The following is a 230,686-nucleotide window of genomic DNA, read 5'->3' on the forward strand; positions in this document are numbered from 1 at the left end:
GGCTTGAGTCTTTGCGCTGATTTTACCGGCCTCTTCGCGAGCAGGCTCGCTCCCACATTCGAACGCATTCCATTGTGGGAGCGCAGGACAGGCAACACCAAATCCACGGCAAACAAAAAAGGCCCGTATCTCACGATACAGGCCTTTTTCGCAGTCAGGAAAATCAATTACTTGATTTTGCCTTCCTTGTACATCACGTGCTTGCGAACAACCGGATCATATTTCTTGATCTCGATTTTGTCCGGGGTAGTACGCTTGTTCTTGTCGGTAGTGTAGAAGTGACCAGTACCGGCGCTCGAGATCAAACGAATCAATTCACGCATGATTAGCTCCCTTAAATCTTGCCATCGCGGCGAAGTTCGGCGAGCACGACAGTGATGCCACGCTTGTCGATGATACGCATGCCTTTGGCAGATACGCGCAGACGCACAAAACGTTTCTCTTCTTCAACCCAGAAGCGGTGATGCTGCAGGTTCGGCAGGAAACGACGACGGGTTTTGTTGTTTGCGTGGGAAATGTTATTCCCAGTCACCGGACCCTTACCGGTAACTTGACATACTCTCGACATGCCTCAGCCCTCTAAAACCACATGCCCAACCCGGCATGGGTTGGCCGCTTAATCTCTCAGTCATTTGGCGCCAGGCGCCGCGTTTCTTTAGAGGTCTTACCGGCTACACCTACAGTGAAGGAACCGGGCCCCTAGAAAAGAGCGCTGCTTTATACCAGAAAGACCGGGGTGCAACAACAATCGGTGTGCAATCAATCGGCAAAAGGGCGATTTTTTCCGCCGCAGACGCCTTGAACAAAGGCTGCGGCCAGTTTTGACCACTCGTCGCAGAAATCCCGCCCTACAGCCGATTCAGACTTTTCATCTGGCTGCCCACGCTCGAAACCGTGCAAGAGTGCGTCTGAAAATGCAAAAAGGGGATAGTCATTTGCAATTCAGAGCTCTAGGGTAGGACTTTTCCAGACTGCACTTGCAGATGGGCCTTCGATCTGTAAAGGAAACCGACCATGCGCCTCGCTGCCCTACCTCTGTTGCTCGCCCCGCTCCTGCTGAGCCCCCTCGCCCAGGCCGCCGCGCTGAGCGTGTGTACCGAGGCCAGCCCTGAAGGGTTCGATGTGGTGCAGTACAACTCGCTGACCACCACCAATGCTTCGGCCGATGTGCTGATGAACCGTCTGGTGGATTTCGACACTGCCAGTGGCAAGGTCATCCCAAGCCTCGCCGACAGCTGGGAAGTCAGCACCGACGGCCTGACCTACGTGTTCAAGCTGCACCCGCAGGTGAAATTTCATACAACCGACTACTTCAAACCGAGCCGCGAGCTGAGTGCCGAAGACGTCAAGTTCAGCTTCGACCGCATGCTCGACCCGGCCAACCCGTGGCACAAAGTCGCCCAGAGCGGCTTCCCCCATGCGCAGTCGATGCAACTGCCGAGCCTGATCAAGAAGATCGACGCCCTCGACCCGCTGACCGTGCGTTTTACCCTCGACCATCCGGATTCGACCTTCCTCGCGACGCTGAGCATGGGTTTCGCCTCGATCTATTCCGCCGAATATGCCGACAAACTGATGAAGGCCGGCGCCACCGACAAACTCAACAGCCAGCCGATCGGCACCGGCCCGTTCGTGTTCAATCGCTTCCAGAAAGACGCGGCGATTCGCTACAAGGCCAATCCGGACTATTTCCGTGGCAAGCCTGCGGTCGACCCGTTGATTTTCGCCATCACGCCGGACGCCAACGTGCGCCTGCAAAAGCTGCGACGCAATGAATGCCAGATCGCCCTGTCGCCAAAACCACTGGACGTACAGGCTGCGCTGAAGGAGCCGACGCTGAAAGTCGAAAAGACTGACGCGTTCATGACCGCTTTCGTGGGCATCAACAGCCAGCATCCGCCACTGGACAAGCCGGAAGTGCGCCAGGCGATCAACCTCGCTTTCGACAAGGCCAACTACATCAAGGCGGTGTTCGAAGACACCGCCGAAGCGGCCAACGGCCCGTACCCGCCGAACACCTGGAGCTACGCGAAGAACCTGCCGGGCTATCCACACGACGTGGCCAAAGCCAAGGCGCTGCTGGCCAAGGCCGGCTTGAAGGATGGCTTCCAGACCACGATCTGGACGCGGCCATCGGGCAGCCTGCTCAACCCGAACCCGAGCCTCGGCGCGCAGATGCTGCAATCGGATCTGGCCGAGATCGGCATTCAGGCTGAGATCCGTGTGATCGAATGGGGCGAGCTGATTCGACGCGCCAAGGCCGGCGAGCATGACCTGCTGTTCATGGGCTGGGCCGGCGACAACGGCGACCCGGACAACTTCCTCACCCCGCAATTTTCCTGCGCAGCAGTGAAGTCCGGGACCAACTTCGCGCGGTACTGCAACGCCGATCTGGACAAGCTGATCAGCGCCGGCAAGACCACCAGCGAGCAAGGCGTGCGCACCAAGCTGTATGAACAGGCACAGGCGCAGATCCAGCAGCAGGCGTTGTGGCTGCCGCTGGCGCACCCGACGGCCTACGCTTTGACGCGCAAGGATGTTCAGGGTTATTCCGTCAGCCCGTTCGGACGGCAGGATTATTCCAAGGTCAGCCTCAAATAACCTGCCTGACATACAACCCGTGGATGGAAACAATCTGTGGGAGCGAGCCTGCTCGCGAAAGCGGTCTGTCAGCAAACAATGATGCTGACTGATAAAACGCCTTCGCGAGCAGGCTCGCTCCCACAGGGTCCAGAATTGGCGCCGAGAATTACATCCAGCCACACTCCGCCATCGACAGGGGTTCGCCGTCTCCGACGATGAAGTGATCGAGCACTCGCACGTCGATCAACTCAAGGGTCTTCTGTAGCCGTTTGGTCAGCAGCCTGTCCGCCTGACTCGGATCGGTGTTGCCGGACGGATGGTTGTGGCAGAGGATCACTGCCGCCGCGTTATTGGCCAGCGCGCGCTTCACCACCTCCCGGGGGTGCACGCTGGTGTTGTCGATCGAGCCGCGAAACAGCGCCTCGAAATTCAGCACCTGATGTTTCGAATCGAGAAACAGGCAGCCGAACACCTCGTGCGGCTCATGCCGCAGCATCGCCTTGAGGTAATCGCGGACGACCTGAGGGTTCTCCAGCGCCGGTTTCTGCCGTGAGCGCTCGGCCAGATGGCGCTTGCTCATTTCCTGCGCGGCTTGCAGTTGGGCGAACTTGGCCGGGCCGAGGCCCAATTGTTTGCTGAATGCGTCCTGATCGGCCTCAAGCAGCAAACGCAGGCCACCGAATTGCGTCAGCAGATGCCTGGCAAGGTCGACTGCGCTTTTTCCGGGCAATCCGGTGCGCAGAAAAATCGCCAACAGCTCAGCGTCCGAAAGACTCCCTGCGCCGTGTTCCAACAGCCTTTCCCGCGGCCGTTCCGCCGCCGGCCAATCGCGAATACTCATAGCACCTCCTTGTCTGTGGGCGCCGCTGTTCCGTAGCGGTCGCTGTGATATCGTAGCCCATCTTTTTGGCGGTCGATTCAACCCTGGGGAGGGGCATCGCGCCGCAGTCATCAACGAAATGAAAGGCAGACCTATGCAGCGGCTGTATCGGAAACGCATCGTTCTGGGCGTCGGCGGCGGCATTGCGGCCTACAAGAGCGCCGATCTGGTTCGCCGCCTGATCGACCAGGGTGCTGAAGTGCGCGTGGTCATGACCCATGGCGGCGCCGAATTCATTACCCCGCTGACCATGCAGGCCCTGTCGGGCCACCCGGTTCACCTCGACTTGCTCGACCCTGCCGCCGAAGCCGCCATGGGCCATATCGAGCTGGCGAAATGGGCCGATCTGGTGCTGATCGCCCCGGCCACCGCCGACCTGATCGCCCGCCTGGCCCAAGGCATTGCCAACGATCTGCTGACCACATTGGTGCTGGCCACCGACGCCGTGGTTGCTGTCGCGCCAGCAATGAATCAGGCGATGTGGCGCGACCCGGCGACCCAGGCCAACCTGCAACTGCTCGAAAGCCGTGGCCTGAAGACTTTCGGCCCGGCCTCGGGCAGCCAGGCCTGCGGCGACGTCGGCATGGGCCGCATGATGGAAGCCACCGATCTGGCGCTGCTCGCCGCTGATTGCTTCCAGCGCCAGGCCCTGACCGGCAAGCATGTGGTGATCACCGCCGGTCCGACTCAGGAAAACATCGACCCGGTGCGCTACATCACCAACCACAGCTCCGGCAAAATGGGTTTTGCCCTCGCCGAAGCAGCCGTGGAAGCCGGCGCCCGTGTCACGTTGATCAGCGGCCCGGTGCACCTGCCGACGCCGGATCGCGTGACGCGGATTGACGTGGTCAGCGCCCGCGACATGCTCGCCGCCTGCGAATCTGCCATGCCTTGCGATGTGTTCATCTCGTCGGCAGCGGTGGCGGACTACCGCCCTGAAGTCGTCGCCCCGCATAAACTCAAGAAAGATCCTACGAGCGGTGACGGCTTCGTCCTGCAAATGGTGCGCAACCCGGACATCCTTGCCACCATCGCGACCCGTACCGACCGTCCGTTCAGTGTCGGCTTCGCTGCCGAAACCGAACACCTGCTCGACTACGCTGCACGCAAGCTGAAGGACAAGAATCTCGATCTGATCGTCGCCAACGACGTCGCCAACCCGAGCATCGGTTTCAACAGCGAAGAAAACGCCTGCAGCGTCATCGACCGTGAGCTGCACGCCACGGTTTTCGCCCAGACCAGCAAGAGCAAGATTGCTCGCCAACTGGTCACTTTTATCGCCGAACGTCTGAACCAGGTTTAATTTACATGCACGCTTTGCAAGCCAAGATCCTCGACCCACGCATCGGCACCGAATTCCCGCTGCCGCAATACGCCACCCCGGGCTCCGCCGGCCTCGACCTGCGCGCCATGCTGGAACAGGACATCGTGATCAAACCGGGTGAAACCGTGCTGATCCCCACCGGCCTGTCGGTGTATATCGGTGACCCGAATCTCGCCGCGCTGATCCTGCCACGCTCGGGCATGGGCCACAAACACGGCATCGTGCTGGGCAATCTGGTCGGCCTGATCGACTCCGACTATCAGGGCCCGCTGATGGTCTCCTGCTGGAACCGCGGCCAGAGCGACTTCACCATGACCGTCGGCGAACGCTTGGCGCAATTGGTGCTGGTGCCGGTGGTGCAGGCGCATTTCGAAATGGTTGGAGAGTTTGTCGAGACCGAGCGCGGTACCGGTGGTTTTGGCCATACCGGCACCAAATAACCGGATAGAAATTATTGTGGTGAGGGGGCGTATCCCCTCACCACAAAAAATGCACTACATCGGCAGCAGGTTTTAACACCGTAAATCAAGGTTTTGCTGGTCGCGAGCCCGGTCCGCCGAGGCATCATGGCCCTTTCATAGCACGAACTCTCTGTGGAAAACGCCGTCATACCCTTCAGTTTGAGCCTGCCGTCGAACATTTCGTCGGTCTGTCCCGCCCTTTTCGAGATGGAGCATGTCCACAGATGAGCACCCCCGCCAAGATCGCCCCGAAGCTGCCTGACAGCATTTTCCGCGCCTACGACATTCGCGGCACCGTGCCTGAATACCTCAACGGTGAAACCGCCTACTGGATCGGCCGTGCCATCGGCTCGCAGAGCCTGGCCCAGGGCGAACCGAATGTTTCGGTCGGTCGCGACGGTCGCCTGTCCGGCCCGGAGCTGGTCGCGGAACTCATTCGCGGCATCGCCGAGAGCGGTTGCCACGTCAGCGATGTCGGCCTGGTGCCAACGCCAGCGCTGTATTACGCCGCCAACGTGCTGGCCGGCAAGTCCGGGGTGATGCTCACCGGTAGCCACAATCCGTCGAACTACAACGGTTTCAAAATCGTCATCGCCGGCGACACCCTCGCCAACGAGCAGATTCAGGTGCTCCACGAGCGCATCAAGAACAATGACCTGAGCAGCGGCCAGGGCAGCGTCACTCAGGTCGAAATCCTCGACCGCTACAACACCGAAATCGTCCAGGACATCAAACTGGCCCGCCGCCTGAAAGTCGTGGTCGACTGCGGCAACGGCGCGGCCGGCGTGATCGCCCCGCAACTGATCGAAGCGCTGAACTGCGAAGTCATCCCGCTGTTCTGCGAGGTCGACGGCAACTTCCCGAACCATCACCCGGATCCGGGCAAACCGGAAAACCTCGTCGACCTGATCGCCAAGGTCAAGGAAACCAACGCCGATATCGGCCTGGCCTTCGACGGTGACGGCGACCGCGTCGGCGTGGTGACCAACACCGGCAGCATCGTCTACCCGGATCGTCTGCTGATGCTGTTCGCTCGCGACGTAGTGGCGCGTAATCCAGACGCGGAAATCATCTTCGACGTCAAATGCACTCGCCGTTTGGTGCCGCTGATCAAGGAATACGGCGGTCGGCCGCTAATGTGGAAGACCGGTCACTCGTTGATCAAAAAGAAAATGAAGCAATCCGGTGCGCTGCTGGCCGGAGAAATGAGCGGGCACATCTTCTTCAAGGAGCGCTGGTTCGGTTTCGACGACGGCATCTACAGCGCCGCACGTCTGCTGGAGATCCTCAGCAAGGAAAAATCCACTGCGGAAGAGCTGTTTGCGACCTTCCCGAACGATATTTCCACGCCGGAAATCAATATCCATGTGACCGAAGAGAGCAAATTCAGCATCATTGATGCACTGCACGATGCTCAGTGGGGCGAAGGCGCCGACCTGACCACCATCGACGGCGTGCGGGTCGATTACGCCAAAGGCTGGGGCCTGGTGCGCGCATCCAACACCACACCGGTGCTGGTGCTGCGCTTCGAGGCCGATGACGAGGCTGAACTGCAGCGCATCAAGGATGTGTTCCACGCCCAACTGAAACGCGTTGCACCTGATCTCCAATTACCGTTCTGATCCACCCGGAGCCCTGAATGACCCTCGAACGCGAAGCCGCCGCCAACACTGCCAAGGTCCTGTCCGAAGCACTGCCTTACATCCGACGTTATGTCGGCAAGACCCTGGTGATCAAATACGGCGGCAACGCGATGGAAAGCGAGGAGCTGAAAACCGGCTTCGCCCGCGACATCGTGCTGATGAAAGCCGTGGGCATCAACCCGGTGGTCGTGCACGGTGGCGGCCCGCAGATCGGTGATCTGCTCAAGCGCCTGTCGATCGAAAGCCATTTCGTCGACGGCATGCGCGTCACCGACGCGGCGACCATGGACGTGGTGGAAATGGTCCTTGGCGGTCAGGTCAACAAGAGCATCGTCAACCTGATCAACCGCCATGGCGGCAGCGCCATCGGCCTGACCGGTAAAGATGCCGGGCTGATCCGGGCGAAGAAGCTCACCGTCTCCCGCCAGACCCCGGAGATGACCCAGCCGGAAATCATCGACATCGGCCATGTCGGCGAAGTCGTCGGCATCAATACGGAGTTGTTGAATCTGCTGGTCAAAGGCAACTTCATCCCGGTCATCGCACCGATTGGCGTCGGTGAGAACGGCGAGTCGTACAACATCAACGCCGACCTGGTGGCGGGCAAGGTTGCCGAAGCACTGAAAGCTGAAAAACTGATGCTGCTGACCAACATTGCCGGCCTGATGGACAAATCGGGGCATGTATTGACCGGCCTGTGCACTCAGCAAGTCGACGACTTGATCGCTGACGGCACGATCTACGGCGGCATGCTGCCGAAGATCCGTTGCGCACTGGAAGCGGTTCAGGGTGGGGTTGGCAGTTCGTTGATCATCGATGGTCGTGTGCCGAATGCGATCCTGCTGGAAATCTTCACTGACACTGGCGTGGGTACGCTGATCAGCAATCGCAAGCGTCCCTGATCGCTAATAGCTGAAAGCAAAAGATCGCGGCCTTCGGCAGCTCCTACGGGGATTTCGCACATGCGAGAATCCGCTTTTGCAGGAACTGACGAAGGCTGCGATTTTTTGGTGCGCGCAGGAAAAGCCTGACTCGATACAGCGAAACGTCCGACATCCACTCAGAACAAATCTCCATAGGATCTTCCTCTCATCCAACGGAGATTCACTCATGCAGAAAGATTACGTTCCCTACGGCAGCGATGTTTCAGCAGGCACCTACGAATGCGTGGACTGCGGCCATCGTTATTCCAATCAAGCCAAAACCTCTATGCCACCCTGCCCGCAGTTCAGGAAAACGGCGCATGTCCTGAACGGCTGGAAAACCCTCACCGGCCAGGGTGACGCCCCACAAGATCCGTACCCGGAAAAATCCGAAAAGCCGGCTGCCAGCAAAAAATAATTCTGGAGCGCCTGAGCCATGCAGATCTCGTTCACGATCGACGCCGATGCTTTCGAGCAGGAACAAAAGGAACCGGTAAAAAAGACCTTGCGCATCGGCGACGCTGAAATCGCCCATGCGCTGGAGCGCATCGCCAAAGCCAGTCTGACCGAATACCTGAAAATGCTGGTCGAGGGCGGCATGCCCAGCCGGGCGGACGAAGCCAAGCAGGATCGCCTGCTGTATCTGATCCAGAGTTACTTCGGGCAAACCCTGCCGACCGAATCGCAGATCTCGACGATCTTTCAACTGACCCAGAGCCAAAGCAAAACCCTGTTGAAGAACACCGTATCGCGCTTTCGCAATCAGCTCGACGACATCCTGCAGCACAGCATGCGCGCAGTGATCGAGTCCGCCGAACATGCGCAAAACGTGTTTCTGGTGGTGATCAGCTCGGACGTGATCCGCGATGAATTGAACATGCTCATCACCCAGAACGAGCCGACCTTCAAACCCATCACCAAACGCAAGGGCAGCGCCGGGCAATTCGAGATCAGCGAAGATTCCCACGCATTGCTCTGTGCAACGCTGGGTCTGAATGCCGTTCAGTGACATCGTCGCGGTCAGTGGCTTGCTGCTGACCCTGACCACGTTCATGTTCAATCTGGCGTGGCCGGAGCTCAATGAAGCGCTGGCTGAGGATGAATTTCAAAAAGGTTCGCAGGCCCGCAAGCGCAGTCGAGACAAGGTGATGGCTGCTTTCTACTGGCGAGCATTGCCATTGACGTGCGCTTTCGTGGCGCTGTTTTACGTTAACTTGCCGGCAGCAGTCGGGATCATGCGTAGCAGCACGCTGGACCTTTGGGATTTCGATGTGGATCGCACGTTGTACGTGATGGTGGTTGTTGCGCTATTGGTGTTTGCGCTGGTCAATGTCGGATTCGCGCTGAGACTGCTCAGGAAATGGCAAAAACTGCGTAGACCACTGTAGGAGCTGCCGAAGGCTGCGATCTTTTGATCTTGATCCTGAAAAACAAGATCAAAAGATCGCAGCCTTCGGCAGCTCCTACAGGTATGGATCACACGCCAAATTGCGCGCGGTACGCTTCCACGGCTGGCAAATGCTGTTTGAGCTGCGGATCATCGGCGAGGAATTCCAGCACCTGATTCAGCGAGACGATGCTGATCACCGGGATGCCGAAGTCGCGCTCGACTTCCTGGATCGCCGACAACTCGCCGTTGCCACGCTCCTGGCGGTTCAGTGCGATCAGCACACCGGCGGCTTTGGCGCCGTCCTGGGAAGCGATGATCTGCATCACTTCACGAATGGCGGTGCCGGCGGTGATCACGTCGTCGATGATCAAGACTTCGCCGGTCAACGGTGCGCCGACCAGGCTGCCGCCTTCGCCGTGGGCCTTGGCTTCCTTGCGGTTGAAGCACCATGGCAGGTCACGATCGTGATGCTCGGCCAGCGCAACGGCGGTCGTGGCCGCCAGCGGAATGCCTTTATAAGCCGGGCCAAACAGGACGTCGAAGGAGATGCCGCTTTCGGCGATGGCGGCGGCGTAGAAACGCCCCAGTTGCGCCAGGGCCGAACCGGAGTTGAACAGGCCGGCGTTGAAGAAGTAGGGACTGGTGCGCCCGGACTTCAGGGTGAACTCACCGAAGCGCAAAACGCCGCGATCGATGGCAAAACGAATGAAATCGCGCTGATACGCTTGCATGAAAAAAACCCCAAATACCACGGATTTAGCTAATTAGCTTGACGCCGTGTATCATACACGCACGCGATTTTTGGGGCCATTTATGCGGATCATCAGTGTGAACGTCAATGGTATTCAGGCGGCAGTCGAGCGCGGTTTGCTCAGTTGGCTGCAAGCCCAGAATGCCGACGTCATCTGCCTGCAGGACACCCGTGCCTCCGCCTTTGAACTGGATGACCCAGCCTTCCAACTGGATGGCTACTTCCTTTATGCCTGCGATGCTGAAGTCCCTGCCCAAGGCGGCGTGGCTTTGTATTCGCGGTTGCAACCGAAGGCTGTCATCAGCGGTCTCGGTTTCGAGACGGCCGACCGCTACGGGCGCTACCTGCAAGCAGATTTCGACAAAGTCAGTATTGCCACCTTGCTGTTTCCTTCGGGGATGAACGGCGATGAGGACTTGAACCAGAAGTTCAAGCTCATGGACGATTTCGGCAAGTACCTGGACAAACAGCGACGCAAACGTCGCGAGTACATTTATTGTGGCTCGCTGTACGTTGCGCAGCAGAAACTCGACATCAAGAACTGGCGCGACAGCCAGCAATCTCCAGGCTTCCTCGCGCCGGAACGCGCCTGGATGGACGAGATTGTCGGCAACATGGGCTATGTCGATGCGCTGCGCGAAGTCAGCCGCGAAGGCGATCAGTACAGCTGGTGGCCGGATAACGAACAGGCCGAGATGCTCAATCTGGGCTGGCGTTTCGATTATCAGATCCTGACCCCTGGCCTGCGTCGCTCGGTGCGCAGCGCACGCCTGCCGCGTCAGCCACGGTTCTCGCAGCACGCGCCGTTGATCGTCGACTACGACTGGACGCTGACCATCTAAGCGTTTTATCGCAGCCAAAGAAAATGCCCGCATCGTGAGATGCGGGCATTTTTTATGCGCCTGTCTATGCTAGACCGCAGCGAAGAATGGCAAGGCCAGGTACAACTTGATCACGATGACGTTAACGATATCGATGAAGAACGCTCCTACCATCGGCACCACCAGAAACGCGATCTGCGACGGCCCATAGCGCTGCGTCACGGCTTGCATGTTGGCAATCGCCGTCGGCGTGGCACCCAGACCAAAGCCGCAATGCCCCGCAGCGAGCACGGCAGCATCATAGTTGCTGCCCATCACCCGGAACGTCACGAAAATCGCGAACAGCGCCATGACCAGCGCCTGCACGGCCAGAATAATGAAGATCGGCAATGCCAGCGCCGCCAGATCCCAAAGCTTCAGCGACATCAAAGCGATTGCCAGAAATAGCGAGAGGCTGACATTGCCGAGCACGGAAACTTCGCGCTCGAATACCTGATACAAGCCAAGCGCTGACAGACTGTTGCGCAACACCACACCCACAAACAGCACGCAGACAAACGCCGGTAACTCGAAAGCAGTGCCTTGCAGCAAGCCATTCAAAAGATTGCCTGCGAGCAGGCTGACGGCAATCAGCGCCAGCGTCTCGACGAACGAAAAAGGCGTGATCGAACGTTCCTTGTTCGGCTGTTCAAAACCTTTTGGCAATCGCGGCGGTTGTTGCGCACTGCAACCCGGCACCTGCACACGCTTGATCAGCAACCGCGCGACGGGCCCACCGATCAGCCCGCCCAGCACCAGACCGAACGTCGCTGAGGCCAGCGCCAGTTCCGAAGCCGAGGCCAGGCCATATTTCTCGCTGAACACCGCGCCCCATGCAGCGCCAGTGCCGTGACCGCCGGCGAGCGTGATGGACCCCGTCAGCAAGCCCATCAAAGGATCAAGCCCAAGCAAAGTTGCCAACCCTATTCCCATGGCGTTCTGCACCACCAGCAAGCCAATGACCGCCAGCAGAAAGACGCCGACAACGCGACCACCCTTTTTCAGGCTGGCGAGGTCCGCGCTCAAGCCAATCGTGGCGAAGAAAGCCAACATCAACGGTGTTTGCAATGATGTATCGAAGCGGACTTCTATATCGCAAGTGCGCAATATCAACAGGAGCACGGCAACCACCAGGCCGCCCGCCACCGGTTCAGGAATATTGTAACTTCGCAGAAAGCCGACACGCGTAACGAGTCCGCGTCCGAGCAGTAATACTAAGGAAGCGGCCACGAGCGTGCCGTAGAAATCGAGCTCAATCATGTGGATTATTCTTGGCTAAGTATTCACGAGGCGAGCGTTTACCTGGGCTCGACGGGTGAACCGGCTGATTTTCTCAACACTGATTACTGGGGAATTCAAGTGCCATCGATGGCTTGAACATATCGGAATGTTTCAATCGAAACATTACATTGGGCAACTTTAACAACCCGTTCGCGCCAATAACAAGAACGGGAATAAGCACTGGATCGATCAGTTGTGACCAAACATGTAATAGACGAATATCAGCAAATAAATGCCAAACCGCACATCGTTAACAGACTAGTCCTACAACAAAAACCAATTATTAGGTTGCACAAATAAAAATGCCCCGATAAGTCGGGGCATTTTCATATTGCGATACAACAGACTTTCACTTGATCAGTCGCCAAGTGAACGGATATCTGTAAGGAAAACCTTCGTTGGCTTTCACACCTGCAATGATCGTCAGGACCAGTGCCGCTATCGCCAGCAAGCCAAACAGGAAGAAACCAATGATCAGCAGCATGAGCAGGAAGCAGATCATTGAGGCTATCGCCACCGTGATCTGAAAATTCAGCGCCTCTTTACCCTGCGCATCGATGAACGGGTCCTTCTCGCGTTTCATCTGCCAAAGGATCAGCGGCCCGATCAGATTGCCGAAGGGAATCCAGATCCCCAGCAAGGCGGACAAGTGACAGAACATCGCCCATTGGCGAACCTCCTGGCTCGGTTTGGGCAGCAACTCTTGCTCGTCACTCATCACGTCCTCCTTTTGGTCAAGAACCTCAGTCGGCCAGTGCAGCCTTCTGCAGTTCGAAGATCTCGTTCATGCCTTTCTTCGCCAGTTCCAGCATGGCATTCAAATCTTCAGGCTGGAAAGGGGCGCCCTCGGCGGTGCCCTGCACTTCGATGAAACCACCGGTGCTGGTCATCACCACGTTCAGATCGGTTTCAGCTGCGGAATCTTCAAGATAGTCCAGATCCAGCACCGGCTCGCCCTGGTACATGCCCACCGAGACCGCACCGATCATCTGCTTGAGCGGGTCACCGCCTTTCAGGCCGCCGCGCTTCTTGATCACTTTCAAGGCATCGACCAGCGCAACCATGGCGCCGGTGATGGACGCGGTGCGAGTACCGCCATCGGCCTGGATCACGTCGCAATCGACATACAGGGTCACGTCGCCGAGCTTGGACATGTCCAGCGCTGCGCGCAGGGAACGGCCGATCAGGCGCTGGATTTCCAGAGTACGACCGCCCTGCTTGCCACGGCTGGCTTCACGCTGGTTACGCTCGCCGGTGGCGCGCGGCAGCATGCCGTACTCGGCAGTCAACCAGCCCTGGCCCTGGCCTTTGAGGAAGCGCGGTACGCCGTTTTCGACGCTGACGGTGCAAATGACTTTGGTATCACCGAATTCGACCAGTACGGATCCCTCGGCGTGTTTGGTGTAGTTGCGGGTGATGCGGATCGAGCGGAGCTGATCGGCAGCGCGACCACTTGGACGTTTCATAGGGATACCTGTACTGAGGACGGAAAACTGCGGAGCATTATAGAGCGCCGCACCGCGAGAGGGCACTGGTTAAAACCGCCGGCCGACGACCGAAGCCCCTCAAGCACGCATAACCGACGGGCTGCAGCGCTTTGTCACACCGTGTGTTTGGGCGCATTCGCCGCACTGCGCTACAATCCTGCGCCTTTGCTGCCAGTCGGCTTAAATTCATTGAAATCGCGCCTGCGAAACAACGTTTCGCGCCGATCTGCATTGCGAGGTCACCGCCATGGTGCACAGCATGACCGCCTTCGCCCGCGTCGAGAAAGCCGGCGTTCAGGGCACCCTGAGCTGGGAGCTGCGCTCGGTCAACAGCCGCTATCTGGAACCGCACCTGCGCTTGCCCGAATCGTTTCGCGACCTCGAAGGCGCCGTACGTGAAGCACTGCGTCAGGGCCTGTCGCGGGGCAAACTGGAATGCACGCTGCGCTTCACCGAAGAAAGCACCGGCAAACAGCTGCAAGTGGACCGCGAGCGCGCCGCGCAACTAGTGGCCGCCGCGGAAACCGTTGCCGGGCTGATCAAGAATCCCGCCGCGCTGAATCCGCTGGAAGTGCTGGCCTGGCCCGGCGTGCTGGTAGCCGATGCGTCCGACCCGCAAGCGCTGAACGCCGAAGCGCTGGCGCTGTTCAATCAGGGCTTGAAGGACTTGAAGGCTGGCCGCGAGCGCGAAGGCGCGGAGCTGGCTCGCTTGATCAACGACCGCCTGACTTCCATCGAAGAAGACGTGGTGACCCTGCGAGAACTGGTGCCGCAGATGCTCGCCACCCAGCGCCAGAAAGTCCTCGACCGCTTTGCCGACATGAAGGCCGAGCTCGACCCGCAGCGTCTGGAACAGGAAATGGTCATCCTCGCGCAAAAAAGCGACGTGGCCGAAGAACTGGATCGCCTGAGCACCCACATCATCGAAGTTCGCCGGGTGCTCAAGTCCGGTGGTGCCGCCGGGCGGCGTCTGGACTTCCTGATGCAGGAGCTCAACCGCGAAGCCAACACACTGGGCTCCAAAGCCTTCGACCCGCGCAGCACCCAGGCCGCCGTCAACCTCAAAGTGTTGATCGAGCAGATGCGCGAACAAGTGCAGAATATTGAGTAAGGCTACCCTGACATGACCCAACACACCGGCACCCTGTACATCATTTCCGCGCCATCGGGCGCGGGCAAGAGCAGCCTGGTCAAGGCGTTGACCGACGCCGATCCGGAGATTCGCGTTTCCGTTTCGCACACCACCCGCGCCATGCGCCCGGGCGAAGTGGATGGCGTGAACTACCATTTCGTGACCCGCGAAGAGTTCGTGAAGATGGGCGAGCACGGCGACTTCCTTGAACGCGCCGAAGTCTTCGGCAACTTCTACGGCACCTCGCAAAGCCGTTTGCAACAGACCCTGGACGAAGGTCACGACCTGATTCTGGAAATCGACTGGCAAGGCGCCGAGCAAGTGCGCAAGCTGATGCCGCAAGCGCGCTCGATCTTCATCCTGCCGCCATCGCTGCAAGCCCTGCACCAGCGCCTGACCAACCGCGGCCAGGACAGCGACGAGATCATCGACGGCCGCATGCGCGAAGCGGTCAGCGAGATGAGCCATTACGTCGATTACGATTACCTGATCATCAACGACGATTTCGCCCACGCGCTGGACGATCTGAAAGCGATTTTCCGCGCCAATCAGCTGCAACAGAAACGCCAGCAAGTGCGTTTCGGCAAATTGCTGGCTGAATTGCTCGGCTAAATCAGCACTTCCCAAAATGCCTGCAAGCGCTTTACATTGGTGCTTGCAGCGCGTTGAAGGGTCTGGTCAAAAAATCAGCGCTTCCCTAATCGCTGGTGATTTTTTAAACTGCTCAGTCCGCTCGCCCAACCGGGCAGCGCGCATATTGCATTCGCTCCGAGGAATACCATGGCCCGCGTAACCGTTGAAGACTGCCTAGAACACGTGGAAAACCGCTTTGAGCTGGTCATGCTCTCTACCAAGCGTGCCCGTCAACTGGCCACCGGCGGCAAAGAGCCATTGGTGCAGTGGGAAAACGACAAGCCGACCGTTGTCGCGCTGCGTGAAATTGCTGAAGGCCTGATGAGCTACGAGTTCATCGCCGAGCAGGAAATCGTCCAGGATGAACCGCTGTTCGCAGCGTTCGAGGACGAGTCGAACGAGGCCGTCTAAGCCTATGCCTGGTCGACGTAGCACGGCGCGGGGTCACAGCTTTCGGCAGGAATCATCATGCCGAGCATAGACGCCCTCGCCGATCGCTTATCGACCTACCTCGGCAACGACCAGGTCAACCTGGTCCGCCGAGCGTATTTCTACGCCGAACAAGCCCATGACGGTCAACGCCGTCGCAGCGGCGAGGCGTACGTCACGCATCCTCTTGCCGTGGCCAATATTCTTGCCGACATGCACATGGACCATCAGAGCCTGATGGCCGCGATGCTGCATGACGTGATCGAAGACACCGGTATCGCCAAGGAAGCGCTGCAAGCGCAGTTCGGTGAAACCGTGGCCGAACTGGTCGACGGGGTCAGCAAACTGACCCAGATGAATTTCGAGACCAAGGCCGAAGCCCAGGCGGAAAACTTCCAGAAAATGGCCATGGCCATGGCGCGCGACATCCGGGTGATCCTGGTAAAACTCGCCGACCGTCTGCACAACATGCGCACGCTGGAAGTGCTGTCCGGCGAAAAGCGCCGACGCATCGCCAAGGAAACCCTCGAGATCTACGCACCCATCGCCAACCGGCTGGGCATGCACGCGATCCGCATCGAGTTCGAAGACCTAGGTTTCAAGGCAATGCACCCGATGCGTTCCGCGCGAATCTACCAGGCGGTCAAACGCGCCCGGGGCAACCGCAAGGAAATCGTCAACAAGATCGAAGAGTCCCTCGGCCATTGCCTCGCCATTGACGGCATCCAGGGTGAAGTCAGCGGTCGCCAGAAACACCTCTACGGCATCTACAAGAAAATGCGCGGCAAGCGTCGGGCCTTCAACGAGATCATGGACGTCTATGCGTTCCGGATCATCGTCGACAAGGTCGATACCTGCTACCGCGTGCTGGGTGCTGTGCATAATTTGTACAAGCCGTTGCCAGGACGCTTCAAGGATTACATCGCGATCCCCAAGGCCAACGGCTACCAGTCGCTGCATACCACGCTGTTCGGCATGCACGGTGTACCGATCGAGATCCAGATCCGCACCCGCGAAATGGAAGAGATGGCCAACAACGGCATCGCCGCGCATTGGCTGTACAAATCCAGCGGCGACGAGCAGCCGAAAGGCACTCACGCCCGCGCCCGCCAGTGGGTCAAAGGCGTGCTGGAAATGCAGCAACGCGCCGGCAACTCGCTGGAATTCATCGAGAGCGTGAAAATCGACCTGTTTCCGGACGAGGTCTACGTGTTCACGCCAAAAGGCCGGATCATGGAGCTGCCGAAAGGCTCCACGGCGGTCGACTTTGCCTACGCGGTACACACCGATGTCGGCAACAGCTGCATCGCCTGCCGGATCAATCGTCGTCTCGCGCCGCTGTCCGAACCGCTGCAAAGCGGCTCCACGGTCGAGATCGTCAGCGCCCCCGGCGCACGGCCAAATCCGGCGTGGCTCAACTTCGTCGTTACCGGCAAGGCGCGCACGCACATTCGTCATGCGTTGAAACTGCAACGCCGTTCGGAGTCCATCAGTCTCGGCGAACGTCTGCTGAACAAGGTCCTCAACGGTTTCGACAGCTCGCTGGAAAAGATTCCGGCCGAGCGCGTCAAAGCGATGCTTACCGAATACCGTCTCGAACTGATCGAAGACCTGCTCGAAGACATTGGCTTAGGCAATCGCATGGCCTACGTGGTCGCCCGCCGCCTGCTTGGCGAAGGCGAACAACTGCCGAGCCCGGAAGGCCCGCTGGCGATTCGCGGCACCGAAGGCCTGGTGCTCAGTTACGCCAAGTGCTGCACGCCGATCCCCGGCGACCCGATTGTCGGGCACCTGTCGGCGGGCAAAGGCATGGTCGTGCACCTGGACAACTGCCGCAACATCAGCGAAATCAGGCACAACCCGGAAAAATGCATCCAGCTCTCGTGGGCCAAGGATGTCACCGGCGAATTCAACGTCGAGCTGCGCGTCGAGCTGGAACACCAGCGTGGCCTGATCGCCCTGCTGGCCAGCAGCGTCAACGCGGCCGACGGCAACATCGAGAAAATCAGCATGGACGAACGCGATGGTCGTATCAGCGTCGTGCAGTTGGTGGTCAGCGTCCACGATCGTGTGCACCTGGCCCGCGTGATCAAGAAACTGCGCGCCTTGACCGGGGTGATCCGCATCACCCGCATGCGCGCATAACCTGCCTATTACAAGGAGTCCTACATGACCAAAACCGTCATCACCAGCGACAAGGCCCCGGCCGCCATCGGCACTTACTCCCAGGCGATCAAGGCAGGCAACACCGTTTACATGTCGGGCCAGATTCCTCTGGACCCGAAAACCATGGAACTGGTCGAAGGCTTCGAAGCCCAGACCGTCCAGGTCTTCGAGAACCTCAAAGCCGTGGCCGAAGCCGCCGGCGGTTCGTTCAAGGACATCGTCAAACTGAACATCTTCCTCACCGATCTGAGCCACTTCGCCAAGGTCAACGAGATCATGGGCAAGTACTTCGACCAGCCATACCCTGCCCGCGCCGCCATTGGCGTGGCCGCCCTGCCGAAGGGTGCGCAGGTTGAAATGGATGCCATTCTGGTCATCGAGTGATGCGCACGGCGCGGCCTCCACGCCGCGCCGACTGCCGCAAGAAAAGGTTTTGAAAGGATTCCACCATGCGCAAAGCGCTAGCTCTCTCGCTGCTCGCCCTGTTTCTCGGCGGCTGCGCCAGCGACCCTGCCGACCGTGACATCAGCGGCACCTGGATCAATCAGGTGGCGATCGATGCCGCCGCCAAGGGCGGTCCCCTGCGTGAAGCGCTGCAGGCTTACGGCCCGAATCTGGAATGGGACGTCAACACCAAGGCCGGTCAGGCCCGCTACACCAACGGTTTTGAGAACGTCGAAGGACGGCTGCTGGGCGAAGAGTCCGGCGCCTGGAAAGTCGACTTCTACGGCAGCTCCGCCAGTGAACTGAAACGCGATGGCGGGCGCCTGCAACAAGCTGCCAGCGACAATGAACCAGAACAAGTCTTCGATCGCGCACAGATCCCGGTGCCCGAAGGCGCGCCAATCGGCGCCAGCTTCGAACGCGCGCTGTATTCAGCGTATCTGGGCGGTAACTGGACCATCGCAACCGGCCAGGGTGAAGGCGGTACCGTGCAGTTCCAGGCCGACGGCAAGGTAACCGGGCTGCCGGGCGTTGACCGTTATGCCTTGTGTCTGGCGGGCGATTGCGCGTCCATGAGCAACGGCAACGACAGCATGTGGCTGCAACTCAATGGCCAAGGTAATAACTGGATCTTTGTGCGCAAGGGCAAGGAGCTGGAGATTCTGCAGGCAGTCAACGCTGCGCTGGCGGATGAGCAACCGCAGTTTGCCGCAGGTGAGCGCAAGTGGTTGCTGGAGAAGCAGTAACCTGCCTCCGAAATCTCAGAAGATCAAATGTGGGAGCGAGCCTGCTCGCGAACGCGGTGGGTCAGTCAAACTGATAATGACTGACATACCGCATTCGCGAGCAGGCTCGCTCCCACAGTGGTTTTTGTGTTGCTTAAAACTCAGCACTTACCTTCAAGAATCGCTGCATAGCCTTCGCGATAACTCGAATACTTCGGCACCCACCCCAACGCTTTCGCCCGCGCATTGCTGCAACGCTTGCTGCCAGTGCGCCGCACGCTGGCGTCTTCGGCCCATTCAGTCACGCCCAGGTACTCGCGCAACCAGCCCACCACTTCGGCCAACGGCGCTGGCGCGTCATCCACACCGATATAGAGCTGGTCCAGCTTGACCCCCTCACGGTCTTTTTCCAGCAAGAACGCCAGCAGCCCCGCTGCATCATCGGCATGAATACGATTGCCATACAGCGGTGGCTCCGTAGCCACGCGATACCCGCGACGCACCTGAGTCAGCAGCCACTCGCGGCCCGGGCCGTAAATGCCGGTCAGGCGCAGCACACTTGCCGGGATGCCGCTATTGAGCGCGACCTGCTCGGCTTCGAGCATCAAGCGACCTGAATATCCGGCCGCGACAGTCTCGGAGGTCTCATCCACCCATGCTCCATCCTGCTGGCCGTACACGCTGCTGCTCGACACGAAGATCAGCCGCTCAGGCACTTGCCCATAGTCGTCCAGCCAGCTCAGCACGTTCTGCAAGCCTTGCACGTAGGCCTTGCGGTAGCCCTCTTCATCGTGGTCGGTGGCCGCAGCGCAATACACCAGATAATCCACGGCACCCACCGGCCAGGTCGCCGGGCATTCTTCGTTGAACAGATCGCCGGCGACGCCGATGACCCCCTCCGGCAGCTTGGAAACGTCGCGGCGCAGGCCATGGACTTGCCAGCCAGCCGCCAGCAATTGCGTGGCCAGACGACTGCCGACATCACCACAACCGGCAATCAAAACAGAAGGCGCGGACATCAGAAAACTCCCATCGGAAAGGCACAGACTAGCTCTGGCACAGGACGAACGGCTAGCAATGAAGGAAAAAAAGTTACTCTATTACTTTTGTTAACAAGAATTACTTGCAATAATGCACGCCACTTTTGTTCTCGGCCTCACGAGGCCTGGAAGAGCAACAACGTTTTTCTATCTCAGGTCCGGCCAGCATGACACGTAATCAAACTCCCGCTTCGCCAACCACTCGACCTCGCGCCTGGAGCGCTGTCGCGGCTCTGTTGCTCAGCCTGATGCTGGCACCGACCGCCGCCTTCGCCGACGCTCAAGCGCCCGCCACCCCAGCCGCCACCGAGCAGAGCGCACCCGCTGCCGCTCCGGCTGCACCGGCCGCCACCGATCCGGTGCAGGCTGTCGATGCGGCCGACGCACCTGAAGTCCTCGAAGCCGACAACACCCTGGGCATGGCCCACGACCTGTCGCCGTGGGGCATGTACCAGAACGCCGACATCATCGTGAAAATCGTGATGATCGGTCTGGCCATCGCTTCGATCATCACCTGGACCATCTGGATCGCCAAAGGCTTCGAGCTGATGGGCGCCAAGCGTCGTCTGCGTGGCGAAATTGCCGCACTGAAAAAAGCCACCACCCTCAAGGAAGCCAGCGCCACCGCTGGTAAAGAAGGCACCCTCGCCAACCTGCTGGTGCATGACGCGCTCGAAGAGATGCGCCTGTCGGTCAACAGCCGCGAGAAAGAAGGTATCAAGGAACGCGTCAGCTTCCGCCTCGAGCGCCTCGTAGCAGCCTGCGGTCGCAACATGAGCAGCGGCACCGGCGTCCTTGCCACCATCGGTTCAACCGCACCGTTCGTAGGTCTGTTCGGTACCGTGTGGGGCATCATGAACTCGTTCATCGGCATCGCCAAAACCCAGACCACCAACCTTGCTGTCGTAGCGCCCGGTATTGCTGAAGCACTGCTGGCCACTGCACTTGGTCTGGTTGCGGCGATTCCTGCGGTGGTGATCTACAACGTCTTCGCCCGCTCCATCGCCGGTTACAAGGCGCAGGTCTCCGATGCCTCGGCAGAAGTCCTGCTGCTGGTCAGCCGCGATCTCGACCACCAGCCTGAGCGCAGCTCGCAGCCGCACATGGTTAAAGTGGGGTAATCGGCCATGGGCCTGCATTTGAAAGAAGGCGCAGACGACGATCTGGCCGAGAACCACGAAATCAACGTCACGCCGTTCATCGACGTGATGCTGGTGCTGTTGATCATCTTCATGGTGGCCGCGCCGCTGGCCACCGTGGACATCAAAGTCGACCTGCCCGCCTCGACCGCCAAACCGGCGCCGAGGCCAGAGAAACCGGTGTTCCTCAGTGTCAAAGCTGACCAGCGCCTGTTCCTCGGTGACGACGAAGTGAAAGCCGAAACCCTCGGCGCCACCCTCGACGCCAAGACCCAGGGCAAGAAAGACACCACCATCTTCTTCCAGGCCGACAAAGGCGTGGATTACGGCGACCTGATGAGCGTGATGGACAGCCTGCGCGCCGCCGGTTACCTGAAGGTTGGTCTGGTCGGACTTGAGACGGCAGCCAAGAAATGATCACGACGCGCCATAAGCTGACGCGTTACAGCGGTAGCCTGGCCGTGGTGCTGGGCGTGCATGCGCTGGCCATCGCGCTGGCGCTGAACTGGACTGCCCGCCCGCCCATCGAATTGCCGCCGCAGGCAATGATGGTCGAGCTGGCCCCGTTGCCCGCCCCGCCACCGCCGGCTCCGCCGAAAGTCGTCACGCCGCCGCAGCCACCGGCTCCGGTGGAAGAGTTGCCGATCCCGAAACTGGCTGAAGCACCGAAAGCGGAAATCGCGGTACCCAAACCCAAGCCGAAACCCAAGCCAAAACCGCCGAAGCCGGTCGAGAAAAAGCTGCCCGAGCCGCCGAAGGAAAAACCTTCCGAGGAGAAACCGGCCGATACCCAGCCGACCCAGGCACCGACGGAGAAATCCGCCCAGCCGGCACCGGGCCCGTCGCCAGCGCAACTGGCGGCCAAGGCCAGTTGGCAAGGCACCCTGCTCGCGCATTTGCAGAAGTACAAAAAGTACCCGCAGAGTGCACAGTCGCGTGGCAAGGAAGGTTTGAATCGTCTGCGCTTCGTGGTCGATGGCGAAGGTAATGTACTGTCGTTCGAACTGGTGGGCCGCTCTGGCAACGCTGATCTGGACCGGGCCACCCTGGACATGATCCGCCGCGCGCAACCACTGCCCAAGCCGCCGGCCGACATGCTCAACAACGGCTCGATCGAAATTGTTGCGCCGTTTGTTTATTCGCTCGAACGTCGCCGCTAAACAGCCAGAGCAAAAGATCGCAGCCTTCGGCAGCTCCTACAGGGAATCGCATTTCCAACTGTAGGAGCTGCCGAAGGCTGCGATCTTTTGCTTTTCGCCTTATTAACGAGCGGCAAACCGACCTCGACCGGTGTCGCACTCAGCCCGCAGTCTGATAACGTGCGTCTATCGATTGCAGCCGGTATGCTTGGCGCGCATCTTCATGGACGCTTGCTATGACCCTCACAGAATTACGCTACATCGTCACACTCGCCCAAGAGCAGCATTTCGGCCATGCCGCCGAGCGTTGCCACGTCAGTCAGCCGACGCTGTCGGTGGGCGTGAAGAAACTTGAAGACGAACTCGGTGTGCTGATTTTCGAGCGCAGCAAAAGCGCCGTGCGCCTGACCCCGGTCGGCGAAGGCATCGTCGCCCAGGCACAAAAAGTCCTCGAACAAGCCCAAGGCATTCGCGAACTGGCCCAGGCCGGCAAGAACCAGCTGACCGCACCGCTGAAAGTCGGCGCCATCTACACCGTCGGCCCGTACCTGTTCCCGCACCTGATTCCACAACTGCACCGGGTTGCCCCGCAGATGCCGTTGTACATCGAAGAAAACTTTACCCACGTGCTGCGCGACAAACTGCGCAACGGCGAACTCGACGCCATCATCATCGCCCTGCCGTTCAACGAAGCCGACGTGCTGACCCTGCCGCTGTACGACGAGCCGTTCTACGTCCTGATGCCGGCCCAGCACCCGTGGACCAAGAAAGAATCCATCGACGCCGGCCTGCTCAACGACAAGAGCCTGCTGTTGCTCGGTGAAGGCCACTGCTTCCGCGATCAGGTGCTCGAGGCCTGCCCGACGCTGACCAAGGGCAACGACGGCGCCAAGCACACCACGGTGGAATCCAGCTCGCTGGAAACCATTCGCCACATGGTCGCCTCCGGCTTGGGCATCTCGATCCTGCCATTGTCGGCAGTGGACAGCCATCACTACGCCCCGGGCGTGATTGAAGTGCGCCCACTGACCGCGCCGGTGCCGTTCCGCACCGTGGCGATCGCCTGGCGCGCCAGCTTCCCACGGCCGAAAGCCATCGAGATCCTCGCCGATTCCATTCGCCTGTGCTCGGTGGCCAAGCCAACGGCGCCGGTTACGGCCGGTTAAGCGAGCGTCATGAAGGAGCTGTCGCAAGTGTCGGTGACGGCACTCAAGGGTGTCGGCGAGGCCATGGCCGAGAAACTGGCCAAGGTCGGCCTCGAGAATCTGCAGGACGTGCTGTTCCACCTGCCGCTGCGTTATCAGGATCGCACCCGCGTGGTGCCGATCGGTGCATTGCGACCGGGACAGGACGCCGTGGTTGAAGGCACCGTCAGCGGCGCCGATGTGGTCATGGGTCGCCGTCGCAGTCTGGTCGTGCGCTTGCAGGACGGTACCGGCGGCCTGAGTCTGCGTTTCTACCATTTCAGCAACGCGCAGAAGGAAGGGCTCAAGCGTGGCACGCGGGTTCGCTGCTACGGTGAAGCCCGGCCCGGCGCCTCAGGCCTGGAAATCTATCATCCGGAATACCGCGCGATCACCGGTGATGAACCACCGCCAGTGGACGAAACCCTGACCCCGATCTATCCGCTCACCGAAGGCCTGACCCAGCAGCGCCTGCGCCAGTTGTGCATGCAGACCCTGACACTGCTCAAGCCGAGCACCCTGCCCGACTGGCTGCCGACCGAACTCGCCCGCGACTATCAACTGGCGCCGCTGGCCGACGCGATCCGCTACCTGCACAACCCGCCCGCCGATGCCGATGTCGACGAACTCGCCCTCGGTCATCACTGGGCGCAGCATCGCCTGGCCTTTGAAGAATTACTGACGCATCAACTGTCGCAACAGCGTCTGCGCGAAAGCATGCGTTCACTGCGCGCACCAGCGATGCCGAAAGCCACCAGGCTGCCACCGAAATACCTGAAAAACCTCGGCTTCAACCCCACCGGCGCACAACAGCGAGTCGGCAACGAAATCGCCTACGACCTCAGCCAGCACGAACCAATGCTGCGCCTGATTCAGGGTGACGTTGGCGCGGGGAAAACCGTGGTCGCCGCCCTCGCTGCGCTGCAAGCGCTGGAGGCCGGTTATCAGGTAGCGCTGATGGCACCGACCGAGATCCTCGCCGAACAGCACTTCATCACCTTCAAGCGCTGGCTCGAACCGCTGGGCATTGAAGTCGCGTGGCTGGCCGGCAAGCTCAAGGGCAAGAATCGCGCAGCCGCACTGGAGCAGATCGCCAGCGGCACGCCGATGGTGGTCGGCACCCACGCGCTGTTTCAGGACGAAGTGCAGTTCAAGAACCTTGCGCTGGTGATCATCGACGAACAGCACCGCTTCGGCGTGCAACAGCGTCTGGCATTGCGGCAGAAAGGCGTCGGCGGGCGCATGTGCCCGCACCAACTGATCATGACCGCCACGCCGATTCCACGGACGCTGGCGATGAGTGCCTACGCCGATCTCGACACCTCGATCCTCGATGAACTGCCGCCCGGGCGAACGCCGGTCAACACCGTGTTGGTCACCGACACCCGCCGCGTCGAAGTCATCGAGCGAGTACGCAGCGCCTGTGCCGAAGGGCGTCAGGCGTATTGGGTGTGCACGCTGATTGAAGAATCCGAAGAGCTGACTTGCCAGGCCGCCGAAACCACGTTCGAAGACCTCACCGCCGCCCTCGGCGAATTGAAAGTCGGGCTGATTCACGGGCGCATGAAGCCGGTTGAAAAAGCTGCAGTGATGGCCGAGTTCAAGGCCGGCAACCTGCAACTGCTGGTCGCCACCACGGTGATCGAAGTCGGTGTCGACGTGCCCAACGCCAGCCTGATGATCATTGAAAATCCCGAGCGCCTCGGCCTCGCGCAACTGCACCAGTTGCGCGGTCGTGTTGGTCGGGGCAGCGCGGCCAGCCATTGCGTGCTGCTCTACCATCCGCCGCTGTCGCAGATCGGCCGTCAGCGTTTGGGCATCATGCGCGAGACCAACGACGGTTTCGTCATCGCCGAAAAAGACCTCGAACTGCGCGGCCCCGGGGAAATGCTCGGCACCCGCCAGACTGGCTTGCTGCAATTCAAGGTCGCCGACCTGATGCGCGACGCCGACCTGCTGCCCGCCGTGCGCGATGCCGCCCAGGCTTTGCTGGAACGCTGGCCGACCCACGTCAGCCCATTGCTCGACCGTTGGCTGCGGCATGGGCAGCAATACGGCCAAGTGTGAGCACCGTCGCAGTTTGTGCAGGATCGTTCCTACAGAGCTGGTTATACTCCTGCCATTGTTTCAAAAACGGATACAGACCATGACCGAAGCTGCTCTCGTCCCCGAATCTCCGCAAGCTCCGTCTGTTATTCGGCTGCTGCTCAACAAGCTGGGCGTTGCCTACGAAGAAGTGCTCGACCACCACGGCCTCAATGCCTCGCGCAAAGTGCAGGCCGTGTTGCTGGATGACGCCGTGGGCGCGTTGATGGTGCTGTTTCCACAGAGCCAGTTGCTGGATCTCAATCGTCTCGCCGAACTCACTGGCCGCCGCCTCACAGCCGTGTCCACCGAGCGCCTGGAGAAGATGCTCGGCAAACACAATCTGAGCCTGCTGCCGGGCCTGCCGGCGCTGACCAGTTCGCCGTGCCTCTACGAAGAAAGCCTGCTGCGCGAGCCGAAGTTGCTGATCAACTCCGGCGAGCCGGGCCTGCTGCTGGAAATCAGCAGCGAAGACTTCAAATCGATGCTGACCAAAGCCAGCGCCGCCAACTTCGGCGAAGCCCTGAGCAGCATCCGCCCGAACCTCGACCGCCCGGACGATGACCGCGAGGAAATCACCCAGGCCGTGCAGGCGTTCACCGCGCGGCGCATTCAGCAGCGTCTGGAGGCGACCATCGAGATTCCGCCGCTGGCCGAGACTGCACAAAAAATCATCAAGTTGCGCGTTGATCCGAACGCCACAATCGACGACATCACTGGCGTGGTTGAAACCGATCCGGCACTGGCCGCACAAGTGGTGAGCTGGGCGGCGTCGCCGTATTACGCCTCGCCGGGCAAGATTCGTTCAGTTGAAGACGCAATCGTTCGTGTGCTGGGTTTCGATCTGGTGATCAACCTGGCGCTGGGCCTGGCCCTCGGCAAGACCCTGAGCCTGCCCAAAGACCACCCGCAACACACCACGCCGTACTGGCAGCAGTCGATCTACACCGCCGCCGTCATCGAAGGCCTGACCCGCGCCATGCCGCGCGCCCAGCGCCCGGAAGCCGGCCTGACCTACCTCGCCGGTCTGCTGCACAACTTCGGCTATTTGCTGCTGGCCCACGTGTTCCCGCCGCACTTCTCACTGATCTGCCGCCACCTGGAGGTCAACCCGCACCTGTGCCACAGCTACATCGAGCAACACCTGCTGGGTATCAGCCGCGAACAGATCGGCTCGTGGCTGATGCGCTACTGGGACATGCCCGATGAGCTGGCCACCGCCCTGCGCTTCCAGCACGACCCGAGCTACGACGGCGCCTACGCCGAATACCCGAACCTTGTCTGCCTGGCCGTGCGCCTGCTGCGTAGTCGCGGGATTGGCTCTGGGCCGGATGAAGATATTCCCGATGCCCTGCTCGAGCGTGTCGGTTTGAGCCGCGAAAAAGCCAATGATGTGGTCAGCAAAGTGCTTGAGGCTGAAGTGCTGCTGCGGGAACTGGCTTCGCAATTCAGCCAGGGCTAAACGCATCACGGGCAAGCCCGCTCCCACAAGATCAACACGATCCCTGTGGGAGCGGGCTTGCCCGCGATGAATCCAACCCAATTTACCTGTCTGACACAAAACCTGTGGTGAGGGGATTTATCCCCGACCGGCTGCGCAGCAGTCGCAAACCCAGCCAACAGTGTGTGTCAGCTATATCGAGGTCTCAGGTTTTGGGGCCGCTGCGCAGCCCATCGGGGATAAATCCCCTCGCCACAACATCCCTTCTACTCAAGCCTTAGGCTTAGCCTTCCTCGGCAACAAATACTTCATCAACCCCTGAAACCACATCACCAGCGCCGGATTCCCCTTGAGCTGGATCGACTTGTCCTGGATCCCCTGCATAAACGCCAACTGCTTGTTCTTCGCCTGCATCGTGGCAAAGCCATAACCGGCGTCTTTAAACGCAATCGCAAACGCCGGCTCCGCCACCACGCCAGATTTGCTGGTGATGCGCTGATCCTTGACCACGAAATGCCGCGCCACTTTCCCATCCAGCGTCTGCAGCTGAAACACCAGATCCTTGTCACCCAACTGCTGCTGGAACGCAGGATTGGTCCGGCTGGCCTTACCCATCAACAAACCCATCATCCACAGGAGAAAACGAAATTTCATGCGCACAGCCTCAAAAGGAAAATGAACGGCCGGGGCAGTGTAAGGGATTCGGACGATAACGCCAGTATCTGACGCTGTTGGAAGAGGATGCGAACTTTTTCCCGCACGATGACTGCCAAGTCACGATTCCGCAAGCAGCGTCCTACACCTGTTGAAACACATCCCTGTAGGAGCTGGCGAAGCCTGCGATCTTTTGATCTTCCGGCCCGCGAATCTATGGGAAATTTCCTGCAAAGTGCGGTGCTGTCCATGAACTAGGCGAGTTGGCTGGCTATCGATAGGATCTGTGGGTCGCCGCAAAATCGGCGATACGGACGTGCAAGTCCGCATCGGCACACTATCGGTTATAGCTATTCACCGAGCGTTTTCTTATGCTCGCAAATCGTTATGGCAGCTGTGTGTGGGAGACCTTCGGGTCTGCCGGTTTGCCGATTGCCGGTCTTGCACACCTATACACAGCTGCCACCTAATTCGAAGTGCGAGCGAAAGGGTGTTAGCTCCTTAATCGGTATATTTAAATGATCAAACCAACACCCAATCCCCCCGAAACCCCAGATATATCGCCCTACGAATCTCTCGAATCAAAGAAATTCCACGAAGCCGCCGAGCGCGCCCTCGACCACCACTTCAAACCGCCCCTCGAACCACACCCCAAACGCGAAACCGGCCTCTTCAGCCTCTCCCCCGGCACCGACGCCGAAGCCCTCATGGCCAATGCCTCGGAAGACCTGCTGTCCATCAGCGTCATCGCCTGCGATCTGGCTGACGACCTCCACGGCTCTCGCCGCTCGGTCGCGCTGGCCCTGAGCAGAATGGCGGACGGGGTTCGGTTGATGGTGGAAGGGATGCTTGATCACATTGAAGTGCGGAATACGCCGGCCAAGCCGTAACGCGGTTTGCGGATGAAAAAAGGGGACGTTAAGTCCCCTTTTCTAGAGCGAATAATCCATCACTTCTTCCAACCGCCAGCATTGCCCCCGGACAAACCGATATTCGAAGACATAGTCGGTATCCGGTTTCTGCAGGATGGCGACGGCGTGATCTCCCCGCTCTTCCTTGACGGTCAATGTCAGGCCTTGGACTTCTCGCTTGGCCTGATCCGGGATGATTGGAAACTTGAGTTCCTCACCGCTGAGGCTGCGCTTTTCCATCTCAGGCTCAGCATCACCGGCCACAGTCGTGACCATTTTCAGCGGTTGTTGGACGAAGGATTTCTGCACATCGGCGCGCTCGGAGAAGGCTGCGAGAAACGCTGAAAAGTCGGGCGAGGGGCAAGCGACACTGGTCACGTCGCCGTTAGTTTTGGGCGACTTCTGGCGCAGATCCTGTTGAAGCTTTGAATCGGCAATGATCTTTGCATCGAGGTCTGCCAGGCGCTTTTTGATACTCGCCGCATCCTTGTAGGCACACACAACATCGACGCCGTTTTCAAGGTCTCGGCCGTCTCGGCAATCCTGCAACTCAGGGTCTGGCGGATCACCACGAAAAAAACGCAACGACAACTGCTCGCTTTGCTTGATGAGTGGCAATTCCAGCGTCCAATAGGTATAGCCTTCGAACCCACCGTTTGACTCTTTTTGCCTCATGAGCACGTACAGGGACTTCCCCGCTTGCTCAGGGAATTTTCGTTCGAAGAAAAACACCGATGCGACTTCATCACCCACGAGCGGCGCCACAAACGAGAGTTCTGGCTTCGTGGCACTCATTGTCGTGTAAAAAACCTCACCACCGGGAACGTAGCCACCTGTCGTCTGACCTTTGAGCGTGTTCTTCAAGAACAACACGGTGATCTTCTGCTCGCCCACCGATGCCACCACCGGCGGATGCATTTGCTTGATGGTTTGCAGGTCATCAGCGGTTGCCGTTTGCGCGGTAAGACCGATGATCGATGCGAGCATGCACACACGACTTGAAAACCTGGTCACTTCCATTACTTCCTTGTTGATCGACGAATTGATCAATCTTCAATAACTAGCGCGAGGGCATCACGATGATTCAGGCGCGCCGCATTTCAGCTCTTGGATTTGCGCGTTCTGAATCGGAATTACACAGGCGAGACGTTTCTCTCCGGGTGCACGAAGCTCCGTGAGGCTGAGCGTTACGTGTAACCCGTCCTCGGCAAACGCGTGATCCTCAAAACCTGCGTCGGCATAGTCGCTCCAGAATCTCTTGCCATCGAAAGTGCAAAACTGCCTGGACGACAGCACTCTCCAGTTGCCGTCGGGCGCGAGAGTCTGAACAGTCAGGCAAGGATTGCCGAAGGTACTGACGTAGCGAGCCACGACATCGCCGAAGCGTCGAGAGGCGGATTCAGACACTTGACTGATATTGATCACATCACTCGGTCGATCGGATGCGATCGCTTCCAGATAACCGGCACGCTCCAGACTTATCCGTGCCACACACAGACTGATCATCAAGGACTGCGCCTGTGAGCCGGGTTGTACTTCTGTGGCCTCCAGCAAGCATGTGGTGTCGCGCAACTTGAGCCAGGCACGTTGTGAATCTTTGGCGATTGCAATAAATGCCTCAGCTTGTGCAGGGTCTTCCTCTCGCTGAGACGCGAAACGCGCTATCAGTTTTTTGTAGCTGGCATTAAGTTTTGCGTCGGCCGCTTTACGGTCGGCTTCAACGCATTCCAGGTATTGCCAACTTACGGTAATGACCTTGCAAGTATCCTCAGCGAGCGCAATTGAAGTGAACATCAGCCCAAGGGCCAACACGATAAAGCGGGCAAACCTGTTCATTTTTTCATTCCCTGAAACTCTGATCGCTCAACGACGCGTTGCGGAATTTTCTGCGCCTTGCCAGCGGCAGTCATCGCTTCGCCGTACTCGCGGTAATAGCGCTGTGCTTCCTCTTTTCGATCAAGTCGCCACAAGGAATCCGCCATGTTCAACATCAACACCGTACGCTTGCCCACCGCCTCAACGCCGCGATAAAACTTCAGCGCCAGCTCATCTCTACCGCCCTCCGCCAGATAAAAGCCGAGGTCGTTGTAGGCTTGAACATTTTGCGCCGGGGGATGACACGCCATGTAGGACTCCGGGCTTAAAAAACTCATGCTCCACTCAAGGGATTCGGCGCGGGACTGCGCCGTTTCGAGGTTCAAGACATGTTTCAGCAGTTCCTTGGGAGGTTTGGTTTCCAAGGCAGGGTTGAGCACCCCGCCCTCTTCGGAAACCCACTGATGGCCCTCCCAGTTACCCTCACAAAACCTTTCGTAACTCTCAGCCAACACGCAACCGGTTTCCATCGAAATCACAGCGCAATGCCCCTGTGATGTCGCTATTTCCTCACCGTTCTCACCTATGACTACGCCGTACTCCACCGGGGTCGCCAACAAGGTTTTCTTATCGGGGCTAAGCCATTCGGGATAGGCCTGAGTACCAATGCCAGCATGGAAGAGCGGAAACGTTTTTCCATTTGCCGTGAACCAGGCAGTGGCAGACTCCACCACAGGTGAAGTCCACTTTTTTGCTTGTAACGTCACTGTGTGCCCGTCAATGCCAACTATTGGCGGCTCTTCGGCAAAGGCGCTGGCGGCAACCAAGTTGCCGAACATCAACACCCACTTAAGGCTGGCCATATTCAATCCTTTTCACCGCCGGGCTTTCCGATTGCAGCTGCCTTTTGGTAACGCCATAGGCCTCCATCAGCACTCCCCGGGAGCCCTTCGAACCAAACGAGCGCTGGGTATTATCGAAGCTATATTGCTCCAGCCGTCCTGCCGTCGAGTAATACCCACGCCACTCCGGGCAGGCACCGCAACCGCCGTAACCACCGATTGAAACAAGGCTGCCCTTGCTACCTGTCACACAATCCATTGCCACCACCACGTTGCTCAGCATCTTCGTCTTCACCCCGTCCGAGGTGAGTTGGGAAACCTTGCCGACATCACGCCGAAGCACTTTGCCGCCGATGTTGATGGTCTGGTCGGAGCAAACCGGCAGCACGTGGTCGGCGGTGTCCTCCACCGTCACTGATCGGCAGGACGACACCAACACCACTTCAACGCCGCCACATTGCATAACGTCGCGCTGGGTGTAGGCATCGGTCGGAGCGGCGACGGCCGGAAGCGAGAGCAACAGAGAAAGACAGCCCGTGAGTAAGCGGTTCATCCCCTAATCCTTAATCAAGCGGCGGCGTTTCTGCGTCTGTCATCGTCAGCAACCGAAATTCGTTGTTCACAAACTCGTAGTAACGATCCCGGTTGACGCTTTCCAGCGAATTCCCCTGAGCGTCTTCTTCGCCGTCGAGGGTGATACCGGAAATAAGGATCAAGCGGCTGTCGGGTTTGTAAGCCATGGCGAAGGTGCTGCCGTCGTAGGCATTCGGCAGACCGCCAGAGACTTCACCGGTTTGTGCATCGAGCACTTCGGCGCAGATGGCACCGCCGCCACAACCCAACGGGTTGAGGATGTAATGGCCGGCGAAGTTGACCTTGCCTTTCAAGGCTTTTGATCGCGCACTGTCCATCACCGGATTGCTGTTTTCCTGCGGCACCAGTGCATGGTGGGTGCCGGTGAAAACTGGTGTGACGGGATAATCCTTGAAGTCGGGGTCGGCGGCGAATGCCATGGTTGTGGCAGCCAATATCAAGCTGCCGAGAAGAGCCGAAAATCCTTTCATGTAGTAACTCCTTAATGGAAGACCTAAAACCGACGGCTCCCGGTTCATCCCTTGTTACCCGGATTGACCAGACTCAACTCACCATCCCGATACACCACCTCACACCCCACCCACGCCGGGTCCACCTGCGGCATCACCGCCGACGGCTTTCGCAATTCGCGCAGCAACGTCGAGCCATGCGACAACCGCCCACCCATCCGCGCAATCACTGCCCGCGCTGTTTGGTAATGCGCGTGCCGCCCCGGATCGAGAGTGTCTTCCAGCAAGATGTCCTCGCCGAGGATGCCCCGCACTTGCCCCGGATAAATCATGAACCCGGTCGCCTGCTCCGCACCTTCGCGACCGTCCTGCCAGAAGCTGCCGTCTCGGGTGCGAACGTCGGGATGCGGTGCAAACCAGTGCTCGCGATCCGCCAGCGGCATCGCGTGATGCAGGCGGAAGAAGATGCGCATGAGGTTGTCGCGATACCACTCGCGTACTTGCAGGTAGTAACCGCGTAGGCCCGGCAGGCCGGTCGAATGCGCGAGGCGGATCAGTCCAGACCATTGCGGGAATGGCTGTAGCGGCAGATCGCTCGACGCGGGCCGAGGGGTGGCCGGATCGGTTTCCCACGGCAATCGATGCGGACTGTTTTCAAGGTTGTCGTAAGCAGTCGGCGGGCGACCCAGCCAATCGCCACCGCTGCTGGCCAGTGCCGTGGCGATGCACAGATTGCCTTGCACCACGAACACGTAAAACCGAGTGAACCAGTCTGCCAATTGCTGACCATCGGCAGCTTGGGCGACGAGTTCGGCCAGTTCCCGATCGAAGCGCTGCAAACCGTTTTCAAGATTCAGCAAATGGCCGCGAGCCTTGCGTTGCATACGCAAAAACAGCGGCAACGAACGGAGTATCTTCAGCGGTTGCCACGGCAGATGCGGGGTCGCGCCGCCGACTTCACCGGCGTAGTTAGCGGCGCTGATGCCCCAGTCGGCCAGCCGGGCGAGAAACAGATCATTGTTGATATAGGACGCGCCACCGAACACAGCGGTGAACGGCTCGTTGTCCTGCAACACTCGCGCATCCCAACGCGCCATGATCGCCGGGATACTCGCTGCCGCGCGGCGTTGGGCGTATTCCACCAACACGCTCGGTCGCGGCGGCAGGATCTCGGCGATGTTGGCGGCGGTCAGGTGGCGGCGCCAGCCGTAGTCGCTGATCGGCCGGTATTGCAGCAGCCACAATTGCGAGCCATCCCAGGCCCATTCGACGTCGCCCGGTACATAGTGAAAGACGCGCAACACGTCTTGCAGAAAGCGCCAGAGCAGGTCTTCGGTTAAGCCGGGGGATGGCGTGAACGTGCCGCTGCGCCAAGCATCGCCGAGCCGCGAAAGCGTTGCTCGCGAGGGGCTGACGTGACCGTCGGCCAGCGATTCGAGATGGCCTTCAACCCACTCCAGTTCTACCGAGAGATGGCGCACAAACGCGATCCCGGAAACTAGCGGCGTGATGAAGCGTTGCACCACCACTTCCTCGACGCCTTCGGCCGTCAGCTCGGCGATGCGTTTCGGCACGTTGGCGGTCGGTTCGCGCAGATAGGTCGTGCTCAAACCGGCATTCGCCAAATCGGCCTGATCCTCGCCATAACTGGAGGAGCGCACCGCCCAAGTCACATCAGGTTGAGCAGCGAGAAATGCCGGCAGACGCGGATCGGCACATTCGTTGAGCGTCAGCGCCGCTGGCACCGCTTGCCGGGCCAGCTCAGCCAGGCGCAAACGACCGCCCTTGGTGTGGGCGACAAACCCGCGCTCGCCCGACTCCAGCCACTGCGCGAACTGCGCGGGCGAGTCGATCCACGGGTAATGGCCCCAACCGGGTTTCAAGCTGATGGTCAGATCAGCGCGGGCGAGAATCGCCGACCATGCCGCCGCTTGCTCGATGCCGAGTACAGCGTCCTGATCGCCCCAGACCAACTCGACCGGATCGGTGATCCACTCCAGCAGCGGCAACGCGGTGTCGGCGCGAATCAGATCCCAGTGCGGCACAAACGCACGGCAGCGCGCATAGCCGGCGCCCATGCGCTGGTACTGCGCAGGCGTCCAGGTCTGGTTGGAAAACTTGCGCGCGAACAGCGTGGGTTTGTTCGACAGCAGCCAGTGAATGGTCTTGCGAATTGGCAGCGGCGACATCAATGCCGGCAAGCGACGCTGCCACAAAAACGCACCGACCGGCGCCAACAAAACGCTGCGGGAAAAGTGTCCGGGCCGACGTTGCAACGCGTGCAGCACCAGCAAGGCATTGACCCCGACCGCCATGATCGCGCTGCCCTTCTGCGTCATCGCCAACAAGGTCTGCGCGTAGTCCGCCAGATCCTCGCAGGGTGGCAGCGGATTGGCGCCGAAGCCCGGCAACTCCAGCGGCAGCACGTCGTAGCGCTGGAAGTACGGCAGCGCGTCATCCCACCAATCGGCGGCGCTGCCGTTGCCGGCCAGCAGGTACATCAACGGCTTGCTCATGGACGATCCTCAGGTCAGATCGCGCAGAGCAGCGTCGAGGGTTGGAAAACGGAATGTGTAGCCAGCCTCAGTCAAACGCTGCGGCACCACGCACTGACCGTCGAAGAACAACTGCGCCATCTCCCCCGCCATTGCACGCACTGGCGCAGCGGGAATATGCAACCACACCGGACGCTTGAGGACCTTGCCGGCCTGCTCGGCGAACGCGGCCTGACTGACCGTTTCCGGCGCCACCATGTTGTAGGTGCCGCGCAGATTGTCATCGTTGAAAGCCCGCGCGATCACCTGAAGCACATCGTCGCGATGCACCCAACTCATGATCTGCCGACCATCGCCCATGCGCCCGCCGAAACCCAGGCGGAACGGCAGCAGCAACGGCGTCAACGCACCGCCGGGGCCGAACACCACGCCGAGGCGCAGCACCACCTGACGCACGCCAAATTCCGTGGCCGGTTGCGCGGCGGCTTCCCAACGCGCACAGAGTTCAGCCATGAAGCCGTCGCCCTTGCTGGCGTGTTCGTCGAGGTTTTCACTGGCGTCGCGCACGCCGTAGAAGCCGATGGCCGAGGCTTGAATCCATAGGGCCGGTTTATGCTTGGTGTTCTTCAGCCAGGTCATCAACGCTTCGGTGGTGCCGACTCGGCTGGCGAGCAGTTGCGCCTGACGCTTGGGAGTCCAGCGTGGGCCGGCGACAGGGGCACCGGCGAGATTGATCACTACGTCGAAGGCTTCGTCGTGGCTAAGTTCGCTGAGCGAATGCACACAGCGGATGCGGCCGTTGAATAGATTGGCCGCGCTCAACGGATCGCGCGTCAGTACGCTGATGGAGTGGCCCGCGTCGAGTAATTGACTGACCAAGGCTTTACCGATAAATCCGGTGCCGCCGGTGATCAGCACACGTTTGAAAGCGCCACCGGCAAACGGGTTGGACAGGCTCGTTGTCTTTACTGCAGGAGACTTCCGGCGGTCATGCCGATACAGCCAGAACAGTGGCGGCAACAACACCAGCAACGCAAAACCGTCGAGCCACAGGTGCGACCAGACCTGTTGTTGCGCTGAGAGCCACATGTCCTGCGGCGCCCATAACAGGATGCCAGCGGTCAACCAGCCCCACATCGCCGGGGCTTTCAAGCGATTGCCCAAGTGCACCAGCGCGAGCATGTACAACGAATAACTTTGCAGCGTCGCGCCGAATAGCGCGAGCCACCAGACTTGTTGTTCGTGGCCGGCGGTGGGAACCGGATCGGCGCCCCAGAATGCGAGTTCGAGGGTGTGCAGATAGCCGTCGAGTAATCCGGAATGCCCGGCCCACGTCAGGGTGAGGCCGGCAAGAATGTGCACGATTGCGGCTGCGTATAGCCAGAGCACCAACGCTGGGCGAAGGGAGATCGAGGGGGCTGGCATTCCGTGTCCTGAGCGCGTTCCTTGGGGGTGGGGAGTTTAAAGGAAAATGGGTGTTTTCAGTCGCTCGAACACAATACGTTTTGTCGCTATCGCACTGAGTGAGCGTCAATCAAGACGAGCAGCTCCTTCAACCTAGCAATATCCTCCTCATAAAAGGCATTACATTGCGTCACGACCACATATTCATAGCCGGTCGCTTTTTCATGGGTGCTGCATACAATCCCCGGACCTTCCCCGCCATCCTGCCTTCCATACACGACATCCCGCGCATCCGTCAGCACCCAGCCTGACATTGCCAATTTCGTACTGGCTGATTCAGGAAGTCCATCGAAGTGCATGATTGCCTCAGCATTCGGCAGCTTGACAAGCAAGTTGTATGGCGACGATAAAGAACTCATTCCCACAGTTTTCGTGACTTCGGCGAGGTCCTTACCCCGCACGATAAACGTGGGGAGGCCGTCTAGATCACCTTCATAAGTTGACTGATGAAGTGGCGAAAGTTTCAGGACTGCAATTGCGCCCTTGCTGACACAGCTGACGAGCTCCAGCATTGGCTGAACGTCATGAAACTCGCAGGTGGAATCTTGAGCAAACAATGTCGGTGATAGAAGTGTCGTGCAGAATGCGAACACCCACCTCAAACAAGATTGGGGCAAGCTCAACTGAATGCCCCTGTACGCATTTCCATTCACTGAGTGCCACCTGCTCCAATACATTCAATTGAATCGCTGGAATCCAAGAAACTCCACAAAGCCGCCGAACGCGCCATAGACCACCACGTCAAACTGCCCACTGAACCAAACGCAACACGCGAGACCGGCCTCTTTAACCTCTCCCCGGCACCCACGCCGAAGCACTCATGGCCAACGCCTCCGAAGACCGCCTGTCCATAAGCGTCATTGCCTCAGACCTCGCCGACGACCTCCACGGCTCCCGCCGCTCGGTTGCACATTTAGTAGCATTTGCTCGGAGCTATTGGCTCAATCACTTCCGACCGAAGTCGCTTAGCAGCATCGAGACCTGACTCGTATCCCTTGTCGGCGGCTAGCTGATAGCAAGCCAAGGCACGAGGAATATCCTTCTCGCCGAGATCGCCACTCTTCCAGTAGTCACCAAGCGCGACAATTGCATGCGCTGACCCCATGGAGCCGGCACGAATAAGCTCTTTCTCAACATCAATTGGCCGCTGGCACGGTCCGCTTCCGGCCGTTTCATTGCCAAAACAATAGAAGCTTGCCAGACCCTCAGCGCCTCCTGGTGAATTCAAAGCTGCTGCTTTGAAAAGAGCCTCAACTTTGCTGTATTCCAACTGCGGAGCCATACCCGACAGACTCAGCCTAGCCGCAGACTCACTGGAAATAGGATCGCCTGAAGCAGCTGCACACAAGTAATTTTCCAAAGCCGCTTCAAAAAGCTCCACTGTGAGTCGATATTGCTCAAGACCACCCAAACTAATAAACCCTTGTGCACGCTGTGAGCAGAAATTTTCCTCACGACTCAATGAGCGCGTACTGGCTACAGAAAGCTCCTTTTCGGGAATCGACCAATCCTCAACCCCCTCAAGCGTCCAGCAGGCTTTACGCGAAAAGTTGAAGATCTTGATATTGCTGTTTCCGGCACGTTTATCCACAACGTCAACGTGACGATCATCTACCTTCTCGACTTCTATTCCTTCGACTTTCCCATCTGGCACCGCAGCCATTAAGGGAAACGCCATCTCGCGCCCCACCACTGCAGTGACGTGAGTCACTATCCGTCCTATATCCGACGTCCCCTTCAACACCAATAGCTTCACGGCCTGCGCAGTTAGTCGCTTCTGCGATTCGGCATTAGCGGAGAATGCTGGAAGAAACTGTGCAAAGTCTTGCGTAGGGCACGAGCCACGTCCAATTGTCGGGCCACTCCCGATATCGGACGCGATATTGTCCAAAAACACTGAACGGTCACGACTCATACTGGCGATGCAATTGTTCACCGCTGCCACATGCGCCGAAGAGCCCCGTTCCGCCTCCAACGCATCGACCTGGCAATCGGTATCGCGCAGTTTGATCCAGGCGCGCTGAGCCTCCTGAACCGTTGCCTTTTGGCTCGCCGCAAGAACTGGATCAGTTTGATACCCACCTTCGAGCCGAACCATCAGTTCTTGATAACTGGTATTCAACTGCTTATCTGCAGCAACCTTGGCACTCACAGAACATCTTTCCCTCTGAGAGTTCGTAGTGATATCGGCACATGCATCGTCAGCAAATGCATGTCCCCCCAACAGAGATAAACCACCAATCAGCACGGCGGGCAGCACCGGAATAAGATATTTACTCAAAGCAAATTCCAACAATATTTTGCGAAAGTGTATTTTTAATTCGAGCCTATTCTTCAAGGGAGATAGCCATTTTCAGAGTAGATCCATTCAGATAAACGACTGCTTCGCGCCCATTAATATCGACAGGGGTAGGATTCTGGATCATTCCTTCATCACTAGCCTTCGCAATTTTTGTTAACGTCTTATCCGCAACATTGGCACGCCAAATAGTTTCATCACCATTCTTGAAATAAAACGTCGGCCGTGACTTGCTCCAAATCGGAGCATATATATTCCAACCGGCCTCGGGCCGACCAGCCTGCGCTATCGTTTCATACCCTGAGATGTGCGAGTAGTACGCTTGCAATTTTCCATACTCACCACCCCAACCGAATGTCAAACCACTAACAGCATTTTCATCAGCATTTGGCCACTGCTGGAACAGCAAACTGCTTTCCAATGGCGGAGATTTTGAACCGAGCTTATAAACCATCCCCCGCAGCTGATTCTTAGAGAGCTGCTGTCGATAGTAAAACGCCCCATCCAAGATTCCCGCGAATCTTTTCCCTTCGTCGTTTGAACCCAAACTGAAAGCACCATCAAAACCGATATCTTTCGCAATCGTGTGCAATACCGGCCTGTCGTTGCGATCAACGTACTCATATAGATTACCCCGGTACGCAATCATCGCCGCATCAAAATGCCCTTCGAACACGATGACATGCAACATGCCTGAAATTGTTTCAGCGGAGATCACAAATCGTTCAACAGCCCCTTTTTCATTGGGAAGCCATGCTAAATCAATGACCTTCCATGAGCGTTCAAACTGTTTGTAAGGCTTATCCCCCAACATTAACTTAATATCTTTCTGAGTCGGCCTAGGCGCAATAGGAACCGGCGACAGAAAGCGTATCTGCCGAACATAAGAGTCCTCTAAACACTCCACTGACTCACAAGAGTTACGCTCCGACTCAAGCCATTCACTTTCGATTAATTGAAAAACCCGCCGATTTTTTATCGACTTGAATACTTCACTTAGCTTTTCATCCATTGCGGACAAGGAAGGAGAACGACAAATTTTCCTTTCTACGTCCGTTGAAGCTTTGCCACAGTCGGAACTCGCAGAAAATGCCACCGAACTGAAAAGCAAAAAAGCTAACGGTAAAAAGCTAGGGAGCGAATATATATTTTTCATTGATTCACGCTTTCAGGCATTGAACTTCGCAAAGCGGGTTGCGAGATGCTTGGGGCGTTCATTTATCCGCCGCTTCATTTGTTACCCTCTTTGCCAATGCTCGACGACATCAACATCCACCCGCATCGCCACACAAGATCCATCCGCGTATTTCTTTGCCTTTCGGTGTTTTAAACATAATCGAAAGCCAGCCAGCCTCAACAGCCTCCTGCTCAACCCTATCCCCGGAAACCAAATACATACGAGTGACATCGTCAAAAACTGGAGAGCTATAAATTGTAGCTTTTTTATTTATTGTCAGCTGAACCGGCACACCTTCATTCCATTTAGAAAACGCTGGAGTCGCAAGTTTATTACTAACAGACAATTGATCCTTGTAAGGAAATTCATACATTAGATTCTGGTAATCGTCTGCCAATATATCGCCACCCTCACCAAAATATTTGGAGACTCGCTCATCCCTTGAATAACCACTCTCGCTCTTTTTGTAAACATGCACGCTGTAATATTCACCAGAATATCTAACTCCGGTGTCTGAATGTATTCCCACACTGTGTATTACAAAAAGCTCTTTCTCGGAACTACCTTGAACATCAGAAAAAAATGCCGAGCGGACTTTTCCTGTGTCTGCCAAATACGGTAACTGCCCAACGAGCTTCTTAGATTTACTCAAACAATCAACATAGTTAACATCAATACCCACTTGATTGTTCGAATCTTCACTGCTCGCCTCATCCTCTATAGGAACGAGATCAAAAACAATCGCACCGTCTTTTGTCGGGATCGAATGGTACACTTTACTCTCAGGGACCTCGCAAGCTAGCGAAGCCACCGAAGACAGGCAAAATGAAACTAACAATGAAAATTTACATAAGCGCTTCATAACGAACAGCCCCCGAACACAACCTTGAATTTCTCAGCAACTTCTTTAGTAAACTTCTCTCGCTGATCAAGTTCTTTCAGCCCAGAGTTGATAATCCTAGTCACAGATTTAATCTTCGCATCTACATCAGGTGAACTTGCATCCGCAAGTGAACCAATACCTTTCGCCTTCCAAAACCATAGACCAGACTCTAATGCAACCCTCATATTGTCCTGTACCAGGTTCGGATTAGCATCGATATTCACACCTATCGCTACAGCACATTCACGATAGTTAGCATAGTGGGTCAAATGAAGAAGGCCTCTCCCCCTATAGTCGTTATGAGGGTACTGATTGCTACCAAAGCTATGTTTACCATACGCTGGATCGTTTGCAATCAGATGCTGATCTATATACTCAAGCTTCTCTTCTCTGGTTAGTGACATCCCCAGCCTTGCAAAACCATCATTAATAGCGGTTGGCGCCATTCTATATAGTTTCTCGGCTGTGTAGCTACGACGAGTGTAATTTAAACTTTCCCTAAACGCAGAAAATTGAAAAGTCTCGTGCTTACCCTGCCCCATTATATGAAATACCTGAGCACAGGTATTTACTCCATACTTAGGGAAAAGCTCGTTCGCCACCATGACAAACTCACTTACAAAAGTATCCGTTACGGAGGATGGACAAATACTCCGCATCAATGCATTTGTTAATGCTATATTACTGCCACACTTTTTGCAGACATTACTCCCGGACGATGGCATCATATTCCCAATGAGCGCGATTGGATGAAAATGCCATACAACTCCATCGCCTACCCCTTTAGATTGTATAGCTGGATCATCCCAAAATATTAAACTATCTATTCGTTCTTTTTCGTGCTTTAGAACAGATGGATAATTTTCTAGCATCGTGTCCAGCCGCGCCCATTTGGCAGAGTCCGACTTGGATTTCCACTCCGTAGGGTGATATGCAATTAGCTTTGACCAGTGATCTCTTAAATCCAGATTCTTAAGTGCAATCGGAAAATCCTCGGGAGTAACTTTTTGATCATTATTACCAAATCGATCCAAGCCCCTATATAAGTTCTGGAAGAACTCTGGCATATCATCAGGATCCAGAAAACCATCAGAATTTGAATTTAATTCCTTAACGATGCGAAAGCCTAGTTTTTCCCAGTCATGCTGACTAAGAAGCTCCGCGCCTTCTTTTTTGAGCAAACCTGATTTGCTCTCTGTATTATCAAATACGGTTACCTCATACCACTCTTCAGCGTCCTTATAGAGAACAGTTTTCCCGAGCTCTACAAATTTCTCATTCGAGATTGTCACGCTTTCGGTTACAGGAGGCTTACCTTTTAAGGTCGTATTTGCTGGCAAGTGTAAGTATTGCTTCCCTTGCTTCAAAGTTGCTTTATTTTTCAGAAAATCCTCAATTCTCGGATCTGCCGAAAAAATTTCAACGTGAACTTGATAATTTCTCGAAACCCCTCCATCAGGACCTGCTAATGTTTCATTCAAACCAAGAAAACCGATTATGTCACCTGCCTTAATTGCCGTGTCCATCGGCACAACCTTATCAAACTCCGTAGGAACCAACCCCAGCAATTGAACATAAGGCTTTTCAACACAAGCCCAAAAAGTTGCTGGGACAGGAGTAGAATGGCTTTTCAAACCGGTTGTAGCACTGGAAATACTTGGCACGAAGGAACATTCCGCCATTTTGTAAAGTTTAGAACCAATCTTCAGGTTAAAAACTTTTCCACTATCAAATTCTATTACGCTATTTGTACAAAGTACTAAATCTTCGTTTTGCCCCAGACTATTTACCTGTCTCATTGCAGCCCCAGCTACAGCGCCGTTACTCTGGGGTGAGGGGGCTACCCTTAAGGTAAGCCCAGAGCCGGAAACTATCGCTCTGACCTTGCCCTTCCAATAATCTGGCTTCTTCCGCTCCGGTGCAGTTATTGCTTTCCAGCTCGCACTGCCATCACCTCTTGGGTATGCAACACCGTTTTGCTTGTAGGCGAACCAGAAATCCTGTCCTGGCGTGCGTCCACCTACTGTACCTTTAATTAGTTTGCCTTTCGCGTGGATGTGATCAGAGTGCTCTTCAAGTATTTCAATTTCAGTTCCAGCAGAAATCGAACCATATTCGATGCAGCCAGTTGCGCCAGCAACATCGCTTCGAGCTTTAAACCCACTTGCGATCATCTTTATTTTTTGAGGGCCCGTCTGTTCCGGTTCATCCGCGTACCTCTGATATGGCAGCAAATGCATGTACAGGCTATAAAATACGAGTTCATTACTAGTATTGGGCACGACCTCTTTATTAGGTGGTGATTTATAGTCGTGCTTGACAAGGCAGAATGAATTTGAGTACTCCAATTCCTCTGTAGCACTCGAACCTTCAAACTCCGTCTTTAAATAATCCTCATTCAATCGATAGGCTACGACGACACCATCTCCAATACAACGAATAGGCTCATCTCTCACACACTGCGGAGCAGTCTTATGCGTGATATGAATACCGCCATGCCAAAATCCATGACTCCCAAGTAAAAAGTTACCTGCGCTTTCACTCTCAAGTGCTTTGAAGATTTCTTCAGCATCCTTAAATTGCGATCCATCCGCTTTTCTAAACGGGTACTGAAAGTTCATTAATGGTGTAGATTCTACCGGTGCAGGTGCAGGTGCAGGTGCGGATCCTTCCCCCGTCCGAGTCGACTCCTTAACCCTTAGAAACTTTGTAGGGACTGGCCAAAAATATGCTTTGCTATAGGCACCAAACTTTGCAGTAGCTGGACCGGAGCTTTGCGCCCCAAAAAACTCACCATATTGAGAGTCCAGCGTACTATTATAGTGTTCTACGATACCCGTATGATTTAGCGTTTTATTATCTCGATTAGAGATTACGTTAATCCAGAGTACGATATCTCCTCGCCTCACATTAGCAGGACTAATTACATCATAGTATTGAAGTGCGGCCGCACTATTTAGCCCCGCCGTGTTCTGGTAAGGAACTTGATATCCAGCACCTGTGAGCAACAGGTTTACCATATGAGAGCAATCGACGATTTTTTTGCCATTTTCTACGACAAAACCATCCCCACCTTCCTTATATCTATAGTTAGCACTCGTATAGTTACTTGATAAATCTAGTGGCTCTGTCATTTCTGCTTCCTGCAATAATCAGTAGCAATAGCTGGCTTTAGTAATTTCAGCGGTCTGTTTATTTAGACGTTCCAAATGTGCGATAGACCCTTTGCTGCCTTTTTTGGCAGCCACTTGGTAGCACGCAACCGCCCGGGACATGTCCTTCGTTACCAGCTCTCCAGTTTCAAAGGCACGCCCGAGTGCATTTATCGCAAAAGCACTTCCCATACGGGCCGCTTGCGTCAGCGCTTCCTCAGCCTGTGCTGGATGCTGGCAAGGGCCATTGGAGGAAATATTGTTTCCATCGCAATAGAACAACGAGAGGCTCATCGCCCCCTCAGGCAGAGTGGTCGCTGCTGCCTTGAATAGCTGCTCAACCTTCTCCGTTTGCAACTGCGGAGCCATTCCGGAAAGACTCAAGCTTGCTGCATTCAAACTAGCCTGGGGATCGCCGGAAGCGGCTGCGCATAGATAGTTTTCCAAGGAAGCTTCAAACAACTCACCTGTGAGTCGGTACTGCTCCAGCCCCCCTAGACCTCTAAAGGCCTCTGCACGTTGAAAGCAAAAATTCTCTGCCTCGCTCATGCGGGGCTTGCTCGTCTCTACGAGATCTTTCTCACTGATCGACCAATCTTCAACCCCCTCAAGCACCCAACACGCTTGGAGAGAAAAGTTAAAAATCTTGATGTTGCTATTACCTGCTCGCTTATCCACTACGTTGAAATGATTATCGTCAATCGCCTCAACCTCTACGCCTTCAGTCTTGTCCGCGCCTACAGGCGCCATCAACGGAAACGCTAAATTGGTGCTAGTAAGCCCCATCGTTTGAGGCTCAAAAACCCCATGATCTCCCACCGGTTTCAAAACCAGCGACTTCACCGTCATTGCAGTCCACCGCTGCTGAGTTTCGGCATTCGCAGAAAACGCTGGCAGAAACTGGGAAAAGTCCTCGGACGGACATTCATCCGCATAAGCGCTGCCATGAAACAGGCTCAACAGCGACGCGGTGAAAACCGCCATCGTGATGCCATTGCTCTTCTTCAAAACACCATTCATGTCGATCACTCAGAAAACACAAAAAAAGCCTTCGGCTTAACCTTCTCAGGCGGCGCATTCAACAACGCCTGATCCATCAAACTCCCCGCCTTATCCTTATCCGCCGCCCCCGGCAGCACTGGCGGTTTAATCCCGATCCCCGTGCCGGACCCAGCCGAGCCACCCGCATTGATCTTGATCACCGGCCCAACCACCGTAACCCCACCGCCATCAAGCTTGATAAAGCTCCCACCCCCAAGAATGGTCAGCTCTGTCCCCGCCTCAATAACGATCTTGTCCCCAGCCTTGAGGTGTATCTCTTTCCCCACGCTGGTCAGCTGCGCAGTCCCCAGCTTCACATGCTGGTTCTGCCCAATCGTCAGGTGATCATCCAGCTTCGCTTCAATCTTGCGGTCGGAAATCGTGGTGCGGTGTTCTTCGGCCTTCAGCTCGGTGTAGGTGTTCTTCACCACGGTGTCGTGACGTTCATTCCCGACCCGAATCTTCTGATCGTGCTCAACGTTTTCATCCCAGTCGCGCTGCGCATGAATGTAGATCTGCTCCGCACCTTTCTTGTCTTCAATGCGCAGTTCGTTATACCCACCGCCACCCGGGGAGCTGAGCGTTTTGAACACGCTGCGCGTCTTGTTCGCCGGCAGTGCGTACGGCACCGGGTTTTCCTTGTGGTACAGGCAGCCGGTCACCAGCGGTTGGTCGGGGTCGCCTTCGAGGAAGGTGACGAGGACTTCCATGCCGATGCGCGGGATGTTGATGGCGCCGTAGCGGTCGCCGGCCCAGGCGCTGGAGACGCGTAGCCAGCAGCTGGTTTTGTCGTCGGCGAGGCCTTCGCGGTCCCAGTGGAACTGCACTTTGATGCGGCCGTATTGGTCGCAGTGGATTTCTTCGCCTTTGGGGCCGGTGACCATGGCGGTCTGGCTGCCGAGTACGCGCGGTTTCGGGTGCTCGAGGGCCGGGCGGTAGAACACGTCCCACGGAGTGGCGAGGAAGGTGTTGCGGTAGCCCTGGTGGAAGTCGTCCTTGTTGTCGGTGGTGTCGCTGGTAACGCCTTCTTCGAGGACTTGCGGTTGTTTGCCTTCGTGGAAGATTTCGGTGAGCAGCCAGAGGTCGTTCCACTCGCTGCGCGGGTGGTCGGACATTTCCATGAAGTGGCCGCTGACCAGTTTGGTCTGGTCGCCGCGACCTTCGGCCTGGCGGTAGTCGGCGCGGTGGCGTTCGAGGGCGCGCTGGCTGAGGAACTTGCCGCGCGCGCGGTCGATGAAGCGGCCGGGGTAGTCGTAGTCTTCGAGATCTGGCTCAGTGCTCTCGCCGTCAGGTTTGTATGCGGCTTCCATTCGCAGGCGCGGTTTTTCGAAATCGTAGTCGCGGCGCGTGGTGCGCGTGGTGCGGGTTTCCAGACGCAGTTTGAAGGCTTTGATCACCGGCTCGTCGGCGACCATACCGCTGCCCTGCACGTACGCAGTCGGCTGACCGAGATTCTTGAATACGGTCTGGTCGTCGCCGAACACCAGCAGGTGGGCTTTTTCGCTGTGCTGGAAGTGGTAGTGAATGCCTTCCTCTTCGCACAGACGCTGGACGAAATGCAGGTCGGTTTCGTCGTACTGCACGCAGTAGTCGCGATCCGGGCACGGCTGGCTAAGCTGGAAGCTGTAGGCGTTGCTCTTGATGCCGTGCTCTTCGAGGATCAGCGCAATGATTTTCGGCGCGGACATCTGCTGGTAGATACGCTGGTTGGTGCGGTGATGCAGGTATTGCAGTTGCGGCACGATCGAGACTTTGTAGCGGGTCAGGCGCTTGCCGGCATCGCCCTGGGCGACGCGGTAGATCTGCCCGTGAATGCCCGAGCCCTGTGGATCGAATGCCAGAAACGCCTGCTTGTGCAGCAGTTGTTCGAGGTCCAGATCGGGGTTTTCGCTGACCAGTTCGAGGTCGAAGCGATACGCCTGGCTGATGCCTTCGGTGCCGGTGAACGACAGCACTTGCAGGTCGCCGACGTAGTCTTCGACCTTGAGGCTGAAGTGGGTTTCGTTAGCTGAGTTGAACATCGTGTGCTCCCTGTTCGAATGTCATCCGTTACGCCCGAAGTCGCAGACGTTGCAGCCAGGACGAAGTGGCGCCCAAGGCGTCACGCAATTGTTGGGCAGTGATGGTGCGTTCTGCCGGGTTGAAGCTCAGCGCGGTTCGCAGCGCTTGCCAGCCGTGCTGGGGTAGATTCGCTGGGGCGCGCAGCTCGCGCTCCAGGTGCTCGTCGCGGGCCTGGGTCGAGGGCAAGCGGCGGAACGGGTGTTTGCCGCTCGCCAGTTCATAGATCACGCAGGCCACGCCGTACACGTCCGCGCTGGCCGACAACGGTTGGCCCTCAAGCAGTTCGGGGGCGGCGTAGCCCGGGGTCCAGGCATTGAAGCGCTCGCGGCTCAGGTGCGGCAGGCCGGGCAAGGTGCCCTCCTCTGCCTGTCCCAGACCGAAGTCGAACAGGCGCAGGCCGTCTTCGCTGAGCATGACGTTGCTCGGTTTCAGATCACCGTGCAGCACGCCGCGACGGTGGGCGTAGGCCAGCGTGTCGAGCAGCGGCAGCACGATGTCGCGCAGTTCTTGCCACGGCAGGCCGAGGGGCCGCTCGCAGAGCAATTTGTCCAGGGTCAGGCCACGCATGTATTCCATGGTGATGAAGGCCCGCTGGCAGTCGGTGTCGACTTCAAAGGTGTGTGCACGCACGACGTTGTCGTGGCGCAGGCGTCGGGTCAGGGCGAACTCGCTGTAGAGCAAGGCACTGGCGTCCGGCGATTCGGCAAATTCTTCGCTGAGGAGTTTCAGCGCAATGTAAGGATCGGGATCGCCGAACTGCTCATGCAGCAGATCCCGCGCCCGGTAAACGGCGCCCATGCCACCGGCCCCGAGCAGACGCTCGAGGTGGTAGCGACCGGCGAGTACATCCGGCAGCGCACCGATGCTGGCCTTGGTCGGCGCCAGCAACGGTTCGGCCTTGTTGCCCTTGGCGAAGGCGAAGTAGGTCAGGTTGCTGGCCTGCTCTTCGCTGATCAGCAGGTCATCGATGGGCGATTCGAGTTCACTCATTGGCGGATCACCACGGCAGTCAGGTTGTCCCGCGCGGCGCCCCGCAGAGCGCCGTCGAACAAACGTTCCAGCGCCACGTGCGGCGCGCTGAGGCTGAGGGCGTTGCCGAGGGCGTCGCTGCTCAGGCCCTGATACAAACCATCGCTGCAGAGCAAAAACACATCGCCCGGATAGACCTCGAGTTCAAGCACATCCAGGGTCAGTGTCTCGGCGGCGCCGACGGCTCGGGTGAGTGCCTGAGCCGCCGGGTGCGCTGCCGCCTGTTCGACGCTCATTTGCTGTTCGTCGATCAGTTGCTGTTGCAGCGAATGGTCCTTGGACAGCTGATACAACCGCTGCCCGCGCCACATGTAGCAACGACTGTCGCCGGCCCAGATGCAGGCCGCGCGATTGCCTTCCACCAGCAGCGCGACGACGGTGCTGCCCATGATGCTGTCGTGACGCCCGGCGGTGACGGTCAACTCCTGCCCCAAACGCCGGTTCAGCCAGTGCAGGCACTGGCGGATGGCTTTGAGGCGTTCGTCGAAGTCCTCGTGTTGCGGCAACTCAGCCAGGCTGGCGACGATCAACTGGCTGGCGATGTCGCCACCCTGATGACCGCCCATGCCGTCCGCGACCACCCACAGCCCGTGCTGCGGCGAGTCGAGGAAGGCATCTTCGTTGCGCGCCCGCACCTTGCCCGGGTCGGTACGCGCCGCGCTGCGCCAGGGACTGGCCACCAGCATCAGAGCTGCACCGGCATACGGAAGGTACGCAGGACGCCCATATCGAACGGGTTCGGCGTGCGCTGGCTGGTCAGCAGGTAGTTGGCGCGCAGACCGCCTACGTCCGCCTTCAGCACCAGCACGTCGCGACCGTTCAGGTACTCGGTCTGCATCAGGTCGAACAGACGGAACAGCGACCATGGGCCGGAGTTTTTCTCGATCCCGATAGGACGCCCGGCCATTTTGTCCATGACCAGACTGGTGCGACCGTCTTCAGCATCGGTCGGCCACTTGAAGGTCATTGGCAGGATCGGGCCGTGACGGTATTCCATGGTCTTGTCGCCGAACTTGAATTCGGAGCGGCTGACCGCCGGATCGAGGGTGTACGGCTCGAGCTTGAACTGCACGGTCGGCTCGGCCGGGTTGATCGAGAAGAAGCTCTGGCGAATGGTCTGCGCCGCGGCCATCTGATCGAGGTAGACCTTCGATACCGGCAGGCTGTGGCCGTCGACGCTGCGCATGCGGTAGTTGCCCGGATCGCCGCTGACGAACGGACGCATGTAGCTGTCGAAGAAGCGGTCGACGGTACCTTGAGCACGGAAGAACTCGCGGAAGTCGCTGATCGCCACGTCGCTGGTGCTGCTGGCGCTGAACGGATAGCGCTTGCTGATGGTTTTGCCGTACACGCTGTACAGCTCGTTCTGATAACGGCCGTTCAGGTATTGATAGGCATCGTTGAGCACCAGACGCCACGAGTCTTCGGCCAGCACGTTGAACCACACGCTCAGCGGACGCGGCAGACGACCGGAGGCATTGCGCAGGTTGGTCAGCGCATCACGCTGGCCGCTCATGCGCGTCTTGGCCATCTCGAACGCGGCTTGCTCCGGCGTGCTGGAACGGGCCAGACCGGCCAGTTGCAGTTGCAGGTCGTTGAGCGCGCTGAACGCTGGCGTCAGGTCAGCGCCCGGGCCGTTGTTGTCATCGAGCAGACGATGCAGCGGTTCGAAGCGGCGTTGCAGGGATTTCTTCGCGGTGTCCGGCAGATTCTTCGCCACGTTCAGCGCCGAAGCCTTGTCGGCGGCAGCCGCAGCGAGTTTGCCGACCTTGCCCAGTTTGCCTTTCTGTCCGGCCAGCGCATCGGCGGCTTCGCCGGCTTCATCGACCGGATCAGCCGCGGCTTCGAAGCGAGTGTTTTCACGCACTTCGGTGAGCAATGCGAGGACCGGCGAGTTGGCCGAAGTCAGGCCCGCCAGTTGCTCGGCGCCTTCGCCAGCGTCGCTGATTGGCGGCAATGCGACCTGGCCAACGGCTTCGCTCCAGTAGTTGGCGTAGTCGCGGAAGTACAGCTGCTCGAGTTCGACCATCAGGCGACGCAAGTCCATGTCGCTGATGCCTGCGCCTTCGCCCAGCACCCAGTTGTCACGCAGGATATCGGTGACCAGCGCCGCGCCCTGCACCGAGAAATACTGCTGATAACCCTGCTGGGTGTAGAAACCCGGGATCACATATTCAGTGCCGATGAACAACGAGCCTTGCGGGCCGAGGTGTTGGCTGAAGCGATAGTCCGGCAGGTTGCGCGCCTGCTCGCGGAGCATGCGGTAAACCACGTTGGCCAACGATTCGCTGCGCAGGACCTGACGCGCCTGCGTGACCAGTTGATCGTTCAGCGGATAAATGAACGGCTGCTTGAGCAAGCGCTCGAGGTGCGTGTTCAGACCGTTCTGCACCGCGGTGTTGCCGGTGTAGCGCTGCGACCAGTCAGTGGCGACCCAGTCCTTGAGCCACGCCGCGTCGCGACGATCCTTCATGTTCAGCATCAGGTACGCACGCAGGCTGTTGAGCAGGCGATCGCGATCCTTCATGTTGGCGCGGATCTGCCCTTCGAGCATGGTCGCCACCCGTGGCAGCAACTGCGCTTCCAGCTCACGCTCGTAGGCGGTTTTCACCACCGGGTTGATCTCTTCGCCCTGATACAGGCCGCCACGCTCGTGGTACGACACGTCGCCCTTGCTCGGGAACACCTGGGTCGCGGCGTAGCTGGTGTCGAGGACTTTCAGCACGCCCATGGCGTCATCGCGCGGCGTCACGGCCGAGCGTTGCTGGGTCCAGTTCTGCGCCAGCGTGCGCAGGTTTTCCAGACGCTCGTAGTTGGCCGAGAAACCACCGGCCCAGAGCATGCCGAACAGTGCCAGTGCCGCCAGAGCGCCGACGTACAGCGCACGCTGGCCCCAATGAATGCGGCTGCGCTCGCGCTTGTCCAGACCGGCCAGATCGGCCTCGGGGAAAATCACTTGGCTGAGCAAGTGGTGGATGAACCGCGAACGGCCGCTGCGCAGAGTTGGCAGCACGCCGGCGTTCATGCCCAGGCTGGCGCCGATGCCGGCGGTGGTCGAATCCATTTCCTGGGTCAGGTGCGGTGCGCTGGTCAGGTAGAAGCCGCGCAGTTGCGTGGCGCGCTGATAACGGTTGCCGGTGAACGCCATGTCGACGAACAGGCACAGACGCTCGCCGATCTGCCCCAACTGATGCGGGAAATCGAGGATGCGGCCACGGCGCTGAGTATCGCGCTCGGAGTGCATGCGCATGATCACTTGGCTGTTCAAGCGGCGCAGCAGCTCTTCGAACTCGTTGCGCAGGACCGTGACGTCGGTGCCGACCTGATCCTTGCGGAAACTGGTGCCGAGCACCTGATCGCTTTCTTCGCGGGTCAGTTGATCGAAGAACTCGTCGAAGCCGAGCAGCTTGTCAGCCTTGCTCAGGACCAGATACACCGGCACGTCGACGTGCAATTTTTGATGCACATCCTGCAAACGGCTGCGCACCTGGCGCGCGAGGGTCTCGATGTCCTGCTCGCTGCCGCCGGTGAGGGTTTCCACCGGAATGGTCACCAGCACGCCGTTCAACGGACGGCCGCGACGACGCTTGCGCAGCAGTTCCAGCAGGGTTGTCCAGGCGTTGCCGTCGACTTCCGCGTCCGGTTGAGTGGTGTAGCGCCCGGCGGTGTCGATCAGGACACCGTGATCGGCGAAATACCAGTCGCAATGACGGGTGCCAAGGGTGTCGCGGGTCAGCTTGCGGTCGATCTTGTTGATCGGAAATTCCAGACCGGAAAAGTCCAGCAGGCTGGTTTTGCCCGAGGCCTGCGGACCGATCAGCAGGTACCACGGCAAGTCACTGCGCCAGCGCTCGCTGCGACCGCGATACAGGCTCGAGGTCTTCAGGGTTTTCAGCGCGTCCTTGAAACGCGCCTTCAACTCTTTCTGTTCTTCGTCGATCAGCTCTTCGCGGCGAATGCGGTCCTGACCGTCCTCGCTTTCTTCTTCGGCTTTCTTGCGGATACCCGCGCGCCAGCTGACGAAGACCATGGTCAGGCCCCAGATCAGGAACAGCACGCTGCTGGTCAGCAGACGCGAGGTCGCGCTTTCCCAGAACTTGTAATCATCGACCGCCAACAACGGGCCGACGAACCACACCAGCAGCGCCACGAACAGCACCAGCAGCAGAGTCCAGACCCAGGTCTGGCGCAGGAAGGCGCCGACTTTCTTGAAAAACTTTTTCATCACACGTCCCTGTTTTACGGCTGCGCCTGCGGTTGCACCGCGGCTGGATCAAGCGGCTGATAAGGATGCAGAACGGTGTCGCGTTGTTCGCTCAGGACCCAGGCGAAGCCCGAATACATCACCACCAGGCAGACCAGAGTAAAGAGCACCACCATCCACGCCGGCACGATGCGCACCAGGTTGCGGCGCTGATCGTTGAGACCTTCCCAGTGCGGCGACAACTCGCGCGGCACGTCGCCACGCAACTGTCGGATCTGCCGGTACAAGGCGTCGCGGATGCCTTCAAGCTCAAGCATGCCGCGCGCCTGGACGCGGTACTTGCCCTCGAAACCGAGGGACAGGCACAGGTACATCAGTTCGAGCATTGGCAAGTGCTTGACCGGGTTTTTCGACAGCCGATCGAGCAGTTGGAAAAACTTCTCGCCGCCGAAGGTTTCGTTGTGGAAGCTGCTCAGCAGGCTCATCTGCGACCATTCGCTTTCGTTGCCCCACGGCGTGGTCACGACAGCTTCGTCGACCACGGTGCAGAGCACGTAACGCGCGGCCATTACCTGGCTGCTTTCGGCGCCGTTGTGCAGGGCGCGCACTTCAAACAATTTCAGCCCGGCGGTCAGCCGCTCATTCAGCGCATACAGGTCTTCGCGGGTTTCGCTGTGCTTGAGACGCACCACTTCCGAGAGCAGGTCGGACGAGGCCGCGACCAGCGAGTTGAGGCTGATGTTGAACGCCTCTGCCGGACGCAGGCGCGCGGCGTAGATCATGCGTTCTTCCAGTTGCTCGAAACGCGGCGGCGCGGCGAAGTCGGTCAGCGGACTCGATGCCGGTCCGTGGCCCTGACGGTCGAGCAGGACGGTTTTGTCGTCCTGGTTGTAATCCGTTTCCTTGATCATGTCGGTCAGTTCCTGATGGCCCAGAATTTCAGTTCAAGCTCGGCGAATTCGCCGGACACGTGGAACGCGAAACCGCCGGAGCGTTCGAGTTGTGCCAGGTCTTCGGAACTGAGTTCGAGGATGAAATAGGTTTTGTTCGAGTGGAACGCGATCTGCCGTGGGGCCACCGGCAACGGTTTGACCTTGATCCCCGGCAAGTGCAGGTTGACCAGTTGGCGGATGCGCTCCACCGGGCCGACCTTGAGGTGCTGCGGCAAACGCTGACGCAGTTCTTCGGAGTCGCAGTTGGCACTGGCTGCCAGCACGAACGAGGCCGAGCCGAGCAGTTTGTGGTCGTGCAACGGCGAAACAATGATGCCGTACTGACGCGCCTGCAGGATCAACTCGATGGCGTGCTGTTCGAGCACCATAGACAGCACCTGACGGATCGCTTCCATCAGTTTGCGGAAGCTTGCGCCCTGATCGGCGTGGGAATAGCGGCTGTCCAGACGCGGGCGTTTGCTCTCGCCGGAGAAGGTCGCCAGATCGCCGAGCATGGTCAGCAGCGTGCGATACAACTCTTCCGGGTGCACCTGCTCAAGACCGAGGTAATGGCGCAGCAGCAGTTCGGTACGGTTGATCAGTTGCAGCATCATGAAGTCGCCGACTTCAGCGCCGCCGACCTTGCCATTGGAGCGAATCCGCTCGGCAATGGTGTCGCCGCGGTGGCTGAGCATGCTGATGACTTCTTTCAGGCACGACAGCAGGTAGCTGGAGGCGTGGGCCTGAATGTAGGTCGGGACGAAATCCGGGTCGAGGCTGATCACGCCGTCGGGCGTGGTATCGAGCACGTCGCAGATTTTCAGCTTCACGTAAGCCTGATCGCTCTGCTGCTCGCCGAGCAACAGTTTGAAGTCCGGGCGACCGCAGCTGACCTGACTGGCGGAATCATCGCCGGCGTTGGAGTCGGCAACTTCCGCGTCATACGCGGTGTAGCGCGCGAGCACGTCGGATTGCTCCGGGCGCCGGGCCTCGATGTGGTTGCCAGTGACCAGAGGCAGCGCCAGATAGATCGGCGTGTTGCCGGTGTTCGGCGGCACGTCCAGCGCCAGCGGCTCGGTGTTGCCACCGAGTTCGAACAGACTGCCGTCCGGCAGAATCCCCGAGGCTTCACTGATCACCAGTTTGCCCATGTTGAGGAACTGCAAGTCGATCTCCAGATTGAGAAAACCCCAGGTGTAGCCACCGAGCAACTGCGTGCGGGTTTTCATCTGGTGATCGTAATAGCGATCGTTGTGCTGGAAGTGCTGCGGTCGCAGCAGCATGCCTTCCTGCCAAATGACTTTATGGGTGTTCATGATCAGTCATCCGCCTTGGCGAGCACTTGTTGGGTATTGCGGATACCGGCCTGATCGAGGGTCAGATCAGCCTCGGTGAGTTCCAGCGGAGTGATCTGCACGGTGTGGCGCCATTGCGTATCCGGCAGGTCGCGATAGGCAGCGAGGATGCCCACGTAACGGCTGCCCTCCTCCACGCTGAGTTTCAGTTCTACGGTCTCACCCGGGCGCAGTTCGAGTTCTTCGCTGGCCACCAGATCCGGGTTGAGGGATTCCTTGGCGCGTTCGTAGAGGCTGAAGAAATCAGCGTTCTCGAAGGTCACCGGGTGCTTGAGTTCGAACAGACGCACGACGATCGGCGACGGCCGCCCGTTGAGGTCCGGGTTGAGCTGATCGCTGCCGGTCAGTTTCAGATTGATCTTGGTCACTTTCGAGTACGGCGACAGCGACGAGCAACCGGCAAGCAGCACCAGCACGGTGAGCGCAGTCAGCGTCTTGAAAAAAGCGGTCGAGCGGCGAGACATGCGCATCATCCTTGGTGGTCGGTGTGGAGGGTGGAGATCAGGCGGATCTGTTCTTCGTAGGCCTGGGCAAAGTCGCGGGCCAGCAGACGCTCGCTCCAGTCATCGTCCTGACGCAGTGCCTGGTGATAGCGGCCGAACGCTCTCCAGCGCCCGCCCGACGTGGCGATCAACGGCTTGCTGTCACGCTCGAAACGCAGGGTCAGTTGCTCCGGCGAGAAGTGCTCCAGCGTGCCGCGCACGGCGGCGCGACTGGCGGTCAGCAAAGCCACTTGGTGCGCCTGCAAATCACGGAATGCACGGGAGATCGCCTGCTCGGCCGGCAGGTGTCCAGGCTTGCTTGGCTGCAACAGAATCTGCAGTGCTTCGCTCGGATCGACGGCGAATTTCAGCGGGTTCTTGTTGGTGCCCTGCACGGTGGTCTGCGCCAGACGCAGTTCGTTTTTCAGCTCGGAGCGGGTGCGCAGGCTCTGCTGCAAACCGCCGATGCTCTGGCGCAGCAGGCGCGCAGCGTTGAGCGCCAGCGCTTCGCGTTCGTCGTGGCTGAGGCCTTTGACGTCGACGCCCAGCGCCGCGCCGAAGTGTTCCCAGAAACCTTCGCTCTGACGCTCGACGGCTTTCGGCGCAGGCGCCGGCTCAGGCTCGACCGGGGCGGCAATCAGCTCCGGGACCATCAGGCTTTCCATGTCGATGCGCGCGTAGTCGGCACGCTGACGGGAATCTTCGGGCTTGGCGGTAGGCGACAGCAGTTCGTCGATTTCCGAGTACACGCGCTCTTGCTGTTCGAGGGCGTTGAGCGGGTCGAGGTCAAGAAACGCGTCGTCCGGAATGATGCTGCCAGCGGCGCGCGGGCGGCCGACTTCGCCGTCGAAAGTGGCCGGGTCACGGACCAGCCGCGCGCGGATCTCGAAGTCGCCGAGAATGTAGGTGCTGCCGTGCTCGATGCGCACCGGCTCGCCCTTGTGCAGGCGTGCGCCGCTGCTGCCGTCCTGAACACCGTTGCTGCTGGTGTCGGTAAGGAAGAACGAGCCCTCGCGGTAGCTGACAATCGCGTGATGATTGGACAGGTGCCGCTTGCGGTCAGGGATGATCCAGTCACAGTCCTCGCCGCGCCCGATCACGCCACCGGCCTGTTTGAAGGTCCGCTGGCACAACTCGGTGGGCACGAACTGCTTGGTGTTCAGCATTTCGAAAACCAATTCCATGTTTGATGCTCCTTGCGGTCACTTGCCGCGATTGACCGCTTGCGGATCACCCAACGGGCGATAGTCGTTGTCGTTGAATTTGTAATTGCCGCTACAGCCGCCAAGGCCGCATAGAACGACGAGGGTCAGCAGGACAGCGTGCCAGTGACGAACAGACATCAGAGGGTCTCCAGGTGTAGACAAAGCACAAAGCGCCGACCCTTGCGGGCGGCGCTGAAATAAGTTTTTGAGGTGGGCTCGAAGCCTCTAGATCGAGGCCTTGCGCCATAGCCTGGAGGTACGGCGACCTCCCGCGGCGAGGGGACTTGTCCCCGTTGGGGCGCGCAGCGCCCCCATAACCTGCCAGCGCGATTTCTCAGTGAAACCGTATGTACCGGACTGCGACTGCTGCGCAGCCGGACGGGGATAAATCCCCTCGCCACAGGGTATGTGTTGGGTTCGAAGAAGTGCTGTAGCTCAACCATCAAAGTCACCCAAATTGATATTCAGGCGCCCGAGGCGGTACAGCAGCGTGCGCCGTGGCAGGCCCAGTTCGCGGGCGGCGAGGGTCTGGTTGCCGTCGTTCTTGCGCAGGCAATCGAGGAGCAAAGTGCGCTCGACCTGCTCCAGGCGTTCGCGCAGATTCAGGCCGCTGTTGTCTTCCGGCATCGCTTCCAGGCGCAGGGAAAAATGCTCGGCGAGCAACTCGCCGCCCTCGCAGAGCAACACCGCGCGCTCGACCAGTGCCTTGAGTTCGCGAACGTTGCCGGGGAAGTTGTAGCCGCACAGATGCTCCAGCGCCGAATCCGACCAGCGCACCGGGTCACGCTGCAAAAACGTGCAGGTCTTCTCGGCGAAATGCCGGGCCAGATCGAGGATGTCGCCTTCGCGCTGACGCAGGGCCGGCAGCTCGATCGGGAACTGCGCGAGGCGGTAGTACAAGTCCTCGCGGAACTTGCCTTCGCTGACCAGCGCCGCCAGATCACGGTGCGTCGCGGCGATGATGCGCACGTCGATTTTGTGCGTGTCGTTGGAACCCAGCGGACGGATCTCGCCTTCCTGCAACACGCGCAGAATCTTCGCTTGCAGCGACAACGGCATGTCGCCGATTTCATCGAGCAGCAACGTGCCGCCATTGGCCGCGTCGAACAGCCCCGCACGATCGCGATCGGCACCAGTGAAGGCGCCTTTGCGATAGCCGAACAGCTCGCTTTCCAGCAGGTTTTCCGGGAACGCCGCGCAGTTCTGCACGATGAACGCCTGGGAGCGACGCGGGCCGCAATCGTGAATCGCCCGCGCCACCACTTCCTTGCCGGTGCCGGTCTCGCCACGCAACAGCACGGTGTACGGGCTGTGGAGGATCTTGCTGATCAGCGAGTAGGTCTGGCGCATCGCCGCGCTTTTACCGATCAGGCCGTAGCCGCTGATGCTCGGCACGCTGCGAGTGGCGGTGGCCGATTCGGCGGCTGGCTGACGCAGGCGTTGCAGCAGATGCAGTTGGCCGAGCACGAACGAGCCGAGCTGGCCAAGGGAGTCGGCGAAACCCTGCAAGTCAGTGCGACGACGACTGGCACACAGCAACAAGCCCTCAACCGACTTGTGCTGATTGACCAGCGGCACGCACAACAGCGACTGCCACGGCGTGCTCGTCGCCGGCAGAAAACTGGTTTCGTGCAGGCTGCCGGTCAGGTCGTCGAGGCACACCACGCGGTTCTGGCACAGGGCGAATTGCAGCAGTTGTTCACCGTTGTAATCCGCCGGCAGGCTCGCCGCCTGACGCGGTTGCAGCGCGCCGTCGAGGCACTCGGCATTCATCCCAAGGCAGGTGTGGGTGGCGTCGAGCAGGTACAGCTGCGTCAGTTCGCAGCCGCTCAGCTCGGCCAGACCACGGACGAATTCACCCAGCAGCGCAGCACTGTCCGCCGCCCGCGACAGACTGGCGAACTGCGCCAGCAACGCTTCGGCATAGACCAGTGGCTGCGGCACTTGAGTGAACATCACGCCCACCTCAGACGAACTCGCAGGTCACGCTGGAGTTGCCGTCGAGCGTGGCATGCACACGCTTGAGGCTTTCGCCGGTCGCCATCGCATCGAGCAGACGATCAGCCACCAACGGCAGCACGTGTTGATCGAGCAGATGATCGATCAGGCGCGCACCGCTTTCGCTTTGCGTGCAACGCTCGGACAGGTGATCGACGAGGTTCTGGCACCAGCTGAAGTCCAGCTGACGACGGTTCAGGCGCTCGCCGAGACGGCCGAGTTTGATCTCGATCAGCTCGCGCAGCACCGGGCCGCCCACCGGGTAGTACGGCACCACTTTCATCCGCGCCAGCAGCGCCGGCTTGAAGTGTTTGCTGAGTACCGGGCGAATGGTTTCTTCGAGCACTTCGGCGGTCGGCCGCGCGCCGTCTTCGCAGAGTTCGCTGATCTTGTCGCTGCCAAGGTTCGAGGTCATCAGGATCAACGTATTGCGGAAGTCGATCTCGCGACCTTCGCCGTCGTTGGCCACGCCTTTGTCGAAGATTTGGTAGAACAGGTTGAGCACGTCCGGGTCGGCCTTCTCGACTTCATCGAGCAACACCACCGAATACGGCTTCTGACGCACGGCTTCAGTGAGCATGCCGCCCTCGCCGTAACCGACATAGCCCGGTGGCGCACCGATCAGACGCGAGACGGTGTGCTTTTCCTGGAACTCGGACATGTTGATGGTGGTGATGAAGCGGTCGCCGCCGTACAGCAGGTCCGCCAGGGCCAGCGCGGTTTCGGTCTTGCCGACGCCGCTCGGGCCGACCAGCAGGAACACCCCGACCGGCGCATCAGGCTTGTTCAGACCGGCAGCGGTGGCGCGCATCGAACGATCCAGCGCGTGCACGGCTTGCTCCTGACCACGGATGCGTGTGCGCAGATCGGTGGCGAAACTGGCGACCTTGGCGTTGTGCTCGCGGGCCAGTTGCGCCAATGGCACGCCGGTCCAGGCGCTGATCACTTCGGCGACCAGACGCGGGCAGACTTCGAAGCTGACCAGACGTTCTTTGACTTGCGCAGCGGTCAGTGCGGCGTGGGTTTCATGCAACTGAGCTTCCAGCGCTTCGACGCTTTGGCCTTCTTCAACCTCGGCGACCACAGTTTCAATCACGGTGCCTTCGGCGTCTTCTTCCACGCTGACGGTCGGCTCGACGGCTGCGGCTTCGCGGGCCTTGGCCAGTTGCTGACGCAATTCCAGCAGACGCTCGGCGAGCTCTTTCTGCTCAGTCCACAGGGATTCCAGCGCGAGCATTTCGCTTTCGGCTTCGTCCAGCCGCGCTTCCAGTGCCTCCAGCGCTTCGTGGTCGATCAGCAGACCGGCCTCGGCATCGCGGCGCAGAGCCTGACGCTGACGGCCGCCTTCAGCCAGTTCGCCACGCAGGCGCTCCAGGCTTTCCGGGGCCGCAGCGAGGCTGATGCGCACGCGGGCGCACGCGGTGTCGAGGACGTCGACGGCCTTGTCCGGCAGTTGCCGACCGGCCAGGTAACGCGCGGACAATTCAGCAGCGGACACCACCGCGTCATCGCGCAGGTAGATGCCGTGGCTCTTCTCGTAGACCTGAGCCAGACCACGCAGAATGGTCACTGCTTCGCTGACAGTCGGTTCGTGCAGTTGCACGGGCTGGAAGCGACGGGCCAGCGCCGGGTCTTTCTCGAAGTATTTCTTGTACTCGGCCCAGGTGGTCGCGGCGATGGTGCGCAGTTCGCCACGGGCCAGCGCCGGTTTCAGCAGGTTGGCCGCGTCGGAACCGCCGGCATTACCGCCCGCGCCGATCAGCGTGTGGGCTTCGTCGATGAACAGAATGATCGGTTTCGGCGAGGCTTTGACTTCGTCGATCACGCCTTTCAAACGACGCTCGAATTCACCTTTGACGCTGGCGCCGGCCTGCAACAGGCCCATGTCCAGCGACAGCAGTTCAACGCCTTTGAGCACATGTGGTACTTCACCGGCAGCGATGCGCGAGGCCAGACCTTCGACGATCGCGGTCTTGCCGACACCAGCTTCACCGACGACGATCGGGTTGTTCTTGCGGCGACGGGCGAGGATGTCGACCATCTGGCGGATCGCGCCATCGCGGCACAGCACTGGGTCGAGTTTGCCGTCGCGGGCCTGCTGGGTCAGGTTGTGGGTGAAGCGCTGCAACAGCGATTCGCCCTGTGCGGCCGGTTTGCCGTTGGCCGCCGGTTGCTCCTGTTGCGACAGGGCAAATTCCTTCAGGCGATCAATATTCAGTTTGGCGAGCAGCGGTTGATAGCGGCTGCCGGCATAACGCATCGGGTTGCGCAGCAACGCCAGGATCAGCGCGGCGTCTTCGACCTGGGTCTGGCCCAGCTCGAGGTTGGCCACCAGCAGCGCGTCTTGCAGCCATTGCACCAGTTCCGGAGCGAATACCGGGTTGCGCGAGGCGCTGTGTTCGACCCGCGATTGCAGTGCAGCGGTCAGTTCACCGGCGTCGACGTCAGCATCCTGCAACGCGCGCGACAGCAAGCCGTTCGGACGCTCGAGCAAGCCCAGCAGCAAATCTTCGACAAGAATCTTGCTGCCGCCACGGGCGACGCAACGCTCGGCCGAACGCTCCAGATCACGACGGGTTTCGGCGTCCAGCGCCTGGATGAGTTGTTGCAGGTCTACGTTGATCATGGCTCACGTCCTTAATGAATTTTGCTGCCCAGGGTCACCACGCCGTCCGCTTTTTCGCGGCCCAGCCAACTGGTCCAACCGAGGCGACAGGCGTTCTGCTCACCGATGCGCAGTTCGCGGATTTCTTCCTGGCGCAGGACCAGGCGAATGTCGTAATCGAGCGGGTCACGCAGGGTGAACCGCACCAGCGCGCAGAGCGGCTGGTAGCCGAAACCGATCGGCAGGAATTCATGGAATCGCTGCCAGTCGAGTTCGGTGATGTGAATGCGGAATTTGCCGCTGCGATCGCGCACGTGCTCGCCCAGTACCAGGTCTTCGCCAAGTACGCTGTTGGCGCGGCCCAAACGATTGCGCTGCTCGTCGAGAATTTCCACGCGGCGCTCGATGCACTGCTCGATGACCAGGTCTTCGTGCTTGAAGTAGTAACGCAGCACGGCTTCGATCAGCGCCGCCGAGTGCGCGCGCAAACTGAGCAGGCCGAGGTACGGCAGCAAGCGTTTCCAGTTGAGTTCCTTGGCCTTGCGGATCTCGTCCCCGCCCAGGCCGATCAGGGCAAACAGCTGCGCCGAGAACGGATCGATCGCGCCACTCTGGAAACTCGCGCGGTAGCGGTACTTGCGCCAGATCGGCAGCATCAGTCGTTGCAGGCGATGGTGGAACAGGTCGAGGAAATTGCGCGTCGGGTTGCCGTCCTCGCTGTCGCCCAGGGCCTGTTCGCCATAGAACGCCGGCAGCGGCGAACCGGAGCCGACCAGGCCGATCAGGTTGAAGCGGATGCGCGCGCGCATCTTGCCGTGCTCTTCGAAAAACTCGACGCGATCGACGTCGCTGCGCGGAAAGCCCAGGCTCGGGTTGGCCTGGAACTCGACCTGGTCATACAGATCGTCTTCGCTCAGATGCGGGTGTGCCTCGCGCAGCCGGTCGATCACCAGCAGCACGGCCTGAAACAGCGAGTACTCGCGTATTACCTTGGTCAGCCCGCTTAAAGCAGGGGCTGCAGGCCCATACGTGGTGTCCATTGGTACACCTCTCCCTGTGTGCTTTTTACCCGCAGCTCATGGAATGAATTGAGACTGGCGTAAAGCGCGAAAAACTCGTTGAGAACCGAAGCGAAGACGAACAGGTCGCCTTCGCCGATATAGCCTTCCGGGTCGATGGTCAGTTCGGTGCGCAAACCGCGCACCGGCAGACCGCGATGCAGTCGGTCGACGTGGTGATGCTTGATGTGCTTGAGGCCGCCGAGCAGGCGTTTGCTGACCTTTTCCGCGTGCTGGTCGTAGTAGCGTGGCAGGTCGTAGGTTTCCAGAATCACCTTCAACGCATTGACGTCGGCCAGCGACAGATAGTTAAGCGACATGTTGCTGATCAGCTTCCACAGGAAGTCACGGTTCAGCGGCGGCGCGAAACTCGGAGTGGCCGGGGTGATGTTGCGGAAACTGAGGAATTCCGGGGTCTGCTCGCTGGCCATGCAGATGTCGCCGAGCTTGAGCTTTTTCGGCAGGTTCTGGTTGGTGCACATCAGCTCGATCGACAGGGTTTCGTGGGCTTCGGTGTGGCGGATGCCGAAGCTCAGGTAAGTGTCGAGGCCGTCATGCAACAAGGACGAACGCTGGCGAATGCTGTAATGCGGACGGCTGTTGGGCACGTCGAAACTCGGGTCGTGCTCGAAGGATTCGAACGGCACGTACTCCTGATAACCGAGACCGCCGGGCTTCCAGCCAGTGACGGTTTCTACCGAAAACACACCGCAGTTTTCCAGGTCGTATTCCGCCGGCAGCAACAGGTACTCGTCCTGCTTGCCATCGAGACGGATCGGCAATGCGTCGTGCTCGAACAGATTGACGATCGGTGTGCAGAACAGCTTCACGTTATCGAGGGTCGGGCGCATGCGCATGATGCCGCTCTTGCGAATGTCGAAACGCAATTCGAGGCCGCGCATCTGCTTGAGGGTGTCTTCCGGCAAGGCCTTGAGAATGTCCAGACCGTTGACGTCGACGAACAGGAACTTGTCCTGGAAGGCGAAATATTCCTGCAAGTAGCGATAGCCACGGAAGGTGTTCAGCGGATACGGGATCAACGCTTCTTCTTCGGCAAAACCCACCGGTTTCACCCGGTCGCCGGGAATCTTGAACGCCATCGGCTTGCCGCTGACGCCATCGATCGGCTTGCCGGCGCCGTCGAGCGGGATCAGTTCGATGCCGTCGAGGTTGCGCAGCAGGCTCAGGTACAGCATCTGGCTGATGTAGCGCTCACCGGCAAAGTGCAGGCGCAACTTGCTCAGCTCCAATTCGCCGAGGTGGCCGTCAGCGCTCATTTCCAGGCGCAGGCTGAGCAGCGAGCCATCGCCCTTCACCGAGTAATTCAGTGCGGCCAGATCCAGCGGCAAGACTTCGGTCGGGTAACAGGTGCGGAAACGGCAGCGCACGTCTTCTATCGGCTTGCTCTCGATCGGCGTATCGCGCTCGACCAGCAGCGCCGGCCCGGAACGCTTGAGCGGATCAAACTGCAAAATGCTGAACGCCGGCAGCGGGCGCATGTAGTTCGGCCACAGCAACTGCATCAGCGAATGGCTGAGCTCCGGCAGTTCGTCATCGAGCTTCTGGCGCAGGCGCCCGGTGAGGAATGCAAAGCCTTCGAGCAACCGCTCTACATCCGGATCCCGCCCGGCCTGCCCCAGATACGGCGCCAGCGCCGGACTACGCTCGGCGAAACGGCGACCGAGCTGGCGCAGTGCGGTGAGTTCGCTTTGGTAGTAGTGGTTAAAGGACACGGGGTACCTGCCTGGTAGTGGAACTCATTTAAAAAAACAGCAGAACAGTTCATGCGGGTAAGAAACTCCCCGCGGGCAATGTCGGCCATAACGCCCAACAGTCATGCTTTAACTTCTCGATTTGAAAAAAAAACGCGATCAATCAATTGGCCAGCAAATATCGCCGCAAAAGTCAGGACACCACCCATCGAGGTGTAAGCCATCGCACGGACGGGGTAGTGAGGCAAAAAATAGTACAAAATAAGTCCCAGCATTAATGAGACAGACAGGACCTTTAATTTCAGCTTGGGGACAAAAAACGCTATAGCGTTCATCACCACAAAATACTGAACCATTAGATCCGGCGTCATACCGATGCCGATACCTCTCGATGTCAACCCGCCATACATATCGATATATACGTCGACACCGTAGTTATGCAAAGGAATATACAGGGCACATACTATCAGGTGTGGAATACAGGCAACTAAGCGACGAGCTTTCATTTATTCCATGCCCCGTACTGATCCATATCGCCTTGCGAAATTGGATTTATTAACTTCGCATTCGATACAGGCACATAAGGTGCGTCAGTAAGTTCAATTGTGTGCGGGATACCTTTATCGTATACCGTGTCTTTTTTCACAACCAACTTGCAGTTTTCTTTTGCCCACAATATCCCTCGCAATATGATGAAGTTATCGTAAACGTCTTTCGGTCCTCGCTCTGCTCCGGTATAGGCTTTGCCGTCGCCCCAGGTCACACCCGTTTCACCAGCCAGCTTTATTGCGAGTTCTACCTGCTTTGTTTCTCGCAGATATTTTCTATAGGTGTTAACCGCAAACGGCACCTGGCCAATGCCATCAGTCCAATACGGTTTATCCTCCATGAACACCATCAAGAACTCAGCACCGCCCACGGCACGGAATTTCCAGTCACCCGGCATTCCAGAGTGAAAAGTGAATGAAAACCGGTCGACGATTGCGAAGTCGATCAGCTCCTGCCAAGTAACATGTTTATAAGCCGCATGCGATTCTGATCCGGCCTGCGTTGTTTCCGGGTTGATCCAGACAAGCTCTCTATAATATCTGGCCAACGGTTCGAACCACTGACCCTTTTCTGCGTATAGTTTCTCCGCAGTGATAATTCTGAATGGAGAGTCATCCTTACCCGGTTTCAAGGCGAAGAGCGGCACACCACTTTTTCGCGTAATAATCCAGGCCAACGGAAGGTCAACTTTCTTCGGCTTTGTATCCTTGCTCTCAGTTGTTTCGGTAAGAACTTTAAGTGTAGTCACCTCGTCCTGAGTCACAAACGTGTAAGCGACACCATCGATGTTGATTACGGTCTCCATACCTACTAGTCCGCCGAAATATATATAGTTACAGGCTCTGCCGTCTTTCCAGTTGAAAAACCACCTGACATGCCTGTTGACGTTGAGCCTGTTTTCTCAATCCCGCTATCAGAGCGCATGATGTAGTTTAAATTTTCAACCGTTCTTCCATCTGCGGTTTTGAATTCAAAGGCACGATTGAATATTCCAGGAATGATGACCGGCTCCGGCGGCACAAACGGCGCCGGCGTATGCGAATTGCCAATAATCACCGTCCCGGATCCGGCCGTGACCTTATTGCCGTGAGATCCAACCGAACCTACGGTCGCAGCCGGTTTGCAGTTGATCAACACGGTTGTCGCAAGATCGCCGACCATCGCACCACCACACGCCGAGACATCGCCTTGGCGGGCGGCCGCGAGGCCGTCGAAGAACACGTCGCCGGAACCGGCGGCGATCGGGTTGGTGCCGTGGCCGGGGAGCGGGCAAGCGGTGGGGTCGGATACGCGTGCTGCGGGTTTGCCAGACATCGGGGATCTCCTTAGGTGACCTTGACTTGACCGCTGCCATCCAGGCGCGCGGAGAAACTGACCTGACGCTTGAAACCCTCGACTTCCAGCAGGCCTTCGATACTGAAGGCCAGGCGAAGTTGATCGTGGTCACGCGGCAGGGAAATGACACGCACGTTGCTCAGGCGCGGCTCGTAGGCTTCGATGAAGTTTTCGATAGCCAGACGGGCCTGACTCAGGGAGTCGTGCAGGCTCAGGCGCATGTCATTGAGATCGGGCAACCCGTAGTCGGCCAGCGTTTGCACGCTGCCGGCCCGGGTGCTGAGCATTTTGGCCAGATGGGCAGCCACTGACGCCATGGCACAAGCCTCAAGGCTGTTGCCCTTGCGTAGTTGTGCGTCGCCGTTGAGGCGTTCGAACAGGCTGCCGTATCCGTCCATGAGTCGCTCTTACTCTTTGTCCAGCTTGCCAACCAGCGACAGGGTGAAATCGGCACCCATGTACTTGAAGTGCGGACGCACATTCAAGCTCACGCGGTACCAGCCCGGCTCGCCTTCAACGTCGCTGACGATCACTTGCGCAGCGCGCAGCGGACGACGGCCACGCACTTCGGCGCTCGGGTTTTCCTGGTCGGCAACGTACTGACGGATCCACTTGTTCAGTTCCAGCTCGAGGTCGGTACGCTCTTTCCACGAACCGAGTTGCTCGCGCTGCAGCACTTTCAGGTAGTGAGCCAGGCGGTTGACGATCATCATGTACGGCAGTTGGGTGCCGAGCTTGTAGTTCAGCTCTGCCGCCTTGCCTTCTGCACTGATGCCGAAGAACTTCGGCTTCTGCACCGAGCTGGCGGAGAAGAACGCCGCGTTGTCGGAGCCTTTACGCATGGTCAGGGAGATGAAGCCTTCCTCGGCCAGTTCGTATTCACGACGGTCGGAAACCAGTACTTCGGTAGGAATCTTGGTTTCGATTTCGCCCATGCTTTCGAAGTGGTGCAGAGGCAGGTCTTCAACCGCGCCACCGCTCTGCGGGCCGATGATGTTCGGGCACCAGCGGAATTTGGCGAAGCTGTCGGTCAGCTTGGTGCCGAACGCGTAGGCCGTGTTGCCCCACAGGTAGTGCTCGTGGCTGTTGGCAACGGTTTCCTTGTACACGAACGATTTGACCGGGTTTTCTTCCGGATCGTACGGGTTACGCAGCAGGAAACGCGGCACGGTCAGACCAACATAGCGAGAATCTTCCGAGGTACGGAAGCTCTGCCATTTGGCGAATTGCGGGCCTTCGAAGTGGTCTTTCAGATCTTTCAGATCCGGCAGGCCGGTGAAGCTTTCCAGGCCGAAGAATTTCGGCCCGGCGGCAGCGATGAACGGCGCGTGGGACATGCACGAAACGCTGGCCACGTACTGCATCAGCTTGACGTCTGGCGAGCTTGGCGACATGTAGTAGTTGGCGATGATCGCGCCCACCGGCTGACCACCGAACTGGCCGTATTCAGCGGTGTAGATGTGCTTGTACAGGCCCGACTGCATGACTTCCGGCGAATCTTCGAAATCGTCCAGCAGGTCTTCTTTGGAGACGTTGAGGATTTCGATCTTGATGTTTTCGCGGAAGTTGGTGCGGTCGACCAGCAGCTGCAGACCACGCCACGACGATTCCAGAGCCTGGAAATCCGGGTGGTGCAGGATCTCGTCCATCTGACGGCTGAGCTTGGCATCGATCTCGGCGATCATGCGGTCAACCATGGCTTTCTTGACCGGCTCACCGTTGTTCTGCGGCTTGAGCAGCTCTTCGATGAACGCCGACACGCCACGCTTGGCGATGTCGTAGGCTTCGTCGTCCGGGGTCAGACGGGTTTCGGCGATGATGCTGTCGAGAATGCTGTATTCGCCGCTGGCGGCGCTCTTCTCTTGTGCTGCGCTAGTGCTCATTGTGTTGGCTTCCTTGGCTACTGGAGTCTCAGGCGTCCGGGGCTGCGGCGTTCAGGCCCAGCTCACCGAGTACGCGACCGCGGGATTCGTCGTCGGCGAGCACGCCTTCGATCGCTTTACGGAACGCAGGTGCGTTACCCAGCGGGCCTTTGAGGGCCACCAGCGCATCGCGCAGTTCCATCAGTTTTTTCAGCTCAGGCACTTGCTCGACCAGGCTGGCCGGGTTGAAGTCCTTCATCGAATTGACGCGCAATTGCACGGCCAGCTCTTCAGCCTCGCCATCTTCCTGCAGACGGTTCGGCACGCTCAGCGTCAGACCCAGCTCTTGCTTGGCCAACACTTCGTCGAAGGTCATCTTGTCGATGCTGATCGGCTTGCGATCTTCGATTTTGCGATCGTCCTTGCGGTGGGTGTAGTCACCGATTGCCAGCAGCTTCAGCGGCAGTTCAATCTCTTCCTGAGCTCCGCCGGTGGCGGGTTTGAAGGTGACGTTGATGCGTTCCTTGGGGGCTACCGAGCCTTCTTTGGCCATGGCTTTTCTCCTTGCGGTTGTGGCCCTGGGGCCTATTCGAGTACCACTTCGAGGTCGAGGTGGCACAGCCTGCGATAAATCTCTTCCTTGCTTTCACGTACGGCGTGGTTCTGCGGCAACAACTCGCAGCAACTGTGCAGCAGGTGCAGCACTTGCAATGCAAGATCGGGCTCCCAGGCGTGCAGGCCTGAGTCCTGTAATGTCTGATCGAGGGTTTCGAGCTGGTTCTTGGCCAGTTCGTATTTCTTGGCCAGGAAACACAGCCGCGCGAGGGTGAACTGCCAGAAGAAGCGTTCGCGGCCACCGTGGGCCGATTGCAGGCCCTGCTTGAGAATCTGCACGGCGGGTTTCAAACCTTCCTTGCGCAGGATCGGCTGGACGTCCTCAAGGGCTTTTTCCCAGGCCGGCTGGGTTTCGACGTTTTCGCTTTCGACCTTGCGCGGCGCGCTGGCGCTTTGTAGGTGCGGCATGACGTTGGCGGCGATCCACGCCCGGGTGGACGGATCGGCAAACGGCGCGCCGTCATGGAAGCGCAACTCGATGATGCCCGGCAGGCGCTGAATCAAAAGCGCGAAGTGGATTTCCACTTCGCGCATGGCCAGCTCGGCGTTGAGGTTCTGGAGACATTCCCAGACCATCCTCTGGCCATCGAACCAGAACGGCGCCTTCGCCAGGCTCGCCTCCAGTTCCACCAGCAGGTCGGCGTATTTGCCCTGATCGAAACGGTCCTGATAGAGCTTGAGTTTTTCCAGCGGCAGCCCGCGCAGCACGGTGATCTGTTCGGCGTTGCGCTCGGGTACCGCGTCGATGGTCATCCACAACAGCGTGCGATTGAGGCGCAGGGCACGCAGGTCGGTGGCCTTCTGCTTCAGCCACCAGGCACACAACGGCCGGGCACTGTCCTGCTGGGCGCGCAGGGCCTTGTGCGCATCGCGTTCGTTGTCGATCGGCGCGCCGGGCGTGAGCAACTGACTCGCGGCCTGCTTGACCTGCGCCACCGCCGCACCCACCACGCCGGGGGCCGGCTGGTTGTCGGCGGCGCGCTGAATCATGGTTTTCAGGCGGCGGGAGATCGGCAGCAGCAGCGGCGCGTCATCGCCCAGGTGTTCAGTGCACGCGGCCTCAAGACCGGCCAGGTGCTCGGAGAGCTGCCGGAACATCGGCAACTGCTCTTTGATCGCAATGTTTTCGGTGATGACCTGCTCGAGACGCGGCACCAGCCAGCCGATCGCGGCGGCACGGGTGCGGGGTTTGAGCGGGTGGACGTCGGCCCAGTTGTTTTCCGACAGATGGTGCAGCAGACCGAGGCCGGCCAGCAGCCCGGGGAAGGATTCGCGCTGGTACAGCGACCAGGTCAGCCAGGCGCCGACACGCAGATCCTTGGATTGGGTACGCAGCAGATTTTCGCTGTTTTCGCGGATTTTCAGCCAGTCGATCTGCCCGCTTTCGTGCATCGACGAAGCCTTGGCCAGCTCACTTTCCAGCGCCTCGAATTCGCTCGAAAAACGAACGTCTTCGCCCGCAAAATTCTCTTTGGAAACAGAGACTTTTGCGAGTTCGAGGTAATGGGCGGAAAGTTTGCTTGAGTAGGACATCCATGGCCTTTATTAAGGATTACAGTCATGCGCGCGAATGGAGTTTCAGCAACGCGGGACAGTACCGAAGAGCAGTTCAGCGACTCATCCAATTGAGATGTGCTCTTTCAAGTGGGCGCATCGTAATCACAATGATGGCCACTAGCAAGCATCTGATTAAACAACAAGACGAACTGTTCGTTGAGGTCTGTAGGAGATCGCCCTATATGTCGCAGGGGTTTCCCTGAGGCCGATTAATACACGACGAATTTTCCATGACCCTGTCAAACCCTTGACCCAGAGCCCTGCGCCACGGCCGGGCGAGTTTACCTTACGCTCGTACCCCCAAGCGGCGTGCAGCATGCCAAATTCAAAAAAAAATAGAAGTAGGACACTTCCGAAAATGACTGGTTTGCTTCAATAAGTTCTCCGTGACAACGATCAACGCAGAAAGTGCCACTATAATGATGGCATTTCATATTTCTGAAAACTTCCGAAATCCTTCAAACATTGCAAACTCGATAGTTATCGAAGCACCTGCCTACGGACACTTCCTTCATTCCGGACGACACTTTCACACCCGGAATACTCTGACAAATGTCAGGGATACTTCTTACATCAATTAATTTGCCGCGCCGCTAGCTTGCCCTGGCAACTTTTCATGCGCGGCGATCAGGGAGGACGGCATCGCGCTCTGACTCACTTTGCTTAAGGACAAGCCCATGTTCGGCAAAGGCCACTGCGCGCCATTCTCATTGCACATCCCGGCCATTCGTCACGACTTCAAGGTGCTCGCGTTCACTGGCACTGAAGCCATCAGTCAGCTGTACGCATTTCGCATCGAGCTGGTGAGCGAGCACGCGGATTTCGATCTGGAAAGCTTGCTCAGCCAACCTGCGTTTCTGCAGTTCGGATCAGCGGGCGAAGGCATTCACGGGCGGATCGAAAACGTCATGCTCGGCGACTCAGGCAAGCGCCTGACCCGTTATGAACTGACACTGGTACCGGCGCTGCATTATCTGCAACTGAGCCACGACCAGCGGATTTTCCAGCAACTGACCGTGCCGCAGATCATCGCGCAAGTGCTCAAAGGGCATGGCATCCAGGCCGATGACTTCACGTTCAATGTCGCCGCCGGTGAGCCTCGCGAGTACTGCACGCAGTACGGCGAAAGCGACTTCCTGTTCATCCAGCGCCTGTGCGCCGAAGAGGGTATTGCCTGGCACCATCAACATTCGCTCGACGGGCACTTACTGGTATTCAGCGACAGCCCGGTGTTCGCACGCAAATTGGGTACGACAGACTTTCGGGTTGATAGCGGCATGGTTGCCGAACACCCGGTCGTCAACCACCTGACCATGGGCTTCAACACCCGTACCAGCACGGTCACCCGCCGTGACTATGATCTCAAGCGCCCAAGCCTGCTGCTGGAAAGCCGCTTCACCGCAGAATTCACGCCGGCTCTGGAGGACTATCGCTATCCACTGTTGCTGAAGTCCGAGAAGCACGGCAAACAGCTGGCGCGTCAGGCCTTGGAGCGCCATCGCAGCGACTACCAATGGATTGAAGGCAAAAGCGATCAGGCGATTTTGCGCAGCGGTCACCTGTTCGAGCTGAGCGAACATCCCAGGGCCGAGTGCAACGAGTTGTGGCTGTTGGTCAGTCTCAGTCACGAAGGCAAGCAACCGGCAGTGCTCGAAGAGGCTTTCAGCAGCGAGGCGAAACCTGCCGATGGTTTTTCCCAGGGCTATCGCAATACCTTCAGGGCCATTCCCGCAGAGGTGGTCTACCGTCCGCCTTTGCCCGCGCCAAGGCCCTTGCTGGTCTGCCAGACCGCGCGCGTTACCGGGCCTCCCGGAGAAGAGATCTTCTGCGATGAGTACGGCAGGGTTCGTGTCGAGTTTCCCTGGGATCGCGCTGAACGCAACAGCGAAAAAAGCAGCTGCTGGTTACGCGTAGCGTCCAGTTGGGCAGGTGACGGATTCGGTGCGGTGACCATTCCCCGGGTCGACATGGAAGTGGTCGTGACCTTCCTGGAAGGCGACCCGGACCAACCGCTGATTACCGGCTGCATCGCCAACAAGGTCAATGCCGTCGCCCATCCCTTGCCGGCGAGTAAAACCCGCACGGTATTACGCAGCCAGAGCTCACCGCGCAATGGCGGCTACAACGAACTGTCGATCGAGGATCGCGCCGGGCAGGAGAAGATCTACCTGCGCGCGCAGCGCGACCTCGAGCAACTGATCCTCAACGACAGCCGCAGCCTGATCACTCGCGACCGCCATGAGCATGTCGGCAATGACAGCACCAGTCTCATCGAGGGCAAGGATTCGCGCACTCATCAAGGACTGCGAAGCACAGTAATCAACGCCGACGACTTGTTGCAGGTCAGCGGCACCAGCAGCCAGACCTTGGGCGCTCTGGTGATCCAGGCCGGCCAGCAGGCGCATGTCACGGCAAGCAACGTGGTGATCGATGCCGGCATGAGCTTGACGCTGTCAGCGGGCGGTCATCACATCGTGATCAATGCCGGCGGGATTTTCAGCAGCGTGCCCATCGTTCAGGGCGGAGCGCCACTACCGGGGCTCGCACCGCTACAGCCGCTACAGGCAGAGGCTGGCCTGGTTCTTCCGAGCAGCGCCACGCCGCTGTCGATCATCAACAGCGCCCGCCAGCAGGCAGCGGATTTTTGCCCGCTGTGCGAAGCCTGCGCGGCGGGTCTGTGCGAGCTGGGAGAAGTCGCATGAGCCCGGTCGAACAATGGTTGCACGCTCAGTCCCGCGCCGGCTGCGAACTGTATCTGATGCTCGACACCGACGGCCAAAGCGCAGAGCACGCTGCGTTGACCCGCGACCTCGGCACCGAGCGGTTTCGTCCGCTCTACAGCGGCACGCCGGCCGAGTCGCTGGTGCCGATCGGCCCGCTGCTGTTGCAAATCGATACGGCGCAGCATCCCGCCATCCAGACCTTGCTCGCCACGCCCGAGCGCAATTGGGGCTGGCTGGCCAGTGCCCGTCACGTCGAACTTGATCTGCTGGCGGCGCATTGGCGCGAGCGCCTGATAACCGGCGAACGCCCGAATCAGGCGGTGTACCGCGTGCATGACAACCGGGTTCTGGGCCGTGCGCTGGCGCACCTGCAACCCGAGCACCGCGCGGCGTTTCTCGGGCCATTCAACAGCGTCTGCTATTGGCACGCAGAGCGATGGAACGCCATCGACAACCCGGACCCCGGCCACCACCCGCTGCCGATGGATCCGCCGTGGCTGCACACGCCGACCCCGGAGCTGATCTACGCCAACGTGCTGTTCGACAACACCCGCCGTTACCTGGTCGGCGAACACACCGAAGCCATGGCCACGCTGGCCGAACAGCTCAACGTCGATGAGTGGCTGTGGGGCCTGATTCAACTGACGCACTTGTGGGGCTGGCAACAACCGGAGCAAGTGCATTTCTTGCTGACCCGCAGTTTGCAGTTACCGGGATATCGGCCAGGCAAATCATGGCTGCCCAAACCCGGTGAAGATCCGGCGATGCATTTTGAGCGGGTATATCAGGAAGCGTTGTATTGGCAGGGAGAGGCAGGTCGATGAGGAACTTGAAACGAGGGTTGCTGCTGAGTGGTTGCCTGGGATTGCTGGTGGGTTGTACGACGGTGAAGCCCCCGAACACCTTTTTGTTTGTTCCGGATTTTCCGCCCGGATTCAAATATGAGCTGAAGGCTATCTACCTGCCTGCCGCAGGTGAAACCTGCCGTGTGCCAGGAAAGCCGGATTTCTGGGTGAGCTTCAATAAACCCACCATGGAATATGTAAGCACTGCGGAAATCGAGTTGTACAAAACCGTCAGCGATTGTCCGTTGGCGCTCAACAAAGTGGAAATCAAGCTCATCGGTTTTTATGGAAAAGGCCGAAGCAACTTCAGCATGGACTACGCCTCGATTTTCGTGCGTCCAGAGTTGCTGGAACGACTAAAGGGCACTTTCAACGAGGACGGTGCAGGGGAGTTTTATGGTGAATGCAGGTGGTCATTCCGCACCGTCGGTCCACATCGTTTCCTGATCAAACTGCTGACCTGCAAAAACATGGATGCACAGGGCAACGTGCTGCGAACGAGACCTTCCACGGCGTACACATTGACTCAACTTGAGGGCAAAACGGTGACGCTGAAGGTCAGGCTGGCAAGTGAAGAACTTCCAGCCATCGGCGATACCTGGATCAAAGTAACCCGCGGCTGGAAGCGCTGTATGGGTGAGAACTTCGAGGATCAATACGCCTTTTGCTACGGCAACGACAAAGATTTCAGCACTTTCAAAATGGTCGATGGGCGGGTTTGCACTATCTATCCGGGATGCAAAGAAAACACGGAAGAAAAGCCATGAACGACCGGAAAGAATTCAATCGGCGGCAAACGCTCCCGCGTATCAAACGAGCCCTCTTCGCCAGTACTCTCGGCGGTGTTCTCGCTCTGACTTCAGGCTGTTCGGCGGTAGACAAGCCGAACTCCTTCACCTTTATTCCGGACTTCCCACCTGATTTCAAATATGAGCTGAAGGCTATCTACCTGCCCGCCGCGGGTGAAACCTGCCGCGTGCCAGGGAAGCCGGATTTCTGGGTGAGCTTTAATAAACCCACCATGGAATATGTAAGCACTGCGGAAATCGAGTTGTACAAAACCGTCAGCGATTGTCCGTTGGCGCTCAACAAAGTGGAAATCAAAATTATCGGCGTGATTGGACGAGATGAAAAACGCGAGTATTTGGGCTACGACTATGCCTCGTTTGCCGTGCGCCCAGAGTTGCTGGAGCGACAGATGGGCAGTATCGACGATGATGGCACGGAAAGGTTTTTCGGCGAGTGCCAGTGGTTGTTTCGAACGATTGGTCCTAAGCGCTACATCACCAAAATTCTGACTTGCAAGAAGATGGATCCGCAGGGGAATGTCGGCAGGAGCCGTCCCTTTGCGGCGTACACACTGGCTCAGTTGCCAGGCAAGACCGTAAAACTTCGGATCAAGTTAGCTGCGGACGAACAGCCTTATATGGGAGATACATGGGTCAAAGTACCTGGGGGCTGGAAGCGCTGCATGGGGAAAGGTTTTGAGGACCAACATGCGTTTTGCTATGGAAATCACAACGACTTCAGCACCTTTAGAATGGTGGATGAACGGATCTGCACTATTTACCCAAGCTGTACAGACAGTAAGGATGATGCGCCATGAGCATTAAGTCTTTAGCTGTACATGACGCAATCTTCATGCAAGGCAACATACATGCCTGCCCCCGGCGTGGACACTCAACAAGTTTTCAGCTCGTGGATGAATTCGGTGACGGTAAACCATATGCGGGTCTGGCATACGAAGCGATTGATTACGAAGACACCGTCTATCAAGGCAAACTTGATGCAACAGGGTCAGGCAAAGTCGCAAAACATTTTTGCGGGCCGGTGGTGCTTAAAATCAATATTGCTTATCAGGGTGAAAACGATGTTTACAGCGAGTTAACTCGCAGAAAACACTACCCCCTCCCCATCACTGAACTCCAGGTCCGCGCCGAAAAAACCCGCTTCTTTCATAAAACAGGCACTCGCACCCAGGCCAACCCCGCCAAGGACCTGCCCGAAACCGACGTGTACTGTCAGGTCGAGGTCAGTGAGCTGGTAAAGCACATCGCCCACCTGCCACCGCTGGCTGCTCGTCGCGACCCTCCGAAGAGGGCGGCGCACAAGCTCATGCGATCGGCGGCGAAGTCCAGAGACTTCACGGTCGTCGATAAAACCGCCGCGGATGGCGGGCTGCACGCAATCCTGAGTCCCGCGGAAATGGCCACCGTCGAGCTGGGGTTTTCCCCGCCACCGCCCAAGGGCGTCGCACTGCTGCCGAACAAGCACCATGTGCTGGAAGTGCGGCCGATGAGAGCGCTACGGCCAATGCTGTCGACAGCCGATGCGTTCTGCGCGCTCAACCTTTATCAGCTGTCGGTGATGGCGACGCTGAGCTACACCGATTTCGGACAGGAACCCAACACTCAACCGGTGCAGGCTGACACGGTGAGTTTCCCCGTGCAGCCCAGCAGCGGTAACTGGTTTGGCCACGCGTTACCGCAGTTCGATGAGTTGTGGAAGGTCGATGACTCGCAAACGCATAAATACTACCCCCTGTATGAAGACGTACCGTATTCGAAACGCCTGGAAGTGGTGCCGTTTGACCCGAACCTTTACCCCGAAGTGAATGACCCGGCGCTGGGAGAAGAACAGGAGCACCCGGCCAAGTTGCACTGCCTTGATGACCGTGACAAGGACAACCGTACTGATACCCAGGCATTCATCTGCCACCACGACGACCTGATTCTGATCAGCGTACGCGGTACCAGTGAATTCTGGCCCGACGGTCTGCGTGATGGAGATGCTTATCAGGTTCCGTTCCAGCAAGGAGAAGGCAAAGTGCACCGCGGCTTTTACGGCGCTGCTTTGGCAGCTTTTCCCTTCATCGAGACGTATCTGGACAAGTTCTACAGCGGGCAAAAGTTATTGATCACCGGGCACAGTCTGGGTGGGGCAGTGGCATTGATCCTGTCCGAGATGCTGCGCCGTGATAAACGTTTCGACCCGGATATCGTGCTCTACACCTACGGCGCCCCCCGCGCCGGCGACACCACCTTCATCGAAAGCGCCAAATCGCTGGTTCATCACCGCATCGTCAATCAGAACGATCCGGTGCCGAGCGTGCCGGCGACCTGGATGAATACCTTCGCCAAACCCGCACCGATGTACGGAGCCAACGCCGTAGTGTTGGGCCTCATTCCGGTCGCCGGCTTCGGCCTGTTGATCTGGGGAATCACCAATTTCTTCGGCGACGACTACGGGCATCACGGTGCCTTGCGCCATTTCATGCCCGTTGAGTTCGGCAAGGACCACCGGTCCTCCATTCTCTGGGAGCCAGGTTGCAGCACGATCATCGATCACGGCTGCGCCAAGGCCCTGCGCGCTACCAACGGCTTGCCCGAGCGCGGATCGTTTCTGCGGCAGTTGTTCTCCGCAGGTCACCACTCAATGGTCGACAGCTACATTCCCGGCTGCTGGGCCAGCTTGCGCCGTTGGCAGGAAGCACTGCAGCTCAAGCGTTCGCTGGTGACCAATCGCGAATTCGAGTGGATCAGCAGCGCGCTGGAGAATATTCAGCAACAGCTGCGGGCCGTTAAGCGCGATCTGCAAAACAACCACCGTTCTTACGTGCGAGAGCAGGAGCGCGCGCACAAGACGCTGATGCTCAATCAGGAAATAGACAAGATCAGCATGACCAAGGCCCGCCTGACAGCGCTGCGCAGTCAACGGGTCACTGAGACCGACGTTTACGGCAGCTATGCCGACCAGCCCGAATGGGTCGAGGAAAGTCTGCTGCGCTGGAACGCCCACCCTGAAAACCTGGTTCAGGAGCAACTGGCGATGATCCCGCCAGCCGCTGAAGACCACGACGCCGCTATCGCCGCGATGACCGGTGGGCATGCAGTTGGCGCGCCGTTTCATCTGGATATTGATTCGATTGTGTAGCGCCTGGACAACGGGCGGGCAAAACATGGCTGTGCCAGAATCCAACGCTCGAAAATCCGACCCCCCCCCCTACTACAACCGCCAAGGAGCTTCATTGCATGGAATTGAAACCACTGTTTTTCGCCGCGCTCATGTGGCTGCCCATCACCCACGCGTCAGCGGAAACCCCACCATTGGACGGCCATTACTACCTGACCGGCGCAATGGAAATGGGCGCCGAGTTGCTCTTGCGCAAAGACGGCACCTTTGATGCCGGTGTGGCGTATGGCAGCGCCGATGGCTTTGCCAAAGGCACCTGGAAAGTCGAGAACCAGACTGTAGTGCTGGAAAGCAAAACCAAGCCTGCCTCCAACAGCGATCTGGGCGGACTGTTCCAGGACCTGCAACTGGCGATCGAGCCAAACTGCCTGGCCGTGGATTTCGGCAACGGCAAGGCCTGCTTCCGACGCCAGTAAGCCAACAGACAGCCACAAAAAATGGGCACCCGACCGCAATCGGTGTGCCCATTTCTCATTTGCGGTTCTCCCCGTCATTCAGGGGAGCACGCCGCCATCAAGGATTGACGCTGTCTTTCAACGATTTGCCTGGCTTGAATGCCACGGTGTTGCTGGCCTTGATCTTGACCGGTTCGCCGGTCTGCGGGTTTTTGCCGGTGCGGGCGCCGCGGTGGCGTTGCAGGAAGGTGCCGAAGCCGACCAGCGTCACGCTGTCCTTGCGGTGCAGGGCGCCGGTGATTTCTTCGAGGACGGCGTTGAGGACGCGGTTGGCCTGTTCTTTGGTCAGGTCTGCCTTTTCGGCGATTGCAGCGGCGAGTTCTGGTTTACGCATTAGTGAAGCCCCTTTGACGGTTTTTTGTTGTTATGTCCGTGCTGTTCTCGTTGGAACAGCGCCCAAGGCGCCGCAGGCTCTACTCTGCGGCAGACGGGAGTGAGAATGGCACGCCGCCAACGGCGGCGCCAGTCTCACCAAGACCTTTGTCGGGGCAAAAGAGCGGTGTTTGCGACAGAACGACCGGCATTTACGCCAGCAGCGGCGGCAGCTGTTTGTTCAGGGCCAGTTTTTCCATGACTGCCCCGCCGGTCAGGGCGTAACCGAGCAACTGACCTTCGGCACTGTGGCACAGCGCTTTGATGTCGGCGCCCTGCCCTTCGACGCTCCAAATGCCTTCGCTGCCCCGTGGCGGCGGCGACACCACCAGCGGGCACACCGGGGTTTTCACGGTGATCGGCATCGGCCCGTAGCTGACCGCGGTCGGGTTTCCTGCGAGGGTTTGCGCCAAAGCGCGCGCGCAGCTCATCAGCGGCATCACGTAGAGCAGATTGAGCCCATCGACTTCAGCGCAGTCGCCCAAGGCGTAGATGTTGGCGTGAGAGGTCTTCAGGTAACGATCGACCATCACGCCGCGATTGACCTGCACGCCGGCAGCTGCTGCCAGATCGATGCGCGGGCGCAGGCCGATCGCCGAGACCACCACATCACACGGGATGATCTGGCCGTCGGACAGGTGCGCTTCGAGGCCATCGGCGACTTTCTTCAGGCGGGTCAGCACCGGGCCGAGGTGAAACTTCGCCCCGATACTCTCCAGCCCGGCCTGCACGGCCGCCGCAGCGGCAGGATGCAAGAGCATCGGCATGACCTGTTCGCACGGCGCGACCAGTTGCACTTCGTAGCCGCCGAGGATCAGGTCATTGGCAAATTCACAGCCGATCAGCCCGGCGCCGAGCAACAACACCCGCCGCTTGCCCGCCGCTGCGGCACGGAACCGCGCGTAGTCTTCCAGATCGTTGATCGGGAACACCAGTTCCGCGCCGTCGCCTTCGATCGGCACACGCACGGTTTCCGCGCCCCAGGCCAGAATCAGGTCGCGATAGGGCACGGCTTCTTCGCCGATCCACAAGCGTTTGTGGCCAGCGTCGATGCCGCTGATGCGCGTGTGGGTGCGCACTTCGGCCTTCAACTGCTCGGCCATGACGCCGGGCTCGGCCATGCTCAGGCCGTCGGCATCCTTGTTCTTGCCGAAACCGGTGGAGAGCATCGGCTTGGAGTAAGAGCGGCCGTCATCGGCGGTGATCAGCAGCAGCGGGGTTTCGCTGTCGAGCTTGCGAAACTCGCGGGCCAGGTTGTAGCCCGCAAGCCCGGTGCCGATGATGACGACTGGTGCGCTCATGCCTTACTCCTCTGATTTGCTTAGTTGATTTCGATCATTTCGAAGTCCATTTTGCCGACGCCGCAGTCGGGGCACAGCCAGTCTGCCGGTACGTCTTCCCAGCGCGTGCCCGGCGCGATGCCGTCATCCGGCCAGCCATCGGCTTCGTTATAGATCAGGCCACAGACGATACATTGCCACTTCTTCATTCAGGTACTTCCTCAGGGTTCAGGCGTAGTGCCGGCGCGGACGGTCGATGGGTGCTGCGTTGCCATCCGGCTCAGGGCGTTTTGTACTGAGGGTGCCGCGCAGATGCAAGCCTGTTCGGCGCAACGGCGGCCGGCGCCGCTCAATCCTGTCGCCCGCCATGGTAAGCTCGCCGCCTCATTTGCGGCCAATAATGACTCATTGTGCAACATTCAAATGCCTGCCCCGCCCCGCTCTGGCTGACCCAAGACCGCCTGACGCCCCGCCCCGATCCGTTGACCCTCGACTGGTTGTTCGACGAAGGCTCGCTGACCCGCCGTTTGACCCGTTTGTCCGAGGACGGCTTCAGCGTGTCGCCGCTGTTCGAAGGCTGGGACATCTTGCGCGCTGATGAATGCGCGGCACTGGATCTGGCCGAGGGCAGCGAAGGCTGGGTGCGCGAGGTGTATTTGCGCGGCCACGGCGAGGCCTGGGTGTTTGCCCGCAGCGTTGCCTCGCGGGCGGCCCTGCAAGGTGATGGTTTGCACATGGATGAACTGGGCAGCCGCTCGCTGGGCGAATTGCTGTTTTGCGATCGGGCATTTCAGCGCCGCGCCATTGAAGTCTGCCACTACCCTGAACAATGGTTGCCGCCAGCGGTGCAAGCCCCTGAGCTGTGGGGCCGGCGTTCGCGTTTCGACCGTGGCGCGCTGAGCGTGCTGGTCGCGGAAATCTTCCTGCCGAGCCTGTGGGACGTCGCCCGCGCCCATCCGGAGAACTGCTGATGTATCAGAGCCTGCTCAAGTCCCTCAACCGTCTGAACCCGCGCGCCTGGGATTTCGTGCAGTTGACGCGCATGGACAAGCCGATCGGTATTTACCTGTTGCTGTGGCCGACGCTGTGGGCGCTGTGGATTGCCGGCAAGGGTTCACCGTCGCTGGCCAACATCGTCATTTTCGTCCTCGGCGTGGTGCTGACCCGTGCCGGCGGCTGCGTGATCAACGATTGGGCCGACCGCAAGGTCGACGGCCACGTCAAACGCACCGCGCAACGGCCGCTCGCCGCTGGCCGGATCAGCTCGAAGGAAGCGCTGGTGTTCTTTGCCGTGCTGATGGGCATCAGTTTTCTGCTGGTGCTGTGCACCAACGCGCCGACGATCTGGCTGTCGCTGGGTGGGCTGGCGCTGGCATTCACTTATCCGTTCATGAAGCGCTACACCTACTACCCGCAAGTGGTGCTGGGCGCGGCGTTTTCCTGGGGCATGCCAATGGCCTTTACCGCTGAGACCGGAGAATTGCCGGCGGCGGCGTGGCTGCTGTGGATCGCCAATCTGCTGTGGACGGTGGGTTATGACACTTATTACGCGATGACCGATCGGGATGACGACCTGAAGATCGGCGTGAAATCCACGGCGATACTGTTTGGCGAAGCGGATCGGGTGATCATCCTCAGCTTGCAGGCATTGTCGCTGGCCTGCCTGATTCTGGCCGGGTCGAAGTTCGAGCTGGGGATCTGGTTCCACCTCGGCTTGCTGGTGGCTGCGGGATGTTATGCGTGGGAGTTCTGGTACACCCGCGATCGCGACCGCATGCGTTGCTTCAAGGCGTTCTTGCATAACCACTGGGCAGGGTTGGCGATCTTTGTCGGGATCGTGCTGGATTACGCGCTGCGCTGATGCATGACACCTGTGGGAGCGAGCCTGCTCGCGAAGGCGTCATGTCAGTCACCTCTGCAATAGCTGGCACACCGCTTTTCGCGAGCAGGCTCGCTCCCACAGTTTTGTGCGTCGTGGTTATTTGGCCTTGGCAACTTTCCACGCGCCGTCCATTTTGCCGTCGCCGGTCATGTCGCCGGCCTTCTTGTCCATGACGAAGGTGTACAGCGGCATGCCCTGGTAGGCCCACTGCTTGCTGCCATCATCACGAGTGATTACCGTCCAGTCCCCCATCGACTTGTCATTCGCTGTCGCCATTAGCGGCGGCCAGTTTGCCGCGCACGTTTCATTGCACGCGGACTTGCCAGCGGAGTCCTTGGCGAAGGTGTACAGGGTCATGCCCTTGTGGTCGGTATACATGCCGTCCTTCTCCATCGCCGGATCGGCGGCCATGGCCAGCCCCGGCAATGTCAGGGCGGCGGCCATCAGCAGGGCTTTGAAAGAAGCAGTCATCTGAGTCATGGAAACCTTCTTTTGTGGTTGTCAGGATTCGGACTTGGAGCTTAGTTCAGGATCAGCACAAACGCCGCCACTCTGAAATACTGTCACACGACTGCAATAATTCCGTTATCTAATGCGGCGCAAGACAGTTAAATGACAAGAGGATTAAGGCATGGTTGGCAGGAGCATTCTGATCGTCGACGACGAAGCGCCCATTCGCGAAATGATCGCCGTGGCGTTGGAAATGGCCGGCTATGACTGCCTCGAGGCAGAGAACTCGCAGCAGGCCCACGCCATCATCGTCGACCGCAAACCGGACCTGATCCTGCTCGACTGGATGCTGCCCGGCACCTCGGGCATCGAACTGGCCCGGCGCCTCAAGCGTGACGAGCTGACCGGGGACATCCCGATCATCATGCTCACCGCCAAGGGCGAAGAGGACAACAAGATCCAGGGCCTGGAAGTCGGCGCCGACGACTACATCACCAAACCGTTTTCGCCGCGTGAACTGGTCGCCCGCCTCAAGGCTGTGCTGCGCCGCGCCGGACCGACCGATGGCGAAGCGCCGATCGAAGTCGGCGGCCTGCTGCTCGACCCGATCAGCCACCGCGTGACCATCGACGGCAAACCCGCCGAGATGGGCCCGACCGAATACCGCCTGCTGCAATTCTTCATGACCCATCAGGAACGCGCCTACACCCGTGGCCAGTTGCTCGACCAGGTCTGGGGCGGCAACGTCTATGTCGAAGAGCGCACCGTCGACGTGCACATCCGCCGCCTGCGCAAGGCCCTCGGCGACGCTTACGAAAATCTGGTACAAACCGTGCGCGGCACCGGTTATCGGTTCTCCACAAAAGCATAAAAGCTGCTGCAAGTTTCTAGCTACAAGCGGCAAGTGAAAGCCGATCCGCGTTAGCTTGGTGCTTGCGACTTGAAACTTGAAACTGCGGCTAAGGACGCCTCTGTGAATCAAAACTGGCATGGCACCCTGATTCGCCACATGCTGTTGCTGGTCACCGCCTGCCTGGTGATCGGCCTGATCACCGGCTATTACGGCTGGAGCCTCGCAGCGGGTCTGGGGCTTTATCTGGCCTGGACGCTCAAGCAACTGCTGCGTCTGCACGAATGGCTGCGCCAGCATCAACCCGACGAAGCACCGCCCGATGGCTATGGTCTGTGGGGCGAGGTGTTCGACAGCATCTATCACCTGCAACGCCGCGACCAACGGGTGCGCGGACGTCTGCAAGCGGTGATCGACCGGGTGCAGGAATCCACCGCCGCGCTGAAAGACGCGGTGATCATGCTCGACAGCGACGGCAACCTCGAATGGTGGAACCGCGCCGCCGAAACCCTGCTCGGCCTGAAGACTCCGCAGGACAGCGGCCAACCGGTGACCAACCTGGTGCGCCATCCGCGCTTCAAGGAATACTTCGAGCAGGACAGCTTCGCCGAGCCATTGGAAATCCCTTCGCCGACCAACGATCGCGTGCGCATTCAGCTGTACCTGACCCGCTACGGCAACAATGAACACCTGATGCTGGTGCGCGATGTCACGCGCATTCATCAGCTGGAACAGATGCGCAAGGACTTCATCGCCAACGTCTCCCACGAGCTGCGCACACCGCTGACGGTGATCTGCGGCTATCTGGAAACCCTGCTCGACAATGTCGAGGAAGTGAACCCGCGCTGGAGCCGAGCCCTGCAACAGATGCAGCAACAGGGCGGGCGCATGCAGACGCTGCTCAACGACCTGTTGTTGCTGGCGAAACTGGAAGCCACCGACTACCCGTCGGACAACCAGCCGGTGCAGATCGACACGCTACTGCAATCGATCACCAGCGATGCGCAGCAGTTGTCGGGAGCGAAGAACCAGCGCATCAGCCTCGAGGCCAATGCCGGAGTGCTGCTCAAGGGCAGCGAGGCCGAACTACGCAGTGCGTTTTCCAATCTGGTGTTCAACGCGGTCAAGTACACCCCGGCCGAGGGCAACATCCGCATTCGCTGGTGGGGCGACGATCAGGGCGCGCACCTGAGCGTGCAGGATTCCGGCATCGGCATCGACAGCAAACACTTGCCGCGCCTGACTGAACGTTTCTACCGCGTCGACTCCAGCCGCAACTCCAACACCGGCGGCACCGGCCTCGGCCTGGCAATCGTCAAGCACGTGCTGCTGCGCCACCGTGCACGCATGGAGATCAGCAGCGTGCCCGGTCACGGCAGCACCTTCACCTGCCATTTCGCCCCGGCCCAGGTGGCCAGCGCACGGGCGATCAGCGCCACCGAGTGATGCCGCCCGGCACACGCCACTAGGCAATCGCACGGTCAGCCGCTACATTGGCTGACTTGTGCCTGCCTTTCAGGCGCTGTTTCTCCCTACTTTCGAATCACACGGAACCCGCAAAACTCCATCATGGACCCTTCCCCTGGCTTGTCCCTCGCTACCATTTTCGCCGACTTCGGCATGATCCTTTTTGCTCTGATCCTGGTGTTGCTCAACGGCTTTTTCGTTGCGGCGGAATTCGCCATGGTCAAACTGCGCTCGACCCGGGTCGAGGCCATCGCTGAACAACACGGCTGGCGCGGGCACATCCTGCGCACCGTGCACAGTCAGCTCGATGCCTACCTGTCGGCGTGCCAGCTCGGCATCACCCTCGCCTCCCTTGGCTTGGGCTGGGTCGGTGAACCGGCATTTGCGCATATTCTCGAACCGCTGCTGAGCGCGGTCGGCGTCGACTCGCCCGAGATCATTAAAGGCGTGTCGTTCTTCACCGCGTTCTTCATCATTTCGTACCTGCACATCGTGGTCGGCGAGCTGGCGCCCAAGTCGTGGGCGATCCGCAAACCCGAGCTGCTGTCGCTGTGGACGGCGGTGCCGCTGTACCTGTTCTACTGGGCGATGTACCCGGCGATCTACCTGCTCAATGCCAGCGCCAACGCGATTCTGCGTATCGCCGGGCAAGGCGAACCCGGCCCGCACCATGAACACCATTACAGCCGCGAAGAACTGAAACTGATCCTGCACTCCAGCCGTGGCCAGGATCCCAGCGATCAGGGCATGCGCGTATTGGCCTCGGCCGTGGAAATGGGCGAGCTGGAAGTGGTCGACTGGGCCAACTCCCGCGAAGACCTGATCACCCTCGAATTCAATGCGCCGCTGAAGGAAATCCTGGCGATGTTCCGTCGCCACAAGTTCAGCCGTTATCCGGTGTACGACAGCGAGCGCCAGGAGTTCGTCGGCCTGCTGCACATCAAGGATCTGCTGCTGGAACTGGCCGCGCTGGACCACATTCCCGAGTCGTTCAACCTGGCCGAGCTGACCCGCCCGCTGGAGCGCGTATCGCGGCACATGCCGCTGTCGCAACTGCTGGAGCAGTTCCGCAAGGGCGGCTCGCACTTCGCCGTGGTCGAGGAGGCTGACGGCAACATCATCGGCTACCTGACCATGGAAGACGTGCTGGAAGTGCTGGTCGGCGACATTCAGGACGAACACCGCAAGGCAGAGCGCGGCATCCTCGCCTATCAGCCGGGCAAGTTGCTGGTGCGTGGCGATACGCCGTTGTTCAAGGTCGAGCGCCTGCTCGGCATCGATCTGGATCACATCGAAGCGGAAACCCTCGCGGGGCTGGTCTACGAAACCCTGAAACGGGTGCCGGAAGAGGAAGAAGTGCTGGAAGTCGAAGGCCTGCGCATCATCATCAAGAAAATGAAAGGGCCGAAGATTGTCCTGGCCAAGGTGTTGATGCTGGATTGATGGGAGTTTGGGGAGCTCTTGTGGCGAGGGGATTTATCCCCGTTGGACGGCGCAGCCGTCCCAAAACCATTGAATGCAGTCAGTTAGTACAGAGTCGCAATATTTGGGGCCGCTTCGCGGCCCAACGGGGATAAATCCCCTCGCCACAAAAACCCTCAACACCCTATCGCGCCTACTGCTTGCCCAACGCAAAGTTGGGCAACGCCCCCAGCGGCTGGTTGAACTGATAGGGAATCGACACCAGCCCCTCTCCGGTATTGCGCTGCACCACGAAGTGCAGGTGCGGGCCGCTGCTGTTGCCGGTGTTGCCGGACAGCGCCAGCGGGCTGCCGACCTTGACCCGTTGTCCTTCGCGCACACTCACCGAACCCTGTTTCAGATGCAGGTACACTCCCATGGTGCCGTCGTCGTGCAGCACCCGCACGAAATTGCCGGAGGCATCGGTGCCGCGTCCGCTCTGGGAGTTCTCGGTCTTGACCACCACTCCCGCTCGCGCGGCGATGATCGGCGTGCCCACCGGCATGGCGATGTCCATGGCGTAGCGGTTCTTCGGCCCATAGTGGCTGTACTGGCCGTTGGCGCCCTGACTCAGGCGAAACGGCCCGCCACGCCAGGGCAGCGGATAGCGATAGCTCTGCGCGGTGCCTGCGGGGTCGCCCAGCGAATACTGGAACTGCGGCGAGTACACCAGCGGCTGGTCGCGGCTGATCGCCGTCAGCAGCGCCAGCCGCGTATTGCTGCGCGGTGGCAGCACGCGACGGATCGCCTGCGCTGGCGCGCCACGCACATTGCTCGTGCCGATGAAGGCCAGGGCAACCTCGACCGGCGCGTACAGATCGTTGCGCGCAAACACTACATCAACGCCCTTCTGCTTCTTGATGTCCAGGTACACCTGGCGGTCGAGGCGCTCGACCATGCGATCCTGAAACACGAACACCTTCGCGCCTTTGCTCGGGCGGTCACTGTACGAGACCACGCCATTGGCATCGGTGGATTTGTAGATGGTCATGGCCATCGCCAGCTGGGAGGCCAGGCAGAGACCGCAGAAAAACAGCAGGCGCGCGAGCATGGGCAAAAGTCTGTCGATGGAAGGCCTGGGAATCAGCCTAGCAGCTGAGACAGACCAGGCTAGTCGACAGATGTTTCAAATTGCCCAGCGCGGCAGATGGGTGGTGTTTCGGCTGGCCCCTTCGCGAGCAGGCTCGCTCCCACATTTGGAATGCGTTCCAGGGTGGGAGCGAGCCTGCTCGCGAAGGCGGCCTATCGGGCGACGAAGCTTACGCGCCGGGTACGAAGTGCTTCTGCGCCGTGCCCCGCGCGATCAGGCGCGAGATGTAGTCGAGCTTCTGCGCATCCTGGTCGACGAAGCGGAAGGTCAGTTGCAGCCAGTCGCTGTCGGCTTTCTGCTCGTGGGCGACGATGGCGTGCAGGTAACCATTGAGGCGCGCGATCTCGGCGTTATCGCCCTGCTCCAGATCGAGCACGGCGCTGTCGAGGATCTGCGGCAGGGTTTCGGTGCGCTTCACTACCAGCAGGGCTTCCTTGATGCTCAAGGCCTTGATCACGCATTGCTGATTGCCGCTCGGCAACCGCAGCTGGCCCTGCCCACGACCGCCCACCGGCGCCTTGGATGCACCGGGCGCCTGAACTGGCGGGCTGTTGAGCAAACCGCGCGACGGTGCAGCGGCTGGAGCGGGTGCAGCAGCGGCAGGCCTGGCCGCAGCGCCGCCGACCACGGCAGGCTTGCCGCCGGTCAGGGCGCTCAGGGAATCGTTGCCGAACGCCGAATTCATCTTGGTCGGCGCGCTGTTCATCAAAGTGTCGAGCTTGCCGACCTTGTTCAGTGCCTGCTTGACCTTGGTCAGCAGCTGCTCGTTGGTGAACGGCTTGCTGACGTAGCCGGAAACGCCGGCCTGAATCGCCTGGACCACGTTTTCCTTGTCGCCACGGCTGGTGACCATGACGAACGGCATGGTCTTGAGGTTGTCCTGCTCGCGGCACCAGGTCAGCAGTTCGAGGCCGGACATTTCCGGCATTTCCCAGTCGCACAGCACCAGGTCGAAAGCCTCTTTGGCCAGCATGGCCTGGGCCTTTTTGCCGTTGATGGCGTCCTCGGTGCGGATCCCCGGGAAGTAATTACGCAGGCACTTTTTCACCAGGTCACGAATGAACGAAGCATCGTCCACGACCAACACACTGATCTTGCTCATCCAACACCCCTATTAAAATCCCGGCAAGCATAACGCTGGCTGATGGCACATTGCCAAAACTCTTCAGTCACGCCGGGACTTTTCGTTCGCGGGTGCTGCTTTTTAATTCGATCTGCCTTGTGAAAAGCACAAACAAAAACGCCCGGCCAGAGGGCCGGGCGCTTTTCTCAGGCAATCTTACTTATCGTCAGCTTCGCCCGGAACATTAGCGGTTTCAGCGCTTGTGCCCTCAACTTCTTCCTTCATGCGCTTGAGGCCCATGTGGCGCACGTCGGTGCCGCGCACCAGGTAGATCACCAGTTCGGAGATGTTGCGCGCATGGTCGCCGATACGCTCCAGCGAGCGCAGGACCCAGATGATGCTCAGCACCCGTGAGATAGAGCGCGGGTCTTCCATCATGTAGGTGGCCAGCTCACGCAGGGCGGTTTTGTATTCGCGGTCGATGATCTTGTCGTACTGCGCCACCGACAAGGCCAGATCGGCATCGAAACGGGCGAAGGCGTCCAGCGCATCGCGCACCATGTTGCGTACCTGGTCACCAATGTGACGAACCTCGACGTAACCACGCGGCGCTTCGCCTTCTTCGCACAACTGGATGGCACGACGGGCGATCTTGGTGGCTTCGTCGCCGATACGCTCAAGGTCGATCACCGACTTGGAAATGCTGATGATCAAACGCAGGTCAGACGCCGCCGGCTGCCGACGGGCGAGAATGCGCAGGCATTCTTCGTCGATGTTGCGTTCCATCTGGTTGATCTGGTCATCGATCTCACGGACCTGCTGAGCCAGGCCGGAATCGGCCTCGATCAGCGCGGTCACCGCGTCGTTGACCTGCTTCTCGACCAGCCCGCCCATGGCCAGGAGGTGGCTGCGCACTTCCTCAAGCTCGGCGTTGAACTGCGCAGAGATGTGATGGGTAAGGCCTTCTTTAGAAATCATTATTCGCTCCGCGAAAGTTGCAAGCTTCAAGCTGCAAGCTTCAAGCAGTTATGTGTAAGTCCTGATATCGCACCGCATCTTTCTTGCCGCTTGAAGCTTGAAGCTTGCGGCTGCCCCAATCAGCCATAGCGACCGGTGATGTAGTCTTCGGTCTGCTTCTTCGCCGGATTGGTGAACAGGGTATCGGTATCGCCGAATTCCACCAGTTTGCCCATGTACATGAACGCGGTGTAGTCGGACACCCGTGCCGCCTGTTGCATGTTGTGGGTAACGATGACGATGGTGAACTTGGACTTCAGCTCGTAGATCAGCTCTTCGACTTTCAGCGTCGAGATCGGGTCGAGAGCGGAGCACGGCTCGTCGAGCAGCAACACTTCAGGCTCAACCGCGATGGTGCGGGCGATGACCAGACGCTGTTGCTGACCACCGGACAGGCCGAGGGCCGAGTCGTGCAGGCGATCTTTGACTTCATCCCAGAGCGCCGCGCCTTTCAACGCCCACTCGACGGCTTCGTCGAGGATGCGCTTCTTGTTGATGCCCTGGATGCGCAGGCCATACACCACGTTTTCGTAGATGGTCTTCGGGAACGGATTGGGCTTCTGGAACACCATGCCGACGCGACGACGCAGTTCGGCCACGTCTTCGCCCTTGCGATAGATGTTGTTGCCGTACAGGTTGATCGCGCCTTCGACGCGGCAGCCGTCGACCAGATCGTTCATCCGGTTGAAGGTACGCAGTAGCGTCGACTTACCGCAGCCCGACGGGCCGATGAACGCGGTCACGCGCTGCTTCGGGATGTTCATGCTGACGTCGAACAGTGCCTGTTTCTCGCCGTAGTACAGGCTCAGGCCCGGCACTTCGATGGCAACGGTTTCCTGCGCCAGGTCCAGGCTCTGCTTGTCGCGGCCCAGGGCAGACATGTTGATGCCGTGGCTGTGTGTTTCGTGCTGCATGGTTCTCACTCCGTTCGTAGCTGCAAGCTTCTGGCTGCAAGCTGCAAGTTTGAGCAAAAGCGGCTTGTAGCTTGCCGCTTGTGGCTAATGGCTTTAGCTATCCAGTGCTTTGTATTTTTCGCGCAGATGGTTGCGGATATACACCGCCGACAGGTTCAGCGTTGCGATCACCAGCACCAGCAGCAGCGCGGTGGCGTACACCAGCGGGCGGGCTGCTTCGACGTTGGGGCTCTGGAAGCCGACGTCATAAATGTGGAAGCCCAGGTGCATGATCTTCTGGTCCAGGTGCAGGTACGGGTAGTTGCCGTCCACCGGCAACGACGGCGCCAGCTTCACCACCCCCACCAGCATCAGCGGCGCCACTTCACCGGCGGCACGGGCCACGGCGAGGATCATGCCGGTCATCATGGCCGGGCTGGCCATCGGGATAACGATTTTCCACAGCGTTTCCGCTTTGGTCGCGCCGAGGGCCAACGAACCTTCACGCACAGTGCGGGGAATCCGCGCCAGACCTTCTTCGGTCGCCACAATCACCACCGGTACCGCCAGCAGAGCGAGGGTCAGCGAAGCCCAAAGCAGGCCCGGCGTACCGAAGGTCGGCGCCGGCAGTGCCTCGGGGAAGAACAAGCGGTCGACCGAACCACCCAGCACGTAAACGAAGAAGCCCAGACCGAACACGCCGTAAACGATCGCCGGTACGCCGGCGAGGTTGTTCACCGCGATGCGGATGATCCGGGTCAGGGTGTTCTGCTTGGCGTATTCGCGCAGGTACACCGCTGCCAGCACGCCGAACGGGGTGACGATCATCGCCATGATCAGGGTCATCATCACGGTGCCGAAGATCGCCGGGAAGATCCCGCCTTCGGTGTTCGCTTCACGCGGGTCGTCGGAGAGGAATTCCCAGATCTTGCTGAAGTAAAAACCGACTTTGGTCAGCGTGCTCATGCCGTTTGGCTGGTAGGCATGCACGACTTTGCCCAGACCGATTTCGATTTCCTTGCCGTTGGCGTCACGGGCGGTCAAGGCGTCGCGGTTGAACTGAGCATGCAAATCAGACAGACGTGCTTCGATATCTTTGTAGCGCGCGTCCAGCTCGGCGCGCTCGGATTCCATGTCCGCTTGTGCAGTGGCGTCGAGTTTGCCTTCCAGCTCGAGTTTGCGCCCGTGCAGACGGATGCGTTCGAGGCCGGCGTTGATCGCGCCGATGTCGGTTTTTTCCAGCGTCTTCAGCTGAGCAGCAAGATCGTTCACCCGATCGATGCGCGCTTGCAGCTCAGGCCAAGCGGCCTCGCCCTCGGCGATGACCTTGCCATCCTGTTTGACGTTGACCAGGTAGCCGTAGAAGTTGCCCCACTCGCGACGCTCGATCGCCATCAATTCTGGCGGTGTGGTCTGCTTGGTCAGCCACTCGCCGACGATCCACGTGAAGTCATTGCCGTTCAGGTCACGGTTGCCGACCTTGATCAGCTCGCGGGTCATGAATTCCGGACCTTCGTCAGGCACCGGCAGGCCGGCGCTCTTCAGACGTGCGCGCGGCACTTCTTCTTTCTGCACCACTTCGCCGATTACCAGGTGATTCGCCTGGCCCGGTACGTCGTAATGGGCGTGGATCAGGTCCGCCGGCCAGAAGTGACCGAGACCGCGCACGGCAATCACCGCCAACAGGCCAATGGTCATGATGACCGCGATGGACACCGCGCCACCGCTGATCCAGACGCCCGGGGCGCCGCTCTTGAACCATCCTTTCAGGGAGTTCTGTTTCACAGACTTCTACCTTTGCTTAAAGCGACGAGTATTTCTTGCGCAGACGCTGACGAATCAGTTCTGCCAGGGTGTTCATGACGAAGGTGAACAGCAGCAGCACCAGCGCCGAGAGGAACAGCACGCGGTAGTGGCTGCCGCCGACTTCCGACTCGGGCATTTCCACCGCGACGTTGGCGGCCAGGGTGCGCAGGCCTTCGAACAGGTTCATCTCCATGACCGGGGTGTTGCCGGTGGCCATCAGCACGATCATGGTTTCGCCGACCGCACGGCCCATGCCGATCATCAGCGCCGAGAAAATCCCCGGGCTGGCGGTCAGGATCACCACGCGGGTCATGGTCTGCCACGGCGTCGCACCGAGGGCCAGCGAACCCAGGGTCAGGCCGCGCGGCACGCTGAACACGGCGTCTTCGGCGATCGAGTAGATGTTCGGGATCACCGCGAAGCCCATGGCCAGACCGACCACCAGAGCGTTGCGCTGGTCGTAGGTGATGCCCAGGTCGTGGGAGATCCACATGCGCATGTCGCCGCCGAAGAACCAGTTCTCCATGAACGGGCTCATGTACAGCGACAGCCAGCCCACAAACAGGATCACCGGAATCAACAGCGCACTTTCCCAGCCATCCGGGACTTTCAGGCGGATCGATTCAGGCAGGCGGCTGAAGGTGAAACCGGCGACCAGAATGCCGATCGGCAGCAACATCAGCAGGCTGAAGATGCCCGGCAGATGGCCCTCTACGTATGGCGCGAGGAACAGACCAGCGAAGAAACCGAGGATCACCGTCGGCATCGCTTCCATCAACTCGATCACCGGTTTGACCTTGCGGCGCATGCCGGGGGCCATGAAGTACGCGGTGTAGATCGCCGCAGCGACGGCCAGTGGCGCGGCCAGCAGCATGGCGTAGAACGCGGCTTTCAGGGTGCCGAAGGTCAGCGGCGAGAGGCTCAGTTTCGGTTCGAAATCGGTGTTGGCGGCGGTCGATTGCCAGACGTATTTAGGCTCGTCGTAGTTCTCGTACCAGACCTTGCTCCACAGCGCGCTCCACGATACTTCCGGGTGCGGGTTGTCGAGCAGCAGCGGTTGCAGCTTGCCGCCGGCTTCGACGATCACTCGGTTGGCGCGCGGCGACAGACCAAACAGGCCCTGGCCTTCAACCACCTGATCGACCAGCAACGTACGGTGCGCGGTGCTGTGGAACACGCCGAGCTTGCCGCTGGCATCGAGGGCGAGGAAACCTTTGCGGCGTTCTTCGGCAGCGATTTCAACGATCGGCGTGGTGCCCATCTGGAAGGTGCGGATCTGCTTCAGACGCTGCTCGCCATCGGTATCGCGGGCCATGAACCACTGGGCCAGACCGCCCTTGGAATCGCCGATGATCAGCGAGATACCGCCGACCAGCTGCGCGGTGGCGGTGACTTGGGCGTCAGCGTTTTCCAGCAGTTTGTAGCGCCCGTTGAGGCTCTTGTCGCGCAGGCTGAATACGTCGGCCTGAGCACGACCGTTGACCACGTACAGCCACTGCTGGCGCGGGTCGACGAAGATGTTTTTCACCGGCTCGGTCATCTGCGGCAGATCGATGCGCGTCTGCTCGTTGGTGACTTCGCCGGTCATCATGTTTTCTTCGCTGGTCAGCGACAGCACATTGAGTTGCGAGCCGGTGGAGCCGACCAGCATCAGCGTCGAATCGGTGGCGTTGAGGCTGACATGCTCCAGCGCGCCGCCGCTTTCGTTCAGTGCGATCGGTGCCTCGCCATAGGGATATTCGATGGCCGGGCTGATGGTTTTCTTGCCATCGGGGTAGCTGACTTTATAGGTGTGACGGAACACCAGCGCCTGACCGTTGGACAGACCCACGGCCACCAGCGGATGACCCGGCTGGTCTTCGCCAATAGACGTCACGGTAGCGCCCGCAGGCAGCGGCAGATCGACACGCCTCAATTCAGCGCCACTGTCGAGATCGAAGAACAGCGCCTGGCCCTTGTCGGACACACGCATGGCTACCTGATTCTGCTCTTCGAGCGAGATCATCAGCGGCTTGCCGGCGTCCTGCATCCAGGCTGGGGTGATCGAGTCTTTCGCGGTCAGGTCGGCACCTTGAAACAGGGGCGCAACAACGTAAGCGAGGAAGAAGAAGATCAGGGTGATGGCCGCCAGTACCGCCAGGCCGCCGACGAGGACGTACCAACGGGTGAAGCGATCCTTGAGCGCGCGAATTCGGCGCTTGCGTTGCAGCTCAGGCGTATTGAAATCAATGCGCTTGGGAGGGGAAGTCGTAGTCATTGGGGAATTGGCCAGATCATTCATGCGCACACCCTAGCGATCCTGTATGACAGAAAGATGACAATGCAGTGACGCAGCAAATCCGCCACCCGGAAGGTCCGGCAGCGGAGTCGAAAATTTGGTGGTTGCGGCAGCGCGCCTGCTCGTCAAAGCGTCGGGTCAGTCACATCGATGGTGCATGTGACGGCCCCTTCGCGAGCAGGCTCGCTCCCACAGGAGTCCGGCGTCAGGCCGGCCTCAGGTGTTACTTCTTGGCGACAGCGCCGCCTTCCTGCAGACCGAGGTCAGCCAGTGCTTTGGCAGCAACCTTGGCTGGCAGCGGGATGTAACCGTCTTTCACTACCACTTCCTGGCCCTGTTTCGACAGCACCAGCTTCACGAACTCGGCTTCCAGCGGGGCCAGAGGCTTGTTCGGGGCTTTGTTGACGTAGACGTAGAGGAAGCGCGACAGCGGATACTTGCCGTTCAGGGCGTTTTCTTCGGTGTCTTCGATGAACTCGCCGCCTTCTTTCTTGGCCAGGGCGACGGTTTTCACGCTGGCGGTCTTGTAGCCGATGCCCGAGTAGCCGACGCCGTTAAGCGAGCTGCTGATCGACTGCACCACCGACGCCGAACCTGGTTGTTCGTTGACGTTTGGCTTGTAGTCGCCTTTGCACAGGGCTTCTTCCTTGAAGTAGCCGTAGGTGCCGGACACCGAGTTACGGCCGAACAGCTGGACTGGCTTGTTGGCCAGGTCGCCAGTCACGCCCAGGTCGCCCCAGGTCTTGACGTCAGCTTTGGCACCGCACAGGCGCGTCGAGGAGAAGATCGCATCGACCTGGGCCATGGTCAGGTGCTTGATCGGGTTGTCCTTGTGCACGAACACGGCCAGGGCATCCACGGCAACCGGGATCGCCGTCGGCTTGTAGCCGTACTTCTGTTCGAAAGCCTGCAGCTCGTTGTCTTTCATCTTGCGGCTCATCGGGCCAAGGTTGGCGGTGCCTTCGGTGAGCGCAGGTGGCGCGGTGGAAGAACCGGCAGCCTGAATCTGGATGTTGACGTTCGGGTATTCTTTTTTGTAGTTCTCAGCCCACAGGGTCATGAGGTTGGCCAGGGTATCGGAACCGACGCTGGACAGGTTGCCCGACACACCAGTGGTCTTGGTGTAGCTCGGGATAGCAGGGTCAACAGCGGCGAACGCGTTGGCAGTCGCAACGCCAGCAGCGACAAAAGTCATTGCCGCCATCAAACGCTTCAGTTTCATGCCTTACTCCTAGCAGATAGGGTGTGTTAAGTCGGGGCCAAGTATCAGCAGGCCGTGTGAACACTCTATGGCTGAAATATGACAATTGGATGAAAGGCCAGCATCCGGCTTTTACTGGATGATTTTTGGTGCCCCCATTCGCGAGCAGGCTCGCTCCCACAATGAAATGCATTACAGCTGTGGGAGCGAGCCTGCTCGCGAAGTGGCCGGTATTGGTGGAGTAGATCCTGGGCTTTAGCGCCCCTTCTTCCAGAGCCAGGCGCCTACCAGAATCCCCATTCCGCACAGCACCGCAACATAGTAAGCCGGCCCCATCGCGCTTTCCTTCAGCAACAGGCTCACCACCATCGGGGTCAAGCCACCGAAGATCGCGTACGCGACGTTGTAGGAAAACGACAGGCCACTGAAGCGAACCACCGGCGGGAACGCCTTGACCATAACGTACGGCACCGCGCCGATGGTGCCGACCAGCAAACCGGTCAGTGCGTACAGCGGGAACAGCCAGTCCGGGTGGTCGGCGAGGCTGTGGTAGAACGTCCAGGAGCTGATCAGCAGGCCCAGGCAACCGAACACGAATACACGGCCGGCGCCGAAGCGATCGGCCAGCGCGCCGGCACCAATGCAGCCGAGGCTGAGGAAGACGATGGCCAGGCTGTTGGCTTGCAGCGCCGTGGTCGGCGAGAAGTGGTAGACCGTTTGCAGCACGGTCGGGGTCATCAGAATCACTACGACGACGCCGGCCGACAGCAACCAGGTCAGCAGCATCGAAATGGCGATGGCACCGCGATGATCACGCAGCACCGCGCGCAACGGCACTTCTTCGGCCAGAGCCTTGCGCAATTGAAGTTCGGCGAACACCGGTGTCTCGTGCAGCCAGCGGCGCAGGTACACCGAGAACAGGCCGAACACGCCGCCGAGCAGGAACGGGATCCGCCAGGCGTAATCCGACACTTCAGCGGGCGTATAAATGCTGTTGATCGCCGTGGCGACCAGCGAGCCGAGGAGGATGCCGGCAGTCAGACCGCTGGTGAGCGTGCCGCAGGCATAACCGATGTGCTTTTGCGGTACGTGTTCGGAAACGAAGACCCACGCCCCCGGCACTTCACCGCCAATCGCTGCGCCCTGGATCACCCGCATCAGCAGCAACAGGATCGGCGCCCAGATGCCGATCTGCGCGTAAGTAGGCAGCAAGCCCATGATCAGCGTCGGCACGGCCATCATGAAAATGCTCAGGGTGAACATCTTCTTGCGCCCCAGCAGGTCACCGAAGTGCGCCATGACGATGCCGCCCAGCGGCCGCGCCAGATAGCCGGCGGCGAAGATGCCGAACGTCTGCATCAAGCGCAGCCACTCTGGCATGTCGGCCGGGAAGAACAGCTTGCCGACGACGGTGGCGAAGAACACGAAGATGATGAAATCGTAGAACTCCAGCGCCCCGCCGAGGGCGGACAGCGACAGAGTCTTGTAGTCATTGCGGGTCAACGGTCGTGCGGGTTGCTCGGGCTGCGCGAGGCTCGAAGGCGCTGTGGTCATGGCAAGGGCTTCTCTTATAGTCGAATCTGTCGCCACAACAACGCTGGCGGTGGCTTGGACAGGTTCGGCACCATAGCAAATTGTTCGAAAAAGCACATAGAGGCGCGTAATTGACGGTCGAAATCAGAACCGGGTGGTCGTCGCGGGGTCTATCGACCGATATACTCGCCACCTGCGCAGGATTTGTAAGAGATTGCTGTGCGAAAACGTTGTTGGCCCGTCCTTTGCTCGGGATTTAGCCTTTTTCGCAGAGTTTCCCTTTAGGCGCCTGATGGAAAACGTGACGAACGCAGTGTGTTCGGTGTTGAATCGTTTTTCTTGAAGACGGCTACCACTCGCAATACCCACGAAGAGTCATGGGTCAGAGGCCCCTCGGCATGATAGAGCTCGAACAAGAAGATCCGATCCCACAGGGCGACCTGGCCCTGCAAATCACCGCACTTCCCCGCGAAACCAACGGCTTTGGCGATATTTTCGGCGGCTGGCTGGTCGCGCAGATGGATCTGGCCGGCACTGCCATGGCCAGCCGGGTGGCCGGCGGCCGCGTTGCCACTGTCGCCATCGACCGCATGGCGTTTCTCGTCCCGGTCGCGGTCGGCGCGCAGTTGTCCTTTTATACCCAGACCCTGGAAATCGGCCGCAGCTCGATCCAGATGATGGTCGAAGTGTGGAGCGATGACCCACTCTCCAGCGAATGGCGCAAGGTCACCGAAGCGGTTTTCGTTTTCGTCGCCATCGACGGCAGCGGTCGCACCCGTTCGGTGCCGCCACGCGCGCGTTAAACCTCGCGGCCGTTTTACGGTCGATAGTCGTCCCCAGTGTCTGATCGAGAGTTGCCCATGAACACGCCCAACGTTGAAGCCGTGAAACAGGATGAACTGAACTGCTGGCGCATCCGCCACGGCAAGGCCGAAGTGCTGGTGGCCCAGCAAGGCGCGCACATCCTCAGTTATCAGATCGACGGCCAGCCGCCGATCATCTGGCTCAACGACAAGGCCGAGTTCAGGACCGGCAAAAGCATCCGCGCCGGCGTGCCGGTGTGCTGGCCGTGGTTCGGCAAATTCGAACGCAACCCGAGCAGCGTGCAGGCCATGTACACCGGCGCGCAACCGGCTCCCGCGCACGGTCTGGTGCGGGCGATGGATTGGCAGTTGGGCAACATCGAGTCAGAGGCTGACGGCATCAAGGTCGAATTCAAGCTGCCCTACCCGGAAGGTGGCCTGCCAGGCTGGCCCCATGAGGTCGATCTGACCCTGACCCTGCATCTGGCGGATCAACTGCATTACAGTCTGACCAGCCATAACCGGGGGACTGACAGCGTCACGCTGAGTCAGGCGCTGCACAGCTATTTCGCCGTGAGTGACGTGCGTAATGTGCATGTCGACGGCGTGGCCGGGCTCAACTACATCGAGACCCTGGACGACTGGAACACGGCCAGCCAGAGCGGCGATCTGCATTTCGCCGGCGAGACCGACCGCATCTACCTCAATGCTCCGCCGCAATTGAGCATCGTTGATCCGAGCTGGGAACGACGCATCGTGCTGACCTCTACCGGCTCGCGCACGGCGGTGATCTGGAACCCGTGGATCGACCGCGCCGCCGCACTGCCGGACATGGACAACGATGGCTGGCAGCGCATGCTGTGCATCGAGACGGCCAATGTGATGGATGACATCGTCACGCTGGCGCCGGGGGAGAGCCATACCTTGGGCGTTAGCGTGGCCAGCAAACCGCTTTAAGATCAAAAGATCGCAGCCTTCGGCAGCTCCTACAGGAAAATGCATTCCAATGTAGGAGCTGCCGAAGGCTGCGATCTTTTGCTTTAGAGGTCAGCTTCCTCCACCACCCGCACCTTCTCCGCCTCCAGCGCATACGCTGCATCCGCCAGATCATTGCTGACCTTCTCGATCTTCAGCGTGCCGGTCACCCATAGCGGTGTGTAGATGTCCTCCAGCTTCAACCCTCTCGGATAACGCACCAGCACCAGTTGATTGGGCGGCGGTGGCGGCACGTGGATGCAGGCGCCGGGATACGGCACGAGGAAGAACAGCGTGCTGCGGCCCTTGGCATCGGACTCCAGCGGCACCGGGTAACCACCGATGCGGATGTGTTTGTCATTCATCGACGCCACGGTTTTCGTCGAATACATCACCGCTGGCAGACCCTTGGCCTGTTTCATCCCGCCCTTCTCGGTGAAGGTGCCGGTGGCTTCGGGGGTGTTGTGGTCGATTTCCGGCATGGCCTCGAGGGCCTTTTGATCCGATTTGGGCATCAGTTCCAGCCAGTCGGTTTCCGGCAGTTCGCCGGCGTGGGCGAGATAACTGCCCAGCAAGAAGAGAGTCAACAGAAGACGGCGCATGAAGGTGCTCGGCAGGCAAAGGAATGGACGGTGAGTCGCCGCGCATTCTAGCCCTCCCGGCCGCGCGGGCCGAGAGGGCTTTGTCGCTTTCGATCAGTTCTTTTTGATCAGACCGTAGATCACCAGCAACACGACAGCGCCGACCAGTGCGCCGAGGAAACCCGCGCCCTCGCCCGCCTGATAGATGCCCAGAGCCTGGCCGCCGTAGGTGGCTGCCAGCGAACCGCCGATACCGAGCAGGATGGTCATGATCCAGCCCATGCTGTCATCGCCCGGTTTCAGGAACCGAGCCAGCAGGCCGACGATCAAGCCGATAAAGATGGTTCCGATAATTCCCATGGCATTTCCCTCTGATTTGGTAGATATGCCAAAGCCTAGACAGACTTTGGCATCCTGCCATGAGAGAACGGCGGCCCCTGAATGGTTCCGCCGCTGCCACATGAAACTGGTTTACTCGGCGATCAGCGCTTCGACCTTGATGATCTGCGCCTGCAGCGTGGCCATGTCGGCGCAGCGCAGGTTGGCATGGCCGACCTTGCGTCCGGCCTTGAAAGCTTTGCCGTAGTGATGCAGATGGCAGTCTTCGATGGCGATGACTTTTTCCACCGGCGGCACTACGCCGATGAAGTTGAGCATCGCGCTCTCGCCGACCTTGGCGGTCGAACCCAGCGGCAGGCCGGCCACGGCACGCAGGTGGTTTTCGAACTGGCTGCACTCGGCGCCTTCAGTGGTCCAGTGCCCGGAGTTGTGCACGCGCGGGGCGATTTCGTTGGCTTTCAGGCCACCGTCGACTTCGAAGAACTCGAAAGCCATCACGCCGACGTAGTCGAGGTGCTTGAGCACACGGCTGGAATAATCTTCGGCCAGCGCCTGCAACGGGTGATCGGTGCTGGCGACGGACAGCTTGAGGATGCCGCTGTCGTGGGTGTTGTGCACCAGTGGATAGAACTTCGTTTCACCATCGCGCGCGCGCACCGCGATCAGCGACACTTCGCCGGTGAATGGCACGAAGCCCTCCAGCAGGCAGGCAACGCTGCCCAGTTCGGCGAAAGTACCGGCAACATCTTCCGGCTTGCGCAGGACTTTCTGGCCCTTGCCGTCATAACCCAGGGTGCGGGTTTTCAGCACGGCCGGCAGACCGATCGAAGCGACGGCGGCGTCCAGGTCGGCTTGCGACTGGACGTCGGCGAAGGCCGGGGTCGGAATGCCGAGGTCTTTGAACATGCTCTTTTCGAACCAGCGGTCACGAGCAATGCGCAGGGCTTCGGCGCTCGGGTAGACCGGCACGAATTGCGAAAGAAACGCCACGGTTTCGGCCGGGACGCTCTCGAACTCGAAGGTCACCAGATCGACTTCATCGGCCAGTTGGCGCAGATGATCCTGATCGCCGTAATCGGCCCGCAGGTGTTCGCCCAGCGCGGCCGCACAGGCGTCCGGCGCAGGGTCGAGAAAAGCGAAGTTCATCCCCAGCGGAGTGCCCGCCAGGGCCAACATGCGACCCAACTGGCCGCCACCGATTACACCGATCTTCATCTCAACAACCTCAGGCAATACGTGGGTCTGGATTGTCCAGGACGCTGTCTGTCTGCTCGGCACGGAAGGTTTTCAGTACCGCGTGAAATTGCGGGTGCTTGGCGCCGAGGATGCTTGCCGAGAGCAGTGCGGCGTTGATCGCGCCGGCCTTGCCGATGGCCAGGGTGGCAACCGGAATGCCCGCCGGCATCTGCACGATCGACAGCAGCGAATCGACGCCCGAGAGCATGGCCGACTGCACCGGCACGCCCAGCACCGGCAGGTGGGTCTTGGCCGCACACATGCCTGGCAAGTGGGCTGCGCCACCGGCACCGGCGATGATCACCTCGATGCCACGGCTTTCAGCCTCTTCGGCGTACTGGAACAGCAGATCCGGGGTGCGGTGGGCGGAAACCACCTTGACCTCGTACGGGATGCCGAGCTTTTCCAGCATATCGGCGGTGTGGCTAAGGGTGGACCAATCGGACTTGGAGCCCATGATCACGCCAACCAGTGCACTCATCGTCGCGCCTCTTCTCTCTGGAGCGCCCGCGGGCGCGTCATAAAACAACAAGCCACGCAGGTTGCGTGGCTTGATTGTACGAAAAATGGCCGGACGTGCCGGCCGAAGGCCGCGCAGTATACCGCAAAGAAAGCAATAAACAGCCCCCGAAACGACCATCTGTCAAATGAGCGAAAGGCCCGGTTTTATTGACCTTGAGGTCAGCGAAAGAACAGCGCAAAAATCCCCCTGTGGGAGCGAGCCTGCTCGCGAAAGCGTTGTGTCAGACGTGCCTCAGCGCCTGACACTGCGCATTCGCGAGCAGGCTCGCTCCCACATTCGATCTTCATCAGCTTCAAGCGTTTTGGGCAGCACCGCCTTCAAGCTTGCGCCACAGCAACCGCACGTTGGCCTTGCGTACCAGGGCGCAGCGGTACAAACGAATCTCCAGCGGCACATGCCATTGCGGGCCGCCGCACACCACCAGCTCACCGCGCGCCAACTCTGCGCGTACGCTCAGTTGCGGCACCCAGGCAATGCCGAGGCCTTCCAGCGCCATGCTTTTCAGGCTGTCGGCCATCGCGGTTTCGTAGATCGTGGTGAAGCGCAACTGGCGCTGGCGCAGCAAGCCGTTCACCGATCGGCCGAGAAACGCCCCGGCGCTGTACGCCAGCAACGGCACGCTCGCCTCGCCTTCCAGATCGAACAGCGGTTTGCCATCCAGATCTGCCGCGCACACCGGCAGCATTTCGGTCTGGCCCAAGTGCAGCGACGGGAAGATTTCCGGGTCCATCTGCATCGCCGAATCCGGGTCATAGAACGCCAGCATCAGATCGCAGCCACCTTCACGCAAAGCGTGCACGGCGTCACCAACGTTGGTCGCCACCAGCCGCGTGGCGATGTTCAGCCCTTCGTTGCGCAACTGGGCGATCCAGCGCGGGAAAAAGCCCAGCGCCAGCGAGTGTGCCGCCGCCACCTGCATCACCTCGCCCTGCCCGCCTTCCAGATGATGCAGATGGCGCAGCACTTCGCCGAGCTGTTCGACCACGGTGCGCGCGGTCACCAGAAACAACTGCCCCGCCGCCGTCAGTTCGACCGGCGTGCGCGAGCGATTGACCAGGGTCAGCCCCAGCGCCGCTTCGAGGCTGCGGATCCGCCGACTGAATGCCGGCTGAGTCACGAAGCGCCGTTCGGCCGCCTGCGAGAAGCTGCGGGTGGCGGCCAGGGCACTGAAGTCCTCGAGCCATTTGCTTTCCAGATTCATCACGTCCTCCCGGACACGCACCAAAACAGGTCACACGTCTGCCGCACAGGCGGCGTCACATGGGCATTATGCCGAATGTGCATAGGGCAGTGCTGAACAGCATTGGCCCAAAAATCCCCACAAGCCTAGCATTCGCAGCGTTCCGGCACAGACCGGGTCCTTATCGAGATGATTTCTATCATGTCCTCCGCTGCATCTTTCCGCACAGAAACCGACCTGCTTGGCGCCCTCGAAGTACCGGCCCATGCGTACTACGGCATCCAGACCCTGCGAGCGGTGAACAACTTCCGCCTCTCGGGCGTTCCGATTTCGCATTACCCGAAACTGGTTGTGGGCCTGGCGATGGTCAAACAGGCCGCCGCTGACGCCAACCGCGAGCTGGGTCACCTGAGCGAAGCCAAGCACGCTGCCATCAGCGAAGCCTGTGCGCGATTGATCCGCGGCGATTACCACGAAGAGTTCGTGGTCGACATGATTCAAGGTGGCGCCGGCACCTCCACCAACATGAATGCCAACGAAGTGATCGCCAACATTGCTCTGGAAGCAATGGGTCACGAGAAAGGCGAGTACCAGTATCTGCACCCGAACGACGACGTGAATATGGCGCAGTCGACCAACGACGCCTACCCGACGGCGATCCGTCTGGGTCTGCTGCTCGGTCACGACGCGCTGCTGGCCAGCCTCGACAGCCTGATTCAGGCGTTCGCGGCCAAGGGCAAAGAGTTCGACCACGTCCTGAAAATGGGCCGTACCCAACTGCAAGACGCCGTGCCGATGACCCTCGGCCAGGAATTCCGCGCGTTCGCCACCACGATGGGCGAAGACCTCGCGCGTCTGAAGACGCTGGCCCCGGAACTGCTGACCGAAGTCAACCTGGGCGGCACCGCGATCGGCACCGGCATCAACGCCGACCCGCGTTATCAGGCACTGGCTGTTCAACGTCTGGCATTGATCAGCGGCCAACCGCTGGTACCGGCCGCCGACCTGATCGAAGCGACCTCCGACATGGGCGCGTTCGTGCTGTTCTCCGGCATGCTCAAGCGCACCGCGGTCAAGCTGTCGAAGATCTGCAACGACTTGCGCCTGCTGTCCAGCGGCCCACGCACCGGCATCAATGAAATCAACCTGCCGGCGCGTCAGCCAGGCAGCTCGATCATGCCCGGCAAGGTCAACCCGGTGATCCCGGAAGCCGTGAACCAGGTCGCGTTCCAGGTCATCGGTAACGACTTGGCGCTGACCATGGCAGCCGAAGGCGGCCAGCTGCAACTGAACGTGATGGAGCCGCTGATCGCTTTCAAGATCCTCGATTCGATCCGCCTGCTGCAACGTGCCATGGACATGCTGCGCGAGCACTGCATCGTCGGCATCACCGCCAACGAAGCGCGCTGCCGTGAACTGGTCGAGCATTCGATCGGTCTGGTCACCGCACTGAACCCGTATATCGGCTACAAAAACGCCACCCGCATCGCCCGTATCGCCCTTGAAAGCGGCCGTGGCGTGCTGGAACTGGTGCGCGAAGAAGGTCTGCTCGACGAAGCCATGCTCGCCGACATCCTGCGCCCGGAAAACATGATTGCCCCGCGTCTGGTTCCGCTCAAAGCCTGAGCCGACGCGAACTTGTAGCACCGCTCACCAGGTCGAGGGACTAGACACCTCTCACCTTTTGAGGGCTTGGGGATTTTGTCCCCGAGCCCTTTTTTTTAACTTCTTTGCGGGCAGGACGTTAGATGCTTTGTGTATTCGATACCGCCAAGATCGCAGCCTTCGGCAGCTCCTACAGGATTGACGTGCACCTGCAGGAGCTGCCGAAGGCTGCGATCTTTTGATTTGCAGCAACCTCGTTTCGTCGCTTGCACCACTACCGTGCAGACGGGCGCGCCACTGATCGGTATAGTGCCGCCCCTCTTCGCGTGAGCGGTCGTCGGTAACGAGGCCATCACCCATGCGAAACCCGAACTAATAACAAAACCCGCGATATGGATCCGGGACGAAACCTTCGCCTCACCCGTCGTGCCGCGTGCATGCCGGTGTAACACGATGTTTCTCCGATCCAGCATTTGCACCCACAAAAAACAGCGAGGATAAATCCATGCTCGAAGTCATCAACGACTTCCTCTCAGGGAAAGTACTGATCGTGCTCATTGTCGGGCTCGGTAGCTACTTCACGATTCGCTCGCGTTTCGTTCAACTGCGTCATTTTTTCCACATGTTCGCGGTGTTCCGCGACAGCCTCAAAGGCAGCGCCGGACAGCTCAGCTCGTTTCAGGCCTTGATGCTCAGCCTCGCCGGCCGCGTCGGTGCAGGCAACATTGCCGGTGTCGGCATCGCCGTGACCCTCGGTGGTCCGGGTGCGGTGTTCTGGATGTGGGTGACCGCACTGGTCGGTATGTCCAGCAGCTTCTTCGAGTGCACCCTGGCCCAGGTCTACAAGCGCGCCGATGGCGACGGCCTGTACCGTGGTGGCCCGGCGTATTACATCCAGCACGGGCTCAAGCTCAAAGGCATGGCGATAGTCTTCTCCGTTCTGCTGCTGGTCACCTACGGCTTCGCCTTCATCGGCCTGCAGTCCTACACCGTGACCCACTCGCTGCTGAACGCCTTTGACTTCAACCCACAACACACCGGTATCGTCCTCGCGGTGCTGCTGGCCATCACCTTTATCGGCGGGATCAAGCGCATCGCTTCGGTCTCCGACCTGCTGGTACCGATCAAGACCCTGGCCTATATCGGCGTGACCCTGTACGTGATCGGCACCCAGATCGAACACGTACCGGCCATGCTGGAAACCATCTTCAAGAGCGCCTTCGGCCTCGACCCGGCCTTTGCCGGTCTGCTCGGCAGCGCCATTGTCATGGGCGTGAAGCGTGGCGTGTTCGCCAACGAAGCGGGCCTGGGCAGTGCGCCGAACGTCGCCGCTGTGGCCGCCGTCAAGCACCCGGGCGCGCAGGGCGTGGTCCAGGCTTTCAGCGTGTTCCTCGACACCTTCGTGATCTGCACCTGCACCGCGCTGCTGATCCTGCTGTCGGGCTTCTACACGCCGGGCTTCGAAGGTGACGGTATCGTCCTGACCCAGAACTCGCTGGCTGCCGTGGTCGGTGACTGGGGTCGCATGTTCGTCAGCGTCGCGCTGTCGCTGTTCGTCTTCACCTGCATCCTCTACAACTACTACTTGGGCGAGAACAGCTTGCAGTTCCTCAGCCGCAACCGCGCCCTGCTGATGCTGTTCCGCGGTCTGGTGCTGGCGCTGGTGGTGTGGGGTTCGATGCAGGACCTGACGACAGTGTTCGCCTTCGCCGACATCACCATGACCTGTCTGGCCTTCGTCAACCTCGTGGCCCTGGCCATGCTGTTCAAGGTCGGCCTGCGGGTGATGCGCGACTACGATGAGCAGCGTCGCGCTGGCGTCAAACAGCCAGTGTTCGACTCGAGCAAATTCGCCGACCTGGATGTGGATCGCAACGCCTGGCCGGTCAACCCGCCAGCAGCGGCGGGCCAGACTGAAACTGCGCCGCAAGGCGTACCTGCAGCGCAACGCTGACAGGTGAATGACGGGCGCATCCCCTGCGCCCGTCAGTTATTGTGATGCAATAACCTGTAGGAGCGAGCCTGCTCGCTCCCACAGGACCCTCATCGTTTCGGAGAATCCTATGAGCTCGTCGACCTATCCCGCCGCTCAACACGTCATGGTGCTCTACACCGGTGGCACCATCGGCATGCAGGCCAGCGCCAATGGTCTGGCCCCGGCGTCCGGTTTCGAAGCGCGGATGCGCGACTACCTGCACAGCCAGCCTGAGCTGGTAGTGCCGCAGTGGCAGTTTCGGGAAATGTCGCCGCTGATCGACAGCGCCAACATGACCCCGGCCTACTGGCAGCAACTGCGCGAAGCGGTGGTCGATGCCGTGGACGTGCAAGGCTGCGACAGCGTGCTGATCCTGCACGGCACCGACACGCTGGCGTACAGCGCGGCGGCGATGAGTTTTCAGTTGCTCGGCCTGCATGCCCGCGTGTGTTTCACCGGCTCGATGTTGCCGGCGGGCGTGACCGACAGCGATGCCTGGGAAAACCTCGGCGGCGCGCTGGTCGCCCTCGGCCAAGGCCTGGCGCCGGGTGTGCATCTGTACTTCCACGGCGAACTGCTGGCGCCGACCCGCTGCGCGAAAGTGCGCAGCTTCGGCCGCCATCCGTTCAAACGCCTGGAGCGTCAGGGCGGTGGTGTGAAGGCGCCGTCGATTCCAGTCGCGCTGAACTACAACCAGCCCAAGCAACTGGCAAAAGTGGCGGTGTTGCCGCTGTTTCCCGGGATCAGTGCCGAGGTTCTCGATGGTCTGCTCGACAGCGGCATTCAAGGTCTGGTGCTGGAATGCTACGGCAGCGGCACAGGGCCGAGCGACAACCCGCAATTCCTCGCCAGCCTTGGCCGCGCACGGGATAACGGCGTGGTGGTGGTCGCGGTCACGCAGTGCCATGAAGGGGGCGTTGAGCTGGATGTGTATGAAGCGGGCAGTCGTTTGCGCGGTGTCGGCGTGTTGTCCGGTGGCGGTATGACGCGCGAGGCGGCGTTCGGCAAGTTGCATGGGTTGCTGGGGGCCGGGCTGGAAACGGCTGAAGTTCGTCGATTGATCGAACTGGATTTGTGTGGTGAGTTGATCTGAGCACGGCGCTGGATTGCCCCTCACCCTAACCCTCTCCCAGAGGGAGAGGGAATTGATCGTAGTGTCTTGCGCTATACACCGACCTGATAAACAGTGTCGATTATGGACTCGGCGGCGGTGTCTCACGTCGGTGTATTTCTGCAATATCCCCCGTTCGGCCCCCTCTCCCTCTGGGAGAGGGCTGGGGTGAGGGCCTGCGGCATGCAACTTGCTGCGTTCCAGCCACCTCCAGGCTGGAAGATCCCATGCTCCACTCCCACCTCACCACCCTCAACGCGGTCTCGCTGATCCTCAACACGTTCAAGGCCGAAGGTCTGTCGAGCGAGGCGCTGCTGGCTGGCAGCGGCATCGTGGCGGCGGATCTGCAGCGTGCCGATACGCGCATCACCACCCATCAAGAGATGCAGGTCTGCACCAACGCGGTCGCGCTCAAGCGTGACATCGGTCTCGAATTGGGCCGACGCATGCACGTGTCCTGTTACGGCATGCTCGGTTACGCCCTGCTGACCTGTGCCACCTTCGGTGACGCTTTGCGTCTGGCGATCCGTTATCCGGCGCTGCTGGGCACGTTGTTCGAACTGAGCCTGGAAGACGATGGCGAGCAGGTGTGGTTCGTCGCTGCTGATTACCGTGAAAGCGCGGCGATGGCGGTGTTCAACGCCGAATTCTGTCTGGTGTCACTGAAAGTCATCTGCGACGACTTGCTCGGCCATCCGCTGCCGCTGCGCGCCACGCGTTTCGAACATGCAGCGCCGGACTATCGCGCCAGCTACGCCGAACCCTTCGACTCGCCGCTGCACTTTTCGGCCAAGGACAACGCCTTCGCCTTCGACCGCCATTGGCTCGATCAGCCGCTGCCGCTGGCCGACGCGATCACCCATCAGGCCATGGCCGAGCGCTGCCGCAAACAGAATCTGGAATTCACCGGACGCCAGGCCTGGCTGGGGCGGATTCGGCAGTTGCTCAGCGCACAATTGAATGCCGCGCCGGGCCTGGAGGGGTTGGCGCAGCAGATGAAGTGCTCACCGCGCACCCTGCGTCGGCATTTGAAAGACATGGGCAGCAGCTATCAGGAACTGCTCGATGAACTGCGCTTCGAACGGGCCAAGCAGATGTTGTGTGAGGATCAGCTGCCGATCTATCGGATCGCCGAGACGCTGGGCTTCAGCGAGACCGCGAGTTTCCGCCATGCGTTTGTGCGCTGGAGTGGCGTGGCGCCGAGTCAGTTCAGATCCTGAAGATCAAAAGATCGCAGCCTTCGGTTGTTAGGGGCGAATTGCGGTCAGAGCTTTTGGCCATATCGATCCCCTTTTGGCCGCTCCCGACGTTCTCCGATTCAACTTGCGCCGCAACACTGAAGACCACCGAATCAGCCTTGCGGAGAACAACAAATGCTGACGATCTACTCAGACGATCACCACTTGCACCATGGCCGCTGCGAACTTATCGATGGCCAGCTCAAGCCGTGCTTCGAGATGCCGTCGCGTGCCGACCATGTGTTGCAACGCGTGCAGAAGCAAAACCTCGGTGCAGTCGAAGCGCCGACGGATTTCGGCCTGGAGCCGATCGCGCGCATTCACAGCCGTGACTATCTGGAATTTTTCAAAGGTGCATGGCAGCGCTGGACCGAGTTCAACACCGACGGCGACTTGCTGCCCTACACCTGGCCCGCGCGCACCCTGCGTGCGATCAAACCGACCAGCCTGCATGGCCAGCTCGGTTATTACAGCTTCGACGGCGGCGCGCCGATTACCGCCGGCACCTGGCAAGCGGCCTACAGCGCGGCGCAAGTGGCGCTTACCGCGCAGGCTGAAATCCAGGGTGGCGCACGCGCAGCCTTCGCCCTCTGCCGTCCGCCGGGACATCACGCCGCCAGTGATTTGATGGGCGGATATTGCTACCTCAACAACGCCGCGATAGCCGCGCAGGCCTTCCTCGATCAGGGCCACCAGAAGGTCGCGATCCTCGACATCGACTACCACCATGGCAACGGCACCCAGTCGATTTTCTACGAACGCAGCGACGTGCTGTTCACTTCGATCCACGGCCATCCAGAAGCGGAGTTTCCATTCTTCCTCGGTTACGACGACGAGCGCGGCGAAGGCGCCGGTGAAGGTTTCAATTTCAACTATCCGCTGCCGGCCGGTTCCGGCTGGGATGTGTGGAGCGCGGCGCTGGATCAGGCCTGCGACGAGATCGACAGTTACGGCGCGGACATCATCGTCGTCTCCCTCGGCGTCGACACGTTCAAGGACGATCCGATCTCGCAGTTCAAACTCGACAGCCCGGATTACCTGGCCATGGGCAAGCGCATCGCCGCCCTCGGCAAACCGACCCTGTTCGTCATGGAAGGCGGCTACGCGGTAGAAGAGATCGGCATCAACGCGGTGAACGTGCTGGAAGGTTTTGAACAATGAAAAAGCGACTGATCGCCTCGGCGCTGTGCGCGGCTCTGCTAAGCGCTGGCGCCCACGCCGAAGAACGCACGCTGCGCGTCTATAACTGGTTCGACTACATCACGCCCAAGGCGCTGGACGACTTCAAGGCACAGAACAGCCAGACCAAACTGATCTACGACATCTTCGACACCAACGAAGCACTCGAGGCCAAGCTGCTCACCGGCAACTCCGGCTATGACGTGGTGGTGCCGTCCAACGTGTTCCTCGCCAAGCAGATCGAGGCCGGGGTGTTCCAGCCAATGGATCGCAGCAAGTTGCCGAACTGGAATCATCTCGATTCGAAACTGATGAAGCTGATCGAGGCCAACGACCCGGGGAACAAGTTCGCCGTGCCGTACATGTACGGCACGATCCTGATCGGCTTCAACCCGGCCAAGATCAAGGCAGCTCTGGGCGACAACGCGCCGGTGGACAGTTGGGACCTGATCTTCAAAGAGGAGAACATCAGCAAGCTCAAGCAGTGTGGCGTCGCCCTGCTCGACTCGCCGTCGGAGATTCTGCCGCTGGCTCTGCAACACCTCGGCCTCGACCCCAACAGCAAGAAGCCAGCGGATTACGCCAAGGCCGAAGCGCTGCTGATGAAAATCCGCCCTTATGTGACGTACTTCCATTCTTCCAAGTACATGGCCGACATTGCCAACGGCGACATCTGCGTGGCCGTCGGCTATTCCGGCAGCTTCTCGCAGGCGGCCAACCGCGCCAAGGAAGCGAAAAACGGCGTGGTGGTCGATATGCGCTTGCCCAAAGAAGGCGCACCGATCTGGTTCGACATGCTCGCGACTCCCAAGGGCGCGAAGAACACCGAAGACGCCTACACCTTCATCAACTATCTGTTGCAACCTGCGGTGATTGCCCCGGTCAGCGACTTTGTCGGTTATCCAAACCCGAACAAGGACGCCACCGGGCTGGTCGATCCAGCCATTCGCAACAACCCGAACCTGTATCCGACCGATGCGGCAATGAGCACGCTCTACACCTTGCAGCCGCTGCCGCGGGATGCCGAACGGGCGCGCACGCGGGCCTGGACCAAAATCAAATCCGGGACCTGACACCCGCCCCTTGCACGGAGACCCGCACACGCGGGTCTTTTTTTGCCTGACAGATCTATGTACCGCACGCCCAAGCGGCGCGCCTTTTACCTTGCGCTGATCCGTCGCCCTTCCGGCGCGCCGACAGAGCAGGAATCGCCATGCCCGAAATCCCTAAAGCCAGTGCCGTCGATATCGTCACCCAACTGGTCACCGGCCCTTCGCTTCGCGAAGTCGCTACGAAAACGCTGCGCCAGTCCCTCAGAACCCTGTATCCGAACCTGGACATTGACCCGCGCCTGACCATGGTCGTGCAGCCTGCGTGGATCATCGAGGGCGAGGAAGTCGTCTCCGGTCGCCCGAAGGTCGAATCGCTGACCGATGCACTGGTGCGTCTGGGTCTGTCCGGCACGACCGTAACGTACCTTGATGGTGAAGATTATCTGACCCAGCAACCCGGTTGGCCGGCAGCCGTGAAACTGCCGGTGCGGATCGATGCCATCGGGTTGCTGCTCAATGAACTGGCACCGCTACTGTTCATTGCTTACAAGGAACAGCACGTTGATTACTGGGACGAGTTCACCTATCCCGGGCAGCCGCGCTGGCAACAGCTGTCGCAAGCGTTGCGCAACTTGTGGCAGCCGGATTCAAGCCTTGGCTGGGACGCCGATCAGATCGCCATGGCTCTGGCGGTGTACACCGAACCCGATCCGCAACAGCGGCTGGCGCCCGCCCCATATGCGGTCCGAGCATGCCTGATTGATCTTGACCGGGGAGACGGCGATCAGCGGGAGCACTGTGCCCTGCTCGACACAGCGGTCCTGATCGGCACGGTTGCACAGCGCACGCTGATCCTCACCTACGCCGTGACCCAGGGTTTTCAGCACTTCGACTCGCTGCAAGAGCTCGGCGCAGATCTGCTGCAACGTTTCGGTTCAACTACAGCGGGCGAAGACCTCAAATGGCGACTGGTCGAACCGCAGGGCAATTTCTTCGACCATCAGGCCTGCGCCCTGATTTCACTGGAGGCCGACGCTCTGGGCGAGATCAGTTTTTTCCAGGATTCGCCGCTCAACCGGGTCTATCCGCATACCGGCACGGCCGGCAAACCCGCGCAACCGCCAGCGCGCCTGGAACCACACTTCGAACGTCTGCGTCCGATGCTGCCGGACTGGCTGAACGACGCTTTGCCCATGGACCAGACCCGCTACAGCCGACACCTGCTGAACCTGACAACGGTGCATCACGAAAACCACGGCAAGTCCTTTCAGGATGAGGTCGTCAGCCTGCAGACCTTCGCCCGTAACGCCCTCAAGCAGCAGCTGCTCAAGGAACAGCCAGGGGCGAAAGACATCAAGATCGATGACATTGAAATCACCATCACCAGCCTGGTGGTCTGGGGCACGTTCGTGTTGCCGGGTCACACTCAGACGCAAACCCTGACCCTGCTGGAACTGGCCTTGCAAAACCTCGCAGGACTGCCACTGGGCAACAAGACCGTGCGCTACAAGAGCGGCGGCGCCTTGCCCGACTGGATGACGGTGGCCTGCCTGGAAAAGCTGGTCAGCACTGTCGACATTGGCAAGACCTACCCGGCGCACTTGAAGGCGCTGCTGATCGACGACGCAGAACAAGCATCGGCGCTGCAAACGCTGTACACCAGCCAGCTGCGCATCGAGCTGCCGCTGCTGGCGTTGCAACACAAGATTCAGCACAAGGCCGGCATTGATGAAACGGGTTATCGATACGTAGTGGCAGCACTGGCCACGACGGATGCGGAACGCCATGTCGACGGCGAGGAAATCGTCATTCGGCCGTTGGCGTTCATTGCTCGTCGCAGCAGCTCGACCGCTGACCGCGTCGCCAACATGTACGTCATCGGTCCGCGCGAAGCGAACAAAGGGCCATGCGTGCTCTATCGCCCGTTGTTCGACATGGCACTGCTGCAATATCCGGGGCACGCCAATCTGCTCTATGCGATCCAGCACTCGCGGCATTTGCGCGACTCGGTATTGGCCTGGCTGCCGGAAGACGTACGCTTCAACTACAGCCAGTTCGTCTTTACCGCGAGGCTGCCGTCGGTGTGGACGATCCCGCAATTACTGGTCAATCCCACCACCGCGCTCGATATGTCCGGCCCCGTCGAGCTGGGCACTGAGGTGATAGCCCGCGATGTACCGGCGACGTTGCATGAAAACAACGTACAGGCCCTCATTACGCAGGCCGACCGGCAATCGGTCTCCGATGCCGAGGCTCGCTGGGCAACGCTCAAACAGGGCGGCTGGTTGATGCTCAACGCCGCCCTGCCATTCCTGGGCCGCAGCGTCGGCGCGGCAGCGTGGATCTGGCAGATCATGGACGATTTGCAGGAAGTCACTGACGTGGCCAATGAATCGTCCGGCAAGATCGCCTGGACTGCGATTGCCGACATCCTTCTCGCGTTGGGCATGGTCCTGGCGCACCGTGCGGCGGTCAGCGCCGCACCGGAATTGAAATCCATCGCTGCGATAGAGGAACCAACGACCACGGTGAATCCCGTCGGCAAGGTTGTCAAAGCGTTGCGCCTGCCAGACCTGGCCAGCGGCGAGTTGCCCAGCGCCCACACCACGTCCATCGACATCGTCACCGCACTGAAACGTTCCCCGGCAGCGCTTGCCGCGCTTCTCGACGCGTTCAAGGTCGACAAACCCAAAGGCCTGGGCGCAGCCGCCCGCGAAGGTGCGCATCGAGGCCTGTATGAACTCCAGAAAAAATGGTTCGCACAGGTTGGCGAGCGGTGGTTCGAAGTCACGCGCAATGAGCAGGGTCAGGTACAGATCATCGATTCAGGCCGGCAACCACAACGTGCCGGCCCGACACTGGCGCGTACCGCCGGCGGTGAATGGGTCATAGATCTGCGTCTGCGCCTGCGTGCTGGTGGTCTGGAGAGCGTTCGCCGGGTAGCGCGAGGAAGCCGGGAGAAAGATGCGAAAGCTTTATACGACAAAAACATCGTGTTCGAAAAAATCCTGCCAACCAGGCAAACCCGTCTCGAAGCGGATCGCACCGCTCTGCGCGAAGCGTCCTCACAGGATCAGGTAGAGGCTCGCAGCCGTTATATCGACACCCTGGAAGCGCAACACAAGGAATACGCAGCCAACATCCAGTTGATCAAGGAGCTCAATCTCAAGGAGCCCATTCCCAACTATCGCACCGTGATGAGCGAGCGCCTGCAGATGCAGCTGCTCATTGGGCATGAGTGGCTTGAGCAGCATTCAACGGATTTTCAGCGGCGCGTCCTGGCGATGCAGACCATGGCCGGCGTCGACACCGGATCAGGATCAGATGCATCTGTTCGGCCTTACCTGGAAATGTCTGATATCACCGAAGGCATCATCGAAAAAATGGAGGCGGCACAGAGCTGCTTCAATGACATGACCCTGTTGGGAAAAGAAGCCGTCGAGGCAATGCGCGACTATAAGGACGCCTGGCCGGATTACTCGGTGACCGAGCTCAAGCAATTGCAGATCAGTCTGGGTCAGGAAGTCTGCATCAAGCCCGGCGACACCCAGCTCCACACGGACGCCTATCATGCACTGGCCAACGTGATCGCCGATGCCGCGCTCAATATCCAGAGTTCGCTTGACCTGAGCGCTGATGAAAGCCTGAGCAATCTGCGAGATCGCATCGACGCCCTGAGTAACGTCAGCGAACAGTTCTCCGCCGTCGACCGGCGCTTCGATGATCTGCTCATCGAGTACCCTGAACACATTTACTTGGACCGACTCAAGCGAGTGCAGACGCGCGTGCTCGCGTTCAAGGCCAGCGCTGACAGCAAACTGGCCGAGCTGCTGCGCTACCGGCATCTGCTAGTGCCGCAGGCCGGCTCGTCGCGACCCTCGGCGTCATCCTCGAATCGACGGATCATTCAGACCCGATCAAGGGGTACGCTGGTTGGCGAACGAAAAAAGAGTCTCGACGGACACGACACCGATCTGATCGAAGTACGCTCCAGCCTGACAGGCGTCATCGCTACGTTCGAAGAGCAAACCCCCGGTCTCTGGGTGGAGCAACGCACGGCGCCAGCGACACCGCCGACAGTCGCGGTAAGCCTGAGTAAAGCCGTAACCGAAGGTCAGGCGCTGATTGACGGTCTGGCCGCATTTCACCGGCGCATCGAGGCGCGCCTCAAACGTGGCTCGCGGATTCCCGTGGAGGTCGAAGAGGAATATCACAACCAGGCCGCGCTGCTGCGCAAAGCCAATGCCGCGATCGATGAGGCGCTGACCGCCAGCAACCTCACCGCCAGCCTGCGTGAACCCTCTGAAACGCTCAACCACGCGCTCGACAAAGCGGCAAAGACGCTGGAGGAAAAAGGCACCAGCACGCGTATCCGGCTGGTCAAGCAGCAACCGCCGACGGCGGCCGGGGTCCAGTGGCTCAAGGACAAGGGGGAAGTGAAGATCTCCAAAATCCTGACCCGACGTCGTCTGCGCCGCCATGAGCATGACTTTCTCGACGAATATGAGGTTCGTGATGCTCACACCGCCAAGGTCCTTTGCTACGCGCACTTCCACTACAGCAGCGTCGGCGCCACCGTTGGAGCCTTCGTGCGCGGACACATGAAAACAGTCGCTCAACAACGAATGGGTGGCGCTTACGCGCCGGGTCTTCTGGATAATCAGGCGCTGATCCAGATCCATCGCAGCGAGATTTCCAGTCGCTCGGCCGAGGCACTGTTCTTCACTCCCGCCACGCCTGTCGCAACCGCGTCAGCGCCGTTCTGATCGCAGGCTCCGGCACGGCGGCAAAACCCAGCACCAGTCCCGCGCGCTGATCCATGGCCGTGGACGAATCCGGTAGCCAGTAACTGCTCAAGCCGTTGATCTCGACATCGACATCAGCGGCTTGCGCGATCAGTTGTTGCTCGCGCTCGACGCTGCCGACCGGCACGGTCAGGTGCAACCCGGCAGACACGGCAGGCAACCGGCCGACACCGGCGATCGCCGTCGGCCAGCCTTCGAGCAGGCAGTTGCGCCGGCTCAGCGCAGCCCGGCGCATGCGGCGGATATGCCGCTGAAAATGCCCGGCAGCCATGAACTCGGCCATCACCGCTTGCGTGCTGACTTCCGAGTGCCGCACATCCACCGCGCGCCGTTGCGAGAACGCGTCGACCAGTGCTGGCGGCAACACCAGGTAGCCAAGACGCAGCGCCGGAAAGGCGACTTTGCCAAATGTGCCGACATAGAGCACGCGGCCCTGACGATCAAGCGACGCCAGCGGCGCTAGCGGTGCGCCGCTGTAGCGGTATTCGCCGTCATAGTCATCTTCGACGATCCAGCCGCCGACACGCTCGGCCCAGGCGAGTAATTCAAGGCGCCGGGCCAGACTCATGACCACACCGGTCGGGTACTGATGCGAGGGTGTGACGTAGACCACGCGGCAGTCAGTGAGTCCAGCCATTGCGCTGCAATCGATACCGTCGCTGTCCACCGCCACGCCATGCAGTTTCGCCCCCGCTACAGCGAAGGCATGCCCAGCGGCGCGATAGCCCGGATTCTCGATCGCCACGCCATCTCCCGGCTCGACCAGCAGCTGTGCACAAAGGCTGATGCCCTGCTGCGCGCCACTGGTGATCACAATCTGCTCAGCCGTACACTGCATGCCACGCGAACTGCGCAAATAAGCAGCGATCATGCCGCGCAGTCGAGCATCACCCGCTGGATCGCCGTAACACAGTTGCTGCAAATCCGGTTTGCGCCAGAAAGCGGCGTTCAGCTTGGCCCAGACCTCGAACGGGAACAGATCGAAAGCCGGAACACCCACGCGAAAAGCTCGTGGCGGACCACTCGGAGGTCGGGCCAAATGGTGCTTTTCAATACGAGAAAAACCGCCACTGTGGATAACTTTACTGGATGAATTCACAGGCAAATCCAGCCAATTTGTGGATAAGGCTGTGGGTAAGCCTGTTGACAAGCCTGTGGATGGATTTGTGGATAGTTTTTTCTTTGGTGTCGATGCCTGAGCCAGTTGCGCGACATAAGTGCCGTCACCCACTCGCCCCTCGATAAAGCCCTCGGCATACAACTGATCGTAGGCGCGCACCACACTGTTGCGAGAAATTCCAAGTGCCGAGGCCAAGTCACGGCTGGCCGGCAATCTTGTTCCACTGGCCAGACGCCCATCGAGTACACGCAGGCGCAACGCTTGATAAAGCTGGCGGCTCAAGCCTTGACGGCGATCAAGCTCGATCCCGGCCGGATTGAAAGGCATCGACAGCGGTGGCAGATCAGGCATGGCGAATGGACCTATGAAATGGCTCGACAATGGCTCTTACAACGGACCAATAGCCTGCCTACGATGCAGGCATTCGCCAAGGAAAATCTGTCCATGTACACGCCACGCGCCTTTGCCATCGAAGACCTGTCCCAACTGCACGAACTGATCCTCGCCACTCGCCTGGCCATTCTGGTCAGCCACGGTGAGAGCGGATTGCAAGCCAGTCATGTGCCGGTGCTGCTGCATCGCGAACAGGGCGAATACGGCACGCTCTACGGCCATCTGGCCAAGGCCAATCCGCAATGGAAAGACCTGCGTGACGGCGCCGAGGCCATGCTGATTTTCGCCGGACCCGACGCCTACGTCAGCCCGGGCTTCTATCCGAGCAAGGCCGAGCACGGCAAGGTCGTGCCGACCTGGAACTACATCGCCGTGCACGCCTACGGCCACGCTGAAACCTTCAACGACGGCGGCCGGTTGCTCGACATTGTCAGCACCCTCACCGACCGTCACGAGGCAGGCCGTGCCCAGCCGTGGTCGGTGGACGATGCGCCGGCCGATTACATCGACACCATGCTCAAGGCCATCGTCGGTTTTGCCATTCCCATCGACCGCCTCGAGGGCAAACGCAAGCTCAGCCAGAACCGCAGCGCCGAAGATATTGCCGGGGTGCGCGAAGGCCTTGCCGCCAGCCCCGACGCCAACGATCAAACCCTCGCCCGCCTGATGCGCTAAGGAAATCCGCATGACTCAGATCGACATTCGCCCGGTCAGCGCCAACGACCACGCCGCTTGGCTGCCGCTGTGGCAGGCGTACCTGCGCTTCTACAACACGGAACTGCCGGGCGCCGTCACCCAAAGCACCTGGCAGCGTTTTCTCGACCCGAATGAACCGACCCACGCCGCCCTCGCGTGGGCCGATGGCAAAGCGCTGGGCATGGTGCATTACATCTATCATCGCTCGAACTGGAGCATCGAAAACTCCTGTTATCTGCAGGATCTGCTGGTGCTACCCGAGTCCCGTGGCACCGGTGTCGGTCGGCTGTTGATTGAGCATGTCTACGCTACCGCCAAGGCCGATGGTTGCTGCAAAGTCCACTGGCTGACCCACGAAACCAATGCAACGGCGATCCAGCTCTACGAGCGCATTGCCGAACGTCCGGGATTCATTCAGTTTCGTAAAGCCCTTTAAGGAGACGCGCACATGACCGCTTCACTCGCTGACTGGAAAGGCGTCCCCGCCCCCTCCGCCACCCTGCTCGAAGGCCGTTTCATCCGCCTGGAAAAGCTCGACCCGGCGCGCCATGCCGAGCAGCTTTACGCCGCCCTCGAAGGGCCGGGTGCTGATCCGAAGCTCTGGGATTACTTGCCTTACGGGCCGTTTCCCGAGCGCAGCGCGTTCAACGACTGGCTGAACAATCATGCGGCCAACAGCGACCCGTATTTCTTCAGCGTCATCGACCGTGCGACCAATCAGGTGCAGGGCATCCTCAGCCTGATGTCGATCGTCCCGGCGCAGGGCCGCATCGAAATCGGCCACGTCACTTTCGGTGCGCCAATGCAGCGCTCGCCGAAAAGCACCGAGGCGGTGTACCTGCTGGCCAAGTATTCGTTCGAGTTGGGTTACCGGCGCCTGGAATGGAAGTGCAACAACGGCAACGCCCGCTCCAAATACGCGGCCGAGCGTCTGGGCTTCAGCTTCGAAGGGGTGTTCCGCCAGCACATGGTGGTCAAGGGCCAGAACCGCGATACCGCGTGGTATTCGATTCTGGATTCGGAATGGCCAGCGATTGGTGCCGGGTTCGAGCGCTGGCTGAGCGATGAAAACCAGACGCCTGATGGCCAGGTGAAAGGCTTGGTCGAGTGCCGTAGCTGATCGTCACAAAGCACCTGTGGGAGCGAGCCTGCTCGCGAAGGCGCTGTGTCAGTCACTGAAATATTGACTGACCGACCGCTTTCGCGAGCAGGCTCGCTCCCACAATTGGCGGGGTCTTTCTTAACGACGCAGTTCTTGCGCCAGCACCGCAATGTGCTCCGGACCAATCCCGCAGCAACCACCCAGATGACTGGCGCCGCGCTGTTGCCAGTCCAGCGCCCAGTGCAGATACCCCGGCGGATCGAGATCGTCACGCAACGGGTCGAGCCCGTCGTTGGCCGTGGCTTCTTTCGGTTGCGGAGGAAACGCGTTGGCATAGGCGCCGATATTGATCGTGACGCCGAGACGCTCAAAGGTTGCGCGCGCCGCGTCGATGGCCGCGCCTATCACTTCAGGCTGACTGCAGTTGAACAGCAGGGTCTCGACGCCAAGTTCAGCCGCCAGCGCAGCCGCTTCGGCTACCGGCTCACCGGAGCGCAGGCGCGGCACTTCATCGGTGTCTTCATCCTTGAGGGTGAACGACAGCCAGAACGGTTTGCCGTCCTTCGGCAACCCGGCGTGAATGGCGCGAGCCTCGATAATCGAACTCTGGGTTTCCGCCAGCCATAGATCAACATGCGGGGCCAACCCCGTGACCAGCGGCGTCAGCAGCTCGCTCACGCGATCCGCTTCGAACAGATCCGGACGATACGAACCAAACAGCGGCGGCAACGAACCGGCAACACGCACTGGCTTGCCGGATGCCTGCACCGCCCGCCGCGCCAGTTCTCCCGCCAGTGCCGCAAGCGCCTGGCCTTCAGCAGCAAACCGCGCCTCGCCAATGTGAAACGGCACCACCGCGTAACTGTTGCTGGTGATTACGTCCGCGCCGCTGTTGATGTACGCGGCATGCACCGCCTCGACCGCCTGCGGCGCTTCACTCAGCGCCAGTGCCGACCACTCCGGTTGGCGAAACGGTGCGCCGGCGCGTTGCAACTCGCGGCCCATGCCGCCATCGAGAATGACCCTGTTCGCTGCGCCCATATGCTTTTCACTCATATGCTTATGAAAATAACTCACTATCAGAGTCGTTCTTATAACTATTTAATACGCACCACTCGGTTAATAACAACCTCTTTTTTCAACAGGAAGCGACTGTGAAACTCCAACCGCTATTGGCCCTGGGCCTGACCATTCTGGCCTCCACCCAAGCCTTCGGCGGCGCGACGCTGGATCGTGTCGAACAGAAAAAAGAGCTGGTCGGCGTGCTCATGGAAAGCTATCCGCCCTTCTCGTTTCTCAATGAGCAGAATCAACTTGACGGTTTCGATGTCGACGTTGCCAAAGCGGTGGCGGACAAGCTTGGCGTCAAACTGCGTCTGGAAACGCCGTCCTGGGACGTGATCGCCGCCGGCCGCTGGAGCGGGCGCTACGACATCTGCATCTGCTCGATGACCCCGAGCAAGGCCCGCGCCGAAGTGTTCGACTTCCCTGTCGAGTATTACGCCTCGCCAGCGGTAATCGTGGTCAACGCCAAGGACGATCGCATCCACAGCGCCAAGGATCTGAGCGGCAAAAAGGTCGGCCTGACCAGCGCCTCCAGCTACGAAAGCTACCTGAACAAGAATCTGATCATCGAAGGCGCCGAGGATACCCAGTTGGAGTATCCGTTCGAGGATGTGCAGATCGCCCCGTACGACACCGACAACGTTGCCTTTCAGGATCTGGGCCTGGGCGCCGGCGTGCGCCTGGATGCGATCCTCACCAATCTGGTCACCGCGCAGCCGCGCCTGAACCAGGACAAGCGCTTCAAACTGGCCGGCGAACCGCTCTACTCGGAGCCCAATTCGGTAGCCATCGAAAAGGGTGACCCGCAGTGGGACGCCAAGGTGCGCGAGGTGTTCGCACAACTGAAACAGGACGGCACCCTGAGCAAGCTGTCGCAAAAATGGATCGGCGCCGATATCAGCCAATGACTTCCTTTCCGACCCCGCCCCAGCCACCGCAACCGGTGGCTGAAACCCGCCTGCAAAAGCTCTTTGGTTTCCGTACGCGCCTGTATCTGACGTGGGCGGCGCTGTTCTGCCTGTTTGCCGGATTCTTCCTCAGCTTCGACCTGAAGTTCGCGATCATCCTCGACAAGCTGCCCAACCTCCTCGGCCTGAAGCTCGCGCCTAACGGCTTCCTGCAAGGCGCAGCGCTGACGCTGTTTCTCTGCGCCTGCTCGATCATCGCCTCGTCGCTGCTCGGTTTCATCACCGCGCTGGCACGCCTGTCGAACAGCGCCGTGGCGTTTGGCATCGCCAGTTTCTACACCTCGTTCTTTCGTGGCACGCCACTGCTGATCCAGATCCTGCTGATCTACCTCGGCTTGCCGCAACTGGGCATCGTCCCCGGCGCCATCGTCGCCGGCATCATTGCCCTGTCGCTGAATTACGGCGCCTACCTGAGCGAAATCTTCCGCGCCGGGATTCTCGGCGTCGATCACGGCCAACGCGAAGCATCCCTGGCGCTGGGCCTGCGCGAAAGCGTGATCTTCTGGCGCATCACCCTGCCCCAGGCCATGCGCACCATCATTCCGCCGACCACCAACCAGTTCATCTCGATGCTCAAGGACTCGTCGCTGATCTCGGTGATGGGCGTCTGGGAAGTGATGTTCCTCGCCCAGTCCTACGGCCGCTCAAGCTATCGCTACATCGAAATGCTCACCACGGCGGCGATCATCTACTGGCTGATGTCGATCGGGCTGGAGCTGATTCAGGCAAGGATGGAGCGGCATTACGGCAAGGCGTATGTGCGGCGTGGCTGAAGGGTATTCAAACGGTGTCCCGGCGGATTCGCACAACGCCCATTTTCATGCCGAATGGGCGGAACACCGCGTTCAGCGACTTCAGTGTCTGATTGCCTTCGCCATGTTCGATATGCACCAGCGTGCGCACTGAAATCTTGCACATCTTCGCGAACTGAGTCTGATGCAGACCGGTGACTTCGACCCGTAAACGGCGCACGGCGTCACCGATTTCCAGAGTGCCTTGGGTCAGTGATTGCTGAATGCTTTCGATGAGCGCCGTGCGCTCGAGGACGGTCAGACTCATTGCAGGTCCCACTCTTTCAAACGTTGCTCGAGGTTTTTCAGGTGAACGCTCGGGTGATTCATGGTTCTGGCGGGCAAACCGCTGGCCGCAAGAATATCCGGCAGTGCGGCCAGACGGCGGGCATCCGCGCGCAGGCCTTCGAACAGCGCCGAGGCATCCAGCCCCGCCAACGAATCGTGCGGATCTGCGCTATTGGCCAATACGCGGCAGACACCTCGCCAATCGACATCTCCCGCCCGCTCCAACTCTCTTGGCCATTTGGTCGTACGAGTCACGCCTTCGTCATCCATGACCATCGGGGCGAGGTCATAAATCGGCGCGAGCTGGAAAGCGTTCTCTTGACGGATGATCGCCGTGTTACGACCGTGGTTATCGGAGTTTCCGAGGATTTTATTGATCAGGTCGCGACGCAGATAATCGGCGACGAGGCCGGGAATCTGGCTGGCCTGACCCGCTTTGCGCCAGAGCCCGGCGAGCATGCGGATCACGTCCAGATGATTCATGGCGCTGCCTGGCGTCGTCACTTCAGCCAGCGAATAAATCGATTCGACGGCAAAACGCGACACCGCCCCATCTTTCACTTGTCGATCAAAACGCCGCATCCACAAACTCGGTTTGTTCGCCTCTTCCAAGGCCAGGCCTTCTGCCGCGACCGTTTCGATGCCCAATGTCTGCAGCGCTTTGTAGTAATGGAATTCGCTGCGCAGGATGTCCTGGTCGGTCTGCCCTCCCCTGTTTCTGGCGAATTTCACGAACCAGTGCTGTCGCACTTCTTCATCGTCCAATACCGCATCGGGATACAGAAACCCGGCGCTGTTCTCTGCCAGTAATAGCTTCGGAGCTTCACCACCTGCCCCCGTCGCGCCACCAATGGCCGCGCCTAGCTCGTAGGCATATTCAAGAAAACGGTTGTCGCGGCTAATGACCTCCTCGCGCTTGAATCCGATCGGCTTCCTCTCATCAACTGCTTCCGCCGATTCCTTTATTCGCATGTTGCCAATGGGAGCCGGTGTACTGCGACCCAGCAGAAACAGATCGGCGCTGATCTCGGCGGGTCTTTCCTGACCCAGGCGGGCGAGCAGAAACCGCTTGGCTGCGCCTGCCGGTGCGATATCGTGGACAAAGGCTGGTGTCTTCGCGCGCCGACCTTCCCAATCCAGCGGATACAGGGCACTCACGGCCTGGGAAAAAGGCGACCCGATCAACTCGATATTTTCGACCAGATAGCCCGCTTCATAGCCAAAACTGCAGCGGCTTTCGAAGCCCTTTTCCGGATCATCGAAATCAAGAGTCATCGCGTCGTGCCATTGCCCGGCAGTGAAGATCTGGAGTGTCAGGTTGTACATGTTGATTCCGTATGCATTTAAATGCAGCTCAACGAGAAAAAACTGTCAATAAACGCAATATAGTGCATTCGCAGAGTTTCAGCTGCAGGATATCTGCAACAAAATGCAGTTCTATCTTAGCCATTGGCAAGGTGCGTGCAAAATAATGCAGGTAAGCGCCTGACCTCATTCCGATAAGAATGCGCCAACAGTACCAAGCCGTAGGAAAAAGAACCGGCGATGCTGCGTAAAAGCTCTGTTTGCGAAATCCCGTGAGGATTTTCGACAGAACGATCCGACGTAGCCTGCACAGCATCAGGAACCGACCGACAGCGTTTTTTTCAAGGCAGCAATAGAGTTGAGCCTCTCATACAAGGAGGTTGAACTTGATGCCTGCCCTACACAAATACCGTCCCCATCACCTCGCTCTGGCGATCGCGCTGACGATCGGATCTGCCGAGGCGTCCATCGAACAGCAACCTGACGTCCAGGTTTCTGCAGAGATCAGCGAAGACAAAACCGCCAAGCCTCGAAAGAAGAAAACACCCGCGCCGAAAGCGGATCCTGATGACTTGTTTGCGATCAAGGAATTCATCGGCCCGCTGGAGCACACTTCTCCGTCGCCCGGGCAGGCCTCTGAAGCGCCTTCGGTCGATGCCATACGCGCGACAGTTGCGATCGAGGATTTCAGTCCGGCCTTTTATGAAGGGCTGGAGTTTCCAGAGTTCGTGGTGGAGGAAACCGGCGATGAGGAATTCGATCTCGTCGACCCGTTTGAACGCGACATGTTGGCGATCACGACGCAGCGCTCTTTTGTCTCGAGCCCGCTCGAGAATATCGACGGCGTATCCCTGCAACTGGGCGATGGAGATGACCTGCTGGTGATCAATAAGGGCGCCCGTTGGGACGGTCGCCTGGACGGTGGCGAAGGTGCGAACGGGCTGTTGTTCAATGCTGCGGAAGGCGGCGAGATCGGCAAAACACGCAATTTCTCGGCCATGCGAATCGCACGTGGGCAGTGGACCCTGCGTCACGCTTTCGAGGGTGATGCCGACGTCAAAGCGGACGCAGTGCTGCTCAACTACGCATCGATCAATGGTGTCGATGTCGACCCGGGAGCGGTGTTTGGCGGTTATGGACACGTGACGGGGCTGTATGTTGCAGGAACACTGCTTGCCAGCCAGCAACACGGCTCTCCCAATATCAAGGGCAATCTGACGCTCCATCAGGACGCGGTGTTTTCTTACGCCGTATCTGCCGACCGCGGATCAGATCCCGTGCATGTTCAGGGCACCGCTAGCCTGGGAGGTGCGCGTGTCGAGATTTACGGCGTACCGGGCGACTACGCTCGTATCAATGAGTACCGGCTGCTGTCTGCAAACGTCATTGATGGCGAGTTCGGAGAGGTCACCACCAATCTGGCCTACATGAAGCCCACGCTTTCCTATGAGCCAAACGCCGTGAAGCTGCACTACGTGCGCAACGCTGTAGGGTTCGAAGACCTGGCCCAAACGCGCAGTGGTCGTTCGATTGCGCAGAGCATGGATAATCGAGGGGCTTCCACTCGAGCTTTCGATATCGGCACCAACAGGGCCGTCGCCGCACTGCTGACCAGCGATAAAACCACCGCGCCCATCGCCCTTGATCAACTTGCCGCAGGCAGCAACGCCAACCTTGTCAAAGCCACTTTGAGCAGTGTCACGCCGGTCAGTGCGAGCATGCTCTCGGCGATGCGGCAACTGGACAAGCATTCCGGCTCGACCTACGGCTCGCGCGGTTCACCTCGTCAGGCCGCAGGCAACAAAGACTCCGGTCGGGTGTGGGTTCAAGCGCTGGGCCACGGCGGCAATGTGGATCGCGATCTCGACAGCAGCCTCAAACACACCACCCAGGGTCTGGTAATGGGCGCTGACTGGCGACTCGACGAGCACTGGCATGTCGGCCTGCTCGGTGGCAAATCGCAGACCAAACTCGATGCTCGCCAGTACGACGGCGACCTCGACAGCTGGCATTTGGGCGCCTACGCCGTGCGCCAGCACGGTCCGCTGTCGTTGCGTCTCGGCGTCACCTACGCCAGCCATGACGGCAGCAGCACACGACGGGTCGCGTTCAAGGGTTTCAACGATCGCCTGAAGGGCAACTACGACGCCCATACTCAACAGGCATTCGCCGAAGTCGGGTTCAACCTGGGCCGCGACAACTTCACCCTCGAACCCTACGCCAGCCTTGGCTATCAGCACTATCAACGCGACAGTTACAACGAAAAAGGTGGCGACGCCGCGCTGAAAATCCATGGGCAGACCCGCGACAACTTCAGCAGCACTTTTGGTCTGCGGCTAGCGCAGGTCAACTCGCTGGATAACGGCATGCATTTGACCCCGCGATTGAGCGCAGGCTGGAAACATACCTTCGGCACGATCGACAACGACACCCGCCAACAACTGCGCAAGGGCGGCAAGCCTTTCGAAGTGACCGGCGCGGCGCTGGATCGGAATAGCCTGTCAGTAGATGCGGGGCTGGATCTTGGCCTGTCGGCGGCGCACACACTCGGCGTGGGCCTGACGGGCGAAATGGGCAATGACAGCCGAACGTATGGCGTAGCGGGACAATGGCGCATGGCGTTCTGACGGGCTGAACACCACTCCTGTGGGAGCGAGCCTGCTCGCGAAAGCGGTGGAACACTCGAAGATGATGTTGGCTGACTTGACGCATTCGCGAGCAGGCTCGCTCCCACATGTGATCCCTGGCAATGACCTGACAAGGTCGAAAATCACAGGTAAAAAAAAGGGGAGCACATGCTCCCCCGAGGTTTAAAGCGTTGGATCGCGACTGTTATCTCAGCCTTCGATCTCGATGAGGATTTCGCCCGGGTTGACCCGGTCGCCCTTGGCCACATGAATCGCGGTGACCTTGCCGGCAATGGCGGCCTGGACTTCGGTTTCCATCTTCATCGCTTCGGTGATCAGTACCGCCTGGCCAGCCTTGACGCTGTCGCCCTCCTTGACCAGCACATCGACGATGTTGCCGGGCATGGTGGTGCTCACGTGGCCCGGCGCCGAGGCCTGTTTGCGTTTGCTGCTGCCACCGCCAACGAATTCGTTGAGCGGTTCGAACACCACTTCTTCCGGCATGCCGTCAATGGACAGATAGAAGTGGCGCTTGCCCTCGGCCTTGACGCCGACACCGGTGATATCGACGCGATAGGTCTCGCCGTGCACATCGATGACGAACTCGGTCGGCACGCCTTCGCCGCCGGCCGAGGCAACGGTGCCCGCTTCCGGGATTGGCAACAGCACTTCCGGCGTGAGGGTGCCGGCGGCACGCTCCTCGAGGAACTTGCGGCCGATGTCCGGGAACATGGCGAAGGTCAGTACGTCTTCTTCGGACTTGGCCAGTGCGCCGATATCGGCACGCAACTTGGTCATTTCCGGCTTGAGCAGATCGGCCGGGCGCACGTCGATGACGTCTTCGCTGCCGATCGCCTGACGCCGCAGTTTTTCATTGACCACGCCCGGTGCCTTGCCGTAGCCGCCCTGCAGATACAGCTTCACTTCGTTGGTGATGGTCTTGTAGCGTTCGCCGGCCAGTACGTTGAAAAATGCCTGGGTGCCGACGATTTGCGAGGTTGGGGTCACCAGCGGCGGGAAGCCGAGGTCTTCACGCACGCGCGGGATTTCTGCGAGCACTTCGCTCATGCGGTTCAGAGCGCCCTGCTCTTTCAACTGGTTGGCGAGGTTGGAAATCATCCCGCCCGGCACCTGGTTGACCTGCACACGGGTGTCGACGGCGGTGAATTCGCTTTCGAACTGGTGGTACTTCTTGCGCACGGCGTAGAAATACAGGCCGATTTCCTGGAGCAGTTCCAGATTCAGGCCGGTGTCGTACTCGGTGCCTTTGAGCGCGGCAACCATCGACTCGGTGCCCGGGTGGCTGGTGCCCGAGGCGAAGCTGGAGATTGCGGTGTCGATATGATCGGCACCGTTTTCGATCGCCTTGAGCTGGCACATGGCGGCCAGGCCAGCAGTATCGTGGGAGTGGATGAACACCGGCAGCGACTGCTCGGCTTTCAACGCGCGAACCAGTTCACCAGTGGCGTACGGGGTCAGCAGACCGGCCATATCCTTGATCGCCACCGAGTCGCAACCCATGGACTCCATTTGCTTGGCCTGGATGACGAAAGCATCGATGGTGTGCACCGGACTGGTGGTATAGGCGATGGTGCCCTGTGCGTGTTTGCCGGCCGCCTTCACCGCTTCGATGGCGACGCGCAGGTTACGCACATCGTTCATCGCATCGAAGATGCGGAACACGTCGATGCCGTTCACCGCTGCTTTGGCGACGAAGGCTTTGACCACGTCGTCGCTGTAATGGCGATAGCCGAGCAGATTCTGCCCGCGCAGGAGCATTTGCAGACGGGTGTTGGGCAGTGCGGCGCGCAGTTGGCGCAGGCGCTCCCACGGGTCTTCCTTGAGAAAGCGCACACAGGCGTCGAACGTCGCGCCGCCCCAGCATTCCAGCGACCAGTAGCCGACCTTGTCGAGCTTGTCGCAGATCGGCAGCATGTCTTCGGTGCGCATGCGGGTGGCGAGCAGCGATTGGTGAGCGTCGCGCAGGATGGTGTCGGTAACGAAGATCTTCTTAGTCATTGGTATCTCCTCATAGCGGCAAGCTTCAAGCTACGAGCTGCAAGAAAAAGCCAATCTGCTTTTACTTGCCGCTTGCAGCTGAAAGCTCGCAGCTGCTTCATTCATAGGCCTGCGTGGGCGGCGATGGCGGCGGCGATGGCCAGGGCCAGCTCTTCGGGTTTGCGCTTGATCGAGTAGTTGGTCAGTTCCGGGTGGCTTTCAACGAAGCTGGTATTGAACTGGCCGCTACGGAATTCCGGGTTGCGCAGGATTTCCTGGTAGTAGGCGGCGGTGGTCTTCACGCCTTGCAGACGCATGTCGTCCAGCGCCCGCAGACCACGGTCCATCGCCTCTTCCCAAGTCAGCGCCCAGACCACCAGTTTCAGGCACATCGAGTCGTAGAACGGCGGAATGGTGTAGCCGGTGTAGATCGCCGTGTCGGTGCGCACGCCCGGGCCGCCGGGGGCGTAGTAACGGGTAATTTTGCCGAAGCTCGGCAGGAAGTTGTTCTTCGGGTCTTCGGCGTTGATACGGAACTGCAACGCAAAGCCACGGTGCTGGATGTCTTCCTGCTTTACCGAAAGTGGCAGGCCGGAAGCGATGCGAATCTGTTCGCGGACGATGTCGATGCCGGTGATTTCTTCGGTGATGGTGTGTTCCACCTGCACCCGCGTGTTCATTTCCATGAAGTACACCTCGCCCTCGGCGAGCAGGAACTCCACGGTGCCGGCATTCTCGTAACCCACTGCCTTGGCCGCACGCACCGACAGGTCGCCGATGTAGGCGCGTTGTTCCGGGGTCAGCTGCGGACTCGGCGCGATCTCGATCAGCTTCTGATTGCGGCGCTGGATCGAGCAGTCACGCTCGAACAGGTGCACGACGTTGCCGAAGCTGTCGCCAAGGATCTGCGCTTCGATGTGCTTGGGATTGACGATGCATTTTTCCAGGAACACTTCCGCCGAACCGAACGCCTTGGTGGCTTCGGAGATGACCCGGGGGAAGTTCTGTTCGAGTTCTTCGCGGCTGTTGCAGCGACGGATACCGCGACCGCCACCACCGGAGGTGGCCTTGAGCATTACCGGGTAACCGATGCGGTCGCCCTCAACCAAGGCTTCTTCGATGCCGGAGACGTTGCCCTCGGTGCCGGGTGTCACCGGTACGCCGGCCTTGATCATGCTGCGCCGCGCTTCGGTCTTGTCGCCCATGCGCCGGATGACTTCCGCCGACGGGCCGATGAATTTGATGCCGCGCTCAGCGCAGATTTCCGCCAGCTCGGCGTTTTCCGACAGGAAACCGTAGCCGGGGTGCAGCGCATCGCAGCCGGTTTCCACGGCCAGGTTCACCAGCTTGCGCGGGTTCAGGTAGCCGGCCAGTGGCTCGGCACCCACGCTGTGGGCCTCGTCCGCACGCTTCACATGCAAGGCATGTCGATCGGCGTCGGAGAAAATCGCAACCGAGCGAATGCCCATTTCGGCGCAGGCTCGTACGATGCGTACGGCAATCTCACCACGGTTGGCGATCAGGATCTTTTTTATCACTTGGAAATTCCCTTGAGCCGGTGGCACCACGACCTGCTGGAGCCAGGTCGACGCGTGACCAAATGTTTCAATTCAGTCGCAGGTCCACACTAGCGCTGCTGAGGGATTAACAAAAATGAATAAAAATTGGGTCAGGCATAAGTAAACACTTATAGTCGACTCATCTGACCGCCAACCGAGCTTGAATAAAATGCGTAAGTCATTGATGCGTATGACATTGCGTCAATTGCAGATCTTCAATGAGGTGTGTGATTTACGTTCCTACAGCCGCGCTGCTGAGGAAATGTCCCTCACACAACCGGCCGTGAGCCTACAGATCCGTCAGCTTGAAGAGCTGATTGGCCAACCGTTATTCGACTATGTCGGCAAAAAACTCTACATGACCGAGGCGGCGGAAGCGCTTCAGCGTGCCAGTCGCGACATTTTCGGGCGGCTGGAAAATCTCGATATGCAACTGTCGGACATGCAGGGTTCGCTGCAGGGTCAGCTGAAACTGGCAGTGGAATCGAGCGCCAAATATTTCGTGCCGCATCTGTTTGCTGCGTTCAAGCGCCAGCATCCGGAAGTCAATTTGCAGCTGACCGTGGTCAACCGTGGCCAGGTCATCCGCCGCCTCTCGGACAACCGCGATGATCTGGTGATTATGTCGATGGTGCCGCAGGACATGGGCCTGGAATTTCTGCCGTTTCTCAACAATCCGATTGTCGCTGTGGCGCGTCCGGATCACCCGCTGGCGCACATGGGCCCGTTGCGCTTGCAGGATCTGGAGCCGTATACGCTGCTGATCCGCGAGCCGGGTTCTGGCACGCGTCTGGCCTGCGAGGAATACTTCAAGGAAAAGCGCGTGCATTTCACCCAGACCCAGGAAGTAGCGTCCGCCGAAGCCCAGCGCGAATGCGTGGTGGCGGGTCTGGGCCTGGCGCTGTTGACGCGCCACGCCCTGAACCTGGAGCTGGCGACCGGCGGCCTGATCGAGCTGCCGGTCGAAGAGTTGCCGCTGCTGCGCAGCTGGTGCCTGGTGCAGGCCAAAGCCAAGCGGCTGTCACCGGTGGCGCACGCCTTCCTGGCGTTTATCCGCAGCGAGCGGGCGCAGATTATTGCGTTGGTTGAGCGTTTCGACGGGAAGCTGCGGGCGTCGCCTGCCAGTGAGTGATCTCGGGAAAATCGCCGATCTCGGCCTGAAGCTGGCGAAGTTCGAAGCGATCCTCGATTGCGCGGCGGAATTCCATGCGGCGCTGGTCTTCCTGCTGACGACGGGTTTTCGCGGCGCTGTTGCGTTCTTCGTAGGGCTGAGCCATTTCGAGTCTCCCAGGGCGAGTACGGGAGTTTTACGATAGGCGTGGAGGATGACGGTTTGGCTGCGTCAGGGTTACAGACTGATGAAAATTTCAAATGTGCGGTGTTTGCAGGTGCGCCTTCGCGAGCAGGCTCGCTCCCACATTTTGATCTCCGGCAGACACAGAATTTGTGTTTACAGCAGAACTCTGTGGGAGCGAGCCTGCTCGCGAAGAGGTCGGCAGACCTTGGACTTAGTCGTCCAGCGCTTTCACGGCCTTGGGCGACAAGCGCAAACTGCGCAGACTGCGCTTGACGCTCTTGAGGTGATTGACCAGGCTCGGCCCGCGGGCCATGGCCACGCCCATCGCCAGCACGTCGATCACCACCAGGTGAGCGATGCGCGAGGTCAGCGGGGTATAGATTTCGGTGTCTTCGTGCACATCGATCGCCAAATTGACGGTCGACAACTCCGCCAACGGCGTCTGACTCGGGCACAGGGTGATCAGCGATGCCCCGCTTTCGCGAACGAGGTTAGCGGTGATCAGCAAATCCTTGGAGCGCCCTGACTGGGAAATACAGATCGCCACATCGGTGGGCTTCAGCGTTACCGCCGACATCGCCTGCATGTGCGGATCGGAATATGCCGCCGCGGTCAGCAGCAAACGGAAGAACTTGTGCTGTGCATCCGCGGCCACCGCACCGGAAGCACCGAAGCCGTAGAACTCGACGCGTTGCGCCTGCGACATCAGCGTCACCGCGCGCTGCAACTCGACCGGGTCGAGCTTTTCGCGCACTTCCATCAGGGTGTGCAGCGTGGTGTCGAAAATCTTCAGGCTGTAGTCGGCGACGGAGTCGTCTTCGTGGATCGCGAACTGGCCGAAGCTGGCGCCGGCGGCCAGGCTTTGCGCCAGTTTCAGCTTGAGGTCCTGAAAGCCGGAACAACCGATCGCGCGGCAGAAACGCACGATGGTCGGCTCGCTGATGCCGACGCTGTGAGCCAGGTCGGCCATGGAACTGTGCATCACTGCCGCAGGGTCAAGCAGCACGTGGTCGGCGACCTTGAGCTCCGACTTGCGTAACAGGTGACGTGACTGGGCGATGTGTTGCAGCAGATTCAAGGGGCTGGACTCTTCTTGTGGGCAAGGATGTAGCAAGCTTGTAGTTATACTACATGAATGGGCATTTTGCCTGCTCAATGCGTAACTCGATGTCCCGGCATCAGGCACGCTGAGCTGTATGTAGCCCTTACTGCGGATTTCCCTGATCGCGCAAAAGCCCGGCCAGACCGGCAGCATCCACCGGCCGGCTGATCAGATAACCCTGCACTTCGTCGCAGCGCTCGACGCGCAGAAATTCCAACTGATCCTGCCGCTCGACGCCCTCGGCCACGACTTTCAGGGCCAGTCCGTGGGCCATGGCGATGATCGCGCGAGTGATCGCCGCGTCCGCACTGCCCTCGCTCAAGCCGCGAATGAATGCCTGATCGATTTTCACGTAGTCCACCGGGATGCGCTTGAGATAACTCAACGAGGAATAACCGGTGCCGAAATCATCGATCGCCAATTTCACCCCCAGATCGCGCAACTGCTGGAAGGTGGCAATGATGTGTTCGACGCTGTCGAGCAAATGGCTTTCGGTCAATTCGAGCTCAAGGCAGTGCGGCGCCAGCCCGGTTTCTTCCAGCACCTGCCGCACCAGACTGACCAGCTTGCCCTGGCGCAGCTGATGCACCGACAGGTTCACCGACACGCGGATCGGCGCCAGGCCCTGGCGCTGCCATTCGCACGCTTGCCAGCACGCCTGACGCAAAACGAATTCGCCGATCGGCCCGATCAGACCGGTCTCTTCGGCCAGGCCAATGAAATCCGCCGGCGGCACCTGGCCCATGCTCGGATGATCCCAGCGCACCAGCGCTTCAGCGGCATTCAGGCGACCGGTTTGCAGGCACAGTTTCGGTTGGTAGAACACCGTCAGTTGCTGTTCTTCAATAGCTCTGCGAAGGTGGTTTTCCAGCTGCAAACGTTCGAGTGTGCTGGCTTGCAGGCTGTCGGTGTAGAACTGGAAATTGTTGCCGCCCAGATGTTTGGCATGTTGCATGGCCATGTTCGACTGGCTGACCAGCGCCGAGATTTCCCGCGCGTTGTCCGGCAACAGGCTGATGCCCATCGAAGCGCTGACTACCAATTCATGCCCGTCGACACTCAGCGGCAAACGCAGCTTGGCCGACAGCCGCGTCGCTACCCGAGCCAGGCTCGACAGATTGCCGTAGGCATCGAACAGCACGGCAAACTCGTCACCGGACAAGCGCGCAATGGTGTCGGCTTCCGGCAAGGCATTGACCAGCCGCCGCGCCATCTTCTGCAGCAACTGATCGGCGACTTCATGGCCGAGGCTGTCATTGAGCAATTTGAAGCGATCGAGATTGATGTGCAGCAATGCGAGACTGCGGCGCCCGCCCTGGCGCACCCGCTGATGGGCTTCGTGCAGACGCTCGCGGAACAGTGAACGGTTGGCCAGGCCGGTGAGCTCGTCGTAATGGGTCAGATAGCGCATACGCTCTTCCGAGGCCCGCCGCGCCGAGAGATCGGCGAAGAAGCCGACGATGTGGCTGACATTGCCACGATTGTCACGCACGGCATTGAGTTGCAGCCATTGCGGATACAGCTCGCCGTTCTTGCGCGTCTCCACCAGCTCGCCCTGCCAGCTCCCATGCTGCTCCAGCGCATGACGGATCGCCACGTAGTGACGACGGGCATCGCGGCTGCACGGCAACTCTACGACGTTGCGCCCGAGCATGTCGTCGATCTCGTAACCGGTAACCCGGCTGAACGCTTGGTTGATCGCAATCAGCGCGTAGTCCGGGTCGAGAATCACGATGCCTTCGCTGGCCGCTTCGAACACCGTCGCCGCCAGCCGCTGCTGCTCTTCGAGGCTTTTGCTGGCGCTGATATCGCGGCGAGTACCGACCATGCGGATCACCCGGCCGCTGGCGCTGCGCTCTACGGCGCGACCACGGTCCTCGATCCACACCCAGTGACCGTCACCGTGGCGCAGGCGATACTCGACCTGATAATCCTCGGTGCGCCCCTTCAGATGCTCGACCAGGGCAAACTTGAGTGACGGCACATCTTCAGGGTGCAGTCGCGGCTTGAGGTCGCGCAGCAGCGCCGTAACGTATTCCGGGGCGAGGCCGAACAGTTCCTGAATCTGTGTGTGGTGGACTTCGTCGGTCTGCAGGTTCCAGTCCCACAATCCGAGCTCACTGGCCTTGAGCGCCAGCGCCAGGCGCGCTTCGCTTTTGCTCAGGGCCTGATTGGCCGCGTCCAGTTCGCGGCTGCGCTGGGCCACGCGATCTTCGAGGTCGACCTGCGCTTCACGCAATTGCGCTTCGGCACAGCGGCGCTGTTCGATCTCTTTACCAAGCTCCTGATTGAGTTGTTCGCTGCGCGTTTGCGCTTGCTGCAAATGCTCGATCAGGTGCTGATTCTGGAAGCGCCGCAGCAATCCGCGGTCAATCAGCCGATTGACCTGCCACGCCACCACGCTCAGCGAGCCGAGCAGGATCAAGCCCAGCCAGCCCCAGCCTCGTGCCTGATCGTCGCCGCCCCAGAACAGGTAGCCGATCGCTGGCAGCAGGCACGGCAAGGTAAACGAGAGGAACGCCGGCAGGCTCACCGCGTAGGCGACGCTGGCGGACAGTGTTGCCGCGCCGATCAGGCCGAACACCCAGGCTTGCTGCATGAAGTTGTCAGCGGGAACGAGCGCAATGCCGGCACCGGCGAGGGTCAGGCCGGTCATGGTCGAACCGAGCAGGAACATGCGGAACCAGATCGGCTGGGCCTGGCGATCGGGAATCGCCGAATCGAACGCGGCTACCTGAATCACCCGCAGCGCGACCAGCGACAGCAGCCACACCAGCCAGACGCTGACCACGAAGTAGCGCTGCGGGCTCCAGAGCAAAGCGGCGCAGACCAGACCATTGATCAACATGAACAGCGTGGGCAACAACGAGCCCTGATACAGCAGACGCGTGCGCTCCACCGCCATTTCGACGGCATAGTGCTTGCGGATCACCCGGGGGTCCATGGAGGGCCCCGACAGTTCGGCGCTGAGGATCATGGGCAACGTTCTTGTTCTTATAAGGAGGGCGTGCGCCCGAAACGTGGACGGAGCATACACAAGCCGATCCCGTTGCCAAACTGCTGCCGATCACAATTGCGGGTAAATTTTCCGCCGCTTGCGCACCGCTGCAACCCCTCAGGCGAGACGGGCCGAAGCCTGCAGCCAGTGACCGACCGGTCGTCATCGGCAGCACTTTCATCGGCTAATGCAACGCACGGTTTGCCCGGGCCTGCGGCGCACCCTAGAATGCCCCGATGCGCGATGATCTCTCCCTTCTGCTGAACTCCCTCAACGATGCCCAACGCCAGGCCGTAGCAGCCCCCGTTGGCCGTCAGTTGGTCCTGGCCGGCGCCGGTTCCGGTAAAACCCGAGTGCTGGTGCACCGTATCGCCTGGTTGATCCAGGTCGAAAACGCCTCGCCTCACTCCATCCTGTCGGTGACCTTCACCAACAAGGCCGCTGCCGAGATGCGCCATCGCATCGAGCAGTTGCTGGGCATCAACCCGGCCGGCATGTGGGTCGGCACCTTCCACGGCCTCGCGCACCGCTTGCTGCGCGCGCACTGGCAGGAAGCGGGCCTGAGCCAGACCTTCCAGATTCTCGACAGCGATGACCAGCAGCGTCTGGTCAAGCGGGTGATCCGCGAGCTCGGTCTGGACGAGCAGCGCTGGCCGGCGCGTCAGGCGCAGTGGTTCATCAACGGCCAGAAAGACGAAGGTCTGCGGCCGCAACACATTCAGGCCAGCGGCGACTTGTTCCTGGCCACCATGCGCGGCATCTACGAAGCCTACGAGGCAGCGTGCCTGCGGGCCGGCGTGATCGATTTCTCCGAACTGCTGCTGCGCGCCCTCGATCTGTGGCGCGATCACCCCGGCCTGCTGGCGCACTACCAAAAGCGCTTCCGGCATATTCTGGTCGACGAATTCCAGGACACCAACGCCGTGCAGTACGCCTGGTTGCGCCTGCTCGGCAAGGGCGGCGACAGCCTGATGGTGGTCGGCGACGACGACCAATCGATTTACGGCTGGCGCGGGGCGAAGATCGAGAACATCCATCAGTACTCTTCCGATTTCCCGGACTCCGAGACGATTCGTCTGGAGCAGAATTACCGCTCCACTGCCGGCATCCTCAAAGCCGCCAACGCGCTGATCGCCAACAACACCGGGCGTCTCGGTAAAGAGCTGTGGACCGACGGTGGCGACGGCGAAGCGATCAATCTGTACGCCGCGTTCAACGAACACGACGAAGCGCGCTACGTGGTGGAAACCATCGAAAGCGCGCTGAAAACCGGTCTGGCGCGTAGCGATATCGCCATTCTGTACCGCTCCAACGCCCAGTCGCGGGTGCTCGAAGAAGCCCTGCTGCGCGAGCGCATCCCGTACCGCATCTATGGCGGGCAGCGCTTCTTCGAACGCGCAGAAATCAAGAACGCCATGGCCTACCTGCGCTTGCTTGAAGGTCGCGGCAACGATGCGGCGCTGGAACGGGTGATCAACGTGCCGGCCCGGGGCATCGGCGAGAAAACCGTCGAAGCGATTCGCGAACATGCGCGACACAGCGATGTGTCGATGTGGGAAGCGATGCGCCAACTGGTCGCCAACAAAGGCCTGACCGGTCGCGCCGCCAGTGCGCTCGGTGCGTTTATCGAACTGATCGAGAACCTCGCCGCCAAGTGCGCCGAGATGCCGCTGCACCTGATGACGCAAACTGTCATTGAGCAGTCCGGCCTGATCGCTTATCACGAAGCGGAAAAAGGTGAGAAAGGCCAGGCCCGGGTAGAAAACCTTGAAGAACTGGTCAGCGCCGCGCGCAACTTCGAGAACACCGAAGAGGACGAAGAACTGACGCCACTGGCGGCGTTCCTCGGTCACGCTTCGCTGGAGGCCGGCGACACTCAGGCCGACGAGCACGAAGACAGCGTTCAACTGATGACCCTGCACAGCGCCAAAGGTCTGGAATTTCCTTACGTGTTCCTCGTGGGCATGGAAGAAGGCCTGTTCCCGCACAAGATGAGCCTGGAAGAACCGGGGCGTCTCGAGGAAGAACGACGTCTGGCTTATGTCGGTATCACCCGGGCGATGCAGAATCTGGTGATGACCTACGCCGAAACCCGACGCCTGTACGGCAGCGAAACCTACAACAAGGTGTCGCGTTTCGTCCGCGAAGTGCCGAAAGGCCTGATTCAGGAAGTGCGTCTGTCCAACAGCGTCAGCCGACCGTTCGGCGGCAACCAGTCGATGAGCGGCAGCAATCTGTTCAGCGGCAGCGAGATTCCGGAAACCGGTTTTGTGCTCGGTCAGGCCGTACGTCACTCGATCTTCGGCGAGGGCGTGATCCTCAACTTCGAAGGCTCCGGCGCCCAAGCCCGGGTGCAGGTGAACTTCAGCGAAGGCAGCAAGTGGCTGATGCTCGGCTATGCCAAGCTGGAAGCCATCTAACTACCAGCACTGAACTCATGTGGGAGCGAGCCTGCTCGCGAAAGCGCTGTCACATCAAGCAATCATTTGCCTGACACGACGCCTTCGCGAGCAGGCTCGCTCCCACAGGTTATGCGGCGCAAGTGCATCAATCCCTCTGAACCTATCGCCTTTTCCTACAGACAAAAGTACATCGGCTGATTGCCTCGCCAAGCTGAACGCGACCTGTCAGGCAAAAGCCCGAAACACTCTCTCGCTAGCCAGTAACACTTCAGCTGTGCAACATGGCGCGCGTGTCTCCACAAAACGGGAATACCCTTTATGAAACGTTTTCTTAGCATCGCCATGGCGTTGTGCATCGGCCTGACGATGAGCCTCGACGCCAACGCCAAGCGCTTTGGTGGTGGCAAAAGCGCCGGCGCTGCGCCGACGCACCAGACCAGCCAGATGGCTCCTTCTTCTCCTGGCGTGGGCGGCGCAGCAGCGACCGCTGGCGCTGCCGGTGCTGCTGGCGCCGCGGCCAAGGCCGGCGGTGCTTCGCGCTGGCTCGGCCCTCTGGCGGGCATCGCCGCCGGTGGCCTGCTCGCGTCGATGTTCATGGGCGACGGCTTCCAGGGCATGCAGATCTTCGACATCCTGATCATGGCGCTGATCGCGTTCGTGATCTTCCGCTTCATCGCCGCCCGTCGTCGCAAGCAGCAGGAGCAATTCGCTCCGGCCGGCGCGCCGATGCAGCGTGAAGTGTTCGAGCAGAAGCCTGCCGCCATGGGTTCGATCTTCGGTGGTTCGGCTGCTCCGGCTGCCGCCCGTCCAGTGATCAACGCACCGGCCTGGTTCAACGAAGAGCGCTTCCTTGAAGCCGCGCGCAGCCACTTCCAGTCGCTGCAGCAGCACTGGGACGCCAACGAAATGGACAAGATCGCCGAGTTCGTGACCCCGCAAATGCTTGAGTTCCTCAAGCGTGAGCGTGCGGATCTGGGCGACGGCTTCCAGTCGACCTACATCGACAACCTGCAGGTGCAACTGGACGGCGTCGACGATCGTGCCGACAAGACCATCGCCACCCTGACCTTCACCGGCGTGTCGAAAACCTCGCGTTTCGACCAGGGCGAAGTGTTCAGCGAAAGCTGGAACATGGAACGTCCGCAGGGCGACAACCAGCCTTGGCTGGTCGCCGGTATCCGCCAGAACGGCTGATCCCTGCTGCGCTTCACTTGCGGTAACAGAACCCCGGCCTCGGCCGGGGTTTTTCATTTCACGGTTGCATCTATGGCGAGCTACTGTATAAACCGGCCCATATAAACCGCGCCATTCAAGCAAGAGGATCCCGGACGTGGAAGAAATCATCGAACAACTGCGCGAAGCCAACGAACCCGTACCGGTTCCTTTGGAATTGCCTGACGAAGACCTGCTGGTAGAAATCGAAGAACAACTGTTCATCGACATTCCGTTCGTCTTCAAGGAATTTTTGCTGACCGTCAGCGATGTGGTCTATGGCAGCCTCGAGCCGGTGACCGTCACTGATCCGCAATCGCACACCTACCTGCCGGACGTGGCAGCCAATGCATGGGATGTGGGTGTTGATCGCAGCTTGATCCCGATCTGTCAGGACGGCGATGACTACTACTGTGTCGAAGAAGACGGCACCGTGGTGCTGTGGCAGGCCGAAGAAGAACTGATTGCCGAAGAAACCTGGGAATCGGTGTGGCACTGGGCGCGGGACGTCTGGCTGGAAAGCTGATCCGCCACACGCCCCGGCAGGTCAATGCCCCGACGACTCCTTGTGGTTGTCGAGGGTTTCCAGCAAGGCCACCTGCATCCGCGTATGCACGCGGATGAACCAGCGCCAGAGCAGCGCCGCTACGGCGGCCGCCACGACGGCGATCAGCACCAGCAGCTTGTTGGTCGGCAGGATACTGGCCGACAAGGCTGCCAACAGCAGGAAAATCACCAGCAGCGAGAGAATCGGGATCACTTCGGCGATCACCCGGCGCACTCGCTGCGTGTGACGCCCGGCCATCTCCGGCTTGACGCCCATTTCCGCCAGCAGCATCGACAGCGCCTTGAGCTTGCGATAAGCCGCGATCAGGAACGGTAGCGAGACCAGCAACGCACCGCCCCAGATGAGAGCCTTCTGCCAGCTCGGATCGCTGATCCAGTCCTGCAGCCACAACGACATGCGCTCGGCGAAGTATGCGCCGGCAAAGAAGATCGCAATCACCAGCGCCAGATTGACCCCGACCTGCAACAGGATCCGCCGGATCATCGACGCCAGCAGCGCACCCTCGCCCTGCGGTTGAATACTGCGCAACCATTCGCCATACATGCCGAGCACCCGCCCGAGCCGCTTGGGCACGGCCGCCGACAGCTTGATCGACAGCGGGTCCGCCGCGCGGATCAGATACGGCGTCAGCAGTGTGGTGATCACCGACACGGCCACGGCGACCGGATAGAGGAAGTTGCTGGTCACCTGCAAGGTCATGCCCAGCGCGGCGATGATGAAGGAAAATTCGCCGATCTGTGACAGACCCATGCCGACCCGCAGTGAGGTCCGTCCGTCGTTGCCAGCGATAAACGCACCGAGGCCGCAGGACAACATCTTGCCCAGCACCACGGCCACGGTGATCACCGCGATCGGCCAGGCGTATTCGATGAGAATCAGCGGGTCGAGCATCAAGCCGATGGCGACAAAAAAGATCGCACTGAACAAGTCGCGAACCGGCTCGACCAACTGCTCGATTTTCAACAACTGCTTCGACTCGGCCATGATCGCACCGATCAGGAAAGCGCCGAGCACCATGCTGTATTCAAGCTTGACCACCAGCAGGCAGAAGCCGAAACACAGGCCGAGTACGGTGATCAACAGCATCTCGTTGCTTTCGAATTTCGCCACATAAGCCAGCAGACGCGGCACCAACAGAATGCCGATGACCAGCGCGACGATCATGAACAGCGACAGCTTGCCGACCGTGGAAAACACTTCACCCGAACTCACCGTGCCGCTGACGGCGATGCTCGACAGCAGCGCGATGATGCCGATGCCAAGGATGTCCTCGACAATCAGCACACCGAAGATCAACTGCGCAAAGCGCTCGTTCTTCATCTTCAGATCGTTCAGCGCTTTGACGATGATGGTAGTTGAGGAGATCGCCAGAATCGCGCCGAGGAACAACGAATCCATGGTGTTCCAGTCGAACCAGCGGCCGATTTCGTAACCGATCCAGATCATCAGGATGATTTCGAGAAACGCGGCAATGAATGCCGTCGCCCCGACCTTGAACAGCTTGCGCAGACTGAACTCCAGGCCGAGGCAGAACATCAGGAAGATCACCCCGAGTTCGGCCAGGGTCTTGATGGTTTCTTCATCGTGAATCAGGCCGAACGGCGGCGTATGCGGGCCGATGATGAAGCCGGCGACGATGTAGCCGAGCACCACCGGCTGCTTGAAACGATGAAACAGTACGGTCACCACGCCCGCGACCAGCATGATCACTGCCAGATCCTGAATGAAACTGATGGCGTGCATGGCGTGGGCTCCTTGATGACGAGGCGCGCGGACAGACGTCAGACGTTCTGCGCGAGCAGGGTAAAAATCCGCTTTTAATGTAGGAATTGCCCTTGGGCAGGGCTTTTGCAGGTTAACACCGCGACTTCGCTCTGGAAGCCGGTGCAATATATGGAAACAGATCGCTACCGGCGTGACGGCGGCCCGCCGCGCGGCGTCCCGATAACGGTGCTTTTTGAAAAGCCACCAGGTGCCCGCAGAGGCGCTTCCTGCAATCAGCCTTGATCCGTGAGAACGTTATGGAACCCGGAAACGCCCAGCTGTCGATGACGGTACTGATGACCCCCGACATGGCCAACTTCTCTGGCAATGTCCACGGCGGTACCCTGCTCAAATACCTCGACGAAGTGGCCTACGCCTGCGCCAGCCGTTATGCCGGGCGCTACGTGGTAACCCTGTCGGTGGATCAGGTGATTTTCCGTGAGCCGATTCATGTCGGCGAACTGGTGACGTTCCTGGCCTCGGTCAACTACACCGGCAACACGTCGATGGAAGTTGGCATCAAAGTGGTCACCGAAAACATCCGCGAACGCTCGGTGCGCCACACCAACAGCTGTTTCTTCACCATGGTCGCGGTGGATGATCAGCGCAAACCGGCCGCCGTGCCGCCGCTGCAACCGCAGAACAGCGAAGACAAGCGCCGCTTCATGCAGGCGCAGCAGCGTCGGCAGATTCGCCAGGAGCTGGAGAAGCGTTATCAGGAGATCAAGGGCGACGCCTGATCAGCCTTGATTGATTGCTTTCGCGAGCAGGCTCGCTCCCACATCTGGAATGCATTCTTCCTGTGGGAGCGAGCCTGCTCGCGAATAAAGACGACCCGGTCTCAGAGACTGATCGCGGTAGCCTCGAACTTCACCCGCGGATGCGCAATGCGATCCTGCGCCCGCACCAGTTGCAGCTCGTAACTGGCGCACGCCTGGGTTTCCAGCAACACCTCATGCACTGCCGCTGCGGTGAATTCGAAGGCCGCCAGCAGGCTGTCGCCCAGCAACACCCGCGCCAGGAACAGACCGGATGTCAGATCGCCGACGCCCACCGGCTGACGCGGAAACGCCAGCAACGGACGGCGCAGATGCCAACTGCCCTCGGCGGTTACCAGCAGCATCTCGAAGCCATCCGCCGGTTTGCCCGGATAATCCAGATGCTTGACCAGTACCGCTTTCGGTCCGCGCGCCAGCAGCGCCCGTGCCATCGCCAGGCAATCGAACAGCGACTGCGGCTTGCGCCCGGAAAAACTGTCCAGCTCCAACTGGTTCGGGCACATGATGTCCGCCACGGCCGCGGCCTCATCAAGGAGGAAATCGCTGACCTCGGTGGGCACGCTGCAACCCTTCTCCGGATGGCCCATCACCGGATCACACAGATACAGCATCTTCGGATTGACCGCTTTGATCCGCGCCACACCGCTGAGAATCGCCCGGCCCTGCGCGGCACTGCCGAGGTAGCCGGACAGCACCGCGTCGCAGTTGCCCAGCTCGCCAATCGCGGCGATGCCTTCGATCAGCTCGGGAATCTGCTGCGGCGCCAGCACTTCACCGGCCCACTGACCATACTGGGTGTGGTTGGAGAACTGCACGGTGTTGAGCGGCCAGACATTGACCCCGACGCGCTGCATCGGAAAAACCGCAGCGCTGTTGCCGGCGTGGCCAAACACCACGTGGGACTGGATGGCGAGCAGATGAGGCGTACGTTTCATTCGGGTCATTCCGTAGAACGATTGAAATTCAAGCCGCGCAGTATGCGACGAAACACAGCCTGTACGACAGACCGGCGAGACAGTTAAGCTGACGCCATCATTTGGAGTTCGATGTAGATGCTGACCCTGGAAAACATCTTTGTGTTGATGCTGTTCGCCGCCGCTGGCGCCTGGCTATGGCACAACCACGGCTTGCGCGAGCGCGCGCTGGAGCGGGTCAAACAGCATTGCACCAACGTCGGCGTGGAGCTGCTGGACGGTAACGTCGCGCTGAAAAAGATCGGTCTGATCAGGGATGCCAACGGTCGCCGACGACTGGCGCGGGTCTACAACTTCGAGTTCACCGTGACTGGCGAAAGCCGCCACAACGGCACCGTCACCCAGTTCGGCGCGCACAGTGCGCAGATTGAACTGGCGCCCTACCCGGCGCCGTTCGACGACACGCCGCCAGTGGTCGAAGTGCATAAGCCTCGCGCCGAAGTCATCGAGCTGAGCCAGTGGCGCCAGGAACATACCAAGTGGAAGCCTTGAAACGCCACAACACCGGCGCGTACATGCACGTCCTGTAGGAGCTGCCGAAGGCTGCGATCTTTTGCTTCTAAAGCTTCCGGCAAGCAGCAAGCCCCGCCTGAAGCATTTCAACTTCCTCAAGACCACTGAAAATCAGCTCGATCCGCGAATCTTTTCGCCATTCACTTACCTGCCAGTCCAGCTCGGCATTTTCCAGTGCATTGGCCGACATCCAGCCATTCGCGCTGTGGATAACCAGTTTCGCGCGCTTCCAGTTCATACCGCTCAGCCAATCGGCGATGCGTCCTTGATCAAATACCTGCCCCGGATGCCAGCGCCAACCGATGCTCCACCCACCCTCCTGTAACTGGCTCAGGCAAATCGGTTCGGCCGGATCGCTCCAGACCGCTGGCAGCTGTGCCAATCCAGTGGGCAGCGGCAGATGCCCTGCGCCTTCGTTCGCTTTTGCTTTTGCTTTCAGCCCCGGAAGCTCGCTCAGAGGCAGTTGCGCTTGCTGCGTCCAGATCAGCCTGACGGGCGGCAACTGGCTGGCGATTTTCTCTCGAACCGCTTCATCGAGATCTTCGGCCTTGTTCAACAACAGCAAACCCGCGCTGGCCAACGCTTGCTGCTGAGCGTCCGGCAGGGTTCTACCCGCGTGCAGTGCCTGAGCGTCCAGAACCAGCACACAGGGCTGAACCGCCAGCACGCCCAGCCACGGCGCCTCGTTCAATTGCTTGAGCAACTGCGCCGGATGGCCCAGCCCGGATGGCTCGATAAACAGTCGATCCGGCCTGGCCTTGCGCAGCAAGCGGCCGAGGCCGATCTGGAATGGCGCGCCATTGACGCAACACAGGCAGCCCCCGGCCACCTCACCCAGTGCGATACCATCGTCGTCGCGAGAGAGCAACGCGGCGTCCAGACCAATCTGGCCGAACTCGTTGATCAGCACCGCCCAGCGTTCGTCCGCAGGCCGTTGCGCCAGCAACTGACGAATCAGGCTGGTCTTGCCGGCGCCCAACGGGCCGGCGATGACGTGGGTCGGAATGTTCTGCAACATGGTGGGCACTTTTCTGCGGACTGTTATTGAGGAGATCGAAGATGCGCTGGTCGGGATGGTCGTTGCTGTTGGCGCTGCTGTCGAGTGAAGCGTGGGCCCAGGCCTGCGTGGTGCACACGCAGGGCGAACGGCTCGACGTCAAAGTCTGTCAGCAGAACAGGACGATTCCGCAAAAATTGTTCAATGACGGCTTCTGCCAACCGACGCTGGCCGGGCAGAAGGTCGAGGTGCAATACGTCGACCAGTGCCCGAGCGGCGCTTTCGGCGTGTGCAGCAACGCGCAAGTCGCCAATATGCCCTATCGCCAGGATATCCACTATTACGGCGTGGCCACTGATGCGGCGTATCTCAAGCCGTATTGCGAAAGCCAGAGCCAGGGCGCCTGGCGCAAACCCTGATGTGTCAGCCGAGCCAGTCGAGGGTCAGCAGCAGACGGCGCTCACAGGGCGCCGGTTGCGGCGAACGATGGATCAGGCCGAAGCCTTCATTGCCGTGCCATTTTTCGCCTTTGAGCAACGCGACGTCGCCGCTGTTGAGCTGGCGAATCGACGCTGCACCTTGCGGTTCGGCATTGGCCTGGCCAAGTTGCAGGCGATCCATCGCGCCCTCCTCAAGCCATTGGCTGCCGATGCCAGCGTAAGTTGTGATCAAGCGCACCGGCACGTGATCGACGTGGAAGCGCGGACACATGGCCTTGTCCAGCACACGCAAACGCACGCCGATACGCCGCGCACCGAGCAGGCAGGCGAAGGCACTGATCAGCCATTTGAGATCGCTCATGAAACCTTCGAAACCCTGCAGATCACGCAGCCCTGCAGCCAGACCGGCGAGATCCGGTTCGGCATCTTCGTCGGGCAATTCCAGACACAGCGACTCGGCCAAGGGCTCGTTGAGCGACAGCACCAATTGCGCAAAATCGGCAATGTGCACGGGCAGCTGACGTTGCCAGACGGCGAGATTGGTCTGGTCTTCCAGGATTCGCGTCAATGTTTCCGGTGTCAGCCCCTGGTGCTGATGACGGGTAAGAAGCGGCTGATCTTTGAGTGCGAGCATCAGGCGGCCTCTTCTTGCCAAGGGCCGAATGGATCAGGCAGCAAGCGCCAGCCTTCTACACCCATGGCCATTTCTTCGTCGGTCAAAAGGCAGGCATCGAGTTCGGCGGACAGTTGTAGGAAATCTATGTTTTGACCGATGAATATCAGTTCCTGGCGGCAATCTCCTACGCTTGGAGTCCAGTTTTCCATGATCGCCTGGACGCTTTCCTGATCCTGCGGCCATTGATTCTTCGGCACAAAACGCCACCAGCGACCGGCAAAGCCATGCCGCATCAAGCCACCAGCCTGCGACCAGCTACCGGCATCGGTGGGTTTGCTGGCCAGCCAGAAGAAGCCTTTGGAGCGCAGCAGCTTGCCGTTCAGCCAAGGCCGATCGATGAAGCTGAAGAAGCGTTGCGGGTGAAATGGCCGGCGCGCGCGGTAGGCCGTCGAGGCGATGCCGTATTCCTGTGTTTCCGGGACGTGCTCACCGCGCAATTCCTGTAGCCATCCGGGCGCTTGTGCGGCCTGATCGAAATCGAAACGACCGGTGTTGAGGATTTTCTCCAGGGGGATTTCGCCCATCACCATTGGAATGATTTCAGCCTGGGCATTGAGGCGCTTGAGGATGGCGGTGAGTTCTTCACGCTCGTGCTGGCTGATCAGGTCGATTTTGCTGATCAGCAGGACGTCGGCGAACTCGATCTGCTCGATCAACAGATCGGTGATGGAGCGCTCGTCTTCTTCACCGAGAATCTCGCCGCGAGAGGCGAGGCTTTCGGCCGCCTGGTAATCGAGCAGGAAATTCACACCGTCGACCACGGTGACCATGGTATCCAGGCGAGCAATGTCGGCGAGGCTTTGCCCCTGTTCATCGCGGAAGGTGAAGGTTTCAGCGACCGGAAGCGGTTCGGAAATGCCGGTGGATTCGATCAGCAGGTAATCGAAACGATCCTCGCGAGCGAGTTTGCTGACTTCTTCCAGTAAATCTTCACGTAACGTACAGCAGATACAGCCATTGCTCATTTCGATGAGTTTTTCCTCAGCGCGGTTCAGGCTGACATCGCGCTGGACTTCACTGCCATCGATGTTGATCTCGCTCATATCGTTGACGATCAGCGCAACGCGCAAGCCGTCTCGGTTACGTAGTACGTAATTCAAAAGTGTACTTTTTCCCGCGCCGAGAAATCCTGAAAGTACGGTGACGGGCAATTTGGCTGACATTGGATAATCCTCATAAATGGCAGCCGATTTGCGCTTTGAGGTGCGCTTGGCGTGTTGCGCTTCATTTACTCGGGACAATGAAGGCAAACGATTGTAATCGGCGGCTCAGGCTGGTTACGGATGATGTTATAGTATAACAATCAAAGCTTGCTAGTCCGACACAGGAGAATTCGTAATTTGTCGCAGCACCGATCGTGGAAATTCCCAATGAACAATGGGTTGAAGCACCTGCTTTTGAGCTTTGCTATGTCGCTGGCCGGCCAAGCCCAAGCGCAAATGCCGGCGCTCGCGCACTGCACGCGCAGCGCTAATTTGATGGCATGTGTGGACGCCGACGGCAATGCCTATAGCGTCAATACGGTAGGCACCACGCTTTACCTGCGCGGATTCGAGAAGGACGGCCATCGCTATTGGGCGCAAACCAACAGCCGCTTCGGCCAATTGACCTTTTTTACCGGCATCGCCTCCGATGGCGAGGCTTGGGTTGGCTATACCCGCCGTGTCGGCTGGACAACCATCAACCGCTTCTCCAGCTCGGGCGGTAGCAGCGTAAGGTTCACTTGCAGCCGGATGACGGGCTGCTAGTGAAAACCTTTTCATGAAAAAAGCATCGCTGAATGGATTGTTATAATGTAACGTAAATAGAGATCAACACGACGGTCTCAACCATGAATGCTCTTACTCTCCCGGATATCGCCGCCCAATCTGCACGCTTGGCACTGCCCCTCGACTGGGTAGGCATGCGTGGGATTGCTCTACCCGTTGTGCTTGAAGGCCAATGCCTCAGCGCCAGAGTCGACGCTGGCGTGAGTCTCGATGATGGTGAAGCGCGTGGTATTCACATGTCGCGCTTGTATCTGGCACTCGAAACCCTCGAACAGCGAAGCCTTTCTCCCGCTTTGCTGCATCAGGTACTCAAGGGTTTTCTGACAAGCCATCAAGGTCTATCCGCCTGCGCGTATCTGAATATTCACACCGACTTGTTGCTGAAACGACCCGCGTTGGTCAGCCCCTTGGCCGGCTGGAAATCCTATCCGGCGTCCATTTCAGCGAGCCTGAAACAGCAAATGTTCCACGTGGAACTAAAAATTGAACTGCCCTATTCCTCAACGTGCCCATGCTCCGCAGCCTTGGCAAGGCAGCTGATCCAACAGCAATTCGTCGACGATTTCGCCAACAAGTCTCTGCAACACGCAGATGTTTTGGCATGGCTTGGCTCAACCAAAGGGATCGTGGCGACACCGCACAGCCAACGCAGCTATGCGCAACTGCACCTGCATCTCGACAGTTTCATCGACGAGCTACCGCTGACCGCGATCATCAATGGCGCCGAAGCAGCCCTCGGCACCGCCGTGCAGACCGCAGTAAAGCGCCCCGACGAGCAAGCCTTCGCTCTTGCCAATGGGCAAAACCTGATGTTCTGCGAAGACGCCGCCCGCCGCCTCAATCAGGCACTGCAGCGCACGCCCGGCGTCAACCAATTCCACATCCGCGTGATCCACGCCGAAAGCCTGCATGCCCACGACGCGGTCGCCGAAAGCAGCTGGCAGCGGGAGCAAAAATGATCCGCTGCCAATCGCTGGCTTGGGGCGCACCCGGCCAACCGCTGACGACGCCCCTGAGTCTTGAGTTCGAAAGCGCCAGCCTGACCGCCATAATCGGCGCCAACGGCTGCGGCAAAAGCAGCCTGCTGAAAGTCATCGCCGGTTTGCAGAAGCCCCTTGCCGGCAAGGTGGAAATGGCTGTTCCACGCCAAAGCGGAATTTCCTTTCTGCCGCAACAGCAGCACTTGGATCGGCAGTTTCCAATCAGCCTCGAAGAGCTCATCGCCGCAGGTTTCTGGGGCCGTAGACTCTCGACACAACTGCGCACGCAGCGACTGAAAAACGCATTGGAAGACTGGCATTTGACTGGACTCGAACAGCGTCCGTTGATGGCCCTGTCCGGCGGTGAGCTACAACGTGCCCTGCTCGCGCGACTGAGCCTCGCTGACGCCCCGGTGCTGTTGCTCGATGAACCGCACGCTGCACTCGACGAACTCGGCCAGCAATTGCTCTGGCAACACATTCACCACTGGCATGCCGAGGGCCGGACACTGGTCGTGGTCTGCCACGACCTGGCGGCTGTCCGCCAACACATTCCGAATACCCTGCTGATCAAAAACGGCCACTGCGTGTACGGAACCAGCCGAGAACTGATCCAGCCGACACCGCACATGCAGGTCGCCTGATGCTCGCCACCGTCAGCCATTTCTGGCAGCCGTTCAGCGAATTTGTGTTCATGCGCCGCGCCCTGCTCGGTGGCCTGGTGCTGGCGTGCAGCACGGCGCCCTTGGGTGTTTTTCTAATTCTCAGACGTATGAGCTTGATCGGTGACGCCGTCGCCCACGGCATCCTTCCGGGCGCTGCATTGGGATTCTGGTTTGCCGGTTTGAGTCTTCCCGCACTCACCCTCGGTGGCTTGGGAGCCGGTCTGAGCATGGCCGGACTTGCAGCCTGGATAACCCGGCGTACGGGTTTGCGCGAGGACGCCAGTCTCGCCGCGATCTATCCGATTTCACTCGCCAGCGGCGTGCTGATTCTCGGTATTGCCGGCAAACGCCTCGACCTTTTGCATTTGCTGTTCGGCTCAGCGTTGGCCGTAGACGGGCCAACACTGACCGGCATGCTTTGGGTCTCGGCCATCAGCCTCATGGCCATGGCCGCGATCTACAAACCCCTGCTGTTGGACACACTCGACCCGCTGTTCTTGCGCACGGTCAGTCGCCTCGGGCCGCTGGCTCATGGGGTGTTCCTGACTCTGGTCGTGCTGAATCTGGTGATCGGCTTTCAGGCCATCGGCGCACTGATGGTAGTCGGGCTGATGATGCTTCCGGCTGCCGCGTCGAGATTCTGGAGTCGCCGTCTGCCAATACTGATTGCCGTCGCCGCCGTCATGGGCTGCGTGTCTGTGTGGCTCGGCTTGCTGCTGTCGTTCTACTACTCGCTGCCCAGCGGCCCGGCCATCGTGCTGGTCGCGGGGGTCGGCTATCTGCTGTCGGTGGTGTTGGGACCGGTTCACGGTTTGCTGCGCCGCCCGCCTTTGCTCACATCCCAATGAGGTGTTTCCCGATGCGCGCTCTACTCGTGCTGTTCAGCCTGATGCTGTCGATGTCATTGTCGGCCGCCGAAAAACTGCCGGTGGTCACCAGCTTCAGCATCCTTGCCGACATGGTTCATCAGGTCGGCGGCGAGCATGTGCAGATCACCAACATGGTCGGCGCGGATGCCGATGCGCACACCTACGAGCCGACCCCTGACGATGCCAAGGCGCTGCTCAAAGCCAAAGTGATCATCAAGAACGGCCTCGGTTTCGAACCTTGGCTGGATCGCCTGGTGACCAGCACCGAGAGCAAGGCAACGGTGATCAGTGCCAGTCGCGGGGTGATTCCACGTTCGCTTGATGAAGACGGCGAGACCGTTCCGGATCCGCACGCCTGGCACAATCTGGCGAACGCCGAGTTATACGTCGCCAACATTACCAAGGCGCTGATCGCCGCCGACCCGGGCAACAAGGCTGACTACGAGCGCAACAGCCAGACCTACCTCAAGCAGATCTATGCCCTGCTCGCCGAAGCCAAAAACAAACTCGGCGCGCTGCCGCCGGGCAATCGCAAGATCGTCACCAGCCACGATGCCTTTGGCTATCTGGGTCAGGCTTATGGCATCGACTTTATCGCGCCACAGGGTTTATCCACCGAACGCGAACCCTCCGCCGCCGAAGTCGCTGCGCTGATCACGCAGATTCGCCAGGCCAAGGTCAAAGCGGTGTTCATGGAAAACATCAAGGACGCGCGCCTGCTCAAGCAGATCGCGGATGAAAGCGGCGCGCACATTGGCGGCACCCTGTACTCGGATGCACTGGCGGCGAGCGGACCGGCGAGCACCTTTACCGGACTGTTCGAATACAACCTCAATACGCTGTACAAGGCGCTGCGTCAGCCATGACTTGAGGCGAACTTCCGATCTTTCGCGAGCAGGCTCGCTCCCACAGTTTGAATGCGTTTCAACTGTGGGAGCGCTGCGAAGGTTTCAAGCGCGGGGTTTTACCGTGCCGCAATCCTGACCCAGCCACACCGCACGGGTTTCCAGGCTGCCCTTCTGGTTGATGCCGATGGCGTTGAAGGTGCCATTGGCAACGGTGGTGAATTCGCGGTCACTGAGGAACGTCGCCACGCCTGTGCCCTGGGCTTTCGGGCAGCTGAAGCGGAATTTCCACTGGTTGCCGGTGCGCTCGGTGATCTGCTGCTTGCAGCCCGATTGCGGGTCGGCCAACGGGATGTCGTTGGTCGCCACCTGCTGCGGCGTCAGGCAAGCGCGGATGCCTTTGCCGCCGATGTTGATGCCGTTCTTCTCCAGCGCCGCGCGCTGCTGCGGGGTGATCTGGCCTTGAATCTGGCCAAGGATCGATTGCACATCCATGGCCTGATCATCGACCTTCAGGTTGCTCGAAGACATTTCCCACAACCCCGGCTGCAGCATTTGCGCCTGCGCAACCACCGGTAATGCCAAACCCAGGCCCAGCGCCAAACCCAGCAGACGAACGTTCATCGAGTAACTCCTGATCAGTTGTGGCCGTTAGACGCCGGCCGATTGCGTCGGTTCATGCACCGATTAAATAGAGACATTCGCGGCAGAACATGGTCTGTTAAGCATTGCATCTCGCGGAGCAAGGCTGCCCCATGGATTTTTTCGGACCGCACATTTTCGGTTACCTGATCGCCCTTTTGCACACACTCGGTTCGATCGCTGCAATCCATGCGGTGCTCACCGTACGCACCGCGCAAGGCTCGATCGCTTGGGCATTGTCGCTGATCTTCATTCCCTACCTCACGCTTATTCCATATCTGGTATTTGGTCGCAGCACCTTCGATGGCTACATCAAGGCCCGGCGCCAGGCCAACGAGCAGATGCGCCTGGCCATCTCCGAATTGAACTGGCGCCCGTGGGTGGAAGAAGCCCTCGCCGCTCGCGCTTCGAGTGCCTATGCCTCACTGCGCGCGATGCCGAAACTGGGGCGCATGCCGTGCCTGGCGAACAACGAGGTGCAACTGCTGGTGAACGGCACCGCGACTTTCGATGCGATTTTTCAGGCGATCGAACAAGCGAAGGAAGCCGTGCTGATCCAATTCTTCATCATTCACGACGATCGGCTCGGCCAGCGCTTGCGTGATTTGCTTTTGCAGAAAGCCGCTGAAGGCGTATCCATCCATTTGCTCTACGACCGTATCGGCAGCCATGCCCTGCCCCATCATTACGTGCAAGCGCTGCGTGATGCCGGCGTCGAGGTCAAAGCCTTTGCCACACGCAGCGGCTGGCTCAACCGCTTTCAGGTCAACTTCCGTAACCACCGTAAAATCGTCGTGGTCGATGGCGTGGTCGGGTTTGTCGGCGGGCATAACGTCGGCGATGAATACATGGGTGAGAAGCCACCATTGGCGCCGTGGCGTGACACCCACGTCAAAGTCCGCGGGCCGGTGGTGGCCTGCATGCAGGAATCGTTCGCCGAAGATTGGTTCTGGGCTGCTCGTACTTTGCCGCCGTTGATCCTTCCGGATACATACCCGGAGGATGGCGTGCTTTGCCAATTGCTCGCCAGCGGCCCGGCGGATGCCTACGAAACCTGCTCGCTGTTTTTCGTCGAAGCCATTCACGCAGCAACGCAACGGGTCTGGATCACCAGCCCTTACTTCGTCCCGGACGAAGCGGTGTTCGCGGCATTGAGGCTGGCAGTTTTGCGTGGTGTTGATGTGCGCCTGCTGTTGCCGTCGCGGCCTGATCATCGCATCGTCTATGCCGCCTCCAGCCTGTATGCCTTCGAGGCGGTGCGTGCCGGCGTGCGGGTGTTCCGCTATCGACCGGGTTTCCTGCATCAGAAAGTGGTGTTGATCGACAGCGAAATCAGCGCCATCGGCAGCGCCAATCTGGACAATCGCTCGTTCCGCCTGAATTTCGAAGTGATGTTGCTGACCGTCGACAGCGAGTTCGCCGCCGCTGTGGAACAAATGCTCAATGACGATTTCGCCCTGGCCGATGAAGTGGCCAAAGAAGAAAGCCGGGAGATCCACCGCCTGCAACAGGTCGGCATGCGGATCGCCCGGCTGATTTCGCCGATTCTCTGAGCGCCCCGTTTCAGGGGTGGTAGATGTCGTCGCGGGTCCAGGGCAGTTCGTGGCTGCCATCCGGATGCGCTTTTACGGCGAGGATCTGATGCAGATTGATCCAGCCACGCGCAAAGGCATACGCGCAACCGGCCAGATACAGACGCCAGATACGCAGTGCTTGCTCAGGCACCAGTTTCGCCGCAGCTTCGAGGTTATCCTCCAGTCGCTCGCTCCAGTGATCGAGCGTGCGCGCGTAATGCAGGCGCAAGCTTTCGACATCGACTATTTCCAGCCCGGCTTCACTGATCTCGGCTGAGATCATCGCCAGATGTGGCAGCTCGCCGTTAGGGAACACGTATTTTTCGATGAAGTCGCCAGCGCCGCGTCCAACCGGGCGGCCATCGGTGTGCTTGGCGGTGATGCCGTGGTTCATCACCAGGCCGCCCTCCTTCACCGCGCCAAACAGCGTTGCGCAATACTCGGCGAGATTGGCATGGCCAACGTGTTCGAACATGCCGACGCTGACAACCTTGTCGAAGCGGCCGTCCTGCGGCAGATCGCGATAGTCGAGCAATTGCAGTTCGACCTGATCTTCCAGAGCTTCGGCCTTGACCCGCTCCTGCGCCAGCGCCAACTGTTCCTTGCTGAGGGTGATGCCGAACACCTTCACGCCGAACTCTCGTGCTGCAAACCGCGCCAGACCACCCCAACCACAACCGACGTCCAGCAGATATTCGCCCGGCTGCAAGCGCAGCTTGCGGCACAGATGGCGGAATTTGGCTTGCTGCGCCTGTTCGAGGGTCTCGCTGCCGGTTTCGAAATACGCGCAGGAATACACCATGTCGCTGTCCAGCCAGAGCTGGTAGAACGCGTTCGACAGGTCGTAGTGGTAGGAAATGGCTTTGGCGTCGGTGTCCTTGTCGTGATGCGCACGCACCGGCTGACTGCCTTCGTCCTCGTCGAGCAGCGCACTGCTCAACTCATCGCAGACCCGGATGACTTCGCTGATCGAGCCCTCAAGCTCCAGCTTGCCTTCGACGAATGCCGCACCCAGCGCATCCAGGCTTGGGTGGGTGAACTGAGTGACCATCTGCGGGTCCTTGACCACGATGGTGACGCTGGGCGTCGGCCCCAGATTGAACTCGTGGCCGTCCCAGAGTCGCAGGCGAAGCGGTAGCTGCAGGTTCTGCAAGGCCGGTGGAAGTTGCGCGAGCATGGAAAATCCCCCCTTGTTTCAGACGTCTGATCTGAGGGTAGACCAACCTGGAAAAATAGCAGGCTATCGATTCGATCGGCCTTGTCTATCGTGATCGGCACATCGGCTGAACGCCACAGACGACGCGCCTTACGATAGATGACTGCCTGCGCACTCGGCGGTTCGATGAATTTTCTTTCATTTAGCGTGAGCGTCGAGCCTGAGCAATGGCTCCTGAAAGCGCAGCAAACGTCCGGCGTTGCCCAATACCAACAAGGTACTGAGGTTATGCAGCAGCGCTGCAATCATCGCCCCGGCGGCGCCAAGCCAACCGAAAGCCGCGAAGACCACGATCGCCAGCGTCCAGCCGAGACCGATGATCACATTCACTTGCAAGGTACGCCGGCACTGACGACTCAAGCGCACGCAAGTACCGAGGCGACGCAGATCGCTGCCGATCAACACGATGTCCGCCGAGGCCAGGGCAATGTCGGCGCCGCCAGCGCCCATCGCCACGCCGACCACGCCGGCCTTGAGCGCGAGCGAATCGTTGATGCCGTCGCCTACCACCATCGGGCGGAAGCCGTGGTCGATTTCCTTGAGCACGCGATTAAGTTTGTCCTCCGGGAGCGCTTGCGCCTGGACTTCGTTCAGCCCGACTTCCTGCGCCAGGGTTAGGGCAACGCTCTGACGATCACCGGTCAACAGGAGTTGGCGTCCCAGCCCCAGTTCGCGTAACTCGTTCAAGGCGAAGCGAGCTTCGGGTTTGATGCTGTCTGCTAACAGCAGCCAGGCGAGGAATTCACCGTTTAAAGCCAGGCCGGCAATCGGGCCATCATGTTCAGGAACAAGGGTGGTTGTGATACCCAGTTGCGCGAACAACTCTGGACGACCGAGCGCAGCTTCGCCCTTCTCTGTCGTCGCCACTACGCCCAGGCCTTGGCGCTCATGGATGTTGGTCAGAGGCCAATACGCTTCCTGATCAACCAGCCCAGCGAGTGCCCGGCTCACCGGATGACTGCTTGCCGCGCCAAGACTGGCGGCCAGTGTCTGCACTTCGGCGGTTTCCGCATTCAGGCTGTCGATCGACTGCAAACGCAAGGTGCCGTACGTCAGCGTGCCGGTCTTGTCGACCACCAGCGAGGTCAGATCGGCGAGTTCTTCGAGGAACGCCGAGCTGCGAATCAGAATCCCGTGACGCGCGGCGACGGCGACACCGGCAATCGCCGTGGCCGGCGCCGACAGCACCAGCGCACACGGACACGCCGCCACCAATACCGCGAGCATTGCTTGCGCATCATGGGTGACGAACCAGGTTACCGCCGCCAGCAACAAGACCAGCACCATGTAGCTGCCGGCATAGCGTTCGAGCAATCGCGTAATCGGCGGTTTCGAGCGCTCGGCGTTTTGCATCAGCGCGATGACTTTGCCCAAGGTGGATTCGTCACCGGTACGGGTGACTTCGACGCGCAGCAATCCATCGAGGTTGATCGCGCCGCCGAACACCAGCATGCCGACGCCCGCTTCCACCGGTACCGACTCACCGGTAATCGACGCCGTATCGAGACTCGCCTGGCCGGACAATACCCGACCGTCCGCCGGCACCCGATCACCGGCCCGCACCTCGACAACATCGCCAGCGCTGAGCGTGCCGTTGTCCACTTCGATGATCGAACCGTCTGCTTGCAGCTTGCGCGCATGGCTGCGGGTCAACTGGCCAAGCGCATTGATCGCTTCCTGGGAGCCGATGACGCTGCGCTCCTCGAGCACATGGCCGAAGATCATGATGATAGGCAACAACGCGGCGGTGAGCAGATCGCCGGTCGCCCACGCACCGAGCATGGCCAGCGCGATCAACTGATCGGTGATGCCGTGCAGGCTCGGATAACGCAGGCTGTACCACGCCGAACGGATCACCGGGACCGCCACCAGCAACGACGCGAAACCGAGCAGCAATTGGCTGACCCCGGTTTGCTCCGGAAGTATCCAGCGCCAGAGCAAGCCCAGACCCAGCAGTCCGAGCGCAAGCATCGCCAGGGTCAACTGGCGCGCGGCACGGCGTTGTTCGGCCGAGGACAACAAACCTGGAGCAGCGGTGTTCGCCATCATTGAGTGGCTCCTTGGATGATCAACCGGGAATCGTCCTTCGGGTTGACGGTGGTGACCGACCCGGCCTGACCGAGAATTTTCGGCAGGCGTTCGCGATACAGACGCAGGAGCATTTGCGGGTCGGCAGACTTGGCCAGACTCGTGACGGTTGCGGTATCGGCCGAGGCTTTTGCAAGACGCTCGCCTGCCTGCGCGTGAGCCACTTGCAGGGTGCGGTCAGCCTGTTCGTTGGCAGCTTGAGTGAGTTTTTCCGCCTCGGTACACGCATTGGCCACCGCCTTATCGGCTTGCTGACTGGCGGTCAGAACCGCGTTGAAGGCACTGACCGCCGGCTCCGGCAGACTTGATTGCACATCCACCCGCGACACCTCGATGCCGATGCCCTGCCCGCTCGCCTTCAGTTCAGCGAGACGCGCGTTGATGCCTTGCACCAGATCACCGCGCAATCGCTCACGGCGCTCGGCCGCCCGATTGTCGGCGCCGATCAATTCCGGACGCGCGACCAGAATGGTGTCGAGATCTCGCGCGGCGGTCAGGGCCACGGCGCTGCGCGTCACTAGCCGATCGAGTGCCGGCAGCACATGCTCGCCTTGCAACACGAATTCGTAGGGATCGGAGACTTGGTAAAACACTCGCACGTCCAGTTGCACTACACCGGCGTCACCGGTCAATAAATAACCAGATCCGGCGAGTGCATCGCTCAACGGAGTGGCGAAAGACGCCACCCGATCAGCCTTTAGCGCTTCATCGCTGCGCAACAGATTTTCCACCCGACGCTCGATCACCCGGTCCGCCGCCGGCAATAGAACTACCTGCTCAAAAGGTTGCGGCCAAGCCCATAACAGTCCAGCACTCTGAACGCGATCCAGCGCGCCGAAGTGCAGCACCACGGCGCGGTTCTGTGGATCGATCTGCCGCACATTGGAGAACGCCCATGCCAGCGCCGCCAACACGGTGATCGCATACAGAGAGATGAATGTAAGACGTCCCGCCTGAATCCACGGACTGTTCAACGCATGTGTTCCACGTGGAACTTCTTTATTCATGGCTGCGATCCGGACTTGCTGTCGAGGTTCGGCGGGCCATCGACGAGCACGCGGAACGGCGCGGCATCGGTGCGCAGAATCAGTTTGGTTTCCGGCGTGACGATGGTGCCGAGGGTATCGAGCGAGCGCAGCAGGTTATAGAGCTGCGGCGAACTGGCGTAGGCGCGACCATAAATCTGCGCAGCCTCGACCCGTGACTGTGCTTCGATATCGGCGGCTCTCACCGTCGCATCGGCTTGGACGATCCGCGCATCGCGCTCGGCGGCGGAGCGGATTTGCGCCGCCTCGCGTTTGCCAACAGCCGTGCGTTCGGTAGCAATGGTTTCACGCTCGGCGCGCATGCGGTCGACCGTGGCGCTGAGCGTGACCGAGGGCAAAGTCAGCCGCTCGATACCGACCTGCACCACGCGCACGCCATAAGTAGCAAGCAACTGTTGATCGATCTGCTGACGCAACTGCGCTTCAAAACCAGCGATGCGCACTTGTTTGGCATCAGTGTTGACCAGATTGGCCAGGTCGAAACTGCTGGCCGTGGTCTCCAGTGCCGAGCCGACAAAAGTGCGAATCTGCCGCGCCGCTTCGTCCGGCTGATTCTGCACGGCACGCATGAAACGCTGCACGTGTTCAGGATCACCCTGCACCTGCCACGCGACGTAGGCCTGAACGATGATGCGCAAACCGTCCTTGGTGCCGACGTCCTGCAAACCACTTGAGGTGGTACGTAGACGCAGGTCCACCGGGATTGCCGCTTCGAACGGTGCCGGCCAGCGCCAGCTCAAACCGGGATCAAGCAAGACCCGCGACGGATTTCCGAAACGGGTGATGACCGTGGCTTCACCGGAGCGCACTTGCACCAGACTCGCGGCGGCAATGGCAAATGCCACCAGCAACGCAGCCCAGCCCATACGCCGCCATGGAAATGGCCCGGCCTCTTGCGGATCGCCGTGATGGTGATGATGACCATGATGGTGATGCCCGCCGTGGCCGTGATCGTGGCCGCTGTGGTCGTGAACGTCATGAACAGGCGACTGGCTCAATGGGTGGCTCCTGGTTGAGCGGTGGTACGGGGGGGCGACGGATCAGCCGGCAACGTAAAAGTTCGCAGATCGATGGTTGGCGCATGCGCACTGCCGCCGAGTCGATGGTCGAGCACCAGCAACCTGGCCTTACTCAAGCCCTGACTGAGCTGGCTGAGATATTGCTCCAGCACGAAGGCTTGGCCGGCACAGGCGAAGGCTTTCTGTTCGGCGCTGAATTTCAGGTCGGCGGCTTGCGCGGCGGCATTGATCTCCCGTGCGTTTGCCGTTGCCCGGTCGCGCGCCGTGCTCGCCTGCAACTGCGCTTCATTACTGGCCTGCGCAGCCGCCCCGCGTTCGCGAGCGATCAACGCCTGCGCGCCGATCTGCGCCGCTTGCACACTGTGATAGGCATTCGCCGCGCCGGCCGGTGGATGAATCGCTTCGACAACTGTGGCGAGGATTTCCACGCCACTGTTCAATGTGTTCAGATCATTTTGCACTGCGCGACCGATTTCCTCAGCCAGCCCTGCCCTGTCATCGCCGAGCAGACCGTCGAGGGTGCGCGAGGCAAAATCGTGAACCAGGATGCGGCTGGCGGTGCTGCGAATCAGCGTCGGTACATCAGCGCTGTTGTAGGTCGCGGCAAGTGCCGCTTCGTCGTTCAAACCGATGCGATAAACGAAGCGCACGTCCATGTTGACGATTTGCAGGCCCTGTTGCGCGCCGCGGCGGCTGGCGATGACCTGGGATTTGTCGTTGACGTGGCTGGCGTCCCACAAACGGTTGGCGGTCAGCGGCGCCGGGCCTTCAGCTGAATCGGACTGCATAGCGACTGGCTTATCGCCGACGCTGGTTGCCAGTTCGTGGACTACGCCGTTCTCAACGCTCAGCACACGCCCCAACGGCCAAGGTAATCCGACGTGCAAACCTGGGCCGAAAACCTGTTCCGGTTTACCGAAGCGCTCGTAGATGCCGCGACCTTGCAGGGAAATTTCATGTACGCCGGTCAGCAGCCAACCGCTCAGTGCCACCACTGCCAACACGGGTAACAAAGCCCGGCGCATGTAACTGAACGCCCAGATCTGGCGCAGATCGATGCCGAACCGATTGTGCATTTCATGCTGCAACGCCAGCCACGGCTGCGGCGGCCAGCGCAGCATATCGGCGATAAAACTGCGCGCCAGCAGGGTCGGTTCCAGTTGCTCACGCCGCGGGCTGAAGACAGACAGTAACGCGCGCAACAACAGTTCGCCGGCAACCAACGTTGGCAGGACTGCGCTCAGCACCGCCACGCGTACCGGCCAGACTGCGCTTTCGCTGGCAAACAGCAGAAACAGCGCACCGATCAACAGGGTGATGATCACCATCCGGGTCAGTTGCGCCAGCGCAGCCGCTTCCGGCCATTGCGCCGGCGGTTCCTGCGCCAGTTGCCGCTCCAGCACCAGCAGGGCAAACGCCAGCAACAACGCCAATGCCGTACCGATGCTTGCCGAAAGTCCCAAGGCCGCCGCAGGCAACGTGAGATTCCACACCTGCTCAATACCAAGCAGAACCAGCAACGCCCAGCCGCCGAGCCACAACGTCGGCGCGCCGATGTGCCCAAGCAGATGGCGGCTCTGCTGACTCAAGCGCTCCAGAAGCCTTTCGTACCAGCCCTCGGCTGCGGCGCCCTCCTCCACGACGGTCGATTGCGAAGCGGGCGGATGCATCACCCGCGCGCGCCACTGCGTCACCCACCAGGCCGATTGCAGACCGGCGACCAGCACCAGCAACGCCGCGCTCTGATTGACCAACAACGGTAACCACAGGGATTGCGGCACAAACAGGCCGACGAAAAACGCCAGCACCCAGCCCGACGCGGCCACTGCGCCGAGTCCATACGCCAACCGACGCAATTTGCGTGACTGCGCGGCTGCCTGCTGAAAGCGCGGCAGCCCGGTGACTGGCGTGGCGTCCAACTCAAGATCGACTTGCATAACACCCCGGCGAAATAGTCTTAGCGTTACGATATAACAGAGACTGTGAAATATTCGTACACAATTGCCTTTATTCAAAGTCGCCGCAGCTGTCGCTTGCCTGAAGCCTTGACCGAAATGTCCGACAACGCTCATATTACGCACGTAATTTTTATCGCGACTAATCTTGGCTATCCCCCATAGAGCAATCTGGAGCAAGCGCATGAGCAACTATGACGTGGTGATTCTGGGCGGCGGCCCCGGCGGTTACAACGCAGCGATCCGCGCGGGCCAGCTCGGGCTCAAGGCCGCTTGCGTCGAAGGACGTGCGACCCTCGGCGGCACCTGCCTGAACGTTGGTTGCATGCCGTCCAAGGCCTTGTTGCACGCCTCAGAGCTGTACGCCGCTGCGGTGGGTAAGGAGTTCGCCAATCTCGGCATCGAGGTCAAACCGACGCTGAACCTTGCGCAGATGATGAAACAGAAAGACGAAAGCGTCGCCGGCCTGACCAAGGGCATCGAGTTTCTGTTTCGCAAGAACAAGGTCGACTGGATCAAGGGTTGGGGTTACATCGACGGCCCGGGCAAAGTGACGGTGACCGACGCTCAAGGCAACAAGAGCGAGCTCAGCGCCAAGGACATCATCATCGCCACCGGTTCCGAGCCCACTCCCCTGCCCGGCGTCGAGATCGACAACCAGCGCATCCTCGATTCCACCGGCGCGCTGTCATTGAGTGAAGTACCCAAACATCTGGTGGTCATTGGTGCCGGGGTGATCGGCCTGGAGCTGGGTTCGGTGTGGCGGCGACTCGGCGCGCAGGTCACCGTGGTCGAATACCTTGATCGTATCTGCCCCGGCGTCGATGGCGAGGCCGGCAAGACCTTGCAGCGCGCGCTGAGCAAGCAAGGCATCGCCTTCAAACTGAGCTCGAAGGTCACCAGTGCCACCAGCTCCGCCACAGGCGTGCAGCTTAGCGTCGAGCCTGCCGCCGGTGGCACGGCTGAGCTGATCGAAGCCGACTATGTGTTGGTAGCCATCGGGCGCCGGCCGTACACCCAGGGCTTGGGGCTGGAGAACGTCGGCCTGAGTACCGACAAACGCGGCATGCTCGCCAACAAGCAACATCGCACCGAAGCCGCCGGGGTCTGGGTGATCGGCGACGTCACGTCCGGGCCGATGCTCGCGCACAAGGCAGAAGACGAGGCCATGGCCTGCGTCGAGCAGATCCACGGCAAGGCCGGCGAGGTCAATTACGCGCTGATCCCCAACGTCATCTACACCCAGCCGGAGCTGGCCAGCGTCGGCCAGACCGAAGAACAGCTCAAGGCCGAGGGCCGTGCCTACAAGGTCGGCAAGTTTCCCTTCACCGCCAACAGCCGGGCGAAGATCAATCACGAAACAGAAGGCTTTGCCAAAGTCCTCGCCGACGAGCGCACGGACGAAGTACTCGGCGTGCACCTGGTCGGGCCGAGCGTGAGCGAGATGATCGGCGAATTCTGTGTGGCGATGGAGTTCAGCGCCTCGGCCGAGGACATTGCCCTGACCTGCCATCCGCACCCGACGCGTTCGGAAGCGTTGCGTCAGGCGGCGATGAATGTCGAAGGGATGGCGACGCAGATGTAGGTTCAAACCTTGCCGCCGTCTTCGCGAGCAGGCTCGCTCCCACTTTGGAATGCGTTCCCCCCTGCTCGCGAATGGTGCCACCCGGTCTACAGCGGTAGATGCCCCAACGGCAGCGCCCCCGGCGCTTTCACCGTGTGAATGGCAAAGTTGCTGCGAATATCGCTCACCCCCGGCAGTTTCAGCAGGTGCGCGCTGACAAAGCGGTCATAAGCGCGCAAGTCAGGCACCACTACCTGCAACAAAAAGTCCGATTCGCCGGACACCAGAAACGCTGAGACCACCTCAGGCAGCGCAGTAACAGCGGCATAAAAAGCCTCGGCGCGTTCTTCGTTGTGCCGCTCGACCTTGACCCCGACAAACACCGTCAGCCCCAGCCCGACTTCATCGCGATCCAGATTGGCCTGGTAGCCTCGGATCACCCCCGCCTCTTCCAGCATGCGCACCCGGCGCAGACACGGCGAAGCCGACAGGCCGATTTCTTCCGCCAGCTCGACATTGCTCAGGCGCCCGTTGCGTTGCAGCGCGGCGAGAATCTTGCGGTCATAGGCGTCGAGTTTCATCTTTGGCAGATCCCGATAGTTACAGGCTGTAAAGCCAGCAGGTTATGCCAAAACTGCCACGGTTTGAAGCCGACTACGCAAGCACCTGCCCTGCTCTCTCGCTCTAGACTGGCCCGAGCAAATCGACATCAAAAAGGGGTGTGATGTGGCAAGTCTGTGGCTGTTTATCCTGACCCTGGCTGTGGTTCTGCTACTGCCGGGACCGGACATGATCCTGCTGTTGCAAACCGGTGCGCGGCAAGGTCGAGGCGCGGCGCTGGCCACGGCGTTGGGCCTGGCCATCGCCCGCGCCTGCCACGTGGCACTGGCGGCATTGGGGCTGGCGGCGTTGTTCAAAACCGCGCCGTGGACATTCGATGTGGTACGCATCGCTGGCGCGGCCTATCTGTTGTGGATCGGTATCCAGTGTTTTCGCAACTCGCTGGTGCCGAGCCTGCAAACCCACGAGCAGGCACCCGCCCACGGCCAGTGGCGCGATGCGATCCGGCGCGGTTTGCTGACCAACCTGCTCAATCCCAAGGCGTTGCTGTTCTGCTCGGTGCTGTTGCCACAGTTTATCGTCAGCGACGGCGCGCCGGTGCTGACGCAGTTCGCCGTGCTCGGCCTGGTGCTGGTCTGCATCGGCCTGCTGTTCGACAGTGTTGTCGCCATGACCGGCGCGGCACTGGGCCGTTGGCTGCAACACAGTCCAACCGCCCAGCGCGTTCAGCAATGGCTGTTCGGCAGCCTGTTGATTGGCTTCGCCGTACGCCTGAGCTTCATTCAACAGGCCTAGCCTTTGCGCACCTTGCGCTGACGACGGGTGATCAGCAGTAACGCAGCAACAGCGACCAGGATGACCGCGCCGATCTGCACCGGCCACTTGTACGGCCGCAGCGTTTCACGCACGGCATCGGTCACCTGGGTGACGTAGCGCTTGTCGGCATTCTCAAAATCCGGATACGGGCATTGATTGCCGAAGTCTTGCGCCCACGGCACATAAGGGCCTTCCTTGACGTAGCGCTGATACAACGCACTCTGGTCTTCAAGGCTGCTGTTCCAGCCGGCCGCGTTGCACAACACCGCAGCAAACGCCTGACTGGTGTGCGGCAAGTTATCGGCGGCGCGACTGGCCAGTGCCGTGGCGACAAAACGATAGTGATAACGCAGATCCGGTTGCGCGGCGCTGGCCTGCTGGCGCTGCACTTCCGCAGTGGAGATCAGCGGGCCGACATCCAGCTTCGTGCTCTCAAGCGTGTAATTGCCGCCGAAGGTGGCGTAATCAGGGGCCATCTCATAACCGAGGATGTCCATGCCCCAATCACGAGCCGTCCACGCGGCATTGTACAAGGCACTGGCGCGTTTGCTCGGCCACCACGCCGACTCGGCCTTGAGCCGTTGCTCGCCATACAGCCGGGCCTTGTGCTGAAGATCGTCACTGGCGAAATAACCGACCGCTTCCTCGTAACGCCCCTCACGCAGCAGGCGCCGACCGAGCAGATTGCGCAGATTGGCGGCCACCGACAGCGGTACATAGTTGTCACGCTCCTGCTGCGTCAATGGCGGCGGCGCCGGCACGTTCTCATCGACGTACCGCTTGAGCTCATCGACCGTCAGCACCCGCTCGGCAACGGTGGCGGCATCGAACCAGTAAAGGCTGTTGCTGCGATACAGCTGCACGAACGCTTGCAGGTATTCGCCGCGTTGCAGCGCCAGGATCGCGCTTTCGCCCTCGACCCGGCATTTTGGCTGCACCGTTTCAAACGCCCAGTCCGGCGTGCGGCGATAACCCCAGTCTTCATTCTGTGGAAAGGCCTGGGCGGCTTTGGCGTAAGCGGCGGCAGCGGCAGGCGTGTCGCCGTCACGCACTGCCAGTTTTGCCCGCAGCCACCAGGCCAGTCCGCCGTCCCCGGCGTTTACCAGAAAGGCCTTGGCAGACGCGTAGTCGCCCTGTTGATAACTCATCGCCGCCAGTCGCTCGGCATTGTCGAGGCTGCCACGGGTGCTGTTTTGCAGGAGTGTGACGAGTTTCTTTTCATTCGGCGGCTGCTCACCAAATGACCAGCCCTGACGGCTGACCAGCGATGCCGTGACCAGTTGCTGCACCGCTGGCTGCTGGAGCAGTTTGGCCAGCTGAGATTCCGGCAATTCGGCCAGCTCGTTCATCAGTTGCTTGAGCGAGGTGTAGCCGACGGCCGAACCGTGCAGGTTCTGTGCTTCGTACAGTTCGATGGCGCCGCTCCAGTCGCCCGCGCTGCGCAACGCCCGCGCCTCTTCACCGAGGCTGGCAACGCCCAGTTCCAACGGATCGCTGAAGCCGTCGATGCTCAGTTGCCGGGCCTGCCGGAAGGCATCGCGCGCTTCTTCCAGCGCTTCGATGCGATCGTGCGCCTCGTTGCTCATGGCGAAGGCGATGCGCCCGAGGGAATACGCCGCCCACGTGCTGCGCAAAGGACGCTGCTCTGCCGGCAGCGCCAGCACCTTGTTGAAATACTCAATGGCCAATTGATGATCGCCGGTGGCAAAGGCCACCGCGCCGGCGACGTAAAAGCGGATTTCAACCGGCAGACCGGCGCCCTGCTCCTCGGCCTGCCGTGCATCGCTGAGCCCGCGCAGTTGCTTGACCACAGCGTATTGCTCGGCGCTCAGGCCAACCTGCTCAGCCTGTTCCCGCGCGAGCTGAGCCGCGTTGTCTTCGGCATAATCGTTGGGGTTGTGGGTCGCCGCAGTAACGTTTTTCAGCCCGGCAATGGTTTTACCGAGGCGACTGATTTCGAAGCTGAAACTGCCTTCGGGCAGATCGGCCAAGGTCTGCGCGCGGTTGTCGAGCAGGCGCATCGGGAAGTCCGGGCCGCAGGCCAGCGCCGAACCCAGCGGCAGGCTGAGGCTCAGGCAAAGCAGATGGCGGGGCCAGTTACGGGTCAACATGCGAACCTCCTTGATCAATATGTGCACAACGCGCCCAACCGACAGCGCGCTGCCCGCCCGCCGGCAAGCGACCGTCACGCAGGCGGGTGAAGGTAAGCAGATTGGCACTTTGTTGCAACGAGTAACCGGCGAGCGCATCGGCGCCAGCACAACCCTGCGCCTTAAGCGTGATTTGCGCAGGCCACGGGCTGTCGAGATTGCCGTGGTTTTCGAGCTGGATGTCATAGAGACCGCCCTGCTCTTTGAATGACAGGCGCAACTGACTGTTCAGCACATCGCCGCGAGCCACTGCGCGCAAAGTAGTCAGGCTCCAGGCGCGAAGATCGTTGGCCAGCGGCAGGCGAAACCAGATCAATCCAGCCAGATGCTCGGGCGGATCCTCACGCAAGGTCTGGCTCAGTTCGCCGAGTTGCAGCGGATCGGCGAGCAACTCCCGGCGCTGCCCGCCGCGCTCCAGTTGCACTTCGCTTTCCACCACGGGCGCGCCGCCGTCAGCGTCCAACAGCGCAACGCCGTAGGCCGGCAGCGCCAGATAGAACGGTTTGTCGCTGATGCGTGCCCAGGCCTTGGCCCACTTCAACGCCTGCTCGGGATCAAACAGACCCAGTCGCGGATCGCTCACGGCGTGGACTTGCAGCACGCTGCTGTCGACGCTTTGCAACAGCGCCGGCAACTGCGCGCTATCGAGCCAGGCCGGCAGCGCGGTGATGCTCAAAGGCAACGATGGCGGCAAGGCCGTGCGCAAATGTTTGAGGAATTCAGCGTACGCGGGCAGCCGTGCGTTGCCGGCATCGTGGTCGATTTCGATACCGTTCAGCGTGAGGCCTTGCGCTTGCCAATCGGCAATGACCTGGAGAATCTGCGCGGTGACCTGCTGCTGATCCAGCGACTGTAACTGGCCATCAAGGCGAATCACTGCAATCAAAGGGCGGCCATCCGCTTTCAACAAGTCTGGATCAACCCGCGCCCTGCTCCACCGCTCGCCGGGAAAGGCCTGCAATGCCAGCACGCGCAGTGTCGAGAAGTCGTGACGACTGTCGCGCAATGCCAATTCATGCGCAGACGTCCACTGGCGTTGCCAGACATAGAGTTGCTGGTCGAGTGGAGGCGCGACGGGTTGCTCGCACCCCGCAAGCAACACGCCGAGAAACAGACCCGCAATAAACCGCATACCTGGAAAATCCCCGAGACCACAGGCCGCAAGGTTACACAAAAACCGCGTAGGAGCTGACGAGTGAAACGAGGCTGCGATCTTTTGATCTTGATCTTGCTTCAAGACTCCAGATCAAAAGATCGCAGCGTACTGCAGCGCCTACAGGGATGCCGCAGGTTTGCGCGCGATGATCACCTGACTCTTGGCCACCACCGCATCCAGCGCCTGCTTGATTTGCGCCCCGCGCGGGGAATCCAGCACCGCCTGCCAGGTATTGGCCCAGTGCTCGAGCATCGGGTGATCGGGGTTGCTGAACTCGACCTTGGCCTCCCAGAACAGCATCATCCACATCGACCAGTAGAAGCCATATTGACTGTGGCTGACGATTTCCAGCCCGGCCTCGCTGACCATGGCCTTGAACTGGTCTTCGCTGATGATGCGTATGTGATTGGGTTTCTGGAAATACTCCGGCGCGGCAATGTCCTTTTGCAGCTCCTCGGAGCTGGGATGCGGCACGCTCAGCAGATACAACGCACCCGGTTTGCCAACCCGCACCAGTTCGGCAAGAAACTGCGCAGGATCGTCAACGTGTTCGATGACTTCGGTACACACCACACGCGTCGCCGTTGCGTCGGCAATCGGTAGCGGGTTGCAGTCGGTAACGTGGCATTCGATGTCCCGGGCCGGCGTGTCGCTCAGACGCTGGCGCGTGGCTTCGACCTTGGCCGCATCGATGTCGGCAAGAATGATCTTCGCTCCACGCACACCGCAGAAGTGCACGTTGCCGCCATCACCGCAACCGACATCAAGCAATGTGTCGTCGGCACTCACAGGGAATCCCGTATACAGCTCGTGGGTTTGCTGGTTGAACCAGCCGCTGAGCTTCGCATCGTAAAGGCCGAGCATGTACGGATCGACTTTGTCGGCAACCGCAGCGACCGGTTCTGCCGCAGTTTGCGCAGGCGTTGTCGCCGAGAGTTTCTTCAAAAAGCTCAGCATGAGGTGGCTCCGGTTGAGGTAACAGCGGTTCGGGAGGTGTCGAGGCGCCTGACCAACGCAGCACCGCGATTGCGCATCGGCACTTCGATCAAGCGATAGTTGAGTTCGCTGAGCAGCGCAATCAGGCCGAAGGCAATCAGCACCGTAAGGATGGGATGACCGGCCGGGCTCGGCAGACCGCTGCTCTGCAAGCGAAATATCAGCTCACGCAGCAGCAGATAGGCGGGGATGTGGATCAGGTAGATGCCGTAGGAGCGGCTGCCGATCCAGGCCAGGCAGCGCTGAATGCGTCCGGCAGGCATGAGGTAGTCACGGTTGTACGAGGCGATCCAGACCAGCAGCGCACTGAGCACGGCGATCGAACCGATGCGGAAACTGGCCAAGGTAAAACGGTCGGTGGCCATGAAGCTCAACAGCGCTGCAATGACAATCAAGGCTGAAATGCCAAGCCATGGTCGGCGCAAGAACGAGGGCTGCCAGCGCTGAAAACCCGGCTGCGCACTCCACATCGCCAACAGCACGCCAAGGGCCAGCGCATCGGTGCGCACTACCATCAGCAACGGCGTGCGTACGGCCAGAATCTGCACCGCGACCAGCGCCAGCAATGCCCAGACCAGGTGTCGGCGAAACAACAGGATCAGCAACGGAAAAAGCAGGTAGAACTGCTCTTCCAGCGCCAGGCTCCAGTAAACGAAACTGCTGCCATATTCGTAGTGGAAGAAGCTGTCGGCAAAGCGGAAATTGGCGTATTGCAGTACCCCGGCCAGGGTCGCCTGAAGATTGGCGGATAGCGTGCCGAACGCACCGGATCGATTGAAAAACATACAGGCCAGCAGGATCAGCGCCAGCCACAGCCAGGCTGAAGGCAGCAACCGAAAAGCCCGGCGCAGCCAGAAATGGCGAACCTGTTGCCAGCGCTCCTGGCCCGTCGTGCAGCCTTGCAACAGCGGGATCAGACTGCGGGCGATGACGAACCCGGAGATGGCGAAAAACAGGTCGACGCCCCACCACGTCTGCGCCCATTCGTGGATCCGGGCCAGCGACGGCACCGGGTCGCTGAACAGATTGTCCGGCAAATGGTGAAACAACACTCCAAGCACCGCGACCGCACGCAGGACCTCAATGTCCATAATGCGCTTGGCACTCATGCTTCTGGGGCTTCCAAAGCAGCCGCACGATGCTCGAACAACTGCGTCAGAAACCCTCGCAAACGCTGTTCCGCCACAGCCTGGCTGCAGAACGCCTGCAAGCTTTCGACTGCCTGCGCGGACATCTCGGCATAGCGCTGCGGCTGGTTTTTCGCGACGTCGTAACTGGCCCGATAGGCCTCGCACAACGAGGTCCAGTTGGTCACGTAGCGCAGGGTTCGGAACGCCTTGCGCGGGTCGTGGGGCCAGGCTGTCAGCTCGTCGGTGGACTCGATGAGAAAGGCATTTTCCGTGCTCAGGTAATCGATCATCGCCGTGGTACGCGGCGCCACCGCCGGCTTGCCGCAGGACATGAACTCCATCAGCGGCAGGCACTGGCCTTCACCGTAGGAGGTATTCACCACGTAGCGGGTGGCCTGCACCAGCTGCTCGTAGTCCGGATCGGCTAGGTAGCCGTAGATCAGAACGATGCGGCAGCGGTAAGACTGGTTCTTGTACAAGTGGTGGAGGATATCGCTGAGTGCTTCTTCGGCGTCATGGTGAGTGAGCTTGAGCACCAGCGTCGCGTCTTCGACATCGCGGAAACACACACAGAACGCGCTGAGCATGTCTTCCCAGTTCTTGCGCCCGTCACCGGGATTGAACACCGAGGTGTAAACCACGCCATCAAGCACCAGCGTCTGCTCGCAGGCCGGCGCGGCGAAGTCGATGCCGTCGCCGCTGCGCAGGTGCGCCGGCCCGAATGCGTTCAGATTGAGGGTGCGGCTGTCCGCGACCAGGCCTTTGATCGTCAGGCTGTACGCGGCGGCCAGCGCTTGCTCGGGCATTTTCGCGCCACGGGCAGCAAAACGGTCCCAGACCGGCGCCGGCACCGCGACGATCGGGTATTCGACACCCATCGCCTCGTGCACGGCGTTGACCGTATAGCTGGAGTGGGTGATCGCTGCGCCACAGGCATGCAAGACGCTACGCCAGTCGTTGCGCGGCTCCCCGGCGAAGGGCTCGTTGGGGATCGTGCTGAACTCCCACGCAAACACCGGCAGCGTCGGACAGGCCAAGTGAACGGGGGTGCGATGCGGCGGCGAGAACGATAGAAACACGCAAGGCTCGCCACGGCTCAGGCATTCCAGATACAGCGCATCGACTTCTGTCTGCGGATCGGCCACTTCCACCACTTGGCCGATGCGTTCGAGCACCGGGCGATATTCCTTGAGCACGAAGTAATAGCTGTACTCCGAACGCCCGAGGTTCTGCGCAATGGTGTGCCGGTTGGTTTCCGAATGAATGATGATCAGCATGAGGCGTTATCCGTCACTGGCGCAGCATCGGTGGGACCTGCTGTCAGCGCAAAGAACTCCGCGAGGCGTTTGCGCACCGGCGCGAAGGCGCAGTAATGCTGCATGCGCTCGACGGCGGCGGCAGACATCCGCTGATATTCCTGCGGCTGGGCCTTGGCCATTCGATAGCTGTTTTCGTAGGCGTCTTTCAGCGAGCCCCAGTCGGGGCGGTGCCGCAGCGTGCGGTAGATGATCCGCGTGTCCTGCGGCCAGATAGTCAGCTCTTCACTGGACTTGACCACGAACGCCACCGACTCATCGATGTAGTCTTTCATCGCCGTATGGTCTGGAGCGATCACCGGTTTGCCGCTGGACATGAACTCCATCAACGGCAGGCACAACCCTTCGCAACGTGACGCGTTAACGTAGAAACTGGCCGCCTGATAAAGCCTGGCGTACTGCGCGTCGTCGAGGTAACCGTGCATCACCACGACCCGACAGGCGAACGGCGTGAGTTGCGCCAGCAGGGTCATCAATTCGCTGTAATAGGACGCCAGATCATTCTGGGTAATCTTGAGCACCAGCGTCGCGTCGGGCGTTTCGCGAAACGCCCAGCAGAATGCGCTGATCAGTCGATGCCAGTTCTTGCGGCCATCCTTGGGGTTGAATACCGAGACATACACCACACCCTCAACTGTGGTTTCGACCACCGATGAGGTGTCCGGCAGATCGAGTGGCGCCGGTTCGATCACCGCCACCGGCGCAGCGCCGCACACCTCAGGCCAACGCTGTTGCAGCCAGCCATGCAAAGCGTCCGGCAGCAGATCGCGAATGCCTTCCCAGTACCAGTTGTGCAGAAATTTCACCCGTGGCACTGGTTCCGCCTGCTCGTGTCCCAGATCCAGTACCCACAGGCGCAGATAATGTCGAGCGATGACCAGTCGGCGTTTGAACGTCAACGGTGGCGGGCGCGCGGCTTCAATTGCTGCGGCAAGTGCAGCCTGCTCTTCAGGGCTGATTGGCGTCGGGATCAGCGCATCGGCTGACAGGCCGAGGGTGCGCGAATCGAATATGCAGCCCTTGATTGCCAGTGCAGTGCCCGGGTTGACCGGCATGGGTTGGTGTTGCTGACGAATCGTCGCGAAGCTGTCCCACAACGGCGTCGGCAAAACCAGCACCGGGAACGCTTCGCCCATGGCGCGGCGAATGGCCGTTGCCGTGTGGCTCGACAGGGTGATGACCCGGCCGTGGCGCGCGAGCATGCGTGTCCAGTCCTGACGCGGATCGTCGTCCCACTGTTCATCGGGGATAGAATCGAACTCCCAGGCCACCACGCAAATCGTCGGGCATTGGAGGTCGACCGGAGTTTTCTGCGGTGGGGTGAAGGACAGGAACACACTGTCTTCGCCAGCGGCGAGCAATTGCCGGTAAATCACATCGACGTCGGTGACAGATCCGGCCACGTGCACGCGCCCCAGGCTTTCCAGCACCGGGCGATAGGCTTTGAGGACAAAGTAATAGCTGTATTCCGGACGCCCGAGACTGGCACTGATGGAGCTGTCGTTGACGTCCGAATAGAGAATGAAATTCATGGCATCCCACGATGAAGCGCCATCCCGGCTACTTCATGCTATGACGGCCGGGCGTCGGATCGGGTCGGCAGGGCCGTTACTCGTCCGGCATCATCGGGCACGTCTTCGTTCTTGTTTTAGTGGTCAGTTTCACCCTGCGTCGCGGCGCCCTGAAAATCACCGGCCAACTCGCGACGAGGGCCATTCTAAACACATCCATCACGAGTCCGGGAACCGCCCGGCGAGAATAAATCGGACTACGCTGATGAGAACTGGCCAGTCACGATCTGCCCTGTTGAAATTGCCGAGCAATTGGCACAGATTGGCAACCAAACAACTACAACAACGGCTTCGCCTGCTGTTCCACCGGATATTTCCTCCGGTCTGACAGGGCTTTCCTCAAAGCGTGTAAGGAAAGCGGCGCAAGTCATGACCAAGGGGTCGCTGTTTGAAAAAACGTCTGTTCGTCACGGGCCTTACCGGCTTCGTGGGACAACACATTCAGTCTCGTCTGGCTTCGCCGGGATCGTCGTGGGAGCTGCTGCCTGCCGCTTCGGCCTACGACCTCACGGACGCCGACAGTCTCGTCGACCTTTGGTCTGAGGTACCGGATGCGGTCATTCATCTGGCCGGCCAGACCTTTGTGCCGGAAGCCTTTCGTGACCCGGCCCGCACTTTCGACACTAATCTTTTCGGCACCCTCAACCTGTTGCAGGCGCTCAAGGCGCGCGGTTTTGCCGGCACTTTCCTGTACGTCAGCTCCGGCGACGTTTACGGGCAAGTCGCCGAAGAGCATCTGCCAATCACCGAGCAACAACCGCCGCTGCCGCGCAATCCGTACGCGGTGAGCAAACTTTCAGCGGAATTTCTAAGCCTGCAATGGGGCCTGAGCGAAGGCTGGCCGGTGCTGGTCGCGCGCCCGTTCAACCACATCGGCACCGCGCAGAAAGACAGCTTCGTCATCGCCAGCGCCGCCCGGCAGATCTGCCGAGTCAAACAGGGTCTGCAAGCGCCGCAACTGCAAGTCGGCGATATCGACGTTACGCGGGATTTTCTTGATGTCGGCGATGTGATCGCAGCGTATTTCGCCCTGCTGGAAAACGGCACACCAGGGCAGGTCTACAACATCTGCTCGGGCCGCGAGCAACGCATTCGCAGCCTGATCGAGCAACTGGCCGATCTGGCCGAAGTCGACGTTGAACTGGTGCAGGATCCGGCGCGCATGCGTCGCGCCGACCAGCGCCGCGTCTGCGGCAGTCATGCAAAACTGGCCAACGCCACAGGATGGGCGCCAGCCATCACCACACAACAATCCCTGCGGGCGATCCTGTCCGACTGGGAGACGCGAGTACGACAAGAATGACAAAAAGTGCATTGATTACCGGGATCACGGGCCAGGACGGCGCCTATCTGGCCAAACTGCTGCTGGACAAGGGTTACAAGGTTCACGGCCTCGTCGCCCGGCGCAGCAGCGACTCGCGCTGGCGCTTGCGCGAAATGGGCGTCGAAGCCGATATCGTTTACCTCGACGGCGACATGGCGGATGCCTGTTCGGTGCAGCGTGCGGTAATCAAATCGGCACCGGACGAGGTCTATAACCTTGCCGCACAGAGTTTTGTCGCCGCTTCCTGGGATCAACCGGTCACCACCGGCATCGTCGATGGGCTGGGCGTGACCCACTTGCTCGAAGCGATCCGTCAGTTCAGTCCGCACACGCGTTTTTATCAGGCCTCGACCAGCGAAATGTTCGGCCTGATCCAGGCCGAGCAGCAGGACGAGAACACGCCGTTCTATCCACGCAGCCCTTACGGCGTGGCCAAGCTTTATGGCCACTGGATCACCGTCAATTACCGCGAAAGCTTCAACCTGCACGCCAGCAGCGGCATCCTCTTCAACCATGAATCACCACTGCGCGGCATCGAATTCGTTACCCGCAAGGTCACTGACGCCGCTGCGCGCATCAAGCAGGGCAAGCAGCACGAGTTGGCACTGGGCAACATCGACGCGAAACGCGATTGGGGCTTTGCCGGCGATTACGTCGAAGCCATGTGGCTGATGCTGCAGCAGGACAAACCCGACGACTTTGTGGTCGCCACGGGCGTCACCACCACGGTGCGCGAAATGTGCCGCATCGCCTTCGATCACGTCGGCCTCAACTACCGCGATTACGTGAAGATCGACCCGGCGTTCTTCCGCCCGGCCGAAGTCGAAGTGCTGCTCGGCAACCCGGCCAAGGCTCAGCGGGTGCTGGGCTGGAAACCGAAAACCGACCTGGACAGCCTGATCCGCATGATGATGGATGCGGACATGAAACGCGTCGCCAAGGAGTAGGCCATGCTGATTCCCGTGATTCTGTCCGGCGGTGCCGGCACCCGTTTGTGGCCGGTGTCCCGCGAGGGCCATCCCAAGCCGTTCATGACCCTGCCCGACGGCCAGTCGCTGCTGGGCAAGACCTACCAGCGTGCGGCGGCGCTGCTGGACGGCTGGGGCGACATCGTCACGGTGACCAATCGCGAGTACTACTTCCAAAGCAAGGATCACTATTGCGCAGCCCAGGTTTCACGCCATCGCGGGCACTTTCTGCTCGAGCCGAGCGGGCGTAACACCGCACCGGCGATCGCGGCAGCAGCGTTGTCGTTGCAGGCTCTGCATGGCGACGACGCCATCATGGTGGTGATGCCGGCCGATCATCTGATCGTCAATCAGGACGCCTTGAAAAGTGCGGTCGAGCACGCGGTTCAGCTGGCGAAGGACGGCTATCTGGTGACCTTCGGCGTGGTACCAACCGCGCCGGAAACCGGCTTCGGCTATATCGAGACCGGCGCACCGCTGGACGCCAGAGGCGCAGCCAAGGTACAGCGCTTCGTCGAGAAACCCGACCTGCAGACCGCCACGCATTACCTGGAGAGCGGCAATTTCCTGTGGAATTCGGGGATGTTCTGCTTCACCACCGCGACCCTGCTCACCGAACTGCAACTGCACGCACCCCAGTTGTTGGAACAGACTCGCGCCTGCATGGCTGCCAGTGCCCCGGTGGAAACGGTCGGCTGCCTGCAACAGGAGCTGTCGCCGACGCTGTTTGCCGAGATCACTGACATTTCGATCGACTACGCGCTGATGGAGCGCTCGGACAAAGTCGTGGTGGTGCCCGCCGGTTTCGACTGGAGCGATATCGGTTCGTGGAGTGCGGTCGCGGCGCTGACTCCCGCCGATGCCGACAACAACCGCGCCAGCGGCGAAGCGATCTTCATCGACAGCCACAACAACTTCGTACAGAGCGAAGGTCGGCTGGTGGCGACCGTCGGTGTGGATAACCTGATCATTGTCGACACCGCCGATGCGGTGCTGGTCGCCCATGCCGACCGCGCACAAGACGTACGCCGCGTGGCCAAGCAGCTCAAGGACAAGTCCCACGAAGCCTATCGCCTGCATCGTACGGTCAGCCGTCCGTGGGGCACCTACACCGTTCTGGAGGAAGGTCCGCGTTTCAAGATCAAGCGCATCGTGGTCAAACCCGGTGCCAAGCTGTCATTGCAAATGCACCATCACCGCAACGAACACTGGGTGGTGGTCGAAGGCATGGCCAAGGTCACCAACAACGGTTCCGGCACCACCTTGGTAGCCAAGAACGAATCGACGTTCATTGCCGCCGGCCACAAGCATCGCCTGGAGAACCCCGGGGTGATCGATCTGGTGATCATTGAAGTACAGAGCGGCGAATACCTGGGCGAAGACGATATCGTTCGCTTCGAAGATCAATACGGCAGGACGGTCTGAATGCTGCTTTCCCTGTACCGCTCGCTGCACAACTACCGTGGGTTCATCCTCGGCAGCGTGCAGCGAGAGTTTCAAGCGCGTTATCGCAATTCGTTGTTCGGCGCGCTGTGGCCGATCTTCAATCCGCTGTCGATGATCATCGTTTACACGGTGATCTTTTCCCAGATCATGCGCGCGCGTTTACCGGGTGTGGACGACAGCATGGCCTACAGCGTCTACCTGTGCGCAGGTCTGCTGGCCTGGGGGCTGTTTTCCGAAATCACCCTGCGCAGCCAGAACATGTTTCTGGAAAACGCCAACCTGCTGAAGAAAATCAGCTTCCCGAGGATCTGCCTGCCAGTGATCGTGCTGATCAACGCCGGGATCAATTTCGCCATCATCATCAGCCTGTTTCTCGGTTTTCTGCTGATCACCGGGCGCTGGCCGGGGATGGCGCTGCTGGCGCTGATTCCGCTGATCGCCCTGCAAATGATGTTCTGCGCCGGGCTGGGCATGATCCTTGGGGTGCTGAACGTGTTCTTTCGCGATGTCGGTCAACTGTTCGGCATCTGCCTGCAGTTCTGGTTCTGGCTGACGCCGATCGTTTACCCGATCACGATCCTGCCGGAATGGGTGCAGCGTTTGCTGCAACTCAATCCGCTGACCAACCTGTTCAGCAGTTATCAGAACCTGTTTCTCTACGGTCAGTGGCCGGTATGGAGTTCGCTGCTGCCGGCTTTCATTGCCGGCGTGGCGTTCTGTCTGATGGGCCTGCGGCTGTTTCGCCAGCGCGTGGGCGAAATGGTGGATGAACTCTGATGGGACATATTCGCGTCACCGGCCTCGGCAAGGCCTATAAGCAATACCCAAACCGCTGGGCACGGCTGGCTGAGTGGCTGATTCCGTTTTCGCCGATCCGCCATCAACAGCACTGGGTACTGCAAGATGTCGAATTCGAGATTGCTCCGGGAGAAGCGGTAGGCATCGTTGGCGCCAATGGCGCGGGCAAAAGCACCTTGCTGAAAATGATCACCGGCACTACCCAACCCACCTGCGGCAAGATCGAACTGCAGGGACGCGTCGCTGCACTGCTGGAGCTGGGAATGGGTTTCCATCCGGACTTTACCGGTCGGCAGAACGCAATCATGGCGGGTCAGTTGCTGGGCATGCAGCTCGAAGAAATCGAAGCGCTGCTGCCCGACATCGAGCATTTCGCCGAAATCGGCGATGCCATTGACCACCCGGTCCGCACTTACTCCAGCGGCATGCAGATGCGCCTGGCGTTCAGCGTCGCAACGGCTCGGCGCCCGGACATCCTGATCGTCGACGAAGCGCTGTCGGTGGGCGATGCCTATTTCCAGCACAAGAGCTTCGAACGCATCCGCAGCTTTCGCAAATCCGGCACGACGTTATTGATCGTGTCCCATGATCGTTTCGCGATTCAGTCGATCTGCGACTCGGCGATCCTGCTCAAGGACGGGCACGTGGCCATGCGCGGCAAACCGGAGCCGGTTCTGGATTATTACAATGCGCTGATGGCCGAACGTGAGGGCCAGGTCGTGCGTCAGGAAACGCTCGCCGGCGGCGAGGTGCAAACGGTCTCCGGCACCGGCGAGGCGGCGATTCTCAGCGTACGCCTGCTCGATGAAAACCAGCGCAGCATTGAGGCTGTCGAAGTCGGCCAACCGGTGGTCCTCGAAGTGCAGGTCGAGGTACGCGAGGACATCGAACGGCTGGTGCTGGGCTTCATCATCAAGGATCGTCTGGGCCAGATGATGTATGGCATCAATACTCACCGACTGAACAAGGCGCTGACCGACCTGCGCGCCGGCGAGCGCTTCACTTACCGCTTCGCCTTCGTCATGGGCCTGGGCAAAGGCAATTATTCGGTGTCGCTGAGCCTGTCGCGTCTGGACTCACATCTGGATCGCAATTTCGAGTGGCGTGACTACGGGCTGGTATTTCACGTGATCAACAACCGTCAGGAAGATTTCGTCGGCTGTGCCTGGCTGGACGCCCGGACCACCGTCACCTGTGAAACCGAGACCCGGACTGTCGAGCGCGCGCCATGACCCGCCTGTTGGTCGAATGCACCCACGTATTCAAGCACCCGATGGTCAACTCCGGGATTCAGCGCGTGGTACGCAACGTCATCAAGCAGTTGCCGGCCAGCGTGCAAGGGGTCGAATGCCTGCCAGTGGTGGTGATCAACAGTCAGCTCTATCGTGTACTGAGGCTGGCGCCGCTCGACACGCCGTTCCTGAATGCTCTGCAAACCTTCGGCGAACGCCTGGAGCGCCTGGCACATCGCTTCTGGCAGTGGCACCAGCGCCGCGATGCGCGATGCACTTCGAAACTGTCCCGAGGACTGCTGTACGTTGCCTATCAATTCACCCAGATCGGCGTATTCGGCTTGCCGATACGGTTGATCCGGCAGATCAATCGCAGGCAGTTGCTCAAACGCTGCATACCCCTGCAGCACCAATCAGGCGATCAACTGGTGCTGCTGGATTCATCATGGCACTCGGATTTTTTCGCCCACGTCGAACAGCTCAAACGCGACGGCGTCGGTGTGATCGCGGTGGTTTACGATCTGATTCCGCTGACACATCCGCAGTTTTACGACACGCGTCTGGTCGAGGTTTTCAACGAATGGTTCGAGTGGATCACTCGCACCGCTGACGGCTACATGGCGATTTCGGCCACCGTGCGCGATCAGGTACGTGGCGAATTGCAGCGCAGGATCGGCGCTGACCAGACTGACAGTCGCTGGTTTGATTTCTTCCATCTGGGTTCCGAACTCGATCTGCATCACAGCGCAGCATCGGTCGAACCACGCCTCAAGAATCTGTTCGCGGCGCCCGGAGCGGTGTTCCTGATGGTCAGCACCATCGAGCCGCGCAAGAACCATGCGTATCTGCTCGACGCCTTCGACCGCGCCTGGGCCGCCGGCTCGACGGCACGCCTGTGCATCGCCGGGCGCATCGGCTGGAAATGCGACGCGCTGCTCGAGCGAATTCGCAATCATCCGGAACTGAACCGGCGCCTGTTCATGTTCAATGACCTGAGCGACACCAGCCTCGAATACGCATACGCGCAGGCCAGCGCGCTGGTCTTCCCCTCGTTCGTCGAAGGCTTCGGCCTGCCGCTGGTGGAAGCGATGCAGCGCGGGTTGCCGGCAATGGGCAGTGACATCGCGGTATTCCGCGAAATCGGCGGCGAGTTCATGGCGTATTTCGATCTGCTGGATCCACAAAGCCTTGCCGATCTGATCGATACCTATCAGCGCAGTGGGCAGTTTCCTGCCGCCCGCGACGTCGCTGACTGGCGCTGGATCGGCTGGCGTGAAGCCAGCGAGCAATTGGCTACACGCAGCCTTGACCATGTCCAGCAGGCCCCGCGCGTGCCAGCGAGGCCCCATGCGCATTGTTCTTAACGCTCGCATCCTGCAGGCACCGCGCACCGGTATCGGCCATTACGTCGCTGAACTGGTCAACGCCCTGCGTAGCGAACCCGACGTGGACGTAACCCTGTTTCATGGCTGGGGCTGGAATCCGGCCCTGCCGGATGCAGCCATGCCCGGTTATTCGCGGATGACGCCGCTGCTGCGGCAAATACCCGGAGCCTATCAGGCACGGCGCTGGCTGGAGCAGAAACGTTTTGATCAGGTGCGTACACAAAAGATTGATCTTTATCACGAGCCAAGCCTGTGGCCGCTGGCCTTCGACGGCCCGACCGTAATCACTTTGCATGACCTGACGCACCTGCATTTTCCTGACACTCAACCGCCGGCACGTTTGAGAGAGATCGAACGTCGCCTGGCCGCAGGTGTTCAGCAGGCGCGGGTAATTCTGACCGACTCGCAGGCAATCGCCGACGAGGCGCAGGCTTATTTCAGCCTGCCTGCGCAGCGATTCGTGGTGGCGCCATTGGGCGTGGCCGCGCGCTTTCGTCCTCGGCAAACCGAAGAAATCGACAGCGTGCTCAAGGCTCACGCCGTGCAGGCACGGGAATATTTCCTCTGTGTCGGCACCCTCGAGCCGCGCAAAAACCTGAGCCTGGCGCTGCGGGCCCACGCCCTGTTGCCAGATGCGGTGCGCCAGCGCTTTCCCTTGTTGATTGCGGGAATGGCCGGTTGGCAGCGCGAACAGTTCAACGAGCCGCTGCGTCAGGCATTGGCGAGTGGCCATGTGTGCCTGCTTGGCTATCTGCCAGATGAGCAATTGGCGCAACTGCTGGCCGGCGCCCGGGCGCTGATATTTCCATCGCTGTATGAGGGCTTTGGCTTGCCGGTGCTGGAAGCCATGGCCAGTGGCACGCCGGTGGTGACCACCCGTTCTTCGGCAATGCCGGAGGTGGCCGGCGCGGCTGGCAACTATATTGAAGCGGACGATGCCGAGGGCCTGCGCGATGCGCTGAGTCGTCTCATTGACGATCAGCTGCATTGGCAGGCATGCCGCGAAGCAGGATTGCTGAGGGCTGGTTTTTTTTCCTGGCAACGTTGTGCACAGGTCACGGCCGGTGCCTACCGCCAGGCCATGGGAGGTTGAATGCGCGTTCTTCATTTCTTCAAGACTTACCTGCCCGACTCGTTCGGTGGCATCGAACAAGTCGTCTTCCAACTCTGCGAAAGCGGCGTTCAGCACGGCATCGAAGCGCAGGTCCTGACCCTGAGCGCGGATCCGACACCCCGGGTAATGCAGTTGGGCCAACATGAAGTGCATCGGGCCAAACTGGATATCCAGTTCGCCTCGACCGGGTTTTCCTGGAGCGTGTTCAAGCAGTTCCGCGAACTGGCCGCCGAGGCCGACGTGATCAACTATCACTTCCCGTGGCCATTCATGGACCTGGTGCACTTCGCCAGCGCCCTGAACAAACCCAGTGTGGTCACCTATCACTCGGACATCATTCGGCAAAAACACCTGCTCAAGTTGTACCGACCGCTAATGGAGCGCTTCCTGGCCAGCGCCGACCGAATCGTCGCCGCATCGCCTAACTACCTGCATACCAGCGATGTGTTGCAGCAGTTCCAGGAAAAGACTCGCGTCATCACGTACGGCTTGAACAAGGCAGGTTATCCACAACCCGACGGTCAGCGGATGAACCGTTGGCGCCAGCAACTTGGGGATAAGTTTTTCCTCTTCGTTGGGGTGATGCGTTATTACAAGGGCTTGCATATCCTGCTCGACGCGCTCAAACAAGCGGATTACCCGACAGTCATCGTCGGCGCCGGCCCGCTGGAGCTGAAGCTGCGCGCTCAGGCCGCCGCACTTGGCTTGCGCAATATCCATTTCGTCGGACGCCTGGACGATGAAGACAAAGTCGCGTTGCTGCAATTGAGCTACGCGTTCGTCTTCCCTTCGCACTTGCGCTCCGAGGCCTTCGGTATCTCGTTGCTAGAGGGCGCGATGTACGGCAAGCCGCTGATTTCGAGCGAGATCGGCACCGGTACCAGTTTCATCAATATTCACAACGAAACCGGTCTGGTGGTGCCGCCCAGCAATCCACAGGCGTTCAGCGAAGCCATGCGCACGTTATGGGAAAACCCCGAGCGTGCAGCCGCCATGGGCGTCAAGGCAGAAGCGCGTTATCGGCAGTTGTTCACCGCCGATGTAATGGGCCGCAAATGGACTGAGCTGTATCAGGAATTACTGGCAGAAAAGGCGCTGTCCTACGCGTGAACATGACCCGCCTTCAGAGGCCGCGAATTGGCTCGCGTCTGCGAAGGCTGAGTACTACGCGGTCTTCTGCAAGCCGGCGACAGTGCGCGGCATCGCAACAAAACCCGGCAAGGCTTCGATCCGTGCCAGCCAGGCGCGAACGTTGACGTATTCATCCAGCGAGACATTGCCCTCCGGCGCATGCGCGATGTAACTGTAGGCAGACACGTCAGCGATGGTCGGCTCTTCGCCCGCCAGATACGCTGTCTTGCCCAATTCCAGCTCCATCACCTTGAGCAGATTGTGCGCTCGGCCAATGACTTCCTCGGCATTCAGTTGCGCACCGAACACCGTGATCAGGCGTGCCGCCGCCGGGCCAAATGCAATCGGTCCCGCCGCAGTCGACAACCAGCGCTGCACATTCGCTGCGCCCACCGGGTCGGTCGGCAGCCAGCGACCGTTGCCATACTTCTGCGCCAGATAAACCAGAATCGCGTTGGAATCGGCCAGCACCACGCCGTTGTCATCAATCGCCGGCACCTGACCAAAGCTGTTGATCGCCAGGTATTGCGGTTGCTTGTGCTCACCCTTGGCGAGGTCGACGAAGATCAGCTCGGTCGGCAGTTGCAGCAGCGACAGCATCAACTCGACGCGGTGGGCATGGCCGGAACGGGGAAAGTTGTAGAGTTTGATCGCTTGCATGGTCGACTCCGCTGGAAAGTGACGTCGCTACGGGATGAGCGCGCCGATGGAGTCATCATCTATGGGTTGCCGGAACAACAGAATAACCAGCCGCTGCAATCGATTATTTCATCTCGTGCAATAACGCCGCAGCGCTCAAGGCCGGATGCTCACGCAGCGCTTTCACGGCGAAGTCGACAAAACTGCGGATCCGCGCCGGCGCCTTGCGCCCGCCCTGATACACCACATGGATCGGCAACGGCGGCAATTCAAACTCGGCGAGGACGATTTCCAGTTCGCCCGCCGCGACCTTGTCCGCCACTTGATAGGACAGCACTCGCGTCAGGCCCAGGCCTTTGCGCGCGGCAGTAATCGCCGACTGATTGGCCGTGACGGTCAGGCGCGGTTCGGTGCGCACGCTGAGGGCTTCACCGCCGTCGAGAAACGGCCAGTTGCGTTGTTGCCCGATCGCCGACGTCGCCACCACCGGCAACCCGGCCAAGGCCTGCGGATGCTCCGGTCGGCCGTGTTCAGCCAGAAACGTGGGCGAAGCGCAAATCACCCGTCGCACTTCCCCGACGCGAATCGCATGCTGATTACTGTCCGGCAGTTCACCGATGCGCACCGCGACATCAATGCCCTCCTCGACCATGTTGACGACCCGGTCCAGCAACAGCGCGTTGATCGACACATCCGGATAACGACAAAGGTAATCGGCCATCACTGGCGTCACGAACAGATCGCCAAACAGTACCGGCGCAGTAATCGTCAACTGCCCGCGCGGCAAGGCATGGCTGCCTGCCGCCGAATCCTCGGCCTCCTGCACTTCGGCCAGAATCCGCCGGCAGTCATCGCAGTAACGCTGCCCGGCTTCGGTGAGATGCACGGTGCGCGTGGTACGCACCAGCAACTGCGTACCGATATGCTGCTCCAGCGCCGCCACCGCCCGGGTAACACTCGCCGCCGACAAACCCAGACGCCGCGACGCCGCCGAAAAGCCTTGCTCTTGGGCGACGACAACGAATATCTGCATTTCCTGAAAGCGGTCCATGGGATTCCTCGGCGGCGGATACGACAATCGCAGCCGAGGCTGCGATTGTGGGTAGAGTGATCGTAGACATTAAAGTCTGTCTCAGTACGGCACAAATCTCGAGGTCTGTAGCATGTTAGATTGCGTTTTAAAGTCTGTCTCAACCTACCAAGCGAGCCGCTTCCGATTCGGAAAAATATTAAAAACTGTCTCGGCTCTCGCCATGCTGATGGCTGAACGTAGGCTTTGAGTTCTTGGGCTCGAGTAAGTTATCGTGCGACGGTCGCCTCTGAGATTTCGTTGGCACGCGGCCTCCCCTTGGAGATACTTTATAACGCGCCCAATCAGACTGTGTGAAAACCTAGCAATCTGCGCAGCGCTCAAAGAAAATGCTCCGTATCGAAAGATACGGAGCATTTTTCGTTATGGCCTACATCCAGGGACAGTCCCGCAGCCAGACCAGCCTGTTTCCGGTCTCGCTGGAAGAGTTGATCCCCGAGGATCACCTCGTTCGCGTTATCGATCTTTACGTCGCCAAGCTGGATCTGGCTCGACTGGGCTTTGATAAAGCACTGCCCAAAAGCACCGGCCGTCCCTCTTACGATCCAGCGGATCAGCTCAAACTCTACCTCTACGGCTATTTCCAGCGGATTCGCTCATCACGACGGCTCGAAGCCGAGTGCCAGCGCAACGTCGAAGTGATGTGGCTGATCAATCGACTCAAGCCTGATTTCAAGACCATCGCCGATTTCCGTAAAGACAACAAAGCCGCTTTTATCACGACGTGCCGGGCCTTCGTGCAGTTTTGCCGCACAGCGGGGCTGATAACCGGCGAGTTGGTGGCCATTGATGGCAGCAAATTTCAGGCGGTCGCCTCTTCACGGCGTCATATGAATTTGAAGCGGCTCCAACATCAAGAGCAGAAGCTGGAGAAGCGCATCGCCCACTATTTGGCAGAGCTGGACGAGGCAGATAAAACCGAAGCCGGCGAGAAGATTGACCGCAATGCAATCAAGGCGACTTTGGCGCAACTTGAAGTCAGGCATTCCAATAACTTGACGTGCCAGGCGCTGATGAAATCCATGGAGCTTGAGCAATTCAATACCCACGAAAGCGATGCGCGAATGCTGCGAACGCACAAAGGGCCTCGGGTCGGGTACAACGTGCAGACAGCCGTGGACGCTGGAAACTGCATGATCGTGCATCATGAAGTGACTCAGGACAGCGATGATCGCAAGCAACTTGAACCGATGGCCAAGGCCGCCAAGGAACAACTTTCGCAGGATGAACTGACGGTCACCGCGGATGCGGGCTATTCCAATGGCAAGCAGTTCCAGGCATGTGAGGATGAGAACATCACGGCTTATGTGCCTGTGGCGCGATCACTCAACTCCTGCGGCAAGGAACAGATATTTTTCGATCGAACAGCATTTGCCTACGATGCGTCGCAAGATCGATATCAATGCCCTGCCGGAAAATGGCTGATCTTTAAGCAGATCAGCAATAAAGGCCGGATCTACCAAGCGAAGGTCAGCGACTGCGCAAGCTGCACGATTAAAGCGAAGTGCACCGACGCCAAACGCCGCTACATCTCACGCCATCTGCACGAACAGGCTTTCGAGCGAATGGAGCAGCGAATGCAGGCGCATCCCGAAATGATGGTCAGCCGACGATCCATCGTCGAACATCCCTTCGGCAACCTTAAACAGTGGTTATTTGGTAACGCTCGATTCTTGCTGCGACAGCTTGAAGGCGCGAGAGCTGAAATGGCCTTGGCGGTGAACGCCTACAACCTGAAAAGAGCAATTAACGTGTTGGGCGTGCGCCAGATGATGGCGCTGATGGGCTGAAACGCCTTTTTTCGTCTGCTGTGAGCACAAAAGCAAACGCCCCGAACAAGTCGGGGCGTTTGCTGGAACCACCATCAGTGCGTTTTCACACAGTCTGCAATGGCGGGTTTGCTGTAGCTGCACCACGTCAGAATCCGTCAGATCCCTTTGAGATCGGGATACTCGGCCTCTTCCCTCGACTGGCTCTCATGCCAATCCGCCCAGAGTTTCTGCTCTGCGTCATACAGCTCCCGAGAGACGGTACGAGGTAGGTACGACTCAATGTCACGTGTCTCGGATGCATACACATAGCGGCTGGCACCATTCAGAATCATCATCCGGAAAAATGCTGCCTCTTCAATACTGAGCGTTGTGCCGCGCTGCGGGGGGCGGGAGCCAACACAAGCAAACAGAAGATGCTTAGGACTTAAAGGCATGAAAAGCCGTGTATCTCGTACTCCCCAGCCACCTTCCAGATTCCACTTGCCGTTTTCTCCAATGCTCAGTCTTGTGAATGGATTATCTGTGGTTGGCCAAGTCACGCCGTCAGGAGCTCGCAGGATCGTCCATCGATGAGTTGGCATCCGATGGATTACGCTTTTTAGGACATTTTCCAAATGCCAGATCCAGAGCTTCCGGCCATTAAGCACTCGCGCTTGAATACCTTCCTCCCCGTCCTTGTTTACAAGTTCGATCTTCAGCGGAAGCTTGTCAAAAGGGTCCAATACCTGGGCAGGCTCCAGATGTACACCCGAGGTAAGAGCTGCATCAATCCTTGCCACAGAACCCTTCATGGATTCGGACAATACTGCCTCGAGAGTTTCACTTTGACGTTTCATAAAACTATGTAGACCTGCCGGCGTCCTGACCGACTGCGCTACGGCAAAGCGGAACAAGTTGTTCCAGTCCTCGCTGGTCAGCCGCGACTCGGTAACCACTTTAGCAATAGACAGGGACGCGGGTACTTCGAAATCACGATCAAGCCAGCGTTCGATCTCATCGCTGTCTTTTGAACCTGAGAAGTAAGAGTACAGGTGCTCAAGCTTGGCAATGCTCTTGGGTGATAGGGCTTTCCAGATTTCGCACTTTACATGCGGCACAACGAGCCTATAGGTGAGGACCTTTCCCTCGTTCATCCACTGTTTAAGGGTAACCGTCCGGCCAGCACCCTCTCCTGACAGCCCTCCAAATTGGCCAAGATAGTGGACACCATTTTTTAGTGGACACTATCTTGGATACAGTTGCCCCAGCCCGTCGAGCCGGTCGCCGCCCCAACTTTCCGCTGGACTTTAAACGCCAAGTCGTCGAGGCCACCTTCCAGTCTGGCGCCTCCGTGTCATTGATCGCTCGCGAACATGACGTCAATGCCAATCTGGTCTTTCGCTGGCGGCAGCAATACCAAGAAGGGCTATTCGGCCCGGTCAGCCAGAGTGCTTCGTTTTTGCCAGTCCAGGTGATCGAGGCGCCAATGGATCTGCCGCCAGTCGCCACAGGCAGAGTGTCATTCCGAGATCGCAGTTGAGGTAGGAAAAGCCAAGTTGCGTATCACCGGAGCACCAGACCCGCAGACGCTGCAACTCGTCTTGCAGCAGTTAGTGCGATGATTGCCCCTCCCGCTGGAACCCGTATCTGGATCGCCGCTGGCGTCACGGACATGCGTCGTGGCTTCGACGGTTTGGCGGCCATGGTGCAGACTCAACTGGAAGCCGATCCCTTCTCCGGTCAGATCTTCGCCTTTCGCGGACGGCGTGGTGACCGGATCAAACTGTTGTGGTGGGATGGCGACGGCTTGTGCCTGTTTTGCAAACGGTTGGAGCAAGGACGCTTTGTCTGGCCGCAAGCAACCAGCGGCAGCGTGTCGCTGACGACCGCGCAGTTGTCGATGCTGTTGGAGGGCATTGATTGGCGCCGGCCAATTCGTACAGCACCCGTCCTCGCGGTCTGACTTGCCGCGCTGAAAAAATCCCCAGTAATATTCGGGCATGACCCTCGTGACCGACTCCCTGCCGAATGATCTTCAAGCCTTGAAGGCGCTGATCGCTGCCCAGCACGCAGAGATTGAGCGCTTGAAGATGATGATCGCCAAGTTGCCTCGTACGCAGTTCGGTCGCAGTTCCGAGCAACTGGACGCCATGATCGATCAGCTCCAGTTGAGTCTTGAAGAGCTGCAAGTCAGCCAAGCCGAAATGACACCTCCAGTCGAGCCGGCACCTCGCGCAGTTTCGCGCCGTAAACCATTGCCCGAACACCTACCTCGCGAAACCCACGTGCATCAGCCCGAGTCGCAATGCACTGGCTGCGGTGGGACGCTTCGCCATTTGGGTGAGGATGTGTCCGAAGTGCTGGAGTACGTTCCGGCACGCTTCAAAGTCATTCGCCATGTCCGTCCGAAGTGGGTTTGCCGATGCTGTGAGCACATCGCCCAGGTGCCGGCACCGAGTCGCCCGATCGCCCGAGGTCTTGCCGGCCCAGGGTTGTTGGCCCATGTGCTGGTCTCGAAGTTTGTCGATCATTTGCCGTTGTATCGGCAGTCCGAGATCTACGCCCGTGAGGGCGTGGAGCTGGAGCGCTCAACCCTGGCCGACTGGGTTGGCCAGAGCAGTCAGTTGCTGCGACCACTGATCAACGCCCTTGAGCACCACGTCATGAGCGGACACAAAGTCCATGCCGACGACACGCCGATTGGCGTGCTCGCGCCGGGCAACGGCAAGACCAAAACGGCGCGCCTGTGGACGTACGTGCGGGACGACCGACCTACGGGGGACGCGACACCGGCGGCGGTCTGGTTTGCCTACTCGCCGGATCGCAAGGGGCAACATCCCCGCGCGCATCTCAAGCGCTTCAGCGGGATCTTGCAGGCGGACGGCTATGCCGGTTTTGCTCAACTATATGCCACGGGCACCATTGAGGAAGCGGCGTGTTGGGCTCACGCCCGGCGCAAGTTTTACGATGTCTACAAAGACCTGGCTTCACCACTTGCCGCCGAGGCGCTGCAACGGATTGCGGCCCTGTATGCCATCGAAAGCGAGATTCGAGGGCAACCGCCCAACCTGCGAAAAGTGGTTCGGCAAAGCCGAGCCAGTCCGCTGCTGGAACAACTCCACGCGTGGCTCAACCAGACGCTGACTCAACTGTCGAAAAAATCGGCATTGGGCGGTGCGATTCTCTATGCCCTCAATCGGTGGCAGGCCTTGGTGCGCTATTGCGATGACGGGCGAATTGAGATCGACAACAACGCTGCCGAACGCGCGCTACGTGCTGTCGCGCTAGGCAGAAAAAATTATCTGTTCGTCGGTTCCAACGCCGGCGGCGAACGAGCGGCTGCGATTTACAGCCTGGTGGGTTCAGCCAAACTCAACGACCTGAACCCGCAAGCCTATTTGACACACGTGCTGGAGCGCATCGCCGACCACCCGATCAATCGGGTCGACGAACTGCTGCCCTGGAACGTTTCTCTCGCCTCCACGGAACTCTGCGAGGCCGCCTGATCCATGGTCAAAACTGTTCGCTTGCCAAAACCCGAACCTGATTTGTTGCTACTGCACATTGAATTGAAGTGGATCGAACCTGCCATCTGGCGCCGTGTGGCGGTGCCCGAGAACATCACCTTAGGCAAATTGCACGCGGTGATCCAGATCGCAATGGGCTGGCACGATGACCATCTGCATGAGTTTGAAATAGCTGGTGAGAGTTACGGTATTCCCGACTCCGATGGATGGGGGCCTCCCGTGAACTCGGAGACCCGCAAGACTCTGATCAAAGCGTTGAACGGGAAAAGGACATTCCGCTAGGTCTATGACTTTGGCGATGGCTGGGATCACCGGATCAAAGTCGGAAAGAGAAATCCGATGCCCACTCCGTAGGACATTGAGTCGAAATCCAATCACGATGTTCTCATTGGAAGGGTCTGCAACAGATGTCGATTAAGCTCCTGGCCCACGCCGAACGCCTCTTGGACGCTTACGATAGTCAATCCTTGATGCTTGGAGGCCCAATCTTCTGCCGCTGGGATAGATGCGAAGAAATGCACATGGCAACAGAAGGACTGACGAACGTCGGCCGCCTCCTGCGGCAATACCAGTGACACTGCCACGTCGGCAGGTTCAACAGCCTGTATCTCGCTGGGTGAAACCGTAAGCGAAACGGGTGCTCCAGTTGCAGCGCAATGCGACGAGACGCGAGCTGTACGGCCGATTAACGCCGGGAGCATCAGGGTGTCCAGCGCGCACCAGGCATACAGCTGGCGGTTGTCAATTTCCAAGACATGCGACGTCTCGCGCAAGGTGAGGACATAGCCGATGATGTTCCCATCGTTGTCGTATTCGGTACTGGTGGCTTGTTCGAGCACAGCCGCCACTTGCTCAGCGGGCCAGCCAAGAGTCCTGGCAAGCGTAGTTCGCGAAATCGGGCGTCCCTTGGCAAGTTCACCCAGTAGCGCGACCAAGAACTCCGCAAAACCTTTGGGCCGGTTGGTCGGGGTGAGACGTTCGGCGATCTCGGTAATGTAGCGGGCAAATTTCATGGTGCTCTCCATTCATCCAGCGCAGCAGGACAATTGCTTTACGTCCTTGGTGAAAGTCTGCGCCGCGAGCTTCAGGCCCTCGACCATGGTTAGGTAGGGGAACAACTGGTCGGCCAGCTCCTGCACGGTCATGCGGTTGCGAATAGCCAGCACCGCCGTCTGAATCAGCTCGCCCGCTTCCGGGGCCACCGCCTGCACGCCGAGCAACCGACCAGAACCCGCTTCGGCGACCAGCTTGATGAACCCTCGCGTGTCGAAGTTGGCCAGCGCACGCGGCACGTTGTCCAGGCTCAGCGTGCGACTGTCGGTTTCGAGGCCTGCGCGCTGTGCTTCCGCTTCGCTGTAACCGACGGTGGCCACCTGCGGATCGGTGAACACCACCGCCGGCATGGCATCGAGATTAAGCGTAGCTTCGCCGCCGGTCATGTTGATCGCCGCACGGGTGCCAGCCGCCGCCGCGACGTAGACGAACTGCGGCTGGTTGGTGCAGTCGCCGGCTGCATAGATATCCACTGCGCTACTGCGCATGCCCTGATCGATCTGAATGGCGCCGCGTTCATCCAACAGTACACCCGCCGCTTCCAGGTTCAGGCTTTGGGTGTTGGGCGTGCGGCCGGTGGCGACGAACAGTTGGTCGGCGCGCAGTTCACCGTGGTTGGTGGTCAGTACGAATTCGCCGTTGGCGTGGGTCACCTGACTGGCTTGTGTCTGCTCAAGCACGTCGATGCCCTCCATGCGGAAGGCCGCGGTCAGCGCCTCGCCGATGGCCGGATCTTCGCGGAAGAACAGCGAGTTGCGCGCCAGGATGGTGACGCGGCTACCCAGCCGGGCAAAGGCTTGCGCCAGCTCCAAGGCCACCACGGATGAGCCGATCACGGCGAGCCGTTGCGGAATACTGGCGCTGGCCAGTGCCTCCTCCGAGGTCCAATAGGGGGTGTCTTGCAGCCCGCGAATCGGCGGCACGGCCGCACCGGCGCCGGTAGCGATCAGGCAGCGGTCGAACGCGACTTCGCGCCCGCCCCCCTCGACCAGTTCGACGCTGAGCGTGTGGCCGTCCTGGAAGCGAGCGGTGCCACGCAGCACGGTGATGGCTGGTGTGCTCTCCAGAATGCCTTCGTACTTGGCGTGACGCAGTTCGTCGACAAGGCCTTGCTGTTGCGCGAGCAGCCGCTCGCGCAGGACGGTCGGCGGCGTGGCGGGCATTCCGTCATCGAACGGACTCTCGCGGCGCAAATGAGCCACATGCGCGGCGCGAATCATGATTTTCGACGGCACGCAGCCGACGTTGACGCAAGTGCCGCCGATGGTGCCGCGCTCGATCAGAGTGACGCGGGCGCCGGCTTCCACCGCCTTCAAGGCGGCCGCCATTGCCGCACCGCCGCTGCCTATGACTGCAATGTGTAGCGCGTCGCCGTTTTTGCCGACCTCGGTGTCGCTGCGCAACCAGCCCAGCGCCTTATCGAGCTGGCCGGGGCGCGGTTGTAGCGAGGCGACTTCGAACGACGCTTGATACCCAAGGGCCTCGACGGCGGCTTGCATTTGTTCACGGCTGACAGCCGCGTCGGCCGTCATTTCGGCCTTCCCACCGGCGTAGGAGACGTCCGCCCTGTGCACGCCGGAGATTCCCTCCAGAGCATCTCTGACGCGGTCGGCACAGGAGGCGCAGGTCATACCGTGGATTCGCAGTGTGGTCATAGCGTTTACTTCCTCAAATGGGTCTCTTTGCGGCATTACTGTTTTGGCTGTGGTGGGCAGGCACCCGGGGCGCAACGGGGGTGGGCGGGCGACACGAGATCCCAGATCGAGCCCCCAAGCATGAAGGCCAGACCGATATAGAGCAGCCAACCGCTCCGCCAGCCATAAGCCCGCATCAAAAACACCGCAGCCAAGACCAGGACAGGGCCTATCAGGCCGAGTGCAGTTCGCTGCCACTGCCGATGTTTGAGCCAGCCAAGGGAATTGACGAGCAGCGCCAGGGCCGCAAACAAGGGCAGTAGCGTGGTGATGAACAGGCCTTCCCACTGGCTCAAAAAGCCCAGACCGATTGCGGCGCCTAAGCTAGCCAGAGCAGGAAAACACGCGGCGCAGCCTAGGGCTGAAACCAGCACACCGACGGAACTGGCTTTGTCACCGATCCGCGTGAACAGATTGAGAGGATTTCTCATTGGTATTTCCTCCTATTGCTTGATGGTAGATGGATAGCCGGCATCCTCGGTCGCCTTGGTCAGGGCCTCGGAGTTGGTCTTGGCATCGTCGAAGGTCACGATGGCTTCGCGTTTCTCGAAACTCACCTCGGTCTTGGTCACGCCCTCGACCTGGGTCAGCGCTTTCTTGACCGTGATCGGACAGGCGGCGCAGGTCATGCCCGGTACCGACAGGGTGACGGTTTGGATGGCGGCCCACACCGGGGAAACCACGGCAATGAGCGCGAGAGCGGCAAACAGCTTTTTCATGGGAGACTCCTGCCTGATCAGTAAAACAACGGGAGGATGTAGGGGAAACCGAGCGCGACCAGCACGAGTGCCATCACGAGCCAGAAAATGAACTTGTAGGTAGTTCGTACCTGCGGAATTGCGCAGGTCTCACCGGGTTTGCAGGCTTGAGCCGGGCGGAAAATGCGCCGGTAAGCGAAGAACAGCGCCAACAATGCCGCGCCGATGAAAAACGGGCGGTAGGGCTCCAGAACGGTGAGATTACCGATCCAGGCGCCGCTGAAGCCCAGGGCAATTAGCACCAGCGGGCCCAGGCAGCAGGTGGACGCAAGGATCGCCGCCAGACCTCCAGTGAGGAGTGCACCACGGCCCTTTTGTGATTCAGACATGGGTTCAACCTTTCGAATGTTTGATCGATGGGTTAAGGTTATTTCCGTAGTCAGGTACGGAGTCAAGCGGTATGAAAAACACTGCGGAAAGCCTGACCATTGGCGTCTTTGCCAAGGCAGCCGGGGTTAACGTGGAAACCATTCGGTTCTATCAACGCAAAGGGCTGTTGCCCGAACCGGACAAGCCCTACGGCAGCATTCGTCGCTACGGCGAGGCGGATATTGCACGGGTGAAATTCGTGAAGTCCGCACAACGGCTGGGCTTCAGCCTCGATGAAGTGGCCGGACTGTTGCGGCTCGATGACGGTACGCACTGCAATGATGCGCGTGTGCACGCCGAGCAGAAGCTCGAAGACGTGCGGGGGAAACTTGCGGATCTGCGGCGGATCGAGTTGGTCCTGGCGCAGTTGGTTGATGACTGTTGCGCGAGCCACGGGACGGTTAGCTGCCCGCTGATCGATTCGCTGCATGGAATAGATAGCCACGAAAACTTCGCGCCTTAGCCTACGATTTCCCGTTTCAATGCCCCCCTGTTTTGTCGGCTTGAACAGGAAAAGAGCGGCGCTCAATGAGCGTCGTTGACTGGCCAAACCTACGGTCTGCTTTTAGCCACGCTCTTACCCTACAGAGCCGAGAGTCCTGATCACTTCGAATGCAAATGATTGGTCAGTTGCAACGCAAATGGGTGGTCAAGTGGGGTGCAATTTCGCAGTTTTTGAGTGTGAGCGCGTCAATCAGCGGTTAAAGGGGATTAAGGTCTGAGATGCAAGGCGGTGTAGTTCGGACGCTTACGTTTAAGGTAAGTCTGAGGTACGTAATGATTGTCCTTCTTGAAGCCCTCCATGATGCTCAACATCCTCGTTGCTCTGCTATCACGCAGCAATCTGTCTTGGCCTGCTGGCGCAAAGCTCGTAAATCTATTTGCCACATGTAGTTTCAGGCGGAAACCTCAGTCGCCATCGGCTTACCGTTCAATTTCGGTCCCGTTGTAAGTGCTGACCTGAATAGAAAGGCCCCGCGATGGCGGGGTCTTTCGGTCACGCGGTCGAAAATGGTGCCATACCCGAAGGTCAGATCTCCGGCCATAGCGCAATGTCACACTACCGGCTGGATCTTGCGGCCATGTAACTGAAGGGTTAGCTGAGGATGCTCCTCCACAGCTCCGCGCAGTTCGATGGTGCCTCCCTCATAATCAACGCGTCCCTTAGCTAACAGGGTGTAATTGTCGATCCCTACGATATTCACATTACCGTCACGATATTTTCGGACAGTAAACCGTGACTCGAACTCGCCAGATTGGCTTGGGACTTTTCCTTGGTACAGGTAATGGGAATCACCTCCATTCACCGTACCATCCTTAACAACTACGAGCCCGTCGCCAAAATCACCAGTGCTCGCGCGAAATTCCACGTGAAAAATCCCACTACTCATAAGCCTACCCTCACCTAATTGGAGATCCAAGCATAGTTCACAAAAACTAGGGCGAAGCTGAAGTTGGTATATTTCTAAGGTGAGAGCATTAAATGCCAAATAAATGGCGCCAAAGCTGCTTCATTATCTAACGCATCGATTGTAAAAAGTTTAGACATGCCCGAAGACTGACTATGGACTCCTAGATGGCATTGCGCTACCTTTTGAGCTAGCGTGGTAACGATGCTCCTACGTTAAGACAGCGTAGATAGCTAGGTAAATATTTAGATAATTATAAGGTAGTCGACTTTGCAAGTTACAGCACGTGAGCGCCGCAAACAAATTTCCATTGAGGATAATCAATTGAGTAATTCAGAGGCGCTCTGTAGCTTGGCTATGCTAAAGGTCCGAATTAATAGCGGCGGCGACTACCTCGATTATGTACGCCCTTACATTATCGACGTTCTAGCTAATGACCCACCCGCCAAAATAAATGATGTAGCCGTAGCAGAAAAACTTTCAGATTCTTGTGGACTCAAGATACCCACTAGAACCGTACAGGTTGTATTACAGCGCTTAGCAAAAGAAGGCCTTTTAGTAAAGCGCGATGGGCTGTTTACCTGTAATGATGACTTCCCTGAAAGTGACTTAACAGCCGCAAGGGCGGATGCAAATCGTCACATCTCCCTAATTGTCAATGAATTAATCGGATTTTCAAGAAGCACTATAGGTCGAGTGTTGTCTGAGGATGAGGCGACTGAAAGCTTAATTAACTTCCTGTCTCATTTTTCCATTCCATGCCTGAAATCATATCTCAGAGGGACCACGCTACCTGACATCGGAGAAAATGCAAATTGGCAACTAGCCCTAGTCGGGCATTTTGTTGAGGCTTTACAGATTCAGCCAAATCTTTTCGACTCATTCACAATGCTCATGCAAGGCCACATGCTGGCTAATGCCTTGCTCTGCCCGGACCTACATTCAGTTTCTGACTCGTATAATGAAGTTACTTTCTATTTAGATACGCCGTTATTGATACAGCTATTAGGACTTGAGGGCGAGCGCGAGGAACAGGCGATTAAGGAAGTAATTGCTTTAGTCCAGCGACTGAAGGGTAAAGTTTGCTATTTCACTCATACATTTGATGAGCTTACCTATTCCATCAACACCTCTGCAGACTTCATCGACTCTTATAAGGGCCGAGGAACGATTGTTATGGAGGCTAGAAAATCAGGAATGCAAAAAGCTGACTTGCTGATGATATCCGGTAGAGCAGAGGAAATATTGGAGAGAAGCGGCGTGCTTGCCGTACCCACTCCATCTTATACTCAGGAAAATCACAAGTTTGAAATTGCCGTTGAGGCGTTCGATGCTGTACTGAGTGATGAGATTGATTACAACAATCCACGTGCTAAGGATTACGACATTCAGTCAGTGCGCAGTGTCTATGTTCTTAGGAAAGACGGCTCACCTCGATCACTCGAAAAAGCTAAGGCGGTACTGGTAACAAGCAATACGTCATTTTCGAAAGCAGCATTTGAGTACGGTAAATCCTTCCAAATGTCTCGCGAGGTTTCGAGTGTAATAACGGATTTCAGCTTGGCCAACACAGCTTGGTTAAAGGCGCCTCAGGGAGCGCCTGCACTCCCTCAAAAAGAGGTTCTTGCCTTTGCATATGCAGCAGCGCGCCCGCCAAGAGGTTTTTGGGACAAAGTATTGATCGAAGCGGAAAAGCTAGAGCGAGAAGGTAAAATCACTGCGAGAGATCATCAACTCCTGCGTAGCAGCCATCATGTGCAGATCGAACTGACGAGGCTGACCCTAGGGGATGAGGCCGCACTTACAGATGAGAAAATCACCGAAACAATTGCTCGCGTTTCAGATGATATACGTAGAGAGGCATTAGAGGATAAAAAGACTGTTAGCGAAAAGCTTGACGAAGCGAACTCTAGGATCGGAACGCTTTCCGAACACCTTGAAAATGTTAGAAAGAATACTTACTGGGACTGCAAAAAACAGGCTGATCGAGAGGCTACTTGCCTCTCTGTTGGGGTATGGCTGAGCCAAGGTGCTGTTGCGGCGCTTGGCCTCTTCCAAATAGACGAGGCTTCTTTAGGATGGGTTGTATTTGCGGTGGCATTGTTGAGCGGCGTCATCAGAATGGCCGGTGCTAAATGGGATATAAAGCCTGTTAACCTCAAGCCGCGTTATGCTGAATGGCGGTTTCATAAGTTACAAAGCAAAGCCTTGAAAAAGATTGGACTTGAGGTTAAAACCGATCCATCGTAAATCTCAATATCATCAGCATTCCTCTTAGGACCTGATGCCAGGCAACTCAACCCAAGCTTAGGGTCAGTCAGATAAAATCTCTGTTTCATATCTAATGCCCATGCAACAAAAGTATGCATATGTTCGAATTTTTGGACCGCCGTGACATGCTTCCTCCGAGAATTTCATCCGAGCGTCGATTACAAGGAGGTTGCCATCCTCCTCCACCATTTTTCGGCGTTGCATTCTCGACTAATACGAAAAAATTGTGCCGTCGATACCTCCAACCTTCCTGAAACTGCCACAACGTGAAACCAAATCCTCGGTAGCAACACCCATATCTATCACTTCTCATCTGCTGTTGGCTACGTTCATTTTCTTTCCGCGTAGCGAAACAAGTTACACGTTTGAAAGAGGGTTCAAGACCACGGCACAATGTGCTGGCGGGCTCGCAGGTGGAGCGACCGGTGCCCCTATAGAGGGTTCTTTCAACCTTATTTTGGCTTTGTCGGCCTTACGCTGTTCACGCTTCCGTGCCTCTTCAAATTCCTGCATCGGATGAGTCACGAAATGCTGACGGTACGTTTTGAGCAGCCCTTTATCATTGCTGCTCGCGGCTTGGCCAAGCACGTAGTCGGCATCACGCGCCTGGATGTCCAGCTTTGGGTGTTTTGCCTGCGCAGCTTTTACCATCGCAATCGCGTCATCGGAGAGTTTGCCGCTAGTCCACAATTCGAACTTGTGGCGGATGGTAGCCCACTCGGAGTGCGTTTTTACAAATCCTCTGATCACAGGGATACGTTTATCGAGCCATTTCTCCACCTCGGCATCATCCAACGTGCTGAAGGGATGTATCCCTTTGCATTCAATGAAAACGATTTCATGGCTCGGACGGTGTGCCAGCACGTCGATCTCCGCTTCCGCTCCAATACTATCCTTGACGATCCTGTTCATCTCTTGGGGATATCCCCAAAAGGTAGATCGCGCGATCTGGGCGACTGCGAATTCGAAAAGACTGCCGCGTAGAGTCGAAGCTGCACCTTCGATTCGGGACAAATCGTTGAAAATTTTGTCCAGCGCGTCAGGGTTTTGTGTGAGCTTCGCTGTGTCGGTAAGGACCGCACATAAATTCTTCAATGCTAATGCCACATCACGGCCAAAGAGGCTCTCGGTTGTCGCCGGAATAATGCCCTGCTCCTTGAGCAGGGCGAAAGCCTCCGCGTGGTAGCTTTCGGCGACAAAAATCTGAAGGCATTTACCTACCTTCCTGAGACTGCGCAGCGTGACGCATTTGTTGACGAACCCTGCCAGATTGGCAGCGGTCACCGACCCGCTAAGGGCAAGGTCGCAAACGAAGAAACCTGGTTTGAGAGTTGTATCGACGTACTCTCGCATGGGAAATAAGTAGGAAGGTCCAGCCAAGTCCCAGTTGAACGTCCCTACCTTGGGTAGCGCCTCAGAGCCCTCATCCTCTCGAGTTTCAACGGAATCGTAGCTCACCATTCCTAAATTGCGGGCCCAATCCTTCACCGCCAACAAGGTTATCTTTTCTGCGATGAGCCGCCCCTTCATCTTTGCCCACATGGAGGTCACTTCGAGCATCTGGTGGTGATCGCATCGCACCACACAGGATTCGCCACCTGGGAACGCCACCTCCTTTACTAGAGTCGCTTTCACCAGTCGCTCCAGCAGGGTTTCTGCTGAGATATGTTTCTTTTGAGCAACAGGTGCTCCACAGGCGATAAGAAAATGCCGGCGGGGCATTACATTGCCTCGAAGCGTAAGAGCCTGTAGTGCCGCAAAATAGGTACTTCGTGTTTTTTTCAATGCCTCCATCAAATTATCGAAGAAAAACGGTGAGCCATACTCCTCCTGGAGATAGCAGAAGCGCGCCCGATGAGGAAAGATGATGTGATTGAGACGGGTCATACCAGCGCATCCACGTTCAACCCGCTTTCTTGCGGCTTCGGGGTTAAGGCCATACTTCGTCTCAAGGAGCTTGGACAAATCACTGCTCAGTAAAGGACCACTTTGCTTCAATAAATCTGCGAGCGCATTGTCAGCCATGTTCGTTCTCAAGAGATGTCACACAGCGCTATTTATACTCCTTGTTAACAAGGGTGAACGCATCCTTTCGCCGCCTGTGCTTAGATATAGAGAAAATGGGCCTTTCAGAGCGCTTCATTTCGTTTTTCCAAGAAAATGTCACAATGCCATTTTTTTACAGCAGACCTCCATGCATTCAGGCCGGCGGCGCCGGGAGCGAGTGATCGCCGCGACGAGAGGGATGAGGTATCGGCTCGCGGAAATTTGACCTTTTAGCTTGGTAGCCTAAATCGATGCCTACATGTCGCCGTTGATGGTTTTCTTGACCAATCACTCCATGCAGGCCAAAACTCACCCATCCTTTATGGCGGAGCTGATTATGGATGAGCATCGTGAAGTACCCGTTCGACTCGACTACTTCCGTTTAGTTAAACGCCTCAATGAGTACCTAACCAACCTCGGTGACGAGCGAATCGATGATGAAATTCATGAGGCTTGGGCAGGTTACTTTCAGGAGATGGCCATTACGCAGGATGAAATTGACATCATCGGCCCTTGGTATAACAGGTACTACACGGTCAGCCTCTCGATTCCAACTTTGCGTCATTACATTGAGCACCTCCGAGCCCACTCTTCATTGCCGGATCGGCGCCTTGTTGATCAGGTTGAAAGTGATGCAGCGACAATCCTTGAGGCATGTTCGTCAATGGGGCTGAAAGGCCACAGGCTCTCTGACGCGCTCTTCCAGGCAGCCGCATTGGTTCACCACGCTGCCTATCGTGCGAATTACCCTAACATCGACTCAGCTTTGATCCGGCAAGAAATCGAGAGCCGCGCACGACTCGCGGACTACTTTTCTCGTGACATTTTGAATGAAGCTCAAAAGGGGGTCGGTGCCGCAGCCAAGCTAGGCAAAGCTCTTTTTCCAAAACACTGAAATCCGATCCCGGCACAGCGGTTGTATGAGAAAGAAAGAAGATTCCGTGAGTACGACCCATGATCCAAGCAAGGCCCTACTTAATGGTCCCAACCAAGAGGGGTGACGTTTGGTTCGGCGACTCTTTCGTCTTCATTAAGGTTTTGGTATGCCAAGCGTGTGAAAGAGCGCTCTCTTCCGGTACGTACCGTCTATGTGACCACACCAGTCTACGGCAAACGCGCACGTTCAATGGTGCCGGCGGCTTGTCGGCCGCCGGTCCTTGAATCATCAACAAGGGTTTGCTTTTCCGTCGACCTATAGACTTTTCGCTGCCTCTTAATGGCCAACAAGCGGCGCATCGACCGTCAGTACGCCATGCTCGGTTTCGATCTGAAGAGTCGTTTTGTACTTATCGTCCTCATCGTAAGGGTCGCCAACCACCGAAACATGGTTTCCTGCACGAACGATTGCCGCACGAGATTGCCCCTGCTTTCGGCCCGCATGATCGAACAGGACCACACGACTGACTTCAACAATTTTTCCAATCAGCTCACGGGATTTTTCATCTGTTGCGGAGAGAAACTCTTCACCAGTTAGATCACGATCATCGTCGGGATTCGAAGGAGAGTGTTTTTTGAACTCCTTCAACAGCTTCTTCAGTTCTGGGGTCCGGCTTTTTTTCCACGGTTCGATCATGCTAATTCTCCTTAAATGTTGTGGAGCTCGATGCAAGCCACTTTAATTTTAAAAATCTTGTTTTCCAGGCCCGAAGGGCGCATGCGGAACTCGCAAGCGGGATGGTGGTACAGCGAATCTAGCTCAGCTACGCGTCGTTGTAGATAGCGCCTACGCCTAAGATTTTAGCGCGTCGGCTTTTTCAGCTCTCAAGGCACCATCCGCCAACCATTCAACCTGTCCCAACCACGCAGTTCTAAAAACCGCTGGCTGCTTGGCGGATTCACTATCCAGAGTAAACACCAGAGTTCGCACTTTCACGGTTGTTGAGGACGACCTTGTTGTAGCCCAAGAAATAGAGCAGATCCCACCTCCGCAGCCACCAAGACAGTACCTAGTGCCATCTTCAACCCGCATGCGCTCCGGACCTTCATTTGCGTGCGATTTTCCGCCGCTATTGCGCAGGTCACCTGAATAGGATTCCATCCGCAGATCAAGGATGGAGACCCCTATGTACCTAGCTGAACTCACCATTAAAAACTTCCGCAAACTGCGTGAGGCTAGGCTGAAGTTTCAGCCCGGACTGAATGTTCTCGTCGGCCCCAATAACGTGGGCAAAAGTGCCGTTGTAGACGCGCTTCGGACCCTCTTGGCCGGGCACGAGGAGCCATTCCCACGTCTCGATATCGCCGATCGGCATCGACCCGAAGAAAGTGAACCAGAAGGCGACATCAGCTTCCACTTCGTCTTCAAGGATCTCAGTCACGAGGACGAAGCCGACTTCATCGCGGCTCTGCAGCCCAGTACTGACAACACCATGGAAGCGCATATCCACGTCAGATACACCGATGCCGATAAGTCTGGCCGCTTCCGAGTGAAACGGTGGTGTGGAGATCACCAGGACGTCCCGCTCACCGTGGACATGATGGAGAACCTGCGCGGCGTCTACCTACAACCTCTGCGTGATGCTGCCCAAGGACTGCGGCCAAGCCGCAACAGCCAGCTGGCTCGCCTACTTCACCTTCTGACCGATGATGAGGGTCGTGAGGCGATCAACGCTGCGTTGAAAGAACTAGATGATCAGCTACAGCAGAACAAGGCGATCAAAAGTACCCATGCGGCGATCTCCACCCGGCACGGCTCCATGATGGGTGAGCAACTGGCGCAGGTACTGGCCGTCGGACTCAGCGCAACCGATTTTCAGCGGCTTTCAGCCCGCCTCTCCCTGACTGCCCAGTCCATGGAAATTGAGCAAAACGGCCTCGGTTTCAACAACCTAATTTTCATGGCAGTAGTGCTTAGCGAGCTGGCGAAGAACCCTGATGCGGCGTACAGAAGCTTGATTGTGGAAGAGCCGGAGGCTCACCTTCACCCACAATTGCAGCGCGTATTATTAAGCTACCTGGCCGGCATCCCCACCAAGGAAGGTGAAAAACCGGTGCAGTTGTTCGTCACCAGCCACTCGCCGAATTTCGCCAGCAATTCGAAGCTCCAGTCTTTGGTGTGCTTAGTTGAGAACGAAGCTGGCGTGGAGGCCTTCTTTCCACGTGATGTTCAATTCGCGAAAGGCAAAAGGGAGAAACTGGAGCGCTACTTGGACGTCACCCGAGCTGAGTTGTTTTTCGCCCGCCGCGTAATTTTCGTGGAAGGTGCCGCAGAGCTCATGCTAGTCGACGCGCTCGCAAAGATTTTGGGATTCGATTTGCGGGAATATGGGATCAGTTTGATCAGTGTCGAGGGGCTGAATTTCGACTCGTTCTTGCCGCTGTTTGGAGAGAAGGGGCTGCGCATCCCGGTCTCGGTCATAACCGATGCTGACCCGTTCGACGAAGAGGAGGTGTCAGAACTAGCTGGGGCTGAGCGACCTTACGAAGAGATTCAGGAGGATTTGCTCGCGGAGGCAGCCTACCTCGACGAAGCAGATGCGGAAGACGGGGATAAAGTCGGACAGGTGACCGACGGAGGTAACGAGCCAAAGAAAAAGAAGAAGCTGAAAGCTGCATATCCAGGGCTCGGTGATGCTGTTCGGATATCGAGTAACACTTTGAAAATGAAGGAATCCGAAGATCAGTTTGTGAAGGTGCATCACGGTGTAAAGACTCTCGAGTACGACCTGGCGCTACTGGCGGAGAATCGGGACGCCATGCTGAAAGCATTGGCTGAACTTCATCCCAAGATCTCTGTAGCGCTGCGCAAAATCGTGGACGGCGCGCCAGATAACACTGCTAAGGCCAAGGCGCTGTTCTGCGGGATGTTCGAGCGCAAAGACACCAGTAGCAATGTGCAGAAAGGCCGCTTCGGCCAAGCGCTTGCCCAACAAATTACTATAACGCCCGGATGCAAGGTCCCAGAGTACCTCGAGCAAGCGATCCGACACGTTTGCCAGGGAGCGGACAAGGCATGAAGCTATCGGACGAGCAGAAAGCTGTAATTGAAGCCCCCTTAGAACCGATGGCGGTCACGGCTTGCGCAGGCAGTGGTAAAACAGCCACAGCCGTCCGGCGGCTGATTGCCATTCGGCAAAAGCTGGCCGACGACCGCGGCCGCGTCGTGCTGTTGTCGTTTTCCAATGTCGCCGTCAATACTTTCAACAAGGGGTACGCAGAGCTGGCCTCCGCTCTGCCTGACGACGCCAGTCGTAAGCGTGTAGAGGTGGACACGCTTGATGGTTTCTTCACTCAGCATGTTCTTCGCCCCCATGCCTACCGCACCATGGGCAGCAGGCAAACCCCCTATCTTGTATCGGGTTCAGAGCCCTTCTTAAGTAGCTTCCAGTACTGGAAAAGCGAAACCGAGCGCCCAATCCCGATCAAGGATATGCAGGTGGGCGTAGAAAATGGAAAGTCGGTTTTTTTCATCGACATTCATGGGACAGCTGAACATCTTGATCACGCGAAGGCCAAGACGCTCATCGAAAAGCTGGGACGCACTGGCGCATATACCCATGATTTGGGACGCTACTGGGTAGTTAGAACGCTTCTGAATCAACCCGCCATCCTGCGTGCGTTGGCCACTCGATATCCGCAGATCCTGATCGATGAGTCCCAGGATCTGGGCACGATGCACAAAGTGACCTTGGAATTGCTCATAAAGGCGGGCGTGCAGGTTTCACTGATCGGTGACGTTAACCAAGGCATCTTCGCCTTCGCGGGCGCTGATGGCATGTTTTTGAAAACCTATTCCGACCGCGAGGGAGTCAGAGACTACAAGCTTACCCGCAATTACCGCTCCCTCCCTCCAATCATTGGTATTGCCAATCAACTTTGCGGCCGTAACGATGAGCCAGACAGGCAACCCGAACAAGGCGGGGCATTCTTCGTAGGGTACAAAGACGCCGAACTCCCTAAGCTGTTCAGCTCTTTCAAAGTTCGCCTCAGTGAACTGGGCATACAGGTTGCAAACGCAGTCATTCTCAGCCGGAACGCTGATCGCGCCGCCAAGCTTGCGGGTAAGTCAGCCGCGCCAGGAATGGGTATTGTGAACCTTTTCGCAGAAGCGACATTGGCCCGCGATCAGTTACATCGTTATCAGAATGCTTTCCGCCTAGTGTGCAGCGCGGTCGTGAGTCTCCTTGAAGATGCCCCGCCTGGGCTCAGTTCCGCGCTGCAGGGTTCGCCTCATGATGGCTGGGTATTGAGACTCAGGAGATTGCTGTGGGCATTTACTCGCAATGCGGAGGCCGGGCTACCGTCTTCTTCGCTGCAAGCCAAAGCAGAATGGCATCCGAAGCTCGTCACAAATCTGCGCACTTTGCTTGCCCAAATCGACCAACAGTTCGGACTGACCACAGTCGCTACGTTCGGAAATAAAATGGCCAAGAGGCGCTTGGACGATATCGCGCTTAGCGGTGCCAACGCCAATGATAAAGAAGGACCTGGCCTACGAGTTGAAACTGTCCACCAGGTTAAAGGCGAATCCATCGACGCGGTGCTCTACATCGCGACCAAGGCCAACATCAGCGCGCTGCTGGCCGGTACCGCTACGGAGGAAGGCCGCATCGGCTATGTGGCACTGACGAGAGCGAAAAACCTATTTTGGCTGGCCGTCCCAAACAGTTGCCTGGGCGCAATGCGCGCCGAATTGATCAAGGCTGGCTTCACAGAGGCCTCGTAACGGTGACGATGAGCCAACCAGGCTCATCCCATCATGCAGCTGGCGGAGCGACCAGAGTCTTCTATCCGACAGAAAGCCTCTGGCATCCCGTCCCGCCTCGTCTCCCTGCACCCGCATTCGCCAATATTGGTTAGGCTTGACCCAAACCACCGAAATTTAAGTGAAATTGCGGAACGCAGTGGGCAAATCCTCTACAGACAGCTTGTTTCCTTGTGTTGAACAAAGCAGTCGTCAGAAGAGCTCATGGCCGTGGCCAGAACAGACGAATGGAGATGATGAACGCCGGGGAAACTGACGCTGATAACTTGGCCGTTACTCATCCGAACCGACCAGTGTTACTCGTTGAGCTTTGCCGAGAGCCATTTCTTCTTCCCGTTTGCACCTTTGCCGACCTCCAACAAAAAGATCTGACCATCGAGTCCACGCGATGAGAAGTCGATAGAGCCATCTGTCGGTGTGTAGATTCTTGCTGTCGACCGGTACGGACGGAATGCGGAAAGCAGATACTGTCGGCCATCGACCAGTGATGTGAAATAACACCCAAGACTTCCAGCAGCTGTCTTATTTGACCAGACCTTGAAGTCCAACCGAGCAAGCCATGTGCCTGTGGGAACATCTTCCCAAGAATAGGACTTAAGCTCAAAACCCGCTTCCAGCGCACCTTTGTAGCTCCAGCCTCGCAGCGAACTTTCGGCGGGTATGTCATACGTTTCGTCCATTGTCTTATTCCTCCGTGATTGGTCTGCCTATAGAGGCTGCGCACCGACACTCCCATGGTGGGTGACTGACGTCAATTTGTGTTGGATATGAAGGGCCCTGGGCTGATTCGGCTGCAGCATTTCACTCGTAAGGAAGCCCGCCGAACAGCTCAATCATCAGATCGCCTCGCAGTACCTCGAACGGTACTTCGACATACTCATCCGGATGCCGGGGCAATGCTTTTTTCTCATGGCTCGAATTCTTGGTATGACCTTGTACTTTCTGCCCGTTCTCCTTGATGTACGGCAGCACCACGATGCGGCCGTGGTTCTTGGAGATGATCGTACCTTCGTGCCATAGCGTTTCACCGCTCTTGCTGGCTGAATCACCACTGACAGTTTTGACAGTCCAGCCAGGTGTACCAGTTTCCTCATACCAGAACACAAAGCCGGCAACGACTACCACCCGTTGACCACGGGCTTTGGCTTCGATCAGCAATTTCTGAACGCTGGCCAACTGTAAAAGCTTGTTAGCTCTGGGGAGCAGCTCGGAGCGGATTTCAACTTTGGTTTTTCCCCAATGCGCGGTACCGCACAGGCCAAAGCCTCGAGCAATTTTTTCGCGCGCACAGTGCATCGCGCATTTTTTAGTCGGGTTCAATCGATGCGACCAGTCATATTCGCCACTTCTGGCCAATGCAACCTTGTATCTGGGAAAAAACGCGATCTGAAGATAGGGCGCTTCCTGCAACTGCTCAAATAGCACGTCACCTAAGATTTCAAGGTCGGGTGGCAAGATCAGATCGGATCGTTGAGGACGTTCGGCAAAGGCGTTTCGGCGGAGGGCCTCTGCGAACATCATGCATTCTTCATCCGCTAGGCGTTCCTGCACGGTGATTTCTTTTTCTGCCTTCAGCGTTAGAGACGCGCGCAGAACCTCATCGATATCGAGTGAGGCCGCTCTATCCGCGATCTTTGCATTGAACCGCGTGGAAAACGCTCGGGCCTCCTCATAGGTGACGAACGTTTGTGCTTTAGCATGGCCATTCGCTTCGATGTAATGAGGCATCCACTTGACATCGCCGGTTGAAACGTACTTCAGCGCATGGATTATCCACCGCCCCGTCTCGTACCAGCGGAACGGGAACAATGCCAATGTCACTTTTCCGTAGCCTGGCAATTCGCATAGCTGCATGAGACACCCTTCCGAAGGCCCAACCAATCATATGGCGCCGTCTTCCTCAGATAACGATCGCCGTAGCGTTGGTAATCGCAACACCCACAGCGTTGTACAGGTCGACTTCCGTCTGCTGTGTCTTGATCGATACGACTAGGCTGTACCTCACGTCGTCGTTGTAGCGTTGCTGCTTAACCAATGTCTTCCACCATCCCGGCGCAGGATAAATGCCGATCATCCCCAATCCTGCCAAATCGGAGGCAGGCCCTCGCCAGATGTCAGAGTGTAACGACCCCTTATGGCGACCCCGTGTACCCACCAGCCACCGAGAATCTGAAGCACTGCTCAGGTATGGGGCGTCATCATCTTCTTCCCGGGCGCGTTTGTTGATGCGCTGACGGAACAGTGTCGCATCCTCGCCAGATCGACTGACCTCAAAGCGCAATCCATGAGATTCGTATCGATAGCGCCCTTTAAGACCGCGCTGTGCAACACCCGGATTGGGTTCCACAAAGTAGGACAGGGTTACCCGCATCTCGACCTCCTCGTTGCCCAAGTGGAGTAGCTCCTGCTGAGGCCAAGGAAGTAGGTGAAGGTGCATGTCACGAGCCGTTGCCGGTTTAGAGCCCTGTCGCGTGAAAGGCCGTAGTGAGTCTTCCACCACCAAAGTCAACGAATTGGACGCACTCCACAATGCTCGACCGATATCCGGGACGCCAAAACCACAGGTACGAACCAGTTTTTCGTAGTCTGACTTCGCTTCGCCTTCCAGAAACTCGGCTTTCATTCGCTCCGTCCACTCGGCGGAGTGCACAACCAAAGCACGAACGGTCTCTGGCCAAAGCTCAGGATAAGCGGAAGCAATTTGCGCAGCCATGCGCGAGGCCAGCGCGGAAGCAGCGCTGGTGGCCCAAGTGGTTGAGAACAGGCGGCTCTCTGGGAGATGTGACGTTGTCAGGAGCGAAAGAGAGGTATGGCTGAAAATGCCATAAGCATCGCACACCAGATTGCCGCCTTCGAACACGACATCCGGTTTCAGAGGCCAAGGGGTTCTCGTCCAGGTACAGGACGTGGTGCTGTAGGGGCTAAGGCTACCATTGGCCGCAAGGACTGATTCTCCTGCGACCACCGGATCCAGCGTGACCTTCTGGGTGTACGCACCCACGCATATGGCGTTCCATGATTGGCCAGGGTCATGAATGCCGTCGGTTTGGTTGCTGAAGGGGTAACGGACGTAATGTTCGGTGTTGGCATTGCCGGCGGAGACGATCATCAAACGTGGTTGGGATCGTCCACCCAGCGCATCGGAGGTCAGTAGATCCACAGCAGACGACCAGGCTGAAGGGCGGCCTCGGTCACGATCATCAAGGCTGGTGATGGCCATGCTGAACACGCGCTGCTTGTCGGGTTGAGTAATCTCGGGTCGTGCCACTGCATTCATGGTCAACGCACCGTAAGACTCACGTTGGTCGCCACGGGCGGCAGGTAACAGCTTCACGGACTCGATACGATGGGAAATGGATACCGGCCCATGCGCCGATAGCGGGTCGACTAGGTCACCGTAGAGAGCAACGCCGGCGAGACCGGTACCATGGCCAACATCATCCTGAACCCCCCAGTCGGCATCGACCGTGTGCAGATCTGCCATCCCGATATAGTTGCTCAATAGCGGGTGGCCGGGGTTAACGCCGGTATCAATCAGGCAGATACGGACGCTGTCGTCGTCGCCACCTGAGGTGCGCCCTAGCAGTTCATCAATCCATTCACGCTGTTCGCCTGGACTCAATGCATCGAAGAACTCTGCCGTTTCCTTGGCCCGTCGAATTTCAGCGACCTCATTGAGCAATGCCATCGATGCGCTAATGGCCTCTTGTGTGCCATAGACGTTGACGACCGTCCGCTCCGGGAAGATCAGCGCTTCACTTGAAATCTGGAACTCAAGCACCTCCGCAATCGTGCGGAATCGCTGAAGAACAGCGGCCTGGTTATCGCGAGCGGGCAACCAAAACTCCCACCAGATCGGCTCATCGGGAGAGCTTGGTAGAGCGTCTGAACTGTCAGTCCAAAGTGCACTGAATGTTGCAGTCCGGATTTCAAGAATAGGATTCAAAAGAGGGGTATTGCGCGGAATGCCTTTGCTGGTTGTGGCGCGCAGGTACTGAGTTACCAAGGCTTCGAATGCGCTCAGCTTTCCATCAGGAACGAAGACGGTCGCGAAATGTGTTTGGGTGGCTCCGTCGTATCGCAGATTCAACAACTCGATTTGCTGCTGGCCTCTGGCCAATCCCTCGAATGCCAGTTCAAAGCCTGGTTCACTTACAAACTCAAGCTGCAAGCCAAAGCCATCTTGCTGGCCTTCGGAGCGTTGCAGTTGGACGGCTTGTGCCATCCGTGTTCCGAAGTGCTCCAGCTGTCTGAGCAACCTTTCCCCATGGCCTACACGATCACGTCGGGGGTAGACGGGCTCACGGGTCGGGGAGGCGGTTGACTGATACCGTTCCGGCCGCCCTGTACGCTGTAAGTGAAAGTGTCGTCGCTGCCCTGCGTTCGGTTCCGTCATCGAAAAGCTCTACTGGCTTATTGTCGTTGTCTTCCGTGGAAAGCCTTACGTTCTGCGAGATGCTTTGCCACGTCCCTAGCGTCTACATCGCCGCGATCATGAATGATCGCATCTTTAATCGAGTCATCTGCCGCTCGCACCAGTTCAGCGTAGCTGAGGCCTTGGGCGGCCTCCATGAGGTCGTCCCAGCATTTAATCGACTTCGAAAAGTTCACGAGCCGATTTTTCAACACTGCGTGAATTTGCTCCTGGTTGGGCAACCCATACTCGATAACATCATCAAAGCGCCGGAACAAGGCGTAGTCGAGAATTTCCGGATGGTTCGTGGCGGCAATGATCAGGCTGTTTGACTGATCCTGCTCAATCATCTGCAAGAAGCTGTTGAGCACTCGACGGATTTCGCCAACATCATTGGCCAGCCCACGCTGCGATCCGATGGCGTCAAACTCGTCGAAAAAGTAGATCCCACGAGTATCTCGGATGGCGTCGAACACTTGCCGAAGCTTGGCCGCTGTCTCACCCATGAACTTGGTGATCAGGCTATCGAGGCGAACGATGTACAGCGGAATTCCCAATTCGCCGGCGAGAGCCGATGCCGTCATTGTTTTGCCCGTGCCCGGCGGGCCGACCAAAAGCAATTTGCGGCGAGGAGACAGACCGTGTGCACGTATTTTTTCGAAGTTGCGCTGCTCATTGATGATGCGAGCAAGCCGGCCATGAGTGGCATCGTCCAGGATCATCTCAGAGAAGCGAGTCTGTGGAAGGGCAACAGACAACAGATTGCTCAGCTCGCCTCGCGGCTGGCCGATGGGAACAGGTTGGGCGGAGGGCATTTGCTTGCGCTTGGACTGCGCAGAATCGATCAGCGTGCGCAAATCCTCAGCAAGCTTTCCATGCCCTTGCTTGGCCTCGTGTGCAGCCATTTGCATGGCAACGGCAAGGAAATGACTGTCATCACCTTTAATGTGTGATCGCAATAACGCCTTCAAGTGCTCGCCGCTAGCCATGTTTTTCTACCTTTTTCATCCCGTTAGTTTAATCGCTAAGACCTGCTGATACCTTTCAGTGCGCCATTAATTTCACGGCCGTTGGTCAGTAGCGCCGCTTCCTTTGCTTAATCCACCGTAGAAGCCGGCTTTACCGATAGCAGCGGCCATCCAGCTGGGTAGACTAGCCCGAACAGACGAAAGAGCTTCCCATTGAGAGGCTGAAAGTTGGTTGTGAAGCTGGGATGCCGCACCTTCGGCGCACTCTGCTCCCATCCAGGCCAGTGCTCGAATCGCATCGCCAGCCAAAGAATTCCCCAGAGCCACCATCCAGTAAGGCGCATGTTGCAGTGAGGCTTTTGTCGCACCGACTGTCAGCTGCTTACTGCGACCCGAGGTTAGGAACACCACCTCATCCGGCGTTTGCGCGATAAGCCCAAATGATTTTGCAGCCTCAGCGCCACTGCTGGTGATTGCTGCCTTTCCCTTGGCTGCAATCGAAAGTGCTATGACCTCTGTCCTGACAACGGGCGTTCCGGCTTCCCCCTGTGCGCAAGCAACGTAGATACCACGAGCGACGCGCAGGAGACTTCCAGCTTTGGCTAATCGCGAAAAAGCTTGATCCACAGCGGCACGGCTACCCAGATGCAGAAACTCCTTTGGGCTTAGAACGTGGCCTTTTGGAACGGTCAGGCTTTTTTCCAGAATCGCTGCTGGTAGAGATGGCATCGGCAAAGTCACTTAAGGGAAATGTCAGATATTGAATATTATATCTGACATTTACTCAAACCGCTTTGTGTGGCAGCGATTTTCACGACGGTCGGGGGAGGTTGGGAACGCGCTACGCAATGCAAGCGGAATCAGGACAGTAACGCGAAAATGGCATCAATTTCTTGAAGCCAGAAATGCCAACGGCCAGTGAACTGGCCGTTGCTACATCATCGCCTGAGAATGGCAGATGGTTTGGAGTCGGGCTGAACACGGGCGCGGAGACTCAAAGATTTCGGCTTCGCAGCTTGGGAAAGCCCTGCTTGATAAAGCCTGCATGACCAGTCATTTGCATTCGACCTGACCCACGATTGCATTGGACTTGACCAGCACGCTTCGTAACCATGATCGTAGCAACGCAGGCATCAAAACGGGGCATGCGTTTTCACACAGCCTGGGTCGTTCTCTGACAGTCAAAACTACGAAGCGTGCTGGTCAAGTCAGTGTAATTACCCACAAGAATCTGTAATCGACTTGAACTGCTATTTTCTTCTGCGGAAACGGCCGTTGTGGCCACGCTGTATCAATCTCTGTCCTTGAAGAAATCATCCTTCGTAATCAAACCGAAATCGTCATCCGGCATTCCGCCATCATCGTCGAAAAGCCCTTGAGTACGCCGCTCTTCCTTAAGGCCGGCAACAGCTTGGAAAAAACAGCCTTCACACAGGTGTATCTCGTACCGTTCACCGTCATGCTTCGTTCCATAGCCCCAATGTGCCTGCAACGTTGCAAATTGAAGCCCACCGTTGTGTACCTTGGTGGTGAGCCGACAGACATCGCAAACAACGTCTTCGACACCATCAACTTCGACCTTACCGATAACTTTCATCTCCTATCTCCTCACGCCAGCGAGCGTATGAAAGCAGCCCCGAGTGACCGTATCGCGTGGAGGGGCACATCGCTATTGGTAAACACCCAAGCGAGCGCGCTCTAGGTAGTCCACCACAACCTTGAAACCCACCGAGGTATTGAGCATCTCGAAAGGAACAATCCCTGACAGGTGCTTACACGACCGTCCCAGCCAATTCTCGGCGAGCGTTTGAGAGCCGAAGACCATCACTGCAAGCTCAAGTCCCTGGGCGTATTGGAGCGCTACAGCGCTCTGCTGGGGATTCAATCGGATTTCGTTCTGGGGGTTACTGAGCCGTTGGATGGTCCGAGCGGACTTCCCCATGATTCGCTCCAGGAGCTTGTAAGATTTGAATAGGCTTGATGAGCGGACCATAGCCTGAACATCACTGAGGGCAAAACCAGCTTGGACGAGGCGCAGGATGTCCAGATGACTCAAGCTTCCCGTCTCAGCCTGGGTCAACTGGAACGTCGGTGGTTGAGTTGCGGCTCCTGTTTGAGGTCTCAAGATTGAAGAACTCATTGGACTGACCTCCCAATGCTCTGGATGCCAGATTTAATCCGTTTCTCTCTCATTGTAGTGTTCAGCCGCTTCGAAAGTGAGTTAATCCCACCTCGGCTCGCAGGATCGCTAAAGATCATTACTTCACTCTCAAACATCCGAGCAACTCCGGCAGCACATCGGTCGCTCTCTGCATGTGGGTCATGATGCCCACCTGGGCGATCAGTACGGCCCTATCATTTGAACAGCAGCTTCATGTAGGCCCGAGTTCGCGGATATCGATCTCGACGTTCCAGACGCTGTGCAAGGCGTGGGAGCAGGGAGAAGATCTGCGACTGCTTGAGACACAGGTTCTGATCCGATCCGAATCGCCGAATAATCTCAGCTTCCAACTCACGTTGCAGTCCATCGTCCCTACTTTCCCAATCGACTCGCGGATTAGGGTTTCTAGCAGGTTTGGGCACTTGACTAGCCTGCGCATACAACCACTCTCTGTCGTGACGATGCAGCCAGGTGTAAAGCGATTGGCATTCGCGGCGAAGCTCAGTGAGAGAATGCGATGGAAACCGCGACTGAAGCTCAGCCCATCGTAAGCGATGATCAGCCTGATCGAGAGCCATTCGTCGAGCCTCCCATGACGCTTGAACGCCACGCTCCGCGCGGAGCAGCTTGTTCACCGTGGATATGGTGAGTTGAAACTCCCGGCAAATTTCATTCTTTGCCGTTCCTTCAGCAAGTCGGCTCAGTAAATGTGCCCTGAATTCAGGCTTGAGCCGCTTCGGCCGAGGGTGGCCCTTTCTGTTTGCCGGTGATACTGAAACGTCAGGTACTGGGGGTGACGCCGGCAGTGCCGAAAGTGCTTTCCGCTGAGCACAAGCGACATCGTGGCATACCGCAAAGGACGAAACCTCGCCGAATAGCCAAGTAATCATCATCAGGTGTTTGAGTGGATGAATGTGCCGCCGTGGTGACCGCACCATTTGACTGATGAAGCTGGTGGCGGCGGTCTCAGTGGATGGTAGCCCACCATATGGACGAAACCTTCGCAAAGGGCTGATATGCGTCAACAGGCTCTGTGCCGCGCTTTCTGTTGGTAGCCACTTGCGGTAGAGCTGGGCGACCACTACTGGATCAAAGTGCTTGGCCAAGCCTAGAGACCCCAACTCGCGGCACACCGAGGCCAGTTGAGCGAGGCGCTCCCGTTCCAGGGAGGTGATCGCGCCATAATCCGAATCGCGTAATGTGCCAGCGCAGGGCATCGTCCAAGTGAAGCGCCCACACCAACGGCGATTTTGGCTGCATTCGCAAAGCACTTCACTGTGCTCAGGGCATACCACCACGCCTGGGTACTGATGGGACAGATGCCAATATGAGACCCCACACGAGTCCAGATCCCGAGCCATGCAGGACCGGCATGCTCGCAAAGGATGATCAGCACCGAATCCTCCACAAACGAGGCCGAGTTGGTACTTCAGCGGTCCAAGCGATGGGCCTCTGATTTGAACAAGGGCGGCGGCGACTGAGCTATCTGACTGAAAAGGGGAGAAGAACGGGAAAATGGTGCGCTGTTCGATGATGGAGATGGCTTCTCCCCAAAGGCCCGAGGTGTTCCGCTCGAAAGCATCCAAACCACAAGGCACATCGTGCTTGATGCACCGTTCTGAGAGGCTGAACAGCTGCTCGGTAGTCGCAGCTGGGCGGAGGTGACCAGACAGGAAATGCAGACGACTGCAAAGACTGAAGAACGTCTCTCCCGGTAGCCAAGCGAGGGAAAGTCCAAAACAAGAGGTAGCCATGGGCACCTCTCCATGCGAGAGGTTTCTCGGGCACGCAAACGTGCTGTGGATAACTTATTGTAGCCGGATGGAAGATGTGGATAGTTTGTTTGGGACTATCAGACAGCGTAGATATTCAGCTACGCCTTAGCAATGTGGATAACTTTTACGTTATCCAACGAAGAGCAATTGAAACCTTTTGCACACATTAACCGTACAAACTTACGCTATATCAAGCAGCTAGGGAAGGGACCGGAATCTTGTGTGCGCTGTGCAAAAAGCTTTTAAGGTTGTCAACACAGCTTTCATAGCGTTACCATGCGCAGTAATCGCTATAGGCTTAACTGCGAACCGATCTAAAAAAGCATACATAGCGGCGTATGCTAAGTCTCCAAATCGCTCTGCGCCAAGAGCAAAAAGTTCGCTGCCAATTAAAATAGCCAAGTTATTAGAATATAAAGAGGTAAGCGGTATGAAGAATTCTGGTTAGCTTTTCGGGGAGCCAGAATAGACAAAGGCCTGAGTTTTACCCCAAGCCCCTGTGTCAAGATTAGTGCCCTGACACAGCCATTGTCTATCTGCATGCGCGGGGCGTCAAGTCCTGCGGTCCCCCTTCGTCCCTTGAAACGTAAATCCGGGTGCCTCAACAGCACCAGGTCGTGTGCGTACGCCTTTCGTACGCATGTACTCCACTTGGCCACCGCTGGCAGAACAAGTGGTATGGGTAAGGACAATAATGATTTCTGAAAAAACGCTGAAGCGGATTAGAGACCGCCAGGGCAATTTCCGGTGGGGGGACGATTACGTTCCCGCCATTTGTGCTGTACCAGGTGAAGCCCCGAAGACTTCGAGGATCTGCCGCCTTAACAGCCGAAAGCTCGGCCGCACACTTCACCTGCTATCCATTCCTGAACGAGTGTTCACACAACTGGCGTTGTTCAATCCAGCAGTGTTTGAAATTCATGAGCAAAAAATGCTGCACCCGGTGCCGCATGTACATCCCCTGCATGGCCACCCTTTCGCCCTTGGCTTGAGTCTCAGTCCTCTAGTCGGAACTCTCGCCGCAGCAAAAGATATAGGGATGGACCATGCTAAGGTGGTGATAGAAACGCCGTACGGCGAACGCCAGTGGTCCGCCTACCCATACCTGGGTGACCTACTGATCTACCTCCGCGAGCCGGGCACGGCGCCCTATGCTCTAAACTGGAACATCAAACTTTCTAAGTTTGATTTTATGGAGAAACGGCGTTCAGCGGTTAAATCATTAGAAGCTCGAAGAAAAGATCGTGAACGCGCAGAGTTACGCCTTCACCTAGAAGAAACTTATTATGCAAGCGCCGGTATCAGAACAGTAAATCTCTCGCTCGACGATATTGACCCCATTGTTGTAGCCAATCTAGATCAGATTTTTGGTTTACATGACCGTCCTCTCAGCCTTGACCAAAATTTACTGGAGGACTTCAGCCACCAATTACAAGAAGATTTTAATATTGGCCGCCCTCCGGCACTGGCGGCCATCACCTATGGCAACAAGTGGGGGCATCGCGACCAGTTCATCGCCCGCATATATCAAGATATTTGGACTAGATCGCTACCAGTAGACTTATTTCAATACATACAGATCGACCAACCACTTGGGCAGGCCCGGTGCGAAGTGATTGAGCACTATCGCCATTTTTTCTCGGAAGCCGCTCTATGATGGCGGGATCTCGACTGATTGCACCACAAGGCTGCGGTGAGCTCGTCAAAGGAAAGGAATACCACTTTCTCATCAGTGATGGCGGGTGTAACCGTGTCCGCTTGGTCGAATTCGATGAAAAAGGGTCATCTGCGAAGCTGCACACGATGACCCGGCTGCGCTTCGAAGCAGCGCTGGAGGCTGGTGAGATCGTAGAGACAGGTAGCCATGATTATCCGCCATGGCTGACAGCGGCAGCAGGCATCGAAACCAAATGGCGCGAAAGCCGCCGCGTTAGCTCGAAACGGTCGTACGAGGAGATAGTTGACGGCCGCCTACTGAGGATCGTAGAACTTATTCCCAAGAGAGCAGAGATACTGGCCTCGGACGACCCGGAGGCAGTTATTAATGCTCACGCTAGGACTTCAAGGCCGAGGCAGCACCCCGCACGTATCCGGCTATGGTTCTTCACTTATCTCGTATTTGGGCAAACAAAATGGGCATTGATGCCCCGCTTGGACGCATGTGGAAAGTGGGACAGAAGTGAGAAAACCGATAAGAAACTGGGTCGCCCATCCGGCCAAGGCCAGAATCATGGGTATCCCATAACTCCTGACATGAAGGAGAAAATCCTAACTGCCTTCTCGAAGCACTCACGGGTAGACAAGACCAAGGACGACATCTACGGGGATTCACTGCGAAAGACATTTGGTTGCCGTACTCGCCAGGGCTCAGCGGGGAAAGAGTTCTACCATCCCGACGGTGAGCCTTATCCAAGCTTCAATCAGTTCTGGAATTGGGTACAACGGCTAACAAACCCCTCTGCCCTTGCCCAAGCGATGAAAGGGCCAAGCGCTGCGCGTGCAAAATTCGGCGACATTGGGAGCTTTGCGCAGATGATAGGTAACCTCAATCAGCGATTAGAATTTGATGGTTATTATCCAGAGGAAAAATTATCTGGGTTCATCGAAGGATCGCCACTGGATTCATTTTGTGTGGTGAGAGCAGTGTGTGCACTTTCAGGAGCCGTTGTAGGTATAGGCTTTGCCAGAGGCAGGGAAAGTTTGGAGGCGTACCGGATGGCCCTATTTTGCATTGCAATCGGCAAAGTTAAATACTGCAAGCTATTTGGTATGAATATCAAACCTGAGGAGTGGCCCTGCGAAGGACTCTCAAGCCAGATGATATTCGATAGAGGTCCAGGAGTGCATATAGATGTCTCTGGTGCAAAAGAATGGTTAGGCCGCTTGGAAATTACCCCTACACATTCTGGGCAATCTAAAGCCACAGTTGAATCCTCTCATCCTAGAGATAAAAAGTTCAAAGATCAGCCGGCACATGTTCATAGCGGCCTCAATCTTGTTGAAATGTCACGTCGAGAGATACGTCGGGTTATCAAGGACAATGAAACATCCGACGCTAGCGACCGTATGGATGAGGAAATGTGGCTGGAAGGCTTTTCGCCGACCCCTCTGAACGTATGGAACTATCACGATGCACTTGGCCGCAATCATGGCATCAAGATGTCGCCAGAAGAAGCTGTAAGGGAATTTTTGACGCCTATGCCTGCGGTGATCAGGGAAAAAGGTGTCTATTTATTCGGGAGAAAGTACAACTCAAAAGAATTGACCGATACAGGTATATTTGACCGAGTTGCTGGTGGTCGCGTGATTCACGCAACAGCATATACCATGACAATGTGCGTTCGACACATATGGATAGAGGTTGAGGGAAGGCTTTACGAACTCAACTGCGTTTTCACCGCAAGCACAAGACGTGGCAGCACGGACATTTCGCTCGAAGACCTTCAGTACATCAACGAATCACGTCTCCGGGCTCAAGCAAAACGCAGAAAAGAAAAAATTGCCATTGATCAGCATCACTATCAAGAGTTTGAAAATGAGACGGGCAAGCCTTGGCACGCTGGAGTGAGAAAGTCAGGACGTCCGGCTAAGAGTCTTGAAACACAGCGAGACTTAGATGATCAAAGACGACTGGTAGGTAATAAGCCATGATTGAAAGACTGCGAACCAGATTCGATGGTTTGATTGACATCGAGCACATACGGAAAAAGGTAACAGTCCGACCAAAACCCGTCGGCGACATAGATCGACTACCACCTATGTTAGCCGCACACATCCTTGATATGTCACTAAGACAAATTTACCTGCCAAATCAATTCAGTTTAGAGCTTATTGCAGAGCTAGTGGGGAAAGCAGTAGTCCATTCGGCAATACGTTCCGAAACAGAACAAACGTTTGTCAAAGGCATGTACTACCCTATAACAGCCGAAACTTTCCCAATCTGCCTTACTGGCTTGGCGGGTGTGGGTAAATCGGCAACCATCGAAGCGCTACTTCGCGCTATGCCCGGCCCTACTGAGTTCAAGCTAAATCATTACATGGAACCTCAAACAGCCGAATCTTACTGGTACGCCAGCGCTAAAGGTAAAGCTTCTGGTAAGCAGCTGCTCACGGATTTTCTTGGCATTGAAGCGACTACACGAGAGAACACTGCAATCCTCAGATTAAGAGCGCAGCAGCAAGCACATCAACGCGGTATCTCGCTGGCAATCCTTGAGGAAATGCAGCATTTAACACCTGGGAAAGGGGCAACCCTTACAACCGACATACTGCTTACTATGTCCGGCCTTGGCTTACCCATGGTGTACGTATCTAATTTCAGTTTGGGACATAAGCTGCTTAAACGTAATCAGGAAGACACCCAACGCCTAGTCGCAGAGCCGAGAATCATGTGGCCAGACGCCCTAGAGTCAAAAATCTGGGCTGAATTCATAGACGAATGTATTACCGTGAGTGATGGTCGAATTCGGGCCAATCCCAAAGATTTTTCTTACGAAATCTACCGCGGGAGCTATGGGCTAAAGCGTGCAGCCATTCACCTAATGGTACAGGCATATATCCAGGCTCGTTCCTCAAATCGCGCATGGGTTGAAATTGAGGATGTGCAAAGGGCTTATGTCTCAAGCTCATATTATTCGTACCGGGTGGACGTTGAGGAACTGGAGCGGATTGCTATTCAAAAGAACTCCAAACGTGATGACCTCAATTGCCCATTTGGCTCTCCCATACGCTCGAATGTGGTGCAGTTCGTTAGGAAGGAGCGCGACCATCGTGTCGCTCAAGCTGCTTTCAAAGGTGCGCTGACGGCTGAAGAACGTGAAGCTCATAAAAGCTTGAAGCTGGATACCGACATGAAGGCTCAAAACCCGAAGCGCCCTAAGCGACCGCCTTTAGGAAAACCAACAAATGATGATTTGGGGAATGCGTTCAGCGACTATTTCGGCGACAAGGAGGACAATTAATCCTAATACCTGTCTTGGTACTCAACACGCATCAGGTCATCTATGTTGCGAACCAGCTTATCTGTTTGACGCAGACTGTCTAGTAAAGCAGCAAAGCTGCCATACAACATTGCTATAACTTCAATAATATTATGAGAATACCTATCGTCAGGGCGATATTTCAACCATGTGTCGGTAATTCCTTTAGAGTTTTTAAGCCTCCAATTTATCGCCATTAACTCCTCCTCACTAATACTTCCCTCCAGTGCCATTTTATTTGCCTGACCCGCAAGATGTTCTATAACAGACTCCAAATCAACGGCGAATTTTGATTCTCCGATTTCCGCGAAAATTCTTGCGAATGTCAGTTTATATTCGTGTGGATTTTTCGTGGGTTCGCACTGATGGACATAGCTCCCTTTACACCCGACCCAAAGTAGATCATGACCATATCCTTGGCGATGATATCGGATATCGTGCCTACATATAGGGCATTGTCTAAGCAGGATTGTATTGTGCTTCGCACATACCTCCACATATCTGTGGTCACGTCTCCAGTAAGGGAAACCAAGCGACTCAATGTCCTCTTTTACACAGTCAATGCAAATTCCAACTCGTTGACTTTCGGTTTCAAATCTCGTTTCGGAATCCTGATAATTGCATCTGGTATAGCTGGATTGGCCGAAGTCTGGGAAAACCCCTACCTGCGAATAACTCGTGTGTTCATGCAGCAGACGATTGAATTCATATGTATCAGCTCTGCCTAGCAGGTCAGCGATCACCCCGATAGACCATCCTCGCATGTAGTACCTGGATATTTCCTTGAGCTTTATCGACTCGGGTGATCGGGGGTCCAGGTAAAAATGCCTTTCGATGAAGGAGCGGAGAGACTCGTGCGGTTGGATGGTGAGCAGCAAGGAGGAGTACCCAATATTTCGAGGCACCAGAGGGGGCAGTAGAGGGATCTCTGCTCGGAGCCCCCAAAGGCTCCAAGCGAGACAGACTTTAATACTCAGAGACAGACTTTAATATTTACGATCAAGAGTAGATTAACTGTGGATAACTTATTCCACGGTCACCGATTTCGCCAGGTTGCGCGGTTGATCGACGTCGGTGCCCTTGAGCACGGCGACGTAGTACGACAACAGTTGCAACGGGATCGTATAAAGGATCGGCGAGAGAATGTCGTGGATGTGCGGCATTTGCACCACGTGGGTACCTTCGCCGTTGGTCATCGCAGCCTTCTCATCCGCGAACACGATCAACTCGCCGCCGCGAGCGCGGACTTCCTGCAAGTTGGACTTGAGCTTCTCCAGCAGTTCGTTGTTCGGCGCGACGGTCACCACCGGCATATCGTTATCCACAAGTGCCAGCGGACCGTGTTTCAGCTCACCAGCCGGGTAGGCTTCGGCGTGGATGTAGGAGATTTCCTTGAGTTTCAAGGCACCTTCCATCGCCACCGGGAATTGCGCGCCACGGCCGAGGAACAGGGTGTGGTTTTTCTCGGCAAACAGCTCGGCGATCTTTTCCACGGTGCTGTCCATCGCCAGCGCTTCGCCGAGACGGGTCGGCAGACGACGCAGCTCTTCGACCAGCGTGGCTTCAACGCCGTTGGCCAGAGTGCCGCGCACCTGACCCAGCGACAGGGTCAGCAGCAACAGGCCGACCAGTTGCGTGGTGAAGGCTTTGGTCGAGGCCACGCCGATTTCGCGGCCGGCCTGGGTCAGCAGGGTCAGGTCGGACTCCCGCACGAGCGAGCTGATACCGACGTTGCAGATCGCCAGGCTGGCGAGGAAGCCCAGCTCCTTGGCATTGCGCAACGCGGCGAGGGTGTCAGCGGTTTCGCCGGATTGCGAAATGGTCACGAACAGCGTGTCTGGCTGCACCACCACTTTGCGGTAACGGAATTCGCTGGCGACTTCGACCTGGCACGGAATACCGGCCAGTTCTTCGAGCCAGTAGCGCGCGACCATACCGGCGTGATAACTGGTGCCACAGGCGACGATCTGCACATTGCGCACTTTGGCGAACAGCTCGGCGGCTTGCGGACCGAAGGCCTCAACCAGCACTTGATTGTTGCCCAGGCGACCTTCGAGGGTGCGTTGGACCACGGCCGGTTGTTCGTGGATTTCCTTGAGCATGTAGTGGCGGAACTCGCCCTTGTCGGCGGCTTCGGCACCGTCGGTGTACTGCACGGTCTGGCGCTCGACAGCGTTGCCGTTTACGTCCCAGATCTGCACGCTGTCGCGACGGATTTCAGCGATATCGCCTTCTTCCAGGTACATGAAACGGTCAGTGACCTGACGCAGGGCCAACTGGTCGGAGGCGAGGAAGTTTTCGCCCAGACCGAGGCCGATCACCAATGGACTGCCACTGCGCGCGGCAACCAGACGATCCGGTTGCCGGGCATTGATCACCGCCAGACCATAGGCGCCGTGCAGTTCCTTGACGGTCGCTTTGAGCGCGGCAGTCAGGTCCGGTTGTTCCTTGAGCTTGTGGGTCAGCAGGTGGGCGATGACTTCGGTGTCGGTGTCCGAACTGAACGCATAGCCCAATGCTTTGAGTTGCTCGCGCAGGGCTTCGTGGTTCTCGATGATGCCGTTGTGCACCACCGCAATGTCGCCGGAAAAATGCGGGTGGGCATTGCGTTCGCAGGGCGCGCCATGGGTGGCCCAACGAGTGTGGGCAATACCGAGACGACCGGCCAGCGGCTGTTCGGCCAATGCGGTTTCCAGTTCGCTGACCTTGCCCGGACGGCGCATGCGCTCCAGGGTTTCTTCATTGGTATAGACCGCCACACCGGCGCTGTCATAGCCGCGGTATTCGAGGCGCTTCAGGCCTTCGAGAAGGATGGCGGTGATATTACGTTCAGCTACTGCGCCGACAATGCCACACATGGTTATTTCTCCTGACTGACAGCCGCACAGATCAAGGTGATCCCGCGGGCCTGAAGCTGATCGCGTGCCTCGACAGACAGGCGATCATCGGTAATGAGGGTATGGATGCTGCTCCAGGGCAGCTCCAGGTTGGGAATCTTGCGACCGATCTTGTCGGCCTCGACCATAACGATGACTTCTCGTGCAACGTCGGCCATCACCCGGCTGAGGCCGAGCAGTTCATTGAAGGTGGTGGTGCCGCGCACCAGGTCGATGCCGTCGGCGCCGATGAACAGTTGGTCGAAGTCGTAAGAGCGTAGTACTTGCTCGGCGACCTGGCCCTGAAAGGATTCCGAGTGTGGATCCCAAGTACCGCCGGTCATCAGCAGCACTGGCTCGTGTTCCAGTTCGCTCAAGGCATTGGCAACGTGCAAGGAATTGGTCATCACCACCAGGCCCGGTTGCTGGCCCAGTTCGGGAATCATCGCGGCGGTGGTGCTGCCGCTGTCGATGATGATGCGCGCGTGCTCGCGGATGCGTTTGACCGCCGCGCGGGCGATTGCCTGCTTGTACTTGGAAATACTCTGCGCTGTTTCCGCGACCAGCTCTTGCGGCATGGTGATCGCACCGCCGTAACGACGCAGCAACAGACCATGGGTTTCCAGCGCCGCGAGATCCTTGCGAATCGTAACTTCGGAAGTTTCAAAGCGCTTGGCCAGCTCATCGACACTGACTTCGCCCTGCTCGTTGAGCAAGGCGAGGATGTTATGACGACGCTGGGGCGTATTGCGCTTGGACATGGCGGCTTAAGTTTCGATTCGAAAGATAACGTAAGCAATGAAACTCTATCGAAAGGTTGCCGTCAAGACGCAGGGAGAAAAATTCAGAAAGGTTGAGCTGTGTGGGGAGCGAGCGTGTTCGCGAAAGGGGAGTCAGTGACTGGATATGTCACTGAGATACAGCATTCGCGAGCAGGCTCACTCCTACAGGGGTGGTGTGGATAAGTCAGGATTTGTTGATCTTTTCCGGGCGCTTCCAGCCGTCGATATTCTTCTGTCGCGCTCGGCCAACCGCCAATTGGGCGTTATCCACATTCTGGGTGATGGTCGAGCCGGCTGCGGTCGTCGCACCGTTGGAGATATCCACAGGGGCAACCAGCGAATTGTTGGAACCGATGAATACATCAGCGCCCAACACCGTCTTCCACTTGTTGGCGCCATCGTAGTTGCAGGTGATGGTGCCGGCGCCGATGTTGGTGCGTGCACCGATTTCGGCATCGCCCAGGTAGGTCAGGTGGCCAGCCTTTGCACCTTCGCCCATGTGCGCATTTTTCAGCTCAACGAAGTTGCCCACATGAGCGCGAGCCTCGAGCACAGTGCCTGGACGCAGACGCGCGAAAGGACCAGCGTCGCTGCCCTCACCGAGAATGGCACCTTCGATATGACTGTTGGCCTTGATCACCACGCCTTTGCGCAGGGTGCTGTCCTTGATCACGCAGTTCGGGCCGATCTGTACGTCGTCTTCAATGATCACCTTGCCTTCGAGGATCACGTTGATGTCGATCAGCACATCGCGGCCGACGCTGACTTCGCCACGCACATCGAAACGCGCAGGGTCGCGCAGGGTAACGCCTTGAGCCATCAGGCGACGGCCGGCGCGCAACTGGTAATGACGCTCCAGTTCAGAGAGCTGCTTGCGATCATTTGCGCCCTGCACTTCCATCGGGTCGTGCGGTTGTTCGGTAGCCACGACCAAACCATCGCTGACCGCCATTTCGATCACGTCGGTGAGGTAGTACTCGCCCTGCGCGTTATTGTTCGAGAGGCGACTCATCCAGTCAGCCAGACGATCGGCCGGCACAGCGAGGATGCCGGTGTTGCCTTCGGTGATCGCACGTTGCGCTTCGCTGGCGTCCTTGTGCTCGACGATTGCCGCGACCTTGCCGTCAGCATCACGCACGATGCGGCCGTAACCGGTCGGGTCATCCAGCTCGACAGTGAGCAAACCCATCTGGCCCGGTACGACATGCTTGAGCAGACGTTGCAGGGTTTCGACTTCGATCAGCGGCACATCACCGTAAAGAATCAGCACGGTGTCGGCTTCAATGAACGGCACCGCCTGGGCGGTGGCGTGGCCAGTGCCCAGTTGCTTGTCCTGCAACACGAAATTCAGGTCATCAGCTGCCAGCCGCTCACGCACCACATCGGCACCGTGACCGATCACCACGTGAATGCGTTGTGGATCAAGTTGCCGAGCGCTGTGGATAACATGGCCGAGCATGGAGTTGCCGGCAATCGGGTGCAGCACCTTGGGCAGCGCCGAGCGCATGCGAGTGCCTTGACCGGCCGCGAGGATAACGATTTCGAGAGACATGACTGGCTACCAATCCTGGGTGGTCAGCAACTGCGACCGGGTTGTGGGAATTCGGAAAAGAAAAAAGGGTAGCCGAGGCTACCCTTTTTTATCAATCGCACAACAAGCGGCTGGCGGATTAACCGCCAAACTTCTTGCGGATCTGCTGGACGGTGCGCAGCTGGGCTGCAGCCTCGGCCAGACGAGTGGCAGCGGCGCCGTAATCGAAGTCCGCGCCTTTTTCGTTCAGGGCATTCTCGGCAGCCTTGAGAGCTGCCTGAGCCTGAGCTTCATCCAGGTCGGCGGCACGTTGCACGGTATCGGCAAGTACCTTGACCATGTTCGGCTGAACCTCGAGGAAACCACCGGAGATGTAGAACACCTCGGCTTCCCCGCCTTGCTTGATCAGGCGGATCGGACCCGGCTTGAGATTAGTGATCAGCGGCGCGTGACCCAGAGCGATACCAAGATCACCCAGTGCACCGTGCGCAATCACCATCTCGACCAGGCCGGAAAAGATTTCCCCTTCCGCGCTGACGATATCGCAATGGACTGTCATAGCCATCTGATTGCCTCAACCTAAATTAGCGCCCGTTGCCGGGCGCCGGGATTACAGTTTCTTGGCTTTCTCGATCGCTTCTTCGATGCCGCCAACCATGTAGAACGCTTGTTCTGGCAGGTGGTCGTAGTCACCGTTGAGGATGCCTTTGAAGCCAGCAATGGTGTCTTTCAAGGAAACGTATTTACCCGAAGCACCGGTGAAGACTTCAGCCACGAAGAACGGCTGCGACAAGAAGCGCTGGATTTTACGAGCACGGTTAACCAACTGTTTGTCGGCTTCCGACAGCTCGTCCATACCCAGGATCGCGATGATGTCTTTCAGCTCTTTGTAACGCTGCAGAACATACTGAACGCCGCGAGCGGTGTCGTAGTGGTCCTGGCCGATCACGTTCGGGTCCAGCTGACGCGAAGTCGAATCCAGTGGATCTACCGCTGGGTAGATACCCAGGGAAGCGATGTCACGGGACAGAACGACGGTGGCGTCCAAGTGGGCGAAAGTGGTCGCTGGCGACGGGTCGGTCAAGTCGTCCGCAGGTACGTATACCGCTTGGATCGAGGTGATCGAACCTTCCTTGGTCGAAGTGATACGTTCCTGCAGAACGCCCATCTCTTCAGCCAGGGTCGGCTGGTAACCTACTGCCGAAGGCATACGGCCCAGCAGTGCGGATACTTCAGTACCGGCCAGGGTGTAACGATAGATGTTGTCGACGAACAGCAGAACGTCGTTACCTTCGTCACGGAACTTCTCGGCCATGGTCAGGCCGGTCAGTGCTACGCGCAGACGGTTTCCCGGCGGCTCGTTCATCTGACCGTAAACCAGTGCCACTTTGTCCAGAACGTTGGAGTCCTTCATCTCGTGGTAGAAGTCGTTACCCTCACGAGTACGCTCACCCACACCTGCGAACACGGAATAACCGCTGTGCTCGATGGCGATGTTACGGATCAGTTCCATCATGTTTACGGTTTTGCCTACACCGGCACCACCGAACAGACCGACTTTACCGCCCTTGGCGAACGGGCAGACCAAGTCGATAACCTTGATGCCGGTTTCCAGCAGGTCGTTGCCGCCTGCTTGCTCGGCGAACGAAGGTGCTGCGCGGTGAATGCCCCAGCGCTCTTCGGTGTCGATCGGGCCAGCTTCGTCGATCGGGTTACCGAGGACGTCCATGATCCGGCCCAGGGTCGCTTTACCGACCGGTACGGAGATGGCTGCGCCAGAGTCGGTGACTTCCAGACCGCGCTTCAAGCCCTCGGTGGAACCCATCGCAATGGTACGCACCACGCCGTCGCCCAGCTGCTGCTGAACTTCCAGGGTGGTTGCGGCCGCGCTTTGTACAGTCAGCGCGTTGTAGATGCTCGGTACGCTGTCGCGTGGAAATTCCACGTCGATAACGGCGCCGATGATTTGAACGATACGTCCGCTACTCATAGCTGGATCCTCTGAATATTTGAACCGTTAAACCGCGGCAGCGCCGCCGACGATTTCCGAGATCTCTTGGGTGATCGCAGCCTGACGCGCCTTGTTGTAGATCAGCTGCAAATCGCTGATCAAATCACCGGCGTTGTCGGTAGCGTTCTTCATCGCGATCATCCGCGCAGCCTGTTCAGCCGCGTTGTTCTCGACCACCGCCTGGTAGACCTGCGACTCGACGTAACGGACCATCAAGCCGTCAAGCAGCTCTTTGGCGTCCGGTTCGTAGAGATAGTCCCAGTGGTGCTTGAGATCCTGATCCGGGGTTGCCACCAGTGGAATCAACTGCTCCACGGTAGGCTGTTGCGTCATGGTGTTGATGAACTTGTTGGACACCACGGACAGGCGATCGATACGGCCGTCCAGGTAGGCATCCAGCATCACCTTGACGCTGCCGATCAGATCATTGATCGACGGCTCTTCACCCAGGTGGCTGATAGCTGCAACGACGTTACCGCCGAAGTTGCGGAAAAAGGCCGCACCCTTGCTACCGACTACACACAGATCAATCTCGACGCCGTTTTCGCGGTTTACCGCCATGTCCTTGACCAGGGCCTTGAACAGGTTGGTGTTCAAGCCGCCGCACAGACCACGGTCACTGCTCACGACGACATAACCGACGCGCTTGATTTCGCGGTCGATCATGAACGGGTGGCGGTATTCCGGGTTGGCGTTGGCCAGATGCCCAATTACCTGGCGGATACGCTCCGCATAAGGACGGCTAGCAGCCATGCGCATTTGTGCCTTGCGCATTTTGCTGACCGCCACTTTTTCCATGGCGCTGGTAATCTTTTGCGTGCTTTTGATGCTCGCAATCTTACTGCGAATCTCTTTTGCGCCTGCCATGTAACACCTATCAGGTTAGCAAGCGGGAGCCTCGCGGCTCCCGCTGCGGCTTACCAGGTTTGGGTGGCCTTGAACTTCTCGATACCGGCTTTCATGCCAGCGTCGATTTCGTCATTGAAGTCACCTTTAACGTTGATCTTGGCCATCAAATCGGCGTGATCGCGGTTGAAGAAAGCGATCAGCGCTTGTTCGAAGCTGCCGACCTTGGCGATTTCAATGTCAGTCAGGAACCCACGCTCAGCGGCATACAGCGACAGCGCCATGTCAGCGATCGACATTGGTGCGTATTGCTTCTGCTTCATCAGCTCGGTAACGCGCTGACCATGCTCAAGTTGCTTGCGGGTCGCTTCGTCCAGGTCAGAAGCGAACTGGGCGAATGCCGCCAGTTCACGGTACTGAGCCAGAGCGGTACGGATACCACCGGAGAGCTTCTTGATGATCTTGGTCTGAGCGGCACCACCCACACGGGATACCGAAACACCGGCGTTCACTGCCGGGCGGATGCCCGAGTTGAACATGGCCGATTCCAGGAAGATCTGACCGTCGGTGATGGAAATCACGTTGGTCGGAACGAACGCGGAAACGTCGCCAGCCTGGGTTTCGATGATCGGCAGTGCGGTCAGGGAACCGGTTTTGCCGGTCACTGCGCCGTTGGTGAACTTCTCTACGTATTCTTCCGAAACGCGGGATGCGCGCTCCAGCAGACGAGAGTGGAGATAGAACACGTCGCCTGGGTAAGCTTCACGGCCTGGTGGACGGCGCAGCAGCAGGGAGATCTGGCGGTAAGCCACTGCCTGCTTGGACAGATCGTCATAAACGATCAGCGCGTCTTCACCGCGGTCGCGGAAGAATTCACCCATGGTGCAACCGGAGTACGGTGCCAGGAATTGCAGCGCAGGAGATTCCGAAGCACTGGCAGCCACGATGATCGTGTTGGCCAGGGCGCCGTTTTCTTCCAGCTTGCGAACCACGTTGGCGATGGTCGATTGCTTCTGACCGATGGCTACGTAGACGCAGAAAATGCCGCTGTCTTTCTGGTTGATGATCGCGTCGATCGCCAGAGCGGTCTTACCGATCTGACGGTCACCGATGATCAGCTCACGCTGGCCACGGCCGACAGGGATCATGGCATCGACAGCCTTGTAGCCAGTCTGTACAGGCTGGTCTACCGACTTACGCCAGATCACGCCTGGAGCAACTTTCTCGACCGCGTCGGTCTCGGTGTTGCCCAGTGGACCTTTACCGTCAACAGGGTTACCCAGAGCATCGACTACGCGGCCCAGCAATTCCTTACCAACAGGAACTTCGAGGATGCGGCCGGTGCACTTGGCGCTCATGCCTTCAGCCAGCGACTGGTAGGAGCCCAATACCACGGCACCTACGGAGTCCTGCTCCAGGTTGAGGGCCATACCGTAGACGCCGCCCGGAAACTCGATCATCTCGCCGTACATGACGTCGGCCAGACCGTGAATCCGCACGATGCCGTCAGATACGCTGACGACAGTGCCTTCGTTACGGGCTTGGGAGGTCACATCGAGCTTGTCGATGCGGCCCTTGATAATTTCACTTATTTCGGAAGGATTGAGTTGCTGCATTGCTCTGCTGCCCCTTCAAACTCAAGATTTCAATGCTTCGGCAAGTTTCGCGATTTTGCCGCGAATCGAGCCATCGATAACCAGGTCGCCGGCGCGGATCACGACACCACCAATCAAGGCAGCGTCCTCCGCAACTTGCAGGCGCACTTCCCGGTTGAGTCGTGCACTGAGAACCTTGGCGAGTTTGTCTTGCTGTTCTTGGTTCAATGCAAATGCACTGGTTACTTCAACGTCTACCGATTTCTCTTGTTCGGCCTTGTACAGGTCGAACAGAGCGGCGATCTCCGGCAGAAGCAGGAGACGGTCGTTCTCGGCAACGACGTTGATGAAATTGCGTGCCTTTTCATCAAACTTGTCGCCGCACACGTCAATGAACGTGGCGGCCTTTTCTGCGCTCGTCAGTCGCGGGGCCTTGAGCACGCGCTGCAGGGTGTCGTCTTGCGACACCGCTGCTGCCAGGCCGAGCATGGCTGACCAATTGGCCAGTTGCTGGTGGGCCTGAGCGTGCTCGAAGGCCGCCTTAGCGTAAGGTCGGGCCAACGTGGTCAGTTCTGCCATGATCGCCCTCGCTTAGATTTCAGCAGCCAGTTGGTTAACCAGCTCTGCGTGCGCGTTTTGATCGATTGTGGCACCCAGGATCTTCTCGGCGCCGCCAACAGCCAGCAAGCCCACTTGGGCACGCAGCTTGTCTTTGACGCTGTTCAGTTCCTGTTCGATCTCGGCTTGAGCCTGCACCTTCACACGGTCAGCGTCGATACGGGCTTTTTCAACAGCCTCTTCGACGATCTGGTTACCGCGTTTCTTGGCTTGCTCGATGATTTCAGCTGCCTGAGCTTTCGCTTCGCGCAGTTGCTGACCCGCTTTCTCTTGGGCCAACTCCAGGTCGCGAGCTGCACGGCTGGCAGCGTCCAGACCATCAGCGATCTTCTTTTGACGTTCGTGCAGAGCAGCGATGACCGGAGGCCATACATACTTCATGCAGAACAGTACAAAAATCAGGAACGCAACGGACTGGCCAATCAGGGTCGCATTAATGTTCACGCCAACACCTCGCAGTTACGTTGTCCATCACACCAAATTACCCGGAAGATCCGAGTAATCAGCCAGCGATCTGACCAACGAACGGGTTCGCAAAGGTGAAGAACAGAGCGATACCAACACCGATCATGGTTACGGCGTCGAGCAGACCGGCAACGATGAACATTTTCACTTGCAGCATTGGAACCATTTCTGGCTGACGCGCTGCGCCTTCCAGGAACTTGCCGCCCAGCAGGCCGAAACCAATTGCGGTACCCAGTGCGCCCAGGCCGATCAACAGTGCAACAGCGATAGCGGTTAGACCAACTACAGTTTCCATCTTTCCTCCCGACTTTTACGTCGTATGGTTTAGGTTTTTTAGATTAAAGCGGTAAAACAAATCGTTTCAGCTGCCCCGCAAGGAGCTCCCTCCCGTTTGACCGGGAGGAACATCAGACTAGTCGAGACTGGTCTTAATGGTTTTCTTCGTGCGCCATCGACAGGTAGACGATGGTCAGCATCATGAAGATGAACGCCTGCAGGGTGATGATCAGGATGTGGAATACAGCCCACGCCCACTGCAGAACAACGCCCAGGCCGCTGAGCCAGAGCAGGCCGCTGCCGAACATCACAGCGATGAGAATGAACACCAGCTCGCCGGCATACATGTTGCCGAACAGACGCAGAGCCAGAGAGATCGGCTTGGCGATCAGGGTGACGAATTCCAGCAGGAAGTTCACCGGGATCAGCAGGGCCTGAACGAAGATGTTCTTGCTGCCGAACGGGTGCAGGGTCAGTTCGCCGATGAAGCCGCCGATGCCCTTGACCTTGATGCTGTAGAAAATGATCAGTGCGAAAACCGAGAACGCCATGCCCAGGGTCGCGTTCGGGTCGGTGGTCGACACGGCGCGGAACGGGATGTGGGCATCGCCGGAAATCAGGATGGCCAGTTGAGGAATCCAGTCGACCGGTACCAGGTCGACGGCGTTCATCAGGAACACCCAGACGAAGATGGTCAGTGCCAACGGTGCGATCACCGGGCTACGGCCATGGAAGCTGTCTTTCACGCTGCCATCGACGAATTCGACCAATACTTCAACGAAGTTCTGCAAGGCACCCGGCTGACCCGACGTCGCTTTCTTTGCCGCCATGCGGAAAAGAAGAACGAAGATCAGACCCAGCGCGACCGACCAGCCGAGGGTATCGACGTGGAAAGCCCAGAAGCCCATTTCCTTGGCCTCTGCTGCGGTGTGGGCAAAGCCCCAGCCGCCGTTGGGTAGCTGACCGAAAGTCAGGTTCTGCAAGTGGTGCTGGATATAGCCCGAAGCGGTTGTCTCTGCCATGGTTGCCTCAAACGCCCTAAGGTCTCGAAAGTCTTGTTCTCATCAGCAGGGGAGCGAACCAGCTGACCGACTGCGTCAGCACGAACACGCCGAATACTGCGATCGGCGCCAGTGGCTTCACACCTGCGAACACCAGTGCAAACAGCACTGCCGTCAAAATAAGTTTGCCTGCCTCGCCGGCATAAAAAGACCGGACGATGGACTGGGCTGCTCGGGCGCCGGAAAACCGAAATGCCCTGTGAGCGAAATAAACATTGGGCAGCAAGGCTATCAGGCCTCCGCAAAGTCCCGAGTATCCGGCAACGACTCCATGCCATTGCCAGAGCGCCAAAGCGGCAATGAGCAAAACGACAAATTGAGCCATCAGCACCGGAAAAACTGCCAGGCGATGGAAGGGCAGGCGGTTTGGCTTGCGGGTTTCCATCACGTTTGCTCTCCAATGGTCGGCTGCCGAAATTCAATAACTTGGCATAATTTGTGCCGACAAAATGCGCGCAGAGTATAGGGGCGGTTCTGCCCCTATTCAACTGTCAGGTAGTGATTTCCGACTGCGCGCTACATGAGGAAATGTTTCAGCGGATGTGTGCGAGCACACCTTGAAGCTCGTCGAGCGAGTTATAACCAATCACCAATTGACCTTTGCCCTTCTTGCCATGGCGAATCTGCACCGCAGAGCCTAGGCGCTCGGCCAGGCGCTGCTCGAGGCGAGCGATGTCCGGGTCGGGTTTTGCAGCTTCCACAGGCTCCGGTTTGCCACTCAACCACTGACGAACCAGTGCCTCGGTTTGGCGCACAGTCAGCCCTCGTGCGACAACATGTCGCGCCCCTTCGACCTGCTGATTGTCCGGCAGACCGAGCAACGCACGCGCATGACCCATTTCCAGGTCACCGTGCGACAACATGGTCTTGATCACTTCGGGCAGTGCAATAAGTCGCAACAGGTTAGCCACAGTCACCCGCGACTTACCCACAGCCTCGGCAACCTGCTGCTGAGTCAGCTGGAATTCCTGCTGCAAGCGCTGCAAGGCGACGGCTTCTTCGATCGGATTGAGGTCTTCACGCTGGATGTTCTCAATCAGCGCAATGGCTATCGCGGTTTCATCCGGCACATCGCGGACCATCGCCGGGATGGTTTCCTGCCCGGCCTGCTGACTGGCGCGCCAGCGGCGTTCACCGGCAATGATCTCGAAGCGACCGCCGCCGATCGGGCGCACCACGATCGGCTGCATCACGCCCTGGGCCTTGATCGACTGCGCCAGTTCTTCCAGGGCCTGCGGATCCATGTCGCGGCGCGGCTGATATTTGCCGCGCTGCAGCAGGTCCAGCGGCAGGTGTTGCAGTTCGCGGGTGTCGGCCTGCGCGGCTTGTTCTTCCAGCGCGCTGACCGTCGGACCACTCAGCAGTGCATCCAGTCCACGTCCGAGACCTCGTTTCTTGACGGCCATGGGGATTCCTTAAGTTGGCTGAGCAGCAGCAATGCGTGAATTTTTGCGCTGACGACGAACCATCTCGCCCGCCAGAGCCAGATAAGCCAGAGCGCCACGCGATTGCTTGTCGTAAGCCAGCGCCGGCATGCCGTAGCTCGGTGCTTCGGCCAAGCGAATGTTGCGCGGGATCACCGTGTCGTACAGCTGATCGCCGAAGTGTTCCTTGAGCTGCGCCGAAACATCGTTCATCAGGCTCAGGCGCGGGTCGTACATGGTCCGCAGCAGGCCTTCGACTTTCAGGTTCGGATTGAGCAGTTCAGCGATGCGCTTGATGTTATCCACAAGGTCGCTCAAACCTTCCAGCGCAAAGTATTCGCACTGCATGGGAATAATCACCCCGTCAGCGGCGACCAGTGCATTGAGTGTGAGCATCGACAGCGACGGTGGGCAGTCGATCAGAATGTAGTCGTAGTTGTCACGGATCGGCGCCAGCGCACTGCGCAGACGGCTTTCCTTCATCTGCATCTCCAGCAGCACCACTTCGGCCGCGGTCAGATCGCGGTTGGCCGGCAGCAGTTGATAACCGCCGTGCTCGGAGAAGTGCATGGCCTGGCCCAGATCGCATTCACCGATCAGCAGATCGTAGACCGAGTTTTCCAGACCATGTTTATCCACACCGCTACCCATGGTGGCGTTGCCCTGTGGATCGAGATCGATCAACAGCACCCGGCGCTTGGTCGCGACCAGGGATGCTGCGAGGTTGATGCAGGTGGTGGTTTTGCCCACACCACCCTTCTGGTTCGCTATCGCGAATACCTTAGCCATTCTTGCTTGTGTTCCCAATCATGCCGTGCGGCGCAGTATCAGCAGATGGCGTTGGCCTTGGCAACCGGGGACGGCCAGGGCGTGTTCGCTATCGAGTTTGAAATCTGCCGGCAATGCTACCAGCTCATC

At 58.8% G+C, this 230,686-nt stretch carries 205 protein-coding genes and 2 pseudogenes (2 of these 207 running past the window's edge); 86 read left to right on the plus strand and 121 right to left on the minus strand.

The features are described from left to right. Positions 1-7, plus strand: partial view of a cupin domain-containing protein gene (locus ND528_RS06865; RefSeq protein WP_016772555.1) — the 3' end only. It extends 356 nt beyond the left edge of the window; the window shows 7 of its 363 coding nt (coding positions 357-363); the start codon falls outside the window, past its left edge; its stop codon occupies positions 5-7. 160 nt (positions 8-167) lie between these two features. On the opposite strand, the gene rpmG is transcribed toward ND528_RS06865, so the two are convergent. Continuing rightward, complete coding sequence (gene rpmG, locus ND528_RS06870; RefSeq protein ID WP_016772554.1) at positions 168-323, minus strand: 50S ribosomal protein L33; 156 nt, start codon at positions 321-323, stop codon at positions 168-170. An 11-nt stretch (positions 324-334) separates the two neighbouring features. Next, entirely contained in the window at positions 335-568 is a 234-nt protein-coding gene (gene rpmB, locus ND528_RS06875) for a 50S ribosomal protein L28 (RefSeq protein ID WP_007920377.1), read from the minus strand. Positions 569-1,014: 446 nt separating this feature from the next. On the opposite strand from rpmB, the gene ND528_RS06880 reads away from it, so the two are divergent. After that, entirely contained in the window at positions 1,015-2,601 is a 1,587-nt protein-coding gene (locus ND528_RS06880; RefSeq protein ID WP_212617433.1) for an ABC transporter substrate-binding protein, read from the plus strand. Between the two features lie 148 nt (positions 2,602-2,749). Here the strand turns inward: ND528_RS06880 and radC are convergent, their stop codons facing one another. After that, entirely contained in the window at positions 2,750-3,424 is a 675-nt protein-coding gene (radC, locus tag ND528_RS06885; RefSeq protein WP_095181239.1) for a RadC family protein, read from the minus strand. Positions 3,425-3,557: 133 nt separating this feature from the next. Between radC and coaBC the strand changes: the two genes are divergently transcribed. From coaBC to ND528_RS06920, 7 genes and pseudogenes are all read left to right on the plus strand, one after another. Continuing rightward, the gene (gene coaBC, locus ND528_RS06890) at positions 3,558-4,766 is read left to right on the plus strand and encodes a bifunctional phosphopantothenoylcysteine decarboxylase/phosphopantothenate--cysteine ligase CoaBC (protein WP_130912053.1); all 1,209 of its coding nucleotides are present in this window, start codon (positions 3,558-3,560) and stop codon (positions 4,764-4,766) included. A 5-nt stretch (positions 4,767-4,771) separates the two neighbouring features. Next, the gene (gene dut / locus ND528_RS06895; protein WP_263469962.1) at positions 4,772-5,227 is read left to right on the plus strand and encodes a dUTP diphosphatase; all 456 of its coding nucleotides are present in this window, start codon (positions 4,772-4,774) and stop codon (positions 5,225-5,227) included. 239 nt (positions 5,228-5,466) lie between these two features. Next, positions 5,467-6,870, plus strand: a pseudogene (locus tag ND528_RS06900) (phosphomannomutase/phosphoglucomutase); the annotation flags it as partial. Between the two features lie 17 nt (positions 6,871-6,887). Continuing rightward, positions 6,888-7,793 carry an acetylglutamate kinase gene (gene argB / locus ND528_RS06905; protein WP_130912047.1) on the plus strand — a complete coding sequence of 302 codons (906 nt, stop codon included), beginning with the start codon at positions 6,888-6,890 and terminating at the stop codon, positions 7,791-7,793. Between the two features lie 208 nt (positions 7,794-8,001). Next, positions 8,002-8,232, plus strand: coding sequence for a hypothetical protein (locus ND528_RS06910; protein WP_016772547.1), 231 nt, complete (start codon positions 8,002-8,004; stop codon positions 8,230-8,232). A gap of 18 nt (positions 8,233-8,250) precedes the next feature. After that, positions 8,251-8,823: a hypothetical protein gene (locus ND528_RS06915; RefSeq protein ID WP_123441840.1), complete on the plus strand. Its 573-nt coding sequence runs from the start codon at positions 8,251-8,253 to the stop codon at positions 8,821-8,823. Beyond that, a complete protein-coding gene (locus tag ND528_RS06920) occupies positions 8,810-9,202 on the plus strand; it encodes a hypothetical protein (protein ID WP_263469963.1) in 393 nt (130 codons plus the stop codon). The genes ND528_RS06915 and ND528_RS06920 overlap by 14 nt, the downstream gene beginning before the upstream one ends. 88 nt (positions 9,203-9,290) lie before the next feature. On the opposite strand, the gene pyrE is transcribed toward ND528_RS06920, so the two are convergent. Further along, positions 9,291-9,935, minus strand: a complete 645-nt coding sequence (pyrE, locus tag ND528_RS06925) for an orotate phosphoribosyltransferase (RefSeq protein WP_027616815.1) — start codon at positions 9,933-9,935, stop codon at positions 9,291-9,293. 82 nt (positions 9,936-10,017) lie between these two features. Between pyrE and ND528_RS06930 the strand changes: the two genes are divergently transcribed. Further along, positions 10,018-10,797 carry an exodeoxyribonuclease III gene (locus ND528_RS06930; protein WP_016772543.1) on the plus strand — a complete coding sequence of 260 codons (780 nt, stop codon included), beginning with the start codon at positions 10,018-10,020 and terminating at the stop codon, positions 10,795-10,797. Positions 10,798-10,866: 69 nt separating this feature from the next. Here ND528_RS06930 and gltS read toward each other — a convergent pair whose 3' ends face one another. From gltS to rph, 3 genes are all read right to left on the minus strand, one after another. Then, a complete protein-coding gene (gltS, locus tag ND528_RS06935; protein WP_263469964.1) occupies positions 10,867-12,075 on the minus strand; it encodes a sodium/glutamate symporter in 1,209 nt (402 codons plus the stop codon). A 370-nt stretch (positions 12,076-12,445) separates the two neighbouring features. After that, positions 12,446-12,814 carry a DUF4870 domain-containing protein gene (locus tag ND528_RS06940; protein WP_016772541.1) on the minus strand — a complete coding sequence of 123 codons (369 nt, stop codon included), beginning with the start codon at positions 12,812-12,814 and terminating at the stop codon, positions 12,446-12,448. 25 nt (positions 12,815-12,839) lie between these two features. Next, positions 12,840-13,562 carry a ribonuclease PH gene (gene rph / locus ND528_RS06945; protein ID WP_027610407.1) on the minus strand — a complete coding sequence of 241 codons (723 nt, stop codon included), beginning with the start codon at positions 13,560-13,562 and terminating at the stop codon, positions 12,840-12,842. 268 nt (positions 13,563-13,830) lie between these two features. Between rph and ND528_RS06950 the strand changes: the two genes are divergently transcribed. The 6 genes from ND528_RS06950 to ND528_RS06975 all read left to right on the plus strand — a co-directional run bounded on the left by ND528_RS06950 (position 13,831) and on the right by ND528_RS06975 (position 19,133). Further along, the gene (locus tag ND528_RS06950; RefSeq protein WP_263469965.1) at positions 13,831-14,694 is read left to right on the plus strand and encodes a YicC/YloC family endoribonuclease; all 864 of its coding nucleotides are present in this window, start codon (positions 13,831-13,833) and stop codon (positions 14,692-14,694) included. 12 nt (positions 14,695-14,706) lie between these two features. Continuing rightward, positions 14,707-15,327: a guanylate kinase gene (gene gmk, locus ND528_RS06955; protein WP_039757364.1), complete on the plus strand. Its 621-nt coding sequence runs from the start codon at positions 14,707-14,709 to the stop codon at positions 15,325-15,327. Positions 15,328-15,495: 168 nt separating this feature from the next. After that, positions 15,496-15,759 (plus strand): DNA-directed RNA polymerase subunit omega, encoded by a 264-nt coding sequence (gene rpoZ, locus ND528_RS06960; RefSeq protein WP_008030604.1) that lies wholly within the window; start codon positions 15,496-15,498, stop codon positions 15,757-15,759. Between the two features lie 57 nt (positions 15,760-15,816). After that, complete coding sequence (gene spoT, locus ND528_RS06965; RefSeq protein WP_007920338.1) at positions 15,817-17,922, plus strand: bifunctional GTP diphosphokinase/guanosine-3',5'-bis pyrophosphate 3'-pyrophosphohydrolase; 2,106 nt, start codon at positions 15,817-15,819, stop codon at positions 17,920-17,922. 24 nt (positions 17,923-17,946) lie between these two features. Beyond that, positions 17,947-18,327, plus strand: coding sequence for a RidA family protein (locus ND528_RS06970; protein ID WP_014340863.1), 381 nt, complete (start codon positions 17,947-17,949; stop codon positions 18,325-18,327). A gap of 65 nt (positions 18,328-18,392) precedes the next feature. Beyond that, positions 18,393-19,133: a hypothetical protein gene (locus ND528_RS06975; protein WP_263469966.1), complete on the plus strand. Its 741-nt coding sequence runs from the start codon at positions 18,393-18,395 to the stop codon at positions 19,131-19,133. Between the two features lie 140 nt (positions 19,134-19,273). Here the strand turns inward: ND528_RS06975 and ND528_RS06980 are convergent, their stop codons facing one another. Further along, on the minus strand, positions 19,274-20,131 hold the full coding sequence (locus tag ND528_RS06980; protein ID WP_125927417.1) for an SDR family oxidoreductase: 858 nt from the start codon (positions 20,129-20,131) through the stop codon (positions 19,274-19,276). 188 nt (positions 20,132-20,319) lie between these two features. On the opposite strand from ND528_RS06980, the gene exbB reads away from it, so the two are divergent. The 6 genes from exbB to ND528_RS07010 all read left to right on the plus strand — a co-directional run bounded on the left by exbB (position 20,320) and on the right by ND528_RS07010 (position 27,161). Continuing rightward, positions 20,320-21,273 carry a tonB-system energizer ExbB gene (exbB, locus tag ND528_RS06985; protein WP_024014803.1) on the plus strand — a complete coding sequence of 318 codons (954 nt, stop codon included), beginning with the start codon at positions 20,320-20,322 and terminating at the stop codon, positions 21,271-21,273. Positions 21,274-21,279: 6 nt separating this feature from the next. Then, the gene (gene exbD / locus ND528_RS06990; RefSeq protein WP_016772535.1) at positions 21,280-21,708 is read left to right on the plus strand and encodes a TonB system transport protein ExbD; all 429 of its coding nucleotides are present in this window, start codon (positions 21,280-21,282) and stop codon (positions 21,706-21,708) included. Continuing rightward, positions 21,705-22,451, plus strand: coding sequence for a TonB family protein (locus ND528_RS06995; protein ID WP_042608108.1), 747 nt, complete (start codon positions 21,705-21,707; stop codon positions 22,449-22,451). Before exbD ends, ND528_RS06995 begins: the two co-directional genes overlap by 4 nt. Positions 22,452-22,666: 215 nt before the next feature. Then, a complete protein-coding gene (locus tag ND528_RS07000; protein ID WP_016772533.1) occupies positions 22,667-23,596 on the plus strand; it encodes a hydrogen peroxide-inducible genes activator in 930 nt (309 codons plus the stop codon). A gap of 9 nt (positions 23,597-23,605) precedes the next feature. Beyond that, positions 23,606-25,681, plus strand: a complete 2,076-nt coding sequence (recG, locus tag ND528_RS07005) for an ATP-dependent DNA helicase RecG (RefSeq protein ID WP_263469967.1) — start codon at positions 23,606-23,608, stop codon at positions 25,679-25,681. Between the two features lie 79 nt (positions 25,682-25,760). Continuing rightward, positions 25,761-27,161 (plus strand): aminoacyl-tRNA deacylase and HDOD domain-containing protein, encoded by a 1,401-nt coding sequence (locus tag ND528_RS07010; RefSeq protein WP_123441845.1) that lies wholly within the window; start codon positions 25,761-25,763, stop codon positions 27,159-27,161. A gap of 249 nt (positions 27,162-27,410) precedes the next feature. On the opposite strand, the gene ND528_RS07015 is transcribed toward ND528_RS07010, so the two are convergent. Then, complete coding sequence (locus ND528_RS07015; protein WP_130911207.1) at positions 27,411-27,794, minus strand: helicase; 384 nt, start codon at positions 27,792-27,794, stop codon at positions 27,411-27,413. A gap of 518 nt (positions 27,795-28,312) precedes the next feature. Here ND528_RS07015 and ND528_RS07020 point away from each other — a divergent pair. Continuing rightward, the gene (locus tag ND528_RS07020; protein ID WP_130911206.1) at positions 28,313-28,684 is read left to right on the plus strand and encodes a DUF6124 family protein; all 372 of its coding nucleotides are present in this window, start codon (positions 28,313-28,315) and stop codon (positions 28,682-28,684) included. A gap of 42 nt (positions 28,685-28,726) precedes the next feature. On the opposite strand, the gene ND528_RS07025 is transcribed toward ND528_RS07020, so the two are convergent. The 8 genes from ND528_RS07025 to ND528_RS07060 form a co-directional block, all read right to left on the minus strand. Continuing rightward, on the minus strand, positions 28,727-29,725 hold the full coding sequence (locus tag ND528_RS07025) for a hypothetical protein (RefSeq protein WP_263469968.1): 999 nt from the start codon (positions 29,723-29,725) through the stop codon (positions 28,727-28,729). 54 nt (positions 29,726-29,779) lie between these two features. Continuing rightward, positions 29,780-30,541 (minus strand): lysozyme inhibitor LprI family protein, encoded by a 762-nt coding sequence (locus tag ND528_RS07030; protein ID WP_130911204.1) that lies wholly within the window; start codon positions 30,539-30,541, stop codon positions 29,780-29,782. Next, complete coding sequence (locus ND528_RS07035) at positions 30,538-31,383, minus strand: tetratricopeptide repeat protein (RefSeq protein ID WP_263469969.1); 846 nt, start codon at positions 31,381-31,383, stop codon at positions 30,538-30,540. Before ND528_RS07035 ends, ND528_RS07030 begins: the two co-directional genes overlap by 4 nt. Continuing rightward, the gene (locus ND528_RS07040) at positions 31,370-31,915 is read right to left on the minus strand and encodes a hypothetical protein (protein WP_130911202.1); all 546 of its coding nucleotides are present in this window, start codon (positions 31,913-31,915) and stop codon (positions 31,370-31,372) included. Before ND528_RS07040 ends, ND528_RS07035 begins: the two co-directional genes overlap by 14 nt. A gap of 10 nt (positions 31,916-31,925) precedes the next feature. Continuing rightward, positions 31,926-32,426, minus strand: a complete 501-nt coding sequence (locus ND528_RS07045) for a hypothetical protein (RefSeq protein ID WP_178083684.1) — start codon at positions 32,424-32,426, stop codon at positions 31,926-31,928. 44 nt (positions 32,427-32,470) lie between these two features. After that, positions 32,471-34,921 (minus strand): alpha/beta fold hydrolase, encoded by a 2,451-nt coding sequence (locus ND528_RS07050; protein ID WP_263469970.1) that lies wholly within the window; start codon positions 34,919-34,921, stop codon positions 32,471-32,473. A gap of 9 nt (positions 34,922-34,930) precedes the next feature. After that, positions 34,931-36,325 carry a TIGR01777 family oxidoreductase gene (locus tag ND528_RS07055; protein ID WP_130911200.1) on the minus strand — a complete coding sequence of 465 codons (1,395 nt, stop codon included), beginning with the start codon at positions 36,323-36,325 and terminating at the stop codon, positions 34,931-34,933. A gap of 86 nt (positions 36,326-36,411) precedes the next feature. Further along, positions 36,412-36,876, minus strand: a complete 465-nt coding sequence (locus ND528_RS07060; RefSeq protein WP_130911199.1) for a hypothetical protein — start codon at positions 36,874-36,876, stop codon at positions 36,412-36,414. 144 nt (positions 36,877-37,020) lie between these two features. Between ND528_RS07060 and ND528_RS07065 the strand changes: the two are divergent. After that, positions 37,021-37,274: pseudogene (locus ND528_RS07065) on the plus strand (DUF6124 family protein); the annotation flags it as partial. Positions 37,275-37,277: 3 nt separating this feature from the next. On the opposite strand, the gene ND528_RS07070 reads toward ND528_RS07065, so the two are convergent. The 25 genes from ND528_RS07070 to tssA all read right to left on the minus strand — a co-directional run bounded on the left by ND528_RS07070 (position 37,278) and on the right by tssA (position 69,451). Then, positions 37,278-38,645 carry a lysozyme inhibitor LprI family protein gene (locus ND528_RS07070; protein ID WP_186568794.1) on the minus strand — a complete coding sequence of 456 codons (1,368 nt, stop codon included), beginning with the start codon at positions 38,643-38,645 and terminating at the stop codon, positions 37,278-37,280. A gap of 46 nt (positions 38,646-38,691) precedes the next feature. Next, positions 38,692-39,819 carry a lysozyme inhibitor LprI family protein gene (locus ND528_RS07075; RefSeq protein ID WP_130911198.1) on the minus strand — a complete coding sequence of 376 codons (1,128 nt, stop codon included), beginning with the start codon at positions 39,817-39,819 and terminating at the stop codon, positions 38,692-38,694. Between the two features lie 109 nt (positions 39,820-39,928). Then, positions 39,929-40,615 carry a hypothetical protein gene (locus ND528_RS07080; RefSeq protein ID WP_225927650.1) on the minus strand — a complete coding sequence of 229 codons (687 nt, stop codon included), beginning with the start codon at positions 40,613-40,615 and terminating at the stop codon, positions 39,929-39,931. Between the two features lie 83 nt (positions 40,616-40,698). Continuing rightward, positions 40,699-43,857, minus strand: a complete 3,159-nt coding sequence (locus ND528_RS07085; RefSeq protein ID WP_263469971.1) for a glycoside hydrolase family 19 protein — start codon at positions 43,855-43,857, stop codon at positions 40,699-40,701. An 18-nt stretch (positions 43,858-43,875) separates the two neighbouring features. Beyond that, positions 43,876-44,895 (minus strand): tetratricopeptide repeat protein, encoded by a 1,020-nt coding sequence (locus tag ND528_RS07090; protein ID WP_130911196.1) that lies wholly within the window; start codon positions 44,893-44,895, stop codon positions 43,876-43,878. Between the two features lie 5 nt (positions 44,896-44,900). Further along, positions 44,901-46,937 carry a type VI secretion system Vgr family protein gene (locus ND528_RS07095; RefSeq protein ID WP_263469972.1) on the minus strand — a complete coding sequence of 679 codons (2,037 nt, stop codon included), beginning with the start codon at positions 46,935-46,937 and terminating at the stop codon, positions 44,901-44,903. A gap of 28 nt (positions 46,938-46,965) precedes the next feature. Further along, positions 46,966-47,967: a serine/threonine-protein kinase gene (locus ND528_RS07100; protein ID WP_262136611.1), complete on the minus strand. Its 1,002-nt coding sequence runs from the start codon at positions 47,965-47,967 to the stop codon at positions 46,966-46,968. Next, positions 47,964-48,692: a PP2C family protein-serine/threonine phosphatase gene (locus ND528_RS07105; RefSeq protein WP_042608097.1), complete on the minus strand. Its 729-nt coding sequence runs from the start codon at positions 48,690-48,692 to the stop codon at positions 47,964-47,966. The genes ND528_RS07100 and ND528_RS07105 overlap by 4 nt, the downstream gene beginning before the upstream one ends. Further along, positions 48,692-52,231 (minus strand): type VI secretion system membrane subunit TssM, encoded by a 3,540-nt coding sequence (tssM, locus tag ND528_RS07110; RefSeq protein WP_263469973.1) that lies wholly within the window; start codon positions 52,229-52,231, stop codon positions 48,692-48,694. The genes ND528_RS07105 and tssM overlap by 1 nt, the downstream gene beginning before the upstream one ends. 14 nt (positions 52,232-52,245) lie before the next feature. Next, complete coding sequence (gene icmH, locus ND528_RS07115) at positions 52,246-53,121, minus strand: type IVB secretion system protein IcmH/DotU (protein ID WP_016772511.1); 876 nt, start codon at positions 53,119-53,121, stop codon at positions 52,246-52,248. Positions 53,122-53,126: 5 nt separating this feature from the next. Further along, positions 53,127-54,458 (minus strand): type VI secretion system baseplate subunit TssK, encoded by a 1,332-nt coding sequence (gene tssK / locus ND528_RS07120; protein ID WP_016772510.1) that lies wholly within the window; start codon positions 54,456-54,458, stop codon positions 53,127-53,129. 2 nt (positions 54,459-54,460) lie between these two features. Further along, a complete protein-coding gene (gene tssJ / locus ND528_RS07125) occupies positions 54,461-54,961 on the minus strand; it encodes a type VI secretion system lipoprotein TssJ (protein ID WP_016772509.1) in 501 nt (166 codons plus the stop codon). A 5-nt stretch (positions 54,962-54,966) separates the two neighbouring features. Further along, the gene (gene tagH, locus ND528_RS07130) at positions 54,967-56,163 is read right to left on the minus strand and encodes a type VI secretion system-associated FHA domain protein TagH (RefSeq protein ID WP_016772508.1); all 1,197 of its coding nucleotides are present in this window, start codon (positions 56,161-56,163) and stop codon (positions 54,967-54,969) included. 18 nt (positions 56,164-56,181) lie between these two features. Then, on the minus strand, positions 56,182-56,322 hold the full coding sequence (locus tag ND528_RS07135; RefSeq protein WP_003229566.1) for a hypothetical protein: 141 nt from the start codon (positions 56,320-56,322) through the stop codon (positions 56,182-56,184). Positions 56,323-56,619: 297 nt separating this feature from the next. Then, the gene (locus tag ND528_RS07140) at positions 56,620-58,140 is read right to left on the minus strand and encodes a sigma-54 interaction domain-containing protein (protein ID WP_122705536.1); all 1,521 of its coding nucleotides are present in this window, start codon (positions 58,138-58,140) and stop codon (positions 56,620-56,622) included. Between the two features lie 10 nt (positions 58,141-58,150). Next, positions 58,151-60,808 (minus strand): type VI secretion system ATPase TssH, encoded by a 2,658-nt coding sequence (gene tssH, locus ND528_RS07145; protein ID WP_263469974.1) that lies wholly within the window; start codon positions 60,806-60,808, stop codon positions 58,151-58,153. Between the two features lie 11 nt (positions 60,809-60,819). Beyond that, positions 60,820-61,827: a type VI secretion system baseplate subunit TssG gene (gene tssG, locus ND528_RS07150; protein WP_130911190.1), complete on the minus strand. Its 1,008-nt coding sequence runs from the start codon at positions 61,825-61,827 to the stop codon at positions 60,820-60,822. Then, a complete protein-coding gene (tssF, locus tag ND528_RS07155; protein WP_024014825.1) occupies positions 61,791-63,578 on the minus strand; it encodes a type VI secretion system baseplate subunit TssF in 1,788 nt (595 codons plus the stop codon). Before tssF ends, tssG begins: the two co-directional genes overlap by 37 nt. Before the next feature lie 101 nt (positions 63,579-63,679). After that, entirely contained in the window at positions 63,680-64,063 is a 384-nt protein-coding gene (locus ND528_RS07160; protein ID WP_110599800.1) for a hypothetical protein, read from the minus strand. Then, on the minus strand, positions 64,060-64,911 hold the full coding sequence (locus ND528_RS07165; protein WP_016772501.1) for a hypothetical protein: 852 nt from the start codon (positions 64,909-64,911) through the stop codon (positions 64,060-64,062). Before ND528_RS07165 ends, ND528_RS07160 begins: the two co-directional genes overlap by 4 nt. Positions 64,912-64,916: 5 nt before the next feature. Continuing rightward, positions 64,917-65,420 carry a PAAR domain-containing protein gene (locus ND528_RS07170; RefSeq protein ID WP_263469975.1) on the minus strand — a complete coding sequence of 168 codons (504 nt, stop codon included), beginning with the start codon at positions 65,418-65,420 and terminating at the stop codon, positions 64,917-64,919. Positions 65,421-65,431: 11 nt separating this feature from the next. After that, positions 65,432-65,839, minus strand: a complete 408-nt coding sequence (tssE, locus tag ND528_RS07175) for a type VI secretion system baseplate subunit TssE (RefSeq protein ID WP_007920274.1) — start codon at positions 65,837-65,839, stop codon at positions 65,432-65,434. A gap of 9 nt (positions 65,840-65,848) precedes the next feature. Beyond that, positions 65,849-67,324 carry a type VI secretion system contractile sheath large subunit gene (gene tssC / locus ND528_RS07180; RefSeq protein ID WP_016772499.1) on the minus strand — a complete coding sequence of 492 codons (1,476 nt, stop codon included), beginning with the start codon at positions 67,322-67,324 and terminating at the stop codon, positions 65,849-65,851. 28 nt (positions 67,325-67,352) lie between these two features. Continuing rightward, positions 67,353-67,856 carry a type VI secretion system contractile sheath small subunit gene (gene tssB / locus ND528_RS07185; RefSeq protein WP_016772498.1) on the minus strand — a complete coding sequence of 168 codons (504 nt, stop codon included), beginning with the start codon at positions 67,854-67,856 and terminating at the stop codon, positions 67,353-67,355. A gap of 32 nt (positions 67,857-67,888) precedes the next feature. Then, entirely contained in the window at positions 67,889-69,451 is a 1,563-nt protein-coding gene (gene tssA / locus ND528_RS07190; RefSeq protein ID WP_263469976.1) for a type VI secretion system protein TssA, read from the minus strand. A 701-nt stretch (positions 69,452-70,152) separates the two neighbouring features. Here tssA and ND528_RS07195 point away from each other — a divergent pair. The 6 genes from ND528_RS07195 to ND528_RS07220 all read left to right on the plus strand — a co-directional run bounded on the left by ND528_RS07195 (position 70,153) and on the right by ND528_RS07220 (position 77,431). Then, entirely contained in the window at positions 70,153-72,177 is a 2,025-nt protein-coding gene (locus ND528_RS07195; RefSeq protein ID WP_263469977.1) for a type VI secretion system Vgr family protein, read from the plus strand. Continuing rightward, a complete protein-coding gene (locus ND528_RS07200; RefSeq protein ID WP_263469978.1) occupies positions 72,174-73,022 on the plus strand; it encodes a DUF4123 domain-containing protein in 849 nt (282 codons plus the stop codon). Before ND528_RS07195 ends, ND528_RS07200 begins: the two co-directional genes overlap by 4 nt. Next, complete coding sequence (locus ND528_RS07205) at positions 73,019-73,810, plus strand: hypothetical protein (protein WP_263469979.1); 792 nt, start codon at positions 73,019-73,021, stop codon at positions 73,808-73,810. The genes ND528_RS07200 and ND528_RS07205 overlap by 4 nt, the downstream gene beginning before the upstream one ends. Before the next feature lie 41 nt (positions 73,811-73,851). After that, entirely contained in the window at positions 73,852-74,649 is a 798-nt protein-coding gene (locus ND528_RS07210) for a hypothetical protein (protein ID WP_408005029.1), read from the plus strand. After that, on the plus strand, positions 74,646-76,976 hold the full coding sequence (locus tag ND528_RS07215) for a lipase family protein (protein WP_263469981.1): 2,331 nt from the start codon (positions 74,646-74,648) through the stop codon (positions 76,974-76,976). Before ND528_RS07210 ends, ND528_RS07215 begins: the two co-directional genes overlap by 4 nt. 98 nt (positions 76,977-77,074) lie before the next feature. Continuing rightward, positions 77,075-77,431: a hypothetical protein gene (locus tag ND528_RS07220; RefSeq protein ID WP_071172084.1), complete on the plus strand. Its 357-nt coding sequence runs from the start codon at positions 77,075-77,077 to the stop codon at positions 77,429-77,431. 97 nt (positions 77,432-77,528) lie between these two features. On the opposite strand, the gene ND528_RS07225 is transcribed toward ND528_RS07220, so the two are convergent. From ND528_RS07225 to ND528_RS07235, 3 genes are all read right to left on the minus strand, one after another. Next, a complete protein-coding gene (locus ND528_RS07225) occupies positions 77,529-77,804 on the minus strand; it encodes an HU family DNA-binding protein (RefSeq protein ID WP_003213368.1) in 276 nt (91 codons plus the stop codon). Between the two features lie 190 nt (positions 77,805-77,994). Next, positions 77,995-79,143: an NAD(P)/FAD-dependent oxidoreductase gene (locus ND528_RS07230; protein WP_263469982.1), complete on the minus strand. Its 1,149-nt coding sequence runs from the start codon at positions 79,141-79,143 to the stop codon at positions 77,995-77,997. 20 nt (positions 79,144-79,163) lie between these two features. Next, complete coding sequence (locus tag ND528_RS07235; RefSeq protein ID WP_003177199.1) at positions 79,164-79,331, minus strand: rubredoxin; 168 nt, start codon at positions 79,329-79,331, stop codon at positions 79,164-79,166. Positions 79,332-79,532: 201 nt separating this feature from the next. On the opposite strand from ND528_RS07235, the gene ND528_RS07240 reads away from it, so the two are divergent. Together ND528_RS07240 and ubiA are read left to right on the plus strand one after the other, a co-directional pair. Next, complete coding sequence (locus ND528_RS07240) at positions 79,533-80,093, plus strand: chorismate--pyruvate lyase family protein (protein ID WP_263469983.1); 561 nt, start codon at positions 79,533-79,535, stop codon at positions 80,091-80,093. Beyond that, on the plus strand, positions 80,093-80,983 hold the full coding sequence (gene ubiA, locus ND528_RS07245) for a 4-hydroxybenzoate octaprenyltransferase (RefSeq protein ID WP_212617453.1): 891 nt from the start codon (positions 80,093-80,095) through the stop codon (positions 80,981-80,983). The genes ND528_RS07240 and ubiA overlap by 1 nt, the downstream gene beginning before the upstream one ends. Before the next feature lie 117 nt (positions 80,984-81,100). Here ubiA and ND528_RS07250 read toward each other — a convergent pair whose 3' ends face one another. Continuing rightward, positions 81,101-81,484, minus strand: coding sequence for a COG4315 family predicted lipoprotein (locus ND528_RS07250; RefSeq protein ID WP_263469984.1), 384 nt, complete (start codon positions 81,482-81,484; stop codon positions 81,101-81,103). A 151-nt stretch (positions 81,485-81,635) separates the two neighbouring features. On the opposite strand from ND528_RS07250, the gene phoB reads away from it, so the two are divergent. From phoB to ND528_RS07265, 3 genes are all read left to right on the plus strand, one after another. Beyond that, entirely contained in the window at positions 81,636-82,325 is a 690-nt protein-coding gene (gene phoB / locus ND528_RS07255) for a phosphate regulon transcriptional regulator PhoB (protein ID WP_007896474.1), read from the plus strand. 138 nt (positions 82,326-82,463) lie between these two features. Continuing rightward, entirely contained in the window at positions 82,464-83,750 is a 1,287-nt protein-coding gene (gene phoR / locus ND528_RS07260) for a phosphate regulon sensor histidine kinase PhoR (RefSeq protein WP_221264854.1), read from the plus strand. 123 nt (positions 83,751-83,873) lie between these two features. Then, positions 83,874-85,214, plus strand: a complete 1,341-nt coding sequence (locus ND528_RS07265; protein WP_016772486.1) for a hemolysin family protein — start codon at positions 83,874-83,876, stop codon at positions 85,212-85,214. Positions 85,215-85,386: 172 nt separating this feature from the next. Here the strand turns inward: ND528_RS07265 and ND528_RS07270 are convergent, their stop codons facing one another. From ND528_RS07270 to ND528_RS07305, 8 genes are all read right to left on the minus strand, one after another. Beyond that, positions 85,387-86,283 carry a peptidoglycan DD-metalloendopeptidase family protein gene (locus ND528_RS07270; protein ID WP_122506249.1) on the minus strand — a complete coding sequence of 299 codons (897 nt, stop codon included), beginning with the start codon at positions 86,281-86,283 and terminating at the stop codon, positions 85,387-85,389. Positions 86,284-86,491: 208 nt separating this feature from the next. Further along, a complete protein-coding gene (locus ND528_RS07275) occupies positions 86,492-87,424 on the minus strand; it encodes a response regulator (protein ID WP_130910101.1) in 933 nt (310 codons plus the stop codon). 177 nt (positions 87,425-87,601) lie between these two features. After that, positions 87,602-88,363, minus strand: coding sequence for a phosphate signaling complex protein PhoU (phoU, locus tag ND528_RS07280; RefSeq protein ID WP_016772483.1), 762 nt, complete (start codon positions 88,361-88,363; stop codon positions 87,602-87,604). 119 nt (positions 88,364-88,482) lie between these two features. Beyond that, positions 88,483-89,316 carry a phosphate ABC transporter ATP-binding protein PstB gene (gene pstB / locus ND528_RS07285; protein WP_016772482.1) on the minus strand — a complete coding sequence of 278 codons (834 nt, stop codon included), beginning with the start codon at positions 89,314-89,316 and terminating at the stop codon, positions 88,483-88,485. A gap of 93 nt (positions 89,317-89,409) precedes the next feature. Beyond that, positions 89,410-91,080, minus strand: a complete 1,671-nt coding sequence (gene pstA / locus ND528_RS07290; protein ID WP_207807584.1) for a phosphate ABC transporter permease PstA — start codon at positions 91,078-91,080, stop codon at positions 89,410-89,412. A gap of 16 nt (positions 91,081-91,096) precedes the next feature. Further along, on the minus strand, positions 91,097-93,382 hold the full coding sequence (locus tag ND528_RS07295) for an ABC transporter permease subunit (RefSeq protein WP_212617455.1): 2,286 nt from the start codon (positions 93,380-93,382) through the stop codon (positions 91,097-91,099). Positions 93,383-93,602: 220 nt separating this feature from the next. Beyond that, positions 93,603-94,601 (minus strand): phosphate ABC transporter substrate-binding protein PstS, encoded by a 999-nt coding sequence (locus ND528_RS07300; RefSeq protein WP_016772480.1) that lies wholly within the window; start codon positions 94,599-94,601, stop codon positions 93,603-93,605. A 234-nt stretch (positions 94,602-94,835) separates the two neighbouring features. After that, entirely contained in the window at positions 94,836-96,134 is a 1,299-nt protein-coding gene (locus tag ND528_RS07305) for an MFS transporter (RefSeq protein ID WP_016772479.1), read from the minus strand. A gap of 377 nt (positions 96,135-96,511) precedes the next feature. Here ND528_RS07305 and ND528_RS07310 point away from each other — a divergent pair, with 377 nt between their 5' ends. Both ND528_RS07310 and ND528_RS07315 read left to right on the plus strand, forming a co-directional pair. Further along, positions 96,512-96,916: an acyl-CoA thioesterase gene (locus tag ND528_RS07310; RefSeq protein WP_003229628.1), complete on the plus strand. Its 405-nt coding sequence runs from the start codon at positions 96,512-96,514 to the stop codon at positions 96,914-96,916. 57 nt (positions 96,917-96,973) lie between these two features. Then, the gene (locus ND528_RS07315) at positions 96,974-97,873 is read left to right on the plus strand and encodes a D-hexose-6-phosphate mutarotase (protein WP_263469985.1); all 900 of its coding nucleotides are present in this window, start codon (positions 96,974-96,976) and stop codon (positions 97,871-97,873) included. Between the two features lie 83 nt (positions 97,874-97,956). Here the strand turns inward: ND528_RS07315 and ND528_RS07320 are convergent, their stop codons facing one another. From ND528_RS07320 to ND528_RS07340, 5 genes are all read right to left on the minus strand, one after another. Further along, positions 97,957-98,493: a DUF3299 domain-containing protein gene (locus tag ND528_RS07320; protein ID WP_263469986.1), complete on the minus strand. Its 537-nt coding sequence runs from the start codon at positions 98,491-98,493 to the stop codon at positions 97,957-97,959. A gap of 93 nt (positions 98,494-98,586) precedes the next feature. Next, entirely contained in the window at positions 98,587-98,832 is a 246-nt protein-coding gene (locus ND528_RS07325; RefSeq protein WP_016772475.1) for a GlsB/YeaQ/YmgE family stress response membrane protein, read from the minus strand. Positions 98,833-98,943: 111 nt separating this feature from the next. Then, the gene (locus ND528_RS07330) at positions 98,944-100,026 is read right to left on the minus strand and encodes a 5-(carboxyamino)imidazole ribonucleotide synthase (protein WP_263469987.1); all 1,083 of its coding nucleotides are present in this window, start codon (positions 100,024-100,026) and stop codon (positions 98,944-98,946) included. Positions 100,027-100,036: 10 nt separating this feature from the next. Further along, positions 100,037-100,528, minus strand: a complete 492-nt coding sequence (gene purE, locus ND528_RS07335) for a 5-(carboxyamino)imidazole ribonucleotide mutase (protein ID WP_007920220.1) — start codon at positions 100,526-100,528, stop codon at positions 100,037-100,039. Between the two features lie 334 nt (positions 100,529-100,862). Then, positions 100,863-101,771, minus strand: coding sequence for a LysR substrate-binding domain-containing protein (locus ND528_RS07340; RefSeq protein ID WP_073470875.1), 909 nt, complete (start codon positions 101,769-101,771; stop codon positions 100,863-100,865). Positions 101,772-101,951: 180 nt separating this feature from the next. Between ND528_RS07340 and aspA the strand changes: the two genes are divergently transcribed. The 7 genes from aspA to ND528_RS07375 all read left to right on the plus strand — a co-directional run bounded on the left by aspA (position 101,952) and on the right by ND528_RS07375 (position 114,676). Next, on the plus strand, positions 101,952-103,376 hold the full coding sequence (aspA, locus tag ND528_RS07345) for an aspartate ammonia-lyase (protein ID WP_016772472.1): 1,425 nt from the start codon (positions 101,952-101,954) through the stop codon (positions 103,374-103,376). 484 nt (positions 103,377-103,860) lie between these two features. After that, positions 103,861-105,309 (plus strand): alanine/glycine:cation symporter family protein, encoded by a 1,449-nt coding sequence (locus tag ND528_RS07350; RefSeq protein WP_263469988.1) that lies wholly within the window; start codon positions 103,861-103,863, stop codon positions 105,307-105,309. A 109-nt stretch (positions 105,310-105,418) separates the two neighbouring features. Further along, positions 105,419-106,423 (plus strand): asparaginase, encoded by a 1,005-nt coding sequence (locus ND528_RS07355; protein ID WP_130912144.1) that lies wholly within the window; start codon positions 105,419-105,421, stop codon positions 106,421-106,423. A gap of 245 nt (positions 106,424-106,668) precedes the next feature. Beyond that, the gene (locus ND528_RS07360; RefSeq protein ID WP_263469989.1) at positions 106,669-107,661 is read left to right on the plus strand and encodes an AraC family transcriptional regulator; all 993 of its coding nucleotides are present in this window, start codon (positions 106,669-106,671) and stop codon (positions 107,659-107,661) included. 153 nt (positions 107,662-107,814) lie between these two features. Beyond that, positions 107,815-108,840 (plus strand): histone deacetylase family protein, encoded by a 1,026-nt coding sequence (locus ND528_RS07365; RefSeq protein ID WP_263469990.1) that lies wholly within the window; start codon positions 107,815-107,817, stop codon positions 108,838-108,840. Then, entirely contained in the window at positions 108,837-109,931 is a 1,095-nt protein-coding gene (locus ND528_RS07370) for a polyamine ABC transporter substrate-binding protein (RefSeq protein ID WP_263469991.1), read from the plus strand. Before ND528_RS07365 ends, ND528_RS07370 begins: the two co-directional genes overlap by 4 nt. Before the next feature lie 140 nt (positions 109,932-110,071). Beyond that, complete coding sequence (locus ND528_RS07375; protein ID WP_130912147.1) at positions 110,072-114,676, plus strand: dermonecrotic toxin domain-containing protein; 4,605 nt, start codon at positions 110,072-110,074, stop codon at positions 114,674-114,676. Here ND528_RS07375 and pdxR read toward each other — a convergent pair. Continuing rightward, a complete protein-coding gene (pdxR, locus tag ND528_RS07380; RefSeq protein ID WP_263469992.1) occupies positions 114,633-116,186 on the minus strand; it encodes a MocR-like pyridoxine biosynthesis transcription factor PdxR in 1,554 nt (517 codons plus the stop codon). The two genes, ND528_RS07375 and pdxR, sit on opposite strands and share 44 nt — an antisense overlap. A 93-nt stretch (positions 116,187-116,279) precedes the next feature. On the opposite strand from pdxR, the gene ND528_RS07385 reads away from it, so the two are divergent. The 3 genes from ND528_RS07385 to ND528_RS07395 are packed head-to-tail and all read left to right on the plus strand — an operon-like array spanning position 116,280 to position 118,044. Beyond that, entirely contained in the window at positions 116,280-116,903 is a 624-nt protein-coding gene (locus ND528_RS07385; RefSeq protein WP_137214448.1) for an FMN-binding negative transcriptional regulator, read from the plus strand. 10 nt (positions 116,904-116,913) lie between these two features. Further along, the gene (locus ND528_RS07390; protein ID WP_263469993.1) at positions 116,914-117,360 is read left to right on the plus strand and encodes a GNAT family N-acetyltransferase; all 447 of its coding nucleotides are present in this window, start codon (positions 116,914-116,916) and stop codon (positions 117,358-117,360) included. Positions 117,361-117,372: 12 nt separating this feature from the next. Beyond that, entirely contained in the window at positions 117,373-118,044 is a 672-nt protein-coding gene (locus ND528_RS07395; RefSeq protein ID WP_263469994.1) for a GNAT family N-acetyltransferase, read from the plus strand. A gap of 120 nt (positions 118,045-118,164) precedes the next feature. Here the strand turns inward: ND528_RS07395 and ND528_RS07400 are convergent, their stop codons facing one another. Then, entirely contained in the window at positions 118,165-119,067 is a 903-nt protein-coding gene (locus tag ND528_RS07400) for a homocysteine S-methyltransferase family protein (RefSeq protein WP_263469995.1), read from the minus strand. Between the two features lie 113 nt (positions 119,068-119,180). On the opposite strand from ND528_RS07400, the gene ND528_RS07405 reads away from it, so the two are divergent. Further along, a complete protein-coding gene (locus ND528_RS07405; protein WP_263469996.1) occupies positions 119,181-119,999 on the plus strand; it encodes an ABC transporter substrate-binding protein in 819 nt (272 codons plus the stop codon). Further along, positions 119,996-120,832 carry an amino acid ABC transporter permease gene (locus tag ND528_RS07410; RefSeq protein ID WP_130928391.1) on the plus strand — a complete coding sequence of 279 codons (837 nt, stop codon included), beginning with the start codon at positions 119,996-119,998 and terminating at the stop codon, positions 120,830-120,832. Before ND528_RS07405 ends, ND528_RS07410 begins: the two co-directional genes overlap by 4 nt. A gap of 7 nt (positions 120,833-120,839) precedes the next feature. Here ND528_RS07410 and ND528_RS07415 read toward each other — a convergent pair whose 3' ends face one another. Both ND528_RS07415 and ND528_RS07420 read right to left on the minus strand, forming a co-directional pair. Then, entirely contained in the window at positions 120,840-121,118 is a 279-nt protein-coding gene (locus ND528_RS07415) for a helix-turn-helix domain-containing protein (RefSeq protein WP_122506266.1), read from the minus strand. Continuing rightward, complete coding sequence (locus ND528_RS07420) at positions 121,115-122,464, minus strand: HipA domain-containing protein (protein WP_263469997.1); 1,350 nt, start codon at positions 122,462-122,464, stop codon at positions 121,115-121,117. The genes ND528_RS07415 and ND528_RS07420 overlap by 4 nt, the downstream gene beginning before the upstream one ends. A 368-nt stretch (positions 122,465-122,832) precedes the next feature. On the opposite strand from ND528_RS07420, the gene ND528_RS07425 reads away from it, so the two are divergent. Next, positions 122,833-125,070 carry an autotransporter outer membrane beta-barrel domain-containing protein gene (locus ND528_RS07425; protein ID WP_263469998.1) on the plus strand — a complete coding sequence of 746 codons (2,238 nt, stop codon included), beginning with the start codon at positions 122,833-122,835 and terminating at the stop codon, positions 125,068-125,070. A gap of 210 nt (positions 125,071-125,280) precedes the next feature. Here ND528_RS07425 and oadA read toward each other — a convergent pair whose 3' ends face one another. After that, positions 125,281-127,089: a sodium-extruding oxaloacetate decarboxylase subunit alpha gene (gene oadA, locus ND528_RS07430; protein WP_263469999.1), complete on the minus strand. Its 1,809-nt coding sequence runs from the start codon at positions 127,087-127,089 to the stop codon at positions 125,281-125,283. A 101-nt stretch (positions 127,090-127,190) separates the two neighbouring features. Next, positions 127,191-128,606, minus strand: coding sequence for an acetyl-CoA carboxylase biotin carboxylase subunit (locus ND528_RS07435; protein ID WP_024014853.1), 1,416 nt, complete (start codon positions 128,604-128,606; stop codon positions 127,191-127,193). Between the two features lie 190 nt (positions 128,607-128,796). Here ND528_RS07435 and ND528_RS07440 point away from each other — a divergent pair, with 190 nt between their 5' ends. Then, on the plus strand, positions 128,797-129,759 hold the full coding sequence (locus ND528_RS07440) for a LysR family transcriptional regulator (protein ID WP_263470000.1): 963 nt from the start codon (positions 128,797-128,799) through the stop codon (positions 129,757-129,759). Here the strand turns inward: ND528_RS07440 and ND528_RS07445 are convergent. The 3 genes from ND528_RS07445 to ND528_RS07455 form a co-directional block, all read right to left on the minus strand. Then, positions 129,701-129,904 carry a PA3496 family putative envelope integrity protein gene (locus ND528_RS07445; RefSeq protein WP_081932351.1) on the minus strand — a complete coding sequence of 68 codons (204 nt, stop codon included), beginning with the start codon at positions 129,902-129,904 and terminating at the stop codon, positions 129,701-129,703. The genes ND528_RS07440 and ND528_RS07445 overlap by 59 nt on opposite strands. A 231-nt stretch (positions 129,905-130,135) precedes the next feature. Then, the gene (gene hexR, locus ND528_RS07450; RefSeq protein WP_007962240.1) at positions 130,136-131,002 is read right to left on the minus strand and encodes a transcriptional regulator HexR; all 867 of its coding nucleotides are present in this window, start codon (positions 131,000-131,002) and stop codon (positions 130,136-130,138) included. Positions 131,003-131,129: 127 nt separating this feature from the next. Then, positions 131,130-134,003 carry an EAL domain-containing protein gene (locus ND528_RS07455; protein WP_263470001.1) on the minus strand — a complete coding sequence of 958 codons (2,874 nt, stop codon included), beginning with the start codon at positions 134,001-134,003 and terminating at the stop codon, positions 131,130-131,132. Positions 134,004-134,260: 257 nt separating this feature from the next. Here ND528_RS07455 and uvrD point away from each other — a divergent pair, with 257 nt between their 5' ends. The 3 genes from uvrD to ND528_RS07470 all read left to right on the plus strand — a co-directional run bounded on the left by uvrD (position 134,261) and on the right by ND528_RS07470 (position 138,164). Further along, positions 134,261-136,444, plus strand: coding sequence for a DNA helicase II (uvrD, locus tag ND528_RS07460; protein WP_064365169.1), 2,184 nt, complete (start codon positions 134,261-134,263; stop codon positions 136,442-136,444). 300 nt (positions 136,445-136,744) lie between these two features. Continuing rightward, complete coding sequence (locus ND528_RS07465; RefSeq protein WP_016772449.1) at positions 136,745-137,620, plus strand: Tim44 domain-containing protein; 876 nt, start codon at positions 136,745-136,747, stop codon at positions 137,618-137,620. Positions 137,621-137,756: 136 nt separating this feature from the next. Then, positions 137,757-138,164 carry an SMI1/KNR4 family protein gene (locus ND528_RS07470; RefSeq protein WP_038359443.1) on the plus strand — a complete coding sequence of 136 codons (408 nt, stop codon included), beginning with the start codon at positions 137,757-137,759 and terminating at the stop codon, positions 138,162-138,164. A gap of 21 nt (positions 138,165-138,185) precedes the next feature. Here the strand turns inward: ND528_RS07470 and ND528_RS07475 are convergent, their stop codons facing one another. Further along, positions 138,186-139,949 (minus strand): cation:proton antiporter, encoded by a 1,764-nt coding sequence (locus ND528_RS07475; RefSeq protein ID WP_258604240.1) that lies wholly within the window; start codon positions 139,947-139,949, stop codon positions 138,186-138,188. Between the two features lie 278 nt (positions 139,950-140,227). Here ND528_RS07475 and ND528_RS07480 point away from each other — a divergent pair, with 278 nt between their 5' ends. Next, complete coding sequence (locus ND528_RS07480; protein WP_016772447.1) at positions 140,228-140,710, plus strand: acyl-CoA thioesterase; 483 nt, start codon at positions 140,228-140,230, stop codon at positions 140,708-140,710. Between the two features lie 101 nt (positions 140,711-140,811). On the opposite strand, the gene pdxY is transcribed toward ND528_RS07480, so the two are convergent. Then, positions 140,812-141,684: a pyridoxal kinase PdxY gene (gene pdxY, locus ND528_RS07485; protein ID WP_042608042.1), complete on the minus strand. Its 873-nt coding sequence runs from the start codon at positions 141,682-141,684 to the stop codon at positions 140,812-140,814. Between the two features lie 117 nt (positions 141,685-141,801). Here pdxY and ND528_RS07490 point away from each other — a divergent pair, with 117 nt between their 5' ends. Next, a complete protein-coding gene (locus tag ND528_RS07490) occupies positions 141,802-142,215 on the plus strand; it encodes a DUF3301 domain-containing protein (protein WP_038861179.1) in 414 nt (137 codons plus the stop codon). A gap of 67 nt (positions 142,216-142,282) precedes the next feature. Here the strand turns inward: ND528_RS07490 and ND528_RS07495 are convergent, their stop codons facing one another. Beyond that, complete coding sequence (locus tag ND528_RS07495) at positions 142,283-143,254, minus strand: CobW family GTP-binding protein (RefSeq protein ID WP_137214456.1); 972 nt, start codon at positions 143,252-143,254, stop codon at positions 142,283-142,285. Between the two features lie 41 nt (positions 143,255-143,295). Between ND528_RS07495 and ND528_RS07500 the strand changes: the two genes are divergently transcribed. After that, the gene (locus ND528_RS07500; RefSeq protein ID WP_130911477.1) at positions 143,296-143,652 is read left to right on the plus strand and encodes an NADH:ubiquinone oxidoreductase; all 357 of its coding nucleotides are present in this window, start codon (positions 143,296-143,298) and stop codon (positions 143,650-143,652) included. Between the two features lie 4 nt (positions 143,653-143,656). On the opposite strand, the gene ND528_RS07505 is transcribed toward ND528_RS07500, so the two are convergent. Beyond that, on the minus strand, positions 143,657-144,307 hold the full coding sequence (locus tag ND528_RS07505) for a DUF1826 domain-containing protein (RefSeq protein ID WP_130911476.1): 651 nt from the start codon (positions 144,305-144,307) through the stop codon (positions 143,657-143,659). Further along, positions 144,307-145,512, minus strand: a complete 1,206-nt coding sequence (gene zigA, locus ND528_RS07510; protein WP_263470002.1) for a zinc metallochaperone GTPase ZigA — start codon at positions 145,510-145,512, stop codon at positions 144,307-144,309. The genes ND528_RS07505 and zigA overlap by 1 nt, the downstream gene beginning before the upstream one ends. Positions 145,513-145,719: 207 nt before the next feature. Here zigA and ND528_RS07515 point away from each other — a divergent pair, with 207 nt between their 5' ends. The 5 genes from ND528_RS07515 to ND528_RS07535 all read left to right on the plus strand — a co-directional run bounded on the left by ND528_RS07515 (position 145,720) and on the right by ND528_RS07535 (position 149,498). Next, complete coding sequence (locus ND528_RS07515; protein ID WP_263470003.1) at positions 145,720-146,097, plus strand: glutamine synthetase; 378 nt, start codon at positions 145,720-145,722, stop codon at positions 146,095-146,097. Positions 146,098-146,180: 83 nt separating this feature from the next. Next, entirely contained in the window at positions 146,181-147,077 is an 897-nt protein-coding gene (gene folE2, locus ND528_RS07520) for a GTP cyclohydrolase FolE2 (RefSeq protein ID WP_263470004.1), read from the plus strand. After that, the gene (locus ND528_RS07525) at positions 147,074-147,742 is read left to right on the plus strand and encodes a metal ABC transporter ATP-binding protein (RefSeq protein ID WP_263470005.1); all 669 of its coding nucleotides are present in this window, start codon (positions 147,074-147,076) and stop codon (positions 147,740-147,742) included. The genes folE2 and ND528_RS07525 overlap by 4 nt, the downstream gene beginning before the upstream one ends. After that, positions 147,742-148,611 (plus strand): metal ABC transporter permease, encoded by an 870-nt coding sequence (locus ND528_RS07530; RefSeq protein ID WP_071171361.1) that lies wholly within the window; start codon positions 147,742-147,744, stop codon positions 148,609-148,611. Before ND528_RS07525 ends, ND528_RS07530 begins: the two co-directional genes overlap by 1 nt. 11 nt (positions 148,612-148,622) lie before the next feature. Beyond that, the gene (locus ND528_RS07535; protein ID WP_137214462.1) at positions 148,623-149,498 is read left to right on the plus strand and encodes a metal ABC transporter substrate-binding protein; all 876 of its coding nucleotides are present in this window, start codon (positions 148,623-148,625) and stop codon (positions 149,496-149,498) included. 84 nt (positions 149,499-149,582) lie between these two features. Here ND528_RS07535 and ND528_RS07540 read toward each other — a convergent pair whose 3' ends face one another. After that, the gene (locus ND528_RS07540; RefSeq protein WP_016772436.1) at positions 149,583-150,101 is read right to left on the minus strand and encodes a DUF3617 domain-containing protein; all 519 of its coding nucleotides are present in this window, start codon (positions 150,099-150,101) and stop codon (positions 149,583-149,585) included. A 131-nt stretch (positions 150,102-150,232) separates the two neighbouring features. On the opposite strand from ND528_RS07540, the gene cls reads away from it, so the two are divergent. Next, positions 150,233-151,672 (plus strand): cardiolipin synthase, encoded by a 1,440-nt coding sequence (gene cls / locus ND528_RS07545; protein ID WP_130911470.1) that lies wholly within the window; start codon positions 150,233-150,235, stop codon positions 151,670-151,672. Positions 151,673-151,682: 10 nt separating this feature from the next. Here cls and cfaB read toward each other — a convergent pair whose 3' ends face one another. From cfaB to hflK (ND528_RS07570), 5 genes are all read right to left on the minus strand, one after another. Further along, complete coding sequence (gene cfaB, locus ND528_RS07550) at positions 151,683-152,870, minus strand: C17 cyclopropane fatty acid synthase CfaB (RefSeq protein ID WP_263470006.1); 1,188 nt, start codon at positions 152,868-152,870, stop codon at positions 151,683-151,685. 177 nt (positions 152,871-153,047) lie between these two features. Further along, positions 153,048-154,958 (minus strand): cation-translocating P-type ATPase, encoded by a 1,911-nt coding sequence (locus ND528_RS07555; protein WP_263470007.1) that lies wholly within the window; start codon positions 154,956-154,958, stop codon positions 153,048-153,050. Further along, positions 154,955-156,004: a protease modulator HflK gene (hflK, locus tag ND528_RS07560; protein WP_263470008.1), complete on the minus strand. Its 1,050-nt coding sequence runs from the start codon at positions 156,002-156,004 to the stop codon at positions 154,955-154,957. The genes ND528_RS07555 and hflK (ND528_RS07560) overlap by 4 nt, the downstream gene beginning before the upstream one ends. After that, positions 156,001-157,041, minus strand: coding sequence for a protease modulator HflC (hflC, locus tag ND528_RS07565; protein ID WP_137214467.1), 1,041 nt, complete (start codon positions 157,039-157,041; stop codon positions 156,001-156,003). The genes hflK (ND528_RS07560) and hflC overlap by 4 nt, the downstream gene beginning before the upstream one ends. Further along, complete coding sequence (gene hflK / locus ND528_RS07570; protein WP_263470009.1) at positions 157,038-158,999, minus strand: protease modulator HflK; 1,962 nt, start codon at positions 158,997-158,999, stop codon at positions 157,038-157,040. The genes hflC and hflK (ND528_RS07570) overlap by 4 nt, the downstream gene beginning before the upstream one ends. Before the next feature lie 202 nt (positions 159,000-159,201). On the opposite strand from hflK (ND528_RS07570), the gene lpdA reads away from it, so the two are divergent. Further along, positions 159,202-160,602, plus strand: coding sequence for a dihydrolipoyl dehydrogenase (gene lpdA / locus ND528_RS07575; protein ID WP_263470010.1), 1,401 nt, complete (start codon positions 159,202-159,204; stop codon positions 160,600-160,602). Positions 160,603-160,688: 86 nt separating this feature from the next. On the opposite strand, the gene ND528_RS07580 is transcribed toward lpdA, so the two are convergent. Then, positions 160,689-161,162, minus strand: coding sequence for an Lrp/AsnC family transcriptional regulator (locus ND528_RS07580; protein WP_024014870.1), 474 nt, complete (start codon positions 161,160-161,162; stop codon positions 160,689-160,691). 145 nt (positions 161,163-161,307) lie between these two features. Between ND528_RS07580 and ND528_RS07585 the strand changes: the two genes are divergently transcribed. Further along, entirely contained in the window at positions 161,308-161,937 is a 630-nt protein-coding gene (locus tag ND528_RS07585; protein ID WP_212617480.1) for a LysE family translocator, read from the plus strand. Here the strand turns inward: ND528_RS07585 and ND528_RS07590 are convergent. From ND528_RS07590 to ND528_RS07615, 6 genes are all read right to left on the minus strand, one after another. Beyond that, complete coding sequence (locus ND528_RS07590; RefSeq protein WP_263470011.1) at positions 161,934-164,069, minus strand: hypothetical protein; 2,136 nt, start codon at positions 164,067-164,069, stop codon at positions 161,934-161,936. The genes ND528_RS07585 and ND528_RS07590 overlap by 4 nt on opposite strands. Then, positions 164,056-165,240 carry a DUF3142 domain-containing protein gene (locus ND528_RS07595; protein WP_263470012.1) on the minus strand — a complete coding sequence of 395 codons (1,185 nt, stop codon included), beginning with the start codon at positions 165,238-165,240 and terminating at the stop codon, positions 164,056-164,058. The genes ND528_RS07590 and ND528_RS07595 overlap by 14 nt, the downstream gene beginning before the upstream one ends. A 141-nt stretch (positions 165,241-165,381) precedes the next feature. Next, positions 165,382-166,221: a class I SAM-dependent methyltransferase gene (locus tag ND528_RS07600; protein WP_212617483.1), complete on the minus strand. Its 840-nt coding sequence runs from the start codon at positions 166,219-166,221 to the stop codon at positions 165,382-165,384. After that, a complete protein-coding gene (locus ND528_RS07605; RefSeq protein WP_263470013.1) occupies positions 166,215-167,369 on the minus strand; it encodes an acyltransferase family protein in 1,155 nt (384 codons plus the stop codon). The genes ND528_RS07600 and ND528_RS07605 overlap by 7 nt, the downstream gene beginning before the upstream one ends. Beyond that, the gene (locus ND528_RS07610; RefSeq protein ID WP_212617485.1) at positions 167,366-168,667 is read right to left on the minus strand and encodes a glycosyltransferase; all 1,302 of its coding nucleotides are present in this window, start codon (positions 168,665-168,667) and stop codon (positions 167,366-167,368) included. Before ND528_RS07610 ends, ND528_RS07605 begins: the two co-directional genes overlap by 4 nt. Next, on the minus strand, positions 168,661-170,238 hold the full coding sequence (locus ND528_RS07615) for a glycosyltransferase (protein ID WP_263470014.1): 1,578 nt from the start codon (positions 170,236-170,238) through the stop codon (positions 168,661-168,663). Before ND528_RS07615 ends, ND528_RS07610 begins: the two co-directional genes overlap by 7 nt. Positions 170,239-170,665: 427 nt before the next feature. Between ND528_RS07615 and ND528_RS07620 the strand changes: the two genes are divergently transcribed. From ND528_RS07620 to ND528_RS07655, 8 genes are read left to right on the plus strand one after another with little or no spacing between them, the layout of a single operon-like run. Continuing rightward, complete coding sequence (locus ND528_RS07620; protein WP_263470015.1) at positions 170,666-171,580, plus strand: GDP-mannose 4,6-dehydratase; 915 nt, start codon at positions 170,666-170,668, stop codon at positions 171,578-171,580. After that, on the plus strand, positions 171,577-172,548 hold the full coding sequence (gmd, locus tag ND528_RS07625) for a GDP-mannose 4,6-dehydratase (protein ID WP_041476547.1): 972 nt from the start codon (positions 171,577-171,579) through the stop codon (positions 172,546-172,548). The genes ND528_RS07620 and gmd overlap by 4 nt, the downstream gene beginning before the upstream one ends. A gap of 3 nt (positions 172,549-172,551) precedes the next feature. After that, positions 172,552-173,994: a mannose-1-phosphate guanylyltransferase/mannose-6-phosphate isomerase gene (locus tag ND528_RS07630; RefSeq protein WP_212617488.1), complete on the plus strand. Its 1,443-nt coding sequence runs from the start codon at positions 172,552-172,554 to the stop codon at positions 173,992-173,994. After that, positions 173,995-174,792 carry an ABC transporter permease gene (locus tag ND528_RS07635; RefSeq protein ID WP_130911456.1) on the plus strand — a complete coding sequence of 266 codons (798 nt, stop codon included), beginning with the start codon at positions 173,995-173,997 and terminating at the stop codon, positions 174,790-174,792. It abuts the gene before it with no gap. Continuing rightward, positions 174,792-176,045 carry an ABC transporter ATP-binding protein gene (locus tag ND528_RS07640; RefSeq protein WP_263470016.1) on the plus strand — a complete coding sequence of 418 codons (1,254 nt, stop codon included), beginning with the start codon at positions 174,792-174,794 and terminating at the stop codon, positions 176,043-176,045. The genes ND528_RS07635 and ND528_RS07640 overlap by 1 nt, the downstream gene beginning before the upstream one ends. Next, positions 176,042-177,409, plus strand: coding sequence for a glycosyltransferase family 4 protein (locus ND528_RS07645; RefSeq protein ID WP_263470017.1), 1,368 nt, complete (start codon positions 176,042-176,044; stop codon positions 177,407-177,409). The genes ND528_RS07640 and ND528_RS07645 overlap by 4 nt, the downstream gene beginning before the upstream one ends. Continuing rightward, positions 177,393-178,523, plus strand: coding sequence for a glycosyltransferase family 4 protein (locus ND528_RS07650; protein ID WP_263470018.1), 1,131 nt, complete (start codon positions 177,393-177,395; stop codon positions 178,521-178,523). Before ND528_RS07645 ends, ND528_RS07650 begins: the two co-directional genes overlap by 17 nt. Continuing rightward, positions 178,524-179,654: a glycosyltransferase family 4 protein gene (locus tag ND528_RS07655; protein WP_263470019.1), complete on the plus strand. Its 1,131-nt coding sequence runs from the start codon at positions 178,524-178,526 to the stop codon at positions 179,652-179,654. A 54-nt stretch (positions 179,655-179,708) separates the two neighbouring features. Here the strand turns inward: ND528_RS07655 and ND528_RS07660 are convergent, their stop codons facing one another. Together ND528_RS07660 and ND528_RS07665 are read right to left on the minus strand one after the other, a co-directional pair. Next, the gene (locus ND528_RS07660; RefSeq protein WP_137214481.1) at positions 179,709-180,335 is read right to left on the minus strand and encodes a glutathione S-transferase family protein; all 627 of its coding nucleotides are present in this window, start codon (positions 180,333-180,335) and stop codon (positions 179,709-179,711) included. A 103-nt stretch (positions 180,336-180,438) separates the two neighbouring features. Then, the gene (locus tag ND528_RS07665) at positions 180,439-181,365 is read right to left on the minus strand and encodes a LysR family transcriptional regulator (protein ID WP_212617492.1); all 927 of its coding nucleotides are present in this window, start codon (positions 181,363-181,365) and stop codon (positions 180,439-180,441) included. Between the two features lie 404 nt (positions 181,366-181,769). On the opposite strand from ND528_RS07665, the gene ND528_RS07670 reads away from it, so the two are divergent. Further along, a complete protein-coding gene (locus ND528_RS07670) occupies positions 181,770-183,194 on the plus strand; it encodes an IS1182 family transposase (protein WP_263470020.1) in 1,425 nt (474 codons plus the stop codon). 137 nt (positions 183,195-183,331) lie between these two features. Here ND528_RS07670 and ND528_RS07675 read toward each other — a convergent pair whose 3' ends face one another. After that, entirely contained in the window at positions 183,332-184,309 is a 978-nt protein-coding gene (locus ND528_RS07675) for a DUF4238 domain-containing protein (RefSeq protein ID WP_263470021.1), read from the minus strand. Between the two features lie 95 nt (positions 184,310-184,404). On the opposite strand from ND528_RS07675, the gene ND528_RS28335 reads away from it, so the two are divergent. From ND528_RS28335 to ND528_RS07695, 4 genes are all read left to right on the plus strand, one after another. Further along, positions 184,405-184,695, plus strand: coding sequence for a transposase (locus ND528_RS28335; RefSeq protein ID WP_408005028.1), 291 nt, complete (start codon positions 184,405-184,407; stop codon positions 184,693-184,695). 78 nt (positions 184,696-184,773) lie between these two features. After that, positions 184,774-185,118, plus strand: a complete 345-nt coding sequence (gene tnpB / locus ND528_RS07685) for an IS66 family insertion sequence element accessory protein TnpB (protein ID WP_003425037.1) — start codon at positions 184,774-184,776, stop codon at positions 185,116-185,118. Between the two features lie 37 nt (positions 185,119-185,155). Further along, on the plus strand, positions 185,156-186,661 hold the full coding sequence (tnpC, locus tag ND528_RS07690) for an IS66 family transposase (RefSeq protein ID WP_263470022.1): 1,506 nt from the start codon (positions 185,156-185,158) through the stop codon (positions 186,659-186,661). Between the two features lie 3 nt (positions 186,662-186,664). Further along, positions 186,665-186,964 carry a plasmid pRiA4b ORF-3 family protein gene (locus ND528_RS07695; protein ID WP_003425039.1) on the plus strand — a complete coding sequence of 100 codons (300 nt, stop codon included), beginning with the start codon at positions 186,665-186,667 and terminating at the stop codon, positions 186,962-186,964. A gap of 92 nt (positions 186,965-187,056) precedes the next feature. Here ND528_RS07695 and merB read toward each other — a convergent pair whose 3' ends face one another. The 5 genes from merB to merT are packed head-to-tail and all read right to left on the minus strand — an operon-like array spanning position 187,057 to position 190,516. Continuing rightward, positions 187,057-187,695 (minus strand): organomercurial lyase MerB, encoded by a 639-nt coding sequence (gene merB / locus ND528_RS07700; RefSeq protein ID WP_263470023.1) that lies wholly within the window; start codon positions 187,693-187,695, stop codon positions 187,057-187,059. A gap of 12 nt (positions 187,696-187,707) precedes the next feature. After that, positions 187,708-189,390, minus strand: coding sequence for a mercury(II) reductase (gene merA / locus ND528_RS07705; RefSeq protein WP_003425044.1), 1,683 nt, complete (start codon positions 189,388-189,390; stop codon positions 187,708-187,710). A gap of 35 nt (positions 189,391-189,425) precedes the next feature. After that, positions 189,426-189,860: an organomercurial transporter MerC gene (gene merC / locus ND528_RS07710; protein WP_263470024.1), complete on the minus strand. Its 435-nt coding sequence runs from the start codon at positions 189,858-189,860 to the stop codon at positions 189,426-189,428. 12 nt (positions 189,861-189,872) lie between these two features. Continuing rightward, positions 189,873-190,148, minus strand: coding sequence for a mercury resistance system periplasmic binding protein MerP (merP, locus tag ND528_RS07715; protein ID WP_003425048.1), 276 nt, complete (start codon positions 190,146-190,148; stop codon positions 189,873-189,875). A gap of 17 nt (positions 190,149-190,165) precedes the next feature. Next, the gene (gene merT / locus ND528_RS07720) at positions 190,166-190,516 is read right to left on the minus strand and encodes a mercuric ion transporter MerT (protein WP_263470025.1); all 351 of its coding nucleotides are present in this window, start codon (positions 190,514-190,516) and stop codon (positions 190,166-190,168) included. Positions 190,517-190,587: 71 nt separating this feature from the next. Here merT and merR point away from each other — a divergent pair, with 71 nt between their 5' ends. Continuing rightward, positions 190,588-191,019 (plus strand): Hg(II)-responsive transcriptional regulator, encoded by a 432-nt coding sequence (gene merR / locus ND528_RS07725; RefSeq protein ID WP_003425050.1) that lies wholly within the window; start codon positions 190,588-190,590, stop codon positions 191,017-191,019. A gap of 592 nt (positions 191,020-191,611) precedes the next feature. Here the strand turns inward: merR and ND528_RS07730 are convergent. Beyond that, entirely contained in the window at positions 191,612-191,947 is a 336-nt protein-coding gene (locus tag ND528_RS07730; RefSeq protein WP_263470026.1) for a GrlR family regulatory protein, read from the minus strand. Between the two features lie 288 nt (positions 191,948-192,235). Here ND528_RS07730 and ND528_RS07735 point away from each other — a divergent pair, with 288 nt between their 5' ends. Further along, complete coding sequence (locus tag ND528_RS07735) at positions 192,236-194,215, plus strand: hypothetical protein (RefSeq protein ID WP_263470027.1); 1,980 nt, start codon at positions 192,236-192,238, stop codon at positions 194,213-194,215. A gap of 378 nt (positions 194,216-194,593) precedes the next feature. On the opposite strand, the gene ND528_RS07740 is transcribed toward ND528_RS07735, so the two are convergent. After that, positions 194,594-196,261 carry a hypothetical protein gene (locus ND528_RS07740; protein WP_263470028.1) on the minus strand — a complete coding sequence of 556 codons (1,668 nt, stop codon included), beginning with the start codon at positions 196,259-196,261 and terminating at the stop codon, positions 194,594-194,596. A gap of 280 nt (positions 196,262-196,541) precedes the next feature. On the opposite strand from ND528_RS07740, the gene ND528_RS07745 reads away from it, so the two are divergent. After that, complete coding sequence (locus ND528_RS07745; RefSeq protein WP_103451457.1) at positions 196,542-197,177, plus strand: hypothetical protein; 636 nt, start codon at positions 196,542-196,544, stop codon at positions 197,175-197,177. A 318-nt stretch (positions 197,178-197,495) separates the two neighbouring features. On the opposite strand, the gene ND528_RS07750 is transcribed toward ND528_RS07745, so the two are convergent. Continuing rightward, the gene (locus ND528_RS07750) at positions 197,496-197,855 is read right to left on the minus strand and encodes a hypothetical protein (protein ID WP_263470029.1); all 360 of its coding nucleotides are present in this window, start codon (positions 197,853-197,855) and stop codon (positions 197,496-197,498) included. A 490-nt stretch (positions 197,856-198,345) separates the two neighbouring features. On the opposite strand from ND528_RS07750, the gene ND528_RS07755 reads away from it, so the two are divergent. Together ND528_RS07755 and ND528_RS07760 are read left to right on the plus strand one after the other, a co-directional pair. Next, positions 198,346-200,238, plus strand: a complete 1,893-nt coding sequence (locus ND528_RS07755) for an ATP-dependent nuclease (protein WP_103451454.1) — start codon at positions 198,346-198,348, stop codon at positions 200,236-200,238. Continuing rightward, entirely contained in the window at positions 200,235-201,947 is a 1,713-nt protein-coding gene (locus ND528_RS07760) for an ATP-dependent helicase (protein WP_263470030.1), read from the plus strand. The genes ND528_RS07755 and ND528_RS07760 overlap by 4 nt, the downstream gene beginning before the upstream one ends. A 335-nt stretch (positions 201,948-202,282) precedes the next feature. On the opposite strand, the gene ND528_RS07765 is transcribed toward ND528_RS07760, so the two are convergent. The 8 genes from ND528_RS07765 to ND528_RS07800 all read right to left on the minus strand — a co-directional run bounded on the left by ND528_RS07765 (position 202,283) and on the right by ND528_RS07800 (position 211,283). Further along, positions 202,283-202,666, minus strand: coding sequence for a hypothetical protein (locus tag ND528_RS07765; RefSeq protein ID WP_263470031.1), 384 nt, complete (start codon positions 202,664-202,666; stop codon positions 202,283-202,285). A 121-nt stretch (positions 202,667-202,787) separates the two neighbouring features. Then, entirely contained in the window at positions 202,788-203,840 is a 1,053-nt protein-coding gene (locus tag ND528_RS07770) for a hypothetical protein (protein WP_263470032.1), read from the minus strand. Positions 203,841-203,886: 46 nt separating this feature from the next. After that, entirely contained in the window at positions 203,887-206,211 is a 2,325-nt protein-coding gene (locus ND528_RS07775; RefSeq protein ID WP_263470033.1) for a S8 family peptidase, read from the minus strand. 188 nt (positions 206,212-206,399) lie between these two features. Then, positions 206,400-207,389 (minus strand): AAA family ATPase, encoded by a 990-nt coding sequence (locus ND528_RS07780; protein ID WP_103451449.1) that lies wholly within the window; start codon positions 207,387-207,389, stop codon positions 206,400-206,402. Between the two features lie 72 nt (positions 207,390-207,461). Further along, positions 207,462-208,097, minus strand: coding sequence for a DUF6088 family protein (locus tag ND528_RS07785; protein WP_103451448.1), 636 nt, complete (start codon positions 208,095-208,097; stop codon positions 207,462-207,464). A gap of 562 nt (positions 208,098-208,659) precedes the next feature. Continuing rightward, positions 208,660-208,965 (minus strand): hypothetical protein, encoded by a 306-nt coding sequence (locus ND528_RS07790; RefSeq protein ID WP_103451447.1) that lies wholly within the window; start codon positions 208,963-208,965, stop codon positions 208,660-208,662. A gap of 72 nt (positions 208,966-209,037) precedes the next feature. After that, entirely contained in the window at positions 209,038-209,508 is a 471-nt protein-coding gene (locus ND528_RS07795) for an antitoxin Xre/MbcA/ParS toxin-binding domain-containing protein (RefSeq protein ID WP_263470034.1), read from the minus strand. Positions 209,509-209,723: 215 nt separating this feature from the next. Continuing rightward, positions 209,724-211,283 (minus strand): TnsD family Tn7-like transposition protein, encoded by a 1,560-nt coding sequence (locus ND528_RS07800; RefSeq protein ID WP_103451445.1) that lies wholly within the window; start codon positions 211,281-211,283, stop codon positions 209,724-209,726. 715 nt (positions 211,284-211,998) lie between these two features. On the opposite strand from ND528_RS07800, the gene ND528_RS07805 reads away from it, so the two are divergent. The 3 genes from ND528_RS07805 to ND528_RS07815 are packed head-to-tail and all read left to right on the plus strand — an operon-like array spanning position 211,999 to position 216,265. Then, positions 211,999-212,961 (plus strand): PDDEXK family nuclease, encoded by a 963-nt coding sequence (locus tag ND528_RS07805; RefSeq protein WP_103451444.1) that lies wholly within the window; start codon positions 211,999-212,001, stop codon positions 212,959-212,961. After that, positions 212,958-214,955 (plus strand): transposase, encoded by a 1,998-nt coding sequence (locus ND528_RS07810; RefSeq protein ID WP_263470035.1) that lies wholly within the window; start codon positions 212,958-212,960, stop codon positions 214,953-214,955. The genes ND528_RS07805 and ND528_RS07810 overlap by 4 nt, the downstream gene beginning before the upstream one ends. Beyond that, positions 214,952-216,265: an ATP-binding protein gene (locus ND528_RS07815; protein ID WP_263470036.1), complete on the plus strand. Its 1,314-nt coding sequence runs from the start codon at positions 214,952-214,954 to the stop codon at positions 216,263-216,265. The genes ND528_RS07810 and ND528_RS07815 overlap by 4 nt, the downstream gene beginning before the upstream one ends. A 2-nt stretch (positions 216,266-216,267) precedes the next feature. Here the strand turns inward: ND528_RS07815 and ND528_RS07820 are convergent, their stop codons facing one another. From ND528_RS07820 to rsmG, 16 genes are all read right to left on the minus strand, one after another. Beyond that, complete coding sequence (locus ND528_RS07820) at positions 216,268-217,026, minus strand: hypothetical protein (protein WP_263470037.1); 759 nt, start codon at positions 217,024-217,026, stop codon at positions 216,268-216,270. Between the two features lie 282 nt (positions 217,027-217,308). Further along, positions 217,309-219,141, minus strand: a complete 1,833-nt coding sequence (glmS, locus tag ND528_RS07825) for a glutamine--fructose-6-phosphate transaminase (isomerizing) (protein WP_263470038.1) — start codon at positions 219,139-219,141, stop codon at positions 217,309-217,311. Positions 219,142-219,143: 2 nt separating this feature from the next. Continuing rightward, positions 219,144-219,920 (minus strand): DeoR/GlpR family DNA-binding transcription regulator, encoded by a 777-nt coding sequence (locus ND528_RS07830; protein ID WP_016772409.1) that lies wholly within the window; start codon positions 219,918-219,920, stop codon positions 219,144-219,146. Between the two features lie 205 nt (positions 219,921-220,125). Then, the gene (glmU, locus tag ND528_RS07835; RefSeq protein WP_263470039.1) at positions 220,126-221,493 is read right to left on the minus strand and encodes a bifunctional UDP-N-acetylglucosamine diphosphorylase/glucosamine-1-phosphate N-acetyltransferase GlmU; all 1,368 of its coding nucleotides are present in this window, start codon (positions 221,491-221,493) and stop codon (positions 220,126-220,128) included. Between the two features lie 118 nt (positions 221,494-221,611). After that, a complete protein-coding gene (locus tag ND528_RS07840; protein ID WP_016772407.1) occupies positions 221,612-222,037 on the minus strand; it encodes a F0F1 ATP synthase subunit epsilon in 426 nt (141 codons plus the stop codon). A gap of 45 nt (positions 222,038-222,082) precedes the next feature. Beyond that, on the minus strand, positions 222,083-223,462 hold the full coding sequence (gene atpD, locus ND528_RS07845) for a F0F1 ATP synthase subunit beta (protein ID WP_016772406.1): 1,380 nt from the start codon (positions 223,460-223,462) through the stop codon (positions 222,083-222,085). A gap of 27 nt (positions 223,463-223,489) precedes the next feature. Further along, the gene (gene atpG / locus ND528_RS07850; protein ID WP_007911960.1) at positions 223,490-224,350 is read right to left on the minus strand and encodes a F0F1 ATP synthase subunit gamma; all 861 of its coding nucleotides are present in this window, start codon (positions 224,348-224,350) and stop codon (positions 223,490-223,492) included. Between the two features lie 50 nt (positions 224,351-224,400). Further along, the gene (gene atpA, locus ND528_RS07855) at positions 224,401-225,945 is read right to left on the minus strand and encodes a F0F1 ATP synthase subunit alpha (protein ID WP_016772405.1); all 1,545 of its coding nucleotides are present in this window, start codon (positions 225,943-225,945) and stop codon (positions 224,401-224,403) included. Between the two features lie 21 nt (positions 225,946-225,966). Further along, the gene (locus ND528_RS07860; protein WP_016772404.1) at positions 225,967-226,503 is read right to left on the minus strand and encodes a F0F1 ATP synthase subunit delta; all 537 of its coding nucleotides are present in this window, start codon (positions 226,501-226,503) and stop codon (positions 225,967-225,969) included. 12 nt (positions 226,504-226,515) lie between these two features. Continuing rightward, positions 226,516-226,986, minus strand: a complete 471-nt coding sequence (locus tag ND528_RS07865; protein WP_016772403.1) for a F0F1 ATP synthase subunit B — start codon at positions 226,984-226,986, stop codon at positions 226,516-226,518. A gap of 58 nt (positions 226,987-227,044) precedes the next feature. Continuing rightward, positions 227,045-227,302 carry a F0F1 ATP synthase subunit C gene (gene atpE / locus ND528_RS07870; protein WP_003097235.1) on the minus strand — a complete coding sequence of 86 codons (258 nt, stop codon included), beginning with the start codon at positions 227,300-227,302 and terminating at the stop codon, positions 227,045-227,047. Positions 227,303-227,435: 133 nt separating this feature from the next. Further along, the gene (gene atpB / locus ND528_RS07875; RefSeq protein ID WP_016772402.1) at positions 227,436-228,305 is read right to left on the minus strand and encodes a F0F1 ATP synthase subunit A; all 870 of its coding nucleotides are present in this window, start codon (positions 228,303-228,305) and stop codon (positions 227,436-227,438) included. A 16-nt stretch (positions 228,306-228,321) separates the two neighbouring features. Next, positions 228,322-228,729, minus strand: coding sequence for a F0F1 ATP synthase subunit I (locus ND528_RS07880; RefSeq protein WP_090287824.1), 408 nt, complete (start codon positions 228,727-228,729; stop codon positions 228,322-228,324). 148 nt (positions 228,730-228,877) lie between these two features. Next, positions 228,878-229,750 (minus strand): ParB/RepB/Spo0J family partition protein, encoded by an 873-nt coding sequence (locus ND528_RS07885; RefSeq protein ID WP_007960777.1) that lies wholly within the window; start codon positions 229,748-229,750, stop codon positions 228,878-228,880. Positions 229,751-229,759: 9 nt separating this feature from the next. Continuing rightward, complete coding sequence (locus tag ND528_RS07890) at positions 229,760-230,557, minus strand: ParA family protein (protein ID WP_016772400.1); 798 nt, start codon at positions 230,555-230,557, stop codon at positions 229,760-229,762. Between the two features lie 18 nt (positions 230,558-230,575). Further along, positions 230,576-230,686 carry the 3' end of a 16S rRNA (guanine(527)-N(7))-methyltransferase RsmG gene (rsmG, locus tag ND528_RS07895; RefSeq protein ID WP_263470040.1) on the minus strand. 534 nt of this gene lie beyond the right edge of the window, so 111 of the gene's 645 nt are visible here — the last part of the coding sequence; its start codon lies off the right edge, out of view; its stop codon occupies positions 230,576-230,578.

The sequence above is a fragment of the Pseudomonas mercuritolerans genome (assembly GCF_025706525.1).
Classification (GTDB): domain Bacteria; phylum Pseudomonadota; class Gammaproteobacteria; order Pseudomonadales; family Pseudomonadaceae; genus Aquipseudomonas; species Aquipseudomonas mercuritolerans.

Bases quoted from the DNA above. Each gene is read 5' to 3' on its own strand.
- ND528_RS06950 (WP_263469965.1), top strand. From the start codon at position 13,831: ATGGTGCACAGCATGACCGCCTTCGCCCGCGTCGAGAAAGCCGGCGTT.
- ND528_RS07750 (WP_263470029.1), bottom strand. From the start codon at position 197,855: ATGATCGAACCGTGGAAAAAAAGCCGGACCCCAGAACTGAAGAAGCTG.
- merA (WP_003425044.1), bottom strand. From the start codon at position 189,390: ATGACCACACTGCGAATCCACGGTATGACCTGCGCCTCCTGTGCCGAC.
- ND528_RS07615 (WP_263470014.1), bottom strand. From the start codon at position 170,238: ATGAATTTCATTCTCTATTCGGACGTCAACGACAGCTCCATCAGTGCC.
- ND528_RS07410 (WP_130928391.1), top strand. From the start codon at position 119,996: ATGACTTCCTTTCCGACCCCGCCCCAGCCACCGCAACCGGTGGCTGAA.
- ND528_RS07225 (WP_003213368.1), bottom strand. From the start codon at position 77,804: ATGCGTAAACCAGAACTCGCCGCTGCAATCGCCGAAAAGGCAGACCTG.
- ND528_RS07220 (WP_071172084.1), top strand. From the start codon at position 77,075: ATGGAATTGAAACCACTGTTTTTCGCCGCGCTCATGTGGCTGCCCATC.
- ND528_RS07610 (WP_212617485.1), bottom strand. From the start codon at position 168,667: ATGCTGATCATCATTCATTCGGAAACCAACCGGCACACCATTGCGCAG.
- ND528_RS07135 (WP_003229566.1), bottom strand. From the start codon at position 56,322: ATGTCTGTTCGTCACTGGCACGCTGTCCTGCTGACCCTCGTCGTTCTA.
- cfaB (WP_263470006.1), bottom strand. From the start codon at position 152,870: ATGCTCGCGCAACTTCCACCGGCCTTGCAGAACCTGCAGCTACCGCTT.
- gltS (WP_263469964.1), bottom strand. From the start codon at position 12,075: ATGATTGAGCTCGATTTCTACGGCACGCTCGTGGCCGCTTCCTTAGTA.
- ND528_RS07325 (WP_016772475.1), bottom strand. From the start codon at position 98,832: ATGGGAATTATCGGAACCATCTTTATCGGCTTGATCGTCGGCCTGCTG.
- ND528_RS07315 (WP_263469985.1), top strand. From the start codon at position 96,974: ATGAACACGCCCAACGTTGAAGCCGTGAAACAGGATGAACTGAACTGC.
- ND528_RS07250 (WP_263469984.1), bottom strand. From the start codon at position 81,484: ATGACTCAGATGACTGCTTCTTTCAAAGCCCTGCTGATGGCCGCCGCC.
- ND528_RS07050 (WP_263469970.1), bottom strand. From the start codon at position 34,921: ATGAGCAAGCCGTTGATGTACCTGCTGGCCGGCAACGGCAGCGCCGCC.
- ND528_RS07375 (WP_130912147.1), top strand. From the start codon at position 110,072: ATGCCCGAAATCCCTAAAGCCAGTGCCGTCGATATCGTCACCCAACTG.
- ND528_RS06980 (WP_125927417.1), bottom strand. From the start codon at position 20,131: ATGTCCGCGCCTTCTGTTTTGATTGCCGGTTGTGGTGATGTCGGCAGT.
- ND528_RS07370 (WP_263469991.1), top strand. From the start codon at position 108,837: ATGAAAAAGCGACTGATCGCCTCGGCGCTGTGCGCGGCTCTGCTAAGC.
- ND528_RS07595 (WP_263470012.1), bottom strand. From the start codon at position 165,240: ATGCGGTTTATTGCGGGTCTGTTTCTCGGCGTGTTGCTTGCGGGGTGC.
- tssK (WP_016772510.1), bottom strand. From the start codon at position 54,458: ATGAACACCCATAAAGTCATTTGGCAGGAAGGCATGCTGCTGCGACCG.
- ND528_RS07015 (WP_130911207.1), bottom strand. From the start codon at position 27,794: ATGAAATTTCGTTTTCTCCTGTGGATGATGGGTTTGTTGATGGGTAAG.
- ND528_RS07805 (WP_103451444.1), top strand. From the start codon at position 211,999: ATGATTTCTGAAAAAACGCTGAAGCGGATTAGAGACCGCCAGGGCAAT.
- merC (WP_263470024.1), bottom strand. From the start codon at position 189,860: ATGAGAAATCCTCTCAATCTGTTCACGCGGATCGGTGACAAAGCCAGT.
- atpB (WP_016772402.1), bottom strand. From the start codon at position 228,305: ATGGCAGAGACAACCGCTTCGGGCTATATCCAGCACCACTTGCAGAAC.
- ND528_RS07645 (WP_263470017.1), top strand. From the start codon at position 176,042: ATGACCCGCCTGTTGGTCGAATGCACCCACGTATTCAAGCACCCGATG.
- ND528_RS07055 (WP_130911200.1), bottom strand. From the start codon at position 36,325: ATGCCAGCCCCCTCGATCTCCCTTCGCCCAGCGTTGGTGCTCTGGCTA.
- ND528_RS06920 (WP_263469963.1), top strand. From the start codon at position 8,810: ATGCCGTTCAGTGACATCGTCGCGGTCAGTGGCTTGCTGCTGACCCTG.
- exbB (WP_024014803.1), top strand. From the start codon at position 20,320: ATGACACGTAATCAAACTCCCGCTTCGCCAACCACTCGACCTCGCGCC.
- recG (WP_263469967.1), top strand. From the start codon at position 23,606: ATGAAGGAGCTGTCGCAAGTGTCGGTGACGGCACTCAAGGGTGTCGGC.
- merR (WP_003425050.1), top strand. From the start codon at position 190,588: ATGAAAAACACTGCGGAAAGCCTGACCATTGGCGTCTTTGCCAAGGCA.
- ND528_RS07010 (WP_123441845.1), top strand. From the start codon at position 25,761: ATGACCGAAGCTGCTCTCGTCCCCGAATCTCCGCAAGCTCCGTCTGTT.
- ND528_RS07760 (WP_263470030.1), top strand. From the start codon at position 200,235: ATGAAGCTATCGGACGAGCAGAAAGCTGTAATTGAAGCCCCCTTAGAA.
- ND528_RS07810 (WP_263470035.1), top strand. From the start codon at position 212,958: ATGATGGCGGGATCTCGACTGATTGCACCACAAGGCTGCGGTGAGCTC.
- ND528_RS07600 (WP_212617483.1), bottom strand. From the start codon at position 166,221: ATGCTGAGCTTTTTGAAGAAACTCTCGGCGACAACGCCTGCGCAAACT.
- ND528_RS07665 (WP_212617492.1), bottom strand. From the start codon at position 181,365: ATGGACCGCTTTCAGGAAATGCAGATATTCGTTGTCGTCGCCCAAGAG.
- purE (WP_007920220.1), bottom strand. From the start codon at position 100,528: ATGAGTGCACTGGTTGGCGTGATCATGGGCTCCAAGTCCGATTGGTCC.
- phoR (WP_221264854.1), top strand. From the start codon at position 82,464: ATGCTGTTGCTGGTCACCGCCTGCCTGGTGATCGGCCTGATCACCGGC.
- ND528_RS06880 (WP_212617433.1), top strand. From the start codon at position 1,015: ATGCGCCTCGCTGCCCTACCTCTGTTGCTCGCCCCGCTCCTGCTGAGC.
- ND528_RS07795 (WP_263470034.1), bottom strand. From the start codon at position 209,508: ATGAGTTCTTCAATCTTGAGACCTCAAACAGGAGCCGCAACTCAACCA.
- ND528_RS07165 (WP_016772501.1), bottom strand. From the start codon at position 64,911: ATGGAGACCGTAATCAACATCGATGGTGTCGCTTACACGTTTGTGACT.
- ND528_RS07675 (WP_263470021.1), bottom strand. From the start codon at position 184,309: ATGAACGAGGGAAAGGTCCTCACCTATAGGCTCGTTGTGCCGCATGTA.
- ND528_RS07455 (WP_263470001.1), bottom strand. From the start codon at position 134,003: ATGATCCTCAGCGCCGAACTGTCGGGGCCCTCCATGGACCCCCGGGTG.
- ND528_RS07635 (WP_130911456.1), top strand. From the start codon at position 173,995: ATGCTGCTTTCCCTGTACCGCTCGCTGCACAACTACCGTGGGTTCATC.
- ND528_RS07650 (WP_263470018.1), top strand. From the start codon at position 177,393: ATGCGCATTGTTCTTAACGCTCGCATCCTGCAGGCACCGCGCACCGGT.
- ND528_RS07400 (WP_263469995.1), bottom strand. From the start codon at position 119,067: ATGGGCGCAGCGAACAGGGTCATTCTCGATGGCGGCATGGGCCGCGAG.
- merB (WP_263470023.1), bottom strand. From the start codon at position 187,695: ATGAAATTTGCCCGCTACATTACCGAGATCGCCGAACGTCTCACCCCG.
- pyrE (WP_027616815.1), bottom strand. From the start codon at position 9,935: ATGCAAGCGTATCAGCGCGATTTCATTCGTTTTGCCATCGATCGCGGC.
- argB (WP_130912047.1), top strand. From the start codon at position 6,888: ATGACCCTCGAACGCGAAGCCGCCGCCAACACTGCCAAGGTCCTGTCC.
- ND528_RS07740 (WP_263470028.1), bottom strand. From the start codon at position 196,261: ATGGCTGACAATGCGCTCGCAGATTTATTGAAGCAAAGTGGTCCTTTA.
- ND528_RS07000 (WP_016772533.1), top strand. From the start codon at position 22,667: ATGACCCTCACAGAATTACGCTACATCGTCACACTCGCCCAAGAGCAG.
- ND528_RS07745 (WP_103451457.1), top strand. From the start codon at position 196,542: ATGTCGCCGTTGATGGTTTTCTTGACCAATCACTCCATGCAGGCCAAA.
- pstB (WP_016772482.1), bottom strand. From the start codon at position 89,316: ATGCAGCACGAAACACACAGCCACGGCATCAACATGTCTGCCCTGGGC.
- ND528_RS07200 (WP_263469978.1), top strand. From the start codon at position 72,174: ATGAGCCCGGTCGAACAATGGTTGCACGCTCAGTCCCGCGCCGGCTGC.
- pdxR (WP_263469992.1), bottom strand. From the start codon at position 116,186: ATGCCTGATCTGCCACCGCTGTCGATGCCTTTCAATCCGGCCGGGATC.
- ND528_RS07305 (WP_016772479.1), bottom strand. From the start codon at position 96,134: ATGACCACAGCGCCTTCGAGCCTCGCGCAGCCCGAGCAACCCGCACGA.
- tssH (WP_263469974.1), bottom strand. From the start codon at position 60,808: ATGATCAACGTAGACCTGCAACAACTCATCCAGGCGCTGGACGCCGAA.
- ND528_RS07195 (WP_263469977.1), top strand. From the start codon at position 70,153: ATGTTCGGCAAAGGCCACTGCGCGCCATTCTCATTGCACATCCCGGCC.
- ND528_RS07765 (WP_263470031.1), bottom strand. From the start codon at position 202,666: ATGGACGAAACGTATGACATACCCGCCGAAAGTTCGCTGCGAGGCTGG.
- ND528_RS07075 (WP_130911198.1), bottom strand. From the start codon at position 39,819: ATGAAAAATATATATTCGCTCCCTAGCTTTTTACCGTTAGCTTTTTTG.
- ND528_RS06995 (WP_042608108.1), top strand. From the start codon at position 21,705: ATGATCACGACGCGCCATAAGCTGACGCGTTACAGCGGTAGCCTGGCC.
- uvrD (WP_064365169.1), top strand. From the start codon at position 134,261: ATGCGCGATGATCTCTCCCTTCTGCTGAACTCCCTCAACGATGCCCAA.
- atpG (WP_007911960.1), bottom strand. From the start codon at position 224,350: ATGGCAGGCGCAAAAGAGATTCGCAGTAAGATTGCGAGCATCAAAAGC.
- gmk (WP_039757364.1), top strand. From the start codon at position 14,707: ATGACCCAACACACCGGCACCCTGTACATCATTTCCGCGCCATCGGGC.
- ND528_RS07445 (WP_081932351.1), bottom strand. From the start codon at position 129,904: ATGGCTCAGCCCTACGAAGAACGCAACAGCGCCGCGAAAACCCGTCGT.
- glmU (WP_263470039.1), bottom strand. From the start codon at position 221,493: ATGTCTCTCGAAATCGTTATCCTCGCGGCCGGTCAAGGCACTCGCATG.
- ND528_RS07540 (WP_016772436.1), bottom strand. From the start codon at position 150,101: ATGAACGTTCGTCTGCTGGGTTTGGCGCTGGGCCTGGGTTTGGCATTA.
- ND528_RS07580 (WP_024014870.1), bottom strand. From the start codon at position 161,162: ATGAAACTCGACGCCTATGACCGCAAGATTCTCGCCGCGCTGCAACGC.
- ND528_RS06975 (WP_263469966.1), top strand. From the start codon at position 18,393: ATGCGCAAAGCGCTAGCTCTCTCGCTGCTCGCCCTGTTTCTCGGCGGC.
- ND528_RS07045 (WP_178083684.1), bottom strand. From the start codon at position 32,426: ATGAAAGGATTTTCGGCTCTTCTCGGCAGCTTGATATTGGCTGCCACA.
- coaBC (WP_130912053.1), top strand. From the start codon at position 3,558: ATGCAGCGGCTGTATCGGAAACGCATCGTTCTGGGCGTCGGCGGCGGC.
- ND528_RS07395 (WP_263469994.1), top strand. From the start codon at position 117,373: ATGACCGCTTCACTCGCTGACTGGAAAGGCGTCCCCGCCCCCTCCGCC.
- atpE (WP_003097235.1), bottom strand. From the start codon at position 227,302: ATGGAAACTGTAGTTGGTCTAACCGCTATCGCTGTTGCACTGTTGATC.
- ND528_RS07640 (WP_263470016.1), top strand. From the start codon at position 174,792: ATGGGACATATTCGCGTCACCGGCCTCGGCAAGGCCTATAAGCAATAC.
- ND528_RS07025 (WP_263469968.1), bottom strand. From the start codon at position 29,725: ATGGAAGTGACCAGGTTTTCAAGTCGTGTGTGCATGCTCGCATCGATC.
- ND528_RS07415 (WP_122506266.1), bottom strand. From the start codon at position 121,118: ATGAGTCTGACCGTCCTCGAGCGCACGGCGCTCATCGAAAGCATTCAG.
- ND528_RS07755 (WP_103451454.1), top strand. From the start codon at position 198,346: ATGTACCTAGCTGAACTCACCATTAAAAACTTCCGCAAACTGCGTGAG.
- ND528_RS07040 (WP_130911202.1), bottom strand. From the start codon at position 31,915: ATGAACCGCTTACTCACGGGCTGTCTTTCTCTGTTGCTCTCGCTTCCG.
- glmS (WP_263470038.1), bottom strand. From the start codon at position 219,141: ATGTGTGGCATTGTCGGCGCAGTAGCTGAACGTAATATCACCGCCATC.
- ND528_RS07655 (WP_263470019.1), top strand. From the start codon at position 178,524: ATGCGCGTTCTTCATTTCTTCAAGACTTACCTGCCCGACTCGTTCGGT.
- ND528_RS07320 (WP_263469986.1), bottom strand. From the start codon at position 98,493: ATGCGCCGTCTTCTGTTGACTCTCTTCTTGCTGGGCAGTTATCTCGCC.
- rpmG (WP_016772554.1), bottom strand. From the start codon at position 323: ATGCGTGAATTGATTCGTTTGATCTCGAGCGCCGGTACTGGTCACTTC.
- ND528_RS07425 (WP_263469998.1), top strand. From the start codon at position 122,833: ATGCCTGCCCTACACAAATACCGTCCCCATCACCTCGCTCTGGCGATC.
- ND528_RS06970 (WP_014340863.1), top strand. From the start codon at position 17,947: ATGACCAAAACCGTCATCACCAGCGACAAGGCCCCGGCCGCCATCGGC.
- ND528_RS07035 (WP_263469969.1), bottom strand. From the start codon at position 31,383: ATGGCCAGCCTTAAGTGGGTGTTGATGTTCGGCAACTTGGTTGCCGCC.
- ND528_RS07105 (WP_042608097.1), bottom strand. From the start codon at position 48,692: ATGCTGGTGGCCAGTCCCTGGCGCAGCGCGGCGCGTACCGACCCGGGC.
- ND528_RS07530 (WP_071171361.1), top strand. From the start codon at position 147,742: ATGCTCGCCACCGTCAGCCATTTCTGGCAGCCGTTCAGCGAATTTGTG.
- gmd (WP_041476547.1), top strand. From the start codon at position 171,577: ATGACAAAAAGTGCATTGATTACCGGGATCACGGGCCAGGACGGCGCC.
- merP (WP_003425048.1), bottom strand. From the start codon at position 190,148: ATGAAAAAGCTGTTTGCCGCTCTCGCGCTCATTGCCGTGGTTTCCCCG.
- ND528_RS07030 (WP_130911204.1), bottom strand. From the start codon at position 30,541: ATGAACAGGTTTGCCCGCTTTATCGTGTTGGCCCTTGGGCTGATGTTC.
- ND528_RS07355 (WP_130912144.1), top strand. From the start codon at position 105,419: ATGAGCTCGTCGACCTATCCCGCCGCTCAACACGTCATGGTGCTCTAC.
- ND528_RS07480 (WP_016772447.1), top strand. From the start codon at position 140,228: ATGGAACCCGGAAACGCCCAGCTGTCGATGACGGTACTGATGACCCCC.
- ND528_RS07420 (WP_263469997.1), bottom strand. From the start codon at position 122,464: ATGTACAACCTGACACTCCAGATCTTCACTGCCGGGCAATGGCACGAC.
- ND528_RS07695 (WP_003425039.1), top strand. From the start codon at position 186,665: ATGGTCAAAACTGTTCGCTTGCCAAAACCCGAACCTGATTTGTTGCTA.
- ND528_RS07840 (WP_016772407.1), bottom strand. From the start codon at position 222,037: ATGGCTATGACAGTCCATTGCGATATCGTCAGCGCGGAAGGGGAAATC.
- ND528_RS07100 (WP_262136611.1), bottom strand. From the start codon at position 47,967: ATGAGTGAACTCGAATCGCCCATCGATGACCTGCTGATCAGCGAAGAG.
- hflK (WP_263470009.1), bottom strand. From the start codon at position 158,999: ATGCAAGTCGATCTTGAGTTGGACGCCACGCCAGTCACCGGGCTGCCG.
- ND528_RS07775 (WP_263470033.1), bottom strand. From the start codon at position 206,211: ATGGCACAAGCCGTCCAACTGCAACGCTCCGAAGGCCAGCAAGATGGC.
- ND528_RS07365 (WP_263469990.1), top strand. From the start codon at position 107,815: ATGCTGACGATCTACTCAGACGATCACCACTTGCACCATGGCCGCTGC.
- ND528_RS07495 (WP_137214456.1), bottom strand. From the start codon at position 143,254: ATGTTGCAGAACATTCCGACCCACGTCATCGCCGGCCCGTTGGGCGCC.
- ND528_RS07270 (WP_122506249.1), bottom strand. From the start codon at position 86,283: ATGCTCGCGCGCCTGCTGTTTTTCTGCGGTCTCTGCCTGGCCTCCCAG.
- ND528_RS07505 (WP_130911476.1), bottom strand. From the start codon at position 144,307: ATGCTCGCACTCAAAGATCAGCCGCTTCTTACCCGTCATCAGCACCAG.
- ND528_RS07170 (WP_263469975.1), bottom strand. From the start codon at position 65,420: ATGTCTGGCAAACCCGCAGCACGCGTATCCGACCCCACCGCTTGCCCG.
- phoU (WP_016772483.1), bottom strand. From the start codon at position 88,363: ATGATTTCTAAAGAAGGCCTTACCCATCACATCTCTGCGCAGTTCAAC.
- ND528_RS07800 (WP_103451445.1), bottom strand. From the start codon at position 211,283: ATGGCTACCTCTTGTTTTGGACTTTCCCTCGCTTGGCTACCGGGAGAG.
- cls (WP_130911470.1), top strand. From the start codon at position 150,233: ATGGATTTTTTCGGACCGCACATTTTCGGTTACCTGATCGCCCTTTTG.
- ND528_RS07330 (WP_263469987.1), bottom strand. From the start codon at position 100,026: ATGAAGATCGGTGTAATCGGTGGCGGCCAGTTGGGTCGCATGTTGGCC.
- tssJ (WP_016772509.1), bottom strand. From the start codon at position 54,961: ATGTCTCGCCGCTCGACCGCTTTTTTCAAGACGCTGACTGCGCTCACC.
- tssA (WP_263469976.1), bottom strand. From the start codon at position 69,451: ATGTCCTACTCAAGCAAACTTTCCGCCCATTACCTCGAACTCGCAAAA.
- tssC (WP_016772499.1), bottom strand. From the start codon at position 67,324: ATGAGCACTAGCGCAGCACAAGAGAAGAGCGCCGCCAGCGGCGAATAC.
- ND528_RS07275 (WP_130910101.1), bottom strand. From the start codon at position 87,424: ATGAGCAAGATCAGTGTGTTGGTCGTGGACGATGCTTCGTTCATTCGT.
- ND528_RS07465 (WP_016772449.1), top strand. From the start codon at position 136,745: ATGAAACGTTTTCTTAGCATCGCCATGGCGTTGTGCATCGGCCTGACG.
- ND528_RS07630 (WP_212617488.1), top strand. From the start codon at position 172,552: ATGCTGATTCCCGTGATTCTGTCCGGCGGTGCCGGCACCCGTTTGTGG.
- rpmB (WP_007920377.1), bottom strand. From the start codon at position 568: ATGTCGAGAGTATGTCAAGTTACCGGTAAGGGTCCGGTGACTGGGAAT.
- tssE (WP_007920274.1), bottom strand. From the start codon at position 65,839: ATGGACGGATACGGCAGCCTGTTCGAACGCCTCAACGGCGACGCACAA.
- ND528_RS07490 (WP_038861179.1), top strand. From the start codon at position 141,802: ATGCTGACCCTGGAAAACATCTTTGTGTTGATGCTGTTCGCCGCCGCT.
- ND528_RS07310 (WP_003229628.1), top strand. From the start codon at position 96,512: ATGATAGAGCTCGAACAAGAAGATCCGATCCCACAGGGCGACCTGGCC.
- icmH (WP_016772511.1), bottom strand. From the start codon at position 53,121: ATGATCAAGGAAACGGATTACAACCAGGACGACAAAACCGTCCTGCTC.
- ND528_RS07605 (WP_263470013.1), bottom strand. From the start codon at position 167,369: ATGAGTGCCAAGCGCATTATGGACATTGAGGTCCTGCGTGCGGTCGCG.
- ND528_RS07880 (WP_090287824.1), bottom strand. From the start codon at position 228,729: ATGGAAACCCGCAAGCCAAACCGCCTGCCCTTCCATCGCCTGGCAGTT.
- ND528_RS07340 (WP_073470875.1), bottom strand. From the start codon at position 101,771: ATGAATCTGGAAAGCAAATGGCTCGAGGACTTCAGTGCCCTGGCCGCC.
- atpD (WP_016772406.1), bottom strand. From the start codon at position 223,462: ATGAGTAGCGGACGTATCGTTCAAATCATCGGCGCCGTTATCGACGTG.
- ND528_RS07555 (WP_263470007.1), bottom strand. From the start codon at position 154,958: ATGATGGCGAACACCGCTGCTCCAGGTTTGTTGTCCTCGGCCGAACAA.
- rpoZ (WP_008030604.1), top strand. From the start codon at position 15,496: ATGGCCCGCGTAACCGTTGAAGACTGCCTAGAACACGTGGAAAACCGC.
- ND528_RS07670 (WP_263470020.1), top strand. From the start codon at position 181,770: ATGGCCTACATCCAGGGACAGTCCCGCAGCCAGACCAGCCTGTTTCCG.
- ND528_RS07060 (WP_130911199.1), bottom strand. From the start codon at position 36,876: ATGCTGGAGCTCGTCAGCTGTGTCAGCAAGGGCGCAATTGCAGTCCTG.
- ND528_RS06930 (WP_016772543.1), top strand. From the start codon at position 10,018: ATGCGGATCATCAGTGTGAACGTCAATGGTATTCAGGCGGCAGTCGAG.
- ND528_RS07535 (WP_137214462.1), top strand. From the start codon at position 148,623: ATGCGCGCTCTACTCGTGCTGTTCAGCCTGATGCTGTCGATGTCATTG.
- ND528_RS07785 (WP_103451448.1), bottom strand. From the start codon at position 208,097: ATGCCATCTCTACCAGCAGCGATTCTGGAAAAAAGCCTGACCGTTCCA.
- tssM (WP_263469973.1), bottom strand. From the start codon at position 52,231: ATGAAAAAGTTTTTCAAGAAAGTCGGCGCCTTCCTGCGCCAGACCTGG.
- lpdA (WP_263470010.1), top strand. From the start codon at position 159,202: ATGAGCAACTATGACGTGGTGATTCTGGGCGGCGGCCCCGGCGGTTAC.
- rph (WP_027610407.1), bottom strand. From the start codon at position 13,562: ATGAAACGTCCAAGTGGTCGCGCTGCCGATCAGCTCCGCTCGATCCGC.
- ND528_RS07300 (WP_016772480.1), bottom strand. From the start codon at position 94,601: ATGAAACTGAAGCGTTTGATGGCGGCAATGACTTTTGTCGCTGCTGGC.
- ND528_RS07215 (WP_263469981.1), top strand. From the start codon at position 74,646: ATGAGCATTAAGTCTTTAGCTGTACATGACGCAATCTTCATGCAAGGC.
- dut (WP_263469962.1), top strand. From the start codon at position 4,772: ATGCACGCTTTGCAAGCCAAGATCCTCGACCCACGCATCGGCACCGAA.
- tagH (WP_016772508.1), bottom strand. From the start codon at position 56,163: ATGGAATTGGTTTTCGAAATGCTGAACACCAAGCAGTTCGTGCCCACC.
- ND528_RS07590 (WP_263470011.1), bottom strand. From the start codon at position 164,069: ATGTTGACCCGTAACTGGCCCCGCCATCTGCTTTGCCTGAGCCTCAGC.
- ND528_RS07780 (WP_103451449.1), bottom strand. From the start codon at position 207,389: ATGGCTAGCGGCGAGCACTTGAAGGCGTTATTGCGATCACACATTAAA.
- ND528_RS07235 (WP_003177199.1), bottom strand. From the start codon at position 79,331: ATGAAGAAGTGGCAATGTATCGTCTGTGGCCTGATCTATAACGAAGCC.
- ND528_RS07815 (WP_263470036.1), top strand. From the start codon at position 214,952: ATGATTGAAAGACTGCGAACCAGATTCGATGGTTTGATTGACATCGAG.
- zigA (WP_263470002.1), bottom strand. From the start codon at position 145,512: ATGTCAGCCAAATTGCCCGTCACCGTACTTTCAGGATTTCTCGGCGCG.
- phoB (WP_007896474.1), top strand. From the start codon at position 81,636: ATGGTTGGCAGGAGCATTCTGATCGTCGACGACGAAGCGCCCATTCGC.
- ND528_RS06910 (WP_016772547.1), top strand. From the start codon at position 8,002: ATGCAGAAAGATTACGTTCCCTACGGCAGCGATGTTTCAGCAGGCACC.
- ND528_RS07515 (WP_263470003.1), top strand. From the start codon at position 145,720: ATGAACAATGGGTTGAAGCACCTGCTTTTGAGCTTTGCTATGTCGCTG.
- ND528_RS07360 (WP_263469989.1), top strand. From the start codon at position 106,669: ATGCTCCACTCCCACCTCACCACCCTCAACGCGGTCTCGCTGATCCTC.
- tssG (WP_130911190.1), bottom strand. From the start codon at position 61,827: ATGGACACCACGTATGGGCCTGCAGCCCCTGCTTTAAGCGGGCTGACC.
- radC (WP_095181239.1), bottom strand. From the start codon at position 3,424: ATGAGTATTCGCGATTGGCCGGCGGCGGAACGGCCGCGGGAAAGGCTG.
- exbD (WP_016772535.1), top strand. From the start codon at position 21,280: ATGGGCCTGCATTTGAAAGAAGGCGCAGACGACGATCTGGCCGAGAAC.
- ND528_RS07830 (WP_016772409.1), bottom strand. From the start codon at position 219,920: ATGTCCAAGCGCAATACGCCCCAGCGTCGTCATAACATCCTCGCCTTG.
- ND528_RS07085 (WP_263469971.1), bottom strand. From the start codon at position 43,857: ATGACAGAGCCACTAGATTTATCAAGTAACTATACGAGTGCTAACTAT.
- folE2 (WP_263470004.1), top strand. From the start codon at position 146,181: ATGAATGCTCTTACTCTCCCGGATATCGCCGCCCAATCTGCACGCTTG.
- atpA (WP_016772405.1), bottom strand. From the start codon at position 225,945: ATGCAGCAACTCAATCCTTCCGAAATAAGTGAAATTATCAAGGGCCGC.
- ND528_RS07265 (WP_016772486.1), top strand. From the start codon at position 83,874: ATGGACCCTTCCCCTGGCTTGTCCCTCGCTACCATTTTCGCCGACTTC.
- ND528_RS07090 (WP_130911196.1), bottom strand. From the start codon at position 44,895: ATGAATGGTGTTTTGAAGAAGAGCAATGGCATCACGATGGCGGTTTTC.
- ND528_RS06940 (WP_016772541.1), bottom strand. From the start codon at position 12,814: ATGAGTGACGAGCAAGAGTTGCTGCCCAAACCGAGCCAGGAGGTTCGC.
- ND528_RS07770 (WP_263470032.1), bottom strand. From the start codon at position 203,840: ATGCAGCTATGCGAATTGCCAGGCTACGGAAAAGTGACATTGGCATTG.
- ND528_RS07475 (WP_258604240.1), bottom strand. From the start codon at position 139,949: ATGCACGCCATCAGTTTCATTCAGGATCTGGCAGTGATCATGCTGGTC.
- ND528_RS07885 (WP_007960777.1), bottom strand. From the start codon at position 229,750: ATGGCCGTCAAGAAACGAGGTCTCGGACGTGGACTGGATGCACTGCTG.
- ND528_RS07730 (WP_263470026.1), bottom strand. From the start codon at position 191,947: ATGAGTAGTGGGATTTTTCACGTGGAATTTCGCGCGAGCACTGGTGAT.
- ND528_RS07500 (WP_130911477.1), top strand. From the start codon at position 143,296: ATGCGCTGGTCGGGATGGTCGTTGCTGTTGGCGCTGCTGTCGAGTGAA.
- ND528_RS07020 (WP_130911206.1), top strand. From the start codon at position 28,313: ATGATCAAACCAACACCCAATCCCCCCGAAACCCCAGATATATCGCCC.
- ND528_RS07350 (WP_263469988.1), top strand. From the start codon at position 103,861: ATGCTCGAAGTCATCAACGACTTCCTCTCAGGGAAAGTACTGATCGTG.
- ND528_RS07385 (WP_137214448.1), top strand. From the start codon at position 116,280: ATGTACACGCCACGCGCCTTTGCCATCGAAGACCTGTCCCAACTGCAC.
- ND528_RS07140 (WP_122705536.1), bottom strand. From the start codon at position 58,140: ATGTTCACTCAAGTGCCGCAGCCACTGGTCTATGCCGAAGCGTTGCTG.
- pdxY (WP_042608042.1), bottom strand. From the start codon at position 141,684: ATGAAACGTACGCCTCATCTGCTCGCCATCCAGTCCCACGTGGTGTTT.
- spoT (WP_007920338.1), top strand. From the start codon at position 15,817: ATGCCGAGCATAGACGCCCTCGCCGATCGCTTATCGACCTACCTCGGC.
- ND528_RS07440 (WP_263470000.1), top strand. From the start codon at position 128,797: ATGCGTAAGTCATTGATGCGTATGACATTGCGTCAATTGCAGATCTTC.
- ND528_RS06915 (WP_123441840.1), top strand. From the start codon at position 8,251: ATGCAGATCTCGTTCACGATCGACGCCGATGCTTTCGAGCAGGAACAA.
- ND528_RS07295 (WP_212617455.1), bottom strand. From the start codon at position 93,382: ATGAATGATCTGGCCAATTCCCCAATGACTACGACTTCCCCTCCCAAG.
- ND528_RS07525 (WP_263470005.1), top strand. From the start codon at position 147,074: ATGATCCGCTGCCAATCGCTGGCTTGGGGCGCACCCGGCCAACCGCTG.
- ND528_RS07095 (WP_263469972.1), bottom strand. From the start codon at position 46,937: ATGTTCAACTCAGCTAACGAAACCCACTTCAGCCTCAAGGTCGAAGAC.
- ND528_RS07790 (WP_103451447.1), bottom strand. From the start codon at position 208,965: ATGAAAGTTATCGGTAAGGTCGAAGTTGATGGTGTCGAAGACGTTGTT.
- tnpC (WP_263470022.1), top strand. From the start codon at position 185,156: ATGACCCTCGTGACCGACTCCCTGCCGAATGATCTTCAAGCCTTGAAG.
- ND528_RS07390 (WP_263469993.1), top strand. From the start codon at position 116,914: ATGACTCAGATCGACATTCGCCCGGTCAGCGCCAACGACCACGCCGCT.
- ND528_RS07890 (WP_016772400.1), bottom strand. From the start codon at position 230,557: ATGGCTAAGGTATTCGCGATAGCGAACCAGAAGGGTGGTGTGGGCAAA.
- ND528_RS07660 (WP_137214481.1), bottom strand. From the start codon at position 180,335: ATGCAAGCGATCAAACTCTACAACTTTCCCCGTTCCGGCCATGCCCAC.
- ubiA (WP_212617453.1), top strand. From the start codon at position 80,093: ATGTATCAGAGCCTGCTCAAGTCCCTCAACCGTCTGAACCCGCGCGCC.
- tssB (WP_016772498.1), bottom strand. From the start codon at position 67,856: ATGGCCAAAGAAGGCTCGGTAGCCCCCAAGGAACGCATCAACGTCACC.
- oadA (WP_263469999.1), bottom strand. From the start codon at position 127,089: ATGACTAAGAAGATCTTCGTTACCGACACCATCCTGCGCGACGCTCAC.
- ND528_RS07160 (WP_110599800.1), bottom strand. From the start codon at position 64,063: ATGAAAGCTCGTCGCTTAGTTGCCTGTATTCCACACCTGATAGTATGT.
- ND528_RS07230 (WP_263469982.1), bottom strand. From the start codon at position 79,143: ATGAGCGCACCAGTCGTCATCATCGGCACCGGGCTTGCGGGCTACAAC.
- ND528_RS07205 (WP_263469979.1), top strand. From the start codon at position 73,019: ATGAGGAACTTGAAACGAGGGTTGCTGCTGAGTGGTTGCCTGGGATTG.
- merT (WP_263470025.1), bottom strand. From the start codon at position 190,516: ATGTCTGAATCACAAAAGGGCCGTGGTGCACTCCTCACTGGAGGTCTG.
- aspA (WP_016772472.1), top strand. From the start codon at position 101,952: ATGTCCTCCGCTGCATCTTTCCGCACAGAAACCGACCTGCTTGGCGCC.
- hflK (WP_263470008.1), bottom strand. From the start codon at position 156,004: ATGAATAAAGAAGTTCCACGTGGAACACATGCGTTGAACAGTCCGTGG.
- tnpB (WP_003425037.1), top strand. From the start codon at position 184,774: ATGATTGCCCCTCCCGCTGGAACCCGTATCTGGATCGCCGCTGGCGTC.
- ND528_RS07860 (WP_016772404.1), bottom strand. From the start codon at position 226,503: ATGGCAGAACTGACCACGTTGGCCCGACCTTACGCTAAGGCGGCCTTC.